Source organism: Saccharothrix sp. S26, from assembly GCF_021390395.1.
Classification (GTDB): domain Bacteria; phylum Actinomycetota; class Actinomycetes; order Mycobacteriales; family Pseudonocardiaceae; genus Actinosynnema.
Genome location: NZ_JAJUWT010000001.1, coordinates 283,932 through 509,249, shown reverse-complemented (window position 1 = coordinate 509,249; position 225,318 = coordinate 283,932). Strand labels below are relative to the sequence as shown.

The 225,318-nt window shown below is 71.4% G+C and carries 203 protein-coding genes, 5 tRNA genes, 3 pseudogenes and 1 riboswitch (1 of these 212 cut by a window edge); of the genes and pseudogenes, 98 read left to right on the top strand and 113 right to left on the bottom strand.

The window, feature by feature from the left end:
- The 5 genes and pseudogenes from LZG04_RS02370 to LZG04_RS02350 form a co-directional block, all read left to right on the top strand.
- A pseudogene (locus LZG04_RS02370) lies at window positions 1–842 on the top strand (sulfate adenylyltransferase); the annotation flags it as partial.
- Between the two features lie 23 nt (window positions 843–865).
- Entirely contained in the window at window positions 866–1,942 is a 1,077-nt protein-coding gene (locus tag LZG04_RS02365; protein ID WP_233812580.1) for an ABC transporter substrate-binding protein, read from the top strand.
- Window positions 1,943–1,963: 21 nt separating this feature from the next.
- Window positions 1,964–2,752, top strand: coding sequence for an ABC transporter ATP-binding protein (locus LZG04_RS02360; RefSeq protein WP_233812579.1), 789 nt, complete (start codon window positions 1,964–1,966; stop codon window positions 2,750–2,752).
- Complete coding sequence (locus LZG04_RS02355) at window positions 2,739–3,611, top strand: ABC transporter permease (RefSeq protein WP_233812578.1); 873 nt, start codon at window positions 2,739–2,741, stop codon at window positions 3,609–3,611. The genes LZG04_RS02360 and LZG04_RS02355 overlap by 14 nt, the downstream gene beginning before the upstream one ends.
- Window positions 3,608–4,339 carry a sirohydrochlorin chelatase gene (locus LZG04_RS02350; protein ID WP_233812577.1) on the top strand — a complete coding sequence of 244 codons (732 nt, stop codon included), beginning with the start codon at window positions 3,608–3,610 and terminating at the stop codon, window positions 4,337–4,339. Before LZG04_RS02355 ends, LZG04_RS02350 begins: the two co-directional genes overlap by 4 nt.
- A gap of 181 nt (window positions 4,340–4,520) precedes the next feature.
- Here the strand turns inward: LZG04_RS02350 and LZG04_RS02345 are convergent, their stop codons facing one another.
- Both LZG04_RS02345 and LZG04_RS02340 read right to left on the bottom strand, forming a co-directional pair.
- Window positions 4,521–4,976 carry a MarR family winged helix-turn-helix transcriptional regulator gene (locus LZG04_RS02345; RefSeq protein WP_233812576.1) on the bottom strand — a complete coding sequence of 152 codons (456 nt, stop codon included), beginning with the start codon at window positions 4,974–4,976 and terminating at the stop codon, window positions 4,521–4,523.
- Window positions 4,973–5,596, bottom strand: coding sequence for a DJ-1/PfpI family protein (locus LZG04_RS02340; RefSeq protein ID WP_233812575.1), 624 nt, complete (start codon window positions 5,594–5,596; stop codon window positions 4,973–4,975). The genes LZG04_RS02345 and LZG04_RS02340 overlap by 4 nt, the downstream gene beginning before the upstream one ends.
- 62 nt (window positions 5,597–5,658) lie before the next feature.
- On the opposite strand from LZG04_RS02340, the gene LZG04_RS02335 reads away from it, so the two are divergent.
- On the top strand, window positions 5,659–6,435 hold the full coding sequence (locus tag LZG04_RS02335) for an enoyl-CoA hydratase-related protein (protein WP_233812574.1): 777 nt from the start codon (window positions 5,659–5,661) through the stop codon (window positions 6,433–6,435).
- On the opposite strand, the gene LZG04_RS02330 is transcribed toward LZG04_RS02335, so the two are convergent.
- The 3 genes from LZG04_RS02330 to LZG04_RS02320 are packed head-to-tail and all read right to left on the bottom strand — an operon-like array spanning window position 6,432 to window position 7,380.
- Entirely contained in the window at window positions 6,432–6,701 is a 270-nt protein-coding gene (locus tag LZG04_RS02330) for a barstar family protein (RefSeq protein WP_233812573.1), read from the bottom strand. The two genes, LZG04_RS02335 and LZG04_RS02330, sit on opposite strands and share 4 nt — an antisense overlap.
- Window positions 6,698–7,132 carry a ribonuclease domain-containing protein gene (locus tag LZG04_RS02325; protein WP_233812572.1) on the bottom strand — a complete coding sequence of 145 codons (435 nt, stop codon included), beginning with the start codon at window positions 7,130–7,132 and terminating at the stop codon, window positions 6,698–6,700. Before LZG04_RS02325 ends, LZG04_RS02330 begins: the two co-directional genes overlap by 4 nt.
- Window positions 7,133–7,143: 11 nt before the next feature.
- The gene (locus LZG04_RS02320) at window positions 7,144–7,380 is read right to left on the bottom strand and encodes a hypothetical protein (RefSeq protein WP_233812571.1); all 237 of its coding nucleotides are present in this window, start codon (window positions 7,378–7,380) and stop codon (window positions 7,144–7,146) included.
- 68 nt (window positions 7,381–7,448) lie between these two features.
- Here LZG04_RS02320 and LZG04_RS02315 point away from each other — a divergent pair, with 68 nt between their 5' ends.
- Together LZG04_RS02315 and LZG04_RS02310 are read left to right on the top strand one after the other, a co-directional pair.
- Entirely contained in the window at window positions 7,449–8,417 is a 969-nt protein-coding gene (locus tag LZG04_RS02315; protein ID WP_233812570.1) for a zinc-binding dehydrogenase, read from the top strand.
- A gap of 122 nt (window positions 8,418–8,539) precedes the next feature.
- Window positions 8,540–9,988, top strand: coding sequence for an amino acid permease (locus LZG04_RS02310; RefSeq protein WP_233812569.1), 1,449 nt, complete (start codon window positions 8,540–8,542; stop codon window positions 9,986–9,988).
- Here LZG04_RS02310 and LZG04_RS02305 read toward each other — a convergent pair.
- On the bottom strand, window positions 9,947–11,605 hold the full coding sequence (locus LZG04_RS02305; RefSeq protein ID WP_233812568.1) for a DUF885 family protein: 1,659 nt from the start codon (window positions 11,603–11,605) through the stop codon (window positions 9,947–9,949). The two genes, LZG04_RS02310 and LZG04_RS02305, sit on opposite strands and share 42 nt — an antisense overlap.
- 18 nt (window positions 11,606–11,623) lie before the next feature.
- On the bottom strand, window positions 11,624–12,661 hold the full coding sequence (locus tag LZG04_RS02300) for a nitronate monooxygenase family protein (protein ID WP_233812567.1): 1,038 nt from the start codon (window positions 12,659–12,661) through the stop codon (window positions 11,624–11,626).
- A gap of 188 nt (window positions 12,662–12,849) precedes the next feature.
- On the opposite strand from LZG04_RS02300, the gene LZG04_RS02295 reads away from it, so the two are divergent.
- Window positions 12,850–14,466: an alkaline phosphatase gene (locus tag LZG04_RS02295; protein ID WP_233812566.1), complete on the top strand. Its 1,617-nt coding sequence runs from the start codon at window positions 12,850–12,852 to the stop codon at window positions 14,464–14,466.
- Window positions 14,467–14,511: 45 nt separating this feature from the next.
- Here LZG04_RS02295 and LZG04_RS02290 read toward each other — a convergent pair whose 3' ends face one another.
- Entirely contained in the window at window positions 14,512–15,987 is a 1,476-nt protein-coding gene (locus LZG04_RS02290; protein WP_233812565.1) for a chitinase, read from the bottom strand.
- 109 nt (window positions 15,988–16,096) lie between these two features.
- Here LZG04_RS02290 and LZG04_RS02285 point away from each other — a divergent pair, with 109 nt between their 5' ends.
- Window positions 16,097–16,522, top strand: a complete 426-nt coding sequence (locus LZG04_RS02285; RefSeq protein WP_233812564.1) for an HD domain-containing protein — start codon at window positions 16,097–16,099, stop codon at window positions 16,520–16,522.
- A 141-nt stretch (window positions 16,523–16,663) separates the two neighbouring features.
- Window positions 16,664–16,885: a hypothetical protein gene (locus tag LZG04_RS02280; protein ID WP_233812563.1), complete on the top strand. Its 222-nt coding sequence runs from the start codon at window positions 16,664–16,666 to the stop codon at window positions 16,883–16,885.
- Window positions 16,886–16,940: 55 nt separating this feature from the next.
- Here the strand turns inward: LZG04_RS02280 and LZG04_RS02275 are convergent, their stop codons facing one another.
- Both LZG04_RS02275 and lepA read right to left on the bottom strand, forming a co-directional pair.
- Window positions 16,941–17,459 (bottom strand): Uma2 family endonuclease, encoded by a 519-nt coding sequence (locus LZG04_RS02275; RefSeq protein WP_233812562.1) that lies wholly within the window; start codon window positions 17,457–17,459, stop codon window positions 16,941–16,943.
- 121 nt (window positions 17,460–17,580) lie between these two features.
- Entirely contained in the window at window positions 17,581–19,425 is a 1,845-nt protein-coding gene (gene lepA / locus LZG04_RS02270) for a translation elongation factor 4 (protein WP_233812561.1), read from the bottom strand.
- Window positions 19,426–19,527: 102 nt separating this feature from the next.
- Between lepA and LZG04_RS02265 the strand changes: the two genes are divergently transcribed.
- Window positions 19,528–19,962, top strand: a complete 435-nt coding sequence (locus tag LZG04_RS02265; protein ID WP_233812560.1) for a type II toxin-antitoxin system PemK/MazF family toxin — start codon at window positions 19,528–19,530, stop codon at window positions 19,960–19,962.
- A 77-nt stretch (window positions 19,963–20,039) separates the two neighbouring features.
- Window positions 20,040–20,636 carry a class I SAM-dependent methyltransferase gene (locus LZG04_RS02260; protein ID WP_233812559.1) on the top strand — a complete coding sequence of 199 codons (597 nt, stop codon included), beginning with the start codon at window positions 20,040–20,042 and terminating at the stop codon, window positions 20,634–20,636.
- On the opposite strand, the gene LZG04_RS02255 is transcribed toward LZG04_RS02260, so the two are convergent.
- The 3 genes from LZG04_RS02255 to LZG04_RS02245 are packed head-to-tail and all read right to left on the bottom strand — an operon-like array spanning window position 20,613 to window position 22,567.
- Window positions 20,613–20,981 (bottom strand): VOC family protein, encoded by a 369-nt coding sequence (locus LZG04_RS02255; RefSeq protein ID WP_233812558.1) that lies wholly within the window; start codon window positions 20,979–20,981, stop codon window positions 20,613–20,615. The two genes, LZG04_RS02260 and LZG04_RS02255, sit on opposite strands and share 24 nt — an antisense overlap.
- A 13-nt stretch (window positions 20,982–20,994) precedes the next feature.
- Window positions 20,995–21,453 carry a GNAT family N-acetyltransferase gene (locus tag LZG04_RS02250; RefSeq protein WP_233812557.1) on the bottom strand — a complete coding sequence of 153 codons (459 nt, stop codon included), beginning with the start codon at window positions 21,451–21,453 and terminating at the stop codon, window positions 20,995–20,997.
- Between the two features lie 4 nt (window positions 21,454–21,457).
- The gene (locus LZG04_RS02245) at window positions 21,458–22,567 is read right to left on the bottom strand and encodes a winged helix DNA-binding domain-containing protein (protein ID WP_233812556.1); all 1,110 of its coding nucleotides are present in this window, start codon (window positions 22,565–22,567) and stop codon (window positions 21,458–21,460) included.
- Window positions 22,568–22,687: 120 nt separating this feature from the next.
- On the opposite strand from LZG04_RS02245, the gene LZG04_RS02240 reads away from it, so the two are divergent.
- The 3 genes from LZG04_RS02240 to LZG04_RS02230 all read left to right on the top strand — a co-directional run bounded on the left by LZG04_RS02240 (window position 22,688) and on the right by LZG04_RS02230 (window position 24,698).
- Window positions 22,688–23,608 carry an SPFH domain-containing protein gene (locus tag LZG04_RS02240; RefSeq protein WP_233812555.1) on the top strand — a complete coding sequence of 307 codons (921 nt, stop codon included), beginning with the start codon at window positions 22,688–22,690 and terminating at the stop codon, window positions 23,606–23,608.
- Between the two features lies 1 nt (window position 23,609).
- Entirely contained in the window at window positions 23,610–23,825 is a 216-nt protein-coding gene (locus tag LZG04_RS02235) for a hypothetical protein (RefSeq protein WP_233812554.1), read from the top strand.
- A 102-nt stretch (window positions 23,826–23,927) separates the two neighbouring features.
- Window positions 23,928–24,698, top strand: coding sequence for a VOC family protein (locus LZG04_RS02230; RefSeq protein ID WP_233812594.1), 771 nt, complete (start codon window positions 23,928–23,930; stop codon window positions 24,696–24,698).
- On the opposite strand, the gene LZG04_RS02225 is transcribed toward LZG04_RS02230, so the two are convergent.
- Complete coding sequence (locus tag LZG04_RS02225; protein ID WP_233812553.1) at window positions 24,667–25,470, bottom strand: TSUP family transporter; 804 nt, start codon at window positions 25,468–25,470, stop codon at window positions 24,667–24,669. The genes LZG04_RS02230 and LZG04_RS02225 overlap by 32 nt on opposite strands.
- 146 nt (window positions 25,471–25,616) lie before the next feature.
- Between LZG04_RS02225 and LZG04_RS02220 the strand changes: the two genes are divergently transcribed.
- Together LZG04_RS02220 and rpsT are read left to right on the top strand one after the other, a co-directional pair.
- Entirely contained in the window at window positions 25,617–27,896 is a 2,280-nt protein-coding gene (locus tag LZG04_RS02220) for a glycoside hydrolase family 3 N-terminal domain-containing protein (protein WP_233812552.1), read from the top strand.
- Window positions 27,897–28,025: 129 nt separating this feature from the next.
- Window positions 28,026–28,286, top strand: coding sequence for a 30S ribosomal protein S20 (gene rpsT, locus LZG04_RS02215; RefSeq protein ID WP_184693058.1), 261 nt, complete (start codon window positions 28,026–28,028; stop codon window positions 28,284–28,286).
- Between the two features lie 342 nt (window positions 28,287–28,628).
- On the opposite strand, the gene holA is transcribed toward rpsT, so the two are convergent.
- On the bottom strand, window positions 28,629–29,612 hold the full coding sequence (gene holA / locus LZG04_RS02210) for a DNA polymerase III subunit delta (protein ID WP_233812551.1): 984 nt from the start codon (window positions 29,610–29,612) through the stop codon (window positions 28,629–28,631).
- A gap of 96 nt (window positions 29,613–29,708) precedes the next feature.
- Window positions 29,709–29,824, top strand: a riboswitch (SAM riboswitch).
- Window positions 29,825–29,835: 11 nt separating this feature from the next.
- On the opposite strand from holA, the gene thrC reads away from it, so the two are divergent.
- Window positions 29,836–31,098: a threonine synthase gene (thrC, locus tag LZG04_RS02205; protein WP_233812550.1), complete on the top strand. Its 1,263-nt coding sequence runs from the start codon at window positions 29,836–29,838 to the stop codon at window positions 31,096–31,098.
- Window positions 31,099–31,730: 632 nt separating this feature from the next.
- Here the strand turns inward: thrC and LZG04_RS02200 are convergent.
- The 13 genes and pseudogenes from LZG04_RS02200 to LZG04_RS02140 all read right to left on the bottom strand — a co-directional run.
- Window positions 31,731–34,013, bottom strand: a pseudogene (locus LZG04_RS02200) (DNA internalization-related competence protein ComEC/Rec2); the annotation flags it as partial.
- Between the two features lie 480 nt (window positions 34,014–34,493).
- Window positions 34,494–35,216, bottom strand: a complete 723-nt coding sequence (locus tag LZG04_RS02195) for a ComEA family DNA-binding protein (protein WP_233812549.1) — start codon at window positions 35,214–35,216, stop codon at window positions 34,494–34,496.
- Between the two features lie 87 nt (window positions 35,217–35,303).
- Window positions 35,304–36,146, bottom strand: coding sequence for a DegV family protein (locus LZG04_RS02190; RefSeq protein WP_233812548.1), 843 nt, complete (start codon window positions 36,144–36,146; stop codon window positions 35,304–35,306).
- Window positions 36,147–36,157: 11 nt separating this feature from the next.
- The gene (octT, locus tag LZG04_RS02185; protein WP_233812547.1) at window positions 36,158–36,889 is read right to left on the bottom strand and encodes a diglucosylglycerate octanoyltransferase; all 732 of its coding nucleotides are present in this window, start codon (window positions 36,887–36,889) and stop codon (window positions 36,158–36,160) included.
- The gene (locus LZG04_RS02180) at window positions 36,886–37,500 is read right to left on the bottom strand and encodes a histidine phosphatase family protein (RefSeq protein ID WP_233812546.1); all 615 of its coding nucleotides are present in this window, start codon (window positions 37,498–37,500) and stop codon (window positions 36,886–36,888) included. The genes octT and LZG04_RS02180 overlap by 4 nt, the downstream gene beginning before the upstream one ends.
- A complete protein-coding gene (rsfS, locus tag LZG04_RS02175) occupies window positions 37,497–37,883 on the bottom strand; it encodes a ribosome silencing factor (RefSeq protein WP_233812545.1) in 387 nt (128 codons plus the stop codon). Before rsfS ends, LZG04_RS02180 begins: the two co-directional genes overlap by 4 nt.
- A 69-nt stretch (window positions 37,884–37,952) precedes the next feature.
- Window positions 37,953–38,546: a nicotinate-nucleotide adenylyltransferase gene (gene nadD / locus LZG04_RS02170; protein WP_233812544.1), complete on the bottom strand. Its 594-nt coding sequence runs from the start codon at window positions 38,544–38,546 to the stop codon at window positions 37,953–37,955.
- 197 nt (window positions 38,547–38,743) lie between these two features.
- Window positions 38,744–38,965, bottom strand: coding sequence for a ferredoxin (locus LZG04_RS02165; protein ID WP_233812543.1), 222 nt, complete (start codon window positions 38,963–38,965; stop codon window positions 38,744–38,746).
- A gap of 4 nt (window positions 38,966–38,969) precedes the next feature.
- Entirely contained in the window at window positions 38,970–40,154 is a 1,185-nt protein-coding gene (locus LZG04_RS02160) for a cytochrome P450 (protein WP_233812542.1), read from the bottom strand.
- Between the two features lie 119 nt (window positions 40,155–40,273).
- The gene (locus LZG04_RS02155) at window positions 40,274–40,495 is read right to left on the bottom strand and encodes a ferredoxin (protein ID WP_233812541.1); all 222 of its coding nucleotides are present in this window, start codon (window positions 40,493–40,495) and stop codon (window positions 40,274–40,276) included.
- A 4-nt stretch (window positions 40,496–40,499) separates the two neighbouring features.
- Complete coding sequence (locus LZG04_RS02150) at window positions 40,500–41,684, bottom strand: cytochrome P450 (RefSeq protein WP_233812540.1); 1,185 nt, start codon at window positions 41,682–41,684, stop codon at window positions 40,500–40,502.
- 59 nt (window positions 41,685–41,743) lie between these two features.
- The gene (locus LZG04_RS02145) at window positions 41,744–42,304 is read right to left on the bottom strand and encodes a TetR family transcriptional regulator (protein ID WP_233812539.1); all 561 of its coding nucleotides are present in this window, start codon (window positions 42,302–42,304) and stop codon (window positions 41,744–41,746) included.
- Window positions 42,301–43,566 carry a glutamate-5-semialdehyde dehydrogenase gene (locus LZG04_RS02140; protein ID WP_233812538.1) on the bottom strand — a complete coding sequence of 422 codons (1,266 nt, stop codon included), beginning with the start codon at window positions 43,564–43,566 and terminating at the stop codon, window positions 42,301–42,303. Before LZG04_RS02140 ends, LZG04_RS02145 begins: the two co-directional genes overlap by 4 nt.
- A gap of 141 nt (window positions 43,567–43,707) precedes the next feature.
- On the opposite strand from LZG04_RS02140, the gene LZG04_RS02135 reads away from it, so the two are divergent.
- The 4 genes from LZG04_RS02135 (at window position 43,708) to LZG04_RS02120 (ending at window position 48,631) form a co-directional block, all read left to right on the top strand.
- Complete coding sequence (locus tag LZG04_RS02135; RefSeq protein ID WP_233812537.1) at window positions 43,708–45,786, top strand: ATP-dependent DNA helicase RecQ; 2,079 nt, start codon at window positions 43,708–43,710, stop codon at window positions 45,784–45,786.
- A 549-nt stretch (window positions 45,787–46,335) separates the two neighbouring features.
- Window positions 46,336–46,848, top strand: a complete 513-nt coding sequence (locus LZG04_RS02130; RefSeq protein ID WP_233812593.1) for a GNAT family N-acetyltransferase — start codon at window positions 46,336–46,338, stop codon at window positions 46,846–46,848.
- A gap of 94 nt (window positions 46,849–46,942) precedes the next feature.
- On the top strand, window positions 46,943–48,220 hold the full coding sequence (locus tag LZG04_RS02125; RefSeq protein ID WP_233812536.1) for an MFS transporter: 1,278 nt from the start codon (window positions 46,943–46,945) through the stop codon (window positions 48,218–48,220).
- 144 nt (window positions 48,221–48,364) lie between these two features.
- Window positions 48,365–48,631, top strand: coding sequence for a hypothetical protein (locus tag LZG04_RS02120; RefSeq protein ID WP_233812535.1), 267 nt, complete (start codon window positions 48,365–48,367; stop codon window positions 48,629–48,631).
- Here LZG04_RS02120 and proB read toward each other — a convergent pair.
- The 6 genes from proB to LZG04_RS02090 form a co-directional block, all read right to left on the bottom strand.
- The gene (gene proB / locus LZG04_RS02115; RefSeq protein WP_233812534.1) at window positions 48,628–49,758 is read right to left on the bottom strand and encodes a glutamate 5-kinase; all 1,131 of its coding nucleotides are present in this window, start codon (window positions 49,756–49,758) and stop codon (window positions 48,628–48,630) included. The genes LZG04_RS02120 and proB overlap by 4 nt on opposite strands.
- Window positions 49,755–51,212 carry a GTPase ObgE gene (gene obgE, locus LZG04_RS02110; RefSeq protein WP_233812533.1) on the bottom strand — a complete coding sequence of 486 codons (1,458 nt, stop codon included), beginning with the start codon at window positions 51,210–51,212 and terminating at the stop codon, window positions 49,755–49,757. Before obgE ends, proB begins: the two co-directional genes overlap by 4 nt.
- Before the next feature lie 95 nt (window positions 51,213–51,307).
- Window positions 51,308–51,571 carry a 50S ribosomal protein L27 gene (gene rpmA / locus LZG04_RS02105; protein WP_073889563.1) on the bottom strand — a complete coding sequence of 88 codons (264 nt, stop codon included), beginning with the start codon at window positions 51,569–51,571 and terminating at the stop codon, window positions 51,308–51,310.
- Between the two features lie 14 nt (window positions 51,572–51,585).
- Window positions 51,586–51,900: a 50S ribosomal protein L21 gene (gene rplU, locus LZG04_RS02100; RefSeq protein ID WP_053722830.1), complete on the bottom strand. Its 315-nt coding sequence runs from the start codon at window positions 51,898–51,900 to the stop codon at window positions 51,586–51,588.
- Window positions 51,901–52,157: 257 nt separating this feature from the next.
- Window positions 52,158–55,220, bottom strand: a complete 3,063-nt coding sequence (locus LZG04_RS02095) for a translation initiation factor IF-2 N-terminal domain-containing protein (protein WP_233812532.1) — start codon at window positions 55,218–55,220, stop codon at window positions 52,158–52,160.
- A 191-nt stretch (window positions 55,221–55,411) separates the two neighbouring features.
- Window positions 55,412–56,155 (bottom strand): TIGR03936 family radical SAM-associated protein, encoded by a 744-nt coding sequence (locus LZG04_RS02090; protein WP_233812531.1) that lies wholly within the window; start codon window positions 56,153–56,155, stop codon window positions 55,412–55,414.
- Window positions 56,156–56,414: 259 nt separating this feature from the next.
- Between LZG04_RS02090 and LZG04_RS02085 the strand changes: the two genes are divergently transcribed.
- Window positions 56,415–57,896 carry a S8 family serine peptidase gene (locus tag LZG04_RS02085; RefSeq protein ID WP_233812530.1) on the top strand — a complete coding sequence of 494 codons (1,482 nt, stop codon included), beginning with the start codon at window positions 56,415–56,417 and terminating at the stop codon, window positions 57,894–57,896.
- 632 nt (window positions 57,897–58,528) lie between these two features.
- Here LZG04_RS02085 and LZG04_RS02080 read toward each other — a convergent pair.
- Genes LZG04_RS02080 through LZG04_RS02060 form a run of 5 tightly spaced genes read right to left on the bottom strand, consistent with a single transcriptional unit; the run spans window position 58,529 to window position 63,579 of the window.
- Window positions 58,529–60,493 carry a TIGR03960 family B12-binding radical SAM protein gene (locus LZG04_RS02080; RefSeq protein WP_233812529.1) on the bottom strand — a complete coding sequence of 655 codons (1,965 nt, stop codon included), beginning with the start codon at window positions 60,491–60,493 and terminating at the stop codon, window positions 58,529–58,531.
- Between the two features lie 32 nt (window positions 60,494–60,525).
- A complete protein-coding gene (locus LZG04_RS02075) occupies window positions 60,526–60,936 on the bottom strand; it encodes a DoxX family protein (protein ID WP_233812528.1) in 411 nt (136 codons plus the stop codon).
- A 42-nt stretch (window positions 60,937–60,978) separates the two neighbouring features.
- Complete coding sequence (locus LZG04_RS02070) at window positions 60,979–61,842, bottom strand: ABC transporter permease (RefSeq protein ID WP_233812527.1); 864 nt, start codon at window positions 61,840–61,842, stop codon at window positions 60,979–60,981.
- Window positions 61,839–62,627 carry an ABC transporter permease gene (locus LZG04_RS02065; protein WP_233812526.1) on the bottom strand — a complete coding sequence of 263 codons (789 nt, stop codon included), beginning with the start codon at window positions 62,625–62,627 and terminating at the stop codon, window positions 61,839–61,841. Before LZG04_RS02065 ends, LZG04_RS02070 begins: the two co-directional genes overlap by 4 nt.
- A gap of 1 nt (window position 62,628) precedes the next feature.
- A complete protein-coding gene (locus LZG04_RS02060; protein ID WP_233812525.1) occupies window positions 62,629–63,579 on the bottom strand; it encodes an ABC transporter ATP-binding protein in 951 nt (316 codons plus the stop codon).
- A gap of 26 nt (window positions 63,580–63,605) precedes the next feature.
- Between LZG04_RS02060 and LZG04_RS02055 the strand changes: the two genes are divergently transcribed.
- Window positions 63,606–64,199, top strand: coding sequence for a GNAT family N-acetyltransferase (locus tag LZG04_RS02055; RefSeq protein ID WP_233812524.1), 594 nt, complete (start codon window positions 63,606–63,608; stop codon window positions 64,197–64,199).
- A gap of 4 nt (window positions 64,200–64,203) precedes the next feature.
- On the opposite strand, the gene LZG04_RS02050 is transcribed toward LZG04_RS02055, so the two are convergent.
- Together LZG04_RS02050 and ndk are read right to left on the bottom strand one after the other, a co-directional pair.
- A complete protein-coding gene (locus LZG04_RS02050; RefSeq protein WP_233812523.1) occupies window positions 64,204–64,677 on the bottom strand; it encodes a hypothetical protein in 474 nt (157 codons plus the stop codon).
- A gap of 58 nt (window positions 64,678–64,735) precedes the next feature.
- On the bottom strand, window positions 64,736–65,146 hold the full coding sequence (gene ndk, locus LZG04_RS02045; RefSeq protein ID WP_233812522.1) for a nucleoside-diphosphate kinase: 411 nt from the start codon (window positions 65,144–65,146) through the stop codon (window positions 64,736–64,738).
- Between the two features lie 72 nt (window positions 65,147–65,218).
- On the opposite strand from ndk, the gene LZG04_RS02040 reads away from it, so the two are divergent.
- Entirely contained in the window at window positions 65,219–65,851 is a 633-nt protein-coding gene (locus LZG04_RS02040; protein WP_233812521.1) for a hypothetical protein, read from the top strand.
- Here the strand turns inward: LZG04_RS02040 and pulA are convergent.
- Both pulA and LZG04_RS02030 read right to left on the bottom strand, forming a co-directional pair.
- Window positions 65,848–71,367 carry a pullulanase-type alpha-1,6-glucosidase gene (gene pulA, locus LZG04_RS02035; protein WP_233812520.1) on the bottom strand — a complete coding sequence of 1,840 codons (5,520 nt, stop codon included), beginning with the start codon at window positions 71,365–71,367 and terminating at the stop codon, window positions 65,848–65,850. The two genes, LZG04_RS02040 and pulA, sit on opposite strands and share 4 nt — an antisense overlap.
- Window positions 71,368–71,494: 127 nt before the next feature.
- Entirely contained in the window at window positions 71,495–71,932 is a 438-nt protein-coding gene (locus LZG04_RS02030; RefSeq protein ID WP_374202778.1) for an alkaline phosphatase D family protein, read from the bottom strand.
- A gap of 262 nt (window positions 71,933–72,194) precedes the next feature.
- Between LZG04_RS02030 and LZG04_RS02025 the strand changes: the two genes are divergently transcribed.
- Window positions 72,195–72,593: a hypothetical protein gene (locus tag LZG04_RS02025; protein WP_233812519.1), complete on the top strand. Its 399-nt coding sequence runs from the start codon at window positions 72,195–72,197 to the stop codon at window positions 72,591–72,593.
- Between the two features lie 305 nt (window positions 72,594–72,898).
- Here the strand turns inward: LZG04_RS02025 and LZG04_RS02020 are convergent.
- Together LZG04_RS02020 and LZG04_RS02015 are read right to left on the bottom strand one after the other, a co-directional pair.
- Window positions 72,899–73,663: pseudogene (locus LZG04_RS02020) on the bottom strand (alkaline phosphatase); the annotation flags it as partial.
- Between the two features lie 50 nt (window positions 73,664–73,713).
- A complete protein-coding gene (locus tag LZG04_RS02015; protein ID WP_233812518.1) occupies window positions 73,714–74,643 on the bottom strand; it encodes an alpha/beta hydrolase in 930 nt (309 codons plus the stop codon).
- A gap of 154 nt (window positions 74,644–74,797) precedes the next feature.
- Here LZG04_RS02015 and LZG04_RS02010 point away from each other — a divergent pair, with 154 nt between their 5' ends.
- Window positions 74,798–75,850, top strand: a complete 1,053-nt coding sequence (locus tag LZG04_RS02010) for a CdaR family transcriptional regulator (protein WP_233812517.1) — start codon at window positions 74,798–74,800, stop codon at window positions 75,848–75,850.
- A 428-nt stretch (window positions 75,851–76,278) separates the two neighbouring features.
- On the opposite strand, the gene LZG04_RS02005 is transcribed toward LZG04_RS02010, so the two are convergent.
- From LZG04_RS02005 to LZG04_RS01995, 3 genes are read right to left on the bottom strand one after another with little or no spacing between them, the layout of a single operon-like run.
- Entirely contained in the window at window positions 76,279–76,677 is a 399-nt protein-coding gene (locus LZG04_RS02005; RefSeq protein ID WP_233812516.1) for a DUF4233 domain-containing protein, read from the bottom strand.
- The gene (locus LZG04_RS02000) at window positions 76,674–78,038 is read right to left on the bottom strand and encodes a folylpolyglutamate synthase/dihydrofolate synthase family protein (RefSeq protein ID WP_233812515.1); all 1,365 of its coding nucleotides are present in this window, start codon (window positions 78,036–78,038) and stop codon (window positions 76,674–76,676) included. Before LZG04_RS02000 ends, LZG04_RS02005 begins: the two co-directional genes overlap by 4 nt.
- Window positions 78,035–80,671 (bottom strand): valine--tRNA ligase, encoded by a 2,637-nt coding sequence (locus LZG04_RS01995; protein ID WP_233812514.1) that lies wholly within the window; start codon window positions 80,669–80,671, stop codon window positions 78,035–78,037. The genes LZG04_RS02000 and LZG04_RS01995 overlap by 4 nt, the downstream gene beginning before the upstream one ends.
- Window positions 80,672–80,803: 132 nt before the next feature.
- On the opposite strand from LZG04_RS01995, the gene LZG04_RS01990 reads away from it, so the two are divergent.
- From LZG04_RS01990 to LZG04_RS01975, 4 genes are all read left to right on the top strand, one after another.
- Complete coding sequence (locus LZG04_RS01990) at window positions 80,804–81,151, top strand: hypothetical protein (RefSeq protein WP_233812513.1); 348 nt, start codon at window positions 80,804–80,806, stop codon at window positions 81,149–81,151.
- Window positions 81,152–81,709 (top strand): hypothetical protein, encoded by a 558-nt coding sequence (locus LZG04_RS01985; protein WP_233812512.1) that lies wholly within the window; start codon window positions 81,152–81,154, stop codon window positions 81,707–81,709.
- Window positions 81,710–81,921: 212 nt separating this feature from the next.
- Window positions 81,922–84,213 (top strand): FdhF/YdeP family oxidoreductase, encoded by a 2,292-nt coding sequence (locus LZG04_RS01980; protein WP_233812511.1) that lies wholly within the window; start codon window positions 81,922–81,924, stop codon window positions 84,211–84,213.
- 135 nt (window positions 84,214–84,348) lie between these two features.
- Window positions 84,349–84,819: a hypothetical protein gene (locus tag LZG04_RS01975; protein ID WP_233812510.1), complete on the top strand. Its 471-nt coding sequence runs from the start codon at window positions 84,349–84,351 to the stop codon at window positions 84,817–84,819.
- Here the strand turns inward: LZG04_RS01975 and LZG04_RS01970 are convergent.
- The 3 genes from LZG04_RS01970 to LZG04_RS01960 all read right to left on the bottom strand — a co-directional run bounded on the left by LZG04_RS01970 (window position 84,791) and on the right by LZG04_RS01960 (window position 89,981).
- Window positions 84,791–87,034 carry a tetratricopeptide repeat protein gene (locus tag LZG04_RS01970; RefSeq protein WP_233812509.1) on the bottom strand — a complete coding sequence of 748 codons (2,244 nt, stop codon included), beginning with the start codon at window positions 87,032–87,034 and terminating at the stop codon, window positions 84,791–84,793. The two genes, LZG04_RS01975 and LZG04_RS01970, sit on opposite strands and share 29 nt — an antisense overlap.
- A 4-nt stretch (window positions 87,035–87,038) precedes the next feature.
- Entirely contained in the window at window positions 87,039–88,559 is a 1,521-nt protein-coding gene (locus LZG04_RS01965) for an NAD(P)/FAD-dependent oxidoreductase (RefSeq protein ID WP_233812508.1), read from the bottom strand.
- A 114-nt stretch (window positions 88,560–88,673) separates the two neighbouring features.
- On the bottom strand, window positions 88,674–89,981 hold the full coding sequence (locus LZG04_RS01960; RefSeq protein ID WP_233812507.1) for an OFA family MFS transporter: 1,308 nt from the start codon (window positions 89,979–89,981) through the stop codon (window positions 88,674–88,676).
- Between the two features lie 67 nt (window positions 89,982–90,048).
- Between LZG04_RS01960 and fdhD the strand changes: the two genes are divergently transcribed.
- From fdhD to LZG04_RS01940, 4 genes are read left to right on the top strand one after another with little or no spacing between them, the layout of a single operon-like run.
- Entirely contained in the window at window positions 90,049–90,873 is an 825-nt protein-coding gene (fdhD, locus tag LZG04_RS01955; protein WP_233812506.1) for a formate dehydrogenase accessory sulfurtransferase FdhD, read from the top strand.
- The gene (locus LZG04_RS01950; RefSeq protein WP_233812505.1) at window positions 90,870–92,036 is read left to right on the top strand and encodes a CaiB/BaiF CoA-transferase family protein; all 1,167 of its coding nucleotides are present in this window, start codon (window positions 90,870–90,872) and stop codon (window positions 92,034–92,036) included. The genes fdhD and LZG04_RS01950 overlap by 4 nt, the downstream gene beginning before the upstream one ends.
- Window positions 92,037–92,092: 56 nt before the next feature.
- Window positions 92,093–92,959 (top strand): alpha/beta hydrolase family protein, encoded by an 867-nt coding sequence (locus tag LZG04_RS01945; protein WP_233812504.1) that lies wholly within the window; start codon window positions 92,093–92,095, stop codon window positions 92,957–92,959.
- A 50-nt stretch (window positions 92,960–93,009) separates the two neighbouring features.
- Window positions 93,010–93,765 carry a methyltransferase domain-containing protein gene (locus tag LZG04_RS01940; protein ID WP_233812503.1) on the top strand — a complete coding sequence of 252 codons (756 nt, stop codon included), beginning with the start codon at window positions 93,010–93,012 and terminating at the stop codon, window positions 93,763–93,765.
- On the opposite strand, the gene LZG04_RS01935 is transcribed toward LZG04_RS01940, so the two are convergent.
- From LZG04_RS01935 to tig, 5 genes are all read right to left on the bottom strand, one after another.
- Window positions 93,752–94,345, bottom strand: coding sequence for an alpha/beta hydrolase (locus tag LZG04_RS01935; RefSeq protein WP_233812502.1), 594 nt, complete (start codon window positions 94,343–94,345; stop codon window positions 93,752–93,754). The genes LZG04_RS01940 and LZG04_RS01935 overlap by 14 nt on opposite strands.
- Window position 94,346: 1 nt before the next feature.
- Window positions 94,347–95,627, bottom strand: coding sequence for an ATP-dependent Clp protease ATP-binding subunit ClpX (clpX, locus tag LZG04_RS01930; RefSeq protein ID WP_077008567.1), 1,281 nt, complete (start codon window positions 95,625–95,627; stop codon window positions 94,347–94,349).
- Between the two features lie 260 nt (window positions 95,628–95,887).
- Window positions 95,888–96,514, bottom strand: a complete 627-nt coding sequence (locus LZG04_RS01925) for an ATP-dependent Clp protease proteolytic subunit (RefSeq protein ID WP_233812501.1) — start codon at window positions 96,512–96,514, stop codon at window positions 95,888–95,890.
- A gap of 35 nt (window positions 96,515–96,549) precedes the next feature.
- The gene (locus LZG04_RS01920; protein WP_211363810.1) at window positions 96,550–97,128 is read right to left on the bottom strand and encodes an ATP-dependent Clp protease proteolytic subunit; all 579 of its coding nucleotides are present in this window, start codon (window positions 97,126–97,128) and stop codon (window positions 96,550–96,552) included.
- A 141-nt stretch (window positions 97,129–97,269) separates the two neighbouring features.
- The gene (gene tig / locus LZG04_RS01915; RefSeq protein WP_233812500.1) at window positions 97,270–98,628 is read right to left on the bottom strand and encodes a trigger factor; all 1,359 of its coding nucleotides are present in this window, start codon (window positions 98,626–98,628) and stop codon (window positions 97,270–97,272) included.
- A 1,164-nt stretch (window positions 98,629–99,792) separates the two neighbouring features.
- Here tig and LZG04_RS01910 point away from each other — a divergent pair.
- Both LZG04_RS01910 and LZG04_RS01905 read left to right on the top strand, forming a co-directional pair.
- Complete coding sequence (locus LZG04_RS01910) at window positions 99,793–100,698, top strand: LysR family transcriptional regulator (RefSeq protein ID WP_233812499.1); 906 nt, start codon at window positions 99,793–99,795, stop codon at window positions 100,696–100,698.
- Between the two features lie 88 nt (window positions 100,699–100,786).
- Window positions 100,787–101,038, top strand: coding sequence for a hypothetical protein (locus LZG04_RS01905; RefSeq protein ID WP_233812498.1), 252 nt, complete (start codon window positions 100,787–100,789; stop codon window positions 101,036–101,038).
- Window positions 101,039–101,107: 69 nt separating this feature from the next.
- Here LZG04_RS01905 and LZG04_RS01900 read toward each other — a convergent pair.
- Window positions 101,108–101,181, bottom strand: a tRNA-Pro gene (locus LZG04_RS01900).
- 60 nt (window positions 101,182–101,241) lie between these two features.
- On the opposite strand from LZG04_RS01900, the gene LZG04_RS01895 reads away from it, so the two are divergent.
- A tRNA-Gly gene (locus tag LZG04_RS01895) sits at window positions 101,242–101,312 on the top strand.
- Window positions 101,313–101,382: 70 nt separating this feature from the next.
- Here LZG04_RS01895 and LZG04_RS01890 read toward each other — a convergent pair.
- The 7 genes from LZG04_RS01890 to LZG04_RS01860 all read right to left on the bottom strand — a co-directional run bounded on the left by LZG04_RS01890 (window position 101,383) and on the right by LZG04_RS01860 (window position 107,372).
- Window positions 101,383–102,519: a site-specific integrase gene (locus LZG04_RS01890; RefSeq protein WP_233812497.1), complete on the bottom strand. Its 1,137-nt coding sequence runs from the start codon at window positions 102,517–102,519 to the stop codon at window positions 101,383–101,385.
- Complete coding sequence (locus tag LZG04_RS01885) at window positions 102,519–102,722, bottom strand: helix-turn-helix domain-containing protein (protein ID WP_233812496.1); 204 nt, start codon at window positions 102,720–102,722, stop codon at window positions 102,519–102,521. The genes LZG04_RS01890 and LZG04_RS01885 overlap by 1 nt, the downstream gene beginning before the upstream one ends.
- The gene (locus tag LZG04_RS01880; RefSeq protein WP_233812495.1) at window positions 102,723–104,327 is read right to left on the bottom strand and encodes a replication initiator; all 1,605 of its coding nucleotides are present in this window, start codon (window positions 104,325–104,327) and stop codon (window positions 102,723–102,725) included.
- The gene (locus LZG04_RS01875; RefSeq protein WP_233812494.1) at window positions 104,324–105,793 is read right to left on the bottom strand and encodes an FtsK/SpoIIIE domain-containing protein; all 1,470 of its coding nucleotides are present in this window, start codon (window positions 105,791–105,793) and stop codon (window positions 104,324–104,326) included. Before LZG04_RS01875 ends, LZG04_RS01880 begins: the two co-directional genes overlap by 4 nt.
- 343 nt (window positions 105,794–106,136) lie before the next feature.
- On the bottom strand, window positions 106,137–106,682 hold the full coding sequence (locus LZG04_RS42290) for an AMED_5909 family protein (RefSeq protein WP_308198912.1): 546 nt from the start codon (window positions 106,680–106,682) through the stop codon (window positions 106,137–106,139).
- Between the two features lie 26 nt (window positions 106,683–106,708).
- Window positions 106,709–106,915: a hypothetical protein gene (locus LZG04_RS01865; RefSeq protein WP_233812493.1), complete on the bottom strand. Its 207-nt coding sequence runs from the start codon at window positions 106,913–106,915 to the stop codon at window positions 106,709–106,711.
- Window positions 106,916–106,919: 4 nt separating this feature from the next.
- A complete protein-coding gene (locus tag LZG04_RS01860; protein WP_233812492.1) occupies window positions 106,920–107,372 on the bottom strand; it encodes a hypothetical protein in 453 nt (150 codons plus the stop codon).
- A 160-nt stretch (window positions 107,373–107,532) separates the two neighbouring features.
- Between LZG04_RS01860 and LZG04_RS01855 the strand changes: the two genes are divergently transcribed.
- Together LZG04_RS01855 and LZG04_RS01850 are read left to right on the top strand one after the other, a co-directional pair.
- On the top strand, window positions 107,533–108,276 hold the full coding sequence (locus LZG04_RS01855; RefSeq protein ID WP_233812491.1) for a DUF5919 domain-containing protein: 744 nt from the start codon (window positions 107,533–107,535) through the stop codon (window positions 108,274–108,276).
- Window positions 108,277–108,288: 12 nt separating this feature from the next.
- Window positions 108,289–108,759, top strand: a complete 471-nt coding sequence (locus LZG04_RS01850; RefSeq protein WP_233812490.1) for an NUDIX hydrolase — start codon at window positions 108,289–108,291, stop codon at window positions 108,757–108,759.
- Here the strand turns inward: LZG04_RS01850 and LZG04_RS01845 are convergent.
- From LZG04_RS01845 to LZG04_RS01835, 3 genes are all read right to left on the bottom strand, one after another.
- The gene (locus LZG04_RS01845; protein ID WP_233812591.1) at window positions 108,752–109,312 is read right to left on the bottom strand and encodes an HD domain-containing protein; all 561 of its coding nucleotides are present in this window, start codon (window positions 109,310–109,312) and stop codon (window positions 108,752–108,754) included. The genes LZG04_RS01850 and LZG04_RS01845 overlap by 8 nt on opposite strands.
- A 15-nt stretch (window positions 109,313–109,327) precedes the next feature.
- On the bottom strand, window positions 109,328–110,710 hold the full coding sequence (locus LZG04_RS01840) for a Fic family protein (protein ID WP_233812489.1): 1,383 nt from the start codon (window positions 110,708–110,710) through the stop codon (window positions 109,328–109,330).
- A 364-nt stretch (window positions 110,711–111,074) separates the two neighbouring features.
- A complete protein-coding gene (locus tag LZG04_RS01835) occupies window positions 111,075–111,314 on the bottom strand; it encodes a DUF2188 domain-containing protein (RefSeq protein ID WP_233812488.1) in 240 nt (79 codons plus the stop codon).
- A 551-nt stretch (window positions 111,315–111,865) separates the two neighbouring features.
- Between LZG04_RS01835 and LZG04_RS01830 the strand changes: the two genes are divergently transcribed.
- Window positions 111,866–112,213, top strand: a complete 348-nt coding sequence (locus LZG04_RS01830; protein WP_233812487.1) for a VOC family protein — start codon at window positions 111,866–111,868, stop codon at window positions 112,211–112,213.
- A 141-nt stretch (window positions 112,214–112,354) separates the two neighbouring features.
- Here LZG04_RS01830 and LZG04_RS01825 read toward each other — a convergent pair whose 3' ends face one another.
- Window positions 112,355–113,074 (bottom strand): maleylpyruvate isomerase family mycothiol-dependent enzyme, encoded by a 720-nt coding sequence (locus LZG04_RS01825; RefSeq protein ID WP_233812486.1) that lies wholly within the window; start codon window positions 113,072–113,074, stop codon window positions 112,355–112,357.
- A gap of 85 nt (window positions 113,075–113,159) precedes the next feature.
- Here LZG04_RS01825 and LZG04_RS01820 point away from each other — a divergent pair, with 85 nt between their 5' ends.
- Together LZG04_RS01820 and LZG04_RS01815 are read left to right on the top strand one after the other, a co-directional pair.
- Window positions 113,160–114,368 (top strand): GNAT family N-acetyltransferase, encoded by a 1,209-nt coding sequence (locus tag LZG04_RS01820; RefSeq protein WP_233812485.1) that lies wholly within the window; start codon window positions 113,160–113,162, stop codon window positions 114,366–114,368.
- 62 nt (window positions 114,369–114,430) lie between these two features.
- Entirely contained in the window at window positions 114,431–115,195 is a 765-nt protein-coding gene (locus LZG04_RS01815) for a hypothetical protein (RefSeq protein ID WP_233812484.1), read from the top strand.
- A gap of 2 nt (window positions 115,196–115,197) precedes the next feature.
- Here the strand turns inward: LZG04_RS01815 and LZG04_RS01810 are convergent, their stop codons facing one another.
- Window positions 115,198–116,001, bottom strand: a complete 804-nt coding sequence (locus LZG04_RS01810; RefSeq protein WP_233812483.1) for an Fpg/Nei family DNA glycosylase — start codon at window positions 115,999–116,001, stop codon at window positions 115,198–115,200.
- The gene (locus tag LZG04_RS01805; RefSeq protein ID WP_233812482.1) at window positions 116,001–116,468 is read right to left on the bottom strand and encodes a ribose-5-phosphate isomerase; all 468 of its coding nucleotides are present in this window, start codon (window positions 116,466–116,468) and stop codon (window positions 116,001–116,003) included. The genes LZG04_RS01810 and LZG04_RS01805 overlap by 1 nt, the downstream gene beginning before the upstream one ends.
- 27 nt (window positions 116,469–116,495) lie before the next feature.
- On the opposite strand from LZG04_RS01805, the gene LZG04_RS01800 reads away from it, so the two are divergent.
- Entirely contained in the window at window positions 116,496–117,203 is a 708-nt protein-coding gene (locus LZG04_RS01800) for a 2-phosphosulfolactate phosphatase (RefSeq protein WP_233812481.1), read from the top strand.
- Window positions 117,204–117,346: 143 nt separating this feature from the next.
- Here the strand turns inward: LZG04_RS01800 and LZG04_RS01795 are convergent, their stop codons facing one another.
- Complete coding sequence (locus tag LZG04_RS01795) at window positions 117,347–118,702, bottom strand: aldehyde dehydrogenase family protein (protein ID WP_233812480.1); 1,356 nt, start codon at window positions 118,700–118,702, stop codon at window positions 117,347–117,349.
- Between the two features lie 68 nt (window positions 118,703–118,770).
- The gene (locus LZG04_RS01790; RefSeq protein ID WP_233812479.1) at window positions 118,771–119,394 is read right to left on the bottom strand and encodes a disulfide bond formation protein DsbA; all 624 of its coding nucleotides are present in this window, start codon (window positions 119,392–119,394) and stop codon (window positions 118,771–118,773) included.
- A 220-nt stretch (window positions 119,395–119,614) separates the two neighbouring features.
- On the opposite strand from LZG04_RS01790, the gene pepN reads away from it, so the two are divergent.
- Window positions 119,615–122,176, top strand: a complete 2,562-nt coding sequence (pepN, locus tag LZG04_RS01785; RefSeq protein WP_233812478.1) for an aminopeptidase N — start codon at window positions 119,615–119,617, stop codon at window positions 122,174–122,176.
- 41 nt (window positions 122,177–122,217) lie between these two features.
- Here the strand turns inward: pepN and LZG04_RS01780 are convergent, their stop codons facing one another.
- Window positions 122,218–123,096 carry a helix-turn-helix transcriptional regulator gene (locus LZG04_RS01780; RefSeq protein WP_233812477.1) on the bottom strand — a complete coding sequence of 293 codons (879 nt, stop codon included), beginning with the start codon at window positions 123,094–123,096 and terminating at the stop codon, window positions 122,218–122,220.
- Window positions 123,097–123,307: 211 nt separating this feature from the next.
- Between LZG04_RS01780 and LZG04_RS01775 the strand changes: the two genes are divergently transcribed.
- The 3 genes from LZG04_RS01775 to LZG04_RS01765 are packed head-to-tail and all read left to right on the top strand — an operon-like array spanning window position 123,308 to window position 124,505.
- The gene (locus LZG04_RS01775; RefSeq protein ID WP_233812476.1) at window positions 123,308–124,147 is read left to right on the top strand and encodes a helix-turn-helix transcriptional regulator; all 840 of its coding nucleotides are present in this window, start codon (window positions 123,308–123,310) and stop codon (window positions 124,145–124,147) included.
- On the top strand, window positions 124,144–124,308 hold the full coding sequence (locus LZG04_RS01770) for a DUF397 domain-containing protein (protein WP_233812475.1): 165 nt from the start codon (window positions 124,144–124,146) through the stop codon (window positions 124,306–124,308). Before LZG04_RS01775 ends, LZG04_RS01770 begins: the two co-directional genes overlap by 4 nt.
- Window positions 124,309–124,340: 32 nt before the next feature.
- The gene (locus LZG04_RS01765) at window positions 124,341–124,505 is read left to right on the top strand and encodes a DUF397 domain-containing protein (protein ID WP_233812474.1); all 165 of its coding nucleotides are present in this window, start codon (window positions 124,341–124,343) and stop codon (window positions 124,503–124,505) included.
- Between the two features lie 49 nt (window positions 124,506–124,554).
- Here LZG04_RS01765 and LZG04_RS01760 read toward each other — a convergent pair whose 3' ends face one another.
- Window positions 124,555–125,040 (bottom strand): DUF5130 family protein, encoded by a 486-nt coding sequence (locus tag LZG04_RS01760; protein WP_233812473.1) that lies wholly within the window; start codon window positions 125,038–125,040, stop codon window positions 124,555–124,557.
- Window positions 125,027–125,272: a hypothetical protein gene (locus LZG04_RS01755; RefSeq protein WP_233812472.1), complete on the bottom strand. Its 246-nt coding sequence runs from the start codon at window positions 125,270–125,272 to the stop codon at window positions 125,027–125,029. The genes LZG04_RS01760 and LZG04_RS01755 overlap by 14 nt, the downstream gene beginning before the upstream one ends.
- A 443-nt stretch (window positions 125,273–125,715) precedes the next feature.
- Here LZG04_RS01755 and LZG04_RS01750 point away from each other — a divergent pair, with 443 nt between their 5' ends.
- Window positions 125,716–126,051: a hypothetical protein gene (locus tag LZG04_RS01750; protein ID WP_233812471.1), complete on the top strand. Its 336-nt coding sequence runs from the start codon at window positions 125,716–125,718 to the stop codon at window positions 126,049–126,051.
- Between the two features lie 15 nt (window positions 126,052–126,066).
- On the opposite strand, the gene LZG04_RS01745 is transcribed toward LZG04_RS01750, so the two are convergent.
- Window positions 126,067–126,732 (bottom strand): HNH endonuclease, encoded by a 666-nt coding sequence (locus tag LZG04_RS01745; RefSeq protein WP_233812470.1) that lies wholly within the window; start codon window positions 126,730–126,732, stop codon window positions 126,067–126,069.
- A 152-nt stretch (window positions 126,733–126,884) separates the two neighbouring features.
- Between LZG04_RS01745 and LZG04_RS01740 the strand changes: the two genes are divergently transcribed.
- Genes LZG04_RS01740 through LZG04_RS01730 form a run of 3 tightly spaced genes read left to right on the top strand, consistent with a single transcriptional unit; the run spans window position 126,885 to window position 130,575 of the window.
- Window positions 126,885–128,978, top strand: coding sequence for a prolyl oligopeptidase family protein (locus tag LZG04_RS01740; protein ID WP_233812469.1), 2,094 nt, complete (start codon window positions 126,885–126,887; stop codon window positions 128,976–128,978).
- A gap of 52 nt (window positions 128,979–129,030) precedes the next feature.
- Window positions 129,031–129,915, top strand: a complete 885-nt coding sequence (locus LZG04_RS01735; protein ID WP_233812590.1) for a mechanosensitive ion channel family protein — start codon at window positions 129,031–129,033, stop codon at window positions 129,913–129,915.
- A gap of 60 nt (window positions 129,916–129,975) precedes the next feature.
- Window positions 129,976–130,575: a hypothetical protein gene (locus LZG04_RS01730; RefSeq protein WP_233812468.1), complete on the top strand. Its 600-nt coding sequence runs from the start codon at window positions 129,976–129,978 to the stop codon at window positions 130,573–130,575.
- 9 nt (window positions 130,576–130,584) lie between these two features.
- On the opposite strand, the gene LZG04_RS01725 is transcribed toward LZG04_RS01730, so the two are convergent.
- Entirely contained in the window at window positions 130,585–131,955 is a 1,371-nt protein-coding gene (locus LZG04_RS01725) for a hypothetical protein (RefSeq protein WP_233812467.1), read from the bottom strand.
- 148 nt (window positions 131,956–132,103) lie between these two features.
- Between LZG04_RS01725 and LZG04_RS01720 the strand changes: the two genes are divergently transcribed.
- On the top strand, window positions 132,104–132,490 hold the full coding sequence (locus tag LZG04_RS01720) for a globin (protein WP_233812466.1): 387 nt from the start codon (window positions 132,104–132,106) through the stop codon (window positions 132,488–132,490).
- Between the two features lie 57 nt (window positions 132,491–132,547).
- Window positions 132,548–134,143 (top strand): glycoside hydrolase family 13 protein, encoded by a 1,596-nt coding sequence (locus tag LZG04_RS01715; protein ID WP_233812465.1) that lies wholly within the window; start codon window positions 132,548–132,550, stop codon window positions 134,141–134,143.
- A gap of 18 nt (window positions 134,144–134,161) precedes the next feature.
- Here the strand turns inward: LZG04_RS01715 and LZG04_RS01710 are convergent, their stop codons facing one another.
- The 9 genes from LZG04_RS01710 to LZG04_RS01670 form a co-directional block, all read right to left on the bottom strand.
- Entirely contained in the window at window positions 134,162–134,602 is a 441-nt protein-coding gene (locus LZG04_RS01710) for a hypothetical protein (protein ID WP_233812464.1), read from the bottom strand.
- Window positions 134,603–134,666: 64 nt separating this feature from the next.
- Window positions 134,667–136,070 carry a CHAP domain-containing protein gene (locus LZG04_RS01705; RefSeq protein WP_233812463.1) on the bottom strand — a complete coding sequence of 468 codons (1,404 nt, stop codon included), beginning with the start codon at window positions 136,068–136,070 and terminating at the stop codon, window positions 134,667–134,669.
- A gap of 47 nt (window positions 136,071–136,117) precedes the next feature.
- Entirely contained in the window at window positions 136,118–137,587 is a 1,470-nt protein-coding gene (locus LZG04_RS01700) for a glycoside hydrolase family 19 protein (protein ID WP_233812462.1), read from the bottom strand.
- Between the two features lie 155 nt (window positions 137,588–137,742).
- On the bottom strand, window positions 137,743–140,784 hold the full coding sequence (locus tag LZG04_RS01695) for a BTAD domain-containing putative transcriptional regulator (RefSeq protein ID WP_233812461.1): 3,042 nt from the start codon (window positions 140,782–140,784) through the stop codon (window positions 137,743–137,745).
- 97 nt (window positions 140,785–140,881) lie between these two features.
- Window positions 140,882–141,508, bottom strand: coding sequence for a hypothetical protein (locus LZG04_RS01690; protein ID WP_233812460.1), 627 nt, complete (start codon window positions 141,506–141,508; stop codon window positions 140,882–140,884).
- Entirely contained in the window at window positions 141,501–141,932 is a 432-nt protein-coding gene (locus tag LZG04_RS01685) for a thioesterase family protein (RefSeq protein ID WP_141978713.1), read from the bottom strand. The genes LZG04_RS01690 and LZG04_RS01685 overlap by 8 nt, the downstream gene beginning before the upstream one ends.
- Window positions 141,933–141,982: 50 nt before the next feature.
- Window positions 141,983–142,900 carry a DNA glycosylase AlkZ-like family protein gene (locus tag LZG04_RS01680; RefSeq protein ID WP_233812459.1) on the bottom strand — a complete coding sequence of 306 codons (918 nt, stop codon included), beginning with the start codon at window positions 142,898–142,900 and terminating at the stop codon, window positions 141,983–141,985.
- A complete protein-coding gene (locus LZG04_RS01675) occupies window positions 142,897–143,889 on the bottom strand; it encodes a LacI family DNA-binding transcriptional regulator (RefSeq protein WP_233812458.1) in 993 nt (330 codons plus the stop codon). Before LZG04_RS01675 ends, LZG04_RS01680 begins: the two co-directional genes overlap by 4 nt.
- A gap of 11 nt (window positions 143,890–143,900) precedes the next feature.
- Window positions 143,901–145,451, bottom strand: a complete 1,551-nt coding sequence (locus LZG04_RS01670; RefSeq protein WP_233812457.1) for a glycoside hydrolase family 13 protein — start codon at window positions 145,449–145,451, stop codon at window positions 143,901–143,903.
- Window positions 145,452–145,666: 215 nt separating this feature from the next.
- On the opposite strand from LZG04_RS01670, the gene LZG04_RS01665 reads away from it, so the two are divergent.
- Window positions 145,667–147,226 carry a carbohydrate-binding module family 20 domain-containing protein gene (locus LZG04_RS01665; RefSeq protein WP_233812456.1) on the top strand — a complete coding sequence of 520 codons (1,560 nt, stop codon included), beginning with the start codon at window positions 145,667–145,669 and terminating at the stop codon, window positions 147,224–147,226.
- A 51-nt stretch (window positions 147,227–147,277) separates the two neighbouring features.
- Here the strand turns inward: LZG04_RS01665 and LZG04_RS01660 are convergent, their stop codons facing one another.
- The 4 genes from LZG04_RS01660 to LZG04_RS01645 all read right to left on the bottom strand — a co-directional run bounded on the left by LZG04_RS01660 (window position 147,278) and on the right by LZG04_RS01645 (window position 158,759).
- On the bottom strand, window positions 147,278–152,236 hold the full coding sequence (locus LZG04_RS01660; protein ID WP_233812455.1) for an NAD-glutamate dehydrogenase: 4,959 nt from the start codon (window positions 152,234–152,236) through the stop codon (window positions 147,278–147,280).
- A gap of 196 nt (window positions 152,237–152,432) precedes the next feature.
- Window positions 152,433–156,257 (bottom strand): hypothetical protein, encoded by a 3,825-nt coding sequence (locus LZG04_RS01655; protein WP_233812454.1) that lies wholly within the window; start codon window positions 156,255–156,257, stop codon window positions 152,433–152,435.
- 18 nt (window positions 156,258–156,275) lie between these two features.
- Window positions 156,276–157,952, bottom strand: a complete 1,677-nt coding sequence (ettA, locus tag LZG04_RS01650; RefSeq protein WP_233812453.1) for an energy-dependent translational throttle protein EttA — start codon at window positions 157,950–157,952, stop codon at window positions 156,276–156,278.
- A 318-nt stretch (window positions 157,953–158,270) separates the two neighbouring features.
- Window positions 158,271–158,759 (bottom strand): single-stranded DNA-binding protein, encoded by a 489-nt coding sequence (locus LZG04_RS01645; RefSeq protein ID WP_233812452.1) that lies wholly within the window; start codon window positions 158,757–158,759, stop codon window positions 158,271–158,273.
- Between the two features lie 166 nt (window positions 158,760–158,925).
- Between LZG04_RS01645 and LZG04_RS01640 the strand changes: the two genes are divergently transcribed.
- Genes LZG04_RS01640 through LZG04_RS01630 form a run of 3 tightly spaced genes read left to right on the top strand, consistent with a single transcriptional unit; the run spans window position 158,926 to window position 161,301 of the window.
- Complete coding sequence (locus tag LZG04_RS01640) at window positions 158,926–159,543, top strand: TetR/AcrR family transcriptional regulator (RefSeq protein WP_233812451.1); 618 nt, start codon at window positions 158,926–158,928, stop codon at window positions 159,541–159,543.
- A gap of 10 nt (window positions 159,544–159,553) precedes the next feature.
- Window positions 159,554–160,483, top strand: a complete 930-nt coding sequence (locus tag LZG04_RS01635; protein ID WP_233812450.1) for an ATP-binding cassette domain-containing protein — start codon at window positions 159,554–159,556, stop codon at window positions 160,481–160,483.
- Window positions 160,484–160,497: 14 nt separating this feature from the next.
- Window positions 160,498–161,301: an ABC transporter permease gene (locus LZG04_RS01630; protein ID WP_233812449.1), complete on the top strand. Its 804-nt coding sequence runs from the start codon at window positions 160,498–160,500 to the stop codon at window positions 161,299–161,301.
- Here the strand turns inward: LZG04_RS01630 and LZG04_RS01625 are convergent.
- Window positions 161,298–163,250, bottom strand: coding sequence for a cytochrome c oxidase assembly protein (locus LZG04_RS01625; protein WP_233812448.1), 1,953 nt, complete (start codon window positions 163,248–163,250; stop codon window positions 161,298–161,300). The two genes, LZG04_RS01630 and LZG04_RS01625, sit on opposite strands and share 4 nt — an antisense overlap.
- Before the next feature lie 79 nt (window positions 163,251–163,329).
- Between LZG04_RS01625 and LZG04_RS01620 the strand changes: the two genes are divergently transcribed.
- Entirely contained in the window at window positions 163,330–163,896 is a 567-nt protein-coding gene (locus LZG04_RS01620; RefSeq protein WP_233812447.1) for a DUF3558 family protein, read from the top strand.
- Here the strand turns inward: LZG04_RS01620 and LZG04_RS01615 are convergent.
- The gene (locus LZG04_RS01615; protein ID WP_233812446.1) at window positions 163,862–165,049 is read right to left on the bottom strand and encodes an MFS transporter; all 1,188 of its coding nucleotides are present in this window, start codon (window positions 165,047–165,049) and stop codon (window positions 163,862–163,864) included. The genes LZG04_RS01620 and LZG04_RS01615 overlap by 35 nt on opposite strands.
- A 63-nt stretch (window positions 165,050–165,112) precedes the next feature.
- On the opposite strand from LZG04_RS01615, the gene LZG04_RS01610 reads away from it, so the two are divergent.
- Both LZG04_RS01610 and LZG04_RS01605 read left to right on the top strand, forming a co-directional pair.
- Window positions 165,113–166,168 carry a LacI family DNA-binding transcriptional regulator gene (locus LZG04_RS01610; RefSeq protein ID WP_233812445.1) on the top strand — a complete coding sequence of 352 codons (1,056 nt, stop codon included), beginning with the start codon at window positions 165,113–165,115 and terminating at the stop codon, window positions 166,166–166,168.
- A gap of 125 nt (window positions 166,169–166,293) precedes the next feature.
- Window positions 166,294–166,366: transfer RNA gene (locus LZG04_RS01605), tRNA-Arg, on the top strand.
- A gap of 104 nt (window positions 166,367–166,470) precedes the next feature.
- On the opposite strand, the gene LZG04_RS01600 is transcribed toward LZG04_RS01605, so the two are convergent.
- Window positions 166,471–167,796, bottom strand: coding sequence for a hypothetical protein (locus LZG04_RS01600; RefSeq protein ID WP_233812444.1), 1,326 nt, complete (start codon window positions 167,794–167,796; stop codon window positions 166,471–166,473).
- Between the two features lie 292 nt (window positions 167,797–168,088).
- Window positions 168,089–168,880 carry an SAM-dependent methyltransferase gene (locus LZG04_RS01595; protein WP_233812443.1) on the bottom strand — a complete coding sequence of 264 codons (792 nt, stop codon included), beginning with the start codon at window positions 168,878–168,880 and terminating at the stop codon, window positions 168,089–168,091.
- A 192-nt stretch (window positions 168,881–169,072) separates the two neighbouring features.
- Here LZG04_RS01595 and LZG04_RS01590 point away from each other — a divergent pair, with 192 nt between their 5' ends.
- On the top strand, window positions 169,073–169,702 hold the full coding sequence (locus LZG04_RS01590; protein ID WP_233812442.1) for a hypothetical protein: 630 nt from the start codon (window positions 169,073–169,075) through the stop codon (window positions 169,700–169,702).
- Between the two features lie 80 nt (window positions 169,703–169,782).
- On the opposite strand, the gene LZG04_RS01585 is transcribed toward LZG04_RS01590, so the two are convergent.
- Window positions 169,783–171,411: an amidohydrolase gene (locus tag LZG04_RS01585; protein WP_233812441.1), complete on the bottom strand. Its 1,629-nt coding sequence runs from the start codon at window positions 171,409–171,411 to the stop codon at window positions 169,783–169,785.
- A gap of 73 nt (window positions 171,412–171,484) precedes the next feature.
- On the opposite strand from LZG04_RS01585, the gene LZG04_RS01580 reads away from it, so the two are divergent.
- A complete protein-coding gene (locus LZG04_RS01580) occupies window positions 171,485–172,432 on the top strand; it encodes a methionyl-tRNA formyltransferase (protein WP_233812440.1) in 948 nt (315 codons plus the stop codon).
- Between the two features lie 91 nt (window positions 172,433–172,523).
- Window positions 172,524–173,186 (top strand): HNH endonuclease family protein, encoded by a 663-nt coding sequence (locus LZG04_RS01575; protein ID WP_233812439.1) that lies wholly within the window; start codon window positions 172,524–172,526, stop codon window positions 173,184–173,186.
- A 115-nt stretch (window positions 173,187–173,301) separates the two neighbouring features.
- On the opposite strand, the gene LZG04_RS01570 is transcribed toward LZG04_RS01575, so the two are convergent.
- Entirely contained in the window at window positions 173,302–174,093 is a 792-nt protein-coding gene (locus tag LZG04_RS01570; RefSeq protein ID WP_233812438.1) for a hypothetical protein, read from the bottom strand.
- A gap of 149 nt (window positions 174,094–174,242) precedes the next feature.
- Here LZG04_RS01570 and LZG04_RS01565 point away from each other — a divergent pair, with 149 nt between their 5' ends.
- Both LZG04_RS01565 and LZG04_RS01560 read left to right on the top strand, forming a co-directional pair.
- A complete protein-coding gene (locus LZG04_RS01565; RefSeq protein WP_233812437.1) occupies window positions 174,243–175,727 on the top strand; it encodes a CYTH and CHAD domain-containing protein in 1,485 nt (494 codons plus the stop codon).
- 87 nt (window positions 175,728–175,814) lie between these two features.
- Window positions 175,815–177,404, top strand: coding sequence for a beta-N-acetylhexosaminidase (locus LZG04_RS01560; RefSeq protein WP_233812436.1), 1,590 nt, complete (start codon window positions 175,815–175,817; stop codon window positions 177,402–177,404).
- 42 nt (window positions 177,405–177,446) lie between these two features.
- Here LZG04_RS01560 and LZG04_RS01555 read toward each other — a convergent pair whose 3' ends face one another.
- A complete protein-coding gene (locus LZG04_RS01555) occupies window positions 177,447–178,847 on the bottom strand; it encodes an aldehyde dehydrogenase family protein (RefSeq protein WP_233812435.1) in 1,401 nt (466 codons plus the stop codon).
- A gap of 140 nt (window positions 178,848–178,987) precedes the next feature.
- Between LZG04_RS01555 and LZG04_RS01550 the strand changes: the two genes are divergently transcribed.
- The 5 genes from LZG04_RS01550 to LZG04_RS01530 are packed head-to-tail and all read left to right on the top strand — an operon-like array spanning window position 178,988 to window position 182,627.
- Window positions 178,988–180,400, top strand: coding sequence for a GAF domain-containing protein (locus LZG04_RS01550; RefSeq protein ID WP_233812434.1), 1,413 nt, complete (start codon window positions 178,988–178,990; stop codon window positions 180,398–180,400).
- A gap of 9 nt (window positions 180,401–180,409) precedes the next feature.
- Window positions 180,410–181,009 carry a DUF402 domain-containing protein gene (locus tag LZG04_RS01545; RefSeq protein WP_233812433.1) on the top strand — a complete coding sequence of 200 codons (600 nt, stop codon included), beginning with the start codon at window positions 180,410–180,412 and terminating at the stop codon, window positions 181,007–181,009.
- Complete coding sequence (locus LZG04_RS01540) at window positions 181,006–181,620, top strand: uridine kinase (protein WP_233812432.1); 615 nt, start codon at window positions 181,006–181,008, stop codon at window positions 181,618–181,620. Before LZG04_RS01545 ends, LZG04_RS01540 begins: the two co-directional genes overlap by 4 nt.
- A 21-nt stretch (window positions 181,621–181,641) precedes the next feature.
- On the top strand, window positions 181,642–181,917 hold the full coding sequence (locus tag LZG04_RS01535) for a DUF6412 domain-containing protein (RefSeq protein ID WP_233812431.1): 276 nt from the start codon (window positions 181,642–181,644) through the stop codon (window positions 181,915–181,917).
- A 41-nt stretch (window positions 181,918–181,958) separates the two neighbouring features.
- Window positions 181,959–182,627, top strand: a complete 669-nt coding sequence (locus LZG04_RS01530) for a membrane protein insertase YidC (protein ID WP_233812430.1) — start codon at window positions 181,959–181,961, stop codon at window positions 182,625–182,627.
- Here LZG04_RS01530 and LZG04_RS01525 read toward each other — a convergent pair.
- Together LZG04_RS01525 and LZG04_RS01520 are read right to left on the bottom strand one after the other, a co-directional pair.
- Window positions 182,536–183,570 (bottom strand): acyl-CoA desaturase, encoded by a 1,035-nt coding sequence (locus LZG04_RS01525; protein WP_233812429.1) that lies wholly within the window; start codon window positions 183,568–183,570, stop codon window positions 182,536–182,538. The two genes, LZG04_RS01530 and LZG04_RS01525, sit on opposite strands and share 92 nt — an antisense overlap.
- 32 nt (window positions 183,571–183,602) lie before the next feature.
- Complete coding sequence (locus LZG04_RS01520) at window positions 183,603–185,144, bottom strand: CdaR family transcriptional regulator (RefSeq protein WP_233812428.1); 1,542 nt, start codon at window positions 185,142–185,144, stop codon at window positions 183,603–183,605.
- Window positions 185,145–185,258: 114 nt separating this feature from the next.
- On the opposite strand from LZG04_RS01520, the gene pruA reads away from it, so the two are divergent.
- Window positions 185,259–186,884, top strand: a complete 1,626-nt coding sequence (gene pruA, locus LZG04_RS01515; protein WP_233812427.1) for an L-glutamate gamma-semialdehyde dehydrogenase — start codon at window positions 185,259–185,261, stop codon at window positions 186,882–186,884.
- Window positions 186,885–186,886: 2 nt separating this feature from the next.
- Window positions 186,887–187,810 (top strand): proline dehydrogenase family protein, encoded by a 924-nt coding sequence (locus LZG04_RS01510; protein ID WP_233812426.1) that lies wholly within the window; start codon window positions 186,887–186,889, stop codon window positions 187,808–187,810.
- Here LZG04_RS01510 and LZG04_RS01505 read toward each other — a convergent pair.
- Window positions 187,790–189,103 (bottom strand): hypothetical protein, encoded by a 1,314-nt coding sequence (locus LZG04_RS01505; RefSeq protein WP_233812425.1) that lies wholly within the window; start codon window positions 189,101–189,103, stop codon window positions 187,790–187,792. The two genes, LZG04_RS01510 and LZG04_RS01505, sit on opposite strands and share 21 nt — an antisense overlap.
- Window positions 189,104–189,190: 87 nt before the next feature.
- On the opposite strand from LZG04_RS01505, the gene LZG04_RS01500 reads away from it, so the two are divergent.
- From LZG04_RS01500 to LZG04_RS01490, 3 genes are all read left to right on the top strand, one after another.
- Complete coding sequence (locus LZG04_RS01500; protein ID WP_233812424.1) at window positions 189,191–190,864, top strand: bifunctional 3'-5' exonuclease/DNA polymerase; 1,674 nt, start codon at window positions 189,191–189,193, stop codon at window positions 190,862–190,864.
- A gap of 98 nt (window positions 190,865–190,962) precedes the next feature.
- Window positions 190,963–192,357, top strand: coding sequence for a carbohydrate-binding protein (locus LZG04_RS01495; protein WP_233812423.1), 1,395 nt, complete (start codon window positions 190,963–190,965; stop codon window positions 192,355–192,357).
- Window positions 192,358–192,416: 59 nt separating this feature from the next.
- Entirely contained in the window at window positions 192,417–193,085 is a 669-nt protein-coding gene (locus LZG04_RS01490) for an AraC family transcriptional regulator (RefSeq protein ID WP_233812422.1), read from the top strand.
- Here LZG04_RS01490 and LZG04_RS01485 read toward each other — a convergent pair.
- Window positions 193,067–193,930, bottom strand: a complete 864-nt coding sequence (locus tag LZG04_RS01485; protein ID WP_233812421.1) for a prenyltransferase/squalene oxidase repeat-containing protein — start codon at window positions 193,928–193,930, stop codon at window positions 193,067–193,069. The genes LZG04_RS01490 and LZG04_RS01485 overlap by 19 nt on opposite strands.
- 151 nt (window positions 193,931–194,081) lie before the next feature.
- Here LZG04_RS01485 and LZG04_RS01480 point away from each other — a divergent pair, with 151 nt between their 5' ends.
- The 4 genes from LZG04_RS01480 to LZG04_RS01465 are packed head-to-tail and all read left to right on the top strand — an operon-like array spanning window position 194,082 to window position 197,277.
- Window positions 194,082–194,504 carry a hypothetical protein gene (locus tag LZG04_RS01480; RefSeq protein ID WP_233812420.1) on the top strand — a complete coding sequence of 141 codons (423 nt, stop codon included), beginning with the start codon at window positions 194,082–194,084 and terminating at the stop codon, window positions 194,502–194,504.
- Complete coding sequence (locus LZG04_RS01475) at window positions 194,501–195,100, top strand: DUF3558 domain-containing protein (RefSeq protein ID WP_233812419.1); 600 nt, start codon at window positions 194,501–194,503, stop codon at window positions 195,098–195,100. The genes LZG04_RS01480 and LZG04_RS01475 overlap by 4 nt, the downstream gene beginning before the upstream one ends.
- Window positions 195,101–195,103: 3 nt before the next feature.
- Window positions 195,104–196,432 carry a PPE domain-containing protein gene (locus LZG04_RS01470; RefSeq protein WP_233812418.1) on the top strand — a complete coding sequence of 443 codons (1,329 nt, stop codon included), beginning with the start codon at window positions 195,104–195,106 and terminating at the stop codon, window positions 196,430–196,432.
- Window positions 196,433–196,449: 17 nt separating this feature from the next.
- Window positions 196,450–197,277, top strand: coding sequence for an ESX secretion-associated protein EspG (locus tag LZG04_RS01465; RefSeq protein WP_233812417.1), 828 nt, complete (start codon window positions 196,450–196,452; stop codon window positions 197,275–197,277).
- On the opposite strand, the gene LZG04_RS01460 is transcribed toward LZG04_RS01465, so the two are convergent.
- The 5 genes from LZG04_RS01460 to LZG04_RS01440 form a co-directional block, all read right to left on the bottom strand.
- Window positions 197,249–198,409, bottom strand: a complete 1,161-nt coding sequence (locus LZG04_RS01460; protein WP_233812416.1) for a lactate 2-monooxygenase — start codon at window positions 198,407–198,409, stop codon at window positions 197,249–197,251. The two genes, LZG04_RS01465 and LZG04_RS01460, sit on opposite strands and share 29 nt — an antisense overlap.
- Before the next feature lie 12 nt (window positions 198,410–198,421).
- Complete coding sequence (gene secD, locus LZG04_RS01455; protein ID WP_233812415.1) at window positions 198,422–200,608, bottom strand: protein translocase subunit SecD; 2,187 nt, start codon at window positions 200,606–200,608, stop codon at window positions 198,422–198,424.
- A gap of 37 nt (window positions 200,609–200,645) precedes the next feature.
- The gene (locus LZG04_RS01450; protein WP_233812414.1) at window positions 200,646–200,975 is read right to left on the bottom strand and encodes a hypothetical protein; all 330 of its coding nucleotides are present in this window, start codon (window positions 200,973–200,975) and stop codon (window positions 200,646–200,648) included.
- Window positions 200,976–200,998: 23 nt separating this feature from the next.
- Window positions 200,999–201,991, bottom strand: coding sequence for a tetratricopeptide repeat protein (locus LZG04_RS01445; protein ID WP_233812413.1), 993 nt, complete (start codon window positions 201,989–201,991; stop codon window positions 200,999–201,001).
- Between the two features lie 86 nt (window positions 201,992–202,077).
- Window positions 202,078–202,683 (bottom strand): FMN-dependent NADH-azoreductase, encoded by a 606-nt coding sequence (locus LZG04_RS01440; RefSeq protein ID WP_233812412.1) that lies wholly within the window; start codon window positions 202,681–202,683, stop codon window positions 202,078–202,080.
- A 104-nt stretch (window positions 202,684–202,787) separates the two neighbouring features.
- Here LZG04_RS01440 and LZG04_RS01435 point away from each other — a divergent pair, with 104 nt between their 5' ends.
- The gene (locus tag LZG04_RS01435) at window positions 202,788–203,258 is read left to right on the top strand and encodes a MarR family winged helix-turn-helix transcriptional regulator (protein ID WP_233812411.1); all 471 of its coding nucleotides are present in this window, start codon (window positions 202,788–202,790) and stop codon (window positions 203,256–203,258) included.
- Between the two features lie 4 nt (window positions 203,259–203,262).
- Here LZG04_RS01435 and LZG04_RS01430 read toward each other — a convergent pair whose 3' ends face one another.
- Complete coding sequence (locus tag LZG04_RS01430; protein WP_233812410.1) at window positions 203,263–204,444, bottom strand: NAD(P)/FAD-dependent oxidoreductase; 1,182 nt, start codon at window positions 204,442–204,444, stop codon at window positions 203,263–203,265.
- Window positions 204,445–204,616: 172 nt separating this feature from the next.
- Here LZG04_RS01430 and LZG04_RS01425 point away from each other — a divergent pair, with 172 nt between their 5' ends.
- From LZG04_RS01425 to LZG04_RS01395, 7 genes are all read left to right on the top strand, one after another.
- Window positions 204,617–204,820 carry a hypothetical protein gene (locus tag LZG04_RS01425; RefSeq protein ID WP_233812409.1) on the top strand — a complete coding sequence of 68 codons (204 nt, stop codon included), beginning with the start codon at window positions 204,617–204,619 and terminating at the stop codon, window positions 204,818–204,820.
- Window positions 204,821–204,887: 67 nt separating this feature from the next.
- Window positions 204,888–205,358 carry an SDR family oxidoreductase gene (locus tag LZG04_RS01420; protein WP_233812408.1) on the top strand — a complete coding sequence of 157 codons (471 nt, stop codon included), beginning with the start codon at window positions 204,888–204,890 and terminating at the stop codon, window positions 205,356–205,358.
- Window positions 205,355–206,935, top strand: coding sequence for an AMP-binding protein (locus tag LZG04_RS01415; protein ID WP_233812407.1), 1,581 nt, complete (start codon window positions 205,355–205,357; stop codon window positions 206,933–206,935). The genes LZG04_RS01420 and LZG04_RS01415 overlap by 4 nt, the downstream gene beginning before the upstream one ends.
- 25 nt (window positions 206,936–206,960) lie before the next feature.
- Entirely contained in the window at window positions 206,961–208,289 is a 1,329-nt protein-coding gene (locus LZG04_RS01410; RefSeq protein ID WP_233812406.1) for a helix-turn-helix transcriptional regulator, read from the top strand.
- 223 nt (window positions 208,290–208,512) lie between these two features.
- Window positions 208,513–208,662, top strand: a complete 150-nt coding sequence (locus LZG04_RS01405) for a hypothetical protein (RefSeq protein ID WP_233812405.1) — start codon at window positions 208,513–208,515, stop codon at window positions 208,660–208,662.
- Window positions 208,663–208,725: 63 nt separating this feature from the next.
- Window positions 208,726–209,217, top strand: a complete 492-nt coding sequence (locus tag LZG04_RS01400; RefSeq protein WP_233812404.1) for a PH domain-containing protein — start codon at window positions 208,726–208,728, stop codon at window positions 209,215–209,217.
- 68 nt (window positions 209,218–209,285) lie between these two features.
- The gene (locus LZG04_RS01395) at window positions 209,286–210,707 is read left to right on the top strand and encodes a PH domain-containing protein (protein WP_233812589.1); all 1,422 of its coding nucleotides are present in this window, start codon (window positions 209,286–209,288) and stop codon (window positions 210,705–210,707) included.
- Here the strand turns inward: LZG04_RS01395 and LZG04_RS01390 are convergent.
- Entirely contained in the window at window positions 210,696–211,670 is a 975-nt protein-coding gene (locus LZG04_RS01390) for a GlxA family transcriptional regulator (protein ID WP_233812403.1), read from the bottom strand. The two genes, LZG04_RS01395 and LZG04_RS01390, sit on opposite strands and share 12 nt — an antisense overlap.
- 71 nt (window positions 211,671–211,741) lie before the next feature.
- On the opposite strand from LZG04_RS01390, the gene LZG04_RS01385 reads away from it, so the two are divergent.
- Window positions 211,742–213,037, top strand: coding sequence for an MFS transporter (locus LZG04_RS01385; RefSeq protein ID WP_233812402.1), 1,296 nt, complete (start codon window positions 211,742–211,744; stop codon window positions 213,035–213,037).
- Here the strand turns inward: LZG04_RS01385 and LZG04_RS01380 are convergent.
- Window positions 212,969–214,492, bottom strand: coding sequence for a helicase HerA-like domain-containing protein (locus LZG04_RS01380; protein WP_233812401.1), 1,524 nt, complete (start codon window positions 214,490–214,492; stop codon window positions 212,969–212,971). The two genes, LZG04_RS01385 and LZG04_RS01380, sit on opposite strands and share 69 nt — an antisense overlap.
- A gap of 83 nt (window positions 214,493–214,575) precedes the next feature.
- Between LZG04_RS01380 and orn the strand changes: the two genes are divergently transcribed.
- The 5 genes from orn (at window position 214,576) to LZG04_RS01355 (ending at window position 218,112) form a co-directional block, all read left to right on the top strand.
- Entirely contained in the window at window positions 214,576–215,187 is a 612-nt protein-coding gene (gene orn, locus LZG04_RS01375; protein WP_233812400.1) for an oligoribonuclease, read from the top strand.
- A gap of 62 nt (window positions 215,188–215,249) precedes the next feature.
- Window positions 215,250–215,325: transfer RNA gene (locus tag LZG04_RS01370), tRNA-His, on the top strand.
- A gap of 58 nt (window positions 215,326–215,383) precedes the next feature.
- Window positions 215,384–217,015: an ABC-F family ATP-binding cassette domain-containing protein gene (locus LZG04_RS01365; RefSeq protein WP_233812399.1), complete on the top strand. Its 1,632-nt coding sequence runs from the start codon at window positions 215,384–215,386 to the stop codon at window positions 217,013–217,015.
- Between the two features lie 62 nt (window positions 217,016–217,077).
- On the top strand, window positions 217,078–217,533 hold the full coding sequence (locus LZG04_RS01360) for a helix-turn-helix domain-containing protein (RefSeq protein WP_233812398.1): 456 nt from the start codon (window positions 217,078–217,080) through the stop codon (window positions 217,531–217,533).
- Window positions 217,534–217,542: 9 nt separating this feature from the next.
- Window positions 217,543–218,112, top strand: coding sequence for a putative toxin-antitoxin system toxin component, PIN family (locus tag LZG04_RS01355; protein WP_233812397.1), 570 nt, complete (start codon window positions 217,543–217,545; stop codon window positions 218,110–218,112).
- 69 nt (window positions 218,113–218,181) lie between these two features.
- On the opposite strand, the gene LZG04_RS01350 is transcribed toward LZG04_RS01355, so the two are convergent.
- Window positions 218,182–219,384, bottom strand: a complete 1,203-nt coding sequence (locus tag LZG04_RS01350) for an Ig-like domain-containing protein (RefSeq protein ID WP_233812396.1) — start codon at window positions 219,382–219,384, stop codon at window positions 218,182–218,184.
- A 235-nt stretch (window positions 219,385–219,619) separates the two neighbouring features.
- On the opposite strand from LZG04_RS01350, the gene LZG04_RS01345 reads away from it, so the two are divergent.
- A tRNA-Lys gene (locus LZG04_RS01345) sits at window positions 219,620–219,692 on the top strand.
- Window positions 219,693–219,903: 211 nt separating this feature from the next.
- On the opposite strand, the gene LZG04_RS01340 is transcribed toward LZG04_RS01345, so the two are convergent.
- Complete coding sequence (locus tag LZG04_RS01340; protein ID WP_233812395.1) at window positions 219,904–220,071, bottom strand: hypothetical protein; 168 nt, start codon at window positions 220,069–220,071, stop codon at window positions 219,904–219,906.
- A 157-nt stretch (window positions 220,072–220,228) separates the two neighbouring features.
- Window positions 220,229–223,195: a tetratricopeptide repeat protein gene (locus tag LZG04_RS01335; RefSeq protein WP_233812588.1), complete on the bottom strand. Its 2,967-nt coding sequence runs from the start codon at window positions 223,193–223,195 to the stop codon at window positions 220,229–220,231.
- A gap of 62 nt (window positions 223,196–223,257) precedes the next feature.
- Between LZG04_RS01335 and LZG04_RS01330 the strand changes: the two genes are divergently transcribed.
- Both LZG04_RS01330 and LZG04_RS01325 read left to right on the top strand, forming a co-directional pair.
- A complete protein-coding gene (locus tag LZG04_RS01330; protein WP_233812394.1) occupies window positions 223,258–224,601 on the top strand; it encodes a hypothetical protein in 1,344 nt (447 codons plus the stop codon).
- The gene (locus tag LZG04_RS01325; RefSeq protein ID WP_233812393.1) at window positions 224,598–225,014 is read left to right on the top strand and encodes a hypothetical protein; all 417 of its coding nucleotides are present in this window, start codon (window positions 224,598–224,600) and stop codon (window positions 225,012–225,014) included. The genes LZG04_RS01330 and LZG04_RS01325 overlap by 4 nt, the downstream gene beginning before the upstream one ends.
- On the opposite strand, the gene LZG04_RS01320 is transcribed toward LZG04_RS01325, so the two are convergent.
- Window positions 224,946–225,318 carry the 3' portion of a tetratricopeptide repeat protein gene (locus tag LZG04_RS01320; protein WP_233812392.1) on the bottom strand. The gene runs 1,709 nt beyond the window's last position, so only the last 373 of its 2,082 coding nucleotides appear in the window; the start codon falls outside the window, past its right edge; the stop codon is at window positions 224,946–224,948. The genes LZG04_RS01325 and LZG04_RS01320 overlap by 69 nt on opposite strands.

The window sequence follows — 225,318 nt, the reverse complement described above, 5'->3', positions numbered from 1 at the left end:
CCCTCGGGTACGCCGAGGACACCGTCGTGGAAATCCCGGTGTCCGCGCTGGCCGGCGACAACGTGGTCCAGCGCTCCACACGCACCCCCTGGTACTCCGGCCCCACACTGCTGGAACACCTGGAATCGGTACCGGTGGAGCCGGACGCGCACGACGCGCCGTTCCGCTTCCCCGTGCAGTACGTGATCCGCCCGCGCACCGCCGAGCACCCGGACTACCGCGGCTACGCGGGCCAGGTCGCGGCGGGCACCGTGCGGGTCGGCGACGAGATCGCCGTGCTGCCCGCCGGACTGCGCTCCACGGTCACCGGCATCGACACCGCCGACGGCCCGCTGCCGGAAGCCTCCTCGGGCCAGTCGGTGACGCTGCTGCTGGCGCACGACCTCGACATCTCCCGCGGCGACCTGATCGCCGCCGCGGGCGACCAGCCGACGGTCACCGACGAGTTCGACGCCACGGTGTGCTGGCTGTCGGAGAAGGCGCTGACGCCGGGCGCCCGGGTGCTGGTCAAGCACGGCACCCGCACCGTCCAGGCGATCGTCACCGAACTGCGCACCCGCTTCGACGAGCAGAAGCTCGCCAGCACCGACGCGCCGGGCTCGCTGAGCCTCAACGAGATCGGCCAGGTCGCGGTGCGCACCGCCGAGCCGATCCCGGTGGACGACTACACGAAGGACCGCCGCACGGGCGCGTTCCTGGTCATCGACACCGCGGACGGCAGCACGCTGGCCGCGGGCCTCGTGGGCGCGCCGCTGCCGGAGGTGGACGGCGTGGACAGCTGTACCGAGGGCGGCGACGCCGCCCGGTCCGACAGCCACGCCCTCGTCTCCCCCGGTCCCTGAGCCCAGAAAGGCCAACCGCCGCCGTGAGCAGCCGCACCCTGACCAAGTCACTGGCCATAGCCACCGCCCTCGTCGCCCTCGCCGCCTGCTCGCGGGTCGACCGCGGCGGCGAGACCGCCCCGCCCGCCCAGGACAAGGGCGCGGCGACGGAGATCCGCCTCGGCTACTTCCCGAACGTCACCCACGCCGCCGCCCTCATCGGCGTCGACCAGGGCCTGTTCGCCAAGGAACTCGGCACCACCAAGCTCACCACCCAGACGTTCAACGCGGGCCCGGAGGCGGTGAACGCGCTGCTCGGCGAGTCGCTGGACGCGACGTTCATCGGTTCCGGCCCGGCCATCAACGCCTACGCCAAGTCCAAGGGCGAGGCGGTGCGGCTCATCTCCGGCGCCACGTCCGGCGGTGCGCAGCTCGTGGTCAAGCCGGAGATCAACTCGCCGGCCGACCTCAAGGGCAAGGTCATCACCACCCCGCAGCTCGGCAACACGCAGGACGTCGCGCTGAAGAAGTGGCTGGCCGACGAGAAGCTCGCCGTCGGCGCGGGCGCCGACCAGGTCAACGTCACCAACACGGAGAACTCGCAGTCGCTCGACCTGTTCCGCAAGGGTGACGTGCAGGGCGCGTGGGCGCCCGAGCCGTGGTCGTCGCGGCTGGTGATCGACGCGGGCGCGAAGGTGCTGGTGGACGAGAAGACCCTGTGGGAGGGCGGCAAGTTCCCGACCACCGTGCTGCTGGTGCGCACCAAGTTCCTCCAGGAGCACCCGCAGACCGTCGAGGCGCTGCTGCGCGGCCACCTCGCGGCCACCGACTTCGCGCAGAACAACAAGGTCGAGGCCAAGCAGATCGTCAACAAGGCGCTCAAGGAGCTCACCGGCAAGGCGCTGGGCGAGCCGGTGCTCGACCGGGCGTTCGACAACATCGAGCTGACGGTGGACCCGCAGGCCAAGAGCTTCCCGCAGCTGGCGAAGGACGCGGTCACCGCGGGCGTGGCGAAGGAGGCCGCCGACGTGGCCGGGCTCGCCGACTTCACGTTGCTGAACAAGGTGCTCTCGGCGGCGGGCAAGCCGGCCGTGGACACCGCCGGGCTGGACAAGAAGTAACTCGAGGAAGGCAGGCACACCATGACCGCCACGCTTGAGACCCCAGCGGCCGTGTCCGACGTGGACGCCGCGGTGACCTTGTCCGGGGTGCGGAAGGTCTTCGGCCACGGCCCGAACGGCGTCGTCGCGCTCGACGGCGTCGACCTGTCGGTCGCCCCGGGCGAGTTCGTGTGCCTGCTGGGCGCGTCCGGCTGCGGCAAGTCGACCTTGCTGAACCTGGTCGCCGGGCTGGACGCGCCCACCTCCGGCAGCATCGAGGTGACCACCTCGCGGCCCGCCGTGATGTTCCAGGAGGCCGCGCTGATGCCGTGGCTCACCGCCGCGCGCAACGTCGAGCTGCCGTTGCGGCTCGCGGGCCTGAAGCGGGGACCGCGGCGGGAGAAGGCCAGCGAGCTGCTGTCGCTGGTGCGGCTGGTCGGCGCGGGCCACAAGCGCCCGCACGAGCTGTCCGGCGGCATGCGGCAGCGCGTGGCGCTGGCCCGCGCGCTGGCGTCCACCCTGGGCAGCGCCGAGGAAGGCACGCCCGGCCTGCTGCTGATGGACGAGCCGTTCGCCGCGCTCGACGCCATCACCCGTGACGTGCTCCAGGCGGAGCTGGTGCGGGTGTGGCGGGAGACGTCGACGGCGATCCTGTTCGTCACGCACGACGTGCGCGAGGCCGTGCGGCTGGGCCAGCGGGTCGTGCTGCTGTCGTCCCGGCCGGGCCGCGTGGTGCGCGAGTGGTCCACCGTGGACTGCGACGAGCCCGCCGTCATCGAGGACATCACGACCCACCTGCGAGAGGTGATCAGCGGTCATGCCGCAGCTTGACACTGACCTCGCGGCGGTCGGCGCAGGGCTGGACGCCCTCGACGCCCCGTCGCAGGAGCGGCGACCGTCGATCGGCAAGCGGTTCGTCCGCACCGCCGTTCCGCCGCTGATCGCGTTCGCGCTGCTGCTGGGCGTGTGGCAGGCGTTGTGGGCGATGGCGTTGTGGCCGGAGTACCAGCTGCCGTCGCCCGCCTCGGTGTGGGCGGCGGTGGCGGAGGCGATCCAGACCGGCCGGGCCTTCGAGGTGCTGTGGACCTCGGTGAGCCGCGCCGTGCTCGGGTTCCTCACGGCCGTGGTGATCGCCACGCCGCTGGGGCTGCTGATCGCGAAGGTGCGCGTGGTGCGCGCGGCCATCGGGTCGTTGCTGACGGGCCTGCAGTCGCTGCCGTCGGTGGCGTGGGTGCCGGCGGGCATCCTGTGGTTCGGCGCGACGCCCGCGACCATCTACTTCGTCGTGCTGATGGGTTCGGTGCCGTCGATCGCGAACGGCCTGGTGTCGGGCGTCGACCAGATCCCGCCGCTGCTGCCGCGGGTCGGTCAGGCGCTGGGCGCGAGCCGGCTGGCGGCGGCACGGCACATCCTGCTGCCCGCGGCCCTGCCGGGCTACCTGGCCGGGTTGAAGCAGGGGTGGGCGTTCTCCTGGCGGTCGCTGATGGCGGCGGAGATCATCGCCACGTCGCCGCAGCTCGGCGAAGGGCTGGGGCAGTACCTGCACAACGGGTCGGCGTTGAACGACATCTCGATGGTGATCGCGGCGATCTTCCTGATCCTGCTGGTCGGCGTGGGGATCGAGCTGCTGGTGTTCCGGCCGTTGGAGCGGGCGGTGCTGCGGGCGCGCGGATTGACGGGCGCGCTGTGACCGCGCTGGTGGCCGTGGCGCACGGCAGTCGTGACCCGCGGTCGGCGGCCGTCGTGCACGAGTTGTTGGACGTGGTGCGGGCGCTGGCCCCGTCGGTGGACGTGCGGGGGTCCTTCCTGGACCTCTCCGTGCCGCTGCTGGGGGACGTGCTGCGTCGGGTGCACGCGGACGGGCACCGTTCGGCCGTGGTGGTGCCGTTGTTGCTGGGCAGGGCTTTCCACGCGCGGGTGGACGTGCCCGGTGCCGTGACGGAGGCCCGGTTGCCCGGGTTGGACGTGACGATCGCGGACGTGCTCGGCCCCGACCCCCGGTTGGAGTCGGCGGCGTTGCGCCGGCTGGCCTCGGTCGGTGTCCGCTCGCGTGACCGTACGTTGGGCGTGGTGCTGGCGGGTGCCGGGTCGTCGCACGGCCCGGCCAACGCCCTGGTGTCGTCCATCGCCGCCCGGTGGGCCGCCGGGTCGGGCTGGGCGGGCGTGGAGGCGGCCTTCGCCTCCGCCGCCTCGCCGGACGTCCCCACGGCGGTCGCGCGCCTGCGTGCCCGGGGTGCCCGCCGCATCGCCGTGGCCTCGTGGTTCCTGGCCCCGGGCTTCCTGCCCGACCGCGTGACCCGCCTGGCCGGCCCGGACGCCGTCATCGCCCCACCCCTCGGTCCGGACCCGGAAGTCGCCGAACTGGTCCTCCACCGCTACCACTCGGCCCTGACCACCTCTCTCCCCCGAACCGCGTGAGTCCTACGTTCAGAACGCGTGTGTCCTACGTTCGGAACACCCGAGTTGAACGCTCAGAACAGCCCCGGCCGTCCTGAGCGTTGAATTCGGGGGTCGCGAACGTAGGACACTCGCGTTCTGGAGGTAGGACTCTCGCGTTCTGAACGTAGGACACTCGCGTTCTGGAGGTAGGACTCGCGGGTTAGGGGGTGGAGTCCAGGGCGGCGACCAGGCGGTCCAGGACGCGCAGGGTGGTGCGCAGGTCGTCGAGGTCCACCTGGGCCGAGATGCGGTTGGTGAAGGCGTGTTGCGCCTGTGCCAGGCAGGAGATCGCCTCGTAGCCCGCAGCAGTCGGGCGGAACAGCTTGGCGCGCTTGTGGGCCGGGTTGGGCAGGTACTCGGCCAAGCCCTTCTCCACCAGCAGGTCGGCGATGCGCTGCACGCTCTGCCTGGTCAGGCTCATCTCCCGGGCGATGCCCGACACCGGCAACGGCCGCCGCAGCACGGCCCCCAGCACCTGCCACCACGCGGCGGTCAGGCCGACCGGCTTCGTCATCACCTCCGCCGCCTCCAGGAAGCCGCCGTAGAGGCGGAACGTGCGCATGATGACCTCGGTCAGCACGTCCCCCGCCTCCGTGCGGGGCTCGACCTCGCTCACGAGACCGCGGCGACGAGCTTGCCGAACCACGCCGGGTCGCCCGTCCGGTACAGCCCGTACCACGCCTCCAGCACGGCCGGCTCGTACAGGTCCAGCTCCACGAAGATCTCCCGCGCGAACTCGAGCGCCGACGCCGCACCGGCCGTGATCAGGCCGTCCGCCCGCACCGCGCGCTCACCGCCGAACAACGCCGAACCCGTGTACCCCGGCACGACCGCGAGCTGCTCCACCGCGTTGCCTCCGTGGGCGCGCGAGTTCAGCAGGCCCTCGGCGGCCAGCCCGATGGTCGCGCCGCAGATCGCCGCCACCGGCACGCCCGCGTCCAGCCACCGCCGCGCCGCCGCCGCGAACACCGCGTTGGCGCCGCTCTCCCACGTGTCCGCGCCGGGCAGGATCAGCATCGCGCTGTCGGCGGGGTCGACGTCGGCCAACGCGAGGTCGGGCGTGATCCGCAGGCCGCCGATCGACGTCACCGGGTCGAGCGTGGCGCCGACCGTCCGCACCCGGTACCGACCGGGCACCTTCTGGAACTGCGGCGTGTTGATCTGGGCGGTCGCGTACCCGAACTCCCAGTCGGCCAGCGTGTCGTAGAGAGCCAGGTGGACCGTCTCCGTCGTCATGACAGTATACTGTCATTTTGACAGCAAACCGTCAATCACCACGGGATCGTAGAGTGCCGCCCATGGCAGACGAGCTGATCCACTACGAGGTGCGGCGTGGCATCGCGACGATCACGCTGGACTCCCCCCACAACCGCAACGCCCTGTCCGCCCGGCTGCGCGCCGAGCTGATCGGGCACCTCAAGACCGCCGCGGCCGACGACGCCGTGCGCGTGATCGTGCTGAGCCACACCGGACCGGTGTTCTGCTCCGGCATGGACCTCAAGGAGGCGGGCGGCGCGAGCGCCGACCAGCAGGGGGTCAACGAGTTCCCGGCGATCCTCCAGCAGCTGTGGACCAGCCCGAAGCCCGTCGTGGCACGCCTGGCGGGCCCGGCCCGCGCGGGCGGTGTCGGCATCGTGGCCGCGTGCGACATCGCGGTCGCGGTCGACACGGCCACCTTCGCGTTCAGCGAGGTCCGCATCGGCGTGGTGCCCGCGGTGATCTCGGTGACCGTGCTGCCCCGCCTGCTCCCGCGTGCCGCGCACGAGCTGTTCCTGACCGGCGAGACGTTCGCCGCGCCGAGGGCCGTGGCCATCGGCCTGATCAACTCCGCCGTGCCCGCCGACGACCTCGACGCCGAGGTCACCCGGTACACCGACATGCTCGCCCTGGGCGCGCCCAACGCCCTGGCCGCCACCAAGCGGATGCTCCAGCAGCCGCGCTCCAGCGACCTGGACGAGGTGTTCGCCGACATGCTGGCCCTGTCCGCACGCCACTTCGGCGGCCCCGAGGGTCAGGAGGGCATCGCCGCGTTCGTGGGCAAGCGCAAGCCCTCGTGGGTGCCGACCTCGGACTAGTCGGTGTAGAGGACGGTCAGGACGCGGTCGCCCAGTTCGGCGGTTCGGGCGGCCGCGTCGGCCAGCACGGCTTCCACGTCGGCGTCACCGCCCTCCCACACCAGCACGTGCTCGCCCTCGGGCAGCCACGACAGGTCGGTCAGGCAGTCGTACAGCGCGTCCAGGTTGTGCCCGAACCAGTCCGGGAAGCTCAACGCCTCCGCGATCGCCCCGATGGCCGCCCGCTTCGAGCGCGCGCCCCGGCGCACCACGTGCCGGTAGGTCATTTGCTCACGTCCACGACGACGAACGACTCGTAGTGGTCGGCCGTGTAGTACACCTCGTCCGACGACCCCGTCACCAGCCTCCGCGCCCCGCGGTCGTCGCTGCCCGGCGTGGGCACGGTGTACTCCCGGTAGTAATCGGACGGCTTGGCGGGCAGCCGCTTCTCGCGGTTCTGGAACGTCACGCCGTCGTTGCGCGGGTGCGGGAACGGCCCGCCCCGGCCGATCAGCTCCCACGTGGCCCGCACCTGCTCGGGCAGGCTCGACAGCGACTTGACCGGCAGCCCCGAGTCCGCGCCCGGCACCCCCGAAGCGGAGACCGAAGGGGGCGTCGGCTCCGACGACGTGCCGGTGATGTCCTTGGCGAAGTAGCCGACCACGACGAGCGCGATCAGGCCGAGCAGTGCGACGGAGAGCCGCCGGGCGGGAGTCACGGTCGCAGAGCCTACGAAGGCCCGCCCGCCTCCACCTTCGGGGGCTGCGCGTCGTCGACCGTCGGTGGGACCTTGGGCACCGGGTTGAACCTGGTCGAGGCGTTGTCCACGACCCGGTCGATCAGCCGGGCCAACCCCAGCGACAACGGCAGCAGCACGCACATGAGCAGCGCGAACTGGAACGGGAACGCGAGCTGCGCGAGCCACAGCTCGACCCCGTCCCACCACTGCCCGAACGCGTCGACCACGCCGTCGAGCCTAGTCCCGTGACGCGCTTCACCGCACACGGATCACTACCAGTCGGTAAGTTGCCCGCATGTTCGCCGTCTACGCAGCCGAGCCGAGCCCGCAAGACCCGATCGCCGCCCTGCGCGTGGGCGAACGGCCGGATCCCGAAGTACCGGAGGGCTGGGTGAAGGTGGCCGTGAAAGCGGCGAGCCTGAACATGCACGACCTGTGGACGCTGCGCGGCGTGGGGATCAAGCCGGAGCAGTTCCCGATGATCCTGGGGTGCGACGGCGCGGGCGTGCTGGAGGACGGCACGGAGGTCGTGCTGCACTCCGTGATCGGTGACCCCGACTGGTCCGGCGACGAGACGCTGGACCCGCGCCGCACGTTGCTCACCGAGAAGCACCAGGGAACGTTCGCCGACTACGTCGTCGTCCCGAGGCGCAACGCGCTGCCGAAGCCCGCGGGGCTGAGCTTCGCCGAGGCGGCGTGCATGGGCACGGCGTGGTTGACCGCGTACCGGATGCTGTTCGTGAACTCGGGCCTGCGACCGGGGCAGACGATGCTGGTGCAGGGCGCGTCCGGTGGCGTGTCGACGGCGTTGGTGCAACTGGGTCGTGCGGCGGGGTTCCGGGTGTGGGTGACCGGCCGCACGGAGGAGAAGCGCGCGCTGGCCGAGAGCCTGGGCGCCCACCGGGCGTTCGAGTCGGGCGCACGCCTGCCCGAACGGGTGGACGCGGTGTTCGAGACCGTGGGCAAGGCCACCTGGTCGCACTCGATGAAGGCGCTCAAGCCGGGCGGGACCGTGGTCATCTCCGGGGCGACCAGTGGTGACGCGTCGGTGGCCGAGCTGCCGCGGCTGTTCTTCCTCCAGCTGCGGGTGGTCGGCTCGACCATGGGCACGCGCGAGGAGCTGGGCGACCTGCTCTCGTTCTGCGACCTGACGGGCCTGCGGCCGCAGATCGGCGCGGAGCTGCCGTTCGAGCGGGTCGAGGAGGGCATGCGCGCGATGCTCGACGGCGAGACCGCCGGCAAGATCGTCTTCACCCGCGACTGAGCTTCGTCAACCCGTACGAGCGCACAAAATTCACTCCCTCGAATGGTGCAATCGAACAAACCCGGTGACGGTCGACCGGCGTACGGTTCGCCGCACACCAATCCACCGAGGGAGCTGGACGAATGACGGTGCAGGACGGATTCGGCCGGGGCAGCGGCGTGTTCCGCCGCAAGCCGATCGAGCAGATCAGTGACGAGAGGACGGGGCTGACGCGGACCCTGGGGCTGTGGCAGCTCACCGCGATCGGCATCGGCGGCATCATCGGCGCGGGCATCTTCTCGCTGGCCGGCGCCGTGGCCAACAAGACCGCGGGCCCGGCCGTGCTGATCTCGTTCCTCGTCGCGGGCATCGCCAGCGCCGCCGCCGCGTTCTCCTACGCGGAGTTCGCGGGCCTGATCCCCAAGGCGGGCTCGGCCTACACCTACGGCTACGCCGTGCTCGGCGAGATCGTCGGCTGGTTCATCGGCTGGGACCTGCTGCTGGAGTACACCGCGATCGTGGCCGTGGTGGCGATCGGCATCAGCGGCTACTTCAACGAGCTGCTCAACCTGCTGGGCATCGACCTGCCGGTGTGGATGCTCGGCGCGCCCGGCACCGAGACCGGTGACGTGGCGGCGGGCAGCTACAAGGTCAACCTGTTCGCCGTGCTGCTGTGCCTGCTGATCGCCTTCGTGCTCAACCTGGGCATGAAGAACGCGGCCCGCTTCGAGACGACCCTGGTGTACCTCAAGGTCGCCGTGGTGCTGCTGGTGATCGTGGTCGGCGCGTTCCACATCAACACCGACAACTACAACCCGTTCTTCCCGTTCGGCATCTCCGGCGCGCTCACCGGCGCGGCCACCGTGTTCTTCGCGGTGTTCGGCTACGACGCCATGAGCACGGCCGCCGAGGAGTCCAAGGACTCCCAGAAGCACATGCCGAAGGCGATCATCTACTCGCTGGCCGTCTCGATGGTGCTGTACGTGCTGGCCTGCCTGGTGCTCACCGGCATGGTCAACTACAAGGACGTGGACGCCGAAAGCGCGTTCGCCTCCGCGTTCGCCGACATCGGCCTGCCGGCGCTGGGCATCATCATCTCCGTGGGCGCGGTGCTGGGCATCACGACGGTGCTGTTCACGTTCCTCATGGGCGCGGCGCGGGTCGGCTACTCGATGTCGCGCGACGGCCTGCTGCCGAGGTGGTTCGCCAAGACCCACCCGGTGCGGCACGTGCCGACCCGCGTCACGTGGGTGCTCGGCATCGCCTCCGCCGTCATCGCGGGCTTCCTGCCCATCGCCGAGGCCGCCGAGCTGACCAACATCGGCATCCTGCTGGCGTTCGTGGTGGTCTGCGTCGCGGTGATCGTGCTGCGGTACAAGCAGCCGGACCTGCCGCGCACGTTCAAGACGCCCGGCATGCCGGTCGTGCCGGTCATCGGCGTGGTGTTCTCGCTGTGGCTGATCACGTTCCTCGCGCCGGAGACCTGGCTGCGCTTCGGTGTCTGGTTCCTCATCGGGCTGGTCGTGTACTTCACCTACAGCAGGCGCCGGTCAGTCCTGAACAACCCCGCGCGGGTCGACGCCGAGGACTGAGCCGCACCAGTCGTCGACCACGTCGGCGAGCACGGCCATCGGCAACGGGCCGCCGCCCAGCACGAGGTCGTGGAACGCCTTGATGTCGAAGCGGTCGCCCAGCCTCCGCTCCGCCTCACCGCGCAGGCGCTGGATCTCCAGCCGCCCCACCATGTAGGCCAGCGCCTGCGCGGGCACCTCGATGTACCGGTCGACCTCGGCGAAGATGTCGACGTCCGGCATGACGGCGTTGGCGCGCAGGTAGTCCACGGCCTGCTGCCGCGTCCAGCGCATCGCGTGCAGCCCGGTGTCGACCACCAGGCGGGCGGCGCGCAGCGAGTCGGCCGCCAGCATGCCGAGCCGCGCCACGTCGTCGCTGTAGAGGCCCATCTCGTCGGCAAGCCGCTCGGTGTAGAGCGCCCAGCCCTCCAGGTATGCCTCGATGGACGCGAACCGGCGCAGCAGCGGCAGGTCGGCGCTCTGCTGGGCCCGCGCGACCTGGAAGTGGTGCCCGGGCACGCCCTCGTGGAACGCGGTGGCCTCGGCGGGGAACCGGTCGCGCTCCTCGGCGCGGTGGGTGTTGACGAAGTAGGTGCCCGGCCGGGAGCCGTCCAGGGCCGGCTCGATGTAGTAGGCCAGCGGCGCGTTCGGCGCCTCCGCGGCCGGTACCGCCTCGACCGCGCACCGGGCCCGCGGCACCGTGCCGAACCAGTCCTCCGCGACCTCTTCGGCACGCGCGATGGTCGCCACGGCCACCGACACCATCTCCTCGGCGCTGGACCACCGCAGCCCCGGGTCGGCCAGCAGCCGGGCCCGCACGCCGGCGGCGGTGGCGGCCGGGCCGAACACCCGTCCGCCGATCTCCTCGTACTCCCGGTCCAGCTCCTCGATGAGGCCGAGGCCGATCCGGTGCAGCTCTTCCGGCGTGTGGCCGGTCGTGGTGTAGACGCGGACCAGGTCGGCGTAGACCAGGTCGCCGTCGGGGAGCCAGCACAGCCCGGGCCGGTCCTCCCCGCGACCGCGACCGACCACCTCGGCGCGCAGGAAGTCGCGGTAGCGCGCGAGCGCGGGCCGCGCGGTCTCGTGCACCACCCGCGCGCACGCCTCGGCGAACGGGGTGCCGTTCAGCGGCACGCGCAGCGGGTCGTCGTCCTCGGCGAGGTGGCGGTCGATCCGGGCGATCGCGGCTTCGACGAGGTGCCGGAGCGGACGGCGGTCCGAGTCGCGTTGCCGCCGGGTGAGGGCGTCCAGGTAGTCGGGCAGCGACGCCAGCCGGGTCAGGTAGGCCCGGCACGCGCGGTCGTCGGCCGGGCGGATCAGCGGCAGCGTGGCGAGGAGCACGACCACCGGGCCGGCGAGCCCGTCCGAGTGGGTGTGCTCGACCAGGTTGGCGTCGAGGTGGTGCACCAGGCTCCACCCCTCGTGCTCGACCACCGCGCGCGTCGCCGGGTCGTCGCCCTCGACGCCCGCGCGCCGGGCGATGTCCGCGGCACGGTCCCGCAGCCGGCGCGCGCCCTCGGCGCTCACGTCCGGCAGCCGGTCGTCCCAGCCGGGGACGCCGCGCAGCGTCGCCGTGACGGGGTCGGCGTCGAAGATCACGGTCAACATCTCGTCGGCGAGCTCTCGCGCGGTGGTCACGCCGCCCATTCTGTGGTGCTACGCGGGCGGAATGCGCGTGATCGCGACGGAAAGGGCTTCGCGCGCCTCGGCGACCAGCCGGGCCACCACCTCGGCGGCCGGGGCCGGTCGGACCAGCGCGTAGGTCTGCCCGGCCCACAACGACATCAGCTCCGGGTCGCCGGTCGCGCGCACCGGCCGGGTCAAGTGGTGCACCTCCGGGTACGCGGCGGGCGCCTGCTCCTGGTTCTCCACCAGGAACCGGTTGACCAGACCCCGTGCCGGGCGTCCGCTGAACGCCCTGGTCAACGCCGTGCGGCGGGTGCCTTCGGCGAGGGCTTGGCGGTGTGCGGCGGACGTGCCGGCCTCCGGCGTGGTCAGGAAGGCCGTGCCGAGCTGGGCCGCGACCGCGCCCGCGGTGATCACGGCGGCCACGTCCGCGCCGTGCACCAGGCCGCCGGTCGCGATGAGCGGCAGGTCCACCTTCGCGCGGACCAGGCGCAGGGCGGCCAGCACGCCGAACAGCTCGCCGCCGCCGGGCGAGACGCCGTCGTCGGCGAACGTGCCGCGGTGCCCGCCCGCGTCACTGCCCTGCACGCACAGCGCGTCCGCGCCGACCTGTGCCGCCTGCACGGCTTCTTTCGGCGTGGTGACCGTGACGACGACCGTGGCGCCGGCGGCGTGCAGGCGGTGCACGTCCTCGGGGTTGGGCAGGCCGAACGTGAACGAGACCACCGGAACGCGCAACGCCATCACGAGTTCCAACTTGGCCGCGTAGGAGTCGTCGTCCCACCGCGGTTCGCCGGGCTCGGTCGGCGACTGCGCCTTGACGCGGTCGCGGTAGCCGGACAGGTCGGTGGTGGACCGGGGGCCGGGGACGAACAGGTTCACGCCGAACGGCCGGTCGGTCAGCGCCGCGGTCGCGGTGATCTGCTCGGCGACCGCCTCCACGGACAGGTAGCCGGCGGCCAGGAACCCGAGGCCGCCCGCCCGGCCGACCTCGGCCACGAGCGCGGGGGTGGACGCCCCGCCCGCCATCGGCGCGGCGATGACGGGCACTTCGAGTCGGTCCAACATGCCGCCGACCCTAACCCGCGCGACCGCCGCGGTCACGTATTTGCAGGTCCACGGCGTTCTCGCGCAAAACGGCACGTTCCGAGCGGGCAACTCGGGTGTTCTGGACGCAGGACACACGCGGCCTGGACATAGGACTCTCGCGAGAGTCCTATGTTCACGCGCGGTGTGTCGTGCGTTCAGGTGGTGTCGTGCCCGCCCGGCGGGACAGGGCGCAACGCCCCGGTGGCCGGGCCGTCGTAGAGGACATGCCCAACACCCACCCGCGGCGGGACGCGTTGCGCCTCGGCGCGTTCGCCGGCGTGGCGCTGCTCGCGCCCGCGCTGCCCGCCTCCTCCGCCGAGGCCTCCACCCCGCACTTCCGGCACGGCGTCGCGTCCGGCGACCCCCTGCCCGAACGGGTCGTCCTGTGGACCCGCGTCACGCCCACCGACGACAGCACGCCCGGCTCCGGCGCGGGGCCGACCGTCGTCGTCGGCTACGAGGTGGCCGTGGACGCTCAGTTCCGCCGGGTGGTCCGGCGCGGCGAGGTCACCACCGGAGCCGACCGCGACCACACCGTCAAGCTGGACGTCGGCGGCCTGCACCCGGGCTGCTGGTACTTCTACCGCTTCACGTTCGACGGCGCCCATTCCCCCGTCGGCCGCACCCGCACAGCACCGGCCCACCACGCCGACGTCGACCGGCTGCGGTTCGGCGTCGTCTCCTGCTCCAGCTGGGTCGCCGGCCGCTTCGCCGCCTACCGGCACCTCGCCGAGCGCGGCGACCTCGACGCCGTCGTGCACCTGGGCGACTACCTCTACGAGGACTACATCGGCACGCGGTCGCGCACCCACGAGCCACCGGGCGAGGCGGTGACGCTGACCGACTACCGCGTCCGCCACGCCCAGTACAAGACCGACCCGGACCTCCAGCGCCTGCACGCCACCTACCCGTGGATCATCACGTGGGACGACCACGAGTGGGCGGACAACGCCTGGTCCGACGGCTCCCCCAGCCACGACGAGACCACCGAGGGCACCTGGGCGAACCGCCGTGCCGCCGCGATGCGCGCCTACCACGAGTGGATGCCCGTGCGGCTCGACGGCGACCGCGTCCACCGCCGCCTCCGCTTCGGCACGCTCGCCGAGCTGACCATGCTGGACCTGCGCACGTACCGCAGCCGACAGGTCGACCAGGACCACGTGGACGACCCCGGCCGCACGCTCACCGGCCCGGACCAGATGGCGTTCCTGCGCGAAGGCCTGCTGCGCACCGACGTCCAGTGGAAGCTGATCGGCAACCCGGTGATCTTCTCGCCGCTGCTCGTCCCGCCGGTGCCGCAGGCCGGCGCGGTGACCCAGCTCATCGGGCCGACGATCAACAACGACCAGTGGGACGGCTACCCGCACGACCGCGACGCGGTGATCGGGCTGCTGGCCGAGCACGACGTGCGCGACACCGTGTTCCTCACCGGTGACGTGCACAGCTCGTGGGCGTTCGACGTGCCGGTGGACGAGTCGCTGTACCCGCTGACGAAGACCGTCGCCACCGAGCTGGTGGTCCCGTCGGTCACCTCGGACAACGTCGACGAGCTCACCGGCTCGCCGCCGCGCACCACGTCGTTGGCGCTGGAGGCCGCGCTGGTCGGCCTCAACCGACACCTGAGGTGGGTGGAGCTGGACTCGCACGGCTACACCGTGCTGGACGTGCGGCGCGAGCACGTGCGGATGAGCTGGTACTTCCTGGCCGACCGGACCCGGTCCGACTCGCCCGCCGCGTTGGCGAGGACGGTGACCGTCCGGTCCGGCACGCAGCGGATCGGCTAGCGCCGTCCCTCCCGCGGCGCGGCGGGAGGGACGGCGTCCGCCGCGCTACGGCAGCGTGTCCAGGTGCGGTGCGACCGTGTTGGCGAACTGCCAGTTGTTGGACGCGTCCCAGTTGATCGACCACGTCATCGCGCCGCGGATGCCGGGCCAGGTCTGCGCGGGCTTGAACGCACCGCAGTTCGTGCCCTTGGCCAGGCAGTCCAGCGCCCGGTTCACGTTGGCGGGCGACTGGTAGCCGCCGCCCGCGCCCGACGGCGAGGCGGGCAGGCCCAGGCCCACCTGGTCGGGGCGCAGGCCGTTCTGGAGCTGGATGCAGGCCAGCGCGACCAGGAAGTCCACCGTGCCCTGGGCGTAGACCTTCTGGTCGCAGCCGAGCATCGTGCCGGAGTTGTAGTACTGCATGTTGACGACGGTGAGGATGTCCTTCACGGCCAGCGCCAGCTTGAAGTACTCCTGGCCGGTGGACTGCATGTCGATGGTCTGCGGCGCCATCGCGATCACCTTGCCGCCGCCCGCGTGGATCGCGCGCAACGCCTGCGCCATGTAGGTGGCGTTGACGCCGTTCTCCAGGTCGATGTCCACGCCGTCGAACCCGTAGGTCGCGATCAGGGACTTCACGCTGTTGGCGAAGTTGGTCGCCGCGGTCGAGTTGCCGACGCTGATGGTGCCCTTCTCGCCGCCGACCGAGATGATCACCTTCTGGCCCCGGTTCTGCAGCGTGCGCACGTCGGCCTTGAACTGGGCGTCGGTGTAGCCGCCGAGCTTGCTCGACAGCGTCGGGTCGAGGTTGAACGCGACCGCGCCCGGCGTGGTGGTGGCGTCGGCGAACGCGATGGCCACGATGTCGTAGGTGGTGGGCACGTCGGCGAGCTTGAGCACGCGTGAGCCGTTGTCGAAGTTGTGCCAGTAGCCGGTGAGCGCGTGCTTGGGCAGCGTGGGGTCCGGGTTACCGGTGGTGGTGGTGGTGGTCGTCGTAGTCGTGGTGGTGGTGCTCGTGGACGTCGACGTGGTCGTGCTCGTCGGCGGGGTGCCGGGGCCGTCGAGGCTCACGTCGTCGGCGTAGAACGTCGGTTGGCCGTACCAGCCGTGCAGGTAGATCGTGACGCTGCCGGTCGCGCCGGTGGTGAAGTCGAGCGAGAGCTGGGTGAAGCCGGCGGAGCCGGGGGTCCAGGTGTTCTTGTCGCCGCTGCCGGTGCCGGTCACGCCGAGGTACACGTAGGTCCCCTGGACCCACGCGGACAGCTTGTAAGCGGTGTTGGCCTGCACGGAGATCGTCTGCGAGCAGCGCGCGTTGTCCTGGCCTGCGGGCGTGCCCGCCAGCGCCTGCGTGCCGCTGCGCTTGGTCGTGGTCACCGCCGTGGCCGCGGCACTGCACGTCCAGCCGCTGGTGCCGCCCTCGAACCCGGGGTTGGCGACCAGGTTGGCGGCCGACGCGCTGCCCACGACCACCAGGGTCAGGCCCGCGATGGCCAGCACACCCGCCAGCACCGCGCCCAGTGCGCGTCTCGTCCTCGAAACCACGTCCACCTCCACGTTCTCGTCGGCGGCCAAAGCCCAGCACAGGTGACGCGGGCCACTCGAAAAATGGACTAGACCACTGGGCCTTGTCAAGGGTGTGAACAATGATCCGATGACGTTCACGGTTGATGACGCGATCCGCATCGCGCGGGCCGCCCACGACGGGCAGGTCGACAAGTCCGGCCGGCCGTACATCGGCCACCCGCTGCGCGTGATGGCGCTGGTGTCCGGCGAGCACGCGCGCATGGCGGCCGTGCTGCACGACGTCGTCGAGGACACCGCCGTGACCGCCGACGACCTGCTCGCGGCCGGGTGCCCGCCGGAGGTGGTGGCGACCGTGCTCGCGTTGAGCCACCGTGACGGAGAGTCACAGGAGGACTACCTCGCGAGGGTGCTGGCCGACCCGGTCGCCGTGCAGGTGAAGCGGGCCGACATCGCCGACAACACGTCACCGCCCCGGCTGGCGCTGCTCGACCGGGCCACCCAGGACCGGCTGCTGGCGAAGTACTCCAGGGCCCTCGACATCCTGGGTCGGTGAGGTGCCGCCAACCTCGTCGTGACGGGGGTTGACGTGACCGTGACAGTTGCGGTGGAGATCACGCCGAATTTGGCAGCGCAAGGCCCTGACGTGCGGCATCATAGTAGGTGAACCGATACAGAGAGACGACCGAAAGGCGACATGACCAACCCTCTGAAGACCGTTCGCACGTACTTCGCCACCCGACGGCAGCTCCGCGACCGCGAAGCCCGCCTGAACCGCGAGTTGGCCGCCTACGACACCCCGAGCGCCCGGATGGACATGGAAGCCATCCTCGCCCGGCACTCGAGCCACGAGGCTCGCGAGATCGAAGCGATTCTCCGCCGCCAGGCGCTGAGCACCACGCTCCGCAACCACGGCTGAGCCGCTACACCCCTTCGAGGGCCTTCAGGACAGGGGCGTCCTGAGGGCCCTTCCGTCATTCCGGCCGGTCTTCCCACAGCGTGCCGAGCAACTCGGCCGGCACGACCCGCACCGGGAACGGCAGCGTCGCGTCGAACGGCTTCTCCCCCTGCACCTCGGCCACCTGCTGGTAATGGCCCTCGGGGTCGAGTTCGAACACGGTCAAGCTCGGCACCCTGGTATCGACCACCCAGTAGCTGCGCACCCTGATGCGTTCGTACACCGCCTTCTTGAGGGTGCAGTCGTACAGTTCCGTTTCGCCCGACAAAACCTCGACCGCCAGCAGCGGTGCGACCGGCAGCGACTCCTCCGTGAGATCTTCGGCGGTGGCCACCAGGAAGTCGGGCTGCAATTCCGTCGACTCGGCCGGACGCACCGGGAACGGGCCTGGAAGAGCGACCAGCGCGTCCGGGCAATCGGCGTGCAAGAGCACGATCAGGCCGGATACAGCCATCTGGTGCCGAAGACCGGGCACCGGGCTGACGTGCAGCATCCCGTCGATGAGTTCGCAGCGGCGTCCGTCATCAACGATCATGGTCATCCTCACGTTCAGTTGGTCGGCCAACTGTCTCGAACGAGGACGACAAAACCGGCCTCCCGCGCCGACCGATCACCCGAAGATGTGCCGGTCGGCGGGGATTTGGCCGGTGGTACTTCTACTTCTTGCCCTTGTCCTTGCCGGAGTCTTCGGTGGACAGGGCGGCGACGAAGGCTTCCTGGGGAACCTCGACGCGGCCCACCATCTTCATCCGCTTCTTGCCTTCCTTCTGCTTCTCCAGCAGCTTGCGCTTACGCGTGATGTCACCGCCGTAGCACTTCGCGAGCACGTCCTTGCGAATGGCGCGAATGGTCTCGCGGGCGATCACGCGAGCGCCCACGGCCGCCTGGATCGGCACCTCGAACTGCTGCCGCGGGATCAGTTCGCGCAGCTTGCTGGCCATCTTCGTGCCGTACCCGTAGGCGTGGTCCTTGTGCACGATCGCGCTGAACGCGTCCACCGGCTCGCCCTGCAACAGGATGTCCACCTTGACCAGGTCGGCGTCCTGCTCGCCCGACTCCTCGTAGTCCAACGACGCGTAGCCGCGCGTGCGCGACTTCAGGGCGTCGAAGAAGTCGAAGATGATCTCACCGAGCGGCATCGTGTAGCGCAGCTCGACGCGGTCCTCGGACAGGTAGTCCATGCCGCCCAACTGGCCGCGCTTGGACTGGCACAGCTCCATGATCGCGCCGATGTACTCGCTGGGCGCGATGATCGTGCACTTGGTGACCGGCTCGTACACCTCGGCGCGCTTGCCGTCGGGCCAGTCGGACGGGTTGGTCACCACGTGCTCGGTGCCGTCGTCCATCACCACGCGGTAGACCACGTTCGGCGCGGTGGAGATCAGGTCCAGGCCGAACTCGCGCTCCAGCCGGTCGCGGGTGATCTCCAGGTGCAGCAGGCCGAGGAACCCGCAGCGGAAGCCGAAGCCCAGGGCGGCCGAGGTCTCCGGCTCGAACGTCAGCGCGGCGTCGTTGAGCTGGAGCTTCTCCAGCGCCTCGCGCAGCACCGGGTAGTCGGAGCCGTCCACCGGGTACAGCCCGGAGTAGACCATGGGCTTGGGCTCGCGGTACCCGGCCAGTGGCTCGGTCGCGCCCTTCTTGTCCCAGGTGACGGTGTCGCCGACCTTGGACTGGCGCACGTCCTTCACGCCGGTGATCAGGTAGCCCACCTCGCCGACGCCCAGACCGCGGCTCGGCTTCGGCTCGGGCGAGATGATGCCGACTTCCAGCAGCTCGTGCGTGGCGCCGGTGGACATCATCTTGATCCGCTCGCGCGGGGTGATCTTGCCGTCGACCACGCGGATGTAGGTGACCACGCCGCGGTAGGTGTCGTAGACCGAGTCGAAGATCATCGCGCGGGCGGGCGCATCCGCGTCGCCCACGGGGGCGGGCACCCGCTTGACGACCTCGTCCAGCAGCGCGCCGACGCCCAGGCCGGTCTTGGCCGAGACCCGCAGCACCTCCTCGGGCTCGCAGCCCACGATGTGGGCGAGCTCCTTGGCGTACTTGTCCGGGTCCGCGGCGGGCAGGTCGATCTTGTTCAGCACCGGGATGATGGTGAGGTCGTTCTCCATCGCCAGGTACAGGTTGGCCAGCGTCTGCGCCTCGATGCCCTGGGCGGCGTCGACCAGCAGCACGGTGCCCTCGCACGCCTCCAGGGCGCGCGAGACCTCGTAGGTGAAGTCGACGTGACCCGGCGTGTCGATCATGTGCAGCACGTGGTCCTGGCCTTCGACCTGCCACGGCAGCCGCACGTTCTGCGCCTTGATCGTGATGCCGCGCTCGCGCTCGATGTCCATGCGGTCGAGGTACTGCGCGCGCATGGCCCGCTCCTCGACCACGCCGGTGAGCTGCAACATCCGGTCGGCCAGGGTCGACTTGCCGTGGTCGATGTGCGCGATGATGCAGAAGTTCCGGATGAGCTCCGGAGGCGTGAACGTCTGGTCGGCGAACGTGGTCACTCAGGTTCCTCGCACACGAAGGACGGGGGATCGGCCCATCATCTCACGTGACGGCGTCGTGGCGTCCCGCGCGTACGTGACCGAGACCATATGCTGCCCGCCGTGTACGCGAACGGTGAAGACGCCCGCCCGGCGAAGGGCGCGGTGCGCGAGGTCCACACGACCGCGGTGGCGGCCACCCTGGAGTACTCCCCCGACCTGGACGGCCTGGCCGACCCGGGCGAGGTGGTGTGGGCCTGGGTCCCGTTCGAGGAGGACCCGAGCCGGGGCAAGGACCGGCCGCTGCTGGTCGTGGGCCGCCACCGGCGTGCGCTGCTCGGCCTCATGCTGACCAGCAGGACCCCCGACCGGCACGAGGCGGAGGACTGCCTCGACCTGGGCACGGGCCGCTGGGACCGCGACGGCAGGCGCTCCTACGTGCGGCTGGACCGCGTGTTCGAGCTGGACGAGCACGACATCCGGCGCGAGGGCTCGGTGCTGGAGCCGGAGCGGTTCTCGCTGGTCGTGGACGCGCTGCGCCGCCTGGGCTGGCGCTGACCCCTGAGTGCCATCTCGGGGCCGGTCTCCGGGCGGTCCCCGATGCCGCGGGAACGGGCCGCCGCGACGCTGGAGGCATGGCGAACAACCTCATGAAGGCGCTGGACGCGGCGTTCGGGCACCCGCGCGGCAAGGTCGGCGAGCTGGGCGGCCGGGTCATGGCCGTGCTGAACGCGAAGGTGGAGGAGCACGTCACCGAGGTGGCCGCGCCCACGCCCGAGGAGGTCGTGCTGGTGCTCGGCCCCGGTCCGGGCGTCGGCCTCAAGCTCGCCGGCGAACGTGCCCTCAAGGCGATCGGCGTCGACCCGTCGCAGGTCATGCTGGACGAGGCGCGCACGCGGTGCGCGGAGCTGATCGTGGCGGGCCGGGTCGAGCTGCGCGAGGGCGCGGCGACGCGCACCGGCCAGCCCGAGGACTCGGTGGACGTGGTGGTCTCGGTGAACAACCTCCAGCTGTGGGGAAACCGGCCGGCCGCGTTCCACGAGCTGTCCCGGGTGTTGCGGCCCGGCGGCAGGCTGGTCGTGTCGGTGCACCGGCGGGTGCTGGACACCTCCGAGTACGACCTGATCCGGGAGGCCGAGGCGGCCGGGTTCACCGAGGTGCGCACGTCGTTGCACCAGTACGGCGGCGTGGTCGGCCCGGCGGTGCAGCTACTGGCGCGCGTCCCGGCGTAGCGGGTGCTCGGCGGGCACCTCGACCAGCACGATCGGCCGGCCGTCGGGGTCGGCGACCCACAGCTCGTCCAGGCCCCACGGCTCGCGCCGGGCGGGGCGCACGACGTGCTCGGCCAGGTCCTCGGCGGCTCGCCGCAGGTCACGCACCTGCAACCAGAGGCCGGTGGCGTCGGTCGGGCTCTCAGTGGAGGTTCCGGAGACCTCCAGGAACCCCTGGCCGAGGAAGAACACCGTGCCGCCGGGGAACTCCCGGTGGACGGCCAGGCCGAGCACGTCCCGGTAGAACGCCCGGGCGCGCTCCGGGTCGGCCGAGCGGATGAGGACGCGGCTGCTCAGGATCTCCACGGCGTCCAGGCGATCACACCGCCAGCTCCAGCGCCATTCGCACGTGGTCGCCGTCGCGGCCGGTCTCGCGCCAGCCGTGGTCGGTGTAGAAGCGGCGCGCCCGGTGGTTCTCCGCGAACACGTCCAGACGCGCGGTGGTGACGCCGAGGTCGCGCAGCGCGTCCATCGCCGCCTCGTGCAGCGCGTGGCCCACGCCCCGGCCCCAGCACGGCGGCGCGACCTGGAGCTGCAACAGGTCACCACCCGGCGTGACCAGCGCGAACCCGGCGAAGACGCGGTCCAGCTCGGCGCACAGCCACACCCGGTCGGGCTTGTCGAAGGCGTAACCGGTGGCCCGCGCCGACCGCTCCCACTCGGCGAGCTCCGCCTCGGGCACGTGGCCCTCGTAGTAGCTGCGGCGGGCCTTGACGTAGACGTCGACGAGCGGCCACTCGTCCTCCGCCCGCGGCGGGCGCACGGTGATCGTCCCCATGCTGTCAGGGACGCGGCACCGAGGGCGAGGTTGTCCGGACCTCGTGGTTCGGCGCGTCCGGCGCGAGGAAGGCCAGCAGCCGCCGGCCTTCCCGCACCACGTCGTCCATTGTGGATAGACGGCGGAACGGCCGCAGCTCCAGCGTGGCGGCCTCCTTGGTGCGGTGCAGCGTCCAGTCGCCCGCCGTGACGCCGTCGACCAGGAAGAACTGCGGCACGGGGCCGTGCGGCTCGTAGCCCTGCGCGCGCACGTCGTCGGTGACGACCCGGCGGCGGTCGGCGTGCGAGAGCAGGACGTTGTCGAAGTCGTAGAGGAACCTCGGCGGCGCGGGCACGTCCTCGTCCGGCCGGGGCGCGTCGGGCAGGTCGAACAGCTCCTGGCCGTCCTCGTCGCGCAGCCGCAGCAGCGGCAGCTCCTCGACCACCTCGCGCAGCCGCGTGAGGCCGGACCACGTCTGCACGTCCTTCACCGTCGCGGGTCCGAACGCGGCCAGGTAGCGCGACACCAGGTCGTGCACCGACGGCTTGTCGGCCACCGGCGCGCCCAGCCACGTCTCCGCGCTGGTGTGGGCGATCGAGCCGCTGCGGCCCCACACCCCGCGCGGCGGCACCTGCACCAGCGGCACCAGGCACCGGATCGCGTAGGCCAGCGACGCGGGCGCGCGGTCGGGCCACCGCTCGTGCAGCAGCGCGCCCAGCTCCTTGTTGGTGCGCGGCTTCTCGGCGAGCAACGCGCGCCCGGCGGCCACCACGGCGTCCACGTCGAGGCCGCGCATGTCCCGGCCGTGCGTGTAGTTGCGGAACAGGTCCCGGTCGAGCGCGGGCTGGACGGCCGGGCGCAGCGCGAGGGCGTCCTCGGCGGTGACCAGGTGGATCGTCGACCGCATCACGGCGATGCGCACCAGCTGCCGGTTCACCAGCGCGTCGGCGGCCTGGTCGGGGGTGAAGCCCGCGATCCGCGACCACAGGCCCGTGTACCAGGTGTGCGGGGTCTGGGCCTGCAACCCGACCAGGTGCGTGACGACCTCGGTCACGGGCGCGTCCGCGCGGGCGAGCAGGAACTGGCGGGCCAGGGTGGCCCGACCGAGGGCGCGACGGCTCAGTACCGGGGTCATGGGGCCACCGTAGGACCGATTGCGGTCAACTTCCGTCCTCATCTGGGTGTGCCTTGCCCGCGGCCACGAAAAAGTGATATCACTTTGCTAGGCACGAGATATGACATCGAGGGGTGGACCATGGACGTCACGGACGTTGCGGTGCAGATGCCAGTCCCGGTGGTCCGGGAGAAGGAAGCACGCGCGCCATCGGGGTGGGGCGTGCTCGTGGGGGTGGTGGTCGGGGCGCTGGCGAGCACGGCGCTGATCGTGCTCGGCTCGATCCCCGGCGACGACGGGCCGAACGTCCCGGCGATCGTCGTCGGCGGCCTGCTGCTCGTCGTCACCGTCGTGACGTCCGCCGGGTTGTTCACCGTCGCGCCGGGCGAGTCGCGGGTGCTCCAGTTCGCCGGCCGCTACACCGGCACCGTCCGGCAGGACGGCCTGCGCTGGGCGAACCCGTTCACCACGAAGGCGAAGGTGTCGACCCGGATCCGCAACCACGAGACCGCGACGCTGAAGGTCAACGACGCCGACGGCAACCCGATCGAGATCGCCGCCGTGGTGGTCTGGCAGGTCGAGGACACCGCGCGGGCGATGTTCGAGGTGGACGACTTCGTGCGGTTCGTCGGCATCCAGACCGAGACCGCGGTGCGCCACATCGCGACCAGCTACCCCTACGACAACCACGACGAGACCGGCCTGTCGCTGCGGGAGAACGCGGACGAGATCACCGAGACGCTGTCGGTGGAGATCGCGGCCCGCGTGCAGTCCGCCGGCGTGAAGGTGATCGAATCCCGGCTCACGCACCTGGCCTACGCTCCGGAGATCGCGCAGGCGATGCTGCAACGCCAGCAGGCGGGCGCGGTGGTCGCGGCGCGGTCGCGGATCGTGGAGGGCGCGGTCGGCATGGTCCAGCTCGCGCTGGACCGGCTCGCCGAGGAGGACGTGGTGGAACTGGACGAGGAGCGCAAGGCGGCGATGGTGTCGAACCTGCTGGTCGTGCTCTGCGGCGACCGATCCACCCAACCCGTGGTCAACGCCGGGTCGTTGTACACCTGACGTGGCCGAGCGCAAGAGCGTCCTGCTGCGCCTCGACCCCGCGGTGCACGACGCGCTGACGAGGTGGGCGAACGACGAGCTGCGCAGCACCAACGCGCAGATCGAGTTCCTGCTGCGCCGCGCGCTCGCCGAAGCCGGGCGGCTGCCCACCGGGACCGCCGCCCAACCGAAGCGCGGCCGACCCCGCAAGAACGCCGGGGAGAGCCGGGACGAGTGACCGGACGCCGTCGCCGTGGGCCCACCGCGCCGACGGCGTCCACCAGCGTTGATCGACTCGCGGAGCGCCACCGCTGGTGCGACTGTTGGCCAGGTGAGCGAGATGGACTCCCCGTACCCGCCAGGCACACCGGCGTGGGTCGACATGATGACCACGGACCGCCAGGCCACCATGGAGTTCTACGGGGGTCTGTTCGGCTGGGACTTCGAGGTCGGCGGCCCGGAGACCGGTCACTACACGATGGCGTTGGTGCGCGGGCTGCCCGTGGCCGGGTTCGGCGAGATGCCGCCCGACGTGATGTTCCCCGTGGTGTGGACGACCTACCTGGCCACCGACGACCTCGACGAGTCGCTGGACGAGCTCAACGCCAACGGCGGCAAGGTGCTCGTGCCGGAGTTCGACACCGGCGGACCGGGGCGCGGGGCGATCGCGGTCGACCCGTACGGCGCGGCGTTCGGCTTGTGGGAGGCCGGCACGCACATCGGCGCGTACGTGGTGAACGAGCCGGGCTCGGTGGTGTGGAACGAGCTGGCCACCCGTGACCCGTTCGGCGCGGCGGAGTTCTACCAGCAGGTGTTCGGCGTGGGGCTGGACCCGTTGCCGGACTTCCCGTACACGCAGTTGCGGGTCGAGGGCCGCCCGGTGGCGGGTGTGTTCGGGATGTCCAACGAGATCCCCGCCGAGATCCCGCCGCACTGGATGACCTACTTCGCGGTGGCCGACGCCGACGCGGCGGCCCGGCGGGTGGACGAGCTGGGCGGCGTCACGGTCGGCGACGTGGTCGAGTCGCGGTTCGGCCGGTTCACCACGGTCGGCGACCCGATGGGCGCCACGTTCCGGGTCATCCAACCGCCGCCTTCCACCCCAGACTGACCACCAGCGCCACCACGACGGTGAGGAACACCCGGCGGACGAACGCCGACCCCCGTCGCACGGCCAGCCGCGCACCGAACACCGCGCCGGTCACGTTGCACAGCGCGAGCACCAGGCCCAAGCCCCACAACACCTTCCCGGCCGGGATGAAGTACAACAGCGCACCCAGGTTCGTCGCCACGTTCACGACCTTGGCCGTGGCCGAGGCGCGCAGGAACGCGAACCCCACCAGGCCGACGAGCAGGAACACCAGGAACGCGCCCGTGCCCGGCCCGGCCAGCCCGTCGTAGAAGCCGATCACCGCGCCGCCCAGCGCCATCACGGCGACCTGGGCGAAGCGCGTGAACCTCGGCGTCTCGGCCACACCCAGCTCCGGCTTGCGCCACGTGTAGAGGCCCACGCCGACCAGTGCGACGAGCACCACGCCGTTGAGCACGCCCGGGGCCAGCGCGCCGGCGAACGCCGCGCCACCCACCGCGCCGCCGAACGCCGCCACCGCCATCGGCAGCGCCGACCACCAGTCGATCGACGTCTGCCGGGAGTAGGTGCGCACCGCCGCGGCCGTGCCGACCACGGAGGCGATCTTGTTGGTGGCCAGCGCGTAGAGCGGCTGGCCGCCGGGCGCGATCAGCAGCAGCGCGGGCAGCTGGATCAGCCCGCCGCCGCCCACCACGGCGTCGACCGCGCCGGCCAGGGCGGCGGCCAGGCAGAGGAACAGCAGGGCGGCGAGGGAGACGTGCCCGAAGCCGGGCCAGTCGAGTGCGGCGGTCACGCCCACATCAAACAAGACGGGCGTACTGCATTTCACTCCTTACGCCGATGGGAGCGCTCCCAGAATCCGCCGTTCGGCCCTGTTGTGGGCCGACTCACACAGGGAGGGTGATGCCGGGCGTTCCCCGATCCACCTGGAGGTTCTCGGTGTTGAGATCCCGCAAGCGGACCACCGTGGCCGTGCTGGCCACGCTGGCCCTGTTGGTCACCGGCGCGCAGGCCAGCGGCGTGATGGAGCCGACCGGGCAGGACTACCAGGACGCGCGGGCACCGGTCGACCGGCGCGTCGAGAACCTCCTCAGGCGGATGACGCTGGAGGAGAAGGTCGGCCAGATGACGCAGATCCGGCTGGGCAAGCTGCGCGGCAACTGCGAGTGGAACCCCGGACCGCTGCGCGAGGACTGCATGAAGGCCGTCCTGGAGGACGCGAAGGTCGGGTCCATCCTGTCCGGCGGCGGCGACGCGCCGACCCCGAACACCCCGCGCGCGTGGGCGGAGATGACCAACGCCATCCAGAAGTACGCGCTGGACCACAGCCGGCTGCGCATCCCGCTGATCTACGGCGCGGATGGCGTGCACGGCCACAACAACGTGCTCAGCGCCACCATGTTCCCGCACCAGATCGGCCTCGGCGCGACCTGGGACCCGGAGTTGCAGGAGAAGCTGGGCGCGTCCACCGGCCGGGCCATGCGCGCCACCGGCGTGTTCTGGAACTTCGCGCCGGTGTCCGACATCGCCCGCGACACCCGCTGGGGCCGCTACTACGAGACCTACAGCGAGGATCCGGTGCTGGCCGGCACGCTGGCGGCGGCGAACGTGCGCGGGCAGCAGTCCGAGCCGACCGACGGCACGGCGAAGCTGACCGCGACCGCCAAGCACTTCGCGGGCTACTCGGAGCCGTTCAACGGCCACGACCGCGCGCCCGCCCAGCTGCCGATCCGGTACCTCCAGGACACCGTGCTGCCCGCGTTCCAGCCTCAGTTCGACGCGGGCGTCGGCACCGTGATGATCAACTCCGGCGCGGTCAACGGCGTGCCCGCGCACGCCTCGAAGTACCTGCTGACCACGCAGCTGCGCGACCGGATGGGCTTCCGGGGCGTGGCGATCACCGACTGGGAGGACATCCGGTTCCTGGTGGACCGCTACCACGTGGCGGCGGACTACGAGGAGGCCATCGCGATGGCGGTCAACGCGGGCGTGGACATGGCCATGGAGCCGTCGGACGCGGGCGCGTTCACCGCCGGGGTGCTGGCGGGCGTGCGCGGCGGCGCGATCCCCGGCAAGCGGATCGACCAGGCCGTGCGGCGGATCCTGAAGCTCAAGTTCGAGCTGGGGCTGTTCGAGAAGCCGTTCGTGGACGTGGAGAAGGCCGACGCGATCGTCAACGGCGCGGACCGGGCGCTGGCCCGCCAGGCGGCGGCGGAGGGCACGGTGCTGCTGCGCAACGAGGGCGTGCTGCCGCTGTCGACCGGCGCGGCCAAGCTCGTGGTGACCGGTGACGCGGCCGACTCGGTGCCCCGCCAGCTCGGCGGCTGGACGGTCGGCTGGCAGGGCGTGCCCGGCGGGTCGGCCCTGCCGGAGGCGGTGACGGTGCTGGAGGGCATCCGGGCCGCCGCGCCGTCGGCGAACGTGGTCGCCGCGGCCACCCAGGCCGACGCGGTGGCGCAGGCGGGCGACGCCGACGCGGTCGTCGTGGTGCTCGGCGAGGACCCGGGCGCGGAAGGTGAGGCGGACACCGAGGAGCCGGCGCTGACCGCCGAGCAGCAGGGCCTGGTCGACGCGGTGCGCGCCACGGGCAAGCCGGTCGTGGTGGTGCTGCTCACCGGCCGTCCGCAGGTGCTGGGCACGGTCGCCGAGGCCCCGGCGCTGCTCGCGGGCTGGCTGCCCGGTTCCGAGGGCGGCAGCGCGATCGCCGACGTGCTGTTCGGCGCGGTGAACCCGAGCGGGAAGCTGCCGGTGTCGTGGCCGAAGACGGTCGGTGACCAGCCGTTCTCCTACGACCAGCCGCGTGGCGCGAACACGTCGCCCAGCTCGAACTACGACCCGGCGTTCGCGTTCGGGCACGGCTTGTCGTACACGACGTTCACCACGTCCGCGCCGACGGTGAAGTCCGCCGAGGTGCGGCGGGACGACCAGGTGCGGGTGTCGGTGACCGTGGCCAACACCGGCTCGCGTGACGGCACGGTCGTCGTGCCGGTGTACGTGCACCAGCCCGTGAGCAAGGTGCTCACGCCGCAGCAGCGCCTGGTCGGCTTCACGCGGGTGGCGTTGAAGGCGGGCGAGCAGCGGGCGGTCGAGGTGGCGTTCGACGTGAAGCGGCTCGCGGTGACGCCGGGCGACATGGACGGCTCGGACAAGCCCGAGGTCGCCAAGGGCGCCTACGAGGTCGTGGTCGGCGACGGGAGGGCTCGATTCACGGTGCGGTGAGCTGCCCTGATATCCTTCTGGGCCGTACCCGCGCGGCATTCCGCTGTGGAGGAAAACCGCCCCTTCGCCGGGGCGGAGCCGGTGACAAGCGCGGTGCGACTCCGAGACCGAGGAAAAGGTGGCTTTCGCGTGGCGAACATCAAGTCCCAGCTGAAGCGGATCAAGACGAACGAGAAGGCGCGCCTGCGCAACAAGGCCGTCAAGTCGTCGCTCAAGACCGCCATCCGCAAGTTCCGTGAGGCCGCCGAGGCCGGTGACAAGGAGAAGGCCACCGCGCTCGCGCGGGAGGCTTCCCGCAAGCTCGACAAGGCCGTCACCAAGGGCGTGATCCACGCCAACCAGGCCGCCAACAAGAAGTCGGCCCTGGCGCGGCGCGCCAACCAGATCTGATCTGGTCCTCACGCTGAGGTGCCGTCCACCCCGCACGGGGTGGACGGCACTTTTCGTCTGCCGACCGATCGATGACCGGCCTGCGTGATCGGCCTCGACCAACGGTCGGGGCAGCCCGACTCGGGCCGTCGGGCTCGGCGATCGGCTCCCACGTCCGGCCTCGGCAGCCGACGTCAGCAGCCGGCCCCGGCGGATCGACCCCGACGGGTCGGCCCCGGCGGTGGCGGCGGTCGGCCCAACCAGCCGGCCCGGCAGTCGACCCAGCAGCCGGCGTCAGCAGCCAGCCCCGGCACCCCGGCGTCAGCAACCGGCCCCCCGTAGCGGGCCATGGCCGCTCCCCCGTCAGCGGCGGCCGTGGGCGGCGACGATCTTGAGCACCGCGCGTTCCAGGGCGTAGCCCGAGTCGGCCGCGACGCCCTTCACGTCGGCGTTCAGGTCGGCGACCACCGTCATCGCCGCGGCGAGGCCCCGGTCCTCCCAGCCACGCGACTGGCCCTGGGCCTTCTTCACCTTCCACGGCGGCATGCCCAGCTCGCCCGCCAGCTTGAACGGGTCGCCCCGGCCCACCGCGGACACCCGCGCGATCGTGCGCACCGCGTCGGCCAACGCGTCGGCGACCAGCACGTGCGGCACGCCGAGCTGGAGCGCCCACCGCAACGCCTCCAGCGCACCGGCCCGATCACCCATCACGGCCTTCTCCGCGACCGCGAACCCGGTCACCTCGGCCCGACCGCGGTGGTAGCGGCGGACCGCCTCGGCGTCGACCTTGCCGCCGGTGTCGGCGACGAGCTGCGAGGCCGCCGCCGCCAACTCGCGCAGGTCCGACCCGACTGCCTCGATCAACGCCGCCACGGCCTCCGGGTCGGCCTTGCCGCCGCCCGCCGCGCGGATCTCGTTGCGGACGAACGCCTCCCGGTCCGCCGCCTTGGTGATCTTGGGGCACTCGGTGACCGCGGCACCCGCCTTCCGCAGCACCGCGGGCAGGTCCTTGGCCACCTTGCTGCGCCCGCCGCCACTGTGGACGACGACCAGCGTCACCCCGTCCGCCGGTGCCTTGGCGTAGGCCATGATCGCGTCGGCGACCTCCTTGCCGCACTCCTGCGCTGCCTCCAGCGCCACCACCCGCCCCTCGGCGAACAGCGACGGGCTCACCAGTTCAGCCAGCTCGGGAGGGGTGAGATCGGTCACGCGGACGCGGGTCAGGTCGGCCTGCGGATCCGCCTTCCGCGCCACCGCCAACGCACCGCGCACCGCGCGCTCGACCAGCAACTCCTCCTCGCCGACGATCAGGTGCACGGCGGCGGACGTGTCAGCGGGCGCACTCACGGACGCGATCCTCCCACGCGCGCCGGGCGTCCGGATGGTGGACGTCTCTGGCTGAGGGTCGGGATGGTGCCGTAAGTTGAGGGCACAACTGAATACCGCTCATCCAGAGGGGCAGAGGGATCGGCCCGAAGAAGCCCCGGCAACCCGTCGCACAGCGTCCGCTGGCGACCACGGTGCCAATTCCGACCCGCGACGCGCGGGAAAGATGAGGAGATACCTCGCGATGACTGCTGTCAGTGTGCCCCCGGCCACCACCTCCTTCGACCTCGGTCCCGCCCGCGCGCTGTCGTGTCGTGAATGCGGCCACGAGACCCCGCTCGCCGCCGAGTACGCCTGCCTCGAGTGTTTCGGGCCGCTGGAAGTGGCCTACGACTTCGGTCGGATCCGTCGCGAGGACATCGAGGCGGGCCCCCGGTCGATCTGGCGCTACCGCGGCCTGCTCCCCGTGCCGACCACCGTCGAGTCGCACCCCAACACCAACCCCGGCGGGACCCGCCTGGTCGAGGCCGACCGCCTCGCCAAGGCCCTGGGCGTGCGCAAGGTGTGGGTGAAGGACGACACCGGCAACCCGACCCACTCCTTCAAGGACCGCGTGGTCGGCGTCGCCCTCGCCGCCGCCCGCGAGCTGGGCTTCAAGGTCCTGGCCTGCCCGTCCACCGGCAACCTGGCCAACGCCGTCGCCGCCGCGGCGGCCCGCGCCGGCTGGCAGTCGGTGGTGCTGGTACCGTCCACCCTGGAGCAGGCGAAGATCCTCATGACCGCCGTCTACGGCGGCAACCTGATCACCGTCGACGGCAACTACGACGACGTGAACCGGCTGGCGCAGGAACTGGCCGCCGAGCACGAGGACTGGGCGTTCGTCAACGTCAACGTCCGCCCCTACTACGCCGAGGGCTCCAAGACGCTCGGGTACGAGGTCGCCGAACAGCTCGGCTGGCGGCTGCCCGACCAGATCGTGGTGCCCATCGCGTCCGGCTCCCAGTTGACCAAGGTCGACAAGGCCTTCCGCGAGCTGGGCGAGCTCGACCTGGTCGAGCAGACCCCCTACCGCGTGTTCGGCGCGCAGGCCACCGGCTGCTCCCCCGTCTCGGCCGCCTTCAAGTCCGGCCACGACGTGGTCACCCCGGTCCGCCCGGACACCATCGCCCGCTCGCTGGCGATCGGCGCGCCCGCCGACGGCCCCTACGTGCTGGACGCCGTCCGCCGCACCAACGGCGCGATCGAGGACGTCACCGACGAAGAGGTCGTCGAGGGCATCCGCCTGCTGGCCCGGACCGAGGGCATCTTCGCGGAGACGGCCGGCGGCGTCACCGTCGCGACCGCGAAGAAGCTCATCGAGACCGGTCAGCTGGACCCGGATGGCGAGACGGTGCTCCTCATCACCGGCGACGGCCTGAAGACCCTCGACGCCCTGGGCGGCAGCGTCGGCCCCCGCGCCAACGTCCCGCCCTCGGCCGAGGCCGTGCTGAAGGCGCTCCAGGACTGACACCGCCCCCGTCCGGCGGCCGCGGCCATGATCGCGGCCGCCTGACGGACGGGCCCGCCTCAGCCGGGCGGCGGGCGGCTCGCTGCCGACCGACTGGCTCGTGCTCCGGCGGTCGAACCGGACGTGGTCCGCAGCGTCGCCGTGCTCGTCACAGCGAGATCCGGGACGAGCGCAACCAGCCGGTTCGCGGGAACGCGGTCAGCTCGGGCAGGACGTGCGGACCGACCGGTTCGGTCACCACGCGCCAGGCGGTGAGCATCTGCGGCCAGGGCCGTTTCGCCTTCTCCTGGTTGTAGCGCTCGGCGTGCCACGCCTCCGGCGGTATGGCGAGGTCGGCGTCGAACAGGGCGTCGGCGACCAACCGGTAGGCGGTGTCCGCCGAGGGAACCTGCGCCAGGCGGATCACGCCGGTGGCGGTGGCCCTGGCGACGATGCCGCGCTCCCCGCCGGGCAGCTCCTCGCACACGTAGTAGGTGAAGGCCGGCCGCAGTTCGTCGCGCGGCCACGGTTCGGCCGTGTAGCCGGGCTGCCACAGCGCCCACGCCACGGCCCGGTTGTCGCCTTGCGGCGACCAGCCGGAGTGCAATCGGATCCACACGTCGTTCCTCATCGTCGTCCCCTTGTCCGTTGTCGGGAGGGCCGCCGCCCCTGCGGGCGACCCGCGGCCCGTCCGGGCCTGCCAGGACGGCGGCATCGCCGTCCCGGTCCGTGCGCAGCACCAGCGCGCCGCGACTCGTCAACGCGTCGACCAGCACCCCGCTGGGGTGGCCGTAGCGGTTGCCCGCGCCGACGCTCACCAGCGCGACCCGCGGCCGGACCGCCGCGAGGAACGCCGGTGACGTGTACCGCGACCCGTGGTGCGGCACCTTGAGCACGTCGGCCCGCAGGTCCACGTGCCCGCCGAGCAGGTCCGCCTGCCCGGCCAGCTCGATGTCGCCGGTCAACAGCACCCGTCCGGCCGGGGTGGAGGCCCGCAGCACCAGCGACGCGTCGTTGACCGCCGTGTTCGTCTCACCCACCGGGTCCACGCGCGGACCCAGCACGTCGAGGTGCAACCCGGGCCAGCTCAGCCGCTGCCCGGCGGCCAGCTCGACCACGCGGACCCCGGCGGCCCGCGCTCGTTGCGCCACCTCCTCCCACGCCCACTCCGGCCGCCGCGACGGCCCCACCGCCACCGCGCCCACACCCCGCTCCGCCATCACCGCGGCCAACCCGCCGACGTGGTCGGCGTGCAGGTGGCTGAGCACCACCAACGGGATGCGCCGCACCCCGAGCCGACGCAGGCACGACAGCACCGGCACGGGGTCCGGCCCGGTGTCCACCAACACCGCCCGGTCCCGCTCGGCCGTGGCCAGGACGACCGCGTCGCCCTGCCCGACGTCACACGCCACGACCGACCAGCCCGATACCGGCCAACCGGGCGCGACGACGTTGAGCGGCACGATCACCACCACCGCACCCACCGCGGCCGCCACCACCAACGTCCGCACCCGGCGAAGCCTGGTGATCGCGTAACCGAGCACCAGCACCCCGGCCAGCAGCAGACCCCCGGCCCAACCGCCGGGCCACCCCACCGCCGCACCCGGCACGGCCGCCGCGTGTCGTCCGACGGTGATCAGCCAGCTCACCGCCGGACCGGCCACCTCGACGACCAGCCGTGCCGTCGGCTCGTGCGCCTGCGCCAGCACGGCGGCCAGCACGCCGAGCACCGTGGCCGGGGCCACGACCGGCGCGACCAGCAGGTTCGCCACGACCGCGACCAGGCTCACCTGGCCGGAGATCCCGACGACCAGCGGCGCGGTCGCCAGGTGCGCCGCCAACGGCACCGCCAGCGCCTCGGCGAAGCCCACCGGCACGCCCCGGTCCTTCAGGGCACCGGCCCACCGGGGTGCGAGCAGCACCAGCGCCGCCGTGGCCGCCGCCGACAACCCGAACCCCGGTTCGGTGGCCAACTCCGGGTCGTAAAGCACCAGGACCACCACCGCCGCCGCGAGCGCCGGCAACGCCGACCGCTCCCGCCCCAACACCAGCGCCAGCAACGCCACCGCGCCCATCACGGCCGCCCGCAACACGCTCGGCTCCGGTCCGGCCAGCACCACGAACGCGACCAGCGCCGTCATCGCCCCCGCCGCGCAGCCACGCGGCCCGACCCTCAACAACCGCAGCAACAACAGGACCGCACCGCAGAGGATCGCCAGGTTCGCACCGCTGACAGCCAGGACATGGGCGAGACCGGCCGTGCGGAACTCCTCCACCACCCTCGGCGGGAGGGCGGACGTGTCGCCGACGACGAGTGCTGGCAGCAGTCCGGCCGGTTCGGGGTCGAGCGTGGTGCTCGCCTTCCGCAGTCCGGCACGCACGTCTTCGGCGATCCGTTGCCACACCGGTGCTTCGGACACGTCCTGCGGCGGCCCTCGCACCCGCAGCACCGCGACCGTCAACTCACCACCTCGCGGAAGGGCGACGGTGCCGCGCGCGGTGACCCGTTGGCCTGGCAGGAGATCCTGCCACCGCGCCGCGGGTGCCAGCACGGCGATCCGGCCACCGCCGTCGACCGTCGCCCGCACCAGGACGAGGTCGATCCCGCCCGCCCGCGAGCCGAACCCACTGCTGCGCAGGCCGTGCGGCCGGTTGTCGAGTTCGAAGTGGACAGTGGCCGCCCCACCACGCTCCGCCGCCGCCCGCAACGGGTGGTGGACCGCCGCGTGAACCTGAACGCCGATCCAACACGCCGCCACCGGACCGGCGACAACCACCGCCACCATCGCCGGCCGCCACGGACGCAACATCAGCCCGCCGAGAACGGCCGCGACCACCCCGACCACCACTGCCGCCCACCACGCCCAGAGCAACCCGGCCAATGCCGTGGCCCACACCGCCAACGCCGCCGGCACCAGGTGCGCGCGAGGGTTCACGATCCGCCTCCCGATCCCGGAGCCCAGTCGAGAAACCTCAACGGCACAACGGATACGTATGCAGGCTCAGGAGAACTCACGACTCACCTCCAGAAGTCGACTACTTGGCCGAGCTCGCCATTGGGCTTGGCTGCACGGGTTTCTCGGGTTTGGCCCGCATGTGCCGGAGCTCAGGAGCTGATCCAGCGGAACTTGGACAGGGTGATGAGGCGGGTGAAGGCCGCGCGGATGCGGAAGCGAGGGTGGTCACGCCCTGAGCGGGCGTTGCGGCGATTGGGTGCGTCGGCGGAGGGGCTTGCTGCGGGCAGGAGGCGGTTCGGCGGTTCAGTTCGCTGGAACGGGATGGACCGGCAGGGAATGGATGACCGGGATGAACGCGGCTGGGTATTCATGGTCGACTCCGCGGTGGACAGAGGTGGGTGACGGCGATCGGGTGAGGTGAACGGCAGGACTGGGGTCGGCCGGAGGTGGTTGGAGTGGTCAGACGCGGAGGAGGTCGCGGAGTTTGGTCAGTTTGGCGTCGCCGATGCCTTCGATTTCGCTCAGTTGGTCCAGGGAGGTGAAGGGGCCGCGTTTCTGCCTTCGGTCGATGATGCGTTGGGCGGTTACCGGGCCCACGCCTGGCAGGGTGTCCAATTGGTCTTTGGTCGCGGTGTTGAGGTTCAGTGGTTCGGTGGCGGTGGTGGTTGGTTGAGGAGCCGGGATGCCGACGGCTATCTGTTCGCCGTCGCCGACTTTGCGGGCCAGGTTCAGCGGGGTCAGGTCGGCTCCCGGGTTGGCTCCGCCCGCGGCTTGGAGGGCGTCGGCCACCCGTGCGCCGTTCGGGACGGTCACCAGGCCCGGGTTCGGGACCAGGCCCACGACGTTCACGACCACCTGGTCCTCGGCGCGGGTGACGGCGGCGGCCTCGGCCACGGGGAGGTTCGGTGGGGTTTCCGGCACGGGGCGCTGCCACCACAGGGCCAGGGCGACCGCCAGCGCCACACCGGCCATGACGCCGGCCAACAGAAGTCTGCGCCGATGAGGGACGACGGGTTCGGGTAGCCAGCGCTGGAGCAGGCGACGTAGCGCGGGCGGCGGCCCTTTGCCGTCCGCGGAGACGAACACCAGCGTCTCGGCATCGGAAGCGCGGTGTTTGCCGCGTTCTTGGCAGATGAGGGATTTCAGGCGGGCCGTTGCGGTTTCCGGGCTGTTGTCGAACATGGTGTCGACGCTAGGCCGGATGGAGCAGGGGGTGGGGCGGGAATTCGGGATCTGTGGATAAGTGGCTGAATGATGGATAACGCGGCGCTAGGACACCCCGCCGGGCAGCACCACGACACCCAGCACACCCGGGCCCGTGTGCGCACCGATCACCGCTCCGACCTCGGAAATCAGGCACCCGGTCGAGCCGGGGACGCGCTCGTCCAGCAACGTCGCCAGTTCCGCCGCGCGTTGCGGCGCGGCCAAGTGGTGGACAGCCAGCCCGACCGGCCCGGAACCCGCCGCCGACGCCGCCAGGTCGACCAGGCGGCCGATCGCCCGCCCCATCGTCCGCACCTTCTCCAACGGCACGATCCGGCCGTCGTCCACGTGCAGCAACGGCTTCACCGCCAACGCGGTCCCCACCAACGCCGCGGCCGCACCGATGCGCCCGCCGCGCCGCAAGTGGTCGAGCGTCTCCACGCAGAAGAACATCTTGACCCGTCCGGCGGCCGCCACGGCGGCTTCCTCCGCGCACCGGGCGTCACCACCGGCGGCGCACGCGGCCAGCACGGCGAACCCCAGCCCCATGCCCGTGGCCCGCGAGTCGACCACCCTGATCCGCGTCGGGTCGACCTCCTCGGCGGCCAACCGCGCGGCCTCCCACGTGCCCGACAGATCACGGGACAGGTGCACGGACACGATCGCCTCCGCGCCCTCGGCCAACGCCGACCGGTACACCTCGGCCAGCTCCCCCGGCGTCGGCCGGGACGTGGTCACCCGACGGTGCTCCCCCAACGCCGCTGCCAGCTCCGCCGGGCCGAAGTCCACCCCGTCCAACCTGCTGCGACCGTCCACGGCCACGTGCAGCGGCACGACCCGGACGCCGTGACGCTCGGCGAACCCCTCGGGCAGGTACGCCGTGGAGTCGGTGACGATCGTGGTGGACACGAGTGCCGAGACTACGGCTCCACCGCACCCGAGTGGCCGACCGCCACGGACCTGATCAGTTCCGCCATGGCCCGCCCGACCAGCTCGTGGCCCTCCCAACCCCAGTGCAGGCCGTCCGGGTTGCCACGCCGTGACCCAACGTGCTCACCCACCAACGCAGGCACGTCGAGCAACGGCACGCCCGCCCCCTCCGCCCACTCGCGCAGCGCGCGCTCCCCCGCCGCACGTCCGCTGTGCACACCCGCGTAAGCAGCCGAACGATGCACCGAAGGCGTCATCCCGACCACCTTGATGCCCGGCTCCAGCGCACGCACAGCACGCACCGAATCGTTCAGGTAACGCACGGTCAAACGCGGCGGCAGGGCCACCGGATACCCGCAGAACGCCCGCGACAGCACCGGCTGCAGCGTCCGGTACCCGGCTCGCGCCCGCCGCCGCAGCCCGTCGGGCCGCAGGTAGCGCAGCCCTTGCCGCAGGTAGGTCGGCAACGGCGACGGCAGCGTGTCCATGTGCCCCACTGCCAGCACCAACACGTCCGTGCGCGGCAGCAGCGACCACACCCGGGGGTCGCCCGTCAGCGACCACCAGGCGTCCCGGGCCGTCCAGCCGAACCCCGCCGCCAGCTCCGCGTGCCCGCCCAACGCCGACGCGGCGACGTTCGGCCACAACCCGGGGTCGTCGGCCGGCAGCGGACCCCGCGGACCGTGGAACGAGAGCGAATCGCCGAGGACGAGCAGCCTCACCGGGTGATTCCGGCGTTGTAGGACGACAGCCGCCACCTGCCGTCACCCTGCGGGCGGCGGGCGAACACCGTCCAGTGGCAGTTGCCGATGCCACCCAGCAGCGCCCACCGGTCGACCGGCAGCTCCAGCAACCGCCCGGTCAACGCGCTGATCAGGCCGCCGTGCGCGCACAGCATCACGGTGCCGGAGAACTCCTCGTCCACCTCGGCCACCACGGCGAGCGCGCGCTCGGCGACCTCCACGCGCGTCTCACCGTCCGGCGGCGCCAAGGTGCCGTCGACGCGCCACAGGTCCAGCGCGCCCGGCCACTCCGCCTCGATCTCGGTCGAGGTGAGCCCCTGCCACTTGCCCAGGTGCGTCTCGCGCAGCCGTTCGTCGATGCGCAGCTCGACGCCGGTCGCGTCGGTGAACACGGTCGCGGTGTCCCGGGCGCGGTGCAGGTCGGAGGCGACCACCAGCTCGGGCGCGAACCCGGCGAGCACCGGCACCGCGAACCGCGCCTGGTTCCACCCGGTCTCGGTCAGCGACGAGTCCAGGTGGCCCTGCATGCGGCCGGTCGCGTTGTAGTCGGTCTCACCGTGCCGCCACAGCACGAGCCGGTTCAGGGTCATGCCTCGGCGACCTCGTCGGCCGGGGGCCCGGCGTCGAACTCGATGCGCGGGCAGTCCTTCCACAGCCGCTCCAGGCCGTAGAAGGTGCGCTCCTCGACGTGCTGGACGTGCACGACCACGTCCACGAAGTCCAGCAGGACCCAACGACCCTCGCGCGCGCCCTCACGGCGGACCGGCTTGCGCCCGGCCTCGCGCAACTTCTCCTCAACGTTGTCCACGATCGCGCCGACCTGCCGCTCGTTCGGAGCGGAGGCGATCACGAAGCAGTCCGTGATCACCAGCTGGTCGGACACGTCGAGCACGATCACGTCGTGCGCCTTCTTGTCGGCTGCCGCGCTAGCGGCGACCAGCGCCAACCGTCGTGCCTCGTCGGTGGCTGCCACGTCACTCCTCATCACACCGGCGGACGCCGTTACGCCCGCACGAGTCAATGAGGGTACCGGCGACCCGGCTCAGTCCGGCATCGAGTAAAGCCCGCGCTTGGAGATGTATTGGACGACACCATCCGGCACGAGGTACCAGACGGGCAACCCGGAGGCCGTCCGGGCGCGCACGGCGGTCGAGGAGATGGCCATCGCGGGCACCTCCACCAGCGACACCGCGCCTGGTGGGAGGTGGGTGTCGTCCAGTTCATAACCCGGTCGGGTGACCCCGATGAAGTGGGCCAGGCCGAACACGTCGTCCGCCCGCCGCCACGACAGGATCTGCTCCAACGCGTCCGCGCCGGTGATGAAGAACAGGTCCGCGTCCGGGTGGCGGACCTTGAGGTCGGTGAGGGTGTCGATGGTGTACGTCGGCCCCGGCCGGTCGATGTCCACCCGGCTGACCGAGAACCGCGGGTTGGACGCGGTGGCGATGACCGTCATCAGGTAGCGGTCCTCGGCCGCGCTGACCTCGCGCTCGCTCTTCTGCCACGGCTGACCCGTCGGCACGAAGACGACTTCGTCGAGGTCGAAGCGGGCCTGGACCTCGCTGGCGGCCACCAGGTGGCCGTGGTGCACGGGGTCGAAGGTGCCACCCATGACGCCGATCCGCCGGTTCGACATGGGAGGTGAGCCTAGTTCGGGTGGTGCGCGGGCGGCCGGTCGCTCCCCGAAAGGCCGCCCGCGCACTCGTCTCCCCGTCGCGGCCCTGGGGGAGTGGGCCGCATCCGCGGATCGCGCGACCCTCCCCGAATCCGAGCCGCACGGAGGAGGAACGCGCACGTCACGCGGCTATGACGCGATCCGCGGAACTTTCTTGGCTACAGCTGCGGCGCGAGCACCTCACCGTCCGCCGAACGCACCAGGATCGCCTCCATCGGGCACGACTCCGCCGCGTCGATCACCGCGTCGTCCGCGTCCACCCGCGCCTTGACCGGCGACGACGTGCCGTCGTCCAGGCGGAAGTGGTCGGGCGCGATCGACGTGCACATGCCGGTGCCGAGGCACGCGCCCCGGTCGACCTCGATCGTCCACTCGCTCATCGGTCTACCACCTCACCAGTAGGCGTTCGGGCCCTCGCACCAGTCTGCCCTTCTTGAACACCACGTCGTCGGCCAGCTCCAGGTTCGGGAACCTGTTGAGCAAGGTCGAAATGGACACCTGCAACTCCATCCTCGCCAAGGGCGCGCCGATGCAGTGGTGCACGCCGTGGCCGAACGCGAAGTGCGGGTTGTGCGGGCGGTGGAAGTCCAGCTCGTGCGGGTTCGGGAACACGGCCGGGTCGCGGTTGGCCACCAGGCCGTCCACGAACACCGCCTCACCTGCGCGGATCGTCACGCCCGACAGCTCCACGTCGGCGGTGGCGATCCGGGGGAAGCCGGGCGCGCCGGACAGCTTCGTGATCCGGAGGAGCTCCTCGATCGCGGCGGGCAGCAGGGACGGGTCGGCGCGCAGCTCGGCCAGCCGGTCGGGGTGGGTCAGCAGTTGGTACACGAAGTTGCTGATCTCGCTTCCGGTCGTCTCGTGGCCCGCGATGAGCAGCGTGACGCCGAACGACACCAGCTCCTCCTCGGTGAGCCGGTCCTCGTTGTCGTGCGCGTGCACCAGCACGGTGAGCATGTCGTCGGCGGGGTTCTGGCGCTTGTCCTCGACCAGCTCGCGGATGTAGGCGCGCAGCGCCGCGGCGCCTGCCTCGATCTCGGGCACGGTGAACGCGGTGATCGCCACCGCCGCGTCCGACCACTCGCGGAACTTCACGCGGTCCAGCGCGGGCACACCCAGCATCTCGCTGATGAGCGTGATGGCCACAGGCATGGCCAGCGCGTCGACCAGGTCGGCGGGCGGCCCCTGCTCCTCCATAGCGTCCAGCAGGCCGTCCACGATCTCCTGAGCGCGCTCGCGCAGCTGTCCCGTGCGCCGGGCGGTGAACGCCTTGGCCAGGATGCGGCGCAGCCGGGTGTGCTCCGGCGGGTCCATGCTCAGGATGGTCGTGATGCCCGGCACCTCGGGCATGGTCCGCGGCGGGTCGTAGTCGGCGTCCATCACCGGCGCGCGGCTGAACCTCGGGTCGGCCAGCACGACCTTCGCGTCGGCGTAACGCGTGACCAGCCACGCTTCGCGACCGTAGGGCAGGCGCACCCTGGCCACCGGCTCGTCCCGCTGGAGCTCCAGGTAGGTCCCGTTCACGCCGAGGTCGTCCGGTTCGGCGAACGGATACGCCCTGACCTGCATCGGCACCCCCACTGCCCGTGATCGCTGCCACCGACAGTAGGCACCGCGCACGGTCGCCCGGGACGTGCTCCGCGGCGCCGCTACGGCTTTCACCGGCGGCGCTGCGGAGCCGACGCCGGCTAGGGCTGCGGCGCGAGCACCTCGCCGTCCGCCGAACGCACCAGGATCGCCTCCATCGGGCACGACTCGGCCGCGTCGATCACCGCGTCGTCCGGCTCGACGTCCGTGCTGACCGGCGACGACGTGCCGCCGTCGAGGCGGAAGTGGGCGGGCGCGATCGACGTGCACATCCCGGTGCCCAGGCACGCGGCCCGGTCGACGCCCACGGTCCACCGGCTCATCGGCTCACCACCTCACCGGCAGCGCCTGCGGACCGCGGATCAACCGGCCCTTCTTGAACGTCACGTCGCCGTCCAGCCGCAGCAGCGGGAACCGCTTGAGCAGCGTGCCGATGGCCACCTGGAGCTCCATCCGGGCCAGCGGAGCGCCGATGCAGTGGTGCGCGCCGTGGCCGAACATGATGTGCGGGTTGTGCTCGCGGTGGAAGTCCACCTCGTGCGGGTTCTCGAACACCGACGGGTCGCGGTTCGCCGTGATGTTGTTGACGAACACCGCCTCGCCCGGCTTGATCGTCACGCCGGACAGCTCCACCTCGGCGGTCGCGATCCGGGGGAAGCCCGCGGAGCCGCCCAGCGCGGTGAACCTCAGCAGCTCCTCGATGGCGGCGGGCACCAGCGACGGGTCGGCCCGCAGCTCGCCGAGCCGGTCGGGCATGCGCAGCAGGTGGAACGCGAAGTTGCCGATCTGGTTGGCGGTGGTCTCGTGCCCCGCCACCAGCAGCGTGACGCCGAACGAGACCAGCTCCTCCTCGCTGAGCCGGTCCTCGTTGTCCCGCGCGGCGATCAGCGCGGACAGCATGTCGTCGGCAGGCTCGGCACGCTTGTGGGCGATCAGCTCGCCGATGTAGTCGCGCAACGCCTTGTTGCCCGCCTGGATCTCCTCGTGGGTGAACGCGGTGATCGCCACCGCCGCCTCCGACCAGGCGCGGAACTTCCCGCGGTCCTCGAACGGCACGCCGAGCATCTCGCAGATGATCGTGATCGGCAGCGGCATGGCCAGCGCTTCGACCAGGTCGGCGGGCGGCCCCTGCTCCTCCATGGCGTCCAGCAGGCCGTCCACGATCTCCTGGGCGCGCTCCCGCAACTGCTCGGTGCGCCGCGCCGTGAAACCCTTCGCGACCAGCTTGCGCAGCCGTGTGTGGTCCGGCGGGTCCATGCTCAGGATGTTGGTCTCGGTCGGCATCGTCGGCAGCGTGCGCGGCACGTCCGCGCCCGGTTCCATCACCGCCGCACGGCTGAACCTAGGGTCCGCCAGCACGGTCTTGACGTCCTCGTAGCGGGTCGCCAGCCACCCCTCGCCACCGTACGGCAGGCGCACCCTGGACACCGGCTCGTCCCGCTGCAGCTCGAAGTAGAGCGGATTGACCTGCAGGTGGTCGAGTTCGGCGAACGGATAGGACCTGGTCTCCATCGTCTACCCCCATGTAAGCATTCGCTTACAGCCGACAGTAGGCAGGTCGTTACGTACCGTCAACCGGAATCGGTGCGTTCCAGCAGGACGGAGGCAGCCTGGGCCACCAGAGCCGCGACCTTGGCGGGGTCGGCCTCCGCCAGGGGCTGCTTGCCGAACACGCTGCGCAGCACGCCGATGCCCACCACCCACGCCAGGACGAGGTCCGCGCGCAGCGCCGCGTCCTCCGCGTCCGTGAGGGACGACAGAGCGCGCGCGTACTCCTCCCCCAGTTGCCGCCGCACGACCTCCGCCGCCGAGTCGTGGTGCGAGGACCTCAGCACCGCGTGCAACGGGTGGTCCTCCGGTCTCGGCTTCTCGTCCATCATGCGCAGCAGCACGTTGCGCAGCAGGTGCTCGGCGGGCGAGTCCTCCAGCAGCTCGCGGCTCTGCGTGGCCAGCACGGTCGCGAACAGCGCGTCCTTGCTGCCGAAGTAGCGGAACAGCAGGGCCTGGTTCACGCCCGCCAGGCTCGCGATGTCACGCACCGTGGTGCGGTCGAACCCTCGCTCGCCGAACAGCTTCGCGGCGGCCTCCAGCAACGCCGCCTTGGTCGCGGCGGCGTTCCTGGGCCTGCTCACGACGTCGGCCGGACGTGCCCCTCGCCCCAGACCACCCACTTGGACGAGGTCAGCTCGGTCAGCCCCATGGGACCGCGGGCGTGCAGCTTCTGGGTGGAGATGCCGATCTCCGCGCCCATGCCGAACTCGCCGCCGTCGGTGAACGCGGTGGAGGCGTTGACCATGACCGCGGCCGCGTCGACGCGCGCGGTGAACCGGCGTGCGGCGTTGAGGTCGCTGGTCACGATGGCCTCGGTGTGGCCGGAACCGTGCTCGGCGATGTGCGCGATGGCCTCGTCGATCGAGCCGACCACGCGGGCGGCGATGTCCAGGGACAGGTACTCGGTGTCCCAGTCCTCGTCGGTGGCGGCTTGGACCCTGGGGTCGCGCGCGAACCGCTCGTCGCCGTGGATGGTGACGTCCTGGCCGTTGAGGGCGTCGGTGATGCGGGGCACGAACTCGTCCGCGATCGAGGCGTGCACCAGCAGGTTCTCCGCCGCGTTGCACACGCTCGTGCGGCGGGTCTTGGAGTTGAGCACGATGCGCTGCGCCATGTCGAGGTCGGCACTCGCGTCCACGTAGACGTGGACGTTGCCCACGCCGGTCTCGATGGTCGGCACGGTGGCCTGCTGCACGACGGCGTTGATCAGCCCGGCTCCGCCGCGCGGGATGACCAGGTCGACCAGGCCGCGCGCGGTGATCAGGTGGGTGACCGAGGCGCGGTCGTGGCACGGCAGCAGCTGCACGGCGTCGGCGGGCAGGCCGGCGGTCTCCAGGGCGTCGCGCAGGATCGCCACCAGCGCGGTGTTGGAGTGCTCGGCGGTGGACGAGCCGCGCAGCAGGGCCGCGTTGCCCGACTTCAGCGCCAGGCCGGCCGCGTCCACGGTGACGTTCGGGCGGGCCTCGTAGACCATGCCGACCACGCCCATCGGGACGCGGACCTGCTTGAGCTCCAGGCCGTTGGGCAGGATCGAGCCGCGCAGCACCTCGCCGATCGGGTCCGGGAGGCCGGCCACCGTCTCCAGGCCCTGGGCCACGCCCTCGACCCGCGCCTCGGTGAGCGCGAGGCGGTCCAGCAGGCCCTGGGCCAGGCCCGCGGCGCGGCCGGCTTCGAGGTCCTTGGCGTTGGCCTCCAGCACCTCGGCGGCGCGGGTGCGCAGCGCGGAGGCCATCTCGTGCAGTGCGGCGTCCTTGCTCTCCCGGGTGGCGAGGACGAGCTCGTTGGCGGCGACGCGGGCGCGCCGGGCGGCGGCGTGCACCTGTTCGCGCAGGTCATCAGTCACGTCGTCCAGCCTACGGTCACCCGGCCGTGGCTGTCGCCGAGGTTCCCGCAGAACGGACCGGTCACCACTTCGGGTGAAGCCGGCCCGAGGAGGGTCGCACAGGTGTCCGTCTTGTCGGGGGCATCTGCCACTGTGTCGGGCATGGACGACAGCGCACTGCGGGAACTGGCCGAGGAACGGCTGAGGGCTTTGGCGGGCCCTCAGGCCGTGCTGCGGGACGACCAGTGGACGGCGATCCACGCGCTGGTGTCCGAGCGGCGGCGGGCGCTGGTGGTGCAGCGCACGGGGTGGGGCAAGTCCGCCGTGTACTTCATCGCCACGGCGTTGCTGCGGTCCCTGGGCGAGGGGCCGACGGTGATCGTGTCGCCGTTGCTGGCGCTGATGCGCAACCAGGTCGACGCCGCCGCGCGGGCGGGCGTGCACGCGGCGACGATCAACTCGGCCAACACCGACGAGTGGCAGGACGTGCAGGACCGGGTGGCGTCCGGAGAGGTGGACGTGCTGCTGGTCTCGCCGGAGCGGCTGAACAACCCGGACTTCCGGGACACGGTGCTGCCGTCGCTGACCGCGTCGGCGGGGCTGCTGGTGGTGGACGAGGCGCACTGCATCTCCGACTGGGGCCACGACTTCCGGCCGGACTACCGGCGGCTGCGGACGTTGCTGACCGAGCTGCCCGCGGGCGTGCCGGTGCTGGCCACCACGGCCACGGCCAACGACCGGGTGGTGCGTGACGTGGCCGACCAGCTGGGGCTGGGCTCGGGCACCGACACGTTGGTGCTGCGGGGGCCGTTGGACCGGGAGAGCCTGCGGCTGTCGGCCGTGCGGTTGCCGACCGCCGAGGCCAGGCTGGGGTGGCTGGCCGAGCGGCTGGCGCAGCTGCCCGGCTCGGGGATCATCTACACGCTCACGGTGGCCTCGGCGGACGACGTGGCGGCGTTCCTGCGCGAACGCGGCTACGAGGTGATGGCGTACTCGGGGCGCACCGACCCGGCCGAGCGCCAGCGGGCCGAGGAGGACCTGTTGGCGAACCGGGTCAAGGCGCTGGTGGCCACGTCGGCGTTGGGCATGGGGTTCGACAAGCCGGACCTGGGGTTCGTGGTGCACCTGGGCGCACCGCCCTCCCCCATCGCCTACTACCAGCAGATCGGCCGTGCCGGGCGTGGCGTGGAGCGGGCCGAGGTGCTGTTGCTGCCCGGCCCGGAGGACAAGGACATCTGGGCGTACTTCGCGTCGCTGGCGTTCCCGCCGGAGCACGTGGTGCGGCAGGTGCTCGACGTGCTGCCGTCGGACCGAGCGATGTCGACGGCGGCGCTGGAGCCCATGGTGGAGCTGTCGCGCACCCGGCTGGAAGTGGTGCTGAAGGTGCTCGACGTGGACGGCGCCGTGCGGCGGGTGCGCGGCGGGTGGGTGTCGACGGGGCAGCCGTGGTCCTACGACGCCGAGCGGTACGAGCGGATCGAGGCGGCGCGGCGGGTGGAGCGGCAGGCGGTGCTCGACTACCTGGCCACCGACGGCTGCCGCATGGAGTTCCTGTTGCGGCAGTTGGACGACCCGCACGCGGCACCGTGCGGGCGGTGCGACAACTGCACGGGGCAGCGGCCGTCGGCGGAGGTGTCGGACGCGGCGGCGTCGGCGGCGCGGGAACGGCTGCTGCGGCCCGGTGTCGAGGTGGAGCCGCGCAAGATGTGGCCGACCGGGATGGCGGCGGCCGGGGTGTCGTTGTCCGGGAAGATCCCGCCCGGCGAGATCGCGGCGACGGGCCGGGCGCTGGGCAGGTTGACCGACATCGGGTGGGGCAACCGCTTGCGGTCGCTGTTCGCGGGGGACGACCAGGAGATCCCCGAGGACGTGTTCGCCGCGTGCGTGAAGGTGCTGTCGGCGTGGGGTTGGGCGCAACGGCCGGTGGGCGTGGTGACGGTCGGTTCGCGAACCAGGCCCGCGCTGGTGGGCAGCTTCGGTCGGCGGATCGCGGAGGTCGGCCGGCTGCCACTGCTCGGGCAGGTGTGGTTGGGCGAGGCGACCCGGCGGGCCAACAGCGCCCAGCGGTTGGCGGGCCTGGTGCGGGACACCGACGTGCCGGACCTGTCCGGCGTGGACGGACCGGTGCTGCTGGTGGACGACCAGATCGACACCGGCTGGACGGTGACGGTCGCGGCACGACTGCTGAGGCGGTCGGGCGCATCCGCAGTCCTGCCGTTCGCGCTGGCGGTGACGGCATGACGGAGGAGGTGGTACCGAGAGGGTGAGCCTGACGACGGAACGGCCGGCACTGCACCCTTCCACCGGCCGGAGTGGGACGCGGCGCGACACCAAGGGCGGGAAACCCGACCTGCGGTTCACCTCGGGCAGTGACGGCATGACGAAGGAGGTCCGACGAACACGGTGAGACCGACCACCTACCGGCCAGACCCGGACGTGGCACGGCCCCCAGGGCGGAAAGGTCCGTCCACTCGGCGGTGCTGCCGTCCTTGTTGACGCTGGCAGCGTGACTGACCAGGTGGGACGGACAGGGCGAGATCGACCACCGAGCGGCTGGTGCTACGGGCTTTCACCGCAGCCGACGCACCGGCATTCACCGACCACCGGCCGGAACGGACGTAGCGCGACAGCAAGGGCGGGCAACCCTCTTGCGCCGCGATGCTGCCGTCCGCGTCGATGGTGACGGCGCGACACCAAGAGCGGGAAGCGCCGGTCGCTCAGCGGTGCTGGTGGTGGCGGCGTGATGGGAGAGGTGGGACCGACGAGGTGAGACTGACGACAGAACGGTTGGTGTTACGGCCTTTCACCGCAGCCGACGCACCGGCGTTCGCCGAGTACCGGTCGGATCCGGCCGTGGCGCGGTACCAGGGGTGGGAAGCGCCGTTCACCTTGGCGCAGGCCGAGGAGTTCGTGCGGGACGTCGCCGAGTCCGACCCGGCCGCGCCGGGTTGGTACCAGTACGCGGTCGAGGTGGGTGGGGTGCTCGTTGGCGATGTCGGTGTCGGGCTGCACGAGAACCGGATGCAGGCTGACATCGGGTACACGTTGGCGACCGCGCACCAGGGGCGTGGGTACGCGGCGGAAGCGGTGCGGCGGGTGTTGGCCCACCTGTTCGAGGTGCGGGGGCTGCATCGGGTGTCCGCCGAGTGCGACGCTCGCAACGAGCGGTCGGCGCGGTTGTTGACCAGGGTCGGGTTCCGGCAGGAGGGGCACCGGGTGCAGAGCACGTGGCTGAAGGGAGAGTGGACGGACGACTTGCTGTTCGGGTTGCTGGCCGAGGAGTGGCGCGCGGGGAGGCCGTGACCGGACGCTGGACCCGGGCGACAAGGGCGGCGAGCGTGACAGGGTTCGGTGAACCATCTACCGGCATCCGCCGCAGTGTGGTTGTGTCCAACCCATGGCTGCCCTGGAGACGGAGACCGCGACCCAGCACCGCCTGCCCGTCCGCAAGCTGGTCGCGGCGAGCATCGGCAACGCCATCGAGTGGTACGACTGGACCATCTACGCGACGTTCTCGATCTACTTCGCCACCCAGGTCTTCCCCAAGGACAACCCGCGGCTCGCGTTGATCAACACGCTCGCGGCGTACGCGATCGCGTTCTTCTTCCGGCCGTTGGGCGGGTACCTGCTCGGGCGGTTCGCCGACCTGCGCGGGCGGCGGACGGCGATGCTGCTCACCATCATCCTGATGGCCGGCGGTTCGGTCGCCATCGGTGTGCTGCCCACCTACGCGCAGGTCGGGTGGTTGGCACCGGTCCTGTTGCTGCTGGCCCGGGTCGCGCAGGGCCTGTCGCTGGGCGGTGAGGTCTCCAACGCCTCGGCGTACCTGGCGGAGATCGCGCCGGCGAACCGGAGGGGCCGGTACTCGGCGTTCTTCTACATCTCGACCGGGGCCGCGGTGCTGGCCGCGTCGCTGCTCGGGTACGTGCTGGCCCGCACGCTCGACAAGGCCGAGCTGGCGTCGTACGGCTGGCGCATCCCGTTCCTGGTGGGCGGTGTGCTGGGGCTGGTCGGCCTGTGGATGCGGCGCAGCCTGGAGGAGACCGAGCAGTTCGAGCACAACAAGGCCAAGGCGCAGCAGCTCAAGCGCCCGCTGCTGACGACCCTGCGCGAGCACCCCAAGGCGGTCGGGCGGCTCGTGGGCTTCACCATGCTCTCGACGCTGTGCTACTACACGTTCTTCAGTGCGCTGACGCCGTTCGCGGTGGCCAAGCGCGGCGCGGACGCCGGGGACGTGTTCCTCGCCCTGTCCATCGCGACGGTCCTGTTCATCGCGTTGCAGTACCCGATGGGCGCGCTGTCGGACCGGTTCGGCCGCAAGCCGCAGTTGCTGGTCTGGTCGGCGGCGACGGCGGTGCTGGTGGTGCCGCTGTCCACGTTGATCGGGCCGGGCGTGGGCAACCTGCTGCTGGTCTTCTGCGTGGGCCTGGGCCTGTACACGGCCATGACGTCGATCGCGCCCGCCGCGATGAGCGAGCTGTTCCCGACCGAGCTGCGCGCCCTGGGCATCGGCTCCTGGTACAACCTGACCGTGGCGCTGTTCGGCGGCACCGCGCCGCTGGTGATCCAGTGGTTGCCGGGCAGCACGTTCTTCATCTACGTCGCCGTCGGCGCGGCCATCGCGTTCTTCGTGATCCTCTCGATGCCCGAGACGAAGGGCAGCGAGCTGCGCTAGTCCTCGGCGGTCAACCGGGCCAACGCCAACTGGGTCGGCGCGGCACCGCGGGACAGCTCGGTGAGCACCACGTAGGCCACATGCCCGGCCCGTGCCCCGTTCCAGCAGGGGCAGTTCCGCGGCCACCAGCGCCTTGGTCAGCCGGTGCAGCACCGCGGCGAGGTGGGCCTGTGGCTGTGGGCCGAACCCCTGCGCGAGCGGCTCGGTTCAGTGTCGGTGTGGCGTGACGACGCCGGTATCCGCGGCTTCGTCGGTCTGCCCGCGCACGTGGCGATCATGCGCAAGTACCGGGATCTCGACGTCGCCCGCACCACCACCTGGCACACCGACGACGTCGACCCGCACGTGATCTGGCGGGCGGCCGGCCGATGGCTGCGCCCAGGCGACGGGCGAGGACCGGGCGAAGGCTAGGCGCGCAACGGCACCAGGTCGTCGGCGTGCACGACCTCTCGGCGCTGCTCGGCCGGGAGGTCGCCGGTCTTGCGGCCGATCAGCGCGGGCAGCTCGGCGGCGTCGAAACCGACCACCCCGCGTGCCACCACGTGACCGGACAGGTCGACCAGCTCGACCACGTCACCGGCCTCGAACGCGCCCTCGACGCCGGTGATGCCCGCCGCCAGCAGCGAACGCCGCCGGCCCACGACCGCGGCCACCGCGCCGTCGTCCAGCACGAGCCTGCCGGACGCGTCGGCCGCGTGCCCGAGCCAGAAGCGGCGCGCGGACAGCCTCGGGCCGGTCACCGCGAACGCCGTGCCGACGTCCGCCGTGCTCAACGCCCGCGCCGCGTCCGCCGCACCCGCCAGCAGCACGGGAATGCCCGCCGACGCCGCCAGCCTGGCCGCGGCCAGCTTCGACGCCATCCCACCGGTGCCCAGCCCGGACGAGCCGACCGACCCCGCCCGCACACCGTCCACATCGGACGCGTCGGCCACCTCGGTGACGCGTCGCGCGCCCGGTTGGCGCGGATCGCCGTCGTAGAGCGCGTCGACGTCGGAGAGCAGGAACAGCGCGTCCGCGCCGACCAGGTGCGCCACCAGCGCGGCCAACCGGTCGTTGTCGCCGAACCGGATCTCCTCGGTGGCCACCGTGTCGTTCTCGTTCACCACCGGCACCGCGCCCAGCGCGAGCAACCGGGAGAACGTGCGCTGCGCGTTGCGGTAGTGCGACCGCCGCACCACGTCGTCCGCGGTCAGCAGCACCTGCCCCACCGTGAGCGAGAACCGCCCGAACGAGTTCGCGTACGCGTGCGCCAGCGCCAACTGCCCGACGCTCGCCGCCGCCTGCTGCGTGGCCAGGTCACGGGGTCGCCGCGTGACGCCCAGCGGCGCGAGGCCGGCCGCGATCGCGCCCGACGACACCAGCACCACCTGGCTGCCCGCCGCGCACCGCGCCGCGACGGCGTCCACCAGCGCGTCCAGCCGCGACCGGTCCAGCCCGCCGGCGGCGGTGGTCAGCGACGACGACCCGACCTTCACCACGACCCGGGACGCCGCGGACACCGCCTGCCGAGCCTGCGACGCCGCCACCGAACCGATCACTCGTCGTCGTCCTCTTCGAACTCGTCGTAGGAGCCGGGGATGCGGCGGGCCTTCTTCGCCGCCAAGCGCTCGGACGCGCCGACGCGGTTGTTCGGCTCCAACCGGACGTCCGTGCCGCGGCCGCTCATGGTCATCGCGATGCCCGAGGGCGTCGTCGGCTCCCAGTCGAACACCAGGTCGCCGATGGTGACCTGGCAGCCGGCTTCCGCGCCCATCTTGACCAGCGCGTCCTCGACACCGAGGCGGGCCAGGCGGTCGGCCAGGTAGCCGACGGCCTCGTCGTTGCTGAAGTCGGTCTGCCGGATCCACCGCTCGGGCCGCTCGCCGCGCACGATGAAGCCGCCCTCGGACTGCGGGTCCTCCACCACGGTGAAGCCCTGGTCGTCCACGGCCCTGGGCCGCAGCACGATCCGGGTCGACTCCTGCTTCGGCTTCGCCGCGCGGTACTCCTCCACCACGCGCGCCAACGCGAACGTCAGCTCGCGCAGGCCCTCGCGGCTGGCCGTGGACACCTCGAACACCGGCAGGCCGCGCGCCTCGATGTCCGGGCGCACCAGCTCGGCCAGGTCGCGCGCCTCCGGAATGTCGATCTTGTTCAGCACCACCACGCGGGGCCGTTCGGCCAGGTCGTCGGCCAGGGAGGGGGTGTACTTCGCCAGCTCCTCCTCCAGCGCGTCGATGTCCGACAGCGGGTCGCGGCCCGGCTCGTACGTGGCGCAGTCCACGACGTGCACCAGCACCGCGCAGCGCTCGATGTGCCGCAGGAAGTCCAGGCCGAGGCCCTTGCCCTCCGAGGCGCCGGGGATCAGGCCGGGCACGTCGGCCATGGTGAAGATCGTCTCGCCGCCGGTGATCACGCCCAGGTTCGGCACCAGCGTGGTGAACGGGTAGTCGGCGATCTTCGGCTTGGCCGCGGACAGCACCGAGATCAGCGACGACTTGCCCGCCGACGGGAAGCCCAGCAGGCCGACGTCGGCGACGGACTTCAGCTCCAGCACGAGGTCGTGCTGCTCGCCCGGCTCGCCCAGCAGGGCGAACCCGGGCGCCTTGCGGGCCTTGGACGCCAGCGAGGCGTTGCCGAGGCCGCCACGGCCGCCCTGGGCCGCGATCAGCCGGGTGCCCTCGCCGACGAGGTCCGCGAGCACCTCGCCGTCGGGCGTCATCACGACCGTGCCGTCGGGCACGCGCAGTTCGAGGTCCGCGCCGTTCGCGCCGTCGCGGTTGCCGCCCTGGCCGCCCTTGCCGTTGCCGGCGGAGGCGTTGGGGCGGAAGTGGAAGTCGAGCAGCGTGTGGACCTGCGAGTCGACCACGAGCACGACGTCGCCGCCCTTGCCGCCGTTGCCCCCGTCCGGGCCGCCGAGCGGCTTGAACTTCTCGCGGTGCACGGAGGCGACCCCGTTGCCCCCGTCACCTGCCGCGACGTGGATGACGACCCGGTCGACAAAGCGGGACACGGGATTTCCTCTCTAGCAGAAGCGACGAGGGGCGGGAACCGGATTGCACCGGCCCCGCCCCTCGTCGTCAGGTCGATCCGTCTCGCTCGAACTGCTCAGGCAGCAGCCTCGACCGGGACGATGTTCACGGTCTTGCGACCGCGCTTGGTGCCGAACTCGACCGCACCGGGCGCCAACGCGAACAGCGTGTCGTCCTTGCCGCGGCCGACGTTGACGCCGGGGTGGAACTTGGTGCCGCGCTGGCGGATCAGGATCTCGCCGGCCTTGACGACCTGACCGCCGAACCGCTTGACCCCCAGGTACTGGGGGTTCGAGTCACGGCCGTTGCGGGAGCTGGACGCACCCTTCTTGTGTGCCATGGCTAGTCAGATCCTCACTTACCGGTGATGCCGGTGACCTCGACGCGGGTCAGCTTCTGGCGGTGACCCTGGCGCTTGTGGTAGCCGGTCTTGTTCTTGAACTTGTGGATGCGGATCTTGGGGCCCTTGGTCTGCTCGACGACCTTGCCGGTCACCGAGAACTTCGCCAGGGCGTCCGCCGCGGAGGTGACGTCATCGCCGTCCACAACGAGGAGCGGCGCCGCGAAGGTGATCTCGGTGTCCGGCTCGCCTTCGAGCTTCTCGACCTCGATGACGTCGCCGACAGCCACCTTGTACTGCTTGCCGCCGGTCTTGACGATCGCGTACATCGGGACGGAAGTCTCCTGCTACTCGACGGGACGGGATCGCGCGCGCCTCGGCCGCACTGGCTGGCGAGCTGGGCTTCACGCGACTGGGCCCACCGGACGGCGGGCCGTGTATCAGGTTACGTGGCGGTGCACGGCGTGGTCAAACCGGGGTCGGCGAACCCCGTTCGCCCTGGTCAGGACCACACCGCAGGCGGGCGCGCACACGCCGAACCGCTGCTCGGCCAGGCCGGGCAGCGGTTCGGCGCGCGGTGCTCTCGTCAGCTCTCCTTGACCGCGCCCAGGGGCGGGCCGGCGGGCCTGGAGGCGGCGCGGCGGGCCGTGCGGCGACGCGTGGTCACCACCGGCGGGGTGGGCTGGCCGTTGAGCGGCTGGTCGGCCGAGGGCTCGGGCCGCGCCGGCCGGGTCGGTTCGACCTGGGCGGGCGGCTGGGGCTCCGGCTGGACGGGCTGCGCCGTCGGCGCGGCCGTGGGCTCCGCCTCGGTGGTGGGCTCGGCGGTCCGGGCCACCGGGGTGATCCGGCCGGTCTTGACCGGCGCGGTCGACGGCGCCGGCTCGGCGGCCGGGGCAGCGGCGGGCTCGACGGTCGCGGCCGCCGGGGCGATCCGACCCGTCTTGACCGGCGCGGGCTCGGCGGTCTCGACCGGCGGAGCGATCCGACCGGTCTCGACCGGCGCGGGCTCGGCGACGGCCGCGGCAGGGCTCGTCGTGGCGGGCTCGGCGGTCCCGGCCGCCCGGGTGACCCGACGCGTCCTGGCCGGCGAGGCCACCGGTGCGGGCTCGGCGGCCGTGTCCGCGACCGGCTCGGCTGCGACCGGCTCGGCCGGGGCAACGGGAGTCGAGGCGGCAGGGGCCGGGGCGGGCTCGTCGCCGTGCTTGACCACGGCACCGGCTTCGCGGCGGGCCCGGCGGCGTTGGCGGCGGTCGCGCTTCGGGGTCTCCGGCGCGGCTTCCTCCTCCACCACGGCGGCCACGGGATCTTCCGAGGTCGGCTGCTCGGCGATCGCCTCCGGCTCCTCGGTCGGCTCCACGGTCTGCTCGGCCACCGGCTCGGGGGCCTCCGCGTGCTTCGCGCGGCGCGACTTGCGGCCACCGCCCTGCTGCTGCTGCTGCTGTTGCTGCTGGCCACCGCCGTTGCCGCTGCCGTTGCCGTTGCCGTGCGCGTGCATCGGCTCGGTCGTCACGACCAGGCCACGCCCGCGGCAGTGCTCGCAGGTGGTGGAGAACGCCTCCAGCAGGCCCGTGCCGACCCGCTTGCGGGTCATCTGCACCAGGCCCAGCGACGTCACCTCCGCCACCTGGTGGCGGGTGCGGTCGCGGCCGAGGCACTCGGTCAACCGGCGCAGCACCAGGTCGCGGTTCGACTCCAGCACCATGTCGATGAAGTCGATGACGATGATGCCGCCGATGTCGCGCAACCTGAGCTGGCGGACGATCTCCTCGGCCGCCTCCAGGTTGTTCCGGGTCACCGTCTCCTCGAGGTTTCCACCCGATCCGGTGAACTTGCCGGTGTTGACGTCGATGACCGTCATCGCCTCGGTGCGGTCGATGACCAGGTAGCCGCCCGACGGCAGCCAGACCTTGCGGTCCAGCGCCTTGAGCAGCTGCTCGTCGATGCGGTACTCGGTGAACGCGTCGCTGTTGCCCACGTGCTTGCGCAACCGTTCCTGCAGGTCCGGCGCGACGTGCCGCACGTAGCCGTCGATGGTCTCCCACGCGTCCGAGCCCTGGACGACGAGCGCCGAGAAGTCCTCGGTGAACAGGTCGCGCACGACCTTCACCAGCAGGTCCGGCTCTTCGTACAGCAGCTGGGGCGCCTGGGCCTTGGGCGTGTCGGCCTTGTCCTTGATGACCTGCCACTGCGCTTGCAGGCGGGTCACGTCGCGGGCCAGCTCCTCCTCGGCGATGCCCTCCGAGGCGGTGCGGATGATGACGCCCGCGTCCTCGGGGACGACGCGCTTGAGGATGTCCTTGAGGCGCTTGCGCTCGTTGTCGGGCAGCTTGCGGCTGATGCCGGTCGCGCCGCCGCCGGGCACGTACACCAGGAAGCGGCCGGGCAGGCTGATCTGGGTGGTCAACCGGGCGCCCTTGTGGCCGACCGGGTCCTTGGTGACCTGCACCAGGACGCTGTCGCCGGTCGACAGGGCCTGCTCGATCTTGCGGGCCTTGCCCTCCAGGCCGGCCGCGTCCCAGTCGACCTCGCCCGCGTACAGCACCGCGTTGCGGCCGCGACCGATGTCGATGAACGCCGCCTCCATCGAGGGCAGCACGTTCTGCACCCGACCGAGGTAGACGTTGCCGACCAGCGAACCGCTGCCCGACGAGGTCACGAAGTGCTCGACCAGGACGCCGTCCTCGAGCACGCCGATCTGCGTGCGGTCGCCGCGCTCGCGCACCACCATCGTGCGCTCCACGGCCTCGCGGCGGGCCAGGAACTCGGCCTCCGACAGCACGGGGGCACGGCGGCGACCGGCCTCGCGGCCGTCCCGGCGGCGCTGGCGCTTGGCCTCCAGCCGGGTCGACCCGCGGACGCTGCGCACCTCGCTCTGCGCGGCCTCGGAGTCGGCCTTGTCGTCCCGGGCGTCGCGGGCGGGCTCGCGGACGTGCACGACCGTGTTCGGCGGGTCGTCCTCGCTCGGCGCGGCCTCTTCCTCGGCGCCGGTCTTGCGCCGGCGGCGACGCCGACGGCGGCGGCTGCCCGCGCCCTCCTCGTCGGCCGACGGCTCGTCGGCGGCCTCGGCCTCGGACTCGGCTTCGGCGACCTCGGCCTCCTCCTCGCCGTGCTCGTCCTCGCCGTTGTCCTCGCCGACGCCCTTGCCGCGACCGCGGCCACGCCGACCACGACGGCGGCGGCGGCGGCCTTCGCCCTCGTCGCCGGCGTCGTCGGCGGCTGCGTGCTCGTCGGTCTCGTCCTCGTTGTCGTCGAGGTCGTCGTCCCGGCTGACCGGGACGTCCTTGACCACCGGGGTCGGCGGCAGGAACACCGCGGACGGCGGCGCGAACAGCGGCACCAGCGGCGCGACCTCGCGGGCCACCGCCACCGGTTCCTCGGTCTGCTCGTCCACCTCGCCGGTGACGATGTCGTCCCAGCCCAGCAGGCTCTCGGCGACCTTGAGCGCGAGGTCTCGGCTCACGCTCGACTGCGCGCCCTTCACCGTCTCGCCCAGGTCGGCGAGGGCGGCCACCACGTCCTTGCTGCTCGCGCCGAGCAGCTTGGCCAGCGCGTGCACCCGCAGCTTGGCGGGCAGATCCGCCAGGTCCGGGTGTCCGGGTGTGGCGCTACCCCCGCCGGCGGGGCCGGCAGGCTTTTCCGTGTTCGACAATGCAGCTCCTCCGCCCCCGGGCGCGTCGGAATCGACGCGGCCGCGCAGGGGCCTCTCTTGTCCACTCACCGCCGCGGCTGGCGGCGGGAATCCTTGCCTCGCGCTGTGGCGCCCACCCGTGGGGCACGCGGCACAGCAGGTCCCATAACTGCTTCGACGACGCCGTCAGCGCCGCGCCGATCACCGCCCGGTCAGACCTCCGCCGCCCTGTCCAGGGCAAGCGGGTCGACCAGGCCGCCTTCATCGTCCAGCCGCCCCTGCGCCATCCGGGTCGCCTTCGCGGGGACCGGCGGAACCAGGTCGGCGACGACTCGGAGCGCGCTCAGCACGTCGTCGGGTCTCACGGTAGGTGTTGTCTGCCGTACGACCGTCATGAGTATCCCACACGGCTGTGACAAATCTCGTGCATCGTGTCCCGCATCGCTCGAATGCGCGTCCGCGGGAGCCCCGACCTCGGCCGACACGATCGCCGGCCGCACGTCCACGATCTTCTTCCCATCCTTGGTCAGCCGCTCGACCTGCACGGATTCCGACGCCATCAGCGCGGCCACGGCTTCGGTCAGTTCTTCGGGCGACACGCCGGGCAGCTCCACCCGCCACGCGCTCGCCTCGATCCGCTCGGGCAGCGCGCCGCCGGCCGACTGGACGACCTCCAGCACGTCGAGGCCGGGCGGCAGCACGGCGTCCAGCGCGGTCCGCAGCGCTTCGGGGTCGACCGGGTCGACGACGGACACCTCGACGTACTCGGCCTCGCTCGCCACGCCGGTGGGCGCCGCGCCCACCCATGACACCTTCGGGTGAGGATTGAAGCCCTGGGAATAAGCCATGGGTACGCCCGCACGACGCAGCGCGCGCTCGAAGGTGCGGGCGATGTCACGGTGTGACGTGAACCGCAGCCGACCGCGTTTGGCGTAGCGCAGTCGCAGCTTCTGCACGGGTGCGGCCGACGGGTTGGGCTGCTGCTGGCGGCTCAGTGCTACTCCCCTTGGGTGCGGGTGGCCCGCCACGGGGATGAGCACCCCAACGGTCCACGCTCCTACTCCACGAGGACGGTACCTTGGACCTGTTCGGCACCGTTGCGCTTGTCTGCTCCGCCCCGTCTGGCTACGGTCCGGCAGCAGCAGTCCGATCGACGGTTCGCCGGAAGTCGGACCGACGGCTCCCCCGTCACCGGTCCAGCCCTGGAGGTCCCCCGTGCCTCTGCACCGCCGCGTCCAAGCGGTCGCGGTCAGCGCGGCCCTGCTCGCGACCGGGTGCTTCTCGGCGACCTCGGCCGCGGCCGAGCCCGAGCAGCCCGCGACCGCGGTCGACTGCGTCCAACCCGGCCCCACGCTGCGCTACCTGGTCGTGTTCACCCCGGGCACCAGCGCGCCGCTGGCCGACGCGCAGATCGCCGCCGCGTGCGGCACGACCGCCCACTACTACCCCGAGATCGCCGTGGCCGTGGCCGTCTCGCCGGACCCCCGGTTCGGCCGGCGCATCGGCCCGGACCGGGCCTACAGCGCGCAGGCCGACGGCCTGTCCAGGCGCAACGGCGCGCCGGCCCGGCAGACGAAGAAGGACGACGAGGTCACCGGGGCGCGCGCCGCGGGCGGCACGGCGGACCGCACGGCCGAGCAGTGGGACATGGACCTGATCCGGGCGGCCGAGGCGCACGCGATCAGCAAGGGCAGCCGGGACGTGGTGGTCGGCGTGCTCGACTCGGGCATCGACCCGACGCACCCCGACCTGGTCGGCGCGCTGGACCCGGCGCTGTCCGCCGGCTGCACGACCGGGGTGGCCGACCCGTCGCCCGCGGCGTGGGCGCCGACGACGTCCGGCCACGGCACGCACGTGGCGGGCACCATCGCGGCGGCCGACGACGGCATGGGCACGACGGGCGTGGCGCCGGGCGTGCGGATCGCGTCGGTGAAGGTCGTGGACGACGCCGGGTTCATCTACCCCGAGTACGCGGTGTGCGGGTTCATGTGGGCCGCCGAACGGGGCATGACCATCACCAACAACAGCTACTTCATCGACCCGTGGGTGTTCACCTGCCAGGACGAGCAGGGCCAGTCGGTGGTCTACGAGGCGGTGCGGCGGGCGGTCGAGCACGCGTCCGGGCGCGGTGTGCTGACGGTGGCGGCGACGGGCAACGCGGCGGCCGACCTGACCAAGCCGGGCCGTGACGCGATGAGCCCGACCAACGCCGCGCCGGAGGACGTCAAGCCGCGGCCGGTGGACAACACGTGCCTGGTGCTGCCGGCGCAGCTGCGCAACGTGGTGGCCGTGTCGTCGGTGGGCGCGGACAAGGTGAAGGCCGGGTACAGCTCCTACGGGCTGGGCGCGGTGGACGTGACCGCGCCGGGCGGCGACCGCAGGCAGTCGCCCGACGACGGGCAGGGTGGCTGCGTGCTGTCGACCGTGCCGGCGGCCGGGTACGACTACTCGTGCGGCACGTCGATGGCCGCGCCGCACGTCAGCGGGGTGGCGGCGCTGCTGGCGTCCGCGCACCCCGGCGCGTCCGCGCTGGACCTGTCGAAGATGCTCAACGCGCGGGCGGAGCGGCTGCCGTGCCCGGCGGACTACGACCTCAACGGCACGGGCGTGCAGGACGCGTTCTGCACGGGCCACTCGGAGTACAACGGCTTCTACGGCCACGGCCTGGTCGACGCGCTGGCCGCGGTGCGGGACTAGGTCGGCGGCCTGCCACGCGGGGAGGCCGCCAGTGCGCCGTCAGCGCCGGTGAAGAGGGTCCCGCGTCCACACCGCCATCAACGTCTGGCTGCGCGACCCGGAAAACACGAGCCGTGGTGGGCCGGCTTGACCAACCTCGCCACCATGGCGGCTTTCGACCCCGAGTCGGACCTCGGTGACGACCTCGCGTCCCCTTTGTTGATCAACTCGCCGGTGACGTTGTTCTGAACGCGACCTCCACCGCGACATGGCCGTCGCACTCGGGTTCCCGACTACCACGGCTCCAGCTTCGACTCCTTCAACGACTGCGTGCGGGACGTGGTGAACCAGGACTACGGCTGGGCACCGAACACGTCCGGCTCAGATCACGCTCGACACCCTGGCCGACCACTCCCGCAGCGCCGCCCTCTTCGGCCGCCGCCTCCTGTGCCTGGTGCAGAGCGACGATCCGGACATCCGGTTCGCGCCCGTCGGCGCCACACCGGTGACGTGGAACGACGCCGAGTGGCTGGACTCCGAGCGTCGCCCGACCGAGGACTGATGCTCCACCTGCACCGCGGACACGTGCGGCCGCTCGCGTCTGCCCGATGCGCGCGCTCTGGTCGACGTCGCCGAGGCCCGTCCCTGAGCCGTCAGCCCTTGGTCAACGTCGGGTTGCGCACCGGCGAGCCCTTGCCGACCGGGGAGATCGGCAGCAGCGTCCGACCGGTCGGCCCGACCTCGATGTCGGTGCCCATGGCCGGGCACACGCCGCAGTCGAAGCACGGCGTCCAGCGGCAGTCGTCCTGCTCGCGCTCGTCCAGCGCGTCCTGCCAGTCCGCCCAGAGCCACTCCTTGTCCAAGCCCGAGTCCAGGTGGTCCCAGGGCAGGACTTCCAGCTCCTCGCGCTCCCGCGTGGTGAACCAGGCCAGGTCCACGCCCAACGGGGTCAGCTCCGCCTCGGCCGCCCGGACCCAGCGGTCGTAGGAGAAGTGCTCGGACCAGCCGTCGAACCGGCCGCCCTCGCGCCACACCCGCTCGATGACCCTGCCGATGCGCCGGTCGCCGCGCGAGAGCAGCCCTTCGATCAGGGACGGCTTGCCGTCGTGGTAGCGCATGCCGATGTTGCGGCCCAGCGCGCGGTCGGAGTTCACCGCGTCACGCAGCTTCTTCAACCGGTCGTCCACCGTGTCCGGGTCGCACTGCGCGGCCCACTGGAACGGGGTGTGCGGCTTGGGCACGAACCCGCCGATGGAGATCGTGCAGCGGATGTCCTTGCGGCCGGAGACCTCGCGGCCCGCGCGGATGACGTTCTTGGCCATCTCGGCGATCTGCAGCACGTCGTCGTCGGTCTCGGTGGGCAGGCCGCACATGAAGTACAGCTTCACCTGCCGCCAGCCCGCGCTGAACGCCGCGCTGACCGTGCGGATGAGGTCGTCCTCCGACACCATCTTGTTGATCACGCGGCGGAGGCGTTCGCTGCCGCCCTCCGGGGCGAACGTGAGGCCCGAGCGGCGGCCGTTGCGGGACAGCTCGTTGGCCAGGTCGATGTTGAACGCGTCCACCCGGGTCGACGGCAGCGACAGGCTGGTGTTCGTGCCCTCGTAGCGGTCGGCGAGGCCCTTGGTGATCTCGGCGATCTCCGAGTGGTCCGCGCTGGACAGCGACAGCAGGCCGACCTCCTCGAACCCGGTCGCCTCCAGGCCGCGCTGCACCATCGCGCCGATGCCCTCGATGGACCGCTCGCGCACCGGGCGGGTGATCATGCCCGCCTGGCAGAACCGGCAGCCGCGCGTGCAGCCGCGGAAGATCTCCACGCTCATCCGCTCGTGCACGCTCTCCGCGAGCGGCACCAGCGGCTGCTTCGGGTACGGCCACGCGTCGAGGTCCATCGTGGTCCGCTTGAACACCCGGTACGGCACCCGCTCGCGGTTGGGCACCACGCGCTGGATGCGGCCGTCGGGCAGGTACTCCACGTCGTAGAACCGGGGCACGTACACGCCGCCGGTCTCGGCGAGCCTGGTCAGGATCTCGTCACGCCCGCCGGGGCGGCCCTCGGCCTTCCACGCGCGGACGAGGTCGGTGATCTCCAGGACGGCTTCCTCGCCGTCACCGAGGACGGCCGCGTCCACGAACGGCGAGATCGGCTCCGGGTTGAACGCCGCGTGCCCGCCCGCCACCACGATCGGGTGGTCATCGGTGCGGTCGGCGGCGTGGATCGGGATGCCGGCCAGGTCGAGCGCGTTGAGCAGGTTCGTGTAGCCCAGCTCGGTCGCGAAGCTCACGCCGAGCAGGTCGAACGCGCCGACCGGCCGGTGCGAGTCCACGGTGAACTGCGGCACGCCGTGCTCGCGCATCAGCCGCTCGAGGTCGGGCCACACCGCGTAGGTCCGCTCGGCCAGCACGTCCGGCTGCTCGTTGAGGACCTCGTAGAGGATCATGACGCCCTGGTTGGGCAGCCCGACCTCGTAGGCGTCCGGGTACATCAGCGCCCACCGCACCGCGGCGGCGTCCCAGTCCTTGACGGTGGCGTTGAGTTCCCCGCCGACGTACTGCACCGGCTTGGACACCCTCGGCAGCAGGGGTTCCAGGGCGGGGAAAACCGACTCGACACTCACGTCGACCAGGGTAACGGGAGTGCCTACGGGCATCAGAACAGCGGTCCGGTGATGGTGAGGCCCAGTTCGGAGCCGGGGCCCGCGTACAGGCCGAAGAACATCAACGCGCCGCCCGCCAGGGCCAAGTCCTTGTTGAACTGGATCATCTCCATCTGCCTGGCCTGCGGGTCGGTCTCCTTCCAGAAGTTGTGCATGAGGAACGCCGTGGGCAGCAGGAACAGCACCAGCAGCAGCGCGCCGAGATCCGCCCACACACCCAGGAGCAGCATCAACCCGCCGATGGCCATCAGCACACCGCTGCCGAACGTGGCGGCCTTGGCCGACGGGACGCCCTTGGACGCCGCGTAACCGGCCATCGCCGCCGTCTGCGTGAGGTGCCCCATCGCCGAGCCGAAGAACAGGAGCACGAACAGGATGCGGCCGATGAGTGCGATGACGTCCATGACGACCTCCGGTGCTCGGGGTCCGTCCAGTGTTGGACCAGGTCAGGTCAGCAGCAACTTGCCGAGCCTGCGCGCGGCGACCACCACCCCGACGACCGCCATCACGGCGAAGTACGCGACGTGCGCCAACGCGCCCCAGCCGACGTACCCCGTGGTCAGCGCCCTCATCAGCTCGATCGCGTGGTACAGCGGCGTCCACTGCACCACGGCCTGCAACCAGCCCGGGTAGACCGACAGCGGGTAGAACGTGGTCGAGAACAGGAACAGCGGCATCACGGCCAGTTGCACCAGGTCGAAGTCGTGCCACGAGCGCATGAACGTGGCCGCGGCCATGCCCACCGCCGCGAACGCCAGCGCGACCAGCAGGCAGGCGGGCAGGGCGAGCAGCGCCCACGGCGAGCCGACCAGCCCGAACCCGAGCATGACCACGATGAAGCCCGCCGAGTAAAGGCCGCCGCGGATCAGGCACCACGTGGCCTCCCCCACGGCGATGTCGACCGGGCCGAGCGGGGTGGCCAGCACGGCGTCGTAGGTCTTGGCGTACTTGAACTTGAAGAACAAGTTGAACGTCGCCTCGAACACCGCGCCGTTCATCGCCGAGGCGGCCAGCAGCGCGGGCGCGACGAACGCGGCGTACGACATGGGACCGGCGGGGCCCTCGACGGTGGTGACGAGCTGCCCCAGGCCGTAGCCGAGCGAGAACAGGAAGAACAGCGGCTCGAAGAAGCCGGAGAGCACCGACATCCAGGCCCGGGTGCTGACCAGGTACGACCGTTCGACCAGGACGTGCGCGCGGCCCGCGTACAGGCCCGGCGGGACCAGCCGCAGCAGCAGGCCCGCGCCGGTGCGCGAGGCGAACGGCCTGCTCGGCGCGGCCACGTCGGCGGTGGAGGTCTCGTTGGTCATACGGCCAGCCTCCGGCGGAAGTAGCGGCGGCCCAGGACCACGCCGAGCGCGACCAGGGCGGACAGGTAGGCGACGTGGCCCAGGGCGGGCAGCAGGCGCAGGGTGCCGAACGTCGCGCCGCGGGCCAGCTCGATGCCGTGCCAGACCGGGGTGAGCCAGGCCAGCGGGTGCACCCAGCCGGGCAGTTGGCTCAACGGGAAGAACCCGCCGGTGAACAGGGTCATCGGCATCACCAGGAAGCGGAAGACCGCGTTGAACGAGTCCGGCTTCTCCCTGGTGGCGGCGAAGGCGACCACGGGCGCGCTGAACGCCATGCCCGCCAGCGTGGCGAACGGCACGGCCAGCACCGCCGACGGGCTGGTGATCGCCCCCAGGGCCGCGGCGATGGCGAGGAACACCGCGGTGCCCGACGCCAGGCGCAACGCGATCCACAGCAACTGGCCGTGCAGCACCTGCGCCGGCGTGACCGGGGTGGACACCATCGCCAGGTACGTGCGCTGCCACTTGAACGACGAGAACACCGCCCACGTCGACTCGAAGACGGCGTTCTGCACGGCGGTGATGACCAGCAGCGCCGGTGCCAGGTACACCAGGTACGGGTGGCCGCCGGTGGCCGCGCCCTCGCGCACCTGCGAGCCGAACCCGACGCCCATGGCCAGCAGGAACAGCACGGGTTGCAGGAAGTTCGAGATCACCGTGGCCCGCCAGTTGCGGCGGTACCAGGTCCACTGGTGCTCCACGGCGATCAGCGCGGCCCGCCACGGGCCCAGGACGTGCGCGTCCACCTCAGTCCACCAACGTCCGGCCGGTCAGGCGCAGGAACACGTCCTCCAACGTGCTGCGGCGCACCAGGCTGGACACCGGCCGCACGCCCCGCGCGTGCGCCGCCGCCAGCGCCGCCTCGCCGTCGGGGGTGTAGAGCAGCACCCGGTCGGGCAGCACCTCGACCCGTTCGGCCAGGTCGCGCACCTGGTCGCCGCTCTGCTCACCCGGTGGGAACCGCAGCTCCAGCACCTCCCTCGTCGAGTAGCGGCGGATCAGCTCCGACGGCGAGCCCTCGGCCGCGATCCGGCCGCCGTCCATCACCACCAGCCGGTCGCACAACTGCTCGGCCTCGTCCATGTAGTGCGTGGTGATGATCAGCGTGACGCCGGACTGCTTGAGCCGGAACAACCGGTCCCACAGCAGGTGGCGGGCCTGCGGATCCAGTCCCGTGGTCGGTTCGTCGAGCAGCAGCAGGTCGGGGTCGTTGACCAGGGAGCGGGCGATGGTGAGCCGCCGCTTCATGCCGCCCGACAGGGGCTCCACCTCGGCGTCGGCGCGGTCGCTGAGCTGGGCGAACTCCATCAGCTCGACGGCCTTCTCCCGCACCGCCGACCGGGACAGGCCGAAGTAGCGGCCGTAGACCTGGAGGTTCTGCCGGACGGTCAGCTCGGTGTCGAGGTTGTCCTGCTGCGGCACCACGCCGATGCGGGAGCGGATCCGCGGGCCGTCGGTGTCCGGGTCCAGGCCCAGCACGCGCAGCTCGCCGCCCGTGCGCGGGGACACGCACGACACCATCCGCATGGTCGAGGACTTGCCCGCGCCGTTGGGGCCCAGGAAGCCGAACGCCTCGCCCTTGCTCACCTCCACGTCGATGCCCCGGACGGCTTCGAAGGAGCCGAAGCGCTTGGTCAGGCCCCTGGCGTGGACGAGGGTGGAGGTCACGTTCGTCACGTTAGCGGCGAGGTCCGACATTCTCGGAACCGTTTTAGGGTGGCGCGGTGGAGATCGACCTGAGCTGGCCCACCGAGGCCGACGAACGCCTCCGGGCCGAGGTGCACGAGGTGCTGCACGCCGTGGTGGCCGCCGGCGGCGCGATCGGCTGGAAGGCCCCGCCGGGGCGCGCCGAGACCGACGCGTGGCTGGACGGCGTGCTCGCGTCGCCCCGTGACGGTGCGCTCGTCGTGGCGCGCGTGGACGGCGTGCTGCGCGGCACGGCGACGTGGAAGCGGTCCGAGAGCGAGGTCTTCGAGCACATGGCCGAGGTGCGGCGGGTGACCGCGCACCCGGCCGCCCGCGGCCTGGGGCTGGGCGCGCGGCTGGTGGGCGCGGTGATCGAGCACGCCCGCGCGGCCGGGTTGGAGATGCTGACGCTCGGCGTGCGCGGCAACAACCACGGCGCGATCCAGCTGTACGAGAGCCTGGGCTTCCGCGAGTGGGGCCGCCTGCCGAACGTGATCGCGGTGGGCGACTTCCGGTTCGACGACGTGCGCATGTACCTGCCGTTGGGCCACCGCGAGGGCGTCGTGCTGCACGGCTCCGCGCCGGGAGGTCTGGGCTCGTCGCCCGCGCGCCCTTCTCTCAGCCGGAGCTAGGACGTCAGGTCAGGGTGGTCTGGGCCCAGCCCGACGTGCCGCCGAGAGCTGCCGCGGCCTTGCCGACGTCACCGGTCGCCACGGACTGGCCCACCACGGCGTCGTAGCCCTCCAAGCCGCTCTCGTGCTCGACCACCCGGGCGACCCGGTAGGCCCGCGTCATGATCGGCAGCGCCGCCGGTCCCGGGTAGCGGTAGGTGATGTCGATGGAGGCCGACTCGCCGTCGTAGTCGAGCATCAGGCTGCCGGCGGGTCCGTACCAGCAGAGGTTCAGGCTGTAGCGGAACTCTTCGAGCTCGACGCGGTCGGCGTCCTCCGACACCCGCCGCGTGATCCGGTCCCAGGCCGCGCGGTGGTCGGCCGTGAGGTTCATGGGCGTCGGCTCGGCGTCCGCGTCGTAGGCGGCGTTGAGCTCGTCCAACGTCTCCAGGAACGTCCGGCCCGGGCGGACCCGTTGGAACAGGATCGTGTAGGTCACCGCCCGAAGACTACGGCCCGGACCTCGTGAGGCCCGGGCCGCGGCGGTTCACGCCTCGTCAGAGGTTCGGGAACCAGAGCTTGATCTCGCGCTCGGCCGACTCCGGCGAGTCCGAGCCGTGGACCAGGTTGAACTGGACCTCCAGGCCGAAGTCGCCGCGGATCGTGCCGGGCGTGGCCTTCTCGACCGGGTCGGTGCCGCCGGCCAACTGGCGGAACGCCGAGATCGCCCGCGTGCCCTCGACCACCATCGCGACCAGCGGGCCGCCGGTGATGAACTCGACCAGGTCGGCGAAGAACGGCTTGCCGTCGTGCTCGGCGTAGTGCTGCTCGGCGGTCGCGCGGTCCACGGTGCGCAGTTCCAGCGCGGCCAGGTGCAGGCCCTTGCGCTCGATGCGGGAGATGACCTCGCCGACCAGGCCGCGGCTGACGCCGTCGGGCTTGACCAGGACCAGGGTGCGCTCGCTCACGGCGGTCAGTACTCCTTCGTACGGGATTGTGCAACTCGGTAAAGGGTAGCCGGAGCTGCGATAGTGCCGGCCGTGGCCACCGAGAAACCCCACCTGGGGAGCACCCTCACCGGCGCCGCGGTGCTGTTCGTCCTGCTGCGGCTGCTCGCCGTGTCGCACTATGACTGGCACACGGCGTTCGCGCTGCTGCACACGTTGGACTTGGAGGACGCGCCGGGACTGTTCCTGGGGACGTTCATGGCGGACGCGTGGATCAGCAGTGTGCTGTTGGTCGTGATGGTGCCGTTGACCGTGTTCTACGCGGTCGGGAGGCGGTCGCGGGCGGCGCCGCTGGCGGTGGCGGTGTTGCTGGCGTTCCTGGTGGCGCACGTGCTCTCGTACCACCGGTGGTGGGTGCCGGTCGGCGCGCTGGTGCTCACGGTGCTGTTGGTGTTCGTGGAGCGGATGCGGCGGTTGCACGCTCAGATGGACTTCGTGCTGCGCCGGTTCGGGTACGTGGTGGGCGCGGTGGCGTTGGTGGTGGCGGCGGTCGTGGGCACGCCGTGGGTGCCGTTGGAGCGGATCGAGGTCGGGGACGACGCGGTCGAGGCCTACGTGATGGAGACCAGCCCCGGGTTCCTGAAAGTGCTCGGCGCGCAGGAGCGGGGGTTCCGCATCCTGCGCGCCGAGGACGTCCGGTCACGCGTCGAGCTGGCCGACCACTAGCGGGTCAGGACCACCACCGAGCGGGCCGGTGTGGTGATCGAGCCGTTGGCGATGGTGGCCTTGTCCGCGGTCAGGGTGTGGTTCTGCCAGGTGCCGGGGACGGTGACCGATTTCGCCGTCGGGTACGGGTTGATGATCACCAGCAGGCCGTTCAGGGTCGGATCGGTGTCCGGGCCCGCGGTGTCGTCCAGCAGGGCGGCGACCACGCCCGGTTCGGTGGCTGGGAACGACAGCTTCTGCTGCACGAGTGCCGCGTCGTTGAGCGTGAACAGCGGCGAGGAGGCACGGATGCGGAGCAGTTCGAGGGTGTTGTCGACGGCCGTGCGCATGTCCGCCGACGACGGCTTCAACGAACCGCTGGCCAACAAGGCAGCGGCGTAGGGCCACTTGTCCTCGTTGTCCGCCGCCGGCGGCAGGCCGCGGCCGAAGCCGTTGTCCCGCAACGACGGGTCGTAGCGGTTGAACCAGTCGCCGGAGTCGTAGCTGTTGCGGTCCAAGGACTTCGACCTCAGGAACTCCGCGCCCGCGTGCAGGAACGGTTGGCCCTGGCCCAGCAGCACCGGGGCCAGGGCGACCTTCTGCATCCGCACCCGGTCCGCCATGGACGTGCCGACGGGCAGCTTGAACGCCTGCGAGTCGAACAACGTCTCGTTGTCGTGCGCGTCGACGTACGTGATCACGTCGGCCGGCGCGCCCGTGTACCCGGCGGGCGAGCCGTTGTACGTCACGTCACGCCCCGAGACCTCGCCGCCGCCGGTGGACCGGAACCGGTAGGACGCCATGTTGCCCGCCATGCCCAGCTTCACCAGGTCGGCGTAGTTGGCCAGCCGCGCGGCCACGTCGCCGTTGGCCGGTGAGCCGTTCGGGTCGCCCGCCAGCCCGGACGCCAGGCCCTGCACGCGCGGGTCGGCGTCGAACGGACCACCGCCCCGCACCGCGTCACGCAGCCGGTCGCTGAACGTGCCGATGCCCGTCCCGGCCAGGTTCGCCTGCGTGGCCTGCTCGAACCGGGCGTTGCCGGCGACCTCGCCGAAGTCCCAGCCCTCGCCGTAGACGCGGATGTTGCGCCCGTCCACGCCGTCGCGCTCGACGGTCAGCGCGTCCAGCGCCGCCCGCACGGCCAGGATGTTCGCCTTCGGGTGGTGGCCCATCAGGTCGAACCGGAAGCCGTCCACCTTGTACAGCCGGGCCCAGCGCACGACGGAGTCGACGACGAGCTTGCCCATCATGGCGTTCTCGGTGGCGGTGTTGGCGCAGCACGTGGAGTTGGCGACCGTGCCGTCGAGGTTCAGCCGCTGGTAGTAGCCGGGCACGACCTTGTCCAGCACGGACGTCGGCGCGTCGCCGGAGGCCGCGGTGTGGTTGTAGACCACGTCCACGACCACGCGGTTGCCGTTGTCGTGCAACGACTTCACCATCTCGCGGTACTGCTTGGACCGGGCCCACCCGGTCTGCGCGTCGTCGGTGGCGTAGGAGCCCTCGGGCACGTCGTAGTGGTACGGGTCGTAGCCCCAGTTGAAGCCGTCGTGCGCGGCCGCTTCGGCGACGCAGGACTGCTGCGCCGGGGAGTCGGCGGGCAGCGACGCCAGGTCGCACGCCGGCTGCCGCTGGTCGGAGCGCTTCTCCGGGATGGTGGCGATGTCGAACGTGGGCAGCAGGTGCACGGTGTCCAGACCCGCCGCCGCCAGCTCGCGCAGGTGGGTCATGCCCACCGACGACGAGTGGGTGAACGCGCGGTACGTGCCGCGGTCGGACTCCGGGACGGTGGTGTCGCCGATGGAGAAGTCCCGCACGTGCAGCTCGGTGATGCCGTGCTCGGTCGGGTCGGCGCCCAGGCCGCGGGCGACGTGCCCGGCCCAGCCGGCGGGCATGGTGCGGGCGTCACCGAGGTCGGCGAACTGCGAGTGCGTCGAGTTCACCGCCAACGCCACCGAGTACGGGTCCGTCACGGTCACCGTGCGCCCGGCGACGGTCACCTCGAACAGGTAGAACTTGTCCCGCCACGAGCCGGACGCCGACCACGAGCCGGACGCGTCGTCCCGCGCCATGGCCACGGTCGACGCCGTGCCGCCGGGCTGGTCGAACACCTGGAGCCGCACCGACGACGCCGTGGGTGCCCACAACCGCGCGGTCACGCGGTCACCGTCGAACGTCGGCCCGTAGGTCAGCGCGGACGCGGCGGCCGCGAACCGGTCGTCCAGCACGCCCGCGACCTGCACGCCGGTGCGGTGCCGCAGGCCACCGCCGGAGTCCACGTGCACGGCGGACAGCTTGCCGCGCAACGCCTCGTCCAGCCGTTCGCCGTCACGCACCCGGAACACCGGCTTGCCCCGCAGGTGCGGGAACTTCGCGGGCACCGCCTCCGACGACGGCACCAGCCGCAGCACCTTGCCGTCGTACTCCAGCCGGTAACCGTCGGACGGCACCACCGGCACGTCCCACACGACCAGGTCCTTCGACACCCAGATCGCCTTGGCCTTGGTCAGGTCGTCGTCCACGCCCTGCCCGCCCGACGGCGGCAGCACGAAGGAGATCGAGCCGTCCGGCTTGGTGGAGCCGGAGACGTACCAGACCTCGTGCCCGGTGCCCGTGACGTCGAGGAACTGGTCCGGTCCCGGATCCTTGGCGTCACCGCGGTGGATGATGTTGCTCAACCCGGCCGCGCCCGGCTCCAGCGGCACGGACCAGTACACGCCGAACCCGTCACCGCCGTCGGGCACGCGGGACTGGTTCCAGCCCGGGCTCGGTTCCAGCGACCCGGTCCAGTGGTAGAGCGTCCAGTCGGTGTAGTCGCCGTCGGGCCGGTGGTAGTGGATCACCGCGCGGTTCTGCGCGGCGGCCAGGCTCGGGTGGACCTTGTCGCCCTGGACCCACGCACGGCCGGCGGTGCGACCGGTCGCTTCGACCGTGCCGTTGCGCACCACGGAGAACTCGACGGGCGCGGTCGCCGGGATGGTCGCCACCGCACCGCTGAACGGGTGGTCGACGCCGCCCGCGCGCACCACGAGCCCCGCGGTGTCCCCGAGGTGCGTCACCACGGCTTGGCCGGTCGCGGCGACCTCGCTGGCGTGCACGGCGGTCTGGCCCTGCCTCAGCCACACCTGCGGGGTGGCGCTCGGGTCGACGAACCGGTCGCCGTCGGTGTCCTTCTCGTCGCCGCGGTGGGCGATGAGGCCGACCGATCTCGCGCCCGGCTTGAGCTTCACCCAGGCGAACCGGCCGTACGGCGTCTCACCCGCGAACGGCAGCGGCGCGTCCCACGTGGGCGCGTTCTCGACGTCACCCCACGCGTGCAGGCCCCAGCCGTCGTAGTCGCCCGCCGGGCGGTTGTAGTGCACCACCAGCCAGTCGGACGTGACGGCGGTCGGCGGCTCGACCGGTGGCGCGGCCACCAGGCCGAGCTTCGCGCCGTCCGCGCCCAACGTGCCGCGCGCGTCCTTGGCGACGACGCGCACCTCGACGTTGCGGCCCACGGCCGCGCCCGGCAGGGAGGCCAGGTCGGCGAACACCCGGTACGGCGCGGCGTCGTCGGTGCCCAGCACCTGCCAGTCGCGCTCGCCCTCGACCCGTGCGGCGAACGTGGCCTGCGCGTACGGCGAGGTGACGCCGTCTGCGCGCAGCTCGACCCGGTCGTCCAGCACGGTCCCGGTCGGCGGCACGGCCAACGTCGGCGTGGGCGAGGCGGACGGGATCCGGCCGGTCGAGCGGAGCACCAGGGCGGACAGCGCGGGCACGGTGACGGTGACCTTGCCGCCGACGGCGTTGACCTGCGCACCGGCGGCGGGCCGGATCGGGCGGTAGCCCTGGCCCGACACCGGGACTTCGACGGTCGCGGGCGCGGTGCCCGCGTTGGCCACCACGACGTGCTCGACCTGCTGGGCGCGGCCCGTGCGGCTGAACGCGATCACGTCCCCCTGCGCGAGCCGGAGCTGCTGGTTGCCGTCACGCCACACCGGGTCGGCGTCCACGAACCTCGCCAGGTCCCTGAGCTGCCGGTACAGCGGGTGGTCGGTGCGGAAGTTGTCCACCGCGCCGGTGCGGTCGCTGCCCACCAGGTCCTCGGCCGCGTACTCGGGGGTCTTGGAGGCGAACATGTCCTGCCGGGCCGGCTTGTCGCCGCCGGTGCCCGCGAAACCCTGCTCGTCGCCGTAGTAGACGACCGGGTTGCCGCGCCACAGGTACATCAGCGCGTTGCCCAGCTCCAGCCGGTCCAGCAGCTCGGCCTCGGAGATGCCCGGCCTGCCCTGCCGGACCATCCACGCGATGCGGCCCATGTCGTGGTTGCCCAGGAACGTCGGCAGCGAGGACGCGTTGGAGTCGGCGTCGGTGTAGCGGTCGTCCTCCACCAGCACCTCGCCGAGCCGGGCCGCGCCCTGACCGGACAGGAACCGGGCCGCGCCGCTCTGGAACGGGAAGTCCAGCACGGCCTGCATCCGACCGGTGGTGGTGTAGCGGGAGGTGAACGCCGGGTCGGCGTCGAACACCTCGCCGAAGACGAAGAAGTCCTTCTTGCCGCGCATCGCCGCGTACTGCTTCACGTGCGGCGCGAGCGCCTGCCAGAACTCCATGTTGACGTGCTTGACCGTGTCGACCCGGTAGCCGTCGATGCCCAGCGTGTCGATCCAGCTGGTGAAGATGCGCTTCATGCCCTTGACGACCGTCGGGTGCTCGGTCATCAGGTCGTCCAAGCCGAAGAAGTCGCCGTAGGAGTTGGACTCGCCGCTGAACGTCGAGTCGCCGCGGTTGTGGTAGAGCTGCGGGTCGTTGAGCCAGGCGGGGGTCTTCTCGCCCTTGACCACGGGTGTGTACGGCGCGGTGAGCTTCGGGAACGGCTCCTGGCCCGCGATCTCGGAGATGTCGACCGGCTTGCCCTGCTCGTCCAGGTAGGGCTGCGCGCCGGTGCTGACGTAGTCGTGCTCGCCCTCGGCGTAGTCGATCAGGTCGGCCGTGTGGTTGGCGACGATGTCGAAGAAGACCTTGATGCCGCGGCGGTGCGCGTCCTGGATGAGCCGCCGCATGTCGTTGGTCGTGCCGAAGTGCGGGTCGAGCTGGGTGAAGTCGGTGGTCCAGTAGCCGTGGTAGCCGGCCGAGACGTCGTCGCCGGAGCCCTGCACCCACCGGTTGCGGAACATGGGCGTCATCCAGATCGCGGTGACGCCCATCCCGTCCAGGTAGTCGATCTTGTCGCGCAGGCCCTTGAGGTCGCCGCCGTGGTAGAAGCCCTTGTCGGCGGGGTCGTAGCCGCTCTTGAGCCGGTCGGTCTCGGCCGTGCCGCCGCGGTCGTTGCGCGGGTCGCCGTTGGCGAACCGGTCGGGCATCACGAAGTAGAACCGCTCGCCGGTCAGGTCGGACCGCAACGCGTCCTTGGCCAACGACCGGTCACCGTCCCGCACGCCGGGCGCGACGTCGGTGACGGCGCCGACGGCGAGCCGCTGGACTTCGGGCGCGGCGCCGGTGGGTGGTGGCACGAACGGCACAACGGCCAGGGCGATGAGCGCGGCGACGGCCCGACGCATCGCGACCTCCTTGTCGCAAGATCTTGCAAACCCGCCCCGACGTCGAGCCGGGGCGAGGTGCACGAAACCACGACGATCTCCACCGGGACAAGGTCCAGACGGCTGCAAGTCCTTGCAGACCCTTACGTCACCGGCGATCGGGCTGGAGGGTCTTGCTCCACAGGGACCGGCCCTTGATGCCGCGCAGCCACACGGTCAGCTCGCCGTCGCGCGTCACGGGGACCTCCCCGAAGTGCTGGAAGCCGTCCAACGGGCTGGTGTTGGCCGCCGGCGGCGCGTTGACGGACACCGCTTCCGGGCCGAACGTCGGGCCCAGCGCGAGAACGGGTCGAAGTCCTGGAACGACGCCCGTTCCGGCGAGTAGTGGTGCGCCGCCGTGTAGTGCACGTCCGCGGTCGGCCACACGGTGTTGCGCACCCGGCAGGCCGTTGGCGACGCTCTCGACGTCCGCACCGTCCGGCACGGTCAGGCCGATCGGCAGGTCGGCCGCGATGACCTTCCACGTGGCCCGGCTGCGGTCCAGCGAGTCAACCAGCCACCGGGCCTGCGCCGCACCCAGCACCACGCCCCGGCCGTCGCGCGGCGGAACTTGCGGTACCCCCGGCCGTCCACCGCCTGCCGGGGGTCGATCGGCTGCCACTCGTGGAACGCCCGCGCGGCCAGCACGGCCACCCGCTTCTCGGTGTACTGCGGCAGCGTCAGCGTCGGTTCAGGGCATACAGACGTTCTGTGGTCTCCAGGCAATCGCGCTCGCTGCCGAGACGCTCATCCGGTGGAAATCTCCCGATCGCGTGATCTCCCCGACGGTGTCCGGCTATAGCCGACGCATGGCGGAGCCACGTTGGGACGGATCGCTGAGCGGAGACCCGGCGCAGGCCGAACGCAGCATCGATGACTGGGTCGAGGGGATGCGCAGCCGGGCAGACCGCTTGCAGGCGTTGCGTGACCAGGTGGGGCGGATCCGAGTACGGGTCGGAGGCGGCACGGTCATGGCCCGCTTCGATCCCGACCCCGACATGGCGAAGGCGTGGCTGAGGCTGCGATCAAGCCGGGCGCAGCCATTGGACATCGCCCTGCTCGAACACGAACTCGCCGCGGCACGATACTGGCGGCAGAACCCGAATGCCTCGTACCGGGAAGCCCGCGCGGCGGCCAATGACGTATCGCGGTGGGAGACCCAGATCCCGCCCGCGTCCAACGAGGACTACAGCGAACCCTGGAGGTGATCGCGATGGCGATGCTCGTGTACTTGCACAAGGAGAACGAGACCGAGACCGAGGCGCGCTACCGGTTCCACACCGACGGCGGCTCGGACCGGTACCTCGTGCTGGACAAGCGGTCGGAGACCATCACGCCCGACGACGGCAACCGCGATGGCGTGTTCCGCGCGGCGGCGGGCAAGTTGGCCAGGGCCTGGCTCGACACGAAGGCCGCGCCTGATCGGCTGGTCCACCAGAGCTGACCGGGTCGGCGCGGCTTGATCAGAGAGGTGGTGATCGACTGCGTGTTGCTGTGCCCCAGGTAAGCAGTAGTCCACGATCTCGCCCGGGTACCAGTTGCCGGTCACCTCGTGGTCGTCCCACTGCACGATCATCGGCACCCGCGAGGCGAACGACCGGTACTGCGGGTCGAGCAGGTTGTAGGCGAACTGGCCGCGGTACTCGTCCAGCGTCTCGGCGACCTTCAGCTTCTCCGGGATGACGAGGTTGCGCCACACCCACCCGTCGGGCAGCGTCACCTCCTCCTGCGACGGGCCGTCCGCGTACACCGTGTCGCCGCTGTTGATGAGGAAGTCGGGGCGGCGGGCGGCCATCGCGCCGAAGGTCGGCATGCCGCCCAGGTCGGGATTGCCGCCCCAGCCCTGGCCCGCCGTGTCACCGGACCACTCGAACCGCACCTCGTCACGGCCCAGCGGCGCGGTGCGGAAGCTGCCCGTCACGGCCTCGCTGCGGGTGCGGCCGTCGAGGTCCTCGGCGACGACGCGGTAGTGCACCTCCCGCGCGTTCGGCAGGCCGCGCAGCCGCACCCGGCCCGTGCCGCCGGTCTCCGGCGTCGGCAGCGGACCGCGCACGGTCCGCGCGTGCCGGAACGACGGGTCCGCCGACACCCGCACCAGCATCCGCGCCGGCCGGTCGGCCCGCGTCCACACCAGACCGCCGTCGAACGTCACGTCACCGGACTGCACGCCGTGCGTCGGCACGGGCCGGTCGCCGCGGGCCAACGCCACGCCGCCGGGCACGACCGCCACGGCCGCACCGATCGCACCAGCGCGCAGCAGCGTCCGCCGGTTCACCACACCTTCGCTCGTGCGCGGGTTTGCAAGTCCGGGTGAACGCCACCCGTCGCTCACAGGCCCAGCGCACGGCGGAGCACCACGACCTCCTCCTCCAGCTCCCGCTGCGCCTGCTGGGCGTGCTCGACCAGCACCGAGCCGTGGAACGTGCCGCTGAACACGTGCAGCTCGACCGGCACCCCCGCGTCCATCAGCCGCACCGCGTAGGCGACGGCCTCGTCGCGCAGCGGGTCGAACTCCATCGCCGACACGTAGGCCGGCGGCAGACCGGTGAGGTCCTCGGCGCGGGCGGGTGCGGCGTAGGGCGAGACGTCCGGACCGCCACGCCGACCCGGACCCAGGTAGCAGTCCCAGCTGATCTCGGCACGCCGCCGGTCCCAGACCGGGGTGTCGACGAAATGGCGCGCGCTGCGGGTCTCCAACCGGTCGTCCACCTCGGGCACGCCGAGGAACTGGAAGCGGATGCGCGGTCCGCCCCGGTCGCGGGCCAGCAGCGCCAGCGCCGCGCACAGGCCGCCGCCCGCGCTGTGCCCGTTGACCGCGATGCGGTCGGGGTCGACGCCGAGCTCGACCGCGTTCGCCGCCAGCCACTCCAGGCCCGCGTAGCAGTCCTCCAGGCCGCCGGGGAACGGCGTCTCGGGCGCGAGCCGGTAGCCGACGGCCACGACGACCGCGCCGGTCTGCCGGGCGAGCCGCACGTTGCGGCCGTGGTCGGCGTCGATGCTGCCGATGACGAACCCGCCGCCGTGGACGGCCAGGATCGCGGCGGGCGCGGCGTCGTCGGGCCGGTAGACGCGCAGCGTCAGGTCGGTGCCGTCGGCCCGGGTGGTCGCCCGCTCGGTCACCGTCACGCCGGTCTCGTCCACCTCGGCCTCGCGGACGTGGTCGGCCATGAGCGCGCGGACGGCGGACAGGTCGGTCAGGTCCACTTCCGGCAGCATGTGCACGGCGGCCGCGAGTTCCGGGTCGATCGCGTAGGCCATGGGTTCGTCTCCTGCGGTCACGGGGTGGGCGTCTTCGGCGAGTGTGGTCGGCGGGCGCGGGCGGGCACCTCCGCCACGTGTCGGTGATCCGCCGCCCGGAACCCGACGTTCGCGCCGGTCCCCGGCCACATCCGCCGTGGCTAGGGTGGGGACGATGAGGGGACTGTTGCGCAAACTCTCCGCCCTCGACGCCGACGCCGAGACCGCGATCCGGGTGATCGCGTACTTCGACACGTTGGTGGAGAGCCGTGCGACGGTGGTCGAGGTGGTGCGCGCGACGGCCGGGTTGGCCGACGGCGTGGTCGGCGTGGAGCTGGACGGCAGGCCGCCGGTGCGCCTTGGTCCCGACGGCAAGCCCGCCTCGAGGCCGGTCGCGGTGACGGCGCAGGCGGCGGTCGGCACGTCCGGCCGCGTGTGGCTGGAACGCCCGGACGGCCCGCGCCCGTTGGACGACCTGGTGCTGGAGCGCTGCGCGATCACCCTGCGGGTGCTGGAACCGCCCCGCCACACGCCGCACCTGGCCGACCCGGCGCTGGTGGAGCTGGTGCTGTCGGAACGGGAGGCGCCGGAGGACCGCGCACGGGCGGTGAAGCTGCTGGGACTGGCCCACGACCGGCCGCTGCGGATCGCGGCGGTGCGGTGCGGTCCGGGTCAGGACCCGGGCGCGGAGGCGGTGCGGCTGGTGGCGCGGGCGGGCCGGCACGCGCCGGTGCGCGTGGGGATCGTGGGGCGGCACGCGGCGCTGGTGCTGCAACCGCCCGACGCGCGCGAGTGGGCGTTGCCCAGGGGCGAGGTGCGGCTCGGGCTGGGCGGGACCGTGGACGGGTTGCGGGCGCACACGTCGTGGAAGCAGGCACAGCAGGCGTTGCGGTTCACGTCGGCCGAGCACCCCGTGGTGGACTTCACGGACCTGGGCGCGACGGCGTTGCTGGCGGAGGTGCCGGTCGAGATGCTGCGGCGGGACGCCGACGTGGCCGCGTTGACCGCGCTGGCCGCGACGCCGAGCGGACGGCTGGACGTGGCCGCGCTGGAGGCGTTCTGCGTCAGCGGCTCGCTGCGCAAGGCGGCCGAGTCACTGCACCTGCACCACAGCTCGGTGGCCTCCCGCCTGGCCCGGGCCGAAGACGTGCTCGGCTGGTCGTTGGACACCCCGCACGGCCGCTTCCGCACCATGGTCGCCCTGCTGGCCCGCCGGTTGGCCGGCTGACCAGCCGCGATCACCACAGGCCGAGCGCCTTGAGCAGCAAGCCCTCCGTGCCCGCGCCGAACGAGGGACGCCTGGGCCGCGTTCCCGACCCGGTGGTCGAGGTACATGTCGCCGTCGCTCGTCCGGTGCGTCTCGTCCAGCGTCCGGCGGTGGTCGAAGAAGTTCGGCGGGTCGTCGTGCTCGTACGCCGGGTCGTCCAGGTAGCGCTGCGCCACCAGCCGCCGCACGGCCGCGTTGCCGGCGGCGGACTGCAACGCCAGCACCGCGTGCACCGGGGCCGCGGCCCGCGGGTGGCGGGTCGGGATCGGTCCACCGGCCGGGGCCCCGGGCTCGCGCGGTCGGTCCACCGGTCCAGCGCGCTTAGCCGATCGGAGCCGGCTCAAGACCGACCGGGCAGCCGGAAGGGCAGGCCCGGCCGTCCGCGCGGGCTACCGCCGCTGGCTGGGCAGCCGTCCCTCGGCCATGCGCTTGGCCACGTCACGCCGCAGCCACAGCAGGTACGCCCACACGAGGCTGAACACCACGCCGATGCCGCCCAGCGCGGTCAGGGCGAACCACGACGCCACCATCACCACGTGGATCGCCACGATCACGTAGACCGCCCACGAGTGCTTGAGCAGCGCGCACGTGCCGATCAGCGCGGCGATCAGGCCGAGCACCAGGTACCCGGTGCCGGTGCCGACCCCGCCGCCCAGCTTGGCCACCACCGGCAGGGCCAGGGCCACGACGATCACCTCGAGGATCAGCGTGGCCGCCATGATGCCCCGGAAGGACTTCATCGGGTCCTTCTTCGGCGCGGGCGCCGGCTGGGCGGCGGGAGAGGTCACGAGGGCTCCTTGCCGAACAACGCGCGCGCTTCGCCCGCCGTGACGACGGAACCGGTCACCACGACGCCGCCACCGGACATGATGTCGCCGTCGTCGCTCTCCTCGGCCAGCCGCACGGCCTCCTCGATCGCGTCGTCGAGGTGCGGCTGCACGACCATCCGGTCCTCGCCGAAGATCGGCACGGCCACGCCGGCCAGCAGGTCCGGGTCCATCGCGCGCGGCGACGAGTTCGAGGTCAGGACGACCTCCTGCACGACCGGTTCGAGCGCGCTCAGGATGCCGACAGCGTCCTTCTCCTGCATCACGCCGACCACGGCGACCAGCTTGCGGAAGCCGAACTCCTCGTCCAGCGCCTTGGCCAGCGCCTCCGCGCCGTGCGGGTTGTGCGCCGCGTCCACCAGCACGGTCGGCGCGGTGCGGACGCGTTCGAGCCGGCCCGGTGACGTGACCGTGGCGAACCCCTCGCGGACGGCCTCCACGTCGAGCCGCCGGTCGGGGCCCGCGCCGAAGAACGCCTCCACGGCGGCCAGCGCGAGCGCCGCGTTGGCCGCCTGGTGCGCGCCGTGCAACGGGAGGAAGACCTCGTCGTACTCGCCGGCCAGGCCCTGCAACCGCAGCATCTGCCCGCCGACGGCGATGTCGCGCTGGATCACGCCGAACTCGGACCCGAGCCGCGCGACCGTGGCGTCCACCTCGGCGCAGCGCCGCAGCAGCACCTGTTCCACGGCGGGTTCCTGCTTGGCCAGCAGCGCGACCGAACCGGGCTTGATGATCCCGGCCTTCTCCTGCGCGATGCCGGCCAGGTCGCCGCCGAGGTACTCGACGTGGTCCAGGCCGATGGGCGTGATCACGGCGATCCGGCCGTCGGCGATGTTGGTCGCGTCCCACGACCCGCCCATGCCGACCTCGATCACGGCGGCGTCCACGGGCGCGTCGGCGAACGCCGCGAACGCCATGCCGGTGAGCACCTCGAACTTGCTCATCGGCACGTCGGTGCGCGAGTCCACGATCGACAGGTAGGGCTCGATGTCGCGGTAGATCTCGACGTAGCGCTCGGGGCTGATGGGCGCGCCGTCGACGCTGATCCGCTCGGTCGCCAGTTGCAGGTGCGGGCTGGTGTAGCGGCCCGTGCGCAGGCCGATCCTGGTCAGCAGGGCGTCGATCATCCGCGAGGTGGACGTCTTGCCGTTCGTCCCGCCGACGTGCACCACGGGGTAGGACGCCTGCGGGTCGCCGAGGATGTCGGCCAGCGCGCGGATGCGGTCGAGGCTCGGTTCGAGCTTGGTCTCGGGCCAGCGGGTGTTCAGCTCCGACTCGACCTGCCGCAGCTCCTCCAGCGCGCCCGTTTCGAACCCGGTCACGAGTTGTCCTGCGGCAGTGTCTCGAGGCGGGCGTGGATGCGGTCGATCTCGGCGTTGGCCGCCGCGAGCCGGGCCTGGATCTTGGCCACGACGTCGGCCGGCGCCTTGTCCAGGAACGCCGCGTTGCCGAGCTTGCCCTCGCACTGGGCGCGTTCCTTCTCGGCCACGGCCAGGTCCTTGGCCAGCCGCTTGCGCTCGGCGACCACGTCCACCGCGCCGGACAGGTCCAGCTCGACCTTCACCGTGCCCTTGGGCAGGCCGATGTCGAGCGAGACGCTGACGGTGAAGTCGTCGCCGGGCTCGGTCATCCGGGTCAGCGACCGCACCGCGGGCACCTGGTCGAGCAGGTCGACGCAGCACGCGCCGCGCACCTTGCCCGCGACCTTCTGGGCGGGCTTGAGGCCCTGGTCGGAGCGGAACCGGCGGATCTCGGTGACCAGCTTCTTCAGGCCCTCGACCCGCTGCGCGGCGACCTCGTCGCGCGCCCCGCCGGTCGCCTCGGGCCAGTCCGCGACCACCAGCGACTCGCCGCCGGTCAACGTGGTCCACAGGGTCTCGGTGATGAACGGCGTCAGCGGGTGCAGCAGCCGCAGCACCACGTCGAGCACGTGCCCGAGCACGGTCCGGGTGGCCTCGGCGCGCGTGCCGCCCTCGGCGAGCTGGACCTTGGCCAGCTCCAGGTACCAGTCGCAGAACTCGTCCCACGTGAAGTGGTAGAGCGCCTCGCTGAGCTTGGCGAACTGGAACGCCTCGAAGTGGCCGTCGACCTCGGTCACGAGCCCGTCGAGCAGGTCGAGGATCCAGCGGTCGGCGTCGGTCAGCTCCTCGCGCGGCGGCAGCGGCCGTTCGACGGTGGCGCCGTTGTTGAGCGCGAACCGGGAGGCGTTCCACAGCTTGGTGGTGAAGTTGCGCGACCCGGCGGCCCACTCGTCGGCCAGCGCCATGTCCGAGCCGGGGTTGGCGCTGCGCAGCAGCGTGAACCGGGTGGCGTCGGCGCCGTAGGCGTCCATCCAGTCGATGGGGTCGATGCCGTTGCCGCGCGACTTCGACATCTTCTTGCCGAACTGGTCGCGGATGAGGCCGTGCAGGAACACGTGGTCGAACGGCTGCTTGCCGTCCATCGCGTACAGGCCGAACATCATCATCCGGACGACCCAGAAGAACAGGATGTCGTAGCCGGTGGACAGCACGCTGGTCGGGTAGAACTTGGCCAGGTCGGCGGTCTGCGCGGGCCAGCCGAGCGTGGAGAACGGCCACAGGCCGGACGAGAACCACGTGTCGAGCACGTCCTCGTCCTGCACCCAGCCCTCACCAGGCGGCTCGTCGTCGGGCCCGACGCACATGACCTTGTCGTTGGGGCCGTACCAGACGGGGATGCGGTGGCCCCACCACAGCTGGCGCGAGATGCACCAGTCGTTGAGGTTGTCGACCCAGTCGAAGTAGCGCTTGGCCAGCTCCGGCGGGTGGATGGTGGTGCGGCCGTCGCGCACGGCGGCGGAGGCGGCCTCGGCGAGCGGCGCGACCTTCACCCACCACTGCATGGACAGGCGCGGCTCGATCACGGTGTCGCAGCGCGAGCAGTGGCCGACGGAGTGCTTGTAGGGGCGCTTCTCGGCCACGATGCGGCCCTGTTCGCGCAGGGCGGCGACCACGGCCGGGCGCGCCTCGAAGCGGTCGAGGCCCTCGAACGGGCCGTGCGCGGTGATCACGCCCCGGCCGTCCATGACGGTGAGCGCGGGCAGGTCGTGCCGCCTGCCGATCTCGAAGTCGTTCGGGTCGTGCGCGGGGGTGACCTTGACCGCGCCGGTGCCGAACTTCGGGTCCACGTGCTCGTCGGCGACGATCGGCACGTGCCGGCCGGTCAGCGGCACCTCGACCTCGGTGCCGATGAGGTGCCGGTACCGCTCGTCCTCGGGGTGCACGGCCACCGCCGTGTCGCCCAGCATCGTCTCGGCGCGCGTGGTGGCGACCACGATCGAGTTCTCGCCCGAGCCGTAGCGGATGGAGACGAGCTCGCCGTCGTCCTCGGAGTGGTCGACCTCGATGTCGGACAGCGCGGTCTGGCAGCGCGGGCACCAGTTGATGATGCGCTCGGCGCGGTAGATCAGGCCGTCGTCGTAGAGCTTCTTGAAGATCGTCTGGACGGCGCGGGACAGGCCCTCGTCCATGGTGAAGCGGACGCGGCTCCAGTCGACGCCGTCGCCGAGGCGGCGCATCTGGCCGAGGATCTTGCCGCCGACCTCCTCGCGCCACTCCCAGACGCGTTCGACGAACTTCTCCCGGCCCACGTCGTGGCGGGACTTGCCCTCGCCGGCGAGCGCGCGTTCGACGGCGGTCTGGGTGGCGATGCCCGCGTGGTCGGTGCCGGGCAGCCAGAGCACCTCGTAGCCCTGCATGCGGCGGCGGCGGGTGAGCGCGTCCATGATGCTGTGGTTCAGCGCGTGGCCCATGTGCAGGCTGCCGTTGACGTTCGGCGGCGGCAGCACGATGGAGAACGGCGGCTTGTCGCTGGTCGCGTCGGCCGTGAAGTAACCGCGCTCGACCCACCGCTCGTACAGCCCGGCCTCTACCTCGGCCGGGTTCCACGCCGGCGGGAGTTCGGGTCGCTGCGGTGCGGTGGGGGTCTCAGTCACGGTCGAAGTCTACGGAGGCGCGGGTATCGACTTCTAACCAGATACCTGGTAGCGGGTGACGTGCCCACTCGGACGGGTCCGCGGCGGGTGACCGGTGACGGGTGGCACGGCGGTTGTCGACTTGGGGGGAACGTGGACGAGTACCGGATCGAGGACCACCCCGACCTGCGTGACGCCGGGTGGGCGCGCGAGGCCGTGCGGCGGGCCGAGCGCGAGGCCAGGGTGCGGCGGTTGCGGTCGTTGCCGCGCAGGCCGCCGCGGCGGTTCTGGGTGGGGCTGGCGATCGCGGTGGCGGCGGTGCTGCTGGCGTGGGCCGTGATCGCGTCGGAGTCCGGCACGCCGGCGGGACCGTCCGCGCGCCCGTTCGACCCGGACGAGCCGTTCGCGGGCACGTCGGCGGCGGCGTGGGCGGACGGCGTGGCCGGGGTGGTGGCGCCCGAGGCGGTGCGGGTGGGCGCGTACTCGGCGGAGCAGGTGTAGGTGGCCTACGAGCGGGTGCGGGAGGCGGTGATCACGGCGCGGCTGGACCGGCGGGTGGTGCGCGACCACGACCTCGAGCCGTTCTACGCGCTGTTCGCGCCGGACCTGCGGGACTCGCTGCGGGTGCTGTTCGACGGCCGCAACGACGGCGAGGCGGCGTTGGTGGCGACGCGGGTGGACAAGGGCGCGCGGTTGGCGGAGGCGGAGCCGAAGGTGCGGGGCGAGATGGCGGCCGAGGTGGGTCCGGACGGCGAACTGGCGGTGCGGACGGACTACACGTTCGCCTACGCGTTCGAGCCGGACCGGCCCGAGGCGGTGCGGGGGCCGTTGGACGCGGTGGCGGTGTCGCGGTTCCAGGTGCGGTACTCGCTGCGCACGGGCGGGCCGGGTGTGGAGGGGCTGTGGGCGGACGCGTCGGCGGGCTCGCTGCACTCGATCGCGTGTTCGAGCGCCAAGCGCGGCTACCTGGCGCCCGCGTTCACCGAGCCCTCGATGCCGACGGGCCTGGACTTCGACCTGGGCGCGCCGTCGTCGCCCGCCGACGGCTGTCCGGACTGAGGTCACCCGTTCGGACGATACGCAGCGGGAGTGACCCCGCTCACAATTGACCGTGATCACCAGGATCGTCGCAGGTGAGGACGCCGTGGGCACGGGCCGTTCGCAACCCCTTGGGGCCCGTGCCGGCGGTCCCGCGCCGTCCCGGCGCGAACGGCGATCGGACAGACCGCCGGCGCGCTCGCGCGGGGCGCGCCGGCGGCACAATATGGGGTATGGACCGCAACCCGCCCCGGCAGGACATCGACGAGACGCAGCTCGAGGTCGGCGAGCCCAAGCGGTGGGCGGCGGGCATCCCCGGCGTCGCGGTGTCGTTGCGGCGCGGGGTCGAGCAGATGGGCGTGACGCGGACCGCGACCACGTTGCGGCTGCTCAACCAGCGCGAGGGCTTCGACTGCCCCGGCTGCGCGTGGCCGGAGCCGCAGGGCCACCGCAAGCTCGCCGAGTTCTGCGAGAACGGCGCGAAGGCGGTGGCCGAGGAGGCGACCCGGCGGCGCGTCGGTCGTGAGTTCTTCGCCGCGCACCCGATCGCCGAGCTCGCCGGGAAGACCGACTACTGGCTGGGCCAGCAGGGCCGGATCACCGAGCCGGTCGTGCTGCGCGAAGGCGCGACCCACTACGAGCCGATCGGGTGGCAGGACGCGTTCTCGCTCATCGCCTCGCACCTCAACGGCCTGGCGAGCCCGGACGAGGCCGTGTTCTACACCTCCGGCCGCACCAGCAACGAGGCCGCGTTCCTGTACCAGCTGCTGGTGCGCTCGTTCGGCACGAACAACCTGCCGGACTGCTCGAACATGTGCCACGAGTCGTCCGGGGCGGCGTTGTCGGAGACCACCGGCATCGGCAAGGGCTCGGTGAGCATCGACGACTTCTCCCGCGCCGACCTGATCGTGGTGGTGGGTCAGAACCCGGGCACGAACCACCCGCGGATGCTCTCGGCGCTGGAGGAGGCCAAGCGCGGCGGCGCGCGGATCGTGGCGGTCAACCCGCTGCCCGAGGCCGGGCTGCTGCGGTTCAAGAACCCGCAGAACGCGCGCGGGCTGGTCGGCGCGGGCACGAAGCTGGCCGACGAGTTCCTACAGATCCGGCTGGGCGGCGACCAGGCGCTGTTCCAGGCCGCGGGCAACCTGCTGCTGTCCTGGGGCGCGGTGGACACCGAGTTCGTCGAGGGCTTCACGGAGGGGTTCGCCGAGTACGCCGACCACGTGCGGCGGCTGGACTGGGACTCGGTCGACGTGGCCACCGGCCTGCCGCGCGCCCAGGTCGAGCGGTTCGCCCGGATGCTCGCCGACTCGCAGCGCACGATCTTCTGCTGGGCCATGGGCTTGACCCAGCACAAGCACTCGGTGCCGACGATCCGTGAGATCGCGAACGTGGCCCTGCTGCGCGGCATGATCGGCAAGCCGGGCGCGGGCCTGTGCCCGGTGCGCGGTCACTCGAACGTGCAAGGCGACCGGACCATGGGCATCTGGGAGAAGATGCCGGAGAAGTTCCTGTCCGCCCTGGAGGCCGAGTTCGGCATCGACGTGCCCCGCAAGCACGGCTTCGACACCGTGGCGTCGATCCGGGCCATGCGCGACGGCGCGGCGAAGGTGTTCTTCGCCGTCGGCGGGAACTTCGTCGCGGCCACCCCCGACACGGCGGTGACCGAGGCCGCGATGCGGAAGCTGGACCTGACCGTGCACGTGTCGACCAAGCTGAACCGGTCGCACGTGGTGCACGGCCGCACGGCGTTGATCCTGCCCACGCTGGGGCGCACGGAGAGCGACCTCCAGCACACCGGCGAGCAGTTCGTCACGGTCGAGGACTCGATGTCGGTGGTGCACCGCTCGCGCGGCAGGCTGGCCCCGGCCAGTGACCGGCTGCTGTCGGAGGTGTCGATCGTGTGCCGGCTGGCGCGGGCCGTGCTGGGGCCGGGGCACCCGGTGCCGTGGGAGGAGTTCGAGAAGGACTACGACCTCATCCGCGACCGGATCGCCCGGGTCGTGCCCGGTTGCGACGACTACAACGCCAGGGTGCGCCGCCCGGACGGTTTCGTGCTGCCGCACGCGCCCCGGGACGCCCGCGAGTTCACCGGCACCCGGTCGGGCAAGGCGCACTTCTCGGCCAACGACCTGACCGTGCTGCGGGTGCCGCGGGGCAGGCTGCTGTTGCAGACCATGCGCAGCCACGACCAGTACAACACCACGATCTACGGCCTGGACGACCGCTACCGGGGCGTGAAGGACGGCCGGCGGGTCGTGTTCGTCAGCCCCGCGGACCTCGACGCGCTCGACCTGCTCGACGGGCAGTTCGTGGACCTGGTCAGCGAGTGGCCGGACGACCCGACCGGCGTCACGGAACGGCGTGCCGAGCGGTTCCGGGTGGTGTCGTACCCGACGGCGAAGGGCTGCGCGGCCGCCTACTTCCCGGAGGCCAACTCGCTGGTCCCGCTGGACTCGACGGCCGCCGTGTCGGGCACGCCCACGTCCAAGTCGATCGTGGTGCGGCTGGAGAAGGTCGACTGAGCCGCGCACCACCCGCCAGTCGAACCGGAACCGGCAGGCCGGCGAGGTGGCGGTGCTGGTCCCGGCCAGGCGTCGGCGGCCGGCGACGTGCCGGGCGGTAACGCCGGCGGCCGTTCGGGCGAACCTACGCACGTGATGAGGACCGTGCTCGGCGTGGCGCTGCTGGCCCTGTGCGCGTGCACGAGCCCGCCGCCGAGCACACCCGCGACCGAGCCGCCGTCCTCGACCGCCACCGACTCGGCGGGCGTGAGCTGCGAGGACGCGCCGGCGGACGTGGTCGGTCCGGTGCTGGAGCTGCGGCTCAACCACCCGCGCCAGACGATCAGCGGCAACGTGGTGCGCTGCACGTACGACGGCGGCACGGCCGAGGTCCGGTTCGAGACCGGCGCGGACGCCACGTCGTTCGCCGCGAATCGCGCCGACCACGCCGGGATCACCGACCTGCCCGGCTTCCACGACGAGGCCTACCGCGCCACCGCCGTCACGGGCGAGGTCGTCCAGACCGCCGTCGCCGCCCGCGCGGGCACGGTCGCGATCACCGTCACCTCCGGTGCGACCGCCGACCGGGCCCAGCGGCTCATCGACGCCCTGTTCGCCGCCCTCTGAACCACCGTCGCCCCGGCCCCTCGGCCTCGATCCGGCGGATCGAGTCACGGGCCGCCGCCGCGGTGTCGGGATCGTTCGACCCGTCCAACAGCTCGACCGCCTGCCGCAACTGGCCGAGGGCCTCCTCCCGCCGGCCCAGGGACCAGTGCGTCAGCCCGAGGTTGTACCGCGAGATCCCCTCTCCGTGCGCATGACCGATCTCCTGGGAGATCGCCAGGTCCTGCTCGTAGTAGGCCAACGACTCGGCGAGCCGACCCAGGCTGCCCACCGTCCGGCCGAGGTTGCCCAGCGCCTGCCCCTCGGCGAGGCGGTTGCCCACCGCGCGGTACACCGCGAGCGCTTCGAGGTAGTGGCGCTCGGCGTCCTCCAGCCGGCCGAGGGCGTCGTACTCGATGCCGAGACCGTTGAGGCAGTCGCCTTCGCCGTCCCGGTCGCCCACTTCGCGGCGCAGCCGCAGCGCGCGCCGGTAGAACTCGATGGCCCGCAGGTGTTCGCCGGAGTCGCCGTGGACCTTGCCCAGGTTGGACAGGCAGCGCGCCTCGCCGTCCCGGTCGCCCGCGGCCCGGTAGGCGTCCGCGCCCAGCTCCAGGTGCCGGATCGCCTCGGCGACGCGACCGGTCAGCGCGTAGGTCGAGGCGATGTTGTTGAGCGAGTGGGCCTGGTCGCGTCGCGACCCGAGGTCGCGGAACAACGCCAGTGCGGCCTGGAAGTGGGGCAGCGCCTCGTCGAACCGCCTCATCCGGTGGTGCGCGCTGCCCAGCCCGTTGAGGATCTTGCCCTGGCCCGCGCGGTCGCCCAGTGCCCGGGCGGAGGCCAGCGCGAGCAGGTCGACCGGGATCCACTCCGGTGGCCTGCGCAGGTTGAAGTACCGGAACGCCGCCTCGCCCGCGTCCCTGACCTGCTCGTGCCACCCGTTGCGGGCGGCCAGCTCGAGCACCGGCAGGAGGTTGTGCGACTCGCCGTCGAACCACGCCAGCGCGGTGAGCCGGTCGGGGAACACCTCCCGTTGCGCCGCATTGGGATCGAGGTGGCTGTGCACCCCTTTGACGTGCGACACGTAGTGCTGCACGAGCGCGCGCTCCGCCGCCAGCCGCGTCTGCGCGTCGTCCACCTCGGCGCACCGCTCGGCCGCGTAGATCCGCAGCAGGTCGTGGAACCGGTACTCGTCGGCCACCACACCGCGCTGGAGCAGGTGCGCACGGCGCAGTCGGACCAGCAGCGCCTCGACCTCGTCTGGCGTGACGCCGGCCAGTGCGGCCGCCGTGGCCGGGGTGACCGTGCGGCCGGGGTGGAGCGCGGCGAGGCGGAACACCCGCGCCTGGTCCGCGGGCAACCGCGCGTACGAGGCGTTGAACGCCGTGCGGACGTCGACCGAATCGTCGTAGGCCAGCTCCCCCAACCGGTCGTGCGCGGCGGCGATGGACTCGGCGAACCGGCTCACGTCCGCGCCACGCCGGTCGGCGATCACCTCGGCCACGATCCGCAACGCCAGCGGCAGGAACCCGCACGACTCGGCCAACGCCCCCGCCGCCGCGGGGTCGGCGGTGATCCGGTCGTCGTCCGGGTCGACCGAACGGACCGCGTCCTCCAGCACCGCCACGGCCTCCGCGGTACTCATCACGTCCAGCTCGACCCGCCGCGCCCCCGGCACGGGCAGGTTGTCCCGACTGGTCAGCACGAGCCGGTGCGCCTGCCCGGCGGGCCGCAGCGGCAGCACCTGGTCGGCCGACGACGCGTTGTCCACGACCACCAGCACCGGCGGGCGCGCGGCCAGTTGCGACCGGTACAACGCCTCGCGCTCACCCTGACCCGGCGGGATCGCCTCACCGGGCACGCCCAGCACGCGCAGCAGCGAGGCCAACGCGTCGTTCGCGCTCAGCCGCTGCTCGGCGTTGTACCCCTGGGCGTCCACGAACAGCACGCCACCCGGGAACCACCCGTCACCCACCGCCAGGTGCGCGGCCCGGACCACCAGCGCGGACTTCCCCACCCCGGCCAGCCCGACCACGGCCAGCGCGGTCCGCTCACCGCCGGGCGACAGGAAGTCCCGCAGTACGGCCAACTCCGCCGCACGGCCCACGAAACCCTCGTCCACGGGCAGGCCGGCCGGCGTCACGGGCGCGGCCGGCTGCACGACGGTCAGCGAGTCCACCCGCCCGACCTGGAGCACCGGTCCGAACACGGTGCCGCTGATCTCGTTGTGGACCTCGCTCACCACATCACCGCTCCAGCACGGCCATCGCCGCGTTGTGGCCCCCGATCCCGCTGACCCCGCCACCACGACGAGCCCCCGCGCCGCAGACGAACAGGTTCGCCACGTCGGTCTCCACGCCCCAGCGGCCGACCTCGTCCTCGTGCTCGGCGAACGGCCAGGCCAGCTCGTCGTGGAAGATGTTGCCGCGCGGCAACCCCAGCTCGCGCTCCAGGTCCAGCGGCGTGCGCACCTCCAGGCACGGCTCGCCGTTCGCGTCCTTGGCCAGGCACGACTCGACGGGCTCGTCGACGTGGGCGTTCAGCCCGGCCAGGTACCGGCCGACCAGCTCGTCCCGCAGCCCGGCGTTGTCCTGCTCGAACAACGCCGCCGGCGTGTGCAGCCCGAACAGCGTCAACGTGTGCCAACCCCGGTCGACCAGCTCCGGCGCGAGGATCGACGGGTCGGTCAACGTGTGGCAGTACATCTCCGCCGGCAGCACCGACGGCACCCGTCCCGCCGCGCTCTCCCGGCACGCCGACTCCAACTGCCCGTACGACTCGTCCACGTGCAGCGTCCCGGCGAACGCCACCCTCGGGTCCACCCCGCCGCGGAACCGCGGCAGCCGTTCCAGCAGCATGTTGACCTTCACCTGGCAGCCCTCGGCGACCGCGCGCACCGGACGCCCGCGCAACCGGTCCAAAGTGGACGGAGCAACGCCGGACAGCACGAACTTCGCGCCCACCGCGCGGCCGTCGTACTCGACCTCGCCCGTGACGCCGTCCACGTCGACCCGCGTCACCTCGGCCCGCGTCACGACCTCCGCGCCCGCCTCGCGCGCCACCCGCAGCAGCTCGCCGGTCACCGCGCCCATCCCGCCCACCGGCACCTGCCACTCACCCGTGCCGTTGCCGATCACGTGGTAGAGGAAGCACCGGTTGGCCTTCAGGTCGTGCAACGACGTGTGCGTGCCGATCAACGCGTCCGTGGCGACGACCCCGCGCACCACGTCATGGGCGAACAACTCCTCCAACGTCTCGCCGAGCGGCCGTTCCACCACCTGGTCCCACAGCCGCATCCGAGCCACGGAGTCGACGCGCAACCGTGCGTGCTCCCGGGACAGCAGGGGTTCCAGCAGCGTCGGCGACAACGCCTTCGCCAGCACCTCCAGGTCGTCGTACCACCGGCGCCACCGCTCCCACTCGGCGTCCGACCCGGTCAGCGCCCGGAACGACGCCGCGGTCGCCTCACCCGGCTCGCGCTCCACCAGCAGGTCGCCCGCCGGGGTGTAGGACGACGCCGACCGCGACCGCAACGCCACCCGCAGCCCGAGGTCGGCCACGATCCGGTCCGGCAGCAGGCTGACCAGGTAGGAGTACCGCGACAGCCGCGCCGGCACGCCCGGGAACGCCTGTTCGCTCACCGCCGCGCCGCCGACGTGGTCGAGCTTCTCCAGCACCAGCACCGTGCGGCCGGCCCGAGCCAGGTAAGCGGCCGCCACCAGCGCGTTGTGCCCGCCGCCGACCACCACCACGTCGTAGGTATCCACCCGGCCGACTCTAGCCAGTGAACAACGCCGTCACCTTGCGGATCAGCTCGACCAGGCCGTACGCCAGCGGCACGCCGACCCACAGCCAGGCGAGCACGACCAGCCACCGCCCGTTCACCGGACCACCTCCGCCGCCGGCTCGTGGTGCTTCGCCGCGACCGGTCGGACCAGTTCGTTGGCCACGAACCCGACGACCAGCAACGCGATCATGACGAACAACGACGCCGTGTAGAGGTCGGGCCCGCTCTTCCCGGCCGCCTTCTGGCCGTCGGCGACCGCGTTGACGATCAACGGCCCCAGCACGCCCGCCACCGACCACGCCGTCAGCAACCGACCGTGGATCGCACCCACCTGGTAGGTGCCGAACAGGTCCTTCAGGTACGCCGGGACGGTGGCGAACCCACCGCCGTAGAACGACAGGATCAGCATCGCGCACACGACGAACAACGGCATGGAGGCGTTGCCCGCCAACGCGAGCACCAGGTACGTCACCGCGCCGACACCCAGGTACAGCCGGTAGACGTTCCTGCGCCCCACCAGGTCCGAAGTGGACGACCACGCGATCCGGCCCACCATGTTCGCCAACGACAGCAACGCCACGAACCCGGCCGCCGCGCCCGCCGCGACCGGCGTGGAGGTCTCGGCGAAGAAGTCGCGGATCATCGGCGAGGCCTTCTCCAGGATCCCGATGCCCGCAGTCACGTTGAAGCACAGCACCACCCACAGGCACCAGAACTGCGGCGTCCTCAGGGCGTTGCGCGCCGACACGTTGACCACCGACCGCACCACCTCCCGCTCGGCGACCTCGGCGGGCACCCGGACCAGGAGCACGCCCACCGACATGAAGACCGCGTAGGCGATGCCGTGCACCAGGAACGCCCGCGCGATGCCGTCGCTGTCCCGCCCGAAGGACTCCAGCATCTGCGCCGACCACGGTGACGCGATCAGCGCGCCGCCGCCGAAGCCCATGATCGCGATGCCTGTGGCCATCCCCGGCCGGTCGGGGAACCACTTGATCAGCGTGGACACCGGCGAGATGTACCCGATGCCCAGCCCGATGCCGCCCACGAACCCGTACCCGGCCACCACCAGCCAGTACTGCTGCGTCCACGCGCCCAACGCCGAGATCAGGAAGCCGGACGAGAAGCAGGTGGCGGACACGAACATGGCCCAGCGCGGCCCGTTGCGCTCGACCAACGTGCCGCCGAACGCCGCCGACAGCCCCAACATCACGATCCCGAGCTGGAACGGCAGCGCGCTCTGCGTCCCCGTGAGGTCCAGCGCGCCTTCCAGCGGCGGTTTGAACACGCTCCACGCGTACGCCTGACCGATGGCCAGGTGCACCGACAGCGCGGCGGGCGGGATGAGCCAGCGGTTCCACCCCGGCGGGGCGATCGTGCGAGAGCGGTCCAGGAAACCCACTGCCCGACACCTCCGTAACCTGGTGAGTGGCTTGCGAGAAAACTTAGCCAAGAGAAGGAGTTACGCGATGGGGCGAGTCACCGTGCGTCGCCCAGTGGTCACGTATGCGCGACGAACGTCCCGCAAACGGGTCGACGCGCTGGCCGCCGAGGAGCCGTTGGAGCTGCGCGTAGGAGGCAAGGCACTCACCGTGACCATGCGGACACCGGGTCACGACGTGGAGCTGGCGCACGGTTTCCTGCTCGGCGAGGGCGTCATCGACGACGTGCGGGACATCTCGGTGGCCCGCTTCTGCGAAGGCACCGGCCCGGACGGGCTCAACACCTACAACGTGCTGGACGTGACCCTCGCCGAGGGCGTGGCGCCGCCCGAGGCCGGTGTCGAGCGCAACTTCTACACCACGTCGTCGTGCGGTGTCTGCGGCAAGGCGGCCCTGGACGCGGTCAAGCTCAAGACCCGCCACTCCCCCGCCGCCGACCGGTCCACCGTCGACGTGGACGTGCTGGCTTCCCTGCCGGACGAGCTGCGCAAGCGCCAGAAGGTCTTCGCCTCCACCGGCGGCCTGCACGCCGCGGGCCTGTTCACCACCGCGGGCGAAGCCCTCGTCGTCCGCGAGGACGTCGGCAGGCACAACGCGGTGGACAAGGTGCTCGGCTGGGCGGTGCTGCAGAACCGGATCCCGCTGGCCGGCGCCATCCTCATGGTCTCCGGCCGGGCCTCGTTCGAGCTGGTCCAGAAGGCCGCCATGGCGGGCGTCCCGGTGCTGTCCGCCGTGTCCGCGCCGTCCTCCCTGGCCGCGGACCTGGCCGAGGAGCAGGGCGTGACGCTGGTCGGCTTCCTGCGCGGCGACTCGATGAACGTCTACACGGGCCACCACCGGGTCACCGCATGAGACCGCTGGACGACGTCACCGTCGTCAGCCTCGAACAAGCGGTGGCCGTGCCGTACGCGAGCCGGCTCCTGGCGGACCTGGGCGCGCGGGTGATCAAGGTGGAGCGGCCCGGCGAGGGCGATTTCGCCCGCCACTACGACACCGCGTGCGGCGAGGTGTCCTCGTACTTCGCCTGGGTCAACGCGGGCAAGCAGTCCGTCACCCTCGACCTGAAGCACCCGGACGCCGCCCCGGTCCTGCGCGACCTCGTCGCCACCGCCGACGTGGTCCTGTGCAACCTGTCCCCCGCCGCCGCCCGCCGGCTGAACGTCGACGCCGACTCGCTGCGCCGGGTCAAACCCGACCTGGTCGTCGGTGAGCTGTCCGGGTACGGCGACGCGGGCCCGTACGCGTCCCGCAAGGCGTTCGACGCCCTGGTCCAATCCGAGACGGGCCTCATCGACCTCACCGGCGAGGGTGACGTCACCGCACGGGCCGGCATCTCGGTCGCCGACATCGCCGCGGGCGTCCAACTGCACTCCGCCGTGCTGGCCGCTCTCCTGCACCGCGCCCGAACGGGCGAGGGGGCCACCCTGGGCCTGTCCCTCTTCGACGCCATGGCCGAGTGGATGCACCAGCCGATGCTCTACGCCGCCGGCACCGGCCGAGCCGCACCGCGCACCGGCGCGCACCACCCGAGCATCGCGCCGTACGGCCCGTTCCCGTGCGCGGACGGCACCGTGCACCTGGCCGTGCAGAACGACCCCCAGTGGCGTCGCCTCTGCCGCCTGCTCGACCGCCCGGACCTGGCGGAAGACCCCCGGTTCACCACGGTCGCGTCCCGCGTGGCCCACCGACCGGCCCTGCACGCCGAGCTCGACTTCACCGCCTGGCCGACCGCGGACTTCCTCGCCGCCCTGGACGACGCCGACGTCCCGGCCGCCCTGACCCGCAGCGTCGCCGACCTGCCCGACCACCCCCAGGTCACCGCCCGCGACCGCCGTGCCACCGTGCCGGTGCCCCACGGTCGGATCACCGCGCTGCGCCCGCCGGTCGACTCCACGGCCTGGCCGTGGACGCCCGCCCCCGTGCCCGCGTTGGGTGAGCACACCGAGCACGTCCTGCGCGAACTCGGGTACTCCACCGAGCGGATCGCGGAACTCCGCCGCGGGTCGGCGATCTGAAGAAACGCGAGACACGTTCACGACGATGTGCTGGAGGGAGTCATCAGGGGGAACGCATGGTCACCAGGCGAACGGCGCTCACCGCGCTCGGCGGCACGGCCCTGGCCGCCGCCGGCGTCACGGCCGCGTGGCACGGCAACGCCCCGCTGGGCGAGGCGCTGCGCCACGCGCTGGGCGTCGCCGGTCCCGTCCCGGCCGTGAAGCGCGCCCTGGTGCGGGTCGAACGGGTCCACTCCCACCACCGGGGACGCGAGGTCGACCTGTTGACCATGGTCCCGCCGGGCGCGCCGAAGGCGGACCTGCCCATGTCGATCCTCCTGCACGGCCGGCGCGGCACGGCCCGCACCGCCGCGCCGGGAGGCATGGCGGAGGTCCTGGTGTCCGCGGTCGGACGCGGCCAGGTGCCCCCGTTCGGGTTCGTCGCGGTGGACGGCGGCGACCACTACTGGCACGAGAACGTCCCGGGCGACGACCCCATGGGCATGTTGCTCGAAGAGGTCCCCCGCTGGCTGGCCGAACGGGGCTTCGGCGCGCCGTTCGCCTGCACGGGCGTCTCCATGGGCGGATTCGGCGCGCTCCTCTACGCCCGCAGGCGGCACGAACGGCGTGAGCCGACCCGTGCCGTCGCCGCCATCGCCCCGGCGCTGCTCACCGACTGGGCGGAGATGTCCAAGCGGAACGCGTTCCGCGACCAGCACGACTGGGCGTCACTCGACCCGCTGAAGAACCTGGACAAGCTGGGCACGGCACCCGTCGGCGTCTGGGCGGGCGACCGGGACACGTTCATCACCGGCACCCGGCGGTTCATCGCCGGCGCCAAACCGGCCGTGGCGTCCATCGTGCCGGGCGGCCACAACGACGCGCTCTACCGCAAGGTCGTCCCGGACGTCATCCGCTTCCTCGGCAAACGAGTCCCCCGATAGGGGCACAGAACCTCCACCGGACCTCCACAGCCCCGTGGTTGCCTGGTCGCATGGCGACGCAACCGGCCACCATCCCGGACCCGATCACCTACCTGGACCACGCCGCGGCCGCGGGCCGCGCCTACAAGCAGCGGCTGCTGGACGCCCTGGACCTCCGCCCGGAGCACGTCGCCCTGGACATCGGCTGCGGACCGGGCACGGACCTGCCCGCGATGGCCGAACGCGCCGCCGAGGTCATCGGCGTGGACGTCGACCCGGCCATGGTCGACGAAGCCCGTCGCCGCACCGCCCACCTGCGGGTCGACGTGCGCGAGGGTGACGCTCACGCGCTGCCCCTGCCCGACCGCGGGGTCGACCGCGCCCGCGTCGACCGGGTCCTGCACCAGGTCGCCGACCCGGCCGCCGTCCTGGTCGAGCTGCGCCGCGTGCTGCGGCCCGGAGGCCGCGCCGTGCTGGCCCAGCCCGACTGGGAGACCCTCGCGATCGACCCCGGCGCGGTGGCCACGAACCTCGCGGTCAACCGCTTCGTGTGCGACCGCGTCATGCTCCACCCGGTCGTCGGCAGGCAGTTGGCCAGGCTCGCCACGACGGCGGGCCTGACCGTGACCTCGATCGAGGGGGACGTCCAGCTCCTGCACGACTTCGACACCGCCGACGAGCTCCTGGGCCTGACCCGCAACGCCCACCGGGCCGTCCACGCGGGCCGCATCACCCGACCGGCCGCCGACACCTGGCTCGCGGAGCTCGCCGAGGGCCCGTTCCTGGCGGCGTTCACCCTCTTCCGGGTGACGGTCAGCGCGGGGTGAGCGGCACCCGTCCGCTGCGGACCCACTTGAGCACCGCGCCCCACTCGCCGTACCCGGCGTCGATGTTCAGGTGCGCCCCGCCCACGATGACGTCGAGGTCGACCCGCAACGCCTCGGCCAGCTCCTTGGCCTCGGCCAGCGTGCAGTAGGGGTCGCCCTCGCCCACCACCAGCCTGGTCGACACCGCGGCCCGCCGCACCACCGTCGGGTCCAGCACGGGGTGCAGGAACTCCGAGATCGCCGGCTCGCCGTCGAAGTCGGGGGCGGGCGGCGCGACCAGCAGCATGCGGTCGACCCGCAACGCCTCGTCGAACGTCCCGCCGGCGTGGTGCAGCCAGAGCAACGCCGCCAACGAGTGCGCGACAACCACGCGTTCGACCGAACCGCCGGTCGGCATGGCGGCCAGGTGCGACCGCAGCTCGTCCACCCACGCCGACAACCGCGGCGCGTCCGGCGAGCTGAACCGGGGCAGGTCCACCGACCCACCGTGGTGGGCCAGCTCGCCTGCCAGCCAGTTCTGCCAGTGCTCCGGCCCGGAACCACCCAGGCCGTGCAGGATCAACGTGTGCGGTAGGGACAACTTACGCGGACTTCTCGCGGCGCTCCCGGCGCGAGGGCTGCCGGGCGACGATCGTCGGGTTGACGTTCTCCTTCACGGTCTGCTCCGTGATGACGACCTTGGCGACGTCCGAGCGGCTGGGGATGTCGTACATCACCGGCAGCAGGACTTCCTCCATGATCGCCCGCAGGCCGCGGGCGCCCGTGCCGCGCAGGATCGCCTGGTCGGCGACCGCCTCCATCGCCGTCCGGGTGAACTCCAGTTCGACCCCGTCCATCTCGAACAGCTTCTGGTACTGCTTGACCAGCGCGTTCTTCGGCTCGGTCAGGATCCGGACGAGTGATTCCTTGTCCAGGTTCGTGACGCTCGCGACCATCGGCAACCGGCCGATGAACTCGGGGATCAAACCGAACTTGATCAGGTCCTCGGGCATCGACTCGGCGTAGTAGTCCGCCGCGTCGACCTCGGCCTTGGTCCGCACCTCGGCGCCGAACCCGAGACCCCGCTTGCCCACGCGGTCCTGGATGATCTTGTCGAGACCCGCGAAGGCGCCCGCCACGATGAACAGCACGTTCGTCGTGTCGATCTGGATGAACTCCTGGTGGGGGTGCTTGCGACCACCCTGCGGCGGCACCGAGGCCGTCGTCCCCTCCAGTATTTTCAGCAGCGCCTGCTGCACGCCCTCACCCGACACGTCACGCGTGATCGACGGGTTTTCACTCTTTCGAGCGATCTTGTCGACCTCGTCGATGTAGATGATGCCGGTCTCGGCGCGCTTGACGTCGTAGTCCGCCGCCTGGATGAGCTTGAGGAGGATGTTCTCCACGTCCTCACCCACGTAGCCCGCCTCGGTCAGCGCCGTGGCGTCCGCGATGGCGAACGGCACGTTCAGCATCTTCGCGAGCGTCTGGGCCAGGTAGGTCTTGCCGCACCCCGTGGGCCCGAGCATGAGGATGTTCGACTTGGCGAGCTCCACGCCGTCGTCGCGGCCCTCACGCCCGCGGTCACCGGCCTGGATGCGCTTGTAGTGGTTGTAGACCGCCACCGAGAGCGTGCGCTTGGCCTCGTTCTGGCCGATCACGTACTGGTCGAGGAACTCGTGGATCTCGGCGGGCTTGGGCAGCTCGTCGAGCTTGACGTCACCGGCCTCCGCGAGCTCTTCCTCGATGATCTCGTTGCAGAGGTCGATGCACTCATCGCAGATGTAGACACCCGGTCCGGCGATGAGTTTTTTCACCTGCTTCTGGCTCTTGCCGCAGAAAGAGCACTTCAGCAGGTCGCCGCCGTCACCGATACGTGCCATGACCGCTGACCTCTGTCCCCTCCGGCGCACGACCTGGTGAGGTGCGCCTGACTGCTGATGTGGCGAGTGCCCGCTGGGTGCGGGGTCCGCCCGTTCCCCTCGACGGTACCTGCCCTACCCGCCTGTGCGGGAGGACCAGCGTGCCCCCGACACCCCGAACTGAACAGGACCCCTGGTCAGCTCGGCGTGTCGGGCGCCACGCCGGGGCGGTCGCGGACCACTCCCGGATTACCCCGGGAGGGCGCCCGCGACGCGCCTGACTACTTCGCCGAGAGCTTCCGGTACGGCAGGACGCTGTCGACGATGCCGTAGTCCTTCGCCTCGTCGGCGGTGAGGATCTTGTCGCGCTCGATGTCCAGGCGCACCTGCTCCGGCGTGCGGCTGGTGTGCTTGGCGAGCGTGGACTCCAGCAGCCTGCGGACCCGCTGGATCTCGTTGGACTGGATCTCCAGGTCGGAGACCTGCCCGTAGACGCCCTCGGTGGCCGGCTGGTGGATCAGGATCCGGGCGTTGGGCAGCGCGTGCCGCTTGCCGGGGGTGCCCGCCGCGAGCAGCACGGCCGCCGCCGAGGCCGCCTGGCCCAGGCAGTAGGTCTGGATGTCGGGGCGGACGAACTGCATGGTGTCGTAGATGGCCATCAGCGAGGTGAACGAGCCACCGGGCGAGTTGATGTACATCAGGATGTCGCGGTCGGGGTCCTCCGACTCCAGCACGAGCAGCTGGGCCATCACGTCGTTGGCCGACGCGTCGTCCACCTGCACGCCGAGGAAGATGATGCGCTCCTCGAACAGCTTGTTGTACGGGTTGGACTCCTTGATGCCGTAGCTGGTGCGCTCGACGAAGGACGGGAGCACGTACCGGGACTGCGGCGCGTGGAACTGGCTCACTTCAGGTCTCCTGGTGGCTGGTGCCCGGGTCGCGGTCAGTTGGTCTTCGCCTGGCTGGCGCGGGTGATCACCTTGTCCACGAAGCCGTACTCCAGGGCTTCCTGGGCGTTGAACCAACGGTCGCGGTCCGAGTCGGCGATGATGCGCTCGACCGGCTGGCCGGTGTGCTGCGCGATCAGCTCGGCCATCTCGTGCTTGGTGCGGGTCAGCATGTCGGCCTGGATCGCGATGTCGGCCGCCGTGCCGCCGACGCCCGCCGAGGGCTGGTGCATGAGGATGCGGGCGTGCGGGAGGGCGTGCCGCTTGCCGGGCGTGCCCGCGGAGAGCAGGAACTGCCCCATCGACGCGGCCAGGCCCATGGCGTAGGTCGCCACGTCCGGCTCGATCAGCTGCATCGTGTCGAAGATCGCCATGCCCGCGGTCACCGAGCCACCGGGCGAGTTGATGTAGAAGGTGATGTCCTTCTCCGGGTCCTCGGCGGCGAGCAGGAGGAGCTGCGCCACGATCTGGTTGGCGATGTTCTCCTCGACCTGCGTCCCCAGGACGATGATCCGCTCGCGGAGCAGACGCTCGTAGACCGAGTCGTTGAGGTTCATCCCCGAGGCCGCTCGCATCACGGGCTCCGAGAAAGAGTGCTGCGTCACGTCTGCCTGCCTATCTTTGCGACTAACTGTGCCGAAAGAGTCTCGTAGCAACGACCTTAACGAAGGCGGGCGGCGTCGACGTCCCGACACCGCCCGCGTTCGCTCAGGGCTTCACTCCGCGTTCGCGGGTTCCTGTTCCTCAGTGGACTTCGTCTCACCGAAGAGCTCGTCCAGGTCGAGGGTGTTGCCCGCCGAGTCGGTCACGGTGGCCTGGCGCACGACCGTGGCCAGCGCCTTGCCGCGGCGCACGTCGGCGAAGATCGCGCCCAGCTGGCCGGACTGCTGCGCCCGCTTGACGTACTCGTCCGGGCTGATGCCGAACCGCTGCGCCTGGTAGATGATCCGCTCGGTCAGCTCGGCGTCGGTCACGCTGAGCTGCTCGGCGTCGGCGATGGCGTCCAGCATGAGCTGGGTCTTGACCGCCTGCTCGGACGCCTCGCGCACCTCGGCGTCGAACTGCTCCTTGGTCTGGCCCTGCTCGGCCAGCCACTCGGCGAAGCGCGCCTCGTCGTGGTCGAGGGCGTGGATGGCGTCGTGCGCCCGCGCCTCGACCTCGCCCTGGACGACGGCCTCGGGCAGCGGCACCTCGACGCTGGCCAGCAGCGCCTCCAGCACCTTGTCCCGCGCCTGCACGCCCTGCTGCATCTTCTTCACGCGACCCAACCGGGTGCGCAGGTCGGCCTTGAGCTCGTCGAGCGTGTCGAACTCGCTGGCCAGCTGGGCGAACTCGTCGTCGAGCTCGGGGAGCTGGCGCTCCTTGACCGAGTTCAGCACCACGGTGACCTCGGCGTCGCGACCGGCGTGCTCACCGGCGACCAGGGTGGTGGTGAAGTTCTTCGACTCGCCCTCGGAGGCACCGATCAGGGCCTCGTCGATGCCCTCCACGAGCTGGCCGGAGCCGATCTCGTAGGACAGGCCGGTGGTCTTGGCCTCCTCGACCTCCTCGCCGTCCACGGTCGCCGACAGGTCGACCACGACGAAGTCGCCGTTCTCGGCCGGGCGCTTGACGCCGGTGAGGGTGGCGAAGCGGGCGCGCAGCTCGTCGAGCTGGGTGTCGACGTCCTCGTCGGTGACCTCCTGGTCGTCGACGGTGACGGCGAGCTCGCCGAAGGCCGGGACGGTGATCTCGGGGCGGACGTCGACCTCGGCGGTGAACGCCAAGGACTCGCCGTCCTCGATCTTGGTCACCTCGAAGTCGGGGCGGCCCAGGGTGCGCAGCTCACCGGAGCTGACGGCCTCCAGGTACTTGGCCGGGATGGCCTCCTGGACGACCTCGTCCAGCACGGGCGCGCGGCCGATGCGGCTCTCCAGCACGCGGGCGGGGGCCTTGCCGGGGCGGAAGCCGGGGATGCGGACCTGCTTGGCCAGCTTGCGGTACGCGCGGTCGAAGTCCGACTTGAGCTCGTCGAACGGCACCTCGACGTTGATCCGGACCCGCGTCGGGCTCAGGTGCTCGACGGTGCTCTTCAACGTGGTCTCCTCGTAACGGGCAGGACGTGCGGAACACCCCGTGAACGCGTGTGGGCGCGCCGGGATTCCGCCTGAGTCTAGGCGGTCGGCCGACCGCGTGGCGCTAGCACCCCGGGTCGGACGGCCGCAACCGGGCGACACGGGGGCGTCCGGGCATTGTCGCGGGCATTACCCGTCGGGTGGTAATCGGTTTGCGGTCGGGCAGCCGGAATTCGTGACAACGGTGGAATTCCGCCCCTTCGGGCCGCCCTCCCGTGCTGTCTCGGGAGCGGCCCCGACGCCCTCCCGGCCGTCCCGTCGGGCGCGGCGAGAATCACAACAGTGGTTCCTAACCCGGCGCGACCCGTCCGCCGCCGCCCGGCCGGCGCGTGCCGCCCGCGGTCGCCGGCCGGTCTCACGAGCCCTCTGTGACGAACCCGAGAGACCGCATTTTCGCGGTTTCGCCAGCGGCGGATCGGCGGTACCTATGCGGCTCAACGGGCGATCGACACGGCGATCCGCTAGGCCATTCGAGTGGCACTGGGAGCCGCGAACACGGCAGGGAGCGTCAGCACCGAGCGAGGTCACCGCGGAGTCGTGTAACACGTATGTCGTAGAGCCGACTAACAGTCGGCAACCAGGAGCGAGGGGAGGTTCGCCACAAAGAGTGAATTGAGGCCGTTTGGAGTAGCGCTCGACAGAAAGTTTTCACTTGTCGAGATGACTCCAACCGCCGTAGTCCATTAGTGTGGGTTTCAGGTAGCGTGACGCCCGGATCCGCATGTTGGACCAGCAATAATTGACGTTGCCGGACGTTCTGGGGGGACAGCAGCGGACGCGCCGGCGACCGGGACCGACAGGAACGAGCGAGACAATGTCATCGAGCTCTTTAACCACCTACCAGACAAGGTGCCGATGACCCGATGAGATCCATTCCGCCGCTGCCGAACACTATCCCAGGACCACCGCTGGGCGCCGGCGGTGACTTCGGGGTCCGACGGGCCCCGGGAGCACCGACCCGCCACCGCGTACCACCCCTCGCGGTAGCGCGGCGATGTTGATCGACCTCGGGCCGCGCGCACGCAGGCGTGCAGCCAGGTCAACTGCCGCCACGCACGAGAGACCACGATGCGGTCCCGCACCGACCTCATCGTGGACCACTTAAACGCACCGTTGGGGAGCTCCATGGAGACGCGTCAGCTTTTGGCGTTCACAACTGTGGTTCAAACGGGCAGTTTCACCAAGGCAGCCGCCACGCTGAATTGCTCACAACCCACTATAACCACTCGGATCAAGGCACTCGAAGAGACCCTCGGCGTGCCGTTGTTCCGTCGACTTCCGCGCGGCATCCAGATGACCTCTGCCGGTGTCGAGCTATTGCCGTTCGCGCGGAACATCATCACCCTGACCGACAAGGCCAGGAAAGCCATCACGATGAACGGCGAGCCGCACGGCAAGCTGGTCATCGGCAGCGCACAGAGTCTGACCGACTACCGTCTGCTACCACTGATCGAGTACATGTGCTGGCGCTACCCGAGCGTCCAGATCTCACTGCACTCGCGCAACACGCAGGCCAACCTGACCGCGGTGCGGGAGGGGCGGCTGGACTGCACCTTCTTCATCGGCTCCGTGGAGCCCCGCGAGGGGTTGGAGACGACGGTGCTGTGCCCGGAGCCGTTGGTCATGGTCGCCGGCCCGACCCACGCCCTGACCAGGCGTTCGGTGATCACCGAGGACGAGCTGCGGGGCAGCACGCTCATCCGGGCCGAGAACGGGGCCAGCTACTACGAGCAGTTCGAACAAGCGCTGGGGTTGCAGGACTCCGAGTCGAAGTCGCCGGTGCTGGCGCTCGACTCGATCGACGCCGCCAAGCGGGCGGTCGCCTCGGGCCTGGGGATCTCGCTGGTCCCCGAGGTGACGGTCGCGGCGGAGCTCGCCGACGGCAGGCTGTGCCGGCTGCCGTGGGTGCCGCCGTTCCGGGTGTACACGCAGTTCGCGTGGCGCCAGGACAACTCCACCAACCCGTCGGTGACGGCACTGGTGTCGGCGGCGGCGCAGGTGGTCAGCGAGCAGGTGGCGACCCCGGCGTGACACTGGGAGCCGTTCTTGAGCACCCGGGCGCGGGTGTGCTCAAGAACGGCCCGCGTTTCGCCGGGCGGACGCCGGGTAGCACCGACGCATGACCGTCAAAGCGAGTGACCTGCGGGGGCTGCTGACCTCCGACCTGCCGGACCCCAACCTGGTCCTGATCGAGGGCAGGATCGAGGTCGTCACGGTGGACGACCTGGACACCGACCCGTTCCGCGGCGCCATGCTGCTGCTGTCGCGAACCGAACTGCTGGCCCGCGGCGTCGACGAGGACTCCTCGGACGACGAGCTGGAACGCCAAGCGGCCACCATCTCGACGGCGGTGAACGAACTGGGCGGCTAGTCGATCCGTCCTGGGCCGGGGACTGCCCGGGAAGGGCCCTGACCAACCAACGGCCGGCCAGGGCAACCGTCGGGGCGACAGGATTTGAACCTGCGACCCCCCGCTCCCAAAGCGGGTGCGCTACCAAACTGCGCCACGCCCCGGTCCACCCCAGCCTATCGCGACCGGCTAAGCTGACCACGCGCCCACCCCGGTAGGCGCATGCGGGTGTAGCTCAATGGTAGAGCCCCAGCCTTCCAAGCTGGTCATGCGGGTTCGATTCCCGTCACCCGCTCTCGAACTCCCCTTGCAGGTCAACAGCGGTGCCACCCATCTCCGAGCAGCACCGCTGTCGCGTCTCTTGATCACGTCGTGCGATTAGCGTGCGATTGGCTCTTCCTGACCCGCTCGCTGAGCTTGTCCGCGATCTCCTTGTCCCGCTCGCTGGTCGCGTGCTGGTAGATGAGCGCCGCCCGCATGCTCCCGTGTCCCATCCGGTGCATCAGCTCCCGCGTGCTGGCTCCCGCTGCCGCCGCCAGGTTGTTGCCGGTATGACGCAGGTCGTGGAAGTGGAAGCCTTTCGGGAGCCCGACCTTGGCCACGGTCTTGATCCACTTCACGGCCCGGTGCCAGTTGCCCCGCTTGAGTGCCGCGCCCTTCTCCCCGGTGAAGATCAGCTCCTCCGGACCGGCCTTGACGAACGCCATCAGGTGACGTCGAAAGTCGTCCACGAGGATCTCGGGCATGGCGACCGTCCGGAAGCCTGCCGCTGACTTCGGTGGGCCTGCCACGAGCTTCCCCGAGTTGAGCTGGGCCAGCCTCCGAGGCACCCGGACGGTTGGCGCATCCAGGTCGACGTCACACCTTCGGAGGGCGATCAGCTCGCCCCACCGCAGGCCGGTGAAGGCAGCGGCAAGGACCAGCACCCGGAAGCGTGGCGGCACAGTCTCCGACAGGGTGAAGACCTGCGCCACGGACGCCACCGGCCGTTCGGGAGCCTTCTCCTGGTCTGCTCCCTTGATGCGGCACGGGTTCCGCTTGATCCGGTTGTCGTCCAGGGCGGTGTTCATGATCGCTCGCAGCAGCCGGTACGCCTTGGCGGTCGTGGTGTCCGAACGGCCGTTGTCGAGCAGGTGCCGCCGCCAGGTCCGCACGGTCTCCGTGGTGATCGAGTTGAGCAGCTTCTCCCCGAGGAACGGCACGACGTGAAGCCGGAACTGCCGCTCATACTCCTCACGGGTACGGACGCCGAGTTGCCGTTCCTTGATCCACCGCTCCCCGTACTCCGTGAGCGCGACCTTGCCGAGCAGCGGGTCAACCCACTCGCCACGGAGGAGATCGGCCTCCACCGTGGACAGCCAGGCGTTGGCATCGGTCTTGGTCGGGAACGTCTCCGGCGCGTTCCGGCGGAGGCCATCAGGCCCGAGGTAGCTCGCCTGGTGCCGACCGGACGGCAGCTTGCGGACGTGCCCGAACTGGCGGTGGTTCTTCTTGTTCGCCATCAGGCAGCCCTCCGGACCGGCTCGACCCGACCGGCGTTGATGAACTCGTCCACGTCGGCCCGCTTCAGCCGGACATGCCGTCCGAGGTGGTGGAACGCGATCCGACGCTCTGCGATGAGCCGCCGGACGAAGCGGACGGTCGTGTTCATGTAGTCCGCCGCTTCCTGAACCGTGAAGTGCTCCTTCATCGTCTTCTCCCCCATTTACGCAGCTTGAGACGTTGCCGAATGGTTTGGCGGACTGGCCGAGGCGAGCAGAGCCGCCGTGTACTCGGCCTTCCATCGACGCCGCTCCGCGACCGCCCGCAGCAGCAGGTGTGGTCTTGGGGGCACGTTCGGGTCACCGGGCTGCACGTTGTTCCAGACGACCCGTTTGGGCTGGTCGTCCCCGGTAATCCCCACGTCGGCAAGCAGTTGCCGAACGAACTTCACCCGGTCGTGCTTGTGGTCGGCGAGGGACTTCCCGGACCACTTCCGCGACACCAGCACGCGCCGACCAGCCACGCCGAGGGTTGAGCGCTTGTGTGCCTTGCCCTTGCACTTGCCGGGTTCCATCGACAGGCGAGCGCCCTTCGGCTGAACCCCATAGAGCAGCCAGACCGGGCACTGCGGCGAGCAAGGCGTGACTGCCAGTTCCGCGCACAGCCGTTCGGCGTGGTCCTCCTGGCGGCTCGTCTGAGCGTCAAAGCACTCACCGATGCTCTTGGTCAGGTACTTCGTCAGGTAGCCGATGTGGCGTCCGGCCTCTTCCGTGCCGCCGAGGATGCCCTTCGAGTGCACCTGCACCCCGAACCGCGCCACGTGCGCCGGACGCTCAACCTGGTCGAGAGCTTCATCCCAGGCCGGTAGCGGTTCACGCGTGGTCGGGTCAACGAACCCCTTCGCCCGCGAGTCCCACACCGGCCGGTTGTCGCCGCTGTACTTGATCTCGTCGTGATTGGGCCACCAGACCTGGTGGTAGGTGGCCTCCGCGACCGCTCGCAGCTCCGCCCGCGACATCGAACCCCTGATAGCGGCGTGCCAGTGTGGCGCCAGCCGCCGCTGAGGCTCGACCGTCGAGAAGTACTGGACGTCCCAGCCGACGCACCGCCGCAGGTTCTGTACGAACCTGTCCAGCAGGGCCGCGAAGTGCACCGCGTCCCGAGCCGCCCGCCGGTAGTCGTAGGTGTTCGGGTCTACCGGTGTGCCGTCCGAGCGCACCTTGCCGTAGCTGTCGAGCGTCAGCGTGAGGAAGGTCGAGGGCTGGTACTTGCCGCCGAAGACCCGTCCGACCGTGCGCTTGGTGATCGGCCGCCGAGGCAGGTTCGGCGCATCCTGTCGCCGCCTGGTCGACCGCTTCCGCACCGCCCGAGACCGCACCTCCAGCGGAGGAAGTGCACCGCGGATTCCCAGTTGCCGAAGTTCGGCATCGACTTCGGCGACTTCCTCCCGCACCTCCTCCGCGCCGATCTCGTCGTCCTCTTCGACTGCCTGCCGGTACGCCTTGACCAGGTCCGCACGGTAGGCGGTCAGTGCCCGCTGGTCATCGCTGGGAGCGTTCGGGGTGAAGTTGGGTTCCTCGGTCAGGTGCCACCCCTCGCGGCACTGCGCCATCCGCAACCGCCGGTTCTTCTCCGCGCACGTCGGGCACACGCTGGCCACCGTCGAGCCACACGGAACGGGCACGATGTCCACTCGCCCGGTGTCCAGGTCGACCCGCTCCTTGGCCAACGGCCGGACACAGACGCCGTGCTCCTCAGCTACCGCCCGAGCCACGTCCAACGCCGCCGGTTGCTTCATCCGGTCCGCCCGAGTCAGGTACTCGCTCATGCCGCCACCTCCCCCGCGCCGTCCGGCCGAGTCGGGAAGTTGTGGACCGTGGCGTCCGCCAGATAGACGCCCAGCTCGACAAGGTCTGCGTCGGTGACGTGGAAGGCCCGAGCCCGCTCCGGTTCCCGCTGCCCGTCCTGCTTCACCCAGGCGACGCCGGGCGTGTTCTCGCTGATCTCGTGCGCCGCCGCCCCGCGCTGCCTCACGCCGTCGCCAAGGACCATGTCGACCTGCTGCGGCTCGTCCAGGCGCAGCGCCACGCGGGTGCTGAACAGGTGCCTGAACCCCACGACCTCCTTGCGCGGATCCTGGACCAAGCCGACGACGGCGTACCCGGGTGCCCGCCCCTGAGACGTGATGGTCTGGATGGCCCGCGCGGCACGCTCGCGGAGCTGCTTGTCCGGTTGGTAAGCAATCAGGTCCGCCAGCTCATCGACCACCAGGACCGTGAACGGCTCCCCCGTCGACCGCGCCCACAACCGCCGCACACCCCGGTACCGCGTCGCCCGCTCCTTGACCTCTGCGGCGATTTCCTCAAGCAGGGCAACGGCTTCCGGCCCGTTGTCGTACACGACCCGGTCGAACGCGTCCGGGCACTGCCCCAGCTCCATCCCGCCCTTCGGGTCGATCCCCACCAGCCGCACCAGACCCGCCCGCACCGCCGGAGCGAGCTGCCACACCAGCGACCAGAGCACCGAGCCCTTGCCCGCACCAGGCACCCCGACCACGAGCACTTGAGACCCGAGCAGACGCAGCCGCCACGGCCTACCGGTCTCGGTCCGACCGACGACCACCCGCTTGAGGTCCACCTCGGTCGAGTCCGCCAGCGCGGGCACCGCGAGAGGTCGCAGCAGCGGGTCACGGTGCACGAAGTCCAGCTCGATCACCCGAGGACGCAACACCCGCACCCGACACGAGCGAGCACCGAACGAGTGCGCCAGGCCGTCCCGACGCAGCTCCCACGCCTCCGGCGACTGTGCCGGAACCATTCGCACCCGGACCCGGTCTCGCCATCCCTCGGACCGAACCCGCCGAAGCCTGGGCCGGTACTCGCGCCCACGGTCCTGCTTGGCCAGCTCAGCGAGCCGCATCACCGACCGCCACTTCGGGACGTACACCGTCGCCCGCCGCCACTCGGTCACCAGCCGGTACCAGCCGTGGCGCAGGAACGACCCACGATCGAGACCCGCCCAGATGCTCAAAACGGCGACCAGTGACAACAACGCCAGCACCAGGGGTGAAACTCCGAACCGCCACCAGCACCAGGCCGCCGACACCGGCACCAATGTGACCACGGGATACCGGACGACAACGAGCACCAGGCGCACGGCCCCGACGACCATCAGCCACACCAGCGCCACTAGTGCCGCGACCCACTTGGCCTTGCCGGGGACGAGCACCCACCACGGCACCCGAGGCCGGACACCCTCGAACGGAGCCGGGTCGACCCACTTTCCGCCGTTCATCGCGCACGCCCCATGGGGGCGAAAATCAGCGGCAGCCATCCCAGGCAGCCGCAGCAAACGAGCTGGTTCGGGGCGTAGACACCGAACCGCTTGCACGCCCCACAGGGGCGACCGTTGGACAACTTCCACACTGTCGGAGCATCGCGCCGACTTGACGCGCGCACCCCACGTACCGATAGCCTCGACATGACCGGAATCCCTTGTGTGGTTACGAAAGCACGCGAAAGTTCCGGTCGGTGTGTCGCCGGGAAACAGCTTCAGCCCGCCAAGACTCGAACCTGTTTCCCCGCGACCCCACCAACCAGCAATTCAGATCACTTGCCGTACGAGACCGCCCGCGCGGTCATTCGTTCGTCTCGACCTCGAACAGGTCCTCGAACTCGAACGGTGCGAGCGCCTTCAACGCCCCGCTGATGAACCGCGCACCAGGCCGCAGCTCGCCGTCACGGGCACGTTTCACCGTCGATCGGTTGAGCCCCATCGCCTTGGCCAACGCGTAGTCCGAGTGGAACCCTGCCAACCGCACAGCCTTGGTGAACGCGTCATCGCGCAGCCTGACCGTGTACCTCGGCTCACCCACGCCGCAGCCGACACGGACCACGGCCACCGCCGCGCTCTCGGACCCACTCGACTCGACCGCCTGCTGGCGCTTGCTGTGAACAGCCGCCGCGTCGGCGAGGGCTTGGGCGATCTTCTTGCCCTTCTCCCAGTGCTGCTCCGCGAGGAAGACCGCCTCCCGCTGCCGCCCACGATCGGACTCGGCGACCCGCCGGTACACCTCAGCCGCCCGGAAGTGAAAATCCCGCCAGTCCGCGCGCGTCGCCTCAATCGAGGGCATCACCTCGACCAACGCGTCATGAGCCGCCCGAAGCGTCGTCGCCGATCCCACCGCCGACCACAACTCGTCCAGGGGACTCACTCCCACTCATCCCCCTCCACACCCAGCGCAACGCCGCCCTGCTTCAACGCCGAACGTAGCCTGTTGACTGAATCCCGCTCGACCACCAGAACAGCAGGGAACGCCTTACCGAAACGAATCTCCACCCGGTCCTCGAACGCCACCGGGTATGCGCGAATCGGAAGATCATCAGTCACGTGGAGCCGCACCATTTCGCCGCCCATGGGGTCACGCAGCCTTGGCAGCGGACTTGACGACGACCGGCTTCATGCCCGAGGCCCGCAGGCTGTACCCGAGCTTCGCCCGGCACCGATGCCGCTCACCCCCGTGACTGCCCCGGCACGCCTTGTCGTCAATCCACGGCGTCACCGTCAGCCCTTCGAAGATCACCGGCCGCACGTCCGTCCCCGGAATGGCCTCCGGTGGAACCGGCTGGTGAGGTGCCGCGATCTTCACCGTCACCACGGCGTCCGTCTTCCGCTCCGCCGCCTGGTCGATCACCAGGACCGACCAGACCAACAGGCCGGTCTCCTTGTCCGTCTCCTGCTGGACCGGCAACCCCTTCGCCCGCTCCTCGGCCGACTGGAACTTGAGCACCGGCTCGACACCCATCACCAGCGCGCCACGGGGAAAGACGAAGTCGTGCGTCGCCGGGAGCCTGCTCCCACCACTGATCGCCACAGCCGATCTCCTGTCATCAGCGTCGACTGGACCGTCGGTCCAGCACCTTGACACCAACCACTTTCGGCTGATCAGCAGGACGCATGCACCGCATAGCGGGACTTCTAAGGACGTCCTTGCTAGCTTAAAGACGTCCCAAGTCGTCACAACGGGGGTACACATGGCCAACGAACGCCTACGAGAAGCCCTGCTCCGCAACGGTCTGAACCTCGACCACATCGCCCGAGCCACCAGCGTCGACCCCAAGACCGTCGAACGCTGGATCACCAAGGGTCGAGTCCCCTACCCTCGCCACCGCCACACCATCGCCTCGATGGTCCGCGAGACCGAGAACTACCTCTGGCCAGACGCTGTAGCCGCGGACCGCAAGGCCGAGATCGCCGAGTCCGAGGTGGTCAAGGTCTACCCCCACCGCAACAACATCCCTGCGGACCTCTGGGACCGACTCCTCAACGACGCCACCAAGCACATCGAGGTGCTCTCTCTGGCCGCCCTCTTCCTGGTCGAACGCCCGACCTTCGCTAAGGAGCTGCGCCGCAAGGCCGAACAGGGAGCCAAGATCCGTCTCCTCTTCGGAGACCCCGCAGGCCGCGAAGCCGCCCGCCGCAGCGAGGAAGAACAGCTAGGCAAGGGCACAGTCGCCGCCCGCATCCGCAACGCCCTGGCGTTCGTCCGCCCGCTGGTCGACGTCCCAGGCATCGAGGTCCGCCTCCACAAGACGACCCTCTACAACTCCGTCTTCCGCTTCGACGACGAGATGATCGTCAACACGCACGTCTACGGCTTTCCCGGAGCCCACGCCCCAGCCCTCCACCTACGCCGACTCTCCGCAGGCGACCTCTTCGAGACCTACTCCGAAAGCCTTGAGACCGTCTGGGCCAGCGCAAAGCGCGCCACCTTCTGACAAGGTCGAACCATGACCCGGACCGACTACCTCAACGACCCCAACGCCCCGAAGCCCAACAGCATCCGGGTAGCCGTCAGCGCCATCGTCCAGGACTCCACCGGCCGCCTCCTCATGATCCGGCGCACCGACAACGACAAGTACACCATCCCCGGCGGAGGCCAAGACGTCGGCGAAACCCTCGCCCAAGCCGTCGTCCGCGAGGTCGAAGAGGAGACCGGCATCCACGTCGAGGTCACCGGGCTAGTCGGCCTGTACTCCAACCCCAACCACGTCATCGCCTACGACGACGGCGAGGTTCGCCAGGAGTTCTCCATCTGCTTCCGCGCTCAACCCATCGGAGGCGAGCTGCGCACAAGCAGCGAATCTAAGGAAGTCCACTGGGTAGAGCCCAACCGCCTGCCCGACCTCGACATCCACCCGTCGATCCGCCTACGCATCGACCACGGCCTCAGCAACCGCGCCGAGCCCTACTTCACCTGACCTCAACCCCAGCGGCCCTCAGCCGCGCCTCCGTGCGCTCCACCGCAGCCACCAACTCAGGCTCCGCCTGACGGATGAAGACCGACACCAAGTCTTCCGGCCCGTACCGCGCCTGAATCTCCGCGATCCGCTCACGCACGCTGGTCACGTCGCCATCCGGCCCGGTCGTCATGTCGGCCCACCACAGCGCATCCCGCAGCGGTGTCCCTTCATCCACCCAATGCGCCAGCTCAGCCGAGCAACCTCTCAGCTTCGCCTCCCGGTAGGCGCAGGAGTGGTGAGCCACCAGCGCACACAACCGTTCTGGAAAGCCCTGCCGTTCGAGACACCGAGCCCCATCAATCGGATGAAACCCAGTCATCGCCACCTCGGGTGCATACCCCACATCGTGAAGGAAAGCAGCCGACTCAAGTAGTTCCGCATCAGCTTTGAGAAATAGACATGCGGCCAACTCGGCTCGTTTTGCAACCCCTTGGACGTGAGACCAACGGGTCGGCAACGTGACCGCGAGCGAGTCGTACGCCAAGTTCTTTGCAGTCGCCTGAAGTGACATTTTCACTTTTACATTCTACGACACAACGGCCGAACGGAGACCGCTATAGATCCTGTCGGCAATCTCGCTCGCCCCGTCCACAATACCACCCTTACGAATCCTGTCGTCGAGTCTAACCTGCACGCTAGGCTTGACCCCAGGAACTACACATACTTCAATCAAACCACCAGTTCGATTCGAAGGTGCAGCAGTCCAGCGTTGCAACCTGTAATTTTTGTTCCTTACAGCAAAAAACAACGATGGGTATCGAACCACATTCTCCCGAGGATCGTGGAGATTGAGGCTACAAAAGCCGATCCACACCAACAGGTCGCTCACGCCATTGCCGACCAGGAAAAACCACATATTCCCAGACTTGTCCGCCTTCGTCAGCTTCCAGAACGAGTCCTCATCAAGGCGATAAAAATCTTCGACGGTCAAATTCCTCACGCGCAGCTCACCGAACAGACGCGCCATAAAGTTATTGAACACCGCCAGCCAGGAGCTGTAAATGTTCCGACTGCGACCATTGATCTCATCACCGATTAGACTGCGCACGAACCCTGGCTTGCCCATGTCCCGGGCGAAACGCTTCTCGGCTTTAATAAAAATTCCAGCCAAGGGAAATATGTCGCCAGCCACATCGCTGTGCGCCAACGCGTCGATGTATTCCGTACGCTCCGTATTATGCTTAATGATCGCAGGTGGAAGACCATTGCGAGCGAAGATAAGGTTGACTAGGACTCGCGCGAGCCTGCCATTTCCATCTTCAAACGGGTGAATATGCGTCAGCCAAGCATGCGCGATGGCGGCATGCAATGTTACAGGCATACCGCCATGATCGCGCGACAACCAAGTACTAAAGTCGCGCATTTCCGCTGGCGTGTCGATCGGCAAGGGCGGTTCGTGGGTTCCCTCGCCACCAATCCTTACATGATAGCGCTTATACCTTCCGGCAAATTCCTCGCCAGACGTTATGAGAGCGTGCATGCTTCGGATATCCGACTCGGACAACGGCCGACCGTCGGCAAGTGTGGAGACATAACTTTCGGCAAGAACCTTCGCACCGTGCAATCCCAATACATCAATCAGATGCTTGTCACGCTTCATGCCTACATAGAGCATTCCTTTCATGAGGTCTTTATCGACAAGCGCAGCATCCGGAGATTTCAGGATTTCACTAGTACGGGCGAGCGATGGGCCAAGATCCTCCAGTTTGTTACTCTCGTAGATTTCGCGCGTTTGCCTGTTCACTGCGTAGTCGATCAAAAATCCTTTAGCTTGAATCTCACGCGAAGCGGCCTGCACTTTCTCGCGAACTCGCCGTTCGGCGTCAAAAAGAACGTCGATCTGCTTGTCAATGTCCGAATCATCGGGCAGCGAGTAGGGGCAACCTTGGAGGTCGACGACCGAGCTCACACGCACCACACCCTTTACTGGCGCTTAGTGCGCCCGACATCACCGGTAAGTCTAGTCACTGCTTGCCGAATTGCGCTCTACAGGATCAAGGCGCGCGCCGTCTCAGGCGGCGCGCGGCACAGCCCGGCACACGTTGGCACCGACTCCCCGCATCACGGCACGCCGGGCTCCCGCTTCGCTCCGCCCGTCGGCCGTGCGCGGAGTCGGTGCACGTGGCTGGGATGGCGGCCACTGCACTGACGGGCACAGCTCGTCGTGGTTTTGGCAGTTCGCTAGTCGGGACGATCGCGCGGTTATTCGGCCTGGTCGGGCTGGGCACGGCGATCGACTGCCGCGACGGCTTCGCCGCCTTGCCATCGCTCCGTCAGTGCTTGTCACGAGGCGGGTTCGGATCGTTCCCCTTCGGCGAGGTGTCCCGGGAGCGAATCCGTCCATCACGACCGTGGGTGATCGCGTCCCCACCGGTGTTGGCGACGATCTCTCGCGCACGTGCTGTGGCTTCTGCCTGCGTGTCGAAGTGAGCGCTCGCCCGCGCGGCATCCGGCTTGCGGACGTCCCAACCACCCTCGGGGTTGGGAACCACGTGCCGGTCGTTGTCACCCATGACGCCTCCTCGGAGCATGGACCAAGCGTTGGTAGTCCAATCGACGCCGGAGGCGCGTGCGCTACTCGAACGGGGTGCTCTTCACCCAAACGGCCGTACTGACTGACGGCATTCTGTACATGGCAAGGGGCCGTCCGGCAGGTCAGGACGGCTTCGCAGTTGCTCGATGGAGCACAACCAGGCCCAGGTCCGCTCGTCACGTCGCGTGCGATTAGCGTGCTATTAGACCAGGTCAATGAGGGTCAACAGCGGTCAACTGCGGCTGGGGCGAGAGCTGGTCAGGCGCAGTGGGCTGGGGTTGACGCCGCACTTCCAAGCTGGTCATGCGGGTTCGATTCCCGTCACCCGCTCCAGCTTGTTCTTCCTGGTAGAGCCCTTGCGGACCGTCCCACGTGGACGGTCTTTTGCTTTTGCCGGACCCTGGTTGCTGTCGACGGGGCCGGCCCGGACGGTGGCTTGGTGGCGGTGGCCATTTGGTTGCGCACATTGGCCGTCGGTGGGCCGCAGAGCCCGATCCGACGTGCCGAAGCAGGTGAGCTCATCATGGGACCGTGCGCCTGGAGCAGATCGTGGTGGATTGCGCCGACCCCGCACGGCTCGTGCGGTTCTGGGCGGGGTTGCTCGGTGGGGTGGCCGTCGAACGCGAGCACGGGTGGGCGCACGTCGTGCCGCCCGGTTGGCCGCGCATCTCCTTCCAGCCCGTGCCCGAGCCCAAGTCGGTGAAGAATCGGCTGCACCTGGACATCGACGTCGACGACATCGCCGAGGCCACGCAGAAGGCCACCGAACTCGGTGCCACGGCGCGGGGTGACGTGCAGACCGACGAGCAGGGCAGCTTCCAGGTGCTGCTCGACCCCGCGGGCAACGAGTTCTGCTTCGTCCGGCCGCACGGCCGCTAGGACGTCACCGCGCGCCACAGCGCCTCGCCCAGGCGGATCGCCAGCACCACCATGAGGCAGCCGATGGCGAAGCTCACCAGGCACCTCAGGATCACGCGCAGCTTCGTCACGCCCACAGTGTGCTCCCCGAACGGCCGGGAATCAGCCGGTTGCGGCAGCGACGGCGGCACGCAGCGCGCGCACGACCGCGACGTCACCCTCCACCGACACGTGCTCCTCCCCCACGCGTCCCCACAACCACAGGTCCACGGCCGACGACGACCCGCTCACCACCGCTGCCGGCTCGGCCCCCGGGCAGTAGTCCACGATCCCCTCGTGCAGCGCCACGGTCCACTCCCGGCCGGGCACGCGCAGCGCCACGGCTCGCCCGGACGTGTGTGCCCCAGGTGGTTGGTGGCACCCCAGCCACAGGTGCAGCACCTCGTCGATGCCGTCGGCCGCCAACCCCGCTTCCAACGGCTCCGCCACACCCTGAGCGGCCTGCGCGTCGACCCGGTGCACGGCCGTCTCGTGCGCCATCCGCCGCAGCCAGAACCCCAGCGTCCGGTCCCACGGGCACCACGTCGCCGCGGGTTCCGCCGCACGTCCCGGGTCCAGCACGGCGAGCAACGACGCCACCCCGGCCCGATACCAGTCGACGGGATCGGCGTCACCGGGCGAGAACCCCGCCCCCGCCGGACGTGCGCCGCGCGCGATCCACGTCGCCACCAGCCGGTGGATCGAACCGATGTGCACGAGCAGGTCACCGACCGTCATACCGGGGCACGCGGGCACGTCACGATCAGGTGGTGCGGCAGCGGCCGCCACCGCCAAAGCCTCCGCTTCGACGCGGAGCGCGCTCGCCAGTGATTGGGCGTCCATCGACGCAGCATCGCCGAACGAACCACCCGGACGCGACCCCGAATTTCCATCGCGCCCGACCGGCGACCGGCGTATGAACGATGCCATGGCGCTCACCCTCCGCACCCTCACCGCGGCCGAACTCGCGGAGTTCCAGCGGGTCCTCAACTCTGCGTTCCTCTCCGACAGCGTGGACGACCAGCTCGAACGGTGGCGCGACCTGTTCGAGCCCGAACGGCACCACGCGGTGTTCGACGGTGACGAGCTCATCGGCGGCGGGGGCATCCAGAGCCGGGAGATCACGGTGCCCGGCGCCGGCCCGAAGCCGGTCGCGGCGGTCACGTCGGTGGCCGTGAAACCGGGCCATCGCCGCCGGGGCGTGCTCACGCGCGTGATGCGGGCCCAGCTGCACGGCCTGCACGAAGAGGGTCGTGAGCCGATCGCCGCGCTGTGGGCGTCGGAGGCGGCGATCTACCCCCGGTTCGGGTACGGGCTCGCGGCCGAGTTCACCCGGCTCGACGTGCCGCGCGGCGCGAAGTTCCGGCCGGACGTCTCGGTCGACGCCGAAGGGGTGCGCGAGGTGTCGCGTGACGAGGCCATGCCGGTCATGAAGGCCGTGTACGAGGAGCTCCGGCCGGGTCGGACGGGGTGGCTCAGCCGCACGGACGCCAACTGGGACTACCACTTCGCCGACACCGAGCGCGACCGCGGCGGCCTCACCGCCTACCGCTACGCGCTGCACCCCCAGGGCTACGCGGTCTACCGGATCAAGCCGGACTGGCAGGAACGCGGCCCGCGCAACGCGCTGCACGTGCGGGAGCTCGCGGCGCGCACCGACGAGGCGTACGCGGCGCTGTACCGGTACCTGCTGGACCTCGACATGGTGGGCGAGCTGAAGTTCTACACCGCGTCGGACGACCCGATCACGCACCTGCTGGACGACGCGCGGCTCGCGTTGCGCGGCCGGTCGGACTCGCTGTGGGTGCGCCTCGTGGACGTCGACCGCGCGCTCACCCAGCGCCGCTACCTCTCGGACGTGGACGCCGTGCTGGAGGTGGCGGACGAGTTCTGCCCGTGGAACGCGGGCCGGTGGAGGTTCACCGTGAAGGACGGCACGGCGACCGTGCAGCGGGTGGACGACGACCCGGACCTGCGGCTGGACGTGCAGGCGCTGGGCGCGGCGTACCTCGGTGGGACGAAGCTCGCGACGCTGGCCCGGGCCCAGCGGGTGAGTGAGGTCACCGAGGGTGCGCTGAACGCCGTGTCACATGCGCTTTCGGGTGATCGCGACCCCCACTGCCCGGAGGTGTTCTGACCTTTTCGGGAACCTCGGCCCGACGCGCGGCGTTTTCCGGGCATCAAGCACCGGGAGGGTCGATGACCACCACGATCGTGTTGCTCGTGCTGCTGGTCCTGGTGGGTGCGGTCTGGTACTCCGCCCGCTCCGCCGCCGAGAAGCGCCGTCGCGAGCTGGAGGACGCCCAGGCCGAGGCACGCCGTTGGGTGGAGCGGCTCGGCGGTCAGGTGATGAACCTGACCGGCACGGACGTGGCCTCGCAGCAGGCGCTGGCGGACGCCTCGGAGCGGTTCACCGCGGCCGGCTCGCAGATGGAGCAGGCGCGCACGGTCGAGCAGTGCCGCCTCGTCACACAGACCGCGATGGAGGGCCTGTACTACGCGCGGGCCGCGCGCGTCGCGATGGGCCTCGACCCCGGCCCCGAGCTGCCGGACCTCACCGGCCAGAGCCGCGCGGGCAAGGTGTCGGAGGAGCGTGACGTCACGGTGGAGGGCCACCGGTACGTCGCCTCGCCGCAGCCGGGCGCGCACACGCCGCACTACTACCCCGGCGGTGTGGTGGCCGGACGTCCGGTGCCGCAGGGCTGGTACTCCGAGCCGTGGTGGAAGCCCGCGCTGGTGGCGGGCGCGTGGGGCTTCGGCTCGATGCTGCTGTTCAGCGCGATGTTCTCGGGCATGGTCGGCGTGCCGGCGGCCGTGGCGGCCGAGGACCCCGGCGACGTGGGCGGTGACGACGGCGGCGATGGCGGCGACGCGGGTGGTGACTCCGGTGACGCCGGTGGCGACTACGGCGGCGACTTCGGTGGCGATTACGGTGGCGGCGACTTCGGCGGGTTCGACATCTGAGGTCACGCGGCCTGGCAGGTCGGGCACCAGTAGAGGTTGCGACCGGCCAGTTCGGCGGCGGCCACGGGTGTGCCGCAGACCAGGCACGGCTGACCGGTGCGGCGGTAGACGTAGACCTCGCCGCCGTGCCGGTCCTGGCGCGGCGCGCGGCCGGTCACCTCGGGCAGGTGCTCGGGTCGCACGGTGTCGATGCGCCCGACCTTCACCCCGGCGCGCATGAGCACGACCAGGTCGTGCCACAGGTCGTCCCACAACGCCCGGTCGACCCGGTTGCCCGGCACGAGCGGGTGGACGCCGTGCCGGAACAGCACTTCGGCGCGGTAGACGTTGCCGACGCCCGCGAGCACGGTCTGGTCCATCAGCAGCACGGCGACGGACTGGCGAGACCTCGCGATCCGCGCGTAGGCGAGGTCGGGTTTCGCGTCACGGCGCAGCGGGTCCGGGCCGAGGCGGGCGCGCAGCGCGGCCACCTCGACGTCGGTCAGGATCTCGCACCGGTTCGGGCCGCGCAGGTCCGTCCAGTGGGTGGGTCCGGACAGCCGCATCCGCACCTGGCCGACCGGTTCGGTGACCGGGTGCGGCGACTCGGTGAACGTGCCGTACAGGCCCAGGTGGACGTGCACGGTCGCGTCCGGCCCGTAGACGTGGAACAGGTGCTTGCCGTGCGCCTCGGCGCGCTCGAACAGCCGACCGTCCACAAGGGAGGCCGGGAACCTGCCCTGCGGGCTCGACACCCGGACGGTCGAGCCCGCGTAACGGCGTTGGTGCAGCTTCGCCAGCCGGTGCAGCGTGTGACCTTCGGGCATTACGGCAGGGCCGGCGCCTCGCCGGTGCGCTCGTACTCGCTGAGGATGCCGATGCGGCGGGCGTGCCGCTCCTGGCCGGAGAACGGGGTGGACAGGAACGCCTCGACGATCGCGAACGCCTCCTCCGTGGTGTGCATCCGGCCGCCGATGCCGATGAGCTGGGCGTCGTTGTGCTCACGGGCGAGCTTCGCGGTCTCGACGCTGTAGGCGAGCGCGGCACGGGCACCGGGCACCTTGTTCGCGGCGATCTGCTCGCCGTTGCCGGAGCCGCCGATGACGATGCCCAGGCTGCCCTCGTCCGCGACCACGCGGCGGGCGGCCTCGATGCAGAACGGCGGGTAGTCGTCCTCCGCGTCGTACACGGCCGGTCCGACGTCGACCACTTCGTGGCCCGCGTCGGACAGGTGCTTGACGAGGTGGGTCTTCAGCTCGAAGCCCGCGTGGTCCGATCCCAGGTAAACGCGCACGTCAGCAAGTCTGCCATCCTTGGGCGGGTGTTCGGACAAGAGGGCTGCCGGCTGCGGCTGGAGTGGGGTCCAGAGGGGGTCGCCGCGCTCGGGGAGCAGTGCGCGGTGCTCGTGATCGTGGACGTGTTGTCGTTCTCCACGGCGGTGGACGTCGTGGTGGCGCGGGGTGGGGCCGTGCGGCCGGTGCGGTGGGCGGATCGGGCCGCGGCGGCGCGGCCGGCCGACCCGTCGTGGGAGTTGCGGCCGTCGTCGCTGGTGACGGTGCCCGCGGGGACCGAGTTGGAGTTGGCTTCGCCGAACGGCGCGACGTTGTGCTCGCTGGCGTCGGCGACGGGGGCGGTCGTGCTGGCGGGGTGCCTGCGCAACGCTCGGGCGGTCGCCGCGGCTGCTCGCGAGTTGGCGGAGGGTGGGCCGATCGGTGTCGTGCCGGCCGGGGAGCGTTGGGGCGTGAACGTGGTGGAGAGCGCGGAGGCCGGACCGCTGCGGCCCGCGGTCGAGGACCTGCTGGGGGCGGGCGCGATCATGTCGTCGCTGCTCGGCTACGGCTCGGCTTCGGTGGAAGCGGCCCTCGCCGCGGAGACCTACGCGTGGGCGTCGGTGGAGGACGTGGTGGCGGGCTGCGTGTCGGGCCGCGAGCTGATCGCCGCGGGCCACGCCGATGACGTCGCCCTGGCCTCCCAGGTCAACGTGAGCACCGCCGTCCCCCGCCTGACCAACGGCCTCCTCCACGCGTGAGTCCTACGTTCAGAACGCGAGAGTCCTACGTTCGCGACCTCCGAGTTCAACGCTCGGCCGACCGACCGGTATGCCGAGTGTTGAACTCGGGGGTGCTGGACGTAGGACTCTCGCGACGTGGACGTAGGACTCTCGCGGGGGGGTTAGCGTTGGATGGACTTCAGTTCGGTGAATTCGGACAGGCCGTGGGGGCCGAACTCGCGGCCGTTGCCCGACTGGCGGTAACCGCCGAACGGGGCGCTGGTGTTGAAGGCCGCGCCGTTGATGTCCACCTGGCCGGTGCGCAGGCGCTTCGCGACGGCCAGGGCGCGTGACGGGTCGGCGGAGAAGACCGCGCCGCCCAGGCCGTAGATGGTCGAGTTCGCGATCCGCACGGCGTCGTCCTCGTCCGCGTACGGCATCACGGACAGGACCGGGCCGAAGATCTCCTCCTGCGCGATCACCATGTCCGGCGTGACGTGGCCGAAGACGGTCGGCGTGACGAAGAAGCCCCGGTCCAGCGGGCGGGACGGGCCGCCCAACGCGAGCTTCGCCCCTTCCGACGTGCCGCGCTCGATGTAGCCGACGACGCGGTCGCGCTGAGCGGCCGAGACCGCGGGACCCATGCGCGTCGAGGGAAGAGCGGGGTCACCCGGCTCGTACTTGGCCGCGGCGGCGACCGCGACCTCCAGCGCCTCGTCGTGCCGGGAGGCGGGCACCAGCAAGCGCGTCCACGCGCTGCACGCCTGCCCGTTGTTCATGTACGCGTTGCCGACGCCGATCTTCACCGCGCGGGTCAGGTCGGCGTCGTCCAGCACGACGTTCGCCGACTTGCCGCCCAGCTCCAGCGCCACGCGCTTCACCGTTTCGGCGGCCAGCGCGGACACCCGCCGACCGGCCCGCGTCGACCCGGTGAACGACACCATGTCCACCAACGGGTGACCGGCCAACGCCTCGCCGACCACCGGACCGGTGCCGTGCACGATCGAGAACACGTCCGGCGGCACACCGACGTCCGACAGCACCGAAGCGAGCAGGTCGGCGGTCAGCGGTGCCAGCTCGCTCGGCTTGAGCACCACCACGTTGCCGGCCGCCAACGCGGGTACGACCTTGGCCACCATCTGCTGCAACGGGAAGTTCCACGGCGTGATGGCCGCGACCACGCCGATCGGCTCCCGCAGCACGAGCGAGTTCCCGATCTGCGACTCGTCGAAGAACCCGGCCTCCACCGCGTCGGCCACACCGCGCGCGATGCCGATCGGGTTCGGCACCTGCACGCGCGAGGCGAACGTGATGGGCGTGCCCATCTCCGCCGTCATGGTGGCGGCGAACTCGTCGGCCCGCGCCTCCAGCGCGTCGGCCACCGCCCGCACGAGCGCCGACCGCGAGTCGACCGAAGTCCGCGACCAGGCCGGGAACGCGGCGGCAGCCCTGGTCACGGCCGCGTCCACGTCACCGGCCGTACCCGAGCGGACCGTGCCGACGACCTCTTCGGTGGCCGGGTTGACGACCTCGATCACTGCGCACTCCCCGAGAACGGTGTGACACTCCCAGACGAAACGTGCCCCAGAGTGTCACACCGCAGGCGTCAGGAGAAGTCCAGACCCCCGGTCCGGGTGCGCTTGAGCTCGAAGAAGTACGGGTAGCTCGCCAACGCCCGCGCGCCGTCGAACACCTTCACCGCGTCCTCCCCGCGAGGGATCTTGGTGAGCACGGGCCCGAAGAACGCCACGCCGTCGATGTGGATGGTGGGCGTGCCCACGTCCATGCCCACCGGGTCCATGCCGCGGTGGTGGCTGGCCCGCAGCTCCTCGTCGTGCTCGTCGGTGTGCGCGGCCTGCGCCAGCTCGGCGGGCAGCTTCACGTCCTCCAGCGCCAGCTTGATGGCCTGGTCGTAGTCGCGGTCACGGCCCAGCCCCTCGTTGTGGATCCGGGTGCCGAGCGCGGTGTAGAGGTCGCGCAGCACGTCGTCGCCGTGCGCCTTGGCGGCGGCGATGGCCACGCGCACCGGACCCCAACCCCGGTCGAGCATCTCGCGGTAGTCGGCGGGCAGGTCGCGGCCCTCGTTGAGCACCGACAGGCTCATGACCCGGAAGTTCAGGTCCAGGTCGCGCTGCTTCTCGACTTCGAGGATCCACCGCGACGAGATCCACGCGAACGGGCAGATCGGGTCGAAGTAGAAGTCGACCTTCGTGCGTCCCTCTGTCGACATGCGGTGTTCCCTCCGTGGCTGTTCGTGAGCGGGTCTGCCAGGTACGGCACTCCCATGGTGCTCAACCGGCCGACCGCACGCAGTCTTCCCTCGGACGCCAGTCCACTTCCGGGCGTCCCACGTGATTGGATGCGACTGTCGTGTTCACCGACTCGACACCCTTTCCCGTTCCGACGACGTCGGCGCCGAGGTCCCGTGGCGCCGGCAGACGAGGTGACCAGTGGCGGCACCCAACCTCACCCGCGACCAGGCGCAGCAGCGGGCCGCGCTGCTGGAGGTCGATTCCTACCGGATCGAGCTGGACCTGACCGACGGTGGCGGCAAGCCCGGCTCGGACACGTTCCGCTCGACCACGACGGTCGCGTTCCGCAGCCGGACGCCCGGCGCGTCCTCGTGGGTCGACATCGTGGCCGCCAATGTCCACCGCGCCGTGCTCAACGGCCACGAGCTGGACGTCTCCTCGTACCGCGAGGAGGACGGCGTCCACCTGCCCGACCTGGCCGAGGTCAACGAGCTGACGATCGAGGCCGACTGCCGGTACATGAACACCGGCGAGGGCCTGCACCGCTTCGTCGACCCGGTCGACGGCGAGGTGTACCTGTACTCGCAGTTCGAGACGGCGGACGCCAAGCGCATGTTCGCCTGCTTCGACCAGCCCGACCTCAAGGCGGTCTACGACCTCACCGTGACCGCGCCGCACCACTGGAAGGTCGTCTCGAACGCGGCGATCGAGTCCACTGTGGACGCCCCGGGCGGCGCGGACCGGCACGTCTTCGCCACCACCAAGCCCATGTCGACGTACCTGGTGGCGCTGGTCGCCGGCCCGTACGCGGAGTGGCGCGACGAGTTCCGCGACGGCGACACGACGATCCCGCTGGGCATCTACTGCCGCGCGTCGCTCGCGCCGCACATGGACGCCGAGCGGCTGTTCACCGAGACCAAGCAGGGTTTCGGCTTCTACCACAAGGCGTTCGGCGTCACCTACCCGTTCGGCAAGTACGACCAGTGCTTCGTGCCCGAGTTCAACGCGGGCGCGATGGAGAACGCGGGCTGCGTCACGTTCCTGGAGGACTACGTCTTCCGCAGCCGCGTCACCCGCTACCTGTACGAGCGCCGGGCCGAGACCGTGCTGCACGAGATGGCGCACATGTGGTTCGGCGACCTGGTCACCATGCGCTGGTGGGACGACCTGTGGCTGAACGAGTCGTTCGCCACCTGGGCGTCGGTGCTGGCGCAGGCCGAGGCGACCGAGTACCGGCAGGCGTGGACGACGTTCGCCAAGATCGAGAAGTCGTGGGCCTACCGGCAGGACCAGCTGCCGTCCACGCACCCGGTGGCCGCCGACATCCCGGACCTCCAGGCGGTCGAGGTCAACTTCGACGGCATCACCTACGCCAAGGGCGCGTCGGTGCTCAAGCAGCTGGTGGCCTACGTCGGGCTGGAGAACTTCCTGTCCGGCCTGCGGGTGTACTTCGGCAAGCACGCGTGGGGCAACGCCACGTTGGCCGACCTGCTCAACGCGCTGGAGGAGGCGTCCGGCCGCGACCTGTCGTGGTGGAGCGCGCAGTGGCTGGAGACCACCGGCCTGAACCTGCTGCGGCCCAAGTACTCCGTCGACGCCGAGGGCCGGTTCACCGAGTTCGCCGTGCTCCAGGGTGGCGCGCGCCCGGGCAAGGGCGAGCTGCGCACGCACCGGCTGGCGATCGGCGTGTACGACTCCGACGACTCCGGCAAGCTCGTGCGCACGCACCGCGTCGAGCTGGACGTGTCCGGTGAGCGGACCGAGGTGCCCGAGCTGGTGGGCGTGCCGCGGGGCAAGCTGGTGCTGGTCAACGACGACGACCTCACCTACTGCACGATGCGGTTGGACGCCGACTCGCTGGCGTCGCTGATCGACCACATCGCCGACATCGCCGAGCCCCTGCCGCGCACGCTGTGCTGGTCGGCGGCGTGGGAGATGACGCGCGAGGCCGAGCTGAAGGCGCGCGACTTCGTGAACCTGGTGCTCGGCGGCCTGCACGCGGAGACCGAGGTCGGCGTGGTGCAGCGGCTGCTGCTCCAGGCGCAGACGGCGCTGTCGTCCTACGCGGACGTGTCGTGGCGCGACGAGGGCTGGCGCAGGTTCACCACCCGGACGTTGGAGCTGGCCCGCGCCGCCGAGCCCGGTTCGGACCACCAGCTCGCGTTCGTGAACGCCCTGGCCGGTTCGGTGCTGGACCCGGCGACGCTGGAGGTCGTGCGCGGCTGGCTGGACGGCACGGACGTGCTCGACGGCCTCGACGTGGACACCGACCTGCGCTGGCGGCTGCTGCACGCGCTGGTCGCCCACGACGCGGCCGGCCTGGACGAGATCCGTGCCGAGGAGGAGCGCGACCCCACCGCCACCGGTCACCGCAAGGCCGAATCGGCGCGCGCGCTGCGGCCGACGATCGACGCGAAGACCGAAGCGTGGGACCGCGCCGTGAACGACGACGAGCTGCCCAACGCGGTGTCGGAGGCGATCATCGCGGGCATCCAGCACCCCGGTCAGAAGGCGCTGCTCCAGCCGTTCGTGGCGCGGTACTTCGCCGACGTGGCCGACGTGTGGGAACGGCGGTCGAGCGAACGCGCGCAGTCGGTGGTCGTCGGCCTGTTCCCGTCGTGGTCCATCTCGAAGGAGACGGTCACGGCGGCGGACGAGTGGTTGGCCGAGGAACGGCCGCCCGCCCTGCGGCGACTGGTGTCGGAAGGCCGTGCGGGCATCGTGCGCGCCCTGGCGGCCCAGGAGTTCGACCGGTCCTGAGTGCTCGCGGTGCGGAGGCTCCAGGTGAACGGGGCGGCGCTTCAGGCGTCGCCCCGTTTGCCGTCCGGGGCCGAGCGGTGGTCGCGGTCGTAGGCGTCTGCCCAGCGGGCGAACACGTCACGTGACTGGGCGGGGGTGAGCACCAGGCTTTCGAGTTGGCTCATCTTGTCCTCGTACGCCTGGACCGCGGTCGGGTCGTCGTGGAACACGGTGGCCGCCTCGGTCTCGGCGTAGGCCAGGGACTTGACCGGCGCCGTGAACGTCAGCAGGGTCGCCGAGTGGCGCAGGGCCGTGTGCGAGGCCGCGCTCATCGGCACGATCCGCAGGCTGATCTGCGCCCACCCGCACATCAGCGTGAGCCGCAGCATCTGGTCGCGCATGACCTTCGAGTCGCCGACCACGACCCGCAGCGCCGCCTCGTGGATGTAGATCACCGTCTCCGGGCCGCCCGGCCTGCGCAGCGTCTCCTGGCGGGCCATGCGGGCCTCGGTCGCGCCGCGGTCCCTGGTCAGCGCGAACGCGTAGTCCTCGGTCTGCGCCAGGCTCGGGATGACCAGCGGCTCGTAGGTCGTCAACGTGCGGGCCGCGTGCTCGTGCAGGGACAGCGACGTGAGCGTGTCCGGCCACGGGTCGTGCCGGCGCAGGAAGTTGCCCAGGTCGACCTCGCTGGCGATGGCCAGGATCCGGTCGCGGGTCGCCTTGTCCGCGCCGCAGCGGCCGAGCAGCGTGCCGATTTCCCACGGGCTCGTGCCGCGGGTGCCGGTTTCGAGTTTCGACAGCTTGCCCAGCGACCAACCCAGGGCGTCGGCGAGGAAACCGGACGACAGCCGGGCCCGGTGCCGGACGCGGCGCAATTCCTCACCCAATTCACGGCTGCGGGCGGTGCTCAGGCGGGCAGCCGGCTTTTCTTCAGACTCCATAACATCCTTCGGACGCGCATTCGGCCAGGGTCGCGGCGGGTGGGGGCGCTGCGCGGTCCTCGCGCGCTCCACCACCCGCCGCGCATGTCCGACCAGTGTGCGGGCTGGTCGGGAGCTCTGTTGCACAACACTGTGTCCGGCCCGCAACAACCGGTCAATACCCTTTTCGAGCGAGAGACTTGACCACCGGTCCCGCTTTAGTATGCGTTGCATGAACCGCAATACCTCGAAAGCCATCGCTTTGGGTGCGCGCCTGCGCAACGCTCGAAAAGCGAATAACTTGAGCCAACGCGCACTCGGCGAGAAGATTGGCGTCGCACATTCGTTGCTTTCGCGCAACGAAAGCGGTCAACGCGTCGTGACCCGGGCCGAGGTCATCCGCATCCTCAAGCCGCTCCAACTCCCCGATCGGGAACGCGAAGAGATCCTGGAGATGACCGACGACCCCGGCGGTTCACCCCTCGCGGTGATCGAACTCCCCGAGCGCCGAGCCCAGATCGCCGCTTTGGTGGAGGTCGAGCAGATGGCCCAGGAGGTGGTGAGCTGGTCGCCGCTGGTCATCCCGGGGCTGCTGCAAGTCAGCGCCTACACCCGCTCGATCATGGAGGCGGCCGAGATGCCCGAGGCGGAGATCGCGACCCGCGTCGCGGTCCGGATGGGACGGCGTGACGTCCTCACCCGCCGCAACCCGGTCCGCTTCACGGCCCTGATCGGCGAGGCGGTGTTGAAGCAGACGATCGGCGGCCGCGAGGTCATGGCCGAGCAGTTCGACCACCTGCTGATGATGAGCGCGCACGAGAACGTCGAACTCCGGATCGTGCCCTCGGCCACCGGGTGGCACGCGGGTCTGAACGGCGCTTTCCACCTGATCAAGTGCAACGGGACCTCGTTCGTGCACCTGGAGAACTCGATCAGCTCGGTGTTCGTCCAGGAGCCTGAGTCGGTAGCCGGCTTCGAGGCGTCCGTGCCAAGGTTGCTGGAGGTCGCGATGAGCGCGGAGCGGTCCTTCGAGGTCATCGCGAGGGAGGTGCGGACGACGGGAGTCGCATGACACTTCGGTGGAAGAAAGCCAGCAAGAGCGTCGAGAGCGGCTCTTGCGTCGAGGTGGCCAACCACCTCGGCGCGGTGCGGGACAGCAAGAACCCTGAGGTCGTGCTCGGGATCAGCCCAGGCCGGCTCAAGGCGTTCGTCGAAGCGCTCAAGTCCCGGTGAAACGCGAAGGCGCGACGTTAGGGCAGGAGTCCATGTCTCTTCGGTGGAGGAAGTCGAGCAAGAGCGTCAGCGATGGTGCCTGCGTCGAGGTGGCCAACCACCTCGGCGCGGTGCGGGACAGCAAGAACCCTGAGGTCGTGCTCGGGATCAGCCCAGGCCGGCTCAAGGCGTTCGTCGAAGCGCTCAAGTCCCGGTGAAACGCGAAGGCCCCGGCGTGGTGCGCCGGGGCCTTCGGTTCGTCGTGCGTCAGACGTGCTTGGGAGCCTGGCCCGCCTGGTCGGCCAGCATCCGCAGGCCGCTCACCAGGCCGCCGGCGAGGTCGCCCTCCTTGAAGGACGCGACCATGCTCATCACGGCGAGCTTCGCGCCGCGGTCGGCGATGCGGCGGTGGGACTCCTCGCCCGTCACCACCTCGACCCGGCGCTCACCGGGCGATACGGCGATCAGCACGGCGTGCGTCGGGCGCGGGGTGCTCGCGTGCAGCTCCTCGGCCTTGAGGCGGGAGTCGGAGCCCAGTTCGCCGAGGTACACGCTGAAGTCCAGGCCGGTGGTGCGGCTGGCCAGCGTCAGCGCCTCGTCCAGGCTCGCGAGCTGCACCGGCGTGAACGGCAGGCTCGGCGCGTGCGGCTCGTACATCTTCGCGGCGGAGATCCGGCCGCTGTTGGTGACGGCCGCGCCCATCGGCAGGTCCGACGGGTCCACCTCCGCCCTCGTCAGCTCACCAGTTGCCACGGGCACCTCCCTTGGCGGTCCGGCCCTCGACCGGCTCCGTGACGGCCTGGTGCGCGCCGCCGGGCAAGCCGCCGGGGTTCGCGGTCCACCAGACGGGGGCGTAGTTCCACTCCTGGCCGGGCCGGTACCGCTGAATGCGGGTGGCCTTCGGCCTCAGCGTCAGTAGCGTGATCACGCCGTAGATGGCCAGCGGGATCAGCGCGAAGACGAGCACGGTCTCCACGATGGTCACGGCGGTTACGGTAACCGATCGTCCTGGTCAGGTCGGGGTGAGGGCACCGTTTCCGCCCGGCGCGGCCCCGGTCCGACTGTGAACGCGGGCCCGACCGGGCGGCCGGGGATCACGCGTACGGCGGTGACCACGTCGTGGAACCCCCGCGAGCCCGACGACGCCGCCGCGACCGGCCTCGGCACGTGGCATGCCCGCTGTGATCTGCCCGACCTCTACCTGCGACGACGTCACCGTCAGTGTCCATCGGCGCTGGATGCACTAGCTCCGGCGCTCGATCGTCGCAGTGCGTACACCCGGACGGCCTTCCCCCGGACGGTGGCGAATGGCGGCCGGTTTGGCGTCTTGTCCTGGGCCCACTCGGCTTCTAGCTTTTCACCTGTACGGGTCTTGCGCATCCGATTCCGGAGACCAATTCCCGCCCGATGAGTCTCGGAGGACACGACATGTACACCATGAACCTCGTTCTGGTCGCCGCCCTCACCCTTTCGTCGTACACCCAATCGGAGCAGAGCGTTACCACTGTTCAGCCCCGGTCAGTGCTCGCCGAGTCGGTGCGCATCACCTCCGTGGACTCCGTCCGGCCCACCCCACAGGGCTCCGTCCGCATCACCGACGCCACCGACGGCTCGGTCCGCATCACGGCGCCGGGGTCGGACTCCGTCCGGATCACCGGGTCGGGCACGGACTCCGTGCGCATCACGATGGTCGGCTCGGTCCGCATCACGTCGGGTTCCGTGCGCATCACCGAAGACCGCGAGGACGACGTCCTGGCGGCGTGAGGGGAAGAGGTCTCGCTAAGCCGCGGGCTCGCCGAGGTAGGGCAGCCACAGCGGGTCGGCCTCGGTGACGCCGGCCAGCAGCCGCCAGTGCGGCCCGCGGGGCGCGTTCGGCACCACGCGCAGGCGCCAGCCCAGCTCCGAGAGGAGCTTGTCGGCCTTGCGGTGGTTGCACTTCGCGCAACACGCCACGCAGTTGGTCCACGAGTGGGGGCCGCCGCGGCTGCGCGGCACGACGTGGTCGATCGTCTCGGCACGCCCGCCGCAGTACGCGCAGCGGTACCGGTCGCGGTGCATCAACCCGGCCCGGGTGAGCGGCACCCGACCGCGGTAGGGCACCCGCACGTAGTTCGCCAGCCGGATCACCGACGGCACGACCACCTCGGACGTCGAGGAGTGGACCACGGCCCCGGCGGGGTCGCCGTGCACGACCTCGGCCTTCCCGCACACCACGAGCACCACCGCGCGCCGCAGCGGCAGCGCGGTGAGCGGTTCGAACGTGGCGTTGAGCAGCAGGACCTTGCGCCTGCCCCAGGGCAGCGACACGGGGGCCGGACCGGCTCCCCGCCCGTCGGCCACGGCGTGCACGGCGTTGACCGCGAGCTGTTTTTGGCCGGACGGGACCGACGACGCGATCCCGGCGTTCACCAGGGCGCCGATCGGGGTGGGTTGTCGGTCTGGCACGCGACCACCTCCACCGGTTCAGCCCTAGCAGACCACAGATCGACCCCAAAAATCACCTGTGATATGTGACGTGTCACGAAGCCGCGACCAAAACTTCGGTGAACACACCCCTATCGGAGATGGTTTTCATCACCCGCGCTACGCTCGGCGAGGTGACCGAAGCCTCCCGCGCAGCGCTGCCTGCGACGATCACCTACCCCACCGCGCCGCGGCTCGACCTCGTCGAAGACCTGCACGGACACGCGGTCGCCGACCCCTACCGCTGGCTGGAAGACCCCGCGGACCCCCGCACCGCCGCGTGGTCGGCCGAGCAGGACGACGTGGCGCGCTCGTGGCTGGACGCCATGCCCGGTCGGGACGCGCTGACCGCCCGGTTGGGCGAACTCATGCGGACCGGGTCCGTGGGCACGCCGGTGTGGCGGGCGGGGCGCGCGTTCTACACGCGCCGGGGGCCGGACCAGGACCACCCGGTGCTGTACGTGCGCGTGGACGGCGTGGAACGGGTGCTGCTGGACGTGTCCGAACTCGACCCGTCCGGGCGAACGACGCTCGACCGGTGGACGCCGTCGCGGGAGGGCACGCGGTTGGCGTACCAGGTGTCGGTCGGCGGTGACGAGCACTCGTTGCTGCACGTCGTGGACGTCGACACCGGTGAGCTGCTGGACGGGCCGATCGACCGGTGCCGGTACTCGCCGGTGGGCTGGCTGCCCGGCGGCGAGGAGTTCTTCTACGTGCGGCGGCTCGACCCAGCGCTGGTGCCCGAGGACGAGCGGCAGTTCCACCGGCGGGTGTGGCGGCACCGCGTGGGCACGCCCGCGTCCGAGGACGTCAACGTGCACGGCGACGGGCTCGACCACACCTACTACTACGGGCTGTCGCTGTCGGAGGACGGGCGGTGGCTGGTGGTCAACGGCGCACCCGGCACCGTGCGGCGCGACTCGGTGTGGATCGCCGACCTGCACGGCTCGGGCGAGCTGACGCCGGTCGTGTCGGACTCCGACGCGGTGCAGTGCTCGGCGTGGGTGGCCCCGGACGGGCGGCTCTACCTGCGGACCAGCCTGGACGCGCCCCGGTTCCGGGTGTGCGTGGCCGACCCCGGCGCCCCGACGGAGTGGACCGAGCTGGTGCCGGAGCAGCCGGACTCCGTGCTGGACGCCGTGACGTGGCTGGACGGGTCGCTGGTGCTGCTGCGGACCCGGCACGCGGTGTCGGAGCTGCACCTGCACTCCCCCGCGACCGGCGAGCACCTCGGGGAGGTGCCGATGCCGGGGACCGGGTCGGTGCACGGGTTGTCCACGGTCGACGACCTCACCGTTGCCGATTCCGACGTGCTGTGGTTCGGCTGGTCCGACTTCACCACGCCCTTGTCGGTGTACCGGTACTCGCTCTCGACGGGCCGCACGGAGCTGGACGCGGCGGCCCCCGGCACGGTGGCGCTGCCGGAGTTGTCCACACAGCAGGTCTCGTACACCTCGTCGGACGGCACGGTCGTGCGAATGTTCGTGGTGTCCGGCAAGCAGCACCCGGACCTGCCCCGGCCGGCGTTGCTGACCGGGTACGGCGGGTTCGCGGTGGGCCGCGGGCCGGGGTACAGCGCGACCACGTTGGCGTGGGTCGAGGCGGGCGGCGTGTGGGCGCACGCGTCGTTGCGCGGCGGCGACGAGGAGGGGGAGGAATGGCACCGGGCGGGGACGCGCGAGCGCAAGCAGAACGTGTTCGACGACTTCCACGCGGCGGCCGAGCGGCTGATCTCGGACGGGTGGACCACGCCGCAGCAGTTGTCGATCATGGGCGGGTCGAACGGCGGGCTGCTCGTGGGCGCGGCGCTGACGCAGCGACCGGAGCTCTACGCGGCGGTGGTGTGCTCAGCGCCACTGCTGGACATGGTGCGTTACGAGAACTTCCTGCTGGGACGGCTGTGGGCCGAGGAGTACGGCTCGGCGTCGGTGCCCGAAGAGCTGGGTTGGCTGCTGGCCTACTCCCCGTACCACCGGGTCCAGCCGGGTGTTGAGTACCCTTCGGTGCTGTTCACGGTCTTCGAGTCGGACAGCCGCGTGGACCCCAACCACGCCCGGAAGATGTGCGCGGCACTGCAGCACGCGACGTCGAGTGATCCGACCAAGCACCCGGTGCTGCTCCGCCGCGAGACCGAGGTGGGGCACGCGGGCCGATCGGTGAGCCGGTCGGTCGGCCTGGCCGTGGACCAGTTGACCTTCCTGGCCTGGGCTACCGGCCTGGAGTTGTGAGTGGAGGACTGAGCAGGTGCAGGACGTGCAGCCGACGCCGCCGATGTTCGACATGGACGTGAAGTCCACGCTCGCCGTCGAGTGGTGGGTGACCAACGGGCCCAAGATCGCCGAGGGCGCGTTGCGGATCGCGTTGACCCTGATCATCGCGGTGGTGGTCCGGTTCCTGCTCCGCCGGTTGATCGACCGGATGACCCGGGGCAACGGCGGTCGCAAGCCGAAGCTGCTCAAGCCGCTGCGGGAACGCGCGCCGCAGGCGCTGGGCGCGCTGGTCTCGGAGCGGCGCGAGCAGCGGGCCAAGACCATCGGCTCGGTGCTCAAGTCGTTCGTCACGATCATCGTGTTCGGCGTGGCGTTCATCCAGATCCTGACCGAGCTGGGCATGAACCCCGCGCCGATCCTGACCTCGGCGGGTATCCTCGGCGTGGCCATCGGCTTCGGCGCGCAGAACCTGGTCAAGGACTTCCTGTCCGGCATGTTCATGATGCTGGAGGACCAGTACGGCGTGGGCGACGTCGTGGACCTGGGCCCGGCGACCGGCACGGTCGAGTCGGTGGCGCTGCGGATCACCACGATCCGCGACACCAACGGCACGGTCTGGTACGTCCGCAACGGCGAGATCATGCGGGTCGGCAACTCGTCGCAGGGCTTCGCGGTGGCGGTGGTCGACCTCCCGCTGGCCTACGGCGCGAACCTGGCCTCGGCGACCGAGGTGCTCACCGAGGCGGTCACGGAGGCCACCGGCGAGGAGCCGCTGGCCAAGGACGTCATCGACAAGCCGCAGGTGCTCGGCGTGGAGAAGGTCACGCCCGAGGGCATCACCATGCGGGTGACGGTGAAGGTCCGGCCGGGCCGCCAGTGGGCCGTCCAGCGGGCGTTGCGGGCGAAGCTGATGCCCGCCCTGGACGACGCGGGCATCTCGATCAAGTCCTCCTGAGCGCCGGCCGCTTGCGGCCACGCGCCGCCCGCGGCCGGGTCCGGTCCCGAGACTGGGGCCGTGGCGACGAGGTGGCGCAGTGCGGTCGTGGCGGTGGTGGTGGCGGTCCTGCCGGTGGTGCAGTCGTGCTCGGCGGGGCAACCACCGCCCACCGCACCGCCTGCCGGCAGCTCCACCACGCCCGCACCGGACCCGGCGCTGACCGCGTGGCTGGGCCGGGTCTGCCTGGCCGACAAGCAGGTCCAGGAGCTGGGGATGACCCGCATCCCCATGGAAGCCGGTTATCCGCGTGAGCAGGTGGTGGAGCTGTTGACGGCGCTGCGGGAGGCGGTCGTGTCCTCGATCGAGGTGTTCCGCGCCATCGGGCCCGCGCCGACGCCGGGTGGTGACGCCGTGGTCGACGCCTACGTGACAGGGCTGAACGAGCTGCTGACCGGCGTCGACAGCACCATCGCCGCACCCGCGGCCGAGGTCGACGGCCGGGACCTCGGGCTGCTGCTGATCAGCACGAGGCTGCTCATCCTCGGGCCGCGGGGTGCCGACCTGCCGACGCTGGCCGCCGGCTCACCCGAGCTGACCCGCGCCTACGAGTCGGCGTTCACCTGCCAGCGCCCTCCCCTGCCGCTCAAAGCGCCCGCGTCCACCCCGCCGACGTCCTGACGGGCCGTTTCACGCCGCGGTCACCGCGCCGAGCGTGTCGGCCAGCGCCCGGGCGTCCTTCGAGCGGGCCGCGTCGGCCTCGGCCCGGTCGCGGACGACCTTGATCCGGTCGAACGTCCGGGTCGAGCTGATCCGCCCGGCCGGGGCCAGCAGGGTGGTCGCCAGCCGGTCGGCCTCCGCGTGCTCGCCCTGGAGCACCCGGACGCCCACCAGCGAGATGACGTCGAACAGGTTCGACCGCCGGTAGGTGTCGCGGCGCAGGCGCAGCGCCTCGGCCAGGTGCGGTTCGGCCCTCCGCTCGGTGCCCGGCCGGTGCTCGGCCGCGGTCCGGTACGACAGGGCCGCCATGCCCTCCAGCCCCGCCTGGTCGAAGTAGGACAGCCAGCCGGGCGTCTCGGCGGGGTCGGCCCGCGTGAACCGCGCCTGCGCGGCGCCCACCGCCCGGTCCACCGCCTCGACGTCGCCGAGGGTCGCGTGCGCCCACGCCTCGCAGGTGGAGAGCATCGCCGAGGCCATCGGCCCCAACCGGCTCCCCGCGCCCCGCCTGGCCAGCGCGACCAGCGACAACGCCTCGCGCGGCCGGCCGACGTGCACCATCTGGCGGGCCATCCGGGACAGCACCTCGACGCCCAGCCCGGTGTCCCGAGCGCGCTTCGCACAGTGCAGCGCCAACGTGAAGTACTGCTGCGCGGTCGCCTGCAAGCCCACGTCGTGCGACATCCAGCCGGCCAGCCTGGCCAGGTCCGCGGTCGAGCGGAACAACCGGCGGGCGATCGGGTCGGGGTAGCCGTGGTCGAGCAGGTCGGTCATCGCCTTGAGCTGCCCGACCACGGCCTCCCGGTAGAGGCCGCCGCCGCGGCGGGCGTCCCAGGCCCAGAACGTCCTGGTCGCGGACTCGATCTCGACGATCTCCGCCGTGCCGATCCGCCCCGGTCCCAGCGCCGCGGCCGGCGCGGCGTCGTCGGCGTCCAGCCACCCGGCCAAGCGCCCCTCCAGCACCGCGCCCGTGGCCAGGGCGGCGGTCGCGCCGAGCACGTCCCTGCGTTTGATCATCAGATCGCTCCTCGTGAAGTCCTGCAACGTCGAGACCAGCGCCCGGTGGTCCCACGGGACGTGGTCGCGGACCGGCGACCCCGCGGTCAACCCCAGGTCCGCCGGGGTGAAGGGCCTGCCCAGCCGGTCCGCGAACAGCGCCGCCACCAGCTCCGGGACCGGGTGCCGGGGCTGCTCGCCCTCCAGCCACCGCCGCACCCGCGAGCTGTCCGGCGCGACGTTGTGGCCCCGGGCCCGGCCCAGCCGCGCGACGGCCCGCGCGAGCTCGAGCTGGGTCCAGCCCCCGCGCCGGAACCAGTGCAGCAGCGCCTCGTTGGAGCCGCCCATCTCGTGTCCTCCCTCACGGCAGGAGTTCCCCGCGGTCAGCATGCGATGACGTCCCGCGCGGTCACCAGCGGTCGCGGCGATGCGCCACGCGTTCGCCAACCCCCGCCCGGCGTGGGCCGCCCACCCGTGGCTGAGGCAGGATGGAGGGGTGACCACTCCTCCGGAGAACTTCTACGAAGCAGTGGGCGGGTACGAGACGTTCCACAAGATCGTCGCGCGCTTCTACGAGGAAGTGGCCAACGATCCCGTCCTGCGTCCGATGTACCCCGAAGAGGACCTCGGCCCGGCCGAGGAGCGCTTCCGGCTGTTCCTGATGCAGTACTGGGGCGGTCCGCACACGTACTCCGACAACCGCGGTCATCCCCGGTTGCGGATGCGTCACGCTCCGTTCGTGATCGGTCCCGTGGAGCGGGACGCCTGGTTGCGCTGCATCAAGGTGGGCGTCGACTCGGTCGACCTCTCCCCCGAGCACCGCAAGCAGCTGTGGGCGTACCTCGAGATGGCCGCGAACAGCATGATGAACGCCTGGGTGTGATCCTTGATCACTCGAACGGGGTCGTGGTGTCGGTCGCGAATGGCAGGATGACTCCTCGTGCGACGATCCTCCGATCTACAACCAGAGATCGCCGACGAGTCCGCCTGGTGGCGTGACGCCGTCTTCTACCAGGTCTACGTCCGATCGTTCGCCGATGCGAACGGTGACGGCGTGGGCGACCTCGACGGTATCCGCTCCCGGCTCGGCTACCTCGAACTGCTCGGCGTGGACGCCCTGTGGCTCACGCCGTTCTTCACCTCGCCCATGGCCGACCACGGCTACGACGTGGCCGACCCGCGTGACGTCGACCCGCTGTTCGGCGACCTGGCCGCGTTCGACCGGCTGGTCACCGAGGCGCACGCGCACAACCTCCGGGTCACCATCGACCTCGTCCCCAACCACACCAGCGACCGGCACGAGTGGTTCCAGGCCGCGCTGCGGGCCGGGCCGGGCTCGCCCGAGCGCGACCGGTTCATCTTCCGCGACGGCGGTGGCTTCGACGGTTCCGCGCCGCCGAACAACTGGCCCAGCCAGTTCGGCGGGCCGGCGTGGACCCGCGTGCCCGACGGGCAGTGGTACCTGCACCTGTTCACCCCCGAGCAGCCCGACCTGAACTGGGACAACCCCGAGGTCGCCGCCGACCTGGCGCGCACGCTGCGGTTCTGGCTCGACCGCGGGGTGGACGGGTTCCGCATCGACGTGGCCCACGGCATGGCCAAGCCCTACGGGTTGCCGAACATCGATCCGCGGGCCCAGCTCGGCGCGGGTGTGATGCACGACAACTCGCTGGACCCCCGGTTCGACAACGACGGCGTGCACGAGATCCACCGGATGATCCGCAAGGTCGTCGACGAGTACCCGGGCCGGATGGCGGTCGGCGAGATCTGGGTCGCCGACGACGAGCGGTTCGCCCGGTACGTGCGGCCCGACGAGCTGCACCTCGGGTTCAACTTCCGGCTGGTCGAGGCGCCGTTCGACGCCGACGGCGTGCGCGCGGCGATCGAGCACTCCCTGGCCGCCGTGCGCGGGCTGGACGCGCCGCCGACCTGGACGTTGTCCAACCACGACGTGACGCGGCACGTGACGCGGTACGGCGGCGGGGCGATCGGCGCGCAGCGGGCGCGGGCGATGACGCTGGTGGAGCTCGCGCTGCCGGGCGTGGTCTACCTCTACAACGGCGAGGAGCTCGGCCTGCCGGACGTGGAGCTGCCGGAGTGGGCGTTGCAGGACCCGATCTGGCTGCGCTCCGGCCACACCGACCGCGGTCGCGACGGCTGCCGCGTGCCGCTGCCGTGGGAGGGCGACACCCCGCCGTTCGGCTTCACCCAGGGCGTGACCACCTGGCTGCCGCAGCCCAACGAGTGGGCGGGCCTGACCGCCGAGTCGCAGCTGGAAGACCCCGACTCGATGCTGTCGTTCTACCGGCACGCGCTGGAGCTGCGGAAGTCGCACGGCTCGTTCAACGGCGACGAGCTGGAGTGGTACGGCGCACCGCCCGGCTGCTTCGCGTTCCGGCGCAAGGGCGGCGGGCTGATCTGCGCGCTGAACACGTCCGGCGCACCGGTGCCGCTGCCACCGGGCGAGGTGCTGCTGGCCAGCGGCCCGATGGCGGGCAACCAGCTGCCACCGGACACCGCCGTCTGGCTGGTCTGACGCCGGGCCGCGGAGGAGCTAGGGGCCCGGGTCGACGACGTGGTCGAGCCGGTAGGGCCGGTAGCCGCGCGGCCCGCCGTCGTAGGGGTAGACGAGCGTGCGGCAGACCGTGCCGAGCCCGCCGCACTGCTCGCGCCCCAGGTAGTGCGTGCGGCGCGGGTCCGCCCACGCCTCGAACAGCACCACGTGCCGGGTCGTCCGGTCACCGGTCGGGTCGATCAGCACGTCGGCGGGCAGCAGCTCGTCCTTGCCGATCGGCGTGCTCACCGCGATCAGGTCCACCGTGTTGAGCCCGCCGTGCGGCACGTCGGGCAGCCCGAACGCCATCGACGCGAAGCCCGAGCAGTCGGTGCGGTAGGTGCCGTAGCGGTTGGTGTGGAAAGCGGTCTGGCTGTACGGAACCCGCACCCAACTGGCGGCGCGGTGCAGGACCTCGGCCCTGGTGATCGGCACGACCACGGCGGCTCCCGTCGAACGACCGCCGAGCCCCCGACCGGTGTGGTCGGGGGCTCGGCGGGTGGGGTCAGTAGCTGGTCACGTCGAACGTGGTGACGCCGTTGGTCACCTCGTGCCACGTGGTGCCGTACAGGCCACCGTCCTTGGCCACGAGGGTGTTGTCGGTCCGCAGGAAGCCGAGCCGGCCCGCGGCGGCGTCGATCTCGACGTCCTTGACGCCCGAGAGCTGGTTGGCCCAGTCGGCCTGCAGGCTGCCCGCCTTGACCGACGCGAGGCCGTTGGCGAACACCACGCCGATCCAGTCGCCCGACAGCTCGAAGTCGGTCACGCCGTTGGTCTGCTCGACCCAGTTCGTGCCGTACAGGCCGCCGTCCTTGACCACGACCGTGCCGTCGTTGCGCAGCACGCCGATCCGACCGGCCGCGGCGTCCAGTTCGAGGTGCTTGGCGTTGCCGAGCTGGGTGGTCCACCCGGCGTACAGGTTGCCCTGCTTGACCGAGACCGTGCCGCTGGTCGACACGACGCCGATCCAGTCACCCGACAGCGCCAGCTCCGCGACACCGTTGATCTGCTCGACCCAGCCGCCCTGGAGACCGCCTTCCTTCACGGTGACCGTGCCGTCGTTGCGCAGCACGCCGATGCGGCCGGTGGCGGACTCGAGCGCGAAGTCCTTCACGTTGCCGGTCTGGGGGAACCACTCCTGGTACATGTCGCCCTGCTTCACGTACAGGGTGCCGCCCGCGTCGACCACGCCGACCATGTCGCCGTCGAACTTCGCCTGCACGATGCCGCCGCCGTGCACCGGGGTCCACCCGGCGTTCAGCTCGCCCTGCTTGCCGGTGACGGCGCCGCCGCCACCGAGGATGCCCAGGCGCTTGGTCAGCGCCGGGGTGGAGCCGGTGCCCGCCGGGCTGACGAACGCCGAGATCCGCTGGCCGCCGATGTACTGGCCGACCCGGTGGCCGCCGGTGGCGTACTGCACCGACGAGGTGGTGGGCCCGCTGGCGCCGGAGTTGCCGTTGATCGTGGTCATCGAGGTCGCGGTGACGGCGTCGACGATGGAGACGTGGTCGGCGTAGCCGTTGCCCTGGTAGTTCAGCACCACGGCGTCACCGATCTGCGGCACGTAGCCGGCGTCGGTGTGCAGCGTGCCGTTGTTGGCGCCGTAGAGGTAGAAGCTGCCCGCGGCGGGGGTCAGGCGGTCGGTGTAGAGGCCCGCCCTGCCCCACACCCACCGGGCGAAGTCGGCGCACCACGCGTGGGCCATCCGGCAGGAGTCCATGTAGCCGACGCCTCCCAGGCTGTTGGTACTGCACGTCTGCTTGCCGAGGTTCGCTCTGGCCAGGTCGCGGATGTCCGTGCGGGCGTCGGCGACGGCGGAGCCCGCGGAGAGCAGCGTGAGGACGGGGGCGAGCACGGCGGCGGCGAGGGCGGTGGTCACGGTGCGGCGCACGGTCGTCTTGATGGACATGGTGGTGTCCCTCTCGGTGTGAAGGGTGTGATGGAGGTGGAGCGGGGTCAGCGGTTGCAGGTGATGGCGGTCTCGGGGACCGGGAGGCTGCCGCCGTTGAAGTGGGCGAGCGCGCGCTTGTAGGAGGCGCAGCGGTTGTTCGACTCGGTCGGGTCGAGCGCGTACGAGTAGCCGATCGCGCGGCCGACCGCGCCCATGTCGTAGGCGTCCGCGGCGGCGTTGATGTTGCGGGCGACCGTCCAGTACCAGCCGGCGATCCTGGCGCTCCACTGGAGCGAGGCGGCGTCGGACGGGTTGTTCGCGAAGTCGTGGCCCAGGCTCGCGCCGGCGGACTGGTAGTTGTACTGCCCGGTCAGCTGGATGAAGCCGCGGCCGCGGTAGGTCGCGGTGCTGCCCGCCTCACCCGCGTTGAAGCGGAAGCCGCTCTCGTGCTTGAGGGTCGCCAGGAACGCGGCCTTGCGGGTCGGCGTGGTGATGCCCTTCTGCGCCATGACCTCGTTGAGGCCGGGCAGGCCGGCCGCGACGGTGTCGGTGGCGTACGCGGAGCCGTAGATGGCGGTGATGTCGTTGATCGTCACGTGGCCCGCGGCGGACGCGGGCGTGGCCGTGGCCAGGCGCAGCTGCTTCACCCCGTTGGTCTGCTCGACCCAGGAGCCGTAGACGCCGCCGTCCTTCACGACCGCGGTGCCGTTGGTCCGCAGCACGCCGATGCGGTCGCCGGAGATCTCGATCTCCTTGGCGTCTCCGAGCTGGTTGACCCAGGACGAGTAGAGGTTGCCCTCCTTCACCGTGGCCAGCCCGTTGGCCAGCACGACGCCGATGAGGCTGCCGGACAGCTCGAAGTCGGTGACGCCGTTGGTCTGCTCGACCCAGTCGGACCAGAGGTTGGACTCCTTCACCGCGACCGTGCCGTCGGTGCGCAGCACGCCGACGCGGTCACCGGAGAGCTCCAGGTCGGCCACCCCGCCGATCTGCGGCACCCACCCGGCGCCCAGGCCGCCCTCCTTGACGTTGACCGAGCCGTCGTCGCCGACGATGCCGATGCGGTTGGAGGTGATCTCCACTTCGCGCACGCCGTTGGCCTGCTCGGACCAGCCGGCCTGGAGGCCGCCCTCCTTCACCGCGGCCGTGCCGTCGGTGCGGACGATGCCGATGCGGTCGCCGGCCAGGCGGAAGTCCCGCACCCCGTCGCCCTGGTGCGCCCAGCCGGCCCAGAGGTTCCCCTCCTTCACCCACAACGTGCCGCCGGTATCCAGCACGCCGACGCGGTCGCCCGCCATCTCGAACTTCGCGATGCCGGTCGACATGTTCTCGAGCCAGGACGCCTGCAACGTGCCTTCTTTGACGTGCACGTCGCCGGACGTGGACAGCACGCCGACGCGGCTGGACCCGGGCGGCAGCTCGGCGGCTTGGGCGGCGGTGGCGAGCCCGGCCGCGGACAGTCCCGCGGTCAGCAGGCCGGCCACGACGGACGCGGCGGCGACGCGGGTGGCGTTCCGGCTGGTGATGACCTTCATCTCGGCTCCTTCTCGGTTCGTGCCCCGGTGTTGGCACAACCTTGTCGCCGAGTCCTGCGAGAAAGCTCAAAGCGCGTTTTCAGGTCGTTTTCAGCTCGACGGCGGACATGCGAAAGGGCTGGGCGCGCGTGCCACCCAGCCCTTGTCCGCGCTGCTCAGGAAGCCCGAACGGGCTCCACCCAAGCCGTTCGGCTCGACCCGGTGGTGGTCGACGGGCGTGGTTCGCGCGCCTCGCGGCTGCCGTGCGCGGCGAAGATCTCCAGGGCCTCGGTCCACTCCCGGTCCGCGGCGGCCGGCTCGCCGAGGGCGGTGAACGCGGTGGCGAGGTCCCGCAGCGTCCTGGCCCGCCACACCGGCAGGGCCAGTGCCGCCCACCGGTGCAGCGACTGGTCCAGGTAGCGGCGGGCCATGTCCGGCCGGCCGGCGGCGAGCTCCAACTCGCCGAGGGTGCGCAGCACGAGCGCCTGACCGAAGCCGTCCTGCATCTCGCCGCACGTGCTCAGGCATTCGAGCAGGTCGCTGCGGACGGCGTCGGCACGTCCCTGGCGGATGCGTACCTTGGCCAGCGCCTGCACGGCGTACGCGGACATCAGGCGGTCGCCCAGGGTGCGCAGCACGCGCACCGCCTCGGCGCAGTGCTCGGCGGCCTCGTCCCAGCGGCCGGCGGCCCGGTGCACGATGCCCACCGAGCGCAGCGCGATGGCCTCGCCGTGCCGGTCGCCCAGCTCGCGGTAGGAGTCCAGCGTGCGGGCGCAGTTCTCCAGCGCCCCCTCCAGCTCACCCCGCTCCGTCAGCACGCGCCCCAGCCCGTGCAGGGCCTGCGCGACCAGGCCCCGCTGGTCGTGCGACCGCAGCACCGGCAAGGCCAGCTCCAGCAGCTCGGTGGCCCAGTCCAGCTCGCCGCGCTCGCGCATCACCGTGCTCAACGACAGCCGGGTCGCCGCCTCGCCCAGGGCGTCGTCGCCCTCGCGGAAGGCGTCCAGCGCCTGCCCGTAGTACCGCGCGGCTTCGTCGAAGCGGTCCTGCTCGTAGCTCAGCCAGCCCAGGCCGGACAGCAACCGGGCCTCACCCGCCCGGTCGCCCGTGCGCCGCGCCGCCTCCAGCGCCGACGAGTGCGTCCGCCACCACTGGCCGAACAGGTTGCGCACGGCGAACCGGGACGAGCACAGCGTGGCCGCCAGGCGCGTGGCCACGTCGGTCAGGTCCAGCTCGGACACCCGCTCCACGACGGCGACCAGACCGGCCTGCTCGGCGTCGAACCACCCCTCCGGGTCGGCGACCACGTCGTCGGCCGCGTCACGACCGAAGTAACGGGGGTCGAGCGCGACCGGCGTGCCGCCGAAGTGCGCGTGCGGCATCCGGCTGCCCGCCAGCTCCACCAGCGACAGCCACGCCTCGGCTGCACGCGCGCAGGCCGCCTTCGCCTCCGCCGCCGGTTCCTCGGCCTCGCCCCGCTCGCGGGCGAACGCCCTGGTCAGGTCGTGCAGGCGGTAACGCAGGGCGAGGCCGTCGTCGGTGGCGGCGATGTCGAGCAACTGCGAGTCGACGAGCCGTTCCACGACCTCCTCGGCCTCGTCCGGGCCGCAGTCGAGCAGCGGCGCGAGCAGCCAGCCGCCGAAGGTCGACACGTCGAGCAGCCCGAGCCGGCGCAGCGCGGTGCGCTCCCGCTCGCCCAGGCCGTCGTAGCTCAGCGCGAGGCTGCCCCGCACCTCGAGGTCGCCCAGGGTCAGCTCCTGGAGCACGCGCCGCTGCACGCCCAGCCGTTCGGCCAGCCGGGACAGCTTCCACTGCGGCCGGGCGGCGAGCCGGGCCCCCGCGATGCGCAGCGCCAGCGGCAGGTGCCCGCACAGCCGGACGATCTCCCGTGCGGCGTCGGGCTCGGCGGGCACCCTGTCGTCACCGACCACGCGGTCGAGCAGCTCCACGGCTTCGTCGTCGCGCAGCACGCGCAGGTGCAACTGGGCCGCGCCGCTGAGCGCGCCCATCCGCTCGCGGCTGCTCACCAGCAGGGCGCACGTCGCGCCGCCGGGCAGCAGCGCGCGGATCTGGCGCTCGTCGCGGGCGTCGTCCAGCACGACCAGGACCCGCCGGTCGGCGACCAGGGTGCGGTAGAGCTGGGCGCGCTCCTCCAGGTCCGCGGGGATGGCCGGGTCGGCGACGCCGAGGGCGCGCAGGAAACCCGCCAGCACCTCGGCGGGGTCCGCGGGCACGGCCTGCACGCCGCGCAGGTTCGCGTAGAGCTGCCCGTCGCCGAAGTGGTCGCGCACCACGTGCGCGACGTGCGCGGCCAACGTGGACTTGCCCGCGCCCGGCTGGCCGGAGATCGCGCACACCCGCACCGAGCCGGTGTCCGCGGTCAACCACGCCACCAGGCGTTCCTGCTCGGCGACCCGGCCGGTGAAGTCGCCGATGTCGAACGGCAGCTGGCTGGGCGTCGGCGCGGGGCGGGACGCGGGCTCCGCCGGCCGCACGTCGGCGTCGCCGCGCAGGATGCGCTCGTGGGTCGCCCGCAGCGCCGGTCCCGGTTCCAGGCCCAGCTCGTCGAGCAGGATCCGCCTGCCGTCCTGGTAGCAGGCGAGGGCGTCCGCCTGGCGGCCCGCGTGGTGCAGGGCCAGCATGAGCTGGCTGCGCAGCCGCTCCCGCAGCGGGTTCTCGGCCACGGCCGCCCCCAGCTCGACGACCAGCGATTCGCCGCGCCCGATCGCGAGGTCGGCGTCGAACCGGTCCTCCAGCGCGGCGAGGCGCATCTCCTCCAGCCGCGAGCGCTCGCCCTCGGCCCAGGCGCCCTGCGCGCCGCCCAGCGGGGTGCCGCGCCACACGTCCAGGGCGGTCGCGAACCGGACCGCCGCGCCTTCGAGGTCGCCCTCGGCCAATGCCTTGCGACCCTCGGTGACCTCGCTGGTGAACACGTGCAGGTCCACCTCGTCGAGGTCGGCGGTCAACAGGTACCCGCCGCCGGAGCGGGACAGCACGTCGCCCAGGCCGCGGCGCAGCGACGAGACGTACGTGTAGATCGCCGACCGCGACTGGTCCGGCGGCTGGTCGCCCCACACGGCGTCGACGAGCTGGTCGAGCGACACGACGCGGCCCGCGTGGATCGCCAGCAACGCCAGCAACGTCTTGGGCTTCGGTCCCCCGACCGCCACCGGGCTGCCGTGCACCCACGCCTCGACCGGCCCCAGAACCTTGAACTCCACCCGTGCCCCCCGAAACGCCGACAACCGGCCCACAGTAGCCGGCGGAAGCGGCAAAGAGCACCCGGATGAGTGACAGGTCGGGTGAGCGGGGTGAGCGTCAGACCAGCAGCGGCAGCATGGAGTGGCGGCGGCGGACGACGGCGCCGAAGCGGGCGTCGATGCGCAGCCACGAGTCGGTGGCGGTGATGCGGACGTCGTCGCCGCCCAGGAAGCCCATGCCGGACAACGCGAACAGGCACCGCATCGGCACCTTCACGTCCAGGCCGGACCCGCTCACCGTGATCACGGTCTGGTCGAGCAGCGAGGCGGGTGGCGTGCCACGCGGGCCCGCGTTCTCCCTGGCCACCTCGACGCCCTTCTCCGCCAGCTCCGACACGACGTTGCCGGGCAGCCGGTCCACCGGCAGCCAGCCCGCCGACGGCGGCAGCGCCGAGCGCCACATCATGTCCCGCGCGGGGCCCGGGTCGACGGTCTCGCTGCGCACCACGGCCAGGCCGGTCAGCAGGTCGTTGCCCGACACCGTCACGTCACCGGGCGTGACGCGACCGGCCACGGTGCGGGTGGCCAGGGTGTCGAACGGGGTCGCCACCCAGGCGTCCACCAGGTCGCCGGACGCGCGGTTGCGCAGCCGCACGACCGCCTGGGCGTCCAGGCGGACGGCACGGGCGACGAACGCGCCGAGGTCGTCCCGCTCGGCGGGATCGGCGAGGACCAACTCAGGCACCATTACCTCCGGCACGCCAGCCCGCGAGGAAGTCGCGCTCGGCTTCGAGGAGACGGCGCGGGCGTCCGGCCGTCAGGTTGTACGGCACCATGAGGGTCTCGGCCGTCGTGACGACGGCGCTGCCCTCCTGGCGGCTGCCGCGGACCGTGTAGTCCAACGTGAAGGACGCGGACTTCAGTTCCCGCACCGACATCTCCACCACGATCTCGTCACCGGTGAACACCAGCGGCGCGAGGTAGTCCACCACCAGCCGGGCCACGACCATGCCGTGCGACATCTCCGGCACACCGTGCCGGGCGGCCTCGGTGAATAGCAGGTCGATGCGCGCCTCTTCCAGCAGGGTCACCGTGTTGGCGTGGTTGACGTGGCCGAACGCGTCCATGTCCGACCAGCGCGGGCGCACGCCCGTGACGAACACACCCAAGTTGAACGCGCCTCCCGGTGTCGATGCGTGGCAGTGACCTTATCCACGTGCTACGCCCAGGTTAAGCGGGCGTCCACGTCGAGGAATCGGCCCAGGTCGGCGACCTCGTCCGCGAGGTGCGGGCGCTCGCCGAACGGCCGCACGGTGATGGTCGGGCCGTCGCGCCGCCACACCGCCACCACCCGTCCGTCCACCACGACGTGCGGGGTGAGGAAACCGCCGCCGGTCTGCACCAGCGGCGCGTGCTCCGCGCTGAGCACCGCGGCACGGTCGCGGTAGCCGAGCAGGTAGGTGTCGAAGTGGCCGAGCATGCGGACCGCGCCGGTCGGCTCGGCCGGTTCGTCGGCCACCTCGGGCAGTCCCTCGAGCTGCCGCTTGGGCAGGCCGCTCCACGCGGCGAAGTCGTCGGGCGTGGCCGGTCCGTAGGCACGCCGGTAGCGCCGCCACAGCTCGACCACGTCACGGGGTTCGCACTCGATCCGCAGGAGCCGGTAGGTGTCGTCGAGCCCCCGGCACAGCACGCCGGAGTTCGCGGCGAACGCCAGCAGGTGCGCGGGCGCCTGGGACTTGGGGTCGAGGACGATGCCGACGTCGGCCAGGCGGCGCACGAGTTCGGCGCGCTCCACCGGTTCGGTGAGGACTTCGCGGAGCGCGGGTAGCGCGCGCTCGCACAGTTCATCGGTGAGGCCCAGTTGTTCGCGGCGACGGCGTCCGGCGGCGATGAACGTGGGGCCGAGCAGGTCCACGACCCACAGGTCGTCTTCATGGAGCAGGTGCAAGGTGCCGCGCATCGCCCACGTGCGCACCAGAGGGCCGTCGAGGGATCTCACGCCTCGGGCGCGCGCTGCGAGCCGTGCCGCTGGGACGTCCTGGGCTTGCAGCGCGAGCACCGAGGCGAACAGGTCCGTCACGTCGGCGGCCGGGTGCGAGAGGCGTTGGGCCCGCATCCGCTGGGCGGGCAAGGTCATCGGGGACGGGCGCCCGTCGAGCCGCGCACCACCAGTTCCGGCTGGAACACGAACTCCGCGTGCGGTGCGGGCGTGCCGCCGATCTCCTCCAGCAACGCGTGCACGGCGGCCTGCCCCATCGCCTCGACCGGCTGGCGGATCGTGGTCAGCGGCGGGTCGGCGAACACGATCAGCGGCGAGTCGTCGAACCCGACCACCGAGACGTCACGCGGCACGTTCAGGCCCCGCCGGCGGGCCGCGCGGATCGCGCCGAACGCCATCAGGTCGCTGCCGCACACGATCGCCGTGCAGCCGCGGTCCAGCAGGGCGTTGGCCGCCGCCTGGCCGCCCTCGACCGTGAACAGGGAGTGCTCGACCAGGTCGGCGGCCCGCGGGCGGACGAGCGTGAAGCCCTCCACCATCCGCTGCGCCGGCACGAACCGCGGCGGTCCCACCGCCAGACCGATCATCTCGTGGCCGAGTTCGACCAAGTGGGTGACCGCCAATCGGACGGCGGCCCGGTTGTCCACCGAGACGAACGGCGCGGACACCTGGTCGGTGTAACCGTTGATCATCACGAACGGCACGCCGCGCCCGGCCAGCTTGACGTACCGGTCCTTGTCGGCGGTCGTGTCGGCGTGCAGGCCGGACACGAACACGATCCCGGTGACGCCCCGGTCGACGAGCATCTCGGTCAACTGGTCCTCGGTCGAGCCACCGGGCGTCTGCGTGCACAGCACCGGCGTGTAGCCGTCGCGCGTCAGCACCTGCTCGATGACCTGCGCGAACGCCGGGAAGATCGGGTTGTTCAACTCGGGGGTGATCAACCCGATCAACCCGGCGCTGCGCTGGCGGAGCCTGGGTGGGCGCTCGTAGCCGAGCACGTCCATCGCGGCGACCACGGCCTGGCGGGTCGCGGCCGACACGCCTGGCTTGCCGTTGACCACTCGGCTGACCGTCGCCTCGCTCACGCCGGCCTGGGTCGCGATGTCACTGAGCCGCGCTGTCACACCGGGTGACTCTACGGGCGCGAGAGCCACACGGTCGTGTCCGGCGGCACGAGGACGTCCACGTCCTCGGTCGCGAAACCACCCGAGGCGAGCACCACGTCGCCGTCGGCGGGCAGCCGTGCCACGTCCGGGCCGAAGTTCACCACGCACGTGAACGCGCCGCGGCGGAACGCCAGCACGCCGTCCGGCACGTCCAGCCACTCCACGTCCGAGCCCGCGCCCAGGTCCGGGTGCTCCCGCCGCACGCGCAGCGCCCGGCGGTACAGCTCCAGCACCGAGTTCGGGTCACCCAGCTGGCGCGCCACGCTCAGCTCGGACCAGTCCGCGGGCTGCGGCAGCCACGAGCCGCCCTCGCCGAACCCGAACGACGGGCCGTCCGCGGTCCACGGGATCGGCACGCGGCAGCCGTCACGGCCCCGGTCGGTGTGGCCCGACCGCACCCACACCGGGTCCTGGAGCACCTCCTCGGGCAGGTCGAGCACCTCGGGCAGGCCCAGTTCCTCGCCCTGGTAGACGTACGCGCTGCCGGGCAGCGCCAGCATCAGCAGCGCGGCGGCACGCGCCCGCGCCACGCTGCCGTACCGCGTCACGTGCCGCTGCACGTCGTGGTTGGACAGCACCCACGTCGTCGGCGCGGCGACCGGCCTCATCGCGGCCAGCGAGTCGTCGATGACCTGCTTGAGGTCGCCGGCGTGCCACTCGGCGGTCAGGTAGTGGAAGTTGAACGCCTGGTGCAGCTCGTCGGCGCGCAGGTAGCGGGCGGTGCGCTCGGGGCTGGGCGTCCACGCCTCGGCCACGCCGATCCGGCTGCCCGGGTAGGAGTCGAGCACCTTGCGCCAGTCGCGGTAGATCTCGTGCACGCCGTCCTGGTCGAAGAACGGCAGCGCCTCGGTGCCCAGCAGCTTGAGGTGGCCGGGCGTGCCCACGTCGGGCAGGCCGTCGGCCTTGACCATGCCGTGCGCGACGTCGATGCGGAAGCCGTCCACGCCCAGGTCGAGCCAGAACCGCAGCACGTCGAGGAATTCGTCGCGCACCTCCGGCTGGTCCCAGTTCAGGTCCGGCTGCTCGGGCGCGAACAGGTGCAGGTACCACTGGCCGTCCGGCACGCGGGTCCACGCGGGGCCGCCGAAGACGGACTCCCAGTCGTTGGGCGGCAGGTCGCCGCGGCCGTCGCGGAAGTGGTAGCGGGCGCGTTCGGGCGAGCCGGGCGCGGCCCGGAGCGCCTGCTGGAACCACACGTGCCGGTCGCTGGTGTGGTTGGGGACCAGGTCGACGATCACCCGGACGCCGAGCGCGTGCGCGTCCTCGACCAGCGCCTTCGCGTCGTCGTTGGTGCCGAACAGCGGGTCGACGGTGCGGTAGTCCGCCACGTCGTAGCCGCCGTCGGCCATCGGGGAGGTGTAGAACGGCGTGATCCAGACGGCGTCCACGCCGAGGTCGGCCAGGTAGGGCAGCCGGGAGCGGATGCCGGGCAGGTCACCGACGCCGTCGCCGTCCGAGTCGGCGAAGCTGCGCACGTAGACCTGGTAGATGACGGCATCGCGCCACCAGTCCTGCGTCATGGGGTGTCCTTCCGGATCGGGTCCGCCGGAGGGCAATGAAATACTTTGCAAGTGTTTTCAGCAAGTCTGGCAGCTGGTATGACCTAGAGCACACCCCTGCCAGAGGAGACAACGTGGTTTCCCCAAGTCGAAGCGCCTTGTGCGCGATAGCCGCAGTGCTGTTCAGCCTTTTGGCGGTTCCGCAAAGTTTTGCAGCGCCACCGTCCGCGAAGGACGTGACCGCGACCCTGTTCCAGTGGCCGTTCGCGCGGGTCGCCACCGAGTGCACCACCGTGCTCGGGCCGCGCGGCTACGGGTTCGTCGAGGTCTCACCCGCCACCGAGCACATCCAGGGCCCCCAATGGTGGACCTCCTACCAACCGGTCAGCTACCGCATCGCCGGACGCCTCGGTGACGAGGCCGCGTTCCGGAACATGGTCACGACCTGCCACGCGGCGGGCGTGAAGGTCATCGCGGACGCGGTGATCAACCACATGAGCGCCGGGTCGGGCACCGGGACCGGCGGCTCGTCCTACACGAAGTACGACTACCCCGGCATCTACAGCGAACCCGACTTCCACTCGTGCCGGTCGCGCATCAGCGACTACCGCAACCGCGGTGACGTGCAGAACTGCGAGCTCGTCGGCCTGTCGGACCTCGACACCGGCAGCGACTACGTGCGCGGGCGCATCGCGTCCTACCTGAACCACCTGATCTCCCTGGGGGTGGACGGGTTCCGGATCGACGCGGCCAAGCACGTGGCGGCGAGCGACCTGGCGGCGATCAAGTCCCGCCTGAGCAACCCGAACGTGTTCTGGGTGCACGAGGTGATCTACGGCGCGGGCGAGGCCGTGCAGCCCGGCGAATACACCGGATCAGGTGACGTGGACGAGTTCCGGTACGCCTACGACCTCAAGCGGATCTTCGCCAACGAGAACCTGGCGTACCTGAGCACGTTCGGGCAGTCGTGGGGCTTCCTGCCCAGCGGCCAGGCGCGGTCGTTCGTGGACAACTGGGACACCGAGCGCAACGGGTCGACGCTGACCTACAAGGACGGGTCGACCTACACGCTGGCGAACGTGTTCATGCTGGCCTGGCCCTACGGCGCGCCGAACGTGTACTCCGGCTACGAGTTCTCCGACCACGACGCCGGTCCGCCGTCCGGGTCGGAGTGCTACACGTCCGGGTGGAAGTGCCAGCACCGGTGGACGCAGATCGCGTCGATGGTCCAGTTCCGCAACACCGTGGCGGGCACGTCGGTGGTCAACTGGTGGGACAACGGCGGCGACGCCATCGCGTTCGGACGGGGCACCAAGGGGTTCGTCGCGATCAACCGCGAGTCCTCCCCGATCACGCGGACGTTCCAGACCTCGCTGCCCGCCGGGTCGTACTGCAACGTGCAGAAGGAGGGGTGCGTGGCGGTGGTCGTCGGCGCGAACGGCCAGTTCACCGCGACGTTGGGCGCGGGCGAGGCGCTGGCGCTGCACGTCGGCGCGACCGGTGGCGGCACCCCGGTCGGCGCGGCCTCGTTCTCGGTGAACGCGACGACGTCGCTCGGCCAGAACATCTTCGTGGTCGGCGACCACCCGTCGCTGGGCTCGTGGAACCCGGCCGCCGCGGTGGCGCTGTCGTCGGCCTCGTACCCGGTGTGGAGGGGGTCGGTGTCGCTGCCCGCCGGGACGTCGTTCCAGTACAAGTACATCCGCAAGGAGTCCAACGGCTCGGTGACGTGGGAGAGCGGATCGAACCGCACCGCCACGTCACCGGCGACGCTGTCGGACACCTGGCGCAGCTAGACCGCGTGCCGCCGCCGGGGCACCGCGTCACGATGCCCCGGCGGCGGCACGTCAGCGGATCATGCTGCGGACCTGGCGGGCGGCCACGGACAACGTGGCCAGGTCCAGCTTGCTGACGCGGTTGATCTCGGCCAGCGCGGCGCGGGCGCGGCCCAGGCGGGAGGAGTTGGCCTGCTCCCACTTGGCGATCTTCTCCTCCGGGGTGTCACCCGGGTCCGCCGACCGCAGCACGTCGATCGTGATCGACCGCAGCGACGAGTAGAAGTCGTCCCGCAACGCCAGGCGGGCCAGCGAGTGCCAGCGGTTCAGCCGTTCCAGGTTCGACACCGAGCTGAGCATCCGGTCGACGTCCAGGTGCTCCGACAGCGCGAAGTACAGCTCCGCCGTCTCCTCGTGCGTGCGCTCCTGCCCGGTCGCGCCCTCGCCCTCCTCGCGCTCGGCCAGCTCGGCCACCTCGGTCACGTCCAGCAGGCCGTAGGTGAACAGCAGCCCGGCGATCCGGCGCGCCAGCTCCACCGGCACGCCATGGCCCACCAGCCGCTCGACGTGCTCGAGTACGGACTCCTTCTCGTGACCCTGGAGCAGGTCGATCGTGCGCGGCGCCAGGGCCGCGACCACCGGGGTGAACCGGCTGATCGTGGACCCCACCGCCAGCGGCTGCGGCCGGTTGGTGAGCAGCCAGCGCGACGCCCGGTCCAACAGGCGGCGCGTCTCCAGCACCATGTCGTCCTGCACCTCGGTCGGCACGACGTTGTCCAGCGCCCGGATCTGCCGCCAGATCGACGGCAGGTCGTAGATCGCCGTCACCACGGCGTACGCGCGCACCGCGTCCGTCGCCGACGCGCTGATCTCCTCGGCCAACCGGAACGCGTAGGACACGCCGCCGCCGTCCACGACCTCGTTGACCAGCACCGTGCTGATGATCTCGCGGGACAGCGGGTGGCTGCCGATGGCGTCGGCGAACCGCTCCCGCAGCTCGCTCGGGAAGTACTCGGGCAGCCGCCGGGCCAGCACGTCGATCGTCGGCAGGTCGCTCGCCAGCACCTCCTCCTTCAACGCCAGCTTCACGTGCGCGAGCAGCGTGGCCAGCTCCGGCGAGGTCAGGCCGTCGCCCGCCTTCTCCAGCGCCTTGAACTCCGCCGGGCTGGGCAGCGCCTCCAGCGCGCGGTCCAGCACGCCGCGCTGCTCCAGGTCGGCGACCAGGCGCGCGTGCACCGACAGCATCGGCGCGGCGTGGGCCCGGGACACGCCGAGCACGGCGTTCTGCGAGTAGTTGTCGGCCAGCACCAGCTCGCCGACCTCGTCGGTCATCTGGCCCAGCAGCTCGTTGCGCTGCTCCTGGTCGAGCTTGCCGTCGCGCACCAGCTCGTCCAGCAAAATCTTGATGTTGACCTCGTGGTCGGAGCAGTCGACACCGGCCGAGTTGTCCAGCGCGTCGGTGTTGACCTTGCCGCCGGCGCGGGCGAACTCGATCCGGCCGCGCTGGGTCAGGCCCAGGTTGCCGCCCTCGCCGACGACCTTGACCCGCAGGTCCGCGCCGTTGACGCGGATGGCGTCGTTGGCCTTGTCGCCGACCTCGGCGTGCGACTCGGCGCTCGCCTTGACGTAGGTGCCGATGCCGCCGTTCCACAGCAGGTCCACCGGGGCGAGCAGGACCGCCTTCATCAGCTCCGGCGGCGACAGCTTCACCACGTCCTCGGGCAGCCCCAGCGCCTGCCGGGCCTGCTCGCTGATCGGGATCGACTTCGCCGTGCGCGGCCACACACCGCCGCCCTCGCTGATCAGCGAGCGGTCGTAGTCGTCCCACGACGAGCGGGGCAGCTCGAACAGCCGCTTGCGCTCGGCGAAGCTCGCGGCCGCGGTCGGGTTCGGGTCGATGAAGATGTGCCGGTGGTCGAACGCGGCCACCAGCCGGATGTGCTCGGACAGCAGCATGCCGTTGCCGAACACGTCACCGGACATGTCGCCGACGCCGACGACGGTGAACTCGTCCGACTGCGTGTCCGTGCCCAGCTCGCGGAAGTGCCGCTTCACGCTCTCCCACGCGCCCTTGGCCGTGATGCCCATGGCCTTGTGGTCGTAGCCGACCGAACCGCCGGAAGCGAACGCGTCGCCCAGCCAGAAGCCGTAGGACTTCGACACCTCGTTGGCGATGTCGGAGAACGACGCCGTGCCCTTGTCCGCCGCGACCACCAGGTACGTGTCGTCACCGTCGTGGCGGACCACCTGCGGCGCGGGCAGCACCGTGCCCGAGTTGAGGTTGTCGGTCAGGTCCAGCAGGCCGGAGATGAACTGCCGGTAGCACGCGATGCCCTCGGCCATCAGCTGCTCGCGGTCGAAGCCGGGGTCGCCGGTCGGCACGGGCGGGCGCTTGAGCACGAACCCGCCCTTCGCGCCGACGGGCACGATCACCGCGTTCTTCACCGCCTGCGCCTTGACCAGGCCCAGGATCTCGGTGCGGAAGTCCTCCCGCCGGTCGGACCAGCGCAGACCACCGCGCGCCACCGGGCCGAAGCGCAGGTGCACGCCCTCCAGCCGGGGCGAGTACACGAAGATCTCGAACCGCGGCCGCGGCTGCGGCAGGTCCGGGATCGCGCGCGGGTCCAGCTTCACCGCCAGGTACGGCCGGGGGTTGCCGTCGACGTCACGCACGAAGTAGTTCGTGCGCAACGTGGCCTGCACCAGCGTGAGCAGGCTGCGCAGGATGCGGTCCGCGTCCAGGCTCGTGACGTCGTCGATCATCCCGGTGATCTCGGCCACCAGGTGCTCGGTGCGGCCGGCGCGCTGCTCGTCGGACAACGCCGGGTCGAACCGCGCTTCGAACAGCCGCACCAGGGCCGTGGCGACCTCGGTGTGCGCGAGTGCGGCGTCCTCGATGTAGTCCTGGCTGTACGGCGTGCCCGCCTGGCGCAGGTACTTGGCGTAGGCGCGCAGCATCGCGGCCTGCTGCCACGTGACGCCCGCCTTGAGCACCAGCGTGTTGAAGCCGTCCACCTCGGCCTCGCCGCGCCACGCGGCGCCGAACGCGTCCTGGAACCGGGTGCGCACCGACTCCACGTCCTCGCCGGACAGCTTGTCCAGCGTCGCCTGGTCCACGCGCAGGCCGAAGTCGTAGATCCAGCACTCCACGCCGTCGTCGCGCGACAGCTCGTACGGGCGCTCGTCCACCACGACCACGCCCATGCGCTGCAACATCGGCAGCACGTCCGACAGCGTCAGCCGCGCGCCGACGAGGAACAGCTTGAACCGCCGTTCACCCGGCTCGGCGTCGCGCGGCACGTAGAACACGACGTCCAGCTCGCCGGGCTTGAGCGCCTCGATGCGCCGGAAGTCCGACAGGCCCTCGACGGCGGTGAAGTCCTCCTTGTACGCCTCCGGGAACGCCGCGGCGATCCGCTGGCCCTGCTCGGACGACGACTCCGCGCCCAGTCCGGTGCCCTGGTCGTCCAGCACGGCCTCGACCATGCGGTCGTCCCAGGAGCGCACCGCTTCGGCCAGCAGGTGCTGGATGTGCCCGGTGTCGGGCTCGACGTGGCGCGCCGGATCGGTGTGCACGGTGAAGTGCACGCGGGCCAGCGCCGACTCGCCGACGCGGGCGCTGTACTCCAGGTTCACGCCGCCGAGCTGGTCGATCAGCACTTCCTGCATGGCCAGCCGCGAGGTCGTGGTGTAGCGGTCACGCGGCAGGTAGACCAGGCAGGAGTAGAAGCGGCCGTACGGGTCGCGGCGCAGGAACAGCCGCAGCCGGCGGCGTTCGGCCAGCGCGATCACGCCCGTGACGGTCTGGTAGAGCGTGTCCGTGTCGACCGAGAACAGCTCCGTGCGCGGGTAGTTCTGGATCACCTCGAGCATCCGCTGGCCCGAGTAGGAGTGCAGCGGGAAGCCGGCGCGGTGGATGACGTCGCGGACCCGGCGTTCGACGGCCGGGATGTCCAGCACGTCCTCGTGCAGGGCGGTGGTGGAGAAGACGCCGAGGAACCGGTGCTCGCCGGTCACGTTGCCGTCGGCGTCGAAGGTCTTCACCCCGACGTAGTACGGGTACACCGACCGGTGCACGCTCGACTGGGCGCTGGCCTGCGTCAGGACCAGCAGTTCGGGTGACAGTGCCTGAGCGCCCGCGTCCGGGCCCGCGGTGAGGCTGCGCGCCGCCAGGCTGTCCTGTCTGAGCACACCGAGACCGCTGGCCAGGACCGCCCGCAGCGCGGGTTCGCCGTCGGTGGCCGGGTCGTCGCGGACCAGCTCGTACTGCCGGTAGCCCAGGAACGTGAAGTGGTCGTTGGCCAGCCAGCGCAGCAGGTTCGCGCCGTCGCGGACCTCGTGGGTGGGCAGCGGGGGCGGGTCGGACTCCAGCAGTTCGGCCAGGTGCAAGGCCGTACCGGTCATCTTCTCGGTGTCCTCGACGACCTCGCGGACGTCGTTGAGCACCGTGTGCAGCTTGGTTTCCAGCTCACGCGCCCGATCCGGGTCGGTGAGCAGGTCGACCTCGATGTACATCCACGACTCGGCCAGCGCGTCGCCCGGCGGGTCGGCCGGGTCCGCGGTGGGCAGCACCTCCTGCAACGCGCCCGTCACCAGGTCCCGGCGCACCACGACGATCGGGTGCACCACCCGTTGCACCTGCACGCCGCCCCGTGTCAGCTCGGAGGCCACCGAGTCGACCAGGTACGGCATGTCGTCGGTGACCACCTGCACCACCGTGGCCGGACATGTCCAGCCGTCGTGCGCGCGGGTGGGGTTGAGGATCCGCACCACCGGTCGGCCGGGCACCCTGGTCTCGGCGAGCCGGTAGTTCGAGCGCACGGCGCCCACCAAGTCCACCGGGTCGTCGTCGTTGACTTCCTCGGCCGGGACGTGGCGGTAGTACAGGCGGATCAGGTCGGCGAGTTCGGGGGCGTTGGCGGCGGCCCGTTCGATCAATTCGTCACGAGCCTGTTCGGGACTGGCCGGGCGAGCCGCGCCGACGTCGCGGGCGGCGTGCTCGGATCGGGACGGTGCTCCAGTCGAGGTCATGTTCAGGCGACTCCACGCTATCCGGCACCTCTGTGTACCGGGTCCGCGCACCACTTAACCAGACGCGCGCGAACCCGTTCGCCGCAACCCTCTCACTGAATCGAACAACTTGCCCGAAAGTCGGGAATTCACTTGTGACCTGGGCTATTTCCCGCTTTGTTACCGGCGGGAAACCTTATTAGAACCTCAAATGATTTCACGGTTCGGGAAGCGTCCACGTGTCGAACCGGCGCGGCGGGTCGACGCGCTGGATCGGGGCGGTGGTCTCGGTGTCGGCCGCGGGCGGCGGGTTCCCGACAGGTGGGATCGGCACGGTGTCCTCGTCGACCTCGACGCGGCCGGCGGCCTCGTCCTCGCGCCGGGCGTCCTCGTAGGCGACGAGGGCTTCGGCGAGCAGCTCGGCGAGGCTCAGGTCGCTCTTGTGGCGACGCGAGGCGCGGGTGGCGCTGGGTGAGTCGGACGTGGGCGGGGTCGGCTCGACGATGGCGGGCAGGTCGATCGTCTTGCCGCCGACCACGACCGCCGTGACGAAGGGTTCCTTCGGCGGTTCGGTGGCGGGCTCCGGCGTCGGCGGCGTGTCGTCGTGCTCGACGTCGGCGGCGCTGAGGAACCCGGTCGAACCGAACCTTGCGGACGGTGACGAGTCGGCCGGCACCGGGTCTGGCACCGGCGGGGCTTGGTCGGGCTGCGGCATCGACAGGTCCGTCGAGGGCGCGTCGACGTCCGTGACGGGGAAAACCGGTCGCGGCTCGACGTCCGCTCGGGTCTCCTCCGCGCTCGTGGGCTGCTCGGGCACGTGGTCGGGCTCGGGTGCCGGCTCCGGCTGGGGCTGGGGCTGGGGCGCCATGCCGAAATCGGGCACGGGCGGCAACGGGTAGTCGGGCGGGTCGGGCACCCGGGCGGTGGGGATGAGCGGCCCCTTCACGAAGGCCGCGCCCAGACCGACGGGCGGCACGTCGTCCCGCACGGCGGGCTGCACCATCGTCGGCGAGTCGAACATGTCGACGGGCGGCGGAGGGCTCTCACCGCGCAGCCGGGCCGGCGGCTCCACCCGCCACTGCACCGGCATGGGCTCGACCCCACCGTCCCGCTCGGGCTCCACACCCTCCTGCTCAGCCTTCTCGGCCTCCCGCACGGCCCGGCCCGCCTCCTGCTCAGCCTCGTCGACCGCCTGCACCGCGTCCCGGTCGGTTTTCTCGTCTTCCTGGGGCCTCGACCGGGGAGCCTCCACGTCGGCATCGCGCGCCCGCCGCCGACCACCGGCCCGCTGCGGGTCGAGGAGCCCAGCGGCCTTCAACGCGTCCAGCACGTTGGCCTCGGAGTCACCGGAAGCACGCTCCCCTTCCTCCTCCGCCGCCTCCCGCGCCCGCCGACGCCCACTGCGCACCGCCCCAGCCGCCGCGATCAAACCCGCCGCCGGCACACTCCGCTCGCCGCCCTCACCGGGCACGACCGGAACCTCCGCCTCACCCGGAATCGACGCCGGGGCCTCACTCGAACTCGCATGGCTGCCGGCCGACCCACCGGGGAACCCGCTCAGCCCACCACCGGACGCCACCTCGGCCGAACCACCACCAGCCGACCTGGCGCTCCCGGCCGTGGTGTCTGCTTGGAGACTGCTCGGGAGGGTGCCCGGGTGTTCATCGGACGTCGTCTGGTCCGGCCACGAGGTGGCCGCGAAGTGGCTGGTCGGCGCGCTGCCGGTGCCGGTGTCGGTGTCGGTGTCGGACCTGAGGGTGCCCGGGCCGCTCACCGATGCGGCGGACGATTCCGAAGCGGTCGCGAAGTCCGAAGAACCGGTGACGAGCCCCGGAACCACCGGGTCGCCCGCCGCCGCAGTGGGCGGTTGCGAGCCGGTGGCGGCCCTGGGCACGGCCGGGTCGCTCATCGGCGCAGCAGCCGACGGGGAAGCAGTCGCGGAGTCGGTGGAACTTTCGGCAAGCCCAGGGGTACCCGAGTCATTCGCCGACGCAGCAGACGACCGGACGCCGGTCACGGACTCGACCGAACCCGCGGCAAGCCCCGGAGTGCCCAAGTCACTCACCACACCAGACGACGGGAAGTTGGTAGCCGAGTCAGCGGCAAAGCCAGGAGCGCCCGAGTCACTCGCCCCCGCAGGCGAGGGGAAGGCGGTAGCGGAGTCACCTGAACCAGCGGCAACCCCAGGAACGCCCGCATCACCCGCGCCCGCAGGCGAGGGGAAGGCACCAGCAGAGTCACCCGAACCAGCAGCAACCCCAGCAACGCCCGAGTCACTCGCCCCCGCAGACGAGGGGAAGGCGGTAGCGGAGTCACCTGAACCAGCGGCAACCCCAGCAACGCCCGAGCCGCTCGCCCCCGCAGACGAGGGGAACACACCAGCAGAGTCACCCGAACCAGCAGCAACCCCAGCAACACCCGAGCCGCTCGCCCCCGCAGGCGGAGCGAAGTCGGTAGCGGGGTCAGGCGAACTCGCGGCAAGGCCGGGGATACCCGGATCGCTCGCCGCCGCAGCGGGCGGTTGGGGGGTGGCGGCCGGGTTGGCGGGCCCGGGGGTGGCCGGGTCGTTCGCGGCTGTCGGTTGGGGGGTGGTGGTGGCAGGGTTGGTCGGGCGGGCTTGGCCGCTTCGGGCGTGTGCGGGTCGGCCCTGGGTGGGGCCGGTTCCCGGGTCCGGGGCTCGGCGGCGGCCCCCCGGTTCGGGGTCGCCTTCCGTTTCGCCGAACGGTTGGACCAAGCGCCAGCGGTCGGCGGCGTGGGCCCTCGCGGCGGAGATGCCTTCCACCGTCATGTCCTCCGCGGCGCGGCGGCGCTTGACGCGGACGCCCTCGGCGCGGTGCATCTGGACCGGTCGCCACTGGCGGAGTTGTTGCTTGACCTCCGGGGCCAGGTTCGGGTCGGTCGGGGGCGCGGCGGCCGGGGCCGGGGTCTCGGTGCGCAACAGGGCGGCCAGTTCGTCGTGCAGGCCGCCGGCCGGGCGGCGGTGGACGCCCGCGAACTCGGCGGCCAGCCTCGCCCGCACCGCGTAGACCGCGCGGGCCCGCCTGCGTTCGGCCGCGTGCGCGGAACGCAGGTTCGCCAAGGCCTCGGCCAGGTCACCGGCCACCTCGTGGACGTGCGCCAGCGCCAGCAGGCTCTCCGCCAGCAGGATGTCCAACTGGTGGCGCTCGGCGCTGTCGGCGGCGTCACGGAGCAGGTCGCGTGCCTGGTCGACGCGACCGGCGGGCAGGTGGACCCTCGTGGCCAGGGCCAACCGCAGCCAACCGGCGGTCGACGCGGACGGCGCGCGCACCGGGCGTTCCAGCAGCGGCGTGCCGACCTCGGACGCCTCGCCCGGCTTGTTCAGGTCCATCAGGGCGCAGACCAGCTCGACCGTGAGCCTGCCCCGGACCTGGCCGTTGTCGGACGCGGCGTCCTTGAGGCGGTCCAGCAGGGCCAAGCCGTCCCGGGCCGCGGCGACCGCCGCCCGCAGGTCGCCCCACCGGCGGTGCTGACCCGCCGCCGAGGCGCGGAGCAGACCCCGGTGCAGCAGGGTCGTGTCGTGGTCCAGCAGCGGATCCGCCTGGTAGAGGTGGTCCGCTTCGTCCAACGCCTGGGCCAGCGCCGCGCCACGCCCCACCGAGACCAGGCACTCGGCGGCCTGGACGAGGGCGGTCGCCCTCAACCCCGGCGGGACGTCGTCGGCTTCCAGGACCGGCCGGACGGCGGCGAAGCCCGTGAGGGGCGCGCCGACCGACCTGGCGCTGTCGGCCAACTCGACCCTCAGCCGCCAGGCCGTCTCCCGCTCCGACGCTGCCTCGGCCGCCTTGAGGGCGTCCAAGGCCCGGTCCGCGATCCGGACACCCCGGCCCATGCGGTTGCTCGCGAAGACCACCAGGGCCTCCGCGCGCAACCGGTCGACCTCGTCACGGCGGGTGGAGGCGAGCGCGACCGCGCGCTCACCCAGCACCAGAGCAAGCTCCGGTGCCCGCCAACGCAGCCGCCAGGCGGGCACGACCAGCGTGCTCACCTCGACGTCCGCCTGCGCCTCGCCCCTCGCCGCCACGGTGTGGGTACCCGGCTCTCAGTCCCGAGTGAGCTTGCGGTAGGTGACGCGGTGCGGCCTGGCCGCCTCCGCGCCGAGGCGCTCGACCTTGTTCTTCTCGTAGCCCTCGAAGTTGCCCTCGAACCAGTACCACTGCGACGGGTTCTCGTCCGTGCCCTCCCACGCCAGGATGTGCGTGGCGACGCGGTCGAGGAACCACCGGTCGTGCGAGATGACCACGGCGCAGCCGGGGAACTGCTCCAGCGCGTTCTCCAGCGAGCCGAGGGTCTCGACGTCCAGGTCGTTCGTCGGCTCGTCCAGCAGGATCAGGTTGCCACCCTGCTTGAGCGTCAGCGCCAGGTTGAGCCGGTTGCGCTCACCACCGGAGAGCACGCCCGCCGGCTTCTGCTGGTCGGGGCCCTTGAAGCCGAACGCGCTGACGTACGCCCGCGACGGCATCTCGACGTTGCCGACGTGGATGTAGTCCAGGCCGTCGGAGACGACCTCCCACACGTTCTTCTTCGGGTCGATGCCCGCGCGGTTCTGGTCGACGTAGGACAGCTTGACCGTCTCACCGATGCGGACCGCGCCCGAGTCCGGCTCCTCCAGCCCCACGATGGTCTTGAACAGCGTCGTCTTGCCCACGCCGTTCGGACCGATGACGCCGACGATGCCGTTGCGCGGCAGGCTGAACGACAGGTTGTCGATCAGCACCCGGTCGCCGAAGCCCTTCTTGAGGTTCTCCACCTCGACCACGACGTTGCCCAGACGCGGGCCCGGCGGGATCTGGATCTCCTCGAAGTCGAGCTTGCGGGTCTTCTCCGCCTCGGCGGCCATCTCCTCGTAACGGCCGAGGCGGGCCTTGGACTTGGCCTGGCGGGCCTTCGCGCCCGACCGGACCCACTCCAGCTCGTCCTTGAGCCGCTTCTGCAGCTTCTGGTCCTTCTTGCCCTGGACGGCCAGCCGCTCGGCCTTCTTCTCCAGGTAGGTCGAGTAGTTGCCCTCGTACGGGTGGGCCCGGCCGCGGTCGAGCTCCAGGATCCACTCGGCGAGGTTGTCGAGGAAGTACCGGTCGTGGGTGACGGCCAGGACGGCGCCCTGGTACTGCGCCAGGTGCTGCTCCAGCCACAGGACGCTCTCGGCGTCCAGGTGGTTGGTGGGCTCGTCGAGCAGCAGCAGGTCCGGCTTGCTCAGCAGCAGCTTGCACAGGGCGACCCGGCGGCGCTCACCACCGGACAACGTCTTGACGTCGGCGTCGGGCGGCGGGCAGCGGAGGGCGTCCATCGCCTGCTCGAGCTGGGAGTCGAGGTCCCACGCGTTCGCGTGGTCCAACTCCTCCTGGAGCTGGCCCATCTCCTCCATCAGCTCGTCGGAGTAGTCGACGGCCATCTTCTCGGCGATCTCGTTGAAGCGGTCGAGCTTCACCTTGATCTCGCCGAGCCCTTCCTGGACGTTGCCCAGGACGGTCTTCTCCTCGTTGAGCGGCGGCTCCTGCTGGAGGATGCCGACCGTGTAGCCGGGCGAGAGGAAGGCCTCGCCGTTGCCCGGGGTGTCCAGGCCAGCCATGATCTTCAGCACGCTCGACTTGCCGGCGCCGTTCGGACCGACGACGCCGATCTTCGCACCGGGGAGGAACATGATGGTGACGTCATCCAGGATGACTTTGTCCCCGTGCGCCTTGCGCACCTTCTTCATGGTGTAGACGTACTCGGCCATGCCCGCGATCGTAGAGCGGTGCCGATCGGGCCCGAACCTCGGACGCCGGCAACGGACGTGGGCACAACGCAGAGTTAACGCGAACGTGGGTCACCCACAGACGTAACACGACCGTCGACCCGGCCTGGTGCGACCCTGCGACCAGCGACTCCGACCGGATGCGCGAACTCGGTGCGCTGTCAACCCCCGGTGCCTGCGCGCGGACCCGGCCCTGGCGCCGGCCCGACGATCTCCCTCCTCCACGCTCGCAACGGCGACGACTGCCCGCGCATTCTCCGCCCCGATCGCGCCGGCGGGAGCCCTTGTAGCTCGATCGGCTCAGAACGGCACTTCGGCCACCTCCTTCGGTCGCTCCGCCTCACCCGGCAGGACCAACGGCAACTCCCCCGTGCGCGGCGCGACGATCTCGGGCGCGGCCCTGGCCTCGACCGCGTCGGAGCCGACCCTGGTGCGCACCGGCTGGGCGGTGCACAGGGCGAGGTTGGGCCCGATCGCGGTGGCCTCCAGCTCCACGACCGGCTGCCGCTTGCCCTCGAACTCCACCTCCCTGATCGTCAACCGGCCGGTGACCACCACCGGGTCACCCTTGGTCAACGACGCCTGCGCGTTGTCCGCGAGCATCCGCCAGCACGACACCGTCAGGAACATCCGCGCGCCGTCGGACCACGTGCGGTCCTCCTGGTCCCAGACCCGCTCCGCGCTGAACAGCCGGAACTTCGCCCGGCTGAAGCCGGTGCCGACCTTGGTGTGGGTGACCGAGCTGGCGACGCTGCCGCAGATGGTGACCCGCGTCTCGTTGAAAGCCATGTCCGCCTCCTTGGGGGTTGATCTCCTGGGACCAGGTTGCCGGTGGTCGGGGCCGGTGGACAGCGGTAGATCCGGATCTGTGGACAACTGCCTGAAGCATGCATAATCGCAATGAGTGAGGACTCACTCGTTGACATGAGTGAGGACTCACTCATAAGCTCGCACCATGCCCGAGGACACCACCCAACGCCGTCGACGCGCACCCGCGATGAGCCCCGAGGACCGCCGCGAGGCGATCGTCGCCGCCACCGTCCCGCTGCTGTTCACGCACGGCGCCAACGTGACGACCAGCCAGATCGCCAAGGCGGCCGGCATCGCGGAGGGCACCGTCTTCCGGGCGTTCAAGGACAAGCAGGAACTCATCCGCACGTGCGTGCGCAGCGTGCTGGCGGCCGACCTGGAGCTGCGGCTGATCGAGGAGGCGCGGCAGGCGCGCACCCTCGCCGAACGGCTCTCCTGGGGCATCAGCGCCGTCTCCGGCTACCTGGACCGGATGTGGAAGCTGATGAGCGTCCTGCGCGACTCCGGCTACGACCCGCACGACGGGCACGACAAGGAGCGCGAGCACAAGGGCCCACCGGTCGAGATGCAGCGCATCACCGAGCACGTCGCCTCGCTGTTCGGCCCGGACGACCACCTCCGGGTCGACCCGTCCCTGGCCGCGCGCCTGCTGCTCGGGCTCGTGTTCACCAACCGCATGCACGGCGAGGGCTTCGGCGACTCCACCGCCGACGCCGACCAGCTCGTGGAGCTGTTCCTGCACGGCGTGCTGACGCAGAACTGAGGGGGAACCAGTGCCAGACCTGATGATCGAGGCCACCGACGTCGGCAAGGCGTTCGGGGCGCAGAAAGCCCTGGACGGGGTGAGCATCGCCGTGCCCAAGGGCACCGTGCTCGGCCTGCTCGGCCACAACGGCGCGGGCAAGACCACGCTGGTCAACGTGCTCACCACGATGCTCCCGCCGGACTCCGGCCGCGCCGAGGTGGCCGGGTTCGACGTGGTCGCGCAGGCGCACGAGGTGCGCAGCCGGATCGGCCTGACCGGCCAGTTCGCCGCCGTGGACGAGCAACTGTCCGGCCTGGACAACCTCGTGCTGATCGCCCGGCTGCTCGGCGCGAGCCCGCGTGAGGCCAAGGCCAGGGGCTCGGAGCTGCTGGACCTGTTCGGCCTGGCGGAGGCGGCGAAACGCCCGTCGCGCACCTACTCCGGCGGCATGCGCCGACGCCTCGACCTGGCCGCGAGCCTCGTCGGGCACCCCGAGGTGATCTTCCTGGACGAGCCGACCACGGGCCTGGACCCGGCGAGCAGGCTCGGCCTCTGGGAGATCGTCGAGGGCCTGGTCACCGACGGCACCACGGTCCTGCTCACCACCCAGTACCTGGACGAGGCCGACCGCCTGGCCGACTCCATCACGGTCCTGTCGCAGGGCAAGGTCGTCGCCGCGGGCACCAGCGCCGAGCTGAAGGCCCAGGTCGGCCAGCGCACCGTCACCGTGACCCTGGCGGACGCCTCGGACGTCCCGAAGGCCACCGAGGCCCTGGAACGGGCCGGTCTGCAGCCCGTGACGGCGCAGAACACGCTCACCGCGCCCGTGACGTCGTCCCGCCAGCTCGCCACGGTCGTCCGCGCGTTGGACGAGGTCGGGCTGGAGGCCACCGAGCTGGCCCTCGGCGAGCCGACCCTGGACGACGTCTACCTCACCCTCGCGCAGCACGCGGCCTGAACAGGAGCCCTCGGATGACCACCCTCACCGCCGCGCCCCGCTGGCGCGGCACCGACTTCGGCACCCAGGTGCTGGTGCTGACCCAGCGGTCCCTGCGCACGCTGGTCAGCGACCCGCGCATGATCGTGTTCAGCATCCTCCAGCCGCTGATCATGCTGACCCTGTTCAGCCAGATCTTCGCGAGCATCGCCAACACGCCCGGCTTCCCGCAGGGCGTGGCCTACATCGACTTCCTGATGCCCGCGATCCTGGTCAACACCGCCATGCAGTCGGCGTTGCAGGCGGGCGTGGGTCTGGTCACGGACATGAAGAACGGCGTGCTGGCCCGGTTCCGCTCGCTGCCCATCCGGTCGGGTTCGGTCCTGGTCGCGCGCAGCCTGTCCGACCTGGTCCGCACCGCCTCGCAGCTGCTGCTGATGCTGGTGTTCGCGGTCGTCGTGTTCGGCTACTCCCCCGCGGGCGGCGTGGTGGGCACCCTCGCGGCGCTCGCGCTGGCGCTGGCCGTCGGCTGGGGCCTGGGCTGGATCTTCCTGGCCATCGCCGCGTGGCTGCGCAACGCCGAGCTGATGCAGACCGTCGGCTTCCTGGCCATGTTCCCGCTGATGTTCGCCTCCAGCGCGTACGTGCCGATCACCGGGCTGCCCGGCTGGTTGCAGGCCATCGCCAACGTCAACCCGTTGACGTTCGCCGTGGACGCTGCGCGTTCGCTGGCACTGGCCCAGCCCGTGACGGGTGTGGTCGGCGCGCTGGCCACGAGCTCGGTGCTGGCCGCGGCCGGGTGGTTCTTCGCGGTGAAGGGCTTCCGCCGGCCGCTCTAGTCCTTGCCCGACATCTTGCGCAGCATCGCGTTGTACGCGGCCAGCTCCGCGTCACCGTCCGCGTCCGCCCGCCGGTCCGCCCGGCGGGCGTCACGGCTGTCCGACCTGGCCCACTGCACCAGCAGCGCCACCATCACCACGATCAGCGGCAGCTCGCCCGCCGCCCACGCGATGCCGCCGCCGAGCCGCTGGTCCTCCAGCTGCGACGTCACCCACGGCAGGCCCAACGACCGGTAGAAGTTGTCGCCGATCACGGTCTGCGAGCTCATCAGCACGATGCCGAAGAACGCGTGGAACGGGATCGAGGCGAACAGCAGGCCCAGCCTGCCCAGCGGCGGCAGCCGGTTCGGCGCGGGGTCGATGCCGATCACGGGCCAGTAGAAGACGTAGCCGACCAGGATGAAGTGGGCGTTCATCGCCAGGTGCGCCCAGTGGTAGTCCAGCGCGGCGTCGAACAGGCCGGAGAAGTACAGGCCGTAGAACGAGCCCACGAACAGCGCCAACGCCACGAACGGGTTGGTCAGCACCTTCGCCACCGGCGAGTGCACGAACGCCAGCAGCCACTCGCGCGGCCCGGGCGGGTTGCCCTTGCCCGCTGGCGGCAGCGCGCGCATCGCCAACGTCACCGGACCGCCCAGCACCAGCAGGATCGGCGCGAGCATGGACAGCAGCATGTGCGCTTCCATGTGGATGCTGAACATCGCCGGCGCGTACCGGCCCACGCCCGACGACGTGGCGAACACCACGGTCAGGCAGCCCGCGACCCACGCGATCGTGCGCCCGACCGGCCACGCGTCACCGCGCTTGCGCAGCCGCCGCACGCCCAGCAGGTACAGCACGCCCAACGCGATGAAGATCGAGCCGAAGACCAGGTCGAACCGCCAGTCGAACAGCAGCCGCGACACCGTGGGCGCGCCGGCCAGGTCGTAGCCGATGCGCAGCTCGACCGTGCTGGGCAGCACACGACCTTCGACGGGTGGTGGCGTGCGGCTCAACGCGGCGGCGAGGCCCAGCGTGAGGAACATCAACAGCACCTCGACGCCCGCGAGCCGCACCAGCGAGCGCCCCGAGCCCGTGGCCACGACCTGCTTCACGCTCTTCTCGCGCTGGAAGTACCCCACGACACCCAGCACGACCAGCGCGAGCGTCTTGCCGAGCACCAGCAGGCCGTAGTCGCTGTCGAACAGCTCGCTGACCGGCAGCCGCACCCAGGCGTTGATCACGCCCGACGCCGCCATCACGATCCAGCACACCAGGGCCAGCCGGGAGAACCGCGCCGTCGCCAACGCCAGGTGGTCGCCGCCGCGCCGGCCGTGCGCCAGCAGGGCGATCAGCCCGCCGACCCACAACGCCGCCGCGATCAAGTGGAACAGCAGGCTGTTGGTGGCCACGTCGTGCGAGCCACCGCCGGACGAGTGCCCCGTGACGGCCACCGGGACCAGGGCGAACACCGACAGGAAGAACAGCGGCACGGTCCAGCCCCACGACAGCACCAGCCGGCAGCCCAGCGCCAGCAGCGCCACCAGCACCGCCGTGATCATCCACGCCTTCGACTGCTCCACCAGCCCGGCCACCTGCCGCAGCACCGCCGGCTCAAGCAGCGTCGTCACCGGCTGGCCCAGCGCGTCGGCCACGGTGAACGGCACCGACAGCACCGCACCCGCCGTCCACACCAACGCCGCCCAGCCCGCCGTGCGCAAGGCCGCGTAGCCGTCCGCCGCGAGCGTGCCGCTCTCCTGCGGCGGCACCAGGAACGCCGCCAGCAGCAGCGACCCGATCGTGACCACGGCGGCGGCCTCGGTCAGCACGCGCACCACGATCAGCCCGGACGCGTCGACGCCGATGAGGACGAGCAGCCCCGCCGCCACGAGCGCGGCTATCGCCGTGCCGACGATCAGCAAGGGGATGAGACCGGTCCGCGGGGTGCGAGCAGGCGCGTCAGTGGGCACGTGACGAGCGTAGGCCGCGCGGCCGCACCGCCACCAACCGCCGGACGTGCGCAGATCACACCCACTACCGTTGCCGGACGTGACCAGTTCTCGCTCGGCGCTCGTGACGGCCCTCGCGTTGCTCCTGTCGGCGGGGTGCAGCTACTCCGTCAACGGGGACGCGCTGCCCCAGGCCGGGGTCACACCGACGACTTCGGCCGAACCGGCGGCCGAACCCAAGATCGCCAAGCCGCGCACGGTCGTCGGCGTGGAGCCGTGCTCGCTGCTCACCGCCGCCGACCTGAAGTCGATCGGGCCGTTCAAGAAGGACCCCGCGCGCAAGGACGACGTGATCCAGGAGTCGTGCCAGTACGTGCTGGACGACGGCACGCAGGCCGGCCGGACCGTGGTCGCCGCGCTCTACCAGAAGTACGAGCAGGTGCGGACGCGGCAGGCCAAGGGCCACGAGGTGGTCGTGGACGGGCACTCGACGTGGGTGCTGTGCGAGATGAGCGGCGGCGAGATGGCGTGCACCGCGACCCTGGCGGTGAACGCCAACCGCAGCGTGCTGGTGGCGATGGCGCAGGCGGGTGGGGTGCCCGAGCAGATGCTCGCGGCGATGCAGCCCATGCTCAAGGCCGCGTTGAACCGGCTCCCGACCGCGTGAGCTCACGGGCGCGCGACCGGCGTGCCAGCAGCACGGCGGGCACCATGAGCGCGATCACGAACGCCACGAAGCCCAGCGAGATCGACAGGTTGCTGGCGTGCGCGATGCCGCCGACGACCGGCGGGCCGAGCAGGAAACCGGTGTAGGCGACCGTTGTCACCAGGCCGATCTCGCGCTCACCGCCCGTGCCGTCGGCGCGCTTGCCCGCGTCACCGGCCAGGTCCATGATCACCGGGAAGGCGAACGCCAGGCCGAGGCCCACCAGGGCGAACCCGACGTACCCGACGGCGGCGGACGGCACCAGCACCGCCAGCGCAAGCCCCGTCGCGGCGACGACCGCACCCGACGCGAGCAGCCGGTACGGGCCGACGCGGCGTTGCGCGGGCTCGCCGAGCAGGCGGGCGGTGGCCATCGCGATGGAGAACCCGGCGTACGCGGCCGCGCCGGCCGCCTCGCTGACACCCCGTTCGTTGACGAAGAACAGCGCCGACCAGTCCGACGCCGCGCCCTCGGCGATCGCGGAGCACAGCGTGATCGTGGCCAGCAGCCACAGCAACGGCCGCTTCAGCACCGGCCGGTCGTCCGCGACGGTGTCGGTCGTCTCACCGGTCGTGTCCGGGACAGCCCTGATCACCCAGGCGATGGCGACCGCGCCGATGACCGCGACGAAGATCAGGTGACGGGTCAGGCCCCAGCCGACCGCCGCCGCGGCGGCCGCGCCCAGCGAGCCCACCAGGCCGCCGACGCTGAAGCCCGCGTGGAACTGCGGCATCAGGGGCCGGTCCAGCGCTCGGGTGACGGCCACCGCGGCGACGTTCATGCCGACGTCCAACGACGCGCCGCACGAGCCGAGCACGAACAGGACCAGACCGAGTTGCAGCGGTGTGTCGGCGAGCGTGAGCCCCGGCACGGCCAGGACCGTGACGCCCGCGCCCACGAGGATCAGCTTCCGCGCGCCCACCCGCGCGCAGATCCGGGCGGCGAACGGCGCCGTGACGGCCAGGCCGACGCTCGCGCCGAACAGGGCCAGGCCGAGCGTGGCCTCGGTCGCGCCGACCTGCGCCGCCAACGCGGGCATGCGGGCGGCCCAGGACAGGAACAACGCCCCGTTGAACAGGAACACCGCGAAGACGGCGAGACGAGGGGTGGGCATGCTCCCGAGTGTGAACTAGAGCGCTTCAGAACGTCCAATCGATTACCTGGTTACGCTCATCACGTGGACCGCCCTCGCAAGCCGACGCTCGACACGGTGGCCAGCGCGGTCGGTGTGTCGCGCGCCACGGTGTCCAACGCCTACAACCGGCCGGACCAGCTGTCCGCCGCGTTGCGCGAGCGGATCCTGGAGACCGCGGCGTCCATGGGGTACGCGGGGCCGGACCCGGTGGCGCGCAGCCTCGCGACCCGGCACAGCGCGGCCGTCGGGTTCATGCTCGGGCAGGGGCTGTCGGCGTCGTTCGCCGACGCGGCGCTGTCGATCGTGCTGGACGGGCTGGCGTCGACCGTGGACCGGCACGACCACTGCCTGGTGCTGATGCCGGGGCGCGAACGGGGCGGGCCGCGTCCGGAGACCGTGACGCGGGCCCAGGCGGACGTCGTGGTGGCCTACTCGCTGCCGGACGACGCGCCGGCGTTGACCGCAGTGCGCGCCCGCGGGCTGCCGATGGTGGTGATCGACCAACCCGTGCTGCCCGACACCGCGCGGGTCGAGGTGGACGACTTCGGCGGGGCGCGGCTGGCGGCGGCGTCGCTGTGGGGCTCGGGTCACCGGCGGTTCGGCGTGGTGACGTTCGCGTTGCACCCCGACGGCCACAACGGCATCGTGACGCCCGTGCGGCTGGCTTCGACGTCGTTCCGCGTGACGCGGGACCGGCTGCACGGCTACCTCGACGTGACGGGGGCCGGCACCCCGGTGTGGGAGTGCGCGCGGAGCAGCCGCGAACTGGGCCGTGAGGGCGCCCGCGCACTGCTCTCGGCGACACCGCGGCCGACGGCGTTGCTGTGCGCTTCGGACGAGCTGGCGTTCGGCGCGCTCCAGGCGGTCCGCGACTTGGGGCTGCGGGTGCCCGCCGACGTGTCGGTGGTCGGGTTCGACGACGTGCCGGCTGCCGAACACGCAGACCCACCGTTGACTACGGTGCGTCAACCCCTGGCCGAGAAGGGGCGGCACGCGGGTGAACTGGCCCTGCGGCTGCTCGACGGCGGCAGACCGGGCGAGCCGACCAGACTGCCGGTCGTCCTCGTTTCGCGCGACTCGACGGCCCCACCGCAGTGATCCACCTCACTTTTCGGCCTTCTTGATCACCCTTCGGGTGCCCGGACGAAACGCGACGAGTCTTCCGGACGATGTGTCCGGTGGGGCGGCTACGCTGCTACAGCGCGTGGTCAACAGCCCCTCCAGCCTCCGTAGCTCAGTGGAGAGAGCGAGGGACTTCTAATCCCGAGGTCGCAGGTTCGAATCCTGCCGGGGGCGCTCGAAGTGCGAGCCCCTGACCTGTCGTGTCAGGTCAGGGGTCGGATGTGGTGGTGTGCGGGTCGTCGGTCTGTGGAGCCCTGGGTGGAGTCTGTGCCTGAGGGCTAGATCTGGCGGGCGGTGCGGCAGGTCGTGGTCGGGCAGCCCCAGGTGGCGGTGGTGGCGCCGACGGTGACCAGGGCGGCGTGGGCCAGGAAGCGGTCGCGTTTGGTGCGTTCGTCCAGGGTGGCGCAGTGGCAGCCCGTGTCCGGGTGGGACGGCTCGTCGTGGGCCAGACCCATGTAGCCCAGTGGGACGCCGAGGCCCTTGGCGATGTCGGTCAGGGTGTCGTAGGACTCGACTTTGGCCCCCGAGAGCACGCGGTCGACGTCGTGCGGCGGTTGGCCGGTCAAGGCGGAGATCCGGTGGCTCGGCACGCCGTGGCGGGTCAGGACGCGGTAGACGGTGGTGATGTCGCGCATCGCCAGGGCGACGCGCATCTCGTGGTGCTCCCAGACGTCGGGCAGGTCGGGTCCGTTCAGCTGGTTCGGCGGGGGATCGGGGCGGGCGTGGGAGGGGCGGACCGCGCGTTCGTCCACGGCCGGGCCCGGTGCGGTGGCGGCCACCCATTCGACCCACGCCCACTCCGGTTCGGCCTGGTCGGCTTCGGTGTGCGGGCCCGCGGTGGACAGGGCGACGCCGTGGACGGCGTTGCGGAAGCGGTAGGGGGCGGCCGCGGAGGACGGGATGCGGCACGTGGAGCCGGCCAGGATCGCGGCGACGGATCCGCTCGGTGGGCCGCCTCGCCAGTACAGCTCCAAGGTGTCGCCCACGACGATGCCGTCCAGCCACGCGGCCCCGCGCCACAGCGGCAGTCGGCGCAGGACGCCGCTCATCAGGTCGGCCGGGAGGTCGGACGGTGGGTTGGTGAGGGGTCGGTCCGGTTCGGGCGTCGGTGAGGTCTCCAGCGGATGGAGGTCGGTGGACAGGGCCAGGTCGACCGGCAGGCCCGTGGCGACGGCCTGCCGCCAGCGTTCCCGGGTCACGCCGAGCAGGCGCGCTTCGCCGTCGGGTGAGCGCAGGTCCAGGTGATCGCGGCGCGGGTGCGCGCGCAGGCCCGGCACGCCGTGGACGCGGTCGCCCGTGACGACGGGCAGGAGTTGGGTCAGCAGGTCGTTCAGCGCGGCGTCGTGGATGCGCAGGCCGAGCACCTTGGCGTCCGGCCGCACGCGGCTCACCAGGGACGTCGGGCGCAGTGGGTGGCCGCGTCTGCGCATGCCCGCCATGGTGCGGGTCGCGGCGGCCAGCAGCTCGGCTTCGAACCGGCGTTGGCCAGGGGTGCGGGCGGCGGGCACGAGGGCGCCGGTGTCCGGGCCGCCGCGTTGCCTGCGCACCATGTTCGGTGTCTCGCCCGTGCACCAGTACCGCTTGACCAGAGAGCTTGTCGACACGAGGAACCTCCGCGGACGCCGCCCGGTCGACGCCACCGGGTTCGCGGACGTGCGGACGCACGAAGCAGCGAACGCACGGGCGGCGAACCCCGGGAATGGGCGGACATGCGGACGCGTCCGCTCGGACGCGCTCTGGAGGCACCCACTCCATCCGGGTCAGGAGGAGCCTCGGTGGCAGCCGCACCTGCCAGGTCACAAAACTACAACAACGGCGATGGCCGGCGGGGCTCGATCACTCGAAGGTGCGAACTCCTCGGTTTCGGCTGGATCGGCCGGTTCGGGGGATTGAAACTCAGAGCTTGCGCCCCACGGCGGCCAGGCCGGCGAACCGCTCCGGGTGCTCGTCCACGTCCTCCAGCGACGCCGGGCGCCACAGCGGCAGGTGCACGACGCCCGGCTCCACCAGCTCGTAGCCCTCGAACAACGCCTCCACCTCCGGCTTGGAGCGCATCGTCATCGGGGTCGCGGTACGACGCCGGTACAGGTCGGTGTGCTCGTCGGCCTGGGTGTCCTGGCCGTCGTGGGTGGCGTGCGAGATCACCAGGTAGCTGCCCGGCGGCACGGCGTCGCGGTAGGCGGCGATGATCTTCGCCGGGTCGTCCTGGACGAAGTGCAGCACCGCGACCATCATCACCGCGACCGGCCGGTCGAAGTCGAGCAGGTCGGTGACCTCCGGTGCGGTCAGCACCTCGTGCGGGTGGCGCAGGTCCTGCTGGACGACGGTGGTCTGCGGGTCGTCACCGAGGATCGTGCGGCTGTACGTCACGGCGATCGGGTCGTTGTCGACGTAGACCACGCGCGCTCCGGGGTCCGCCTCGCGGGCCACCTCGTGCACGTTGCCGACGGTCGGGATGCCGGAGCCGAGGTCGAGGAACTGGGTCACGCCCCGGCTCACGCAGAACTGCACGGCCCGCCGCAGGAACGCCCGGTTGGCCTGCATGATCAGCGGCACCTCGGGCCACATCGCGATCGCCTGCTCGGCCATCTCGCGGTCGACGGCGAAGTTGTGCGCGCCGCCGAGGTAGTAGTCGTACACCCGGGCGGCACTCGGCCTGGTCAGGTCGATGTCCGGTCGTTCACCCACGACTGCTCCTTCCCCCAGGTCGGCAGCCTATGCCTTGTCGGACGGGGCGCGAGGTGGGGTGGTCGCCGCCGAGGCCCTCGGGACTGGGCCGATCGCGTGCTACCTGCGGATAGGCCGTTCGCAGCCCGCGAATTGTCGGACCCCCTCGGTAGAATCGAACACGAGTTCGATCGCGCGCGAGGGGAGCTTGTCGTGGAGCCGATCAGCGTCACCGCCCTGTCCTTCACCGAGTACGTCATGAGCGGCCAGCGTGGCCGGATCAGCATCGTGTCCGAGCAGCGGCGCATCTACCTGTCGTCGGAGCAGTGGGTGGCCGGGTTCTACAACCCCATGCGGGACGCGATGCGACGGGCGGCGAACTCGCCCGACCCGGCCGCGGAGCTCGACAAGGCGGTGGAGGCGGCCCACCGGAACCCGCGAGCCGGGCAGCCGCGGGCGTTCGAGGAGTTGAGGGAGGGGTTTCTGCCGTGGTTGCAGGCGACCCGGGCGACCGGCGTGCCCACGGCGGCGGCCAAGTGGCAGGCCGGTGATCTGGCGTTGCGCGTCCGGCCGCACTTGGGGTTGCGGTTGCCGGACGGGTCGCGCGCGGCGGTGCTGGTGTACGTGAAGGAGACGCCGATGACGCAGGAGGCGGCGAACGTCGGGTTGCGGATCTTGCAGCAGACGGTGCCCGACACGTTGCCGGGGGCGGTGCCGTTGGTGTTGGACGCGCGGCGGGGGCGGGCGTTCCGGATGTCGCGGCGGACGAATTTGGCGAAGTTGGACGCGTTGATCGCGGCGGAGGCGGCCGGGTACGTGGTGCATTGGCGGATGAGTGCGTGAAGGGCTGAAGCAAAGCTGCTCGAGACCGGCTCGATTTGACATGGGGCCCGTACGAGCACTCCAGGCTGGTCGAACCCATGTCAAATCGGGCCTCGGTGGGGTGGTTCCGGGTCCGTTGTGGGTGTGTTGGGGAAGGCGGCGGGGTTGTGGGCGAAGTGGCCGGAGATGACGGTGGCGGCGAGGTTGATGTTGCCGATGTCGTGGATGTCGGTGGTCAGGGGGTTGGTTTCGAGGATGGCGAAGTCCGCCAGTTTGCCGGGGGTGATGGTGCCCAGGGCGTGTTCTCGGCGGCACGCGTAGGCGGCGTTGATCGTGTAGGCGGACAGTGCTTCGTGGATGGTGGTGGCTTCGGTTGGGCCGATCGGGTTGCCTTCATCGGAACGGCGTTCGGCCATGAACTGGATGGCGCGCAACGGATTGCCGTCGGCCACCGGGCGGTCCGAGCTGCCGGCGAGGGGGATGCCCCGGTCGAGGAATGACCTGCCCCGGTACATCCAGGGGGTGCGTTCGGGGCCCATGATCTTCGCGTAGTCGTCGCCGTAGGCCCAGAGGAACGTCGGTTGGACGACCGGGATGACGTTCAGCTCGGCGATCCGGTCGAGTTGTTCCGGGCGGACGAGGCCGCAGTGCTCGATGCGGTGCCTGGTGTCCAGGCGTGGGGCGGTTCGTTGGGCTTGGGAGAGGGCGTCCAAGGCGAAGTCGATGGCGCGGTCGCCGATGGCGTGCACGGCCAGTTGCCAGCCGGCGGTGTGGCCGTCGATGATCGCGGCACGCATGAGGTCCGGGTCGTCCTGCAGTTGACCGGCGGTGTCCATGCCTTCGTACGGCCAGGTCAGCGCGGCTGTGCGGGCCATCATGCCGCCGTCGGTCCAGAGCTTGAGCGGGCCGATGGAGAGGCGGTCGTCGCCCAGTCCCGTGCGCAGGCCCAGCGGGACGGCGCGGCGGATGCCGTCGGCGGCGTGGGCGGCCACGGGTTCGAGGCGGTCGGCGGAGATCATGAGTTGGACGCGGATCGGCAGGGAGGCGCGTTGGTAGGCCTCGACTTCCAGTGGGCTGCTGCCGATCAGGCCGCCGCCCACGCCGGCTTCCGCGGCCAGCACGATGCCTTCGCGCAGGCACTGGTGAGCGCCCGCCTCGACGTCGGCGGCGATGTCGTCCAACGAGTAGGGCAGTCGAAGCGCCCGGACGGCGGTTTGGGCGCCTTCGGCGAGGAAGCCGGTCGGGGTGCCCGTCGCGTCACGCTGGGCGTCGCGCAAGGCGGAGGCGGGCAGGACGGCGAGCACGTCGCTGCTGACGACGCAGGCGTGGCCGGAGAGATCCTGGACGTAGACGCGCGGGCCGATCAGGTCGAGGTCGCGTGAGGTGAGCGGGCGGTCGAGTGCTCGGTGGTCGTAGCCCGCCACCTCGACCCAGCCGGAGGCTCGGGGTGCGTCGCGGAGGACGTCGAGGACTTGGGCGACGGTCTTGCAGGACGAGACGTCCGGAGTCCGGGCCGCACGTCCTGCCCAGGCGAGGTGGTTGTGGGCGTCCACGAAACCCGGCAGGACGACCGCGCCGTCGAGGTCGACCACGTGGCGCGCGGGCAGGTCGGCGACGTCGTCGTCCAGACCGACGATCCTCCCGGCCCAGACACCGATCACCGACGCCGTCGGCCGGTCGGGGTCCATGGTCACGACCCGCCCGCCCACCACCTTGAGGTCAAGGATCACCCGCAAAGGCTAGCCCACGTCACTTAGGTTAGGGTTGGATAACTTAGGCGAGCCTATCCAAGAAGGAGCTCCCATGCGGGTCGTCATGTTCGGCTACCAGACCTGGGGTCACCGCACGCTCCAGGCGCTGCTGGACTCCGAGCACGAGGTGGTGCTGGTCGTCACGCACCCCAAGAGCGACCACGCCTACGAGCGCATCTGGAGCGACTCCGTCGCGGACCTGGCCGCCGAGCACGGCGTCGAGACGCTGATCCGCAACCGCCCCGACGACGACGAGTTGTTCCAGCGCCTCAAGGAAGTCGACCCGGACGTCATCGTCGCCACGAACTGGCGCACGTGGATCCCGCCGCACATCTTCACCCTGCCCAAGCACGGCACGTTGAACGTGCACGACTCGCTGCTCCCCGCCTACGCGGGTTTCTCGCCGTTGATCTGGGCCCTGATCAACGACGAGAAGGAGGTCGGCGTCACCGCGCACATGATGGACGAGACGTTGGACGCGGGCGACATCGTGCTCCAGCGCGCCGTCCCGGTCGGTCCGCGCGACACGACGGCGGACCTGTTCCACAAGACGCTGGAGCTGTTCGGGCCGATCACGGTGGACGGCCTGGCCGAGATCGCCAAGGGCCGCACGGACTTCGTCAAGCAGGACCGGTCGAAGGCCAGCTTCTTCCACAAGCGGGCGGAGGAGGACCTGCGCATCGACTGGACGTGGGAGGCCGCCGAACTGGACCGGCTGATCCGCGCGCAGTGCCCGCCGTACCCGAGCGCGTTCGCGTTCCACAAGGGCAAGCGGCTGGAGATCCTGGAGGCCGAGGTGTCCAAGGAGCGCTACGGCGGCACGCCCGGTCGGATCTTCTACCGCGAGGGCGACGGCGTCGCGATCGTGGCGGGGGCGTTGGCACGGCGTGGCCGCAACCACGCGTTGCTGGTCAAGCGGGTGCGCACGGAGGACGGCACGGAGCTGGGCGCGACGGAGTACTTCACGCACATGGGCGGGTACCTGACGAGCCGGCCCTAGGGCGCGGCGGAATCGTTGCGCGCCAACGGCGATTCGGGATTGATATCGCCCCGGTGTTCCGGTCGAGGCGATCATCGCTGATCATGGGGGCATGAGCGGCAAGCGGTCGGCGGCGGTGGTCAGCGGTGTCCTGGTGATCTTCATGATCATCGCCGGCTGTGGGACCGACGTCCTGACGCCGAACACCACGTCCACCGCGGCCCCGCCGACAGGCCCGGCCGCACCCGGTGACGACCCGGCGGCGCAGTTGGCGGCGTTGACCGTCGCCCCCGAAGGCAAGATGGCGGGCTACAGCCGCGACCGGTTCCCGCACTGGAGCGGCCAGGGCGACGGGTGCGACACGCGGGACGTCGTGTTGCAGCGGCAGGGCGCGGAGATGCGGACCGGTGACGGCTGCAAGATCCTCTCGGGGTCGTGGACGAGCGCGTACGACGGCGTCGTGGTGACCGACCCGGGCAAGCTGGACATCGACCACACGGTGGCGCTGGCCGAGGCGTGGCGCTCGGGCGCGGACAAGTGGACCGACGAGCAGCGGGAGAAGTTCGCCAACGACCTCGGCGGGTTGCAGCTGATCGCGGTGACGGCGAGCACCAACCGGGCCAAGGGAGACCAGGACGCGGCCAAGTGGAAGCCGCCGGCGCAGTCGTACTGGTGCACGTACGCGCGGGCCGTGGTGTCGGTGAAGACGCTGTACGCGCTGACCGTGGACCAGGCGGAACGCGACGCGTTGGCCGCGATGCTCAAGACCTGCTGACCGCGCCGACGCTGCGCAGGGGTCCCCGCTCGGGGGATCCCCGATTTTGATCCTGCCACGAGGGACCGACGGGATCGCGGCGGTGGAGGTGGGCTGTGGACAACTCGCGAGCGGGTCAGGGGCGCAGGGATTCCAGCTGGTCCACGATGTCGGTGTGCGCTTCGGCGCGGCGGACCCAGGCGGCGAAGCCGGAGGTGGCCGAGGGCACCTCGCCCAGCGGTGAGATCGGGTCCGTGACGCCGTACTCGAGGCGGTAGGCGACCAGCGCGACGGCGGCTTCGACCCAGCGGGACGGGTCCGGGCTGGTGATCTCGCCCAGGCCGACGCGGAACCACAGCGGCAGGCGGGTGTCGGCGGCCAGGGCGCGGTCGAGGCGGCGGCGGGCGATGTCGAGGATCTCCTGGCGGGCCTTCTCCCCCGCCACGACGGCCTCGGCGCGCCACGGTTCCTCGGCGGCCAACTGGTCGGCGGCCAGCCGTTGGGCGGCGGCCATCGCGCCGGCCTCCTGCGCGTTGACCCGCCACTCCAGGTTCTGCACCTCGTGCTGCAACGCGTCACGCTCGAAGCGCGGCATCCGGCCCGCGGACAGCTTGGCCAGGCCGGCGTCCCGCTGCTGCTTCATCGACTCGTACTCGGCGACCTCGGCCCGCAGGTCGGCGCGGACGGAGTCGGCCAGCAGGTCCTGCTCGGCGTCCCACGCGGCGCGCAGCGCGTCCACGGTCTCGGTGATGCCCTCGGTCGAGTCGAGGTCCTCGTCCGGACCCGACCCGGCACCGGACAGCCTGCGTTCGAGGACGAGCAGGCGGGCGCTCACCCGACCGAGCTCGGCCGTCAGCGCCTGGGTGGTGGCGACGAGATCAGCGACGGTCGGCTCGACCTCGTCGAGCCGTTCCTTCTCAGTGGGCACGCGATCCAGCCAACCGCACCGGGGAGGCCCGTCCAGGGACGAAACCGGAAAACCACGCGTACGGGCCGACACAAACCCCCGGCCTGGTTAACGGGTGATCACGCACGGTGACATGCCTGAACTCCGCCCAAACGGTGTATGCCTTGTGCATGTCGAGGTCGGTGCACGAGACGGAACGCAAGTACGAGGCCCCCGGTGGCGCCGCGCTGCCGGACCTGGCCGACCTGCCCGGCGTGGCCGCCGTGGCGGGACCCGAGGAGCAACGCCTGGAGGCGGTCTACTACGACACCGCCGACCTGAGGCTCGCCCGAGCCGGGTTGACGTTGCGCCGCCGCACGGGCGGTGACGACGCGGGCTGGCACCTGAAGCTGCCGGTGGGCGTGGACACGCGCGAAGAGGTGCGGTTGCCGCCCGGTCGCGCGGCCGAGCAGCCGCCGAAGGAGCTGGGTTCGCTGGTGCAGGTGCACGCGCGCGGCCACGAGCTGGCGCCGGTGGCCCGCATCCAGACCACGCGGCAGCGCTGGCAACTGGTGGACGACAAGGGCCGCCTGCTCACCGAGGTGGTCGAGGACCTGGTGTCCGGGCAGGCGCTGGTGGACGACTCGGCGGTCGACTCGTGGCGCGAGATCGAGGTGGAGCTGGGCGAGCGCGGTGACGTCGCGCTGCTGGACCGGGTGGAGGAACGGCTGACGAGCTCCGGCATCACGCGGTCCGCGTCGTCGGCGAAGCTGACCCGCCTGCTGGGCGGGCGGGTGGCCGCCACGACGACGTCGACCACCTCCGGCAAGTCCGCCGGTGACGTGGTGCTGGCGTACCTGCGCGAGCAGGCCGACGCGGTGAAGCACCAGGACCCGCGCGTGCGCCGGGGCGAGGACGACGCCGTGCACCAGATGCGGGTGGCGACGCGGCGGATGCGCAGCGCGTTGCAGGCGTTCGGCACGGTGGTGGAACGCGACGAGACGCGCTGGTTGACCGAGGAGCTGAAGTGGCTCGCGGGCGTGCTCGGCGAGGCCCGCGACCTGGAGGTGTTGCGGGCGCGGTTCGAGCACGCGGTCGGGCGGCTCGACGACGAGCTGGTGCTCGGGCCCGTGAAGGCCCGGTTGACCCGGCACTTCGCGCCGCTGGAGGCGGCCGCGCACGAGGCGGCCGTGGCGGCGTTGGACAGCGAGCGGTACTTCGCCCTGCTGGACGCGATCGACGCGCTGATCACCGACCCGCCGTTCACGCCGGTGGCGCACGAGAAGGCCGCGAAGGTGCTCCCGGCGCTGGTCGACAAGACCTACCGCAGGCTGCGGAAGCGGGCCGAGGGCGCCCACGACGACACCGCGCTGCACGAGGCGCGCAAGGCCGCCAAGCGGTTGCGGTACGCGGTGGAGGTGTCCGAGCCGCAGTTCGGCAAGCGGGCCAAGGCTTACCGCAAGCGGGTCAAGGCGGTGCAGGAGCTGCTGGGCGAGCACCAGGACGGCGTTGTGGCGCGGCCGGTGCTGCGCGAGCTGGGCGCGAAGGCGCAGCTGGACGGGGAGAACGGCTTCACGTTCGGCCTGCTGCACGGCTTGGAGACCGCGGCGGCGCACCGCGTGGAGGACCGGTTCCCCGAGGTGTGGCGTCGTCTCGGCAAGCCGAAGCTGCGGTGATTGGTCTGGACCTTGACACCTCCTGGCCCGGCTGAAACGGTGGCCTGAGCCGCCGCTCGGTGATCCACGCCGGCCAGGAGGACGTCAGTGCTTCTCAGAGAAGGCGCCGGACGGCGCGGGTTCGGTCGAGCGCTCGCCGCGCTGGTGCTCGTCAGCGCGGTGGGCTCGGCGGTTCCCGCCCAAGCAGCTCCGGAGACGCCGTTGCAGCAGATCGTGCCCGCTCCCGTCACTGTCACAGCACGGCCCGGCGTGACGTTCACGCTCAGCGCCGACACCAGGATCCTCACCCAGCCCGGCTCGGCCGGGGCCCGGCAGGTCGGCGAGTACCTGGCGGGCGTGCTGCGCCCGTCCACGGGCTACCGGCTGCCGGTCGTGCCCGGCGCGTCCGGGCGGCACATCTCGCTGCTGCTCGTCGGCGCGGACCCCCGCGTGGGCGCGGAGGGCTACCAGCTCGACGTGACCGAGCGGGGCGTGCTGATCCGGGCGCGCACGGCCGCCGGCCTGTTCGCGGGCGTGCAGACGTTCCGGCAGATCCTGCCCGCGAAGGTCGAGGCGAAGACCAAGCAGCGCGGGCCGTGGACCGCTCCGGGCGGGCGGGTCCTGGACTACCCCCGGTACGCCCACCGCGGCGCGATGCTCGACGTGGCGCGGCACTTCTTCTCCGTCGACGAGGTGAAGCGGTACGTCGACCAGCTCGCGCTCTACAAGATCAACCGGCTGCACCTGCACCTGACCGACGACCAGGGCTGGCGGCTGGAGATCAAGAGCTGGCCCAACCTCACCGCGCACGGCGGCAGCACGGAGGTCGGCGGCGGCCCCGGCGGCTACTACACGCAGGAGCAGTACAAGGACCTCGTGGCCTACGCCGCCGCACGGCACATCACCGTGATCCCGGAGATCGACATGCCGGGCCACACCAACGCCGCGCTGGCGTCGTACCCGGAGCTGAACTGCGACGGCGTCGCGCCGCCGCTCTACACCGGCATCGAGGTCGGCTTCAGCTCCCTGTGCATCAACAAGGACATCACCTACAAGTTCGTGGACGACGTGCTGCGCGAGGTGGCCGCGTTGACGCCGGGCGAGTACCTCCACATCGGCGGCGACGAGGCCCACGCCACCACCGACCCGGACTTCGACCTGTTCATGGACAAGGTGCTGCCGCTGGTGGCCAAGCACGGCAAGACCGCGACCGGCTGGCACGAGTTCGTCAAGGCCGGTCCGCCGGTGTCGGCGGTGCCGCAGTTCTGGGGCACGAAGACGGTCGCGCCGGACATGGTCGAGGCGGCCGCGCGCGGCAGCGAGATCGTGCTGTCGCCCGCGACCAAGGCGTACCTGGACATGAAGTACGACGCCGACACCAAGCTCGGGTTGAGCTGGGCCGGGTACACCGACGTGCAGGACGCGTACGACTGGAACCCCGGCGCGTACGTGGAGGGCCTGCCGGCGAAGGCGGTGCGCGGGGTCGAGGCGCCGCTGTGGAGCGAGACCATCACCAACACCGCGGACCTGGAGTACCTGGCGTTCCCGCGACTGCCCGCGATCGCGGAGCTGGGCTGGTCTCCGTGGTCGACGCACGACTGGGAGAAGTTCAAGGTCCGGCTGGCCGCGCAGGCCGACCGGTGGGACGTGATGGGCGTGAACTACTACGCCTCGCCGCAGGTGCCCTGGAAGAAGTGAGTGCGAAGGGGGGAGCCGTGGCACCGGCTCCCCCCTTCCGGCTCAGAACCCGACCAGCAGGTCCTTGGTCCGCTGGTAGCGGTCGAGCGCGACCCGGTGGTCCTCCCGGCCGATGCCGGACCGCGGGTGGGCGTGGTGGTTGTTCACCCACACCCGGGACGCCTGGATCTCGCGGCCCGCGCGGTAGGCCAGGCCACCGTCGCGCGACCACACGCCCGCGCCGACGCCGCACGGCGTGTCGTTGACCGTCTTCACCGCGTTGGCGAAGTCGTCGAACCGGGTCACCGACACCACCGGGCCGAAGACCTCCTCCCGGAAGACCCGCATCTCGTGGTCGCATTCCAGGATCGTCGGCGTGACGTAGTACCCGCCGGACAGCTCGCCGCCGAGGTCGGCGCGTTCGCCCCCGCACACCACCCGTGCGCCCTCGCGCCTGCCCATCTCCAGGTGGGCCAGTACCTGGTCCACCTGCTCGCGGCTGATCCGGGCGCCGATCACGGTCTCCGGGTCGAGCGGGTGGCCCTGCCGGACCTCCTTGGTGCGCTGGACGGCGTCGGCGAGGAACTCGTCGTGGACCGGGCTCTGGAGCAGGGCGCACGTGGAGCCCTCGCCCTGGCCGAAGGTGAACGCGGTGAAGCCCTCCAGCGCCTTGTCGTAGAACGCGTCACGCCGCTGCGCCACGTCGGCGAAGAACAGGACCGCGCTCTTGCCGCCCGGCTTCGGTGCGGCCGGCACCCTCGCCGCGCGGTGGCTCGCGGCCAGCAGCATGCCCGCCTCCGCGCCGAAGCCGTTGACCACGTTGACCACGCCGGGCGGCAGCAGGTCGGCGATCAGGCCCATCAGCACGTGGATCGACGCGGGCGTCTGCTCGGCGGGCTTGAGCACGACGGCGTTGCCCGCCGCCAGCGCGGGTGCGAGCTTCCAGGTGGCCATGAGCAGCGGGTGGTTCCAGGGGATGACCTGGCCGACCACGCCGAGCGGCTCCGGGACGTGGTGGGCCACCAGGTCCTCGCCGAGCTGGGAGATGCGGCCCTCCTGGGCCCGGATCACGCTCGCGAAGTAGCGGAAGTGGTCCACCGCCCGCGGCAGGTCGGCGGCCAGCGCCTCGCGGATCGGCTTGCCGTTCTCCCAGGTCTCGGCCACGGCGAGGGCTTCGAGGTGGTCCTCGACCCGGTCGGCGATCTCGGTGAGCACGGTCGCCCGTTCGGCGGGCGTCGTGCGGCCCCACCGGCGGGCGGCGCCGTGCGCGGCGTCCAACGCCCGGTCCACGTCCTCGGCCGTGCCCCGGGCCACCTCGGTGAACACCTCGCCGGTGACCGGGGTGCGGTCGGCGAAGTAGCCGCCCCTGGCGGGTGGCACGTACTCGCCGCCGATGAAGTGGTCGTACCGGTCCCGGTACGACACCACGCTGCCCTGCGCGCCCGGCGCCGCGTACCTGGCCATGTCTCGTCTCCCGCGTCCTCGCGTTGGTGGTGGGCAGCAGCGTCGGCGTCACAACGTTGCAGTCGCGTTGCACCCGAACGGCTCAGCGTTTCGCTTGCCGGGACCGGCGGCGGCGGGTCATCCTGGTCCGGGAGGCGCCCATGCAACCGGACCCGCGACGGCTCGCGCACCTGCGCGAGGTGGTGTTGAGCGGGGAGCGGGTGCGAGGCACGCGTGAGCTGATCGTCCAGTCGTGGCGCCGGTCGCTGGCCGCGCGGATCGACCCGGACCGGCACGAGGCGCCGGTGGTGCTGGGCCCGGACGAGGTGGCCGAACGGCGGGCCGCGCACCCGCTCGCGGCCGCGCTGCCGGTGTTGCGCGAGACGCTGCTCGGGATCGCCGACGAGGCGCAGCACGTCATGATCGTCACCGACGCGGACGGCACCGTGCTGTGGTGCGAGGGTTCGCGTTCGGTGCGCGGCCTGGCCGAACGGGTGCGGTTGACCGAGGGCGCGTGCTGGGCCGAGGACGCGATCGGCACGAACGCGATGGGCACCGCGCTGGCCGTGGGCGGGCCGGTGACCGTGCACTCCGCCGAGCACCTCGTGCGCACCTACCACGGGTGGACGTGCACGGCGAGCCCCGTGCGCGACCCGGACACCGGCCGCACGATCGGCGTCGTGGACGTCAGCGGGCCGTTGACCAGCACGCACCCGGCGTTGGTGGCGCTGGTGTCGGCGGCGGCGCGGTTGGCGGAGGGCCGGTTGCGGGCGGGCCTGGCGGCCCGGGACGAACGGCTGCGGTCGGTGAGCGCGCGGCACCTGATCGGCTTGCGCGGCGAACCGGGCGCGGTGCTGGACCCGAGCGGCCGGGTGCTGGCCGCCGAACCGCACGGCCTGCTGACCTCGCGGGTGGACGTGAGCGGCGGGAGCGTGCGGCTGGCCGACGGGCGGGAAGCGGTCCTGGAGCAGGTGGACGAGGGGTACCTGCTGCGGGTGCCACGACCGGGCGTGCGAAGACCCGTGCTGGCGCTGCGGTTCCTGGGCGACGCGAAGGGCTCGCTGGACGGGCGGCCTCTGCCGCTGTCGTTGCGGCACGCGGAGCTGCTGACCGCGTTGGCGCTGCACCCGCGCGGGCTGACCGCCGAGCGGTTGGCGCTGCACCTGTACGGGGAGCGCGGCAACCCGACCACCGTGCGGGCCGAGCTGCACCGGCTGCGGGCGCAGCTGGGCGCGGTGCTGCTGACCAGGCCGTACCGGCTGTCGGCGGACGTGCGCGGTGACTTCCTGGCGGTGCGTGACGCCTTGTGCGCCGGCGAGGTGGGCGCCGCCGCGGCGGCGTACCGGGGCGAGCTGCTCCCCCGGTCCGAGGCGCCGGTGGTGCGCGAGGAGCGGGAGGACCTGTCGGCGGCGCTGCGGCGGGGCGTGCTGGACCGGGGTGACGTCGAGGCGCTGTGGGCGTTCGGGCTGGTGGCGGAGGACGTCACGGTGCTGGAACGCCTGGTCGCGCTGCTGCCCCGCACCGACCCGCGCCGCGAGGTGGCGGCGGCCAGGCTGCGGCGGGCGCTCATCTAGCCTGATCGCATGGGGTACTTCCGGCCAGGGGACGTGGCGTTGCGCCGCGAGGTGCTGCACGGCAGGCCGTGGGTGGTGACCCCGACCCGGGTGGTGCGGGACGGGCCCGACCTGCTGGTCGTCTACACCGCGCCGGGCACCGGGTTCGGCTTCCACCCGCACCCGCGCACCCACCACTGGCAGGAGCTGGGCCGCACGCACTGGAAGGGCATCGGCAAGCTCCAGCTGCACCGCCCCGGTGACGCCTACTCGGTCGACCTGTACTGGGAGGGCGACCAGCGCCGGTTCGCGGGCTTCTACCTCAACCTCCAGGCCCCGTTCCGCCGCACCGCCCTCGGCTTCGACACGCTCGACCACGCGCTCGACTTCTGGGTGCCGGTCGACGGCGACTGGCGCGAGCTGGACCGCGACGAGTTCGAGGAGATGGTCGCCGACGGCAAGTACGACCACGCCGAGGCCGAGCGGATCCGGCGCACCGCCGAGGAGGTCGAGGCGATGCTGACCGACGGCACCACGTGGTGGGACCCGGCGTGGGGCGCGTGGGAGCCGGACCCGGCCTGGCCGGTGCCCGTGCTGCCCGCCGGCTGGGAGGACCACCCGCTGCCGTGAAGGTCGTACCCCTGTCACCGCGGACGCTCGTGGACGAGCTGGTCGGGCGGATCGACGCGTTGCCGCGCACGACGTGGGCCCGATTGCTGGTCGACGGCGCCCTGCCGACCAAGCCGGGCGAGCTGGCAGACGCCCTGGTGGAGCCGCTGCGCGCGCTGGGACGTCCGGTGCTGCGGGTGTCGGCGTGGGACTTCCTGCGGCCGGCGTCCGTGCGGCTGGAGTACGGCCACGAGGACCCCGACTCGTTCCGCGACTCGTGGCTGGACGTCGGCGGGTTGTTGCGCGAGGTGCTGGAGCCGCTCGACCCCGGCGGGTCGGGGCGGGTGCTGCCGGCGCTGTGGAACACCGCCACCGACCGGGCGCACCGGGCCGACTACGTGACGCTCGGCGCGGGTGGCGTGCTGCTGCTCGACGGCACGATGCTGCTGGACAAGTGGCTGCCGGCGGAGCTGGCCGTGCACCTGTGGCTGTCGCCGGGCGCGCTCGAACGGCAGTCGGCCGACGAGTGGCGGTGGACGCTGCCCGCGTACGCCTCCTACGAGCCGCAGGCCGATGTGACGGTGCGCTACGACCACCCCGCTCGGCCCGCGCTCGTGGGTAAAGTGGACTGAGATCGACGAGGGGGTGAGGGTGTGACCAGGCTGCGGCTGCTGTTGGCGTTGTACCTGCCCGCCCTCTACGCCCTCACCCTGCTCAACACGCCCACCGAGGTGCTGGCCGCCGTGACGGCCGTGGCCCTGGTGGTGCTGCTGCTCACCGCCGCACCGGTGGTGCAGGCCGCACCCGCGTGGGTGCGGTCGCTGTCGATCCGCGAGAAGTCGCTGCGCGCCGCGTTCCTGCGGCTGCGCGACCCCGACGCGGCGGGCCGTCCCCGTCCTCGAGCTCCGGGACTGGGCCTCAGCTCCTGAGGCCCGGCAGTTCCCCCACGCTCTGAGGACGGAGTTCCCCCTTGTTCCACGCCCTGGGCTCAGCCCTGGCCGCGTTCGCCACGCCCGCCCTGGCCATCGTCGCCTTCACCGTCGCCGTGCGGCTGCTCGTGCACCCGCTCAGCCGTGCCGCCGTGCGCGGCGAGAAAGCCCGCGCCGCCTTGGCGCCCGAGGTCCGCAAGCTCTCCGAGAAGTACGGCAAGAACCGGGTCGAGCTCCAGGAGAAGACGCTGGAGCTCTACCGGTCCAACGGCACGTCCATGCTGGCCGGGTGCCTGCCCGCGCTGGTGCAGGTGCCGTTCTTCATGGTGATGTACCGGCTGGTCACCACGCCGAACCCGCTGCTGGACGGCACGCTGCTCGGCGTGCCGCTGGGCACGCACTGGTTCGGGGTGTGGGCGCACACGCCGGTGTTCCTGGCCCTGTTCGCCGTGCTCGCGGTGGTCGCGTTCGCCACGTCCCGCTGGCAGGCGGCCGTGGCGCTGCGCACCGGCGGGCCGCAGCCGCCGTTCGCCAGGCTGCTGCGGCTGCTGCCGTTCGGGACCGTGCTGATCGCCGCCGTGCTGCCGCTGGCGGCCGGGATCTACCTGGTGACGACGACTACCTGGACCCTGCTGGAGCGAGCTTGGCTGTACCGCGCAGTTCAGCTCCCGCCTCGTGCAGGTACTTCAGCACGAAGCCGTACGAGGTGAACAGGCCGCACTCGGCGTAGGACACCGAGTGGCGGTGGCAGAAGTCGCGGACCAGCGCCTGCGCCCGGCGCAGGTGCGGTCGCGGCATGCTCGGGAACAGGTGGTGCTCGATCTGGTAGTTCAGCCCGCCCAGCAGGAAGTCGGTGAACCAGCCGCCGGTGACGTTGCGCGAGGTCAGCACCTGCTTGCGCAGGAAGTCGAGCTGGTGGCCCGCCTGGAGCACCGGCATGCCCTTGTGGTTGGGCGCGAAGGAGATGCCCATGTAGACGCCGAACACGCCCTGGTGCACCGCGATGAACACGACCGCCTTCAACGGCGACATCAGCAGGAACACGGTGGTCAGGTACACCACGACGTGCATGCCCATCAGCACCAGCTCCAGCCGCCAGCCCTTCACCTCGCGGCGGACCGCGGCGGCGGTGCTGATGACGTGCAGGCTGAAGCCCTCGAGCAGCAGCAGCGGGAAGAACAGCCACGCCTGGTGCTTGACGACCCAGCGGAAGAAGCCGCGCTTGCGCTCGGCCTGCTCGGCGCTGAACGCGAGCACGGCGATGTCGACGTCCGGGTCCTCGTCCTCGTGGTTGGGGTTGGCGTGGTGGCGGGTGTGCTTGCCCATCCACCAGCCGTAGCCGACGCCGATCAGCAGGTTGCCCAGCAGCAGGCCCATGACCTGGTTGTTCTTGTGGTCGGCGAACACCTGCCGGTGGCCCGCGTCGTGCCCGAGGAACGCGATCTGCGTGAAGACGACGCCGAGGACGACGGCCGGCACGAGCTGCCACCACGAGTCGCCGATCAGCACCATGGAAACCCCGGTGAGGCCGAACGCGGCCAGCACGCCGACCAGGAACATGACGTAGAAACCGATGCGCCGGTCGAGCAGACCTTGCTGCTTGACCAGCCTGGACAATTCAGCGAAGTCGCTGCCGCGGGCTTGGGTGCTCACTCCCGGAGGGTACGTCGCGGCCCGTGACCGCTTCAGCCCAGCCTGAGTTGCAACTGGGCGAACAACCGGAGCAGCGGGTCGTCCAGATCGAATCCGCCGACCTCCGCCGCACGTCGGACGCGGTACCGGAGCGTGTTCGGGTGCACGTGCAACTTCGCGGCCGCGCTTTTCACATCGCCGAATTCGTCGAGGTAGGCCAAAAGAGAACGGGCCAGTTCCCCATCGAGCCGCGCGAGCCTCGGATCACGGATGCGCGGGTTCTCGGCCAAAAGGGCGAGCGTTTCACTGATCAACACGCGGGAGCGCACGTCCTGCAACGTGGCCACGTCGGCGTCGAGGTCGCGCGACATCGCGTCGAGCACGCGGTCGGCCTCGGCCCGGGAGATCATCACCTCGTCCACCGTGGGCACGGTGGAGCCGATCGCGCCCTGCACCCGCAGGCCCATGTGCTTGCGCGCGGCGGCCACGATCTCCTTGGTCAAGCTCAGCAGCGGCGCCTTCGCCGGCAGGTCCGTGAGCAGGGCGTACGTGCGACCGCCCTGCCGGCTGACCAGCGCGCTGCGCCGGTACGCGGCGGCGTGCACGGAGATCAGGCTGGTCATCTCGGCCCGGCGCAGCTCGTGCTCCGTGCGGTCGGCGTGCTCCGGCCCGCGCAGCGCGAAGACCACCACCGCGGCGGGCTTGTCGGGGTCGGCGCCGATCTGCTCGGCGATCGCCTCGGCGTCCATCCGGCCGTCGAGCAGGGACGCGAGCAGGTTCTCCCGGAACGCGGCGGCGGGCTCGCGCTGCTGGACCAGGTGCAGGGCGGTGACGCGGGCCGCGCCGAGCAGCGCGCGTTCGGCCTGCTCGGTCAGCGGCGTGCCGCCTTCCTGCACCCAGATCGTGCCCAACGGCTGCGTGCCCGCGTGGATGCCCACGGCGATGCGGCGGCGGATGCCCAGCTCGGGGCGCTCGTCGATGCGCACGACCTCCTCGCCGGAGCGCAGGCGCTGGTAGACGCCCCACTCGCGGAGCATCTTGAGGTACGGCTCCGGTCCCTGGCGGCCGAGGATGGACAGCCGGCGCAGCTCGTCCACCTCGTCGGTCGAGCGGGAGTAGGCCAGCACCCGGCTGGCGGTGTCCTCGATGCTGACGATGCCGCCGGTGAGCGAGGCGATGGTCTGGGCGAGGCCGAACAGGTCGCCGAGCACCTCGCCCGCGCCCGCGTCGGCCGTCACGCGCGCGTTGTGCACCACACCCCGGGCCAGCGCTTCGAGGTGTTCCCAGCGGACCTCGGGCCGCACGGCCAGCAGCGCCACGCCCGCGTCCGCCGCGGCCTGCCGCAGCACCGGCGAGGGCGTGTCGACCTTGACCGCGACCGCCACCGCTCCCCCGGCCGCGGCGGCCCGGACCAGCGGTGACGCGGCACGTCCGCGCGCCCCGATGATCAACGCGAGGTCGCCGGGCCGCACGTCGGGCGTGTCGTCGGGGTCGAGGATGACCACGTCGAGGACGTCGGCCTCCAGCCCGTGCGGCGCGACCTGCACCTCGACCAGCGGATCACCGAGGGCGATCAGGACCTGCCGCAGGCTCATCTTTGTCCAGTTCTACAACGACGGGTGGACAAGCCTAGACGTGCGGACAACGGTGCGCATGGTTGGAAGTCCTACCGTTGGGTCAACCCCAACCCTGTGGCGAAGGAGCTGCTTGTGGATGCCGTGACCACGGTCCCCGCACCGGTGAACGAGCCCGTCCTCGGCTACGCCCCCGGCACCCCGGAGCGGGCGCAGTTGCAGGCGAAGCTGGCCGAGCTGGCCAAGGAGCCCACCGAGCTGACCCTCACCATCGGCGGTGAGCAGCGGGTCGGCGGCGGCGAGCGCTTCGACGTCGTGCAGCCGCACAACCACCGCGCCGTCCTGGGCACCCTGCACGGCGCCACCCAGCAGGACACGCGTGACGCCATCGCCGCGGCCAAGCAGGCCGCGCCCGCGTGGCGCGCGATGTCCTACGACGACCGCGCCGCCATCCTCCTGCGCGCGGCCGACCTGCTCGCGACCAAGTGGCGCGCCACGCTCAACGCGGCCACCATGCTCGGCCAGTCCAAGACCGCGATCCAGGCCGAGATCGACGCCGCGTGCGAGCTGATCGACTTCTGGCGCTTCAACGTCTCCTTCGGCCGTCAGCTGCTGGCCGAGCAGCCGCAGTCCTCCCCCGGCGTGTGGAACCGCACGGACCACCGCCCGCTGGAGGGCTTCGTCTACGCGATCACCCCGTTCAACTTCACCGCCATCGCGGGCAACCTGCCCACCGCGCCCGCCCTGATGGGCAACGTGGTGCTGTGGAAGCCGTCGCCGACGCAGAGCTTCGCCGCCCACCTGACCATGCGGCTGCTCGAAGAGGCCGGGATGCCGCCCGGCGTGATCAACCTGCTGCCCGGTGACGGCCTGGCCGTGTCCGAGGTGGCGCTGGCCGACCCGGACCTCGCGGGCATCCACTTCACCGGCTCCACCCGCACGTTCCAGCACCTGTGGGGCCAGGTGGGCGCGAACATCGCGAACTACCGCTCGTACCCGCGGGTCGTCGGCGAGACCGGCGGCAAGGACTTCGTGCTCGCGCACCCGTCGGCCGACGTCGACGTGCTGCGCACGGCGCTGGTCCGCGGCGCGTTCGAGTACCAGGGCCAGAAGTGCTCGGCGGCCTCCCGCGCCTACGTCCCGCGCTCGGTGTGGAACCGCGTGAAGGACGACTTCCTGGCCGACGTCGAGTCGTTGACCATGGGCGATGTCACGGACCTGTCGAACTTCATGGGCGCGGTGATCGACCGCCGTTCCTTCGACAAGCTCTCCGGCGTGCTCCGGGCCGCGCACGCCGACGACCAGCTCGAGGTCGTGGCCGGCGGCACGGCCGACGACTCCGAGGGCTTCTTCGTGCGGCCGACCGTGCTGCTGGGCACCAACCCCGAGCACGAGGTGTTCACCACCGAGTACTTCGGGCCGGTGCTGGCCGTGCACGTGTTCGAGGACTCCGACTACGACACCGTGCTCAAGCAGATGGAGGGCGCCGCGCCGTACGCGCTGACCGGCGCGATCATCGCGCAGGACCGGGCCGCCATCGTGCACGCGCAGAACGAGCTGCGGTTCGCCGCGGGCAACTTCTACGTCAACGACAAGCCGACCGGCGCGGTCGTCGGCCAGCAGCCGTTCGGCGGCGGGCGCGCGTCGGGCACGAACGACAAGGCGGGCTCGGTGCACAACCTGCTGCGCTGGGTCAGCCCGCGCTCGATCAAGGAGACGTTCGCGGCTCCGACCTCCTACCGCTACCCGCACCAGGGGTGATCATGCTCCGCTCCGCGCTGCTCGCCGCCTCGCGCTCCGGCGCCATCCGCGAGCTGGTCGAACGCACGCCGCTGACCCGACCGGTGGTCAAGCGGTTCATCTCCGGCGACGACGTGGACGCCGCCGTCGCCACCACCGGCGAGGTGCTGGCCGACGGCCGGTACGTCACGCTGGACCACCTCGGCGAGGACACCCGTGACGCGGCGCAGGCCGCGGCCACCGTGGAGGCCTACCTCGACCTGCTGCGCAAGCTCGAGCTGGCCGGGCACACCGAGCGGGCCGAGGTGTCGGTGAAGCTGTCCGCGGTGGGCCAGTTCCTGCCGGTGGACGGCGAGAAGATCGCCTTGGAGAACGCCCGGCGCATCTGCGCGGCGGCGGGCGCGGTCGGCACCACGGTCACCCTCGACATGGAGGACCACACCACGACCGACTCGACGCTGGGCATCCTGCGCGAGCTGCGCGTGGACTTCCCGTGGGTGGGCGCGGTGCTCCAGGCGTACCTGAAGCGGACCGAGCAGGACTGCCGCGACCTCGCGCACGCCGGGTCGCGGGTGCGGTTGTGCAAGGGCGCGTACCAGGAGCCCGCCTCGGTGGCGTTCCAGGACAAGGTCGACGTCGACCGGTCGTACGTGCGGTGCCTGAAGGTGTTGATGGCGGGGCAGGGCTACCCGATGGTCGCCTCGCACGACCCGCGGCTGATCGCGATCGCGGGCGAGCTGGCCAAGGACCGGTCGCCGGACACCTACGAGTACCAGATGCTGTACGGCATCCGGCCCGACGAGCAGCGCCGCATCGCCGGCGCGGGCAACCGGATGCGCGTGTACGTGCCGTACGGCGACGAGTGGTACGGCTACTTCATGCGGCGGTTGGCCGAACGCCCGGCGAACGTGGCGTTCTTCCTGCGCTCACTGGTCACCACGGGCTAGCCCGAGCCGCCGCGCGACCTCCGCCAGGTCCACCCGGAACAGCTTCGGGTGGGCCTCGGCGAGGTCGCGGTAGAGCTCGGCGGCCTCCTCGATCGCGGCCAACGCCTCGTCCCGGCGGCCGAGCGCGGCGCAGCGCCTGCTGAGCTGGTCGAGCGCGCCGGCCAGCTGGGAGGTGCGGTCGCGGTCCTCGGCGGCGAAGACCCGGCACAGCGCCACGGCTTCCCGTGCCGCGGCCAGCGCCGCCTCGGGCCGGTGCACCGCGACGTACCGCACGCTCAAGTCGGCCAGGGCGTCCGCGAGCGCCGGGCGGTGCTCGGCGGGGTCCACTCCGGCCAGTTCCCGGTAGAGGGCGACCTCCTCGCGTGATGCGGCCAGGGCTTCCTCGTGCAGCGACGCCAGCGCCGCGCGGGCGGCCAGCAGGCCGTGCAGCTCGGCGCGTTCCACCGCGGTCCGGGCTTGCCGGAGCAGGGTCCGGGTGAGGATCGCGGGCAGCGGGTCGCCGTCGCAGCGGGGGTCGTCGAAGACCCGGCGCGCGAGGGCCCTGGCCGGCGCGGGCCACTCGGCGAGGATCCTCAAGGTCGGCACGGTGGCGACGTCCGCGAGGTCCGGGTTCGCGGTGAACACCTCCTCGGCGCGGCGGCGCGCGTGCGGCAGGCGTGCGGCGGCGCGGGCCAGGGTCTGCAACGCCTCCGGCGTGTGGTCGAGGTCGATGCGGTCGTCCAGCAGCGCGGCGGCCAGGACGTCCTCCGCGAGCCGGCCGCGCACCGGCTCGGACGGGATCAGCCAGTGCGCGGGCGGGCCGCACACCGCGACGAGGGCGGCGAGGTGCAGGTCGTGCAACGTCGCCGCGTCCGGCGCGGTGGTGGTCGGGAGCGTCAGTCCCAGGGCGTACGCGAAGTGGGCGCAGGCGGTGGCGAAGGACGTCTCGTGCTCCTCCGGGCACGCGGTGACGGCCAGGTCGTCGGTGCGGTAGCCGTGGTCGGCGGCTCGTTGGCGCAGCGCCGACCACCACCAGCCCGTGGTGCGGGAGACCAGCAGCATCCGGGGGTGCCCCAGGTCGAGCCGTGCGACCAGGTCGGCGTCGTCCACGACCAGCACGTCCGAGCCCGCCGCGAAGTGCCGCGCCAACCGCGTCTTCCCGACCCCCGCCGGACCGTGCAGGAGCAGCGCGGAGCACGCCGCGTCACCGTCGCGCCACCGGGCCAGCTCGGCCAGCTCCGGCACGCGACCGTGGAACGGCACCACCTCGTACCGCGGGTCCAGCAGCTCACCGGGCGACAGGGTGCGGTCCACCGGCCACATCCTGCTCCCCGCCCTCCGCCACGATCGGGTGACTGGTCGCCACCGGAATTGTCGGGGGTGGCTTGCACAATCAGAGGCGTGCTCATCGCTCTGGTGTCGGACGGGGAGAACGCGGGGCGGCTCCGCGTGCTCTCCGACGCCGGGGTGCCCGAAGGACCCGTGGTGCGGACGGCGGACCTGGCGGCGGCCGTGTCCGATCTGGAAGATCGGCACAGGCCCCGGTGGCTGTGGGCGGAGACGGCGGAGGTCTACCCCGACCTGTTGGCGCGCGGGGCGCGGGTCGAGCGGTGCCTGGACCTGGCCCACGTCGAGTACCTGTTGCTGGCCTACCAGGGTCGGCACGGCGAGCCGCGCGGGCTGGGCGCGGCCGTCGCCCGGCTGCGCGGGCTGCCCGTGCCGGACGACCACGGGCCGCGCAAGCGGGACACCCAGCCCACCTTGTTCGAACCGGAGCAGCAACGGCTGCCCGGTGACGCCGACCCGCTCGACGCGGTGATCGCGGTGCACGTCGAGCAGCAGCGGCTGGCTGCCACGCTGCCGCACGCCGACCGGTTGCGGCTGCTGTTCGCGGCCGAGTCGGCCAGCGCGCTGGCCGCCGCCGAGATGACGCACTTCGGCCTGCCCTGGCGCGCGGACGTGCACGAGAAGCTGCTGGTGGACACGCTGGGACCGCGGCCGGCCACCGGGGTCCGCCCGGCACGGCTCGCGGAGCTGGCCGACCGGATCACGGCGGCGTTCGGCGGCAAGCAGGTCAACCCCGACCACCCGCCGGGCATCGTGCGCGCGTTCGCCCGGGAGGGCATCGACGTGCCGTCGGCGCGGGCGTGGGTGCTCAAGGGGATCGACCACCCGGCCGTGGAGCCGCTGCTGGAGTACAAGGAACTGGCCCGGTTGTGGGTGGCGCACGGGTGGTCCTGGTTGGACGCCTGGGTCGCGGACGGCCGGTTCCGGCCGGACTACGTGGTGGGCGGCGTGGTGTCCGGGCGGTGGGCGACGCGCGGCGGTGCGGCGTTGCAGATCCCGCGCACGCTGCGCACGGCGGTGCGGGCCGACCCGGGGTGGAAGCTGGTGGCGGCGGACGCGGCGCAGCTGGAGCCGCGGGTGCTGGCGGCGTTGGCGAACGACCACGAGTTCACCGAGGTCTCCTCGGACGACGACCTCTACACGACGTTGGCCGCGGAGGCGTTCGACGGCGACCGGGGCAAGGCGAAGCTCGCCATGCTGTCGGCGATGTACGGCGGCACGGGCGGTGGCGCCGGTCCGGCGATGGCCGTGCTGCGCCGCCGCTTCCCCGAGGCGGTCGGGTACGTGGAGGCCGCCGCGCTGGCGGGTGAGCAGGGGCGGATGGTCCGCTCGCGGCTGGGTCGCACGAGCCCGCCGCCGTCGGAGGCGTGGCGCGCCGTGACCGGCAGCACCGACGACGACGAGGACGCGGTGCGCCGGTCGCGGCGGGCGGCCCGCGACTGGGGCCGGTTCACCCGCAACTTCGTGGTGCAGGCCAGCGCGGCGGACTGGACGGCGGCGCTGCTCGGCGTGCTGCGGCGGCGGCTGCACCGGTCGGCCCGCGGCGCGCACCTGGTGTTCTTCCAGCACGACGAGGTGCTGGTGCACTGCCCGCGGGAGCTGGCCGACGTGGTGTGCGCGGAGGTCACCGCGGCGGGCGAGGAGGCGTCGCGGCTGGTGTTCGGCGCGACACCGGTCCGCTTCCCGCTCAAAGCCGTGCCCGTGGACTCCTACGCGGACGCCAAGTAGCGGCGTTGGGCCGTTCGGTCGCTTGAACGATCTCCGTGAGAGCGCTCTCATGATGGGGCGTGCCGAACTGGAGAACAGTGACAAGGAGGTCACCGCTCATGGAGTTCAGCCGGAGCAGACGACGACGCGCCCTCGCGACCGCTGCCGCCCTCATCACCGCCGTGCCGCTGGCGGTCGTCGCCACGATGTCGGCCGACGCCTCGGTGCCTTCCACCCCGTCGGGCTGGACGTTGCAGTGGAGCGACGACTTCAACGGGTCGGCGAACACCCTGCCGTCGTCCTCGAACTGGATCTTCGACCTCGGCCACGGCTACCCCGGCGGCCCCGGCAACTGGGGCACCGGCGAGATCCAGAACTACACCAACAGCACGAACAACATCAAACTGGACGGCTCCGGCAACCTGCGCATCACCGCGCTGCGCGACGGCTCGGGCAACTGGACCTCGGCCCGCATCGAGACCCAGCGGTCGAACTTCCGGCCGCCGGCGGGCGGCAAGCTCGCCATCGAGGGCCGCATCCAGATGCCCAACGTCACCGGGCAGGCCGCGCTCGGCTACTGGCCCGCGTTCTGGGCGCTCGGCTCGCCCTACCGCGGCAACTACTGGAACTGGCCCGCCATCGGCGAGTTCGACATCATGGAGAACGTCAACGGCATCAACTCCGTGTGGGGCGTGCTGCACTGCGGCGTCAACCCCGGCGGGCCGTGCAACGAGACCAACGGCCTGGGCGCGAGCCGCGCGTGCCCCGGCTCGACGTGCCAGTCGGCGTTCCACACCTACCGGTTCGAGTGGGACGAGAGCTCCTCGCCCAAGGCGTTGCGCTGGTACGTGGACGGCCAGCAGTTCCACAGCGTCACCCAGAGCCAGCTCGACGCGACCACGTGGAACAACATGACCGGCCACGCCGGCTACTTCCTGCTGCTCAACCTCGCCATGGGCGGCGCGTTCCCCAACGGGGTCGCCGGGTTCGGCACCCCCACCTCGGCCACCCAGTCCGGGCACTCGCTGGTGGTGGACTACGTCGCCGTGTGGACCGCGGGCGGCGGCACCCAGCCCACCACCACGACCACCACCCAGCCCGGCGGCAGCGGGTGGGACGCGTTCGCCGACATCCAGGCCGAGCAGGCCACCTCGCGGTCCGGCGGCTACCTCGAATCGGGTGACGGCGGCCAGACCGTGGCGCAGCTGCGCAACGGCGACTCGCTGCGGTTCTCGGGCGTCCGGTTCGGCTCGCGCACGGCCACGCAGTTCGTCGCACGGGCCGCGTCCGGGGCGTCCGGCGGGGTCAGCGGCCTGGTCGAGGTGAGGCTGGACAGCCCGACCGCGACGCCGATCGGCAGCTTCGCCATCGCCAACACCGGCGGCTGGCAGAGCTGGCGCACGGTGCCCGCGAACATCTCCGGCGTGACCGGCACGCACGACGTCTACGTCACGTTCACCAGCGGCCAGCCCGCGCCGTACGTGAGCCTGAACTGGATCCGTTTCGGCACGTGAGAGCCCGTGGCGGGCCGCGCGCACGTCCTCCTGCGCGGTCCGCCACTACCATCGCCGGCGTGTACGAGGAACGCCCGTTCCCCGGTCTGGCGTGCGTCTGGCGCCGGACCACGTCGTCGGCCGCCGTGGGCCGGGTCGTGCCGGACGGGTGCACCGACATCATCTACTCGGCGGCGTCCGGTCGGGTGTTCGTGGCCGGGCCGGACACGGTCGGGCACGTGACGTCGATGGAGCCGGGGACGCTGCACGGCGTGCGGTTCGGACCGGGCGTGGGACCCGCGGCGTTCGGCGTGCCCGCCGTGGAGCTGCGCGACCAGCGCGTTCCGCTGGCGGAGCTGTGGGGGCCGTCCGCTCGGCTGGAGGACGCCCTGGGCACGGCGGCGGACCCGTGCTCGGTGCTGGCGGCAGCCGCGCTGGCCAGGCTGCGCGAGACGCCGCCGGACCCGGTGGTGGGCGCCATCGCGTCGTCGTCGGACAGCGTCGCCGACCTGGCCCGGTCGCTGGGCTTGAGCACCCGCCAACTGCACCGGCGCAGCCTGGCCGCGTTCGGCTACGGCCCCAAGGTGCTGCACCGCGTGCTGCGGTTCGACCGCGCGGTCAAGCTCGCGTGGGACGGCGTGCCGTTCGCCGACATCGCCCAGCGCACCGGTTACGCCGACCAGGCGCACCTGTCGCGGGAGGTGCGCGAACTGGCGGGCGTGCCGCTGGGTCAGCTGATCCGGTCGTAGGCGCGCAGGGTCAGCAACGCCTCGATGGTCACGACGGGCCGCCACTCGTAGGTCGTCACGGGCGTCCACGCGGGCCACGGGAACGTCCACCCGCCGTCCTCCTGCTGCGCCGCGGCCACCGCGTCGAGGTCCGCGCCGATCTCCTCGTCGCTGAACCACCGGCGGGCCAAGCTGTCCGGCCTCGGCGCGTAGTGGTGCGGCTTGTGCGTCTCCCCCGCCGCATACCCCTCGTGCGCCTGACCGTCACCCAGGTCGACCAGCCCCTGCTCGCGCACCAGCGCACCCAACCGGGCGGACTCCCGCTCCGCCCTCGGCCGGTCGGGCACGTGGTCGAGGAAGCGCGCGCAGGCGTTGACCTCGTAGGGGTGCGACTTGGTCAGGTCGGTGATGCGCTGCCAGCAGAACTCCGTGGCGCGGTCCAGCCAGGCGTGCTCGACCTCCATCTTGTGCAGGACGGACGCCAGCAGGCCCGTGACCAGCAGGTCGCTGTCCCCCGACGGCTGCCACCAGGGCGCCCGCAGGCCGGCCCGCCCGGTGTCCAGGCAATTGGGCACCCCACCGTCCTCGTTCGTGATCGTCATGAGGAAGTCGCACGCAGACTCCGCGTACTCGGCACTGCCCACCTCTTCGAGCAACGACAAGGCGGTGTAGGTGTGCAACGGCTGGCTCTCGGGCCCCCGCCCGTCGGGCTCCAACGCGTGCCCGAACCCACCGTCGTCATTGCGATACGCCACCACCGCCGCCACCACCGCATCGGCTGGCCCACCGTCGAACAGGCACAGGAACCGCCGCTGGTCGAGGACACGTGCGTTCAGCCAGATGAAGGAACGAGCTGCTTCGATCATGCCACCGACGGTAGGCCCGCCGAGGTCCGCCGTCTTGAACGGATCGGACACGGATTCCCCGGAAGGAGTAACCGTCGCGATAGGCCCCAGTGGGCCAAGACCCTGTGCCATCATCCCTTCGGGGCAGTTCAGCGTGAGGGGAGCACGAACGATGTTGGACGCCGGGGGTGGCGGGGCCGTCGCGAGGATCGGGTTCGTAGCCGACACCGTGTCCGCGGGCCCGGCGGGTTCGGGGCTGACAGCGGGCCAGACCGCCTTCACCGTCGACTTGGCGCAGGCGCAGAAGCTGATCGACGGCTTGGCCGAGGCGCGCGACCGCCTGCAAGAGCTCTACGACCAGAACGTGGGATTCATGATCCTCGGGTCACCCGGCCAGGACCCGTACAGCCAGTCGGCGACAACGACGATCAAACAGACCGCCGGGACCGACCCAGGCGGCTACGGCTGGGCCAGCCTGAAGGCGATCGACGCCCTCAACAGTACGATCGAGAGCATCCAAGCCTCCCTGGCGACCTATCAGAACCAGGAGCAGGCGAACGCCGACGCCTTCAAGGGCGAGGGGAATCAGTCTTGAGGCGAGCAGTTCTGGCAGTCCTGTCCCTGGTCGCGGTCGTCGCGGGCTGCACGACCAAGGATGGCGGTACCCCGTCGCCAGGGGGTAGCACGAGCACCACCGCGACTGGGGCCACCACGACGTCGGCCGCAGCAGGTGAAGCCCCGGCCATCAGCGGCCCGAAGCTGGACCTCGCCAAGTTCGACACCCCGTGCGCGATGCTGAAGAAAGACCAGCTCTCCGCCCGCGGCGTGACAAAAGCAGGCACCGAGCGCACGGACCCGACCGGCACGGGATGTCAGTGGTACCCGGACGAGCCGCTCGGCACGAGCTTCTTCGTCGTGTTGCTGGACAAGTCCAAGGGCTTGGACGGCGTCTACGCCAATCGCGACAACCTGCCGGTGTTCGAGCCGACCGAGATCGCCGGATACCCGGCGGTCAACACCGATTCGACCGATGCCGCCCATGGCGCGTGCTCGACCGCTGTCGGTGTGGCCGAGGGCGAAGGCTTTTTGGTGCAGGTTCGGGTGAACGACAAGAAGCTGCCCGGGTACACCGACCCTTGCTCTGTTTCCGGCGAGATCGCGGAAACCGTGGTCGGCAACTTGAAGGGGTAGGACATGGCCGGCGCAACCGACAGCGATGGCATGGGCCTTCTCATGTGCGTCGCCCCGGAGCAGATCTACCGCTGGTTCCAGGAGGGCAAAGGGCCCGAGCAGACCACGGACGCCAGCCGCGAGGCATGGGCGGGGATCTCCACCGGTCACGCCCGGATCAGCGAGATGATCAACGAGGCGGTCCGGGCGTCGGGCGCGGTCTGGGAAGGCGCCGCGGGCGACTCCGCCCGAGCCAACACCACGCCACTGGCCAGTTGGTCGGACCTGACCAGCGGGCTCGCCACGACGGCGGGCGACAACACGGGTGAGATCAGCCGTGCGTTCCGCGAGGCCAGGGGCAGCGTTCAAGAGCCCGTCCAGGTGCCGGACAAGCCTTGGTACAACAGCGTGGTCCCCTGGGACACGGACTACGACGACGCGGTCGAGCAGAGTCAGCAGGTCAACGCGCACAACGTCGAAGTGCTGAACCGCTACGGCAGCTCCACCACCTCGGCCAGCAGCTCGATGCCCTACTTCCCCGAGCCCGACCAGGTCACCGGGAACGTCGAGAAGAAGGAGATCGAGATCCCCAAGCCCAAGCCCGGCAAGGGGGAGATCGACCCGCCGGGCACCGGTGATCGCAACGGCACGGATGACAGCACCACGGGGACCGGGACGACCAAGCCGACGTGGACGGAGCCGACGATCCCGCCGCCCGGCACCACGGGTGGTGACAACACGACCAAGCCGTCGTGGGTGCAGACCGACCCCAACCGGCCCCAACCCGACATCGGGTACCGGCCGCCGGAGTTGCCGAAGGACCGGCCGCCGAACGACCCGCGGTTGCCCTACGACCCGCGGTTGCCGTCCGACCCGCGCAATCCGAACGATCCGCGCAACCCCAACAACCCGCGCAACCGGCTCCCGACGACGCCACCCGGCGTGCCGCGCGTACCCGGCGGTGGTCCCGGTCTGCCCGGCGGTGGTGGCCGTGGCGGTGGCGGTGGTGCCGGTGGCTTCGGAGCCGGTCGGATGCCCGGCATGGGTGGCGGGCCGGGTGGCATGGGTGGCGGGCCCGGTGGGTTCGGACCCGGTGGCACGTCCGGTGCGCTCGGGCACGGCGAGGGTCGCGGTGGGTTCGGGCCCGGTGGCGCGGGTGGTTTCGGGCCCGGCGGGTCGGCCGGTGGTCGTGGTGGGCCCGGTGCCGGTGGCATGGGCGCGGGCATGGGTGCCGGTGGCGCGCGGGGTGAGGGTGACGAGGACAAGGAGCACAAGTCCGCGTCCTACCTCCAGGAGACCGAGGACATCTTCGGCGACGGCACGATGGTGGCCCCGCCGGTCATCGGCGAATAGCGGGAACAGGGGGGAAAGTGCTGCGCACCAGGGTGGCCGTCCCGGTCGTCGCGCTCTACAACGCCTGGCAGGCCGAAGGTCTGCCGACGCTGCACAACGCGCTGCTGACGCAGGTCGACTTCGACGACGAGCAGCTCGCCGAGGGTGATGTCACGGTGCTGGCCGACCTCGCCCGCCGCGGCTGGGCCGAGCTGGAACGGCTCGGTTTGGCCCGCGGCCGGCAGGTGCACGCCGACCTGGGCCGGTCGTTGCGCCTGATCGCGAACGCGAGCGCCGAGTACTACGCGTTCTTCAACCAAGGTGACGACGAGACGCGCACCGCGCTGGTGGTGCAGTCGGGTGACGACGCGCTGCGCGTGGTGCTGAGGGCGGACAAGGCGGACAAGCACTTCGTGCTGGAGCCCGTGCGGGTCGAGGACGTGGTGCAGTCCCTGGTGTCCGCGCTGCCGGAGGCGAAGCCGGGACGCGGCGGCGTGATCTCGCTGCCCGCGGACGCGTTGCACGACAAGCCCCGCCAACCCCGGCCGGACGAGGAAGGCGGGTCGTTCCTCCAGGCCAGCAGGCCGACCGGGGCGCACGTCGCCGAGGTGCAGCAGGTGCGCAAGCTGCTGGCCGAGCAGCGCACCGGCGGCGGCCAGCTCTACGCCGCGCGCCGGGACCGGTTCGGCCGCAAGCAGCGGTGCGCCGCGCCGTTGACGTACTTCGACACGGTCACCGGCCGCTACCTGTCGGCGAAGACCACCGGCGGCGACGGCACGCCGTGGGTCACCGTGCAGCCGGCCGACTTCACCACCTTGCAGAACCGGTTGCGGCAGCTCAGCGTCGACGCAGCACCTCGCGGTTGAGCTCGGCCGGGCTGCGGTGCCCGGACAGGCCCAGGGTCAGGTCGAAGTCGGCGAGCAGGCTGCGCAGCACGTGCCGGACGCCGACCTGGCCGCCGTGCGCCAGGCCGTAGGCGAACGGGCGGCCGATGAGCACGGCCTTCGCGCCCAGCGCCAGGGCCTTGACGATGTCCGAGCCGCTGCGGATGCCGGAGTCGAACAGCACCTCGACCTGCTCGCCGACCGCGTCGGCGATCTCCGGCAGCACCTCCAGCGACCCGACCGCGCCGTCGACCTGGCGCCCGCCGTGGTTGGACACGACGATCCCGTCCACGCCCGCGTCCACGGCCTTGCGCGCGTCGTCGGGGTGCTGGATGCCCTTGAGCACGATCGGCCCGTCCCAGTGCTCGCGCAGGAACGCCAACTGGTCCCACGACTTGTCGACGCCGGTGAACAGCTGCACCCACCGCAGGATCGCCATCGGCAGGTCGTCTTCGGGTGATGCGGCGAGCCCCGCGCGGAACGCCGGGTCGGAGAACGGGATCGCCGTGCCGACACCGCGCAGGAACGGCAGGTAGGACTGGTCGAGGTCGTGCGGCCGCCACGCCAGCGTCCACGTGTCGAGCGTGACGACGAGGACCCGGTACCCGGCCTTGCGCGCCCGGTCGAGGATGCTCACCGCCACGTCCGGGTCGTTGGGCCAGTAGAGCTGGAACCAGCGGGCGGCGTCACCGGCGGCCTGCGCGACCTCCTCGATCGTGTGCGAGGACGCCGTGGACAGCACGAACGGCACCCCCAGCTCGGCCGCCGCCCGCGCGGTCGCCAGCTCACCGTCGGGGTGCAGGATCGACTGCACCCCGACGGGCGCGAGCAGCACCGGCGCGGGCAGGTCGGTGCCGAGCAACGACGTCCCGAGGTGCCGCTCGGTGGCGTCGGTGAGCATCCGCGGCACGATCCGCCAGTCGTCGAACGCCTGCCGGTTCGCCCGCGCCGTACCCCCACCACCGGCCGCACCCGCCACGTACCAGAACGGCCCGGGCCCGAGCCGTTCCCGGGCGGACGCCTCCAGCCCTTCGGGGTCCGTGGTGAACGGCGGCACGGTCCCCGCCAGGCCTTGCAGGTAGATCTCGTTCTGGTACGCGGCGAATCCGGTCATGGGGACACCTTGCTACACGGGCAAGCGTTTCGGCAGCGGGGTGGTTCGGCGGGGGTCCAGCACGATCGCCACCGGGGCCGCGGTCACGACGGTGGAGACCGTGCCGGCCACGAGGCCGATCAGCAGGGCGGTGGAGAAGTCGGCCAGGGAGCCGTCGCCCAGGACCAGCAGGGCGGCCAGGACGAACAGGACGCCGATGCCCGTGTTCACCGTCCGCGGCAGGGTTTGCAGGACCGCCGAGCTCATCACGTCGGAGAACGGGGCGTTGGTCCGCCGCAGTTCGCGCACCCGGTCGAACACCACCACCGAGTCGTTCACCGAGTAGCCGATCACGGTGAGCAGCGCGGCCAGGAACACCGCGTCGGCGGTCCTGCCCAGCCACGCGAACGCGCCGACGAGCACGACCACGTCGGTGACCAGCGCGACCACGGTGGCCAGACCCAGTCGCCAGTCGAACCGCACGGCCAGGTAGACGAGCTGGGCGGCCACCGCGATGGCCAGGGCGATCACCGCGTTGCGCCGCAGCTCGGAGCCGAGGCTGGGCCCGATCAGCTCGTTGCTGACCCGCTCCGCGCCGCCGGTCGCGCGGTCGACCGCCTCACCGAGCCGCACGGCCGCCGCCGAGTCGATCGGGCCGGTCCGCACCGAGACCCCTTCGGTGCCCGAGGCCACCACGATCGCGTCACCGAACCCGGCGGACGCCAGCTCGGCCCGCACCCGACCGGTGTCGACGGAAGACGCGGTGAACTCCAGCAGCCGGCCGCCGGTGAACTCGACGCCCAGCTCCAGCCCGCGCACGACCAGGCCGCCGACGGCCGCGAGAAGCACGAGGCCGGCGGCGAGCAGCCACCGCCGCGGCCGCCGGAACAGCGCGATGCCGCGCGAGGTGAGCCACGTGCGCACCCGCCCCAACGAGTGCAGCCCGCTCCACCGCGGCCGCCGTTCCAACAACGGCATGACCAGGTGCAACAACACCCGGCTCAGCACCAGGGCGCTGAACAGCGACGCCAGCACACCGATCGACAACGTGACGCCGAACCCCTTCACCGGGCCCGTGGCCAGCCAGAACAGCAGGCCGGCGGCCAGCAGCGTGGTCACGTTCGAATCCGCCACCGCGCTCAACGCGCCGCGGAACCCCTGGTCCACCGACCGCGGCAAGCGCTTGCGGCGCGCGTACTCCTCCCGCGCCCGCTCGAACACCAGCACGTTCGCGTCCACCGCCATGCCGATGGCCAGCACGAACCCGGCCAGCCCCGGCAACGTCAGCGTGGCGCCGATCGCGAGCATCGCCGCGTAGGCCAAGGCCGCGTAACCACCCAGTGCCAGCACGGCCACGAGCCCGGCCAGCCGGTACGCGAACACCAGGAACAGCCCGGTCAGCACCACGCCGACGATCGCCGCACGGGCGCTGGCCTCGATCGCCTCCGCACCGAGCGTCGGGCCGACGGTCCGCTGCTCCACCACCTCCACCGGCACGGGCAACGCGCCGGACCGGATCACCAGCGCCAGCTCCTCGGCCTCGGCCTGGCTGAACCGGCCGGTGATCGACGTGCTGCCGCCGATCATGCCGGTGCCGCACACCGTGGACGCGTCGACCTGGGGAGCGGACACCACCTCGCCGTCCAGCACGAACGCCACCCGCCGCTTCGGGTCGCCCGGCGGCGAGCACGCGGCCTCGGCGGTCACCCGCTGCCAGGCCCGCGGCGCGTCACCCTGGAAGTCGACGCCGACGAGGTGGCCGACGCCCTGCGGGTTGGGCGTGGCGCGGGCGTCCTCGATGCCCTCGCCGGTCATCACGACCTCGCCGAGGCCGATCGCGTCACCTTCGGGCGTGGGCACGTCGCCGGGCCCGGTCACCGGCTGCACGCGCAGCTGGGCCGTGCGGCCGAGCACTTCGATGGCCTCGGTCGGATCCTGCACGCCGGGCAGTTCGACCACGATGCGGTGGTCGCCGGAGCGGGCCAGCACGGGTTCGGCGACGCCGAGCTCGTCGACCCGGCGGCGCAGCACCTCCATGGCCCGGTCGGTGGCGTCGGCCGTGGCCTCGGCCGGGGTTTCGAGCACGATCCTGGTCCCGCCGCGCAGGTCGAGCCCGAGGCGCGGTTGGACGGTGAGCAGGGTGAAGGCGGACGCGGCGAGCACGCCGAGGGCAAGCAGCCCGCGGACGAGGAGCGCTCGCCGCGCGCTGGGGCGCGGCATGGTGGAGGAACCTCCGGGTGAGGTGAACGGGGTGGGTTCAGCTACCGGAGGTCACGGGCGGTGCGCGTTCGCCGAGCGGGGTGCGGCCGTTGCGCTCGGGGGTGCGGTGGGTCGGGTCGACGACGTGCACCCGCACCGGCGGCACGGGTGTGGCGTGCACGGCGGGCTGGACGCCGTCCAGCGGCTGGCCCGCGTGCACCTGCACGGGGTGCGAGGCGTTCGTGCCGCGCGCGGTCGTGCCGGGCAGGTGGGCGGCGTCGACGGTGGACGAGACGGCGACCACGTCGGAGGTGGCGCCGGGGCCGGGTCCGGACACGACGAAACCCGCGATCAGCGCGAGGATCGCGAGCAGCGCGCGTCGGGTCATCGGCGTCCTTCCCGCGTCCCAGGTTAACGACCGCCGGCGAGCACGACCACGGCTCCGCCGAGCAGCGCGCACAGCCAGGCGATCACGAGCGGCTGCATCGTGGTGGCGCCGAGCAGGAGCGCGACGGTCCACCCGCCGAGGATCAACGCGGACAGGCCGAACATCGTCGCGACGAAGGCCACCTTGGGCCGGTGCCGGGGCAGCCGGAGCACCGCTCCACGCACCCCGCGCCCGGCCTTGAGCAGCAGCAGGCCGGCGACCACGCCACAGGCGACGACCAGCAGGCCGGAGAACCAGCCGAGGAACGGGGTCGGTTTCGGCATGCCCGCGAGCAGCAGGAGCAGGCCGCCCGCGACCAGCAGCGCGGAAAGCCGCGACAACGCGGGCCACACCAGGACGTGCGCGGCGTGCAGGGCTTCGCCGGAGGGCGGCGGGATGGGCGCGCCACCGCGCTTGCGCCGCACGGTGGCCAGGTTCGCGCGCACGTCGTCGGCCTCGGGGTCGAGCCGCAACGCGGTGCGGTAGGCGCGTTCGGCGGTGCCCCAGTCGCGCACGCGCAGGGCGGCGTCGCCGAGCACCTGGAACGCGCGGGCCTCCGCGGGCGCGAGGTGCGCGGCCTGCCGGGCGACCTGCACGGCGTCCCGCCGGCCTTCGGGGCTGTTGGCCAGCACTTCGGCGAGCACCACCTGGCAGCGCCAGTCGCCGGGTTTGCGGCGCACGCACTCCCGGGCCGCGACCACCGCCTCGGCGTGCCGGCCGAGTTCGCTCAACGCCAGCGCGGTGAGCCGTTGCGCCCACGCGGGGTCGCCGTCGAGGACCAGGGCGCGCTTGGCGGCGTTCAGCGCCGGGTCGGGCTCGCCCGCGTCGAGGTACGCGGCGGCCAGCCGGCACCACGCTTCGCCGTGCAGCGGGTTGACCACGAGGGCCGGCCGGAGCAGTTCGATCGCCTCGCGCGGCAACCCGCGCGCGGTCAGCTCGGCGGCACGCACCACGACCGCGGCGATCGGCTCGGACATGGACGACATCGTGGCAGGCCCACGACGCTTGCACTATCGGGTGACGGGCCGTCCCCCTCGACCACGGCCCGTCACCCGCTCCCCCCTCAGGCGGCGGCCAGTTCGCGCACCACCCGGTGCGCGCCCTCCCGCGACGCGGCCGCCAACTCGCGGAACTGGGCCAGGTGCGGCAGCACGTCGGCCAGCGTCAGCTCGGCGTGCACGAACTCCGGGTGCAGGCCGAGCATGCCGAACACCGCCCGCAGGTACGGCTCCTGGAAGTCGAACGGGTGCCGGGGCGTGCCGGGCGCGTAGGAGCCGCCCCGCGCGGTCACGACCACCACCCGCGTGCCGGTGAGCACGCCTTCGCCGGTCTCCTGGTCGGCGAACAGCTCCGGCACCAGGATCCAGTCGAGCCACGCCTTGAGGCTGGACGGCAGGCCGTAGTTGTACATCGGCACGCCCAGCAGCACGGTGTCCGCCGCCTTCACCTCGGCGATCAGCCGCCGTTCCAGCGGGCGGTCGCCGTCGGCCTCGCGGGTGGCCAGCGCCGCCGGGTCGACGTGCGGCACCGGGTCGGCGGCCAGGTCGCGGTAGGTGTAGTGCCCGTCCGGGCGCGCGGACCGCCACGCCTGCGCGAACGCCGCGCCGACCTCCCGCGACACCGAGCCCTCGAACCGCAGGCTGGTGTCGATGTGCAACAAGTGCGACATAGTCCCCCCTCAGAAATTCTCGACTCGGAACATATGGCCAAAGTAGTTCCGAGTCAAGACGTTCTTAGCTGAGAATATCTCACGCTGCGGGTATGCTCGCCGACATGGACCTCGCCCCCGACCTCGGCTGCACCAGCCGCGCGGGCCTGAACTGGCTGCTGCACCGCGCGGCGCAGAAGCTGGGCGCGGTCGCGCAGGAAGCGGCGGCGCGGCACGGCATCACCACGCGGGGCCAGATCGTGCTGACCGCGCTGGTCAGCGAGGACTTCCAACGCACCCAGCTCGCGCTGGGCCACGCGCTGGGCCTGGACAAGACCACTTTGACCGCCGAGCTGGACCGGCTCGAACGCGCGGGCCTGATCATGCGCAAGCCGGACCCCAACGACCGGCGCGTGCGCGTGCCCGTGATCACCGAGCAGGGCCGGGCCGTCCAGCGCGAGGTCGAGGCGCTGCACGACCAGGTGGAGCGGGAGTTCACCGCAGAACTCTCGCCCGAGGAAGCGCGGACGCTGCGCGCGCTCCTGTCGCGCCTGATCGCCTCGGGCCACGGGCCCGACAGCGGCTCGTGCCTGTGACGCCCTAGCGCAACTGCTCCGGCGTCACCTCAGCACGCGCGTCGACCAGCAACTGCAACGCCTCGCCGTCGTCCCACTGGTTGACGTTCATCGCCGCCTGGACCCGCCCTTCCCGCAACCAGAACGCGGTGAACTCGCGGGCGTCGACGTCACCGCGCACCACCAGCTCGTCGCGCTCGGCGTCGGCCAGGCCGCGGTACTCCATGCCCAGGTCGTACTGGTCGGTGAAGAAGTACGGCGACGCCTCGTACGGCTCGTCGGACCCCAGGACCGGCCCCGCCACGTGCTCGCCCTGCCCCTTGGCGTTCGCCCAGTGCTCGACCCGGACGCGCCGCCCCAGGCGCGGGTGGTCGTGCGCGGCGATGTCGCCGACGGCGAAGACGTCCGGCGCGGAGGTGCGCAGCGCGGCGTCCACCGCCACCCCGCCCTCGGCCAGGCCCAACCCGGCGTCGCGCGCCAACCCGGTGTTCGGCGCGGCGCCCACCGCGACCACGACGACGTCACCGGTCAGCGAGGTGCCGTCGGCGAGCCGGACGCCGTGCTCGGTGAAGCCGTCCACGCCGACGCCGAGCCGCCACCTGACGCCGTGCGCGGCGTGCAGGTCGCGGAACACCTCCCCCATCCGCGGCCCGAGCACGCGGCGCAACGGCAGGTCGACCAGGTCCACGACGGTCACCGACGCGCCGTGCCGCCGGGCCGCGGCGGCGACCTCGCAGCCGATCCATCCCGCGCCCACGATCACGACCACGGCACCGTCGGTCAGCTCGCGCCGCAACGCCAGGGCGTCCTCCACCGTGCGCAACGTCCGCAGACCTGGGAGCTCTCCGCCCGGCACCGGCAGTCGACGCGGTGTCGAGCCCGTCGCCAGGATCAGCCGATCGTAGGAGTGCGTCACGCCGGTGGAGTCCTCGACCGCGTGCCCACCCACGTCGAGGCGGACGACCTCGACACCGAGCCGCAGCTCGATGCGGTGGTCGTCGTAGAAGTCGGGCTCGTGCACGCGGTCCGGCTCGTCCACGTCGCCGAGCAGGAGCTGCTTGGACAAGGCGGGCAGCTCGTAGGGCCGGTGCTCTTCACGGCCGAGGACGACGAGGTCGCCGGCGTAACCCCGCTCACGCAACGCGCCCGCCGCCGCGGCCCCGGCCAGGCCCGATCCAATTATCACGATCCGTTGCGGTTCAGCCATTTTCTCACCCCTTCAGGTGACTGTGAGCACAGCTCATGCGACGCTAGCGACAGCTCGGCGCGGTCGCCCGGCGGAACGTCCCGTCATGGCACCAACCCACGTGCGTCTCATCCCCACGAGCGCCCGGATTGGTCCGAGCACCCCGTGTCGAGACAGCTGGAGGTTGGGGGCCGTGAGCACAGGCAAGGAGTGGCAGATCTCCTGCCGCGACATCGCGTCACGTCGACGTGACATGACCGTTTTCGTCAGCCAGGGTCACGTGGTGGTGACCGTGCCGCCGGGTGAGGCGGCCGTGCTGACGCCGTTGGAGGTGGGTCGCCTGCGCGCGGCTTTGCGCGATGCGGTGGTGAACGCCTCCGGCGCGCCCGAAAACTGATCACAAGCGTTCCGATTTCACCCGGCACTCTTCCTACTCACGGGTAGGTAGTGTCAGTATCGGGGACGTGAGTACCTACTTCGTCACCGGCGCGACGGGTTTCATCGGCAGGCGCCTGGTCGCCGAGCTGCTGCGGCGACCGGACTGCGAACGGGTGTTCGCGCTGGTCAGGTCGCACTCGGCGAACAAGCTGGAGCCGCACGGCAAGCTGACGCCGATGCTGGGCGACCTCGGCTCACCTATCGACGCCGACCGCGTCGTCCACGTCGTGCACCTGGCCGCCCTCCACGACTTCACCGCGTCCGCGGACGACGCGTTCCCGGCGGCCACGCCCGAACGCGCGGCGCAGGCGCTGGAACGCCGTCCCGAGGAGGTCGACCTCCCGTCGGGGGTGCTGGTCCGCAAGTCCGCGCCGAAGGCGGTGCGGTCGCTGGTGCACCTGGCGTACCGGGCGATGCCCGAGCAAAGCGCTCCGCGCACGTCGCCGCCGGCCTCCGTCGCGGGCGTCACCCGCCCGGTCCTGCGGGCGACGCGGTGAACCGGGTCGTGGGAGCGCTGCGCGCCCTGGCGACGCTGGTGCGCGCCGGTGTGGTGCGGCCGATGGGCCCGGGTCGGCTGCTCGGCGTCGTGGACGCCTACCTCAGGTGGGACATCACGGTGGCGTTCGGCTTCGCCACCGGCGCGGCACGCCACCCCGACCGGCCGGCGATCATCGACGACGCGGGCGCGCTCACCTACGCCGAGGTGGAGCAGCGCACCACCCGGCTCGCGCACGGCCTGCACGACCTGGGCGTGCGCGCGGGCTCGAAGGTCGCCGTGCTGTGCCGCAACCACCGCGGATTCGTGGAGACCGTGACCGCGTGCGTGAAGCTGGGCGCGCACGCCGTGCTGCTCAACACGGGGCTGAGCGCGGGCCAGATCGCCGTGGTGCTGCGCGAGCAGGACGTGTCCGTGGTCGTCGCCGACGCCGAGTTCCGCGACCTGCTGGCCAACGCGCCGCGCAAGGTGCGCCGGGTGATCGCGTGGGTCGACGGCGCCACCAAGAGCAAGACGCTGGAGGAGCTGATCGCGGGCTCACCCGCCACGCCGCTGCCCAAGCGCCCGCCGCGCGGCCGGATGATCGTGCTGACCTCGGGCACCACGGGCGCTCCCAAGGGCGCCAAGCGGCCGGAGCCGGCGAGCCTCACGCCCGCCGCCGCGCTGCTGTCGCGCATCCCGCTCAGGGCGGGCGACCGGTTCTCCGTGCCCGCGCCGCTGTTCCACACGTGGGGCCTGGCCGCGTTCCAGATCGGGCTCGTGCTGGGCGCGACGTTCGTGCTGCGCCGCAAGTTCGACCCGGCGCTCACCGTCGCCGACGCGCGCACGCACGGCAGCGGCGCGTTGTTCGTGGTTCCCGTGATGCTGCAACGCATCCTGGAGCTGACCGGCCGCCCGCACCTGCCGAAGCTGCGCGTGATCGCCTCCAGCGGCTCGGCGTTGCCGCCCCCGGTGGCGCGGCGGTGCCTGGAGGACTTCGGCCCGCTGCTCTACAACCTCTACGGCTCCACCGAGGTGTCGTGGGTGAGCATCGCCCGGCCCGACGAGCTGGCCCGGCACCCGGACACCGCCGGCCGGCCGCCGCACGGCACCCGGCTGGAGATCCTGGACGACGACGGCAACCGGGTGCCCGCCGGCGCCACCGGACGGATCTTCGTGGCCAACGAGATGCTGTTCGACGGCTACACCAACGGCGCCAACAAGGAGGTCCGCGACGGCCTGATGTCGACCGGCGACGTCGGCTACCGCAACGACGAGGGCCTGCTGTTCGTGGCCGGCCGGGACGACGAGATGATCGTCTCCGGCGGCGAGAACGTCTACCCGCGCGAGGTCGAGGACCTGCTGGCGGGCCTGGCCGGGGTGCGCGAGGTGGCCGTGGTCGGCGTGCCGGACGAGAAGTTCGGCCAACGGCTCGCCGCCTACGTCGTGTGCGAGGAGCCGGGCGCGCTGGACGAGGAGGCGGTGCGCGAGCACGTGCGCGGCAACCTGGCCAAGTTCTCGGTGCCCAGGGAGGTGGTCTTCCTCGACTCCCTGCCCCGCAACGCCACCGGGAAGGTGCTCAAGCGCGAGTTGGGGTGAGTACCCTCTCCCGCGGGGGCAGACGATGACGATTCCGGTCCAGCGGGCGGCCGACCCGCGCGAGGCCGCGGTGTCCAACCTGCGCGAGGCGCGGATGGCGCTGGACGAGGGACGCCCCGGTGACGCGCTGGAGTCCGCCGAGAAGGCCGTGGCCGCGTTCTCCTGGCTGGACGACGCCGAGGGCGTGGCGCACAGCGTGCTGGCGCAGTCGGTGGCGCTCGGCAAGCGCGGGCTGCTGCCGGGTGCGCTGGACACCATCGACCGGGTGCAGGCGATCGCGCAGGCCAACCGGCACGTCGGCTTGCAGGCGTGGTGCTGCTTCTCGCGGGCGGTGGTGGAGCTGCGGCTGGACTCGCGGGAACGGTCGCTGCACTCGTTGGCCCGCGCCCTGGGCCTGGCCGAGCTGACCAAGGACGTCGAGCTGATCGGCTCGATCCTGTTCGAGCAGGCCACCGTGCTGCGCACGCAGTACCACGAGCACTGCATGGTGCGTTCGGCGGCGAGCCGGTGCAGCCCGGACGGCGAGCCGTGCACGCGCAAGCTGCGCCGCGCGGAGGCGCTGTGCGCGCAGGTGCGCGACCGCTGGAAGCACCTCGACCAGCCGGTGCGGATGGCCCGGCTGAACCTGCTGCTCACGCACGTGCGGCTGGACCTGGGCGACGTGGAGCGGGCGTTGCGCTCGTGCCGTCGGGCCGACCTGTTGCTGACCGGGCAGGACCGGCCCGTGCTGCGGGCCGAGCTGCTGATGGCACGGGCCCGGGTCGAGGGCCTGCGCGGGCGTCACGACGAGCAGGTGCGGCTGCTGGGCCGGGCGGCGGAACTGGCGATGGGCGTGCTGGCCCGGGAGGTGGCCGTGCGGGCGCACGGCGCGCTGAGCGTGGCGTACGAGCGGGCCGGCGAGCTGGGCCCGGCGTTGCGACACGCCCGGTCTCAATTGGAGCAGTACCGGCTGTGGGAGTTGCAGGAAGGGCGCGACCTGCTGCGGATGCGCGAGCACGACCCGTCCGCGCGGCTGGTGGACCAGTTGGCCGAGCGGGCGTTCGGGCTGCGCCGCGACCACCGGGCGGCGCGGCCGGACCCGCTGCGCAGCTCGGCCACCGCCGAGCAGGACAACCGGCGCATCGCGCGGGCGTTGCGAGCCGGGCTCACCAAGCGCGGCATCGAGGTGCTGCGACGGGTCGCCGCAGGTGAGAGCACCGCGGACATCGCCGCCGAGCTGTCGTTGTCGCCGAAGACCGTGCAGAACCACCTCCAGCGCATCTACCGGACCATCGACGTGCGCGACCGGGCGGGCGCCGCGGTGTGGTGGGTGGACCTCGACGAGGAGACCCTCGCCCGACCTTCACGGGAGTGAGTCACCTCCGGGTTTCCGGCTCGTTACCGGTAATGGTGGGATGTTCGCGACAACGGGGGCGACCGCTCCGGGGGTATTGCCCAGCGGGCAGAGGCAGAAGTGGGTGATGACCGTGGCGACCCCCGTGTGCCATGCTCCGCTTGGACGCTTCCGGGCGTCACCCGCGGATCTGGTCCGGCTCCCCCCTGCCGACAAAGCCGCTACGATCGAACGGAGTTCGACGATGGTTGTGCACTCCCTGCACAAGATCATGGCTGCGCTCGCCATCTGCGCCGGTCTCTCGGTCGTCGTCGGTGTGCCCGCCGCTGTGGCCGTCCTGGGCGAGAGCGCCACGGCCAGGGTCTTCCAGGCGCCGTACGCACCGCAGCCGTAACCGGTGGACGTCGAGGCCGGGTTCGCGCGCACGCGGGCTCGGCCTTGAGGCACAGTGGACGGCGTGAGCAACGAAGTGTTGCGCCTGCGCGCGCCGCGGCACCAGGTGAGCCGCAAGTCGATCACCCTGTGGACCCTGCACGCGCTGATCGGCTGGGCCGTGCTGCTCGTGCCGCAACTGGTCGCGCTGGTCTTCGCCGCGTCACCGTGGCAGGTCGCCGCCGCGGTCGCGACCCTCGTGCTCGGCACCGCGCACACCCTGGTCATGCCGCGCTGGCGGTACCGGGTGCACCGCTGGGAGGCCACCCCCGACGCGGTCTACACGCTGGCCGGTTGGCTGAACCAGGAGTGGCGGATCGCGCCGGTCTCGCGCATCCAGACCGTGGACACCAAGCGCGGGCCGCTGCAACAGCTGCTCGGCCTCTCCACGGTCACCGTGACCACCGCCTCGGCCGCCGGTCCCGTGCTCATCGAGGGCCTGGAGCACGGTGACGCGGTGCGGTTGGCCGACGAGCTGACCACCACCACCCAGGCCACGCCGGGTGATGCCACGTGACCACGGAGCTGCCCGCCGCGCCGGAGTACGCCGAGCCGGTCGTGGACTGGCACCGGCTGGACGTGCGCATGCTGGTCGTGCGGCCGTTGAACGAGCTGCTGGGCCTGGTGCCGCTGTTCGTCGGCCTGCTCGTGCTGGGCAAGGGCGAGACGTGGCGGATCCTGGTCAGCGCGGGCGTGATCGCCGCGATCGTGCTGTTCGGCCTGCTGCGCTGGATCACCACGCGGTACCGGATCACCGCCGAGCAGGTCGAGCTGCACACCGGTCTGCTGGTGCGCAAGCGCCTGGCCGTGCCGCGGGACCGGATCCGGACCGTCGACCTGACCGCGAAGCTCGGGCACCGGCTGTTCGGGCTGTCCGCGATCCGGGTCGGCACCGGGCAGCGCGACCAGCCCGGCGAGGACGGCCTGACGCTGGACGCGGTGTCGTCGGCCGAGGCGGAACGGCTGCGCGTGCTGCTGCTCACCACCGCCAAGGCCGCGACGACCGCGGTGGCCGCCCAGGAGCGGACGGGCACGGAGCTGTCCAAGTGGGACAACCGATGGTTGCGCTACGCGCCGTTGACGTTGTCGGGGTTGGTGGCCGCGGGCGCGTTGTTCGGGTTCGTGGCGAACTTCGCGCGGGAACTGGACATCGAGGTGCTCGACCCGATGACGGAGGCCGCGCACTGGGTCGCCCGGCAGCCGCTCGGGTTGACCGTCGCGGTGTTCGCCGGTGTCGTGCTGCTGGTGGCCACGCTCGGCTCCGCGCTGGTGTACGTGGTGCAGTTCCACGGTTATCGGCTCACGCGCGAGCCGGACGACACGGTCCGGGTGCGCCGCGGCCTGCTCACCACGCGCTCGGTTTCCGTTGCCGAGCAACGACTTCGCGGCGTGGAGCTGGTGGAGCCGTTGCTGCTGCGGGCCGGTCGGGGCGCGCACGCCAAGACCGTGACGACCGGGCTGGGGCGCAAGGGCGAGAGCAACCTGTTGCTGCCGCCCGCGCCGGTCACCGAGGCGCACCGCGTGTCGGCGGAGGTGCTGCGGCAGGACCGGTCGCCGACGCTCACGCCGTTGCGCCGGCACCCGGTGGCCGCGCTGCGCCGCCGGATGGTGCGCGCCGTCGTGCCGCCGCTCGTGCTCGCGGCCGTCCTGGCGTGGTTCGCGCCGGACTGGACGTGGCAGGTGGTGCTGGCGCTGGTGCCGTTCGCCGCGCTGCTGGGGTGGGACCGCTACCGCTCGTTGGGCCACGCGTTGACCGAGCGCCACCTGATCGCCCGCGCGGGCTCGGCGATCCGGGAGACGGTCGCGCTGCAACGCACCGGCATCATCGGCTGGCGCGTCTCCCGCTCGTTCTTCCAGCGCCGGGCGGGCCTGGTCACGATCACCGCCACCACCGCGGCGGGCGACGGCGCGTACCACGTGGTCGACGTCGCCGAGGCCGACGGCCTGGCGCTGGCCGACGAGGCGGTGCCGGACCTGCTGCGGCCGTTCCTGGAGCTAGCCGACTGAGCGGAACGTGGTGCGGTAGACGCTGGGCGCCACGCCGAGCGTCGCGCTCATCTGCTGCCGCAGCGCCGCACCGGTGCCGAAGCCCGCGTGCCGGGCCACCTGGTCGACGGCCAGGTCGGTGGTCTCCAGCAGGTGCCGCGCCCGTTCGACGCGCTGCTGCGTGATCCACTTGGCGGGGCTGACCCCGGTCTCCTCGCGGAACCGGCGGGTGAACGTGCGCACGCTCATCCGGGCGTGCGCGGCCAGCGCCCGCAGGTCCAGCGGCTCGGACAGGTGCTCCAAGGCCCACGCGCGGGCCGGTGCGGTGGACGTGTCGGCCTGGTCGGGGATCAGGCGCACGATGAACTGCGACTGGCCGCCCGGCCGCCACGCCGGCACCACGCAGCGGCGCGCGGCCATGTTCGCCACCGCGCTGCCGTGGTCGTGCCGCACCAGGTGCAGGCACAGGTCCACGCCCGCGGCGACGCCCGCCGAGGTCAGCACGTCGCCCTCGTCCACGAACAGCACGTCCGGGTCGAGGTCGACGGCCGGGAACAGGCGGCGGAAGTTGTCCGCGTGCGCCCAGTGCGTGGTGGCCTTGCGCCCGTCCAGCAGACCGGCCGCGGCCAGCACGAACGCGCCCGTGCAGATCGACATGACCCGCGCGCCCCTGGCCGCGGCGGCGACCAGCGCGTCGCGCACCGGCTCGTCGAGCGTGCCGTCCTCGAGCACCCGAGCGCCGTAGCTCACCCCCACCGCGATGACCGTGTCGGCTTCGGCCAGCAGCTCCAGGCCGTGGTCGGGGGTGATGGTGAACCCGGCGGAGCTGCGCACCGGCCGTGCGCCCGGCGTGCAGACCCGCACCTGGTAAAAGCGCCGGTCGTGCCCGTCACGGGCGGCGCTGAAGACCTGGGTCGGTGTGCCGAGGTCGAACGTCACCACCTCGTCCAGCGCGAGCACGGCGACCAGGTGACGACTGTCCATGGCCGGATTTTTGCACATGATGGCCTTCGAGCCACTTTTCTGAGCGCGCCGGCTCGTTGACGCTTGCTGACGTGATTCGCAGCAGGCAGAACTGGGCATGGGTGGTCGCGGGCGTCGGGTTCACCGCGCTGGTCGGCGCGGCGGCGTTCCGGGCCACCCCGGGGGCGTTGGTCGAACCGCTGCAACGCGAGTTCGGCTGGTCCACCGGCACGATCGGCTTCGCCGTGTCGGTGAACCTGATGTTGTTCGGCCTGACCGCGCCGTTCGCCGCCGCCCTGATGGAGCGGCTCGGCGTGCGCAGGGTGGTGGCCTCGGCGTTGACGCTGGTCGCGGTGGGCAGCGGGTTGACCGTGTTCATGACCGCGGCCTGGCAGTTGGTGCTGTTCTGGGGTGTGCTGATCGGCCTGGGCACCGGCTCGATGGCGCTGGCGTTCGTCGCGACGATCACCGGCCGGTGGTTCGTCAAGCACCGCGGCCTGGTCACCGGCATCCTCTCCGCCGGCAGCGCCACGGGCCAGTTGGTGTTCCTGCCCGTGGTGGCGGCGGTGTCGGAGTCGTCGGGGTGGCGCACGGCGTGCCTGGTGGTGTCCGTCGCGGCCCTGGCGGTGGTGCCGCTGGTGCTGCTGTTCCTCCGCGAGCACCCGGCCGACCTCGGCGTTCCACCGTACGGCGGTGACGAGGTCGTGCCCGTGCCGCCATCCACCGGCGGAGCGGCCCGCCGTGCCGTCACCGCGTTGGCCGCCGCCGCGCGCACCGGGCCGTTCTGGTTCCTGGCGGCGGGCTTCGCGATCTGCGGCGCGACCACGAACGGCCTGGTCGGCACCCACTTCATCCCCGCCGCGCACGACCACGGGATGCCCACCACCACCGCCGCGGGACTGCTGGCCCTGGTGGGGATCTTCGACATCGTCGGCACGGTGCTGTCGGGCTGGCTGACCGACCGCGTCGACTCCCGCGTCCTGCTCGCCGTGTACTACGCGCTGCGCGGCGTGTCGCTGCTGTTCCTGCCGCAGCTCTTCCACGACTCGGTGCACCCGTCGATGCTCGTGTTCATCATCTTCTACGGGCTGGACTGGGTCGCCACGGTGCCGCCGACGGTCGCCCTGTGCCGCCAGGTGTTCGGCGTGTCCGCCCCGGTCGTGTTCGGCTGGGTCTTCGCCTCGCACCAGATCGGCGCGGCGATCGCCGCCACGGCCGCCGGCATCGCCCGCGACCACTTCGGCAACTACGCCTCGACCTGGTACGCCGCCGGTCTGCTCAGCATCGTCGCGGCGGTGCTGTCCCTGCGGATCAAGCGTTCACCGGCGCTTGCGGGAGGTGCCGAACAGCCCACGGGTGATCTCACGGCCGAGGGCGCTCGCGGCTGACCGCAGGAACGACTTCACCGCCGAGTTGCCGAGCACCTGCGCCACCACGCCCGGCTCCTCGCGCTCGGCCCGGCGTTCGGGCTCCGGTGGTGGCGCCTCCTCCTGTCGCGGAGGGGGCGCCACCTTGGCCGTCAGCTTCTCGTAGGCCGACTCGCGGTCCACCGTCTCGGCGTACTTGGCGTGCAGCTCGGAGGACGCGGCGGCCTGCTTGATCGCGTCCGCCCCGATCGTGTCCATCAAGGACCGCGGCGCGCGCAACCTCGTCCAGGCGACCGGCGTCGGCGCGCCCTTCTCGCTCAGCACGGTCACCACCGCCTCGCCGGTGCCCAACGACGTCAACGCCCGGTCCAGCTCGTAGTGCGGTGTCGTCGGGTACGTCTTGACCGCCTTCGCCAACGCCGCTTGGTCTTCCGGCGTGAACGCCCGCAACGCGTGCTGCACCCGTGCGCCCAACTGCGACAGCACCGCGTTCGGCACGTCGGTCGGCAACTGCGTGCAGAAGAACACGCCGACGCCCTTGGACCGGATCAGCTTCACCGTCTGCGTGATCCGCTCCAGGAACGCCTTGGACGCGTCGGCGAACAGCAGGTGCGCCTCGTCGAAGAAGAACACCAGCTTCGGCTGGTCCAGGTCGCCTTCCTCGGGCAGCACCTCGAACAGCTCCGCCAGCAACCACATCAGGAACGTGGAGAACAACGCCGGCCTGGACTGCAACTCCGCCAGCTCCAGCAACGACACCACGCCGCGGCCGTCGACCACCCGCATCAGGTCGCGCGGATCCAGCTCCGGCTCGCCGAAGAACGTGTCGCCGCCCTGCGCCTCCAGGTTCACCAACGACCGCAGGATCACCCCCGCCGTCGCCGACGACACCCCGCCCAGGCCCTTCAGGTCCGCCTTGCCCTCGTCGGACGTGAGGTGCCCGATCACCGACCGCAGGTCCTTGATGTCCAGCAGCGGCAGGCCGCGCGAGTCGGCCCAGTGGAAGATCAGCCCGAGCGTGGACTCCTGGGTGTCGTTGAGGCCGAGCACCTTCGACAGCAGGATCGGCCCGAAGCTGGTCACGGTCGCCCGCACCGGCACCGCCGTGCCGCCCGTGCCCAGGGACAGGAACTGCACCGGGCACGCCTGCGGCTGCCAGTCGTCACCCGTGTCGGAGGCCCGCGCGGTGATCCGCTCGCCGCCCTCGCCGGGCCGTGACAAACCGGACAGGTCACCCTTCACGTCCGCCATCACCACCGGCACGCCCGCGGCCGACAGCTGCTCCGCCATCAGCTGCAACGTCTTCGTCTTGCCGGTGCCGGTCGCGCCGGCGACCAGGCCGTGCCGGTTCATCGTGGCCAGCGGGAGCCGGACGTGCGCGGTCGGCTCCACCGTGCCGTCGACCAGCACCGCGCCGAGTTCGAGCGCCGGACCCGCGGAGGCGTAACCGGCGGCGATGTCGCTCTGGGCCGTCATCGCCCTGAGCGTAATGAGATTGGAAGGGCTCGCCACCCGAAGTGACGCGGGACCGGTCCGACCGGGCGACTAGGCTCGCGCGGGTGATGGATCGCTTGGTGTGGATCGACTGCGAGATGACTGGCCTCGACCTGGGCAAGGACGCCTTGATCGAGATCGCGGCGCTGGTGACCGACGCGGAGCTGAACGTGCTCGGCGAGGGGGTCGACGTGGTGATCCACGCCGACGACACCGCGCTGGACTCGATGCCGGACGTCGTCATGCAGATGCACGCCAAGTCGGGGCTCACCGAGGAGGTGCGGCGGTCCACCGTGACGCTGGCCGACGCCGAGGCCCAGGTGCTGGCCTACATCAAGGAGTGGGTGCCCGACCCGCGCACCGCTCCCCTGGCGGGCAACTCGATCGCCACCGACCGCGGGTTCATCGCCCGCGACATGCCCGAGCTCGACGCCCACCTGCACTACCGCATGGTCGACGTGTCGTCGATCAAGGAGCTGTGCCGGCGCTGGTACCCGCGCATCTACTACGCGCAGCCGGGCAAGGGCCTGGCCCACCGCGCGCTGGCCGACATCAAGGAGTCGATCCGCGAGCTGGCGTACTACCGGCGCACGGCGTTCGTGCCGCAGCCCGGGCCGACGTCGGAGCAGGCGCAGGCCGTGGCCGCCGAGCTGCTGGCCGCCGACGGGGAGAAATAGGGTCGATTTCAGACCCGGCGGTGCGGCACTGTATGCTTCACGCGCCGGGTCAACCGGTCTTGGTGGGTGTAGCTCAGCTGGCAGAGCACTGGGTTGTGATCCCAGGTGTCGCGGGTTCAAGTCCCGTCACTCACCCCAAGCGGAACGCCCCTCGACGCCCGAGTCGAGGGGCGTCTTCTTTTGCCCTGGAGTTGTCGTGAGCGCCACACTCGTCGCGAAAGACCTGGCCGCCGGGCACGGCGACCGCGTGCTGTTCTCCGGGTTGGACCTGGTCGTCGCGCCCGGTGACGTGGTCGGGCTGGTCGGGGCCAACGGCGCCGGCAAGTCGACGTTGCTGCGCACCCTCGCGGGCCTGCTGCCCGCCGAACAGGGTGTGATCCGCCTCTCACCCACCACCGCGACCGTCGGCCACCTGCCGCAGGAACCGGACCGGCGGCCCGGCGAGACGGTGCGCGAGTTCCTGGCCCGTCGCACGGGCGTGGCCGCGGCACAGGTCGAGCTGGACCGCGCGACCGAGGCGTTGACCGCCGGGACGGGTGACGACGGCTACTCCGACGCGTTGGAGCGGTGGCTCGCGCTCGGTGGCGCGGACCTGGAGGAACGGTCGCTGGAGGTGGTCGCCGACCTGGGGCTGGACGTGTCGCTCGACCTGCCGACGACCGCGCTGTCGGGCGGCCAGGCGGCCCGCGCGAGCATGGCGTCGCTGCTGCTGAGCAGGTACGACGTGTTCCTGCTCGACGAGCCGACCAACGACCTCGACCTGGACGGTTTGGCGCGGCTGGAGCGGTTCGTGACGGGGCTGCGCGCGGGTGTCGTGGTGGTGTCGCACGACCGCGAGTTCCTGGCCCGCACGGTGACGCGGGTGGTGGAGCTGGACCTCGCGCAGCAGCAGGTGCGGTCCTACGGCGGCGGCTACGAGTCGTACCTGGAGGAGCGGGAGATCGCCCGCAGGCACGCGCGTGAGGAGTTCGAGGAGTACGCGTCCACGCGCGCGTCGCTGGAGGAGCGCGCTCGGGCGCAGCGGGCGTGGATGGAGAAGGGCGTGAAGAACGCCCGCCGCAAGGCGACCGACAACGACAAGATCGGGCGCAAGTTCCGCAGCGAGGCGACCGAGAAGCAGGCGTCGAAGGCGCGGCAGACCGAGCGGCTGATCGAACGGCTGGACGTGGTCGAGGAGCCGCGCAAGGAGTGGGAGCTGCGGATGGAGATCGCCGCCGCGCCCCGGTCCGGCGCGGTGGTGGCGGTGCTGCGGGCGGCGGTGGTGACGCGGGGGTCGTTCACGCTGGGGCCCGTCGACCTCCAGGTGGACTGGGCGGACCGGATCGCCATCACCGGGGCCAACGGATCGGGCAAGTCGACGTTGCTGTCCGCCCTGCTCGGCCGCGTGCCGCTGACGTCCGGGTCGTCGTCCCTGGGCTCGGCGGTGGTGGTGGGTGAGATCGACCAGGCCCGCGGCCTGTTCCTGGGCGACGAGCCGCTGCTGGACGCGTTCGGCGCCGCCGTGCCGGACCTCGTGCCCGCCGACGTGCGCACGTTGCTGGCGAAGTTCGGGCTGAAGGCGGCGCACGTGCTGCGGACCGCCGCGTCGCTGTCCCCCGGTGAACGCACGCGTGCCGCGTTGGCGCTGTTGCAGGCGCGCGGCGTGAACCTGCTCGTGCTGGACGAGCCGACCAACCACCTGGACCTGCCCGCGATCGAACAGCTGGAGTCCGCGCTCGACGCCTACACCGGCACGTTGCTGCTGGTCACCCACGACCGGCGAATGCTGGACGCGGTGCGCACGACCCGCCGCCTGGTGGTGGCGGCGGGTCGCGTCACGGACCTCTGACTCCAGTTGCAGATACTGCAGATAGCGCTAGTCTTGAGCATCGGGAGGGGGTGGTGATGTCTGTGATCGAACCACTGATCGAACTCGAGCACCCTGACGAAGTGACTCGCCAGGCGTCCTCGCGACTCGAGCACGCGATGGCAGGCGCACGTTCGCCCCGCACTGTCCTCGTTGTCGATGGTGAGGAAGTCGAAGTCCCGCATGCTCTGGTGCAGCTCCTGCTGCACGCGGTGCACCAGCAGGCTGCGGGGCGGCGAGTGCGGGTGGTGTCGCCCGACTCGGATGAGGAGCTCACCCCGAACCAGGCCGCGAAGTACCTGGGAATCTCCCGCCCGTTGCTGGTCAAGCTGCTCGATGACGGCACGATCCCCGCACGCACCCTGCCCGGGAGCCGTCACCGCCGCATCTCGGTCGCCGCCTTGGAGCACTACCTGGACCGCAAGGTCAACCGGCGCGCTCGACTGTCGGCGGCGATGAACGAGATCGCGGACGCAGGACTCTACGAACGACAGGATTGACCGACCTCGGTGGCCGTCACCCGCGTTTTCGCCGACACCAACACCTTGTTCCCGTTCTACGTCTGCGACCTGCTCCTCCATTGCGCCGAAGAAGACTTGTTCCGCGTGCTCTGGACTGAGGACCTGCTGTCCGAACTGGTCGACGTGGTCTCCAGGTCGGGGCAGAAGAGCAGACGAGCCGTCACAGGGCTGTGCGCCGCGATCCGGCAGGTGTTCCCGGACGACGAGGTGCCGCGGTCAACCTACGCGCACCTCATCGCCGAGATGCCGGGGAGCGACCCAGACGACCGGGTGCACTCGGCCGCAGCCCTCGCGGGCAACGCGGACCTGCTCTTGACCCGTGACACCAAGGGGTTCCCCAAGGCAGCGCTGGGCCGTCGCGGCCTGCGCGTGACGACAGCGGATCAGTTCTTGTGCGAGCAGTTCGCGGCGTTTCCGGACGACCTGGTCCGGGTGGTGCGCAACCAGGTGGACGATCTGACGAAATCCCGTCTCACGGTCGACGAGTTGCTCGATCGGCTGAGTCACCCGACTGGCACGCCCCGCTTCGCCACTCGAGTCCGCCGCCGGCTGAAGTGAGGTCGGACAAGGTGCGCACGACCCGCCGCCTGGTGGTGGCGGCGGGTCGCGTCACGGACCTGTAGAGCCCTACTTCTTGCCGCCCTTGACCCACTCTTCCCACGGGATCTGCCAGTCGCCGTAGCCGTCCCAGGGCTCCAGCGCCGGGCCGCCCGAGTTGGTGACGACCACGATGTCGCCGGGCTTGGAGATGTCGTAGACCCACTTGGCGTTCTCGGGCGAGAGGTTGAGGCAGCCGTGGCTGACGTTGCGCCTGCCCTGGTCGCCCACCGACCACGGCGCGCCGTGGAAGAAGATGCCGGAGTTGGACATCCGCACGGCCCAGTCGACCGGCGTGACGTAGCCGCCCGCGTCCAGCGACAAGCCGTAGGTGCGCGAGTCCATCACCATGTGGTCGTGCTTCTCCATGGTCACGTACGTGCCCGCGGGGGTGGTGTTCTGCGCGTCGCCCATCGAGGTGGGCATGGTGCGCGCGACCTGGCCGTTGATCTTCGTCACGACCTGGTGGGTCTGGCCGTCGGCCTCGTGGACGACCGCGTCACCGACGGAGAACGACGACACGTGGTCCTCCTGGCCGTACACGCCGTTGCCGAGGTGCTTGCCGTAGATCTTGGCGTTGATGGAGACCTTGGTGCCGGAGGTCCAGTAGACCTTCGGGCGCCAGTGCACCTTCTGGTCGTCGAACCAGTAGAACGCGCCGTCGACCTTCGGCTCGGTGGTGATCGAGATCATGGCCTCGGCGGCGGCCTTGTCGGTGACCGGTTCGTCGAACTTGAAGTGCACCGGCTGGCCGATGCCGACCGTCATGCCGTCGAACGGGAACACCTCCGCCAGGAGGGTCTGCGTGCGCGGCTGGACGGTGGTGAAGGTCGAGGTCTTGGTGACCGGCTTGCCGTCCGCGCCCTGGCCCGTCACGGCCAGCGTGTACGTCTTCTGGTAGCCCAGCGGCTCGGTGTTGGTCCACTGCAGACCGTCCGGGCTCAACTGCCCGGCCACGGCCTTGCCCTCGGGGTTGGTCAACGCGACCGACGTGATCTTGCCGTCCGTGGCCGTGGCCACGACCGGCGCACCGGGCGCCACGTCCACCGCCGCGTCCGCCGGGCCGGTGCTCAGCGAGACGGGCTTCGGCGGCTGCGTCGACGAGGTGGTGGAGGTCTCGTCGGCGGCGGCCTCGGGCGAGGCCGAGTCGGACGAACAACTTGTGATCAACGTCGCGACCAACCCGATCGCGACGATCCCCAGCGCTCTGCGCGCCCCCCGCTTGCGGTACATCCCCGGTCCTCCGCTTCGTCCCCAGGACGCCTTGACAGCCCGCCACCGGAGTCTGTCGGCGTCCCCTGACAAGGGGACGCCTGAAGGGTTGACGATGTTGCCCGAGATGCTGGATCGTTACCAAGGCGAAGTTCCCCCTGCACCAGGGCGGCACACCTGCCCTGACCAGGCGATTGGGAACTGAGAGAGACGCTGTGCTAATGTTCTTCGCGTCGGACAGAGCAAGAAGGTCCGAGCGCCGCTAGCTCAACTGGCAGAGCAGCTGACTCTTAATCAGCGGGTTCGGGGTTCGAGTCCCTGGCGGCGCACAACACAGCGAGAGGGTCACCATTCCGGTGGCCCTCTTGTTGTCTTTCCGCCCGACGCGCGTCAGGCCGAGTGGGTGGGAACCGGCGTTCCCACCCACTTCATCAGGTCGGTGCCTCAGACGTCCGAGAACGGGTACTGCGGGCTCTTCGCGCGCTGGGGCGTAAGTCGGGCTTCATCAGAACTCTCCCTCGGTCTCCAGAACGACGGTCGTCACCCGATGCGACCGGGCCATTGCGTCACGCAAGCCGCCGACCCCAGATCGTCGACACCTGCCGCGGTCGCGGTCCCGGCCGGGACGACGAGCGTGATTGCGACGACTGCGAGCAAACCAAGCATTGAGTGGGCAATGACCCGCATTGAGCGGTACAGGATCGTCACGCGCGTAGTAGATCATCGCCCCGGTGGGGCGCTCACACCGGGGCACACCACTTCCAGGTGTCACCCACCCGACCGTGGATGGAGAAACACCTGCTGATGGATAACTGTTTTTGTTGTCCGGTCCAACTTTCACCGGGTCGAGGGACACTTCTTTCGTTCAGTTCTGACGCTCAGTGATCTCCCTGCTCGGGGTGGCGGTGAAGTAGGGGGTTGCCGACGAGCGGGGCTCGGGAATGGCATTACGAAGATTCTTCACATCAGCCAGGTGTTCCGAGACGATGTCCGCCTCTACCTCCTGGACGCCGCGCAGCACGTCCACCGCTTGCCGCCACCGTTCTTCGGCTTGGTCGAGCCGCCCGAGGGCAACCAAGGCGTGGCCCCACACGTGCAGCGCTCGACCCTCCCCGCCGCGCGCCCCTATCACCCGGCACGTGGAAACCGCCTCTTCGGCGTGGCCGATGGCGTCACCGAACCGGCCGAAGTCGTACTCCACCTCGGTGAGCGCCACGAGTGCGTCAGCGGTGCGGGTGCGATCCCCGCCGATCGGGTGGAGGGTGAGCGCCTCGTGCAGCGTGCGCAGGGCCTCCTCGTGCTCGCCCCGCTCGAAGTGCAGTCGTCCGACGTCGGTGAGCGTGGTCGCCGCGCCCCGGATGTGCCCTATCGAACGCCGGATGGCCAGGGCCTGGTAGTAGTGGTCCAGCGCCAGGTCGTCCCGCTCCGCTTTGCGGTACGCGTTCGCCAGTTCATTCAGGGCGTACGCCTCGCCGTCGCGGTAGCCCGATTGACGCACTGCGTCCAGCGTTTCCAGGTACAGCTCGATCGCAGCGCCCACCTCCCCCATGGCCAAGCGAATCCCGGCGAGGTTGTGGGAGCAGATCAACTTGATCTCGTGCGCGCCGACGGATTCCGCGATCTCCATTCCGGCTTCGAAGTGCTCCCGGGCTTCGACGTACTTGCGCAATCGGTAGAGCATCATCCCGACATTGCTGTGCGTGCCGCTCAACGCTTCAAGGTCGCCGAGTGCGGTGCAGGACTTGAGCGCCGCCCGGTGGCTGACGAGGACGTCCTCGAAATGCCCGGACCGGTCGTAGGCCTCGTGGAAGTTGGCCGAGAGCCTCCACGCGTGCTCGTGAAATCCGGAGCGCACCGCCTGCGGCACCGCGGCGACCAGGTTCGCCCGTTCCCTGGTGAGCCACCTCAACGCGTCCGCCTGGTCCGCGAGCGGCACTGGTTTCGCCGACATGCCGGGCAGCGGTGGCACCGGCGAGGTCTGGGGGTCCAGCAGTTGGGCAGCGGCGGCGGACGACGCCAAGTACCAATCCAGCAACCGCGTCATGGCTTGCTTGCGCGCCTGCGTGGGTTCATCACGGCGTACGAGGTGCAAGGCGTAGCCGTACAGCGTGTCGTGCAGCCGGAATCGCCTCGGCGCCACGCCGTAGTCCAGCAGGTTGCTACGCACCAGTGTGCTGAGGTGCGCGTTGACGGTTTCGTACGGTTCGCCAAAGAGCGCGACGGCCGCGTCGACGCCGAACTCGGCCGTCGGGTTCAGCGCCAGCAGCCGGAACATCCGGGCCGTGTCCTCCGGCAGGTCGCGGAACGACCAGGAGAACGCCGCGGGCAGGGTGGCGCTCTCGTCGTCGCTGTCGTGGACCGACCCGAGGATCCCGAGCCCGTCCTGTCCCCTGAACTCGTCGACGAGGTCTCCGACAGGGGTGTCCGGCCGGTTCGCGACGTGCTGCGCGATGATCCGCAGCCCCAACGGCAGGCCGTCCACCAGACCTGCCAGGTCCCTCAACGCCGCGGGGTCGGCGTCGGATCGCTCACGGCCGATCTCGTTGCGCAGCAACGTGACCGACTCAGCCGTCGACAGCGGGGGCACGGCCACCAGGTCGACGTGGTCGAGCACCTTCAGGCCCATCAACCGGGTGCGGCTCGTGATGATCGTGAGGCACTGCGGCGTCGCCGCCAGGACGGGCCTGACCTGCGCGCTCTCGTGAGCGTCGTCGAGCAGGACCAGCATCCTGCGGTTGCCCAACGCCCGGCGGAGCTCGAGCTGCCGCTCGACACCGGTGGCGGGAATTCGCTCGAAGCCCAGTGACCGCAGCAGGAACGCCAGCACGTCGTCGGGCGTGACCCGCGTCCCCGGTCCGGCGCCCCGCAGTTCGAGGTACAGGTTCCCGTCCGGGAACCGGTCCCGGTGCCGCGCGGCCCACTTCAGCGCCAGCTGGCTCTTCCCCACGCTGGGCATCCCGTGCAGCGCGACGACCCGGCCCTGGTCACCGTCACCGAGCAGGGCGTCGAGCTTGGCCAGCAGGTCGTCGCGGCCGGTGAAGCTGCGGGCGGGCGGGGGCAGCTGATGCGGCGCGGTCGTACCGGGCACCGCGGTGCTCTCCTGCTTGCGCAGGATGCTCTTGTAGAGGTCGCGCAACTCGGGACCCGGCTCGGCCCCGACGTGCTCGAACAAGCGCTGGCAGAACACGGCGTAGAACTCGAGCGCCGCCGAGTAGCGCCCCAAGGCGTCCAAAGAACGCATGTACAGCCCGGCGAAGGCCTCGTCCGGGTCCTGCGTCGCGGTGAGCCTGCCCGCTTCCGCCATCACCTCCAAGTGCTCGCCGAGCTGGTGTTGGCTGTCCAGCAAGGCGTAAAACGCGGGCATCCGGTCGAACGTCTCCATTTGGTCACGACAATGGTCGGCCCACTGACCACCAAGCTCCTCGAGCGGTCGTCCGTTCCACAGTGAGAGCGCTTCGCGCAGTAGTGCCTTGGCGGCCTGGTGGTCACCGCGCGACGCGGCTGCGCGCCCCTTCTCCGCCAATTTGCGGAATCGGTGGTAGTCGATCACGTCTTCCCGCGGCAGCAGCAGCCGATAGGCATTGCCCTCCTTCGGGATGGAGGCCCCTGTCCCCGATTTGGTCAAAATGGAGCGCAATCTGCTGATGATCGGCTGGATGTTGCGTTTCACCTGCTCGGCGCTACTACCCGGCCACAGCACCTGTGCCATGGTGTCCACTCGGACTGGTTGCGGGAAGTGGTAGAGCAGCAATGTGAGGACCCCACGGTGCTTGGCCGGCCCGAGGTCGCAATCATTCCCGTCGATGTGTAATCGCGTCTTACCGATGATCATGAACTCCACCAGCGCCACCTTTCGCTGGCCAACTTGCCCTTGACCACAGTCTGCTTCACCGGGTGAACTCCGGTAGGCCTTCTTCGCAATTTTCGTCCGAATTGCCCATGTGCTGGGGCGACGATCGGCAGATCCAAGCGGACTGCAAGTCCACGCCAAACCCGGCAGCCACTCTTCTCCCAGGGGTTGAGCAAGAGGGGGAGTGCATGACACGTCCGGAGTGGCCGCGAGTGCCGATCGGGCTCGACGCGTCGCGGTGGGTCAGCCGCGCCGGGTGCCTGTCGGTGTTGGCCGTGGTGCACACGGTGACCAGTGGGCAACGTCTGCTGGAAGCGGTGGAGTTGATCGAGACGGATGCGAGGCTGCAGGTCGTCTTCACCCAGGCGCCTGATGTCTTCAGCAATGGAGTCGCCGAGTTCCTGCGGTCGACCAGAGGAGTCGTGTGGCCGTGGGAGCTCGCGATCCGGGAAAGGTTCGACCTGGCCCTCGCCGCGTCCTACGGCGGGCTGCACGAGTTGCACGCGCCGCTGGTGGTGATGCCGCACGGCGCCGGCTACGGCAAGTCGATCGCCAACGGTGACGAGCCGGTCGTCTACGGGTTGGACGCGCAACGGCTCCTGCACAACGGCCGCGTGCTGGCGAGCGCTCTGGTACTCGCGCACGACGACGAACGGGAGGTGGTTCGCCGGCAGTGCCCGCAGGCACTGGACGTGGCCGTCGTGGCGGGTGATCCCTGTTACGACCGACTGGTGGCCAGCCTGACGCGACGCGACGCGTACCGGGCCGCGCTCGACATCGAACCGGGTCAGCCGACCGTGGTCGTCAGCTCCACCTGGGGGCTCGACTCGCTGTTCGCCAGGTTCGAGGACCTGTTGCCGCACCTGCTCGAAGAGCTGACGCCACAGGGGTTCAAAGTGGTGTCGTTGGTGCACCCCGGTGCCTGGTTCGGCCACGGGCGGCGCCAGGTGGACGCCTGGCTCGCGGACTGTCGAGACGCCGGACTGCTGGTGGTCGGGCCGGAGGTGGACTGGCGGGCCGCGCTGATCGCCGCCGACCACGTGGTCGCCGACCACGGGTCGGTCGGCGTCTATGCCGCGGCGATCGATCGGCCCGTGGTGCTCGTCGGCGCACCGGTGCGCGTGGCGACGTCCCACGGATCGGCGCAGGAGCTGTTGCGGCACAGGGCACCGCGGCTCCAGGCAGGTGCGGCTGCACGGCCGCAGCTCGAGCGGGCGGCCGCGGGTGCGGCTGAAGTGGGCGCGGCCGTCCGCGCGCGGTTGACGTCGCAGCCCGGCCGCTCGTCGGCGCGGCTGCGCCGGCTCGTGTACGAGTTGCTCGAGATCCCTGAACCGGGTCGGCATCGCGCCGTGCCGCCGGTCCCGACGCCTCTCAAGGAGTCGCCGTGACGGAGCCCGTGGTGCGTTGGACGAGCGGACCGGACCACTTGGCCGATGCCGTCGTGCGCGAAGTCGCCGCGGACGGCGGTGACCCGACCGCGGCGCTGCTGCGCGACAACCCGTTCGCGGCGCTGGCCATCGCGGTGTCGTCGGATCGGCTCATGGCACGGACCGAACTAGGCCAGACGGTCGAGTTGACGCCGCTGACCACCGCAGCGCGCTGTCTCGACATGAACGCCGTGGTGCTTTCCGCAATTCAATCGCTCTACGCGTGGCACGTCGCTCGGCTGGACATGCGCGCGCTGCGAGTGCATGGGTTGCCCGTGTGGTGCGCGGACCACCGGGCACGTCGGTCAGCCGTCGGCTGCGGGTGGTTGCGGGTCGTCCGCACGCAGTCGTTGAGCGATATCGTCGGCCTTTGAGGATCCGATCTCGGTGTAGAGCCGCAGAGCCTGCTGCCAGTGCTCTGCGGCCCACTCCGCGTTCCCCTGTCGCTCGGCGGACTCGGCCAGCAGTTGGTGCGACTCGGCCGCTCCCTGCTTGGAGCCGAGCGCTTTCAGCGCCTCCAGCGCGCCGTGTGCCGTGCGATCGACGAGCGGCAAGTCGTCGGCACGCAGGTGAGCCGCAGCCTGGGCCACCATGACTCTTGCCCGGTTGTAGGGATCCGGCGGATCGAGGTCGCGGAACCGCGCCGTCGCTTCGTCCAGTGCCCGCAGTGCCTCGTCG

Excerpts from the sequence above, each read along its gene's own strand:
- LZG04_RS01390 (WP_233812403.1), bottom strand. The coding sequence starts at position 211,670 with ATGGACAGTCGTCACCTGGTCGCCGTGCTCGCGCTGGACGAGGTGGTG.
- nadD (WP_233812544.1), bottom strand. The coding sequence starts at position 38,546 with ATGTCGAACCGGCGGATCGGCGTCATGGGTGGCACCTTCGACCCCGTG.
- LZG04_RS01875 (WP_233812494.1), bottom strand. The coding sequence starts at position 105,793 with ATGAACGGCGGAAAGTGGGTCGACCCGGCTCCGTTCGAGGGTGTCCGG.
- LZG04_RS02315 (WP_233812570.1), top strand. The coding sequence starts at position 7,449 with ATGTTCGCCGTCTACGCAGCCGAGCCGAGCCCGCAAGACCCGATCGCC.
- LZG04_RS01680 (WP_233812459.1), bottom strand. The coding sequence starts at position 142,900 with ATGACCTTGCCCGCCCAGCGGATGCGGGCCCAACGCCTCTCGCACCCG.
- LZG04_RS01825 (WP_233812486.1), bottom strand. The coding sequence starts at position 113,074 with ATGGACGCCCAATCACTGGCGAGCGCGCTCCGCGTCGAAGCGGAGGCT.
- LZG04_RS01670 (WP_233812457.1), bottom strand. The coding sequence starts at position 145,451 with ATGACGCAGGACTGGTGGCGCGATGCCGTCATCTACCAGGTCTACGTG.
- LZG04_RS01545 (WP_233812433.1), top strand. The coding sequence starts at position 180,410 with ATGGGGTACTTCCGGCCAGGGGACGTGGCGTTGCGCCGCGAGGTGCTG.
- LZG04_RS01905 (WP_233812498.1), top strand. The coding sequence starts at position 100,787 with ATGACCGTCAAAGCGAGTGACCTGCGGGGGCTGCTGACCTCCGACCTG.
- LZG04_RS01765 (WP_233812474.1), top strand. The coding sequence starts at position 124,341 with ATGTCTCTTCGGTGGAGGAAGTCGAGCAAGAGCGTCAGCGATGGTGCC.
- LZG04_RS01440 (WP_233812412.1), bottom strand. The coding sequence starts at position 202,683 with ATGTCGCACTTGTTGCACATCGACACCAGCCTGCGGTTCGAGGGCTCG.
- rplU (WP_053722830.1), bottom strand. The coding sequence starts at position 51,900 with ATGTACGCGATCGTCAAGACCGGCGGCAAGCAGTACAAGGTGGCTGTC.
- LZG04_RS02010 (WP_233812517.1), top strand. The coding sequence starts at position 74,798 with ATGAGGGGACTGTTGCGCAAACTCTCCGCCCTCGACGCCGACGCCGAG.
- LZG04_RS01700 (WP_233812462.1), bottom strand. The coding sequence starts at position 137,587 with ATGAAGGTCATCACCAGCCGGAACGCCACCCGCGTCGCCGCCGCGTCC.
- LZG04_RS01910 (WP_233812499.1), top strand. The coding sequence starts at position 99,793 with ATGGAGACGCGTCAGCTTTTGGCGTTCACAACTGTGGTTCAAACGGGC.
- LZG04_RS01980 (WP_233812511.1), top strand. The coding sequence starts at position 81,922 with ATGGACCGCAACCCGCCCCGGCAGGACATCGACGAGACGCAGCTCGAG.
- LZG04_RS01335 (WP_233812588.1), bottom strand. The coding sequence starts at position 223,195 with ATGATCATCGGTAAGACGCGATTACACATCGACGGGAATGATTGCGAC.
- LZG04_RS01435 (WP_233812411.1), top strand. The coding sequence starts at position 202,788 with ATGGACCTCGCCCCCGACCTCGGCTGCACCAGCCGCGCGGGCCTGAAC.
- LZG04_RS02195 (WP_233812549.1), bottom strand. The coding sequence starts at position 35,216 with ATGTTCGACAACAGCCCGGAAACCGCAACGGCCCGCCTGAAATCCCTC.
- LZG04_RS02360 (WP_233812579.1), top strand. The coding sequence starts at position 1,964 with ATGACCGCCACGCTTGAGACCCCAGCGGCCGTGTCCGACGTGGACGCC.
- LZG04_RS01865 (WP_233812493.1), bottom strand. The coding sequence starts at position 106,915 with ATGGGCGGCGAAATGGTGCGGCTCCACGTGACTGATGATCTTCCGATT.
- LZG04_RS01810 (WP_233812483.1), bottom strand. The coding sequence starts at position 116,001 with ATGCCCGAAGGTCACACGCTGCACCGGCTGGCGAAGCTGCACCAACGC.
- LZG04_RS01945 (WP_233812504.1), top strand. The coding sequence starts at position 92,093 with ATGGTCACCAGGCGAACGGCGCTCACCGCGCTCGGCGGCACGGCCCTG.
- LZG04_RS01940 (WP_233812503.1), top strand. The coding sequence starts at position 93,010 with ATGGCGACGCAACCGGCCACCATCCCGGACCCGATCACCTACCTGGAC.
- LZG04_RS01660 (WP_233812455.1), bottom strand. The coding sequence starts at position 152,236 with ATGACCTCGACTGGAGCACCGTCCCGATCCGAGCACGCCGCCCGCGAC.
- LZG04_RS02275 (WP_233812562.1), bottom strand. The coding sequence starts at position 17,459 with ATGATCGTTGATGACGGACGCCGCTGCGAACTCATCGACGGGATGCTG.
- LZG04_RS02340 (WP_233812575.1), bottom strand. The coding sequence starts at position 5,596 with ATGACGACGGAGACGGTCCACCTGGCTCTCTACGACACGCTGGCCGAC.
- LZG04_RS01580 (WP_233812440.1), top strand. The coding sequence starts at position 171,485 with ATGCGGGTCGTCATGTTCGGCTACCAGACCTGGGGTCACCGCACGCTC.
- LZG04_RS02075 (WP_233812528.1), bottom strand. The coding sequence starts at position 60,936 with ATGGACGTCATCGCACTCATCGGCCGCATCCTGTTCGTGCTCCTGTTC.
- pulA (WP_233812520.1), bottom strand. The coding sequence starts at position 71,367 with ATGCGTCGGGCCGTCGCCGCGCTCATCGCCCTGGCCGTTGTGCCGTTC.
- LZG04_RS02155 (WP_233812541.1), bottom strand. The coding sequence starts at position 40,495 with ATGAGCCGGTGGACCGTGGGCGTCGACCGGGCCGCGTGCCTGGGCACC.
- LZG04_RS01815 (WP_233812484.1), top strand. The coding sequence starts at position 114,431 with ATGACCACCACGATCGTGTTGCTCGTGCTGCTGGTCCTGGTGGGTGCG.
- LZG04_RS01575 (WP_233812439.1), top strand. The coding sequence starts at position 172,524 with ATGAGCGGCAAGCGGTCGGCGGCGGTGGTCAGCGGTGTCCTGGTGATC.
- LZG04_RS02070 (WP_233812527.1), bottom strand. The coding sequence starts at position 61,842 with ATGACCAACGAGACCTCCACCGCCGACGTGGCCGCGCCGAGCAGGCCG.
- LZG04_RS01450 (WP_233812414.1), bottom strand. The coding sequence starts at position 200,975 with ATGACCCGACGCGCGCTGCTCGCGATCCTCGCGCTGATCGCGGGTTTC.
- LZG04_RS02150 (WP_233812540.1), bottom strand. The coding sequence starts at position 41,684 with ATGGAGACCAGGTCCTATCCGTTCGCCGAACTCGACCACCTGCAGGTC.
- LZG04_RS01705 (WP_233812463.1), bottom strand. The coding sequence starts at position 136,070 with ATGTCCATCAAGACGACCGTGCGCCGCACCGTGACCACCGCCCTCGCC.
- LZG04_RS02355 (WP_233812578.1), top strand. The coding sequence starts at position 2,739 with ATGCCGCAGCTTGACACTGACCTCGCGGCGGTCGGCGCAGGGCTGGAC.
- thrC (WP_233812550.1), top strand. The coding sequence starts at position 29,836 with ATGACTGCTGTCAGTGTGCCCCCGGCCACCACCTCCTTCGACCTCGGT.
- ettA (WP_233812453.1), bottom strand. The coding sequence starts at position 157,952 with ATGGCCGAGTACGTCTACACCATGAAGAAGGTGCGCAAGGCGCACGGG.
- LZG04_RS01820 (WP_233812485.1), top strand. The coding sequence starts at position 113,160 with ATGGCGCTCACCCTCCGCACCCTCACCGCGGCCGAACTCGCGGAGTTC.
- LZG04_RS02250 (WP_233812557.1), bottom strand. The coding sequence starts at position 21,453 with ATGGGGACGATCACCGTGCGCCCGCCGCGGGCGGAGGACGAGTGGCCG.
- LZG04_RS01750 (WP_233812471.1), top strand. The coding sequence starts at position 125,716 with ATGTACACCATGAACCTCGTTCTGGTCGCCGCCCTCACCCTTTCGTCG.
- LZG04_RS01555 (WP_233812435.1), bottom strand. The coding sequence starts at position 178,847 with ATGGCCAGGTACGCGGCGCCGGGCGCGCAGGGCAGCGTGGTGTCGTAC.
- LZG04_RS01550 (WP_233812434.1), top strand. The coding sequence starts at position 178,988 with ATGCAACCGGACCCGCGACGGCTCGCGCACCTGCGCGAGGTGGTGTTG.
- LZG04_RS01395 (WP_233812589.1), top strand. The coding sequence starts at position 209,286 with ATGCTGGTCGTGCGGCCGTTGAACGAGCTGCTGGGCCTGGTGCCGCTG.
- LZG04_RS01410 (WP_233812406.1), top strand. The coding sequence starts at position 206,961 with ATGACGATTCCGGTCCAGCGGGCGGCCGACCCGCGCGAGGCCGCGGTG.
- LZG04_RS01780 (WP_233812477.1), bottom strand. The coding sequence starts at position 123,096 with ATGGAGTCTGAAGAAAAGCCGGCTGCCCGCCTGAGCACCGCCCGCAGC.
- secD (WP_233812415.1), bottom strand. The coding sequence starts at position 200,608 with ATGCCGCGCCCCAGCGCGCGGCGAGCGCTCCTCGTCCGCGGGCTGCTT.
- LZG04_RS02165 (WP_233812543.1), bottom strand. The coding sequence starts at position 38,965 with ATGAGCGAGTGGACGATCGAGGTCGACCGGGGCGCGTGCCTCGGCACC.
- LZG04_RS01855 (WP_233812491.1), top strand. The coding sequence starts at position 107,533 with ATGGCCAACGAACGCCTACGAGAAGCCCTGCTCCGCAACGGTCTGAAC.
- LZG04_RS02125 (WP_233812536.1), top strand. The coding sequence starts at position 46,943 with ATGGCTGCCCTGGAGACGGAGACCGCGACCCAGCACCGCCTGCCCGTC.
- LZG04_RS01950 (WP_233812505.1), top strand. The coding sequence starts at position 90,870 with ATGAGACCGCTGGACGACGTCACCGTCGTCAGCCTCGAACAAGCGGTG.
- LZG04_RS01405 (WP_233812405.1), top strand. The coding sequence starts at position 208,513 with ATGGTTGTGCACTCCCTGCACAAGATCATGGCTGCGCTCGCCATCTGC.
- LZG04_RS02015 (WP_233812518.1), bottom strand. The coding sequence starts at position 74,643 with ATGGCCTACGCGATCGACCCGGAACTCGCGGCCGCCGTGCACATGCTG.
- LZG04_RS01630 (WP_233812449.1), top strand. The coding sequence starts at position 160,498 with ATGACCACCCTCACCGCCGCGCCCCGCTGGCGCGGCACCGACTTCGGC.
- LZG04_RS01885 (WP_233812496.1), bottom strand. The coding sequence starts at position 102,722 with ATGGGGGAGAAGACGATGAAGGAGCACTTCACGGTTCAGGAAGCGGCG.
- LZG04_RS01880 (WP_233812495.1), bottom strand. The coding sequence starts at position 104,327 with ATGAGCGAGTACCTGACTCGGGCGGACCGGATGAAGCAACCGGCGGCG.
- LZG04_RS01485 (WP_233812421.1), bottom strand. The coding sequence starts at position 193,930 with ATGATCGAAGCAGCTCGTTCCTTCATCTGGCTGAACGCACGTGTCCTC.
- LZG04_RS01510 (WP_233812426.1), top strand. The coding sequence starts at position 186,887 with ATGCTCCGCTCCGCGCTGCTCGCCGCCTCGCGCTCCGGCGCCATCCGC.
- LZG04_RS01460 (WP_233812416.1), bottom strand. The coding sequence starts at position 198,409 with ATGACCGGATTCGCCGCGTACCAGAACGAGATCTACCTGCAAGGCCTG.
- rpmA (WP_073889563.1), bottom strand. The coding sequence starts at position 51,571 with ATGGCACACAAGAAGGGTGCGTCCAGCTCCCGCAACGGCCGTGACTCG.
- LZG04_RS01380 (WP_233812401.1), bottom strand. The coding sequence starts at position 214,492 with ATGACGGCCCAGAGCGACATCGCCGCCGGTTACGCCTCCGCGGGTCCG.
- LZG04_RS01770 (WP_233812475.1), top strand. The coding sequence starts at position 124,144 with ATGACACTTCGGTGGAAGAAAGCCAGCAAGAGCGTCGAGAGCGGCTCT.
- clpX (WP_077008567.1), bottom strand. The coding sequence starts at position 95,627 with ATGGCACGTATCGGTGACGGCGGCGACCTGCTGAAGTGCTCTTTCTGC.
- LZG04_RS01845 (WP_233812591.1), bottom strand. The coding sequence starts at position 109,312 with ATGTCACTTCAGGCGACTGCAAAGAACTTGGCGTACGACTCGCTCGCG.
- LZG04_RS02025 (WP_233812519.1), top strand. The coding sequence starts at position 72,195 with ATGGCGGAGCCACGTTGGGACGGATCGCTGAGCGGAGACCCGGCGCAG.
- LZG04_RS01470 (WP_233812418.1), top strand. The coding sequence starts at position 195,104 with ATGGCCGGCGCAACCGACAGCGATGGCATGGGCCTTCTCATGTGCGTC.
- LZG04_RS01645 (WP_233812452.1), bottom strand. The coding sequence starts at position 158,759 with ATGGCTTTCAACGAGACGCGGGTCACCATCTGCGGCAGCGTCGCCAGC.
- LZG04_RS01520 (WP_233812428.1), bottom strand. The coding sequence starts at position 185,144 with ATGAGCCTGCGGCAGGTCCTGATCGCCCTCGGTGATCCGCTGGTCGAG.
- LZG04_RS01480 (WP_233812420.1), top strand. The coding sequence starts at position 194,082 with ATGTTGGACGCCGGGGGTGGCGGGGCCGTCGCGAGGATCGGGTTCGTA.
- LZG04_RS02180 (WP_233812546.1), bottom strand. The coding sequence starts at position 37,500 with ATGACCCTGAACCGGCTCGTGCTGTGGCGGCACGGTGAGACCGACTAC.
- LZG04_RS02285 (WP_233812564.1), top strand. The coding sequence starts at position 16,097 with ATGACGTTCACGGTTGATGACGCGATCCGCATCGCGCGGGCCGCCCAC.
- LZG04_RS01890 (WP_233812497.1), bottom strand. The coding sequence starts at position 102,519 with ATGGCGAACAAGAAGAACCACCGCCAGTTCGGGCACGTCCGCAAGCTG.
- LZG04_RS01850 (WP_233812490.1), top strand. The coding sequence starts at position 108,289 with ATGACCCGGACCGACTACCTCAACGACCCCAACGCCCCGAAGCCCAAC.
- LZG04_RS02160 (WP_233812542.1), bottom strand. The coding sequence starts at position 40,154 with ATGCAGGTCAGGGCGTATCCGTTCGCCGAACCGGACGACCTCGGCGTG.
- LZG04_RS02230 (WP_233812594.1), top strand. The coding sequence starts at position 23,928 with ATGGACTCCCCGTACCCGCCAGGCACACCGGCGTGGGTCGACATGATG.
- LZG04_RS02335 (WP_233812574.1), top strand. The coding sequence starts at position 5,659 with ATGGCAGACGAGCTGATCCACTACGAGGTGCGGCGTGGCATCGCGACG.
- LZG04_RS01790 (WP_233812479.1), bottom strand. The coding sequence starts at position 119,394 with ATGTCGACAGAGGGACGCACGAAGGTCGACTTCTACTTCGACCCGATC.
- LZG04_RS01615 (WP_233812446.1), bottom strand. The coding sequence starts at position 165,049 with ATGCCCACCCCTCGTCTCGCCGTCTTCGCGGTGTTCCTGTTCAACGGG.
- LZG04_RS02300 (WP_233812567.1), bottom strand. The coding sequence starts at position 12,661 with ATGTTGGACCGACTCGAAGTGCCCGTCATCGCCGCGCCGATGGCGGGC.
- LZG04_RS01735 (WP_233812590.1), top strand. The coding sequence starts at position 129,031 with ATGGACGTGAAGTCCACGCTCGCCGTCGAGTGGTGGGTGACCAACGGG.
- LZG04_RS01565 (WP_233812437.1), top strand. The coding sequence starts at position 174,243 with ATGTCGAGGTCGGTGCACGAGACGGAACGCAAGTACGAGGCCCCCGGT.
- LZG04_RS01495 (WP_233812423.1), top strand. The coding sequence starts at position 190,963 with ATGGAGTTCAGCCGGAGCAGACGACGACGCGCCCTCGCGACCGCTGCC.
- LZG04_RS01350 (WP_233812396.1), bottom strand. The coding sequence starts at position 219,384 with ATGTACCGCAAGCGGGGGGCGCGCAGAGCGCTGGGGATCGTCGCGATC.
- LZG04_RS02330 (WP_233812573.1), bottom strand. The coding sequence starts at position 6,701 with ATGACCTACCGGCACGTGGTGCGCCGGGGCGCGCGCTCGAAGCGGGCG.
- LZG04_RS02280 (WP_233812563.1), top strand. The coding sequence starts at position 16,664 with ATGACCAACCCTCTGAAGACCGTTCGCACGTACTTCGCCACCCGACGG.
- LZG04_RS01775 (WP_233812476.1), top strand. The coding sequence starts at position 123,308 with ATGAACCGCAATACCTCGAAAGCCATCGCTTTGGGTGCGCGCCTGCGC.
- fdhD (WP_233812506.1), top strand. The coding sequence starts at position 90,049 with ATGGGGCGAGTCACCGTGCGTCGCCCAGTGGTCACGTATGCGCGACGA.
- LZG04_RS01430 (WP_233812410.1), bottom strand. The coding sequence starts at position 204,444 with ATGGCTGAACCGCAACGGATCGTGATAATTGGATCGGGCCTGGCCGGG.
- LZG04_RS02135 (WP_233812537.1), top strand. The coding sequence starts at position 43,708 with ATGGACGACAGCGCACTGCGGGAACTGGCCGAGGAACGGCTGAGGGCT.
- LZG04_RS02260 (WP_233812559.1), top strand. The coding sequence starts at position 20,040 with ATGGCGAACAACCTCATGAAGGCGCTGGACGCGGCGTTCGGGCACCCG.
- LZG04_RS01445 (WP_233812413.1), bottom strand. The coding sequence starts at position 201,991 with ATGTCCGAGCCGATCGCCGCGGTCGTGGTGCGTGCCGCCGAGCTGACC.
- LZG04_RS01640 (WP_233812451.1), top strand. The coding sequence starts at position 158,926 with ATGCCCGAGGACACCACCCAACGCCGTCGACGCGCACCCGCGATGAGC.
- LZG04_RS01920 (WP_211363810.1), bottom strand. The coding sequence starts at position 97,128 with ATGCGAGCGGCCTCGGGGATGAACCTCAACGACTCGGTCTACGAGCGT.
- LZG04_RS01725 (WP_233812467.1), bottom strand. The coding sequence starts at position 131,955 with ATGGGCGGCTCCAACGAGGCGCTGCTGCACTGGTTCCGGCGCGGGGGC.
- LZG04_RS01975 (WP_233812510.1), top strand. The coding sequence starts at position 84,349 with ATGAGGACCGTGCTCGGCGTGGCGCTGCTGGCCCTGTGCGCGTGCACG.
- LZG04_RS01835 (WP_233812488.1), bottom strand. The coding sequence starts at position 111,314 with ATGGGTGACAACGACCGGCACGTGGTTCCCAACCCCGAGGGTGGTTGG.
- LZG04_RS02240 (WP_233812555.1), top strand. The coding sequence starts at position 22,688 with ATGGACGTCACGGACGTTGCGGTGCAGATGCCAGTCCCGGTGGTCCGG.
- LZG04_RS02310 (WP_233812569.1), top strand. The coding sequence starts at position 8,540 with ATGACGGTGCAGGACGGATTCGGCCGGGGCAGCGGCGTGTTCCGCCGC.
- LZG04_RS02060 (WP_233812525.1), bottom strand. The coding sequence starts at position 63,579 with ATGTCGGACCTCGCCGCTAACGTGACGAACGTGACCTCCACCCTCGTC.
- LZG04_RS02245 (WP_233812556.1), bottom strand. The coding sequence starts at position 22,567 with ATGACCCCGGTACTGAGCCGTCGCGCCCTCGGTCGGGCCACCCTGGCC.